Here is a 230,686-nt window from a genome sequence, read left to right on the forward strand (position 1 = left end):
GCGTGGCGAAAGCGGGAACCGCGATGACCGTGCGGTCCTGGGACAGCGTGCCTTCGATCGTTTCGCGCGGTTCGGTGGGGACCGCGAGGGCGGGTGTGGGCGATGCGACCTGCGCCAACGCCGGGGCGACGGACAGCATGAGCGCGAGCGGGAGGGCGATGGAGCGAAGCGGCATCTCTCTTACCTCTTGATGAAATCGAGCGTGTAATTCTGCCAGAAGCTGTAATTTTCCTCGGGCAGGTCGAAGGGGGCGGCGAGTTCGATGGCACGCTTGGCGCATTCCTGATGCCGCTGGACCTGGAATTTGTTGCTGTCGTTCTGGCCGCTCGTCTCGACGCTGGTAAATCCGGCGAGCGCCCCCGACTGGGTCAGGCGGAATTTGACCACGGTCTTGAGTTGATCGACATCGACGCCGCTGATGCGGCATCCGTTCCAGCGCGGACCGACGGCGGCCTTGATGCTGACGTCGATCGAGCGCTTGACCTCGGCCGCCGTCGCGGCGGCCGGTGCGCCCTTGGAAGCCGGTGCCTTTGGCTGCGAACGGCTCAGCCCGTCGACGATGCCGTCGAGACGGCCAGTGGGCCGCGACGACTGTTTTTTCGGTTCGGCCTTGGGTGTCGGCCGCGGCGGCGCCTTCTGGGCCGCTGGCGGGGATTTCTTGGGTGTCGCCGGAACGGGCTTCGCGACCTGCTTTGGTGCAGGGGCGGGCGTCGGGCGGACGACGGGCTCGGGCAGCGGCGGCGTCGGCACCGGTTCGGGCGGCGCGGCGATATCGGCCGCATCCTCTTCGCCCAGCCGTGCGGCGGGGGGATTGGCGTTGATGACCGGCGCGGTCGATTGCGGCGCCGTCTCCGCGATCAGATCGACCTCCATCGGCGGATTGTCGAAACGGCGCTGGCCCGCGGTCCATTGCACTGACAACAGTACGATAATCACGACATGCGCGGCGACGGCCACGGCGATGCCGCGTCCCTGTGTTGCCCCATATGCCCGCGTTTCGGCCATGATCTTGACCCTATGGCTGCGTTTCTGAACCGTCCGTGACCGCGCTTTCGGCGGCAGCGGCGGTATCGGTGTCGGCGCCTGTCGTCACCAGCGCGATACGCGACAGGCCGGCGCGGTTGAGTTCGCCCATCACGCGCATCACCCGGCCATAGTCGAGCCCCTTGTCGGCGCGCAGCATGATCTGGCGCGGCTTGTCGCCGTCCTTCGTTTCGCGCGCGATGGCATCGAGGCGGGCCGGCAGTTCGGCCTCGGGGACGACCTGTTCGCCGATATACAGCGTGTCGTCGGCATTGATCGACAGTTGCACCGGCTCCTGCTCCTCGGTTTCGATCGGCTTGGCCCGGCTTTCGGGCAGGTCGATCGGCACCGCCGAGGCAAGCAGCGGCGCGGTGATCATGAAGATGATCAGCAGCACCAGCATGACATCGACGAGCGGGGTGACGTTGATCTCCGACATCGGCGCCCGGCGCCCGCCGCGCCCGCGACGCCGGCCGCCGACGCCGCCCGAAGGTCCGGTCATCGCCATCAGGCTTCGACCTCCAGTTCGCGGCTGAAGGTCGCGTGCAGGCCATCGGCAAAGCGGCCGAGCCGCGATTCGAGCCGGTTCAGCCGCTGCGAAAAGGCGTTATAGGCAATCACCGCGGGAATGGCCGCGAACAGCCCGATCGCGGTTGCGAACAGCGCCTCGGCGATCCCCGGCGCAACGACGGCGAGGCTGCTGTTGTTCGACGCGGCAATCGCGGTGAAGCTGCGCATGATCCCCCACACCGTCCCGAACAGGCCGACGAAGGGCGCAACCGAACCGATGGTGGCCAGCGTGCCGATCTTTTCGGCGAGCCGATCGACCTCGCCGGCGACGGCGCTGTTCATCGCAATGCCCAGCCGTTCGCGCGTTCCTTCACGGTCGATGACCTTGCTCCGCGTCGAACGGCGCCACTCGCCGATCCCCGCAGCCAGCACCTTCGCGCTCGGCAATTCTTCATTGCCATTCTTGTCGTAGAATTTGTCGATATTGTCGGCGCGCCAGAAATCGCGCTCGAAGCTGTCCGACGCCTTCATCATTTTGCCGACGCCGCGGCCGTGGGTGAAGATCACCGCCCACACATAGATGGACGCGGCGAGCAACCCGATCATTACCGCCTTCACGATGATATCGGCCTGCAGGAACAGCGCGATGGGGGACAAGGTCGCCGCGTCGGCGGCCAGCTTGATATTGTCTAGCAAGGGATGGTCTCTCCATTCATGATCGCGGTAAAGCGGCTGGCCCACCCGGCGGGCTGGCGGCGCGGCCGGCCCTCGGGCGACAGAAAGGCTGCGGTAACACGCCCGTTGGTTAACTCGTCCTGACCGCGAAGGATGCGTTGCGCGATAATCACGCTCGCGCCGCGCACCGCCTCGACGGTGCTGATAACCAGCAAATCGTCGTCGAGCTTGGCCGGGCGTACATATTTGATCGCAAGGTCGGTTACGGCCCAGGCGCCTTCGCCCGCTTCCATCGCCGCGCGCTGGTCGATCCCGGCGATGCGCAGCATGTCCGACCGGGCACGCTCCATATAGCGCAGATAATTGGCGTGATAGACGATGCCGCTGAGGTCGGTGTCCTCGAAATAGACGCGCAGCCGGTAATGATGCGCGGCCCCGACAAAGGCGCCGGGGATGAAAGGAGGCGGAACGTCAACCATAGTTGCGAGCGATAGCGATGCTTCGACTCGTCGCAAAGCCCTCTTGAACGGTTCGTCGCAGCGCGGGGCCGGTTGACGGATTCAAAGCCGCACTTTTCCGTCCTATTTTGCCGCGCCGCCGCCAGAATCGAATAGTCCGTCCTGCACGCCAGCGGGCGGATTGAGGCCCAGATGCTTCCACGCGCTGGCGTTGAGGCAGCGGCCGCGCGCGGTGCGGGCGATCAGGCCGATCTGGAGGAGGTAGGGTTCGATCACATCCTCGATCGTGTCGCGCGGCTCGCTGAGGCCCGCCGCCAGCGTTTCGGCCCCCACGGGCCCCCCGCGATAGATGTCGGCGATCATGGTAAGGTAGCGGCGGTCCATGGCGTCGAGGCCCAGCGCATCGACCTCCAGCCGGTTGAGCGCCGCGTCGGCCACCCGCGCGTCGACGATCTGCGCCCCCGCCACTGTCGCAAAATCGCGCACGCGGCGGAGCAGGCGCCCGGCGATGCGCGGTGTGCCGCGCGAACGCTTCGCGATTTCGAGCGCGCCGTCGGGCGCGATGCCGAGGCCGAGCAGGCGGGCGGCGCGGCCGATCACCTGTTCGAGTTCGGCATGCGTGTAGAAATTGAGCCGCACCGGGATGCCGAAGCGATCGCGCAGCGGCGTCGTCAGCAGCCCCTGCCGGGTGGTCGCGCCGACGAGGGTGAATTTGGGCAGGTCGATCCGCACGCTGCGCGCCGACGGCCCTTCACCGATCATGATGTCGAGCGCGCGGTCCTCCATCGCGGGATAGAGGATTTCCTCGACCGCAGGCGACAGGCGATGGATTTCGTCGATGAAGAGGACGTCGCCATCCTCCAGATTCGTGAGCAGCGCGGCAAGGTCGCCCGCCTTGGCGATGACCGGGCCGCTGGTCGACCGGAAACCGACGCCCAGCTCCTTCGCAACGATCTGTGCCAGCGTCGTCTTGCCCAGCCCCGGCGGGCCGAAGAAGAGCACATGGTCGAGCGCATCGGCGCGCGCCTTTGCCGCCTCGATGAAGATGCGCAGATTCTCGCGCGCCGCCGCCTGACCCACGAACTCGGCGAGCGACTTCGGCCGCAGCGCGGCGTCGGCATCCTCGGGGGTGCGGATCGGCGTCGTCAGGGCGGGCTCAGTCATAATGCTCTATTGCCTCGCCGGTGATCGAAACCCAAGGCTCCTTGCGTTCCTCATACACCGAATAGTCGGGGACGAAGCCGTGGCCGGGCGCGAAATTGCCGAGCGGGATCGCGTAGGCATCGTGATAGGGGCGCGCGCGATACCAGACGCCCGAACCGCAGGTGCCGCAAAAGAAGAAGTCGGCGGTGTTGCCGCTGTCGCCGGTATATTGCCACATCTTCGCGCTCGCTTCGCCCTCGATGCGGACCTGCTCGACGGGAAAGCGGACCTGCGCGGCAAAGGCGCTGCCGCTGCGCGCCTTGCACTCGCGGCAGTGGCACACCGACACGCGGATCGGCTCACCGGTGCAGGCGATGCGGATCTGGCCGCAGCGGCACGAGGCGTGGCGGGTGAGGGCGGTCATTTCGCCGCCTTTTTGAGCGCGACGCGAACCAGCGCATCCAGAGTGGCGCCCGCGCCCAGTTCCTCGCTCGCCGCGCCGACGGCGGCGCTCGCTTCGCCAGGTTTGAAGCCGAGGCCGGTGAGGGCGGTCACGGCATCGCCGAGCGGGCCGGCGGCCGGGACGGCCGCGGGACCGGTGCCGGCGATCCCGCCCAGTGCGCCTGCCTTGTCCTTCAGTTCGTGCGCGATGCGTTGTGCGAGCTTCGGTCCGACCCCGTTCGCGCGCGCGATCATCGCGCTGTCGCCGCTGGCGAGCGCGCGTTGCAGGTCGGCGACTTCGAGCGCGGAGAGGATCGCGAGCGCGACCTTTGCGCCGACGCCCTGAACGCTGGTGAGCAGCCGGAACCAGTCGCGTTCCTCGGCGCGGGCGAAGCCGAGCAGGCGGAGGAAATCCTCGCCCACCAGCATTTCGGTGTGGATGGTGACATCGCCGCCGACCGGGCCGAGCGCGTCGAGCGTGCGCGCCGATGCCTCGACCAGATAACCGACGCCGCCGACATCGATCACCGCATGGCCTGCGCCGCTGCTGTCGAGCCTTCCAGTGAGTTTTGCGATCATTTCGCCGTGCTAGCGCGGTAGGAATGAAAAGGGAACAAATTTGAAATCATCAGAAGCGCGGCCGGTGGTTCGCATGGCAGATCGCGACCGCCAGCGCGTCGGCCGCGTCGGCGCCCGCGACCTTCGCGCCCGGCAGCAGGATACGCAGCATCGCCTGCACCTGCTCCTTCGCCGCGCCGCCGGTTCCGACGATGGCCTTCTTGACGAGGCGCGGCGCATATTCGGCGACGGTCAGCCCGCCGCGCGCGCAGCCGAGCAGGACGACGCCGCGCGCGTGCGCGAGCTTCAGCGTCGATTGCGGATTGTCGTTGACGAACACTTCCTCGACCGCTGCCTGCGCCGGGGCATGGTCGGCGATCACGGCCGCGAGTGCAGTATCGAGATACGCCAGCCGGTCGGGCAGGGGCGCCTTTGCGTCGGTCTTGATCTGACCGTTGGCGATGTGGCTGATCCGGCTGCCCTCGACGCGGATGATGCCCCAGCCGGTGCAGCTGAGCGAGGGGTCGAGGCCGAGGATGATCATGTTAGAAGCCCCTCCCGCTTGCGGGAGGGGTTTGGGGTGGGCAAGCGGCGCGCCGTGCATCGGCCCACCCCCGGCCCCTCCCGCAAGCGGGAGGGGAGGGGTTTGTCATCCGAGCTTTTCCATCACCGCGTCGGGGATTTCGTAATTGCCCCACACGGTCTGCACATCATCGTCGTCGTCGAGCGTGTCGATCAGCTTGAACAGCGTTTGCGCGACGCTTTCGTCGGCGACTTCGCTTTTCAGCGTCGGGCGCCAGGCGAGTTTCACGCCTTCGGCTTCGCCCAGCTTGGCTTCGAGCGCCTTTGCGACTTCGTGCAAGGAATCGACGCTGGTCCAGATGTCATGGCCGTCTTCGGTCGATTCGACATCGTCGGCGCCCGCATCGAGCGCGGCTTCGAAGACGGTGTCGGCATCGCCCGCACTTGCCGCATAGCTGATCATGCCGAGCCGGTCGAAGCCGTGGCTGACGCTGCCCGACGTGCCGAGGTTGCCGCCATTCTTGCTGAACGCGGTGCGCACGTTGGTCGCGGTGCGGTTGCGATTGTCGGTCAGCGCCTCGACGATCAGCGACACGCCGCCGGGGCCATAGCCTTCGTAACGGATTTCCTCGTAATTCTCGCCATCATTGCCCGCGGCCTTGTCGATCGCGCGCTGGATATTGTCCTTGGGCATCGACTGCGCCTTGGCGGCGTTAACCGCCGCGCGGAGGCGGGCATTGGCGTCGGGATCGGGCAGGCCCATCTTCGCCGCCACGGTGATTTCGCGGCTGAGCTTCGAAAAGAGGCTGCTGCGCTTTTTGTCCTGCGCACCCTTGCGGTGCATGATGTTCTTGAATTTGCTATGGCCGGCCACGGCCTACCTCCCTTAACGGAAAAATCTGGGGCCGCCCCTAGCGCGAAGCGCGGTCGCAGACAACTACGGGCGGCGGCGCCGATCAGACAACCACGGCGGTTCCCGAAGCGCTGACCATCAGCATCGACCCGTTCTGGCCGAGCACTTCATAGTCGAGATCGACACCGATCACGGCGTTGCCGCCAAGGCGCGCGGCTTCGGCTTCCATTTCCCCAATCGCTTCCTTGCGGGCGCGGGCGAGGACATCTTCATATTTGCCCGAGCGGCCGCCAACGATGTCGGTGATGCTGGCGAACAGGTCGCGGAACAGGTTCGCGCCAACGATCACCTCGCCGGTAACGATGCCCAGATATTCGCGGACCGGATGGCCTTCGACAGCGTTGGTCGTGGTGCTGAACATATCTTCCTCCCTGGCGTCTGCGGTCAATGCTTCAAGCGGAGAGGCGGTGCCGGACCGCCGGTTTCGCGGAAGTTGTCAAACTTGTCGCTCCCCTCCGGTGCCATGATACCCGTCACGCCGAAATTGCCTGGTGGACCGGGCAAAGGAAGGCGTGACGGGTGACATGGCGAAGGGGGTAGCGCGGCCCGATAATGTAGGACAGCGATTTTTCGGAGTTCAGACGATGCCGAGCGCCGATTTGTAAACGTCGAGGATCGCTTCCATTTCCTTGCGGTCGTGGACCGGCATTTTGCGCAGGCGCACGATCTGGCGCATGATCTTGGGATCATAGCCCTGCGACTTCGATTCCAGATAAACGTCGCGAATATCGTCGGCGATGCCCTTTTTCTCTTCTTCCAGCCGCTCGATGCGCTCGATGAAAAGGCGCAGTTGTTCGTCGGCAGTCGTGGCTTCGCTCATTTTATGCTCCGATGGATATGGATGGTTGTGGCGAGAATCGCCTCGGGCGTCCGATTAGCGGGGTCAGGGATTCTTGGCCATGCTTTCTTCCATGCGGGCAAGCTGCTGAGGGGTGGCGACAACGTGAAAGCGCGCCTTCCATTCGGCGGTCGGCATGCCGTGGACGATGGCGCGGGCGCTTTCCTTGTCGAGGTCGCCCGCTTCGGCGATCCAGTCGCCCAGGCAGTTGCGGCAAAAACCCGCGAGGCCCATCAGGTCGATATTCGCCGCGTCGCTGCGGTGGCGGAGCAGGCGGACAAGGCGGCGGAAGGCCGCCGCGGCGACGGCATCGTCGATGCTGTCGAGGGGGTCGGCGGTCATCGGTTGGTCATCGCTGCACGACATGACATTCTCCGGTCTGTGGATGAATAGCTATACGGCGGTTGCGCTTCGGCAGGCAACGCGCCATGCCACGCGGCCGTAGCGATATTGTAGATCAAGAGACAAGCGGAGCAATCGTGGTCCAGAGCTTTACCCCCCGCCAGCGCAAGGTGCGTATTCTTGCCACGCTCGGTCCCGCGAGCGCCAATGCCGAAATGATTGCCGCACTGCACCGCGCCGGCGCCGACGCCTTTCGCGTCAACATGAGCCATGGCGACCATGAAGGCCATGCCAAGGTCATCGCGGCGATCCGCGCGCTGGAAAAGGAAACGGGGCGGCCCACGACGATCCTGGTCGACCTGCAGGGGCCGAAGCTGCGCGTCGGCACCTTTCGCGACGGGCCGGCCGAACTGGCGACAGGCGCCACCTTCGTTCTCGATACCGACAAGGCGCCGGGCGATGCCAGCCGCGTCCACCTTCCGCATCCCGAACTGTTCGCCGCGCTCGAACCCGAAACGCGCCTGCTGGTCGATGACGGCAAGCTGGTGCTGCGCGTCAAGAGCGTCGCCCCCGACCGCATCGAGACGCTGGTCGAGGTCGGCGGCAAGATTTCGGACCGCAAGGGCGTCAACGTCCCCGACGTGGTCGTGCCGCTCGCCGCGCTGACCGAAAAGGACCGCCGCGACCTTGCCTTCGCGCTCGACCAGCATGTCGACTGGATCGCGCTTTCCTTCGTCCAGCGGCCCGAGGATGTTGCCGAGGCGCGGCGGCTGATCGGCGGCAAGGCGGCGCTGCTCGTCAAATTCGAAAAGCCCGCCGGGGTCGCGCGGCTGGAGGAAATATTGGAGATCGCCGACGCCGCGATGGTCGCGCGCGGCGACCTGGGCGTCGAATTGCCGCCCGAGGCGGTGCCGCCGCTGCAAAAGCGGATCGTTGCGGCGGCGCGGCGGATGGGCAAGCCGGTCGTGGTCGCGACCCAGATGCTCGAATCGATGATCGTCTCGCCGACGCCGACCCGCGCCGAAGTGTCCGACGTCGCGACCGCCATATATGACGGCGCCGACGCGATCATGCTCTCGGCCGAGACGGCGGCGGGCGCCTGGCCGGTCGAGGCGGTGACGATGATGGATTCGATCGCGCGCTCGGTCGAAAGCGATCCCGACTATTACCGGCGGTTGCACTTCACCGAGACGCAGCCCGATGCGACCACCGCCGATGCGCTGGCCGAGGCCGCGGGCAGCATCATCGAGACGATCGCCGCCGATGCGATCATCTGTTTCACCGCATCGGGATCGACCGCGCGCCGCGTCGCGCGCGAGCGGCCGAATGCGCCTTTGCTCGTGCTGACCCCGAAGCGCGATGCGGCGCGGCGCATGGGGCTGCTGTGGGGGGCGCATGCGGTGCCGACCAAGGATATCGGCAGTTTCGAGGAGATGATCGCCAAGGGCAAGCGCATGGCGCTGCGCCACGGCATCGGTAAGGCGGGGGCCAAGCTGGTGATGATGGCGGGGGTGCCCTTCGGGACGCCGGGTTCGACCAATGTGCTGCACGTCGCGACGCTGACCGGCGACGAACTGCGCGGCTATAGCTGAACCGGACGCCGGCGCGGCCGAGTCGATTCAAATCGAGACAAGAGTTAGCGGCGGATTCAGAAAATTTTCGCGCTGATTCAGTTCGAGACGCTTTAAAATGGTAAATGGACTTTGCACCATTGACCGTGCGCGGCATAGTCGCTGGAACGAAGGCGACGGCGCACCGCGGTGGGGGCGCTTCTGCAAATCCGGAGGTTGAGCCCGCGTGTCCGCACCGTTCCGTTTTCCGCGCTTTTTCGTGACCAGCCCGGCGCCGTGCCCCTATCTGGCCGGCAAGACCGAGCGCAAGGTTTTCACCGAACTGAGCGGCAATAATGCCAATGAGTTGAACGACGCGCTGGGCCGGATCGGCTTTCGTCGTAGCCAGTCGGTCGCCTATCGCCCAAGCTGCGCCGATTGCACCGCCTGTGTGTCGGTGCGCGTCTGTGCAGGCGAGTTCAAGCCGAGCGGATCGCAGAAGCGGACGATCCGCCGCAACGCCGATCTGGTCGTTACCGCGTGCAAACCCTGGGCGACCGAGGAGCAATATGCGCTGCTGCGATCCTATCTCGGCGCGCGCCACCCCGATGGCGGCATGGCCGATATGGATGAACAGGATTTTGCCGACATGGTCGAGCAGACTCCGGTCGACAGCTATATGATCGAATATCGCGAGCCGACCACCGACGGTTCGCGCGGCCGGCTCGTCGGCTGCTGCCTGACCGACCGTCAGGGCGACGGCCTGTCGATGATCTACAGCTTCTTCGATGCCGCCCATCCTCTGCGCGAGGGGCTGGGCACCTTCATCATCGCCGATCATATCCGCCGCGCGTCCAAGGCGGGGCTGCCCTATGTCTATCTGGGCTATTGGATCGAAGGATCGGCCCGCATGGCGTACAAGGCGCGCTTCCGCCCGCTGGAAAAGCTGGGGCCGGAAGGCTGGACGCGGTGCGAGCCGGTGGCCTCCGATCGCATTGCGGCGATGTTCGAGATCGCCTGACCGCCCAAGACGCGGCATTGTCGCTTCGAAAATCAAGTTCGCCGGCCGCCGCGCGCGCGTCGCCGGTTGACCTTTTCCCGCATTGACCTTTTCCCGCATTCAGGGGCATAGCTAGGCTTCCAGGACATAAGTCCGGGTCGCATCCGTAAATTGATCGCCAAATGGGGCCGGCGAGAGGGGGAAGGGATGCTGGTGCGCATGGTCATCTGCAGCAACGGCGACGGGCGCGACGGCGGATCGCGGAGCAATCGCGCGTGAGCGAGGCGGTCAAGGTCGCGATCATCGGATCGGGCCCCGCCGGCCTGAGCGCTGCGGCGCGCGCGGCGCAGCTCGGGCTGGCGCATGTGCTGCTGGAAAAGACCGACCATCTTTCGGATACGATCTTCAAATATCAGAAGGGCAAGCGCGTCCTCGCGACGCCCGAACGGCTCGATTTGCGGTCCGACTGCCGGTTCGCCGAGGGCGCGCGCGAGACGATCCTCGGCAATTGGGATCAGGATGCCGCGAACAACGGCGTCAATGTCGCCTATCAGGCCGAGGTCGTCGAGGTATCGGGGCAGAAGGGCGCCTTTTCGATCAAGACCGCCAAGGGCGCGGTGATCGCGGCGGAAAATATCGTCCTCGCCATCGGCACACAGGGCAATCCCAATCGCCTGCGCTGCGACGGATATGATCTGCCGCACATCATCTATCAGGTCGACGATCCCGAGGATTTCAAGAACCAGCATATCACCGTGGTCGGATCGGGCGACGCGGGGATCGAGAATGCGCTCGGCGTTGCCGAGGAAGCGCTGGAAAACACCGTCACCATTCTGAACCGGTCGAAGGATTTCGCGCGCGCCAAGGCGAAGAATGTCTCCGACATGATGGAGGCGGGCGAGAACGGCTTTCTGTCGATCCGCACCGAAACGCAGCCCAAGCTGGTCGAGCCCGGCTGGCTGACGCTGGAAACGCCGAACGGCGACGAGCGGATCGAATGCGACGTGATCGTCGCGCGGCTGGGGTCGGTCGCGCCGCGCGGCTTCGTCGAATCGATGGGGATCGAATTTACCGGCCCGGACCGCGAAGCCTTTCCCAAATTGTCCCCGACCTTTGAATCGACCGTTCCGGGCATTTTCGTGATCGGCGCGCTCGCGGGCTATCCGCTGATCAAGCATTGCATGAACCAGGGCTATGACGTCGTCGAGTTCATCAACGGCAACAGCGCGCTGACCCCCGCCGACGAAAAGGATCTGGCGGCGATCTTTGCCGATTTGCCGCAGAAAAAATCGGTCAGCGAATGGCTCGACTATCTGCGGACGCGGGTCCGCATCTTCGCCGATGTGTCGCCGCTGCAGATGCGCGAATTCATGCTCGATTCGAAGGTCGCCTTCTATCGCCGCGGCGAGGTGGTGTTCGAAAAGGGCGAGCCGGGATCGTCGCTGTTTGCGATCGCCGACGGTCATGCCGAGGTGGAAGTGGCGCCCGGCGTCACGGTGCCGATCGAACAGGGGTCGATCTTCGGCGAGGTCGGGCTGATCTCGGGCCGCAAGCGCGGCGCGACGATCCGCGCCGGCGAGGACAGCATCTTCGTCGAGGTGTCGCGCACCGCCGCGCTCAAGCTGATGGCCGCGGTGCCGGGGGCGAAGCGCGTCATCAACCGCATCTCGCTCGAACGCCAGTTGCTGCAAATCTTCAAGGGCGGCCTGACCGTCGACGATCTGCAGGAGGTCGTCGACCAGGCCGAGGTCGTGCGCGTGCCCGCGGGCAAGGTGGTCGTGACCGAAGGCGAGCAGGGCGACGATGTCTATGTCATCCGGTCAGGCTCGATGGTCGTCGAAAAGGATATCGGCGGCAAGCCGATCTTCCTGCGCTATCTGCCCGCCGGCAGCTATTTCGGCGAGATGGGCGTGCTCAGCGGCGAGCCGCGCAATGCGACGGTCAAGGCCGCGGTCGGCAGCGAGGTCATCAAGCTGACCGGCGAAAGCTTTCGCAAGATGCTCGCCGCGCGGCCGCAGGTGCGCGCCGCGACCGAGGCGGCGGTCGCCGAACGCGCGGCGATGAACGCCTTCATCGAATCGCGCAAGGCGAGCTATTCGAGCGCGGTCGATCTTTATTCGGACACCGCCAGCTTCATCATGAAGGAGGGGCTGGGCGAGGCGACCGATGCGCTGCTGATCGACGAAAATCTGTGCGTCGGCTGCGACAATTGCGAAAAGGCCTGCGCCGACAGCCACGAGGGACTGTCGCGGCTCGACCGCGAGGCGGGCAAGACCTTCGCGCATCTGCATGTGCCGACAAGCTGCCGTCACTGCGAACATCCGCATTGCATGGCCGACTGCCCGCCGAACGTGATCCACCGTGGCCCCGACGGCGAGGTATTCATGGAACCGGGCTGCATCGGCTGCGGCAACTGCATGCGCAACTGTCCCTATGGCGTGATCCGCATGGAGGCCGCGCCGCCGCCGAAGCCGGGGCTGCTTAGCTGGCTGCTCTTCGGCAAGGGGCCGGGGCCGGGCGAGCCGTCGCCCAAATGGACCAAGAAAAAGCTCGGCGATGAAAAGCCCAAGAAAATCGCGGTGAAGTGCGACATGTGCAAGGGCATCGCGGGCGGGCCCGCCTGCGTGCGCGCTTGTCCGACGGGCGCCGCGATCCGCGTGTCGCCCGAAGAGTTTCTGTCGATCGCGCGGCTCGAGGAGGATGCGGGCTGATGGCGAGTCTGTTTCCCAGAAGGCTTTTGGGCCGCCGCAACCGGGCCACGCAGACCGAACGCGTCCGCGAGCGCAAGCATGAGGGCTTTCTGCGCTACGCCAATTTCCGCTGGGCGAAGATTTCGGGCGGGCTCTGCCTGCTCGTCATCACCTCCTATGCGCTGATCGACGTGACGCCGCGCCCCAATGGCGGAAGCTGGTACGGCTATACGCTCGGCACCATCGGCGCGTTGCTGATCCTCTGGCTCACCGCGCTCGGCTATCGCAAGCGCAAGATGACGCGCGATGCCTGGTCGCTGAAGGCGTGGACGTCGGCGCATGTCTATCTGGGGCTGAGCCTGATCGTCATCGGCACCTGGCACACGGGTTTCCAGCTCGGCTGGAACGTCCATACGCTCGCCTGGGCGCTGATGATGCTAGTCATATTGTCGGGGCTTTATGGCGTCATCGTCTATGCGACGCTGCCCGCCGCTCTATCGAACAATCGCGACGAGATGACGCAGATGCAGATGCTGGAGGCGATCCGCGCCTTCGACCGCCAGCTGCACGCCGCCGCGCAGCCGCTGTCGCCGGAGGACACGGCGCCGGTGCTCGCCTCGCTCGACGAAGATCCCTTTGCGGGAGGTATCAGGGCGCGTCTTTCCGGGCGCTATCCGAAGGACGCGACGGCGGCGGCGCTGCGCGCGCTGTCGCTCTCGCACGGGGGCAACGCCGACGCGCGGCAGAAGGTCATCGGACTGCTTTCGCAGAAGGAGGCTGCGCTGGCCCGCCTGCGCGCCCACCTGCGCATCCGGGCGATGCTGGAAATCTGGCTCTATGTGCATGTGCCGCTGACCTTCGCGCTGATCGCGGCGCTGTCGGCGCACATCATCAGCGTCTTCTTCTATTGGTGAGGCGGGGATCATGAGCTTTATCCTGCGCCGCATCTCGACGACCAAGACGGGCAAGCAGATCGTTCGCGATCAGCCGCTGCCCGGTGCCAGCATCACGCTGGGCCGCGACGGGGGCAACACGATCCACGTCGCCGATCTGGCGGTGAACCCGCAGCATGCGACGATCAGCAGCGCCGACGGCCGCCATGTGCGGGTGCAGGCGAGCGAGGGGCTGGGGTTCGACCTCAACGGCCGGACGCTCGACACCGCCGACATCGACAGCGCGGCGGGGGCCGAACTGCGCTTTGGCGGCCACCGGCTGACAATCGCGCGCGAAGGGGAGAATATCATCCTTCTCGTCGAGCGGATCGACGAACTGTCGCAATCGTCGAAGGATGTCGACGAGGCCCGGGCCTTTTCGCTCGCCGCGGTAATGCCGGGGCGCCGCATGGGCGCCTGGGCCTTTGCGCTGGTAGTGCTGCTCGCCTTTCTGGTCGGGCCGATCTGGGCCTGGCACAGCTATCGCAGCGTCGATGTGCGGCCACAGGGCTATCATGCCGACAAAGCGTGGCTGTCGGGGCCGCTGTCGAGCGCGCACGCCAGCCTGAAGAATGATTGCCAGGCCTGCCATGTCGATGCCTTCGTCGCAGTAACCGACAAGGCGTGCGTCGGATGCCACACGGGCGAGCATAAGGCGATGAGCGCGAGCCATGCCGATGCCGCGACCGCGATGCTGCTCGCCGCACGGCACCCGCCGGGTGTCGGCGAGAAAGTCCTCGCCGGCTTCGCCAAGGCGTTCAACAAGCCGCAGGGGCGCTGCGTCGAATGCCATACCGAACATGAAGGCGCGGGGCCGATGCCGCCGACACCGCAAAAATTTTGCGCCGATTGCCACGACGGCATGGCTTCGCGGCTCAAGGCGGCGGGGTTCAAGGTCGATGTCGCCGATGCCGGCGATTTCGGTACCGCGCATCCCGAATTCCGCCCGCTCGTCCGCGCGGCGCCGGGCGCTAAGCCGGCGCGGGCGATGCCCGGCACGGGGCCGCTGGTCGATTATGACGGCCTGAAATTTCCGCACGACGTCCATCTCGCCGCCAACGGCGGGGTGGCGCGGATGGCGGCAAGTTTCCGCGGCCAATATGACTTCGGCAAGAAGCTCGAATGTCAGAATTGCCACCGCCCCGATGCCGACGGGGTACGGATCAGGCCCGTCGTGATGGAACGCGACTGTGCGATGTGCCACAGCCTGGCCTTCGAAACCGTCGGCGGCGTTACCCGGACGCTGCGTCATGGCGAGCCCGATCAGGTCGTGGCGGACCTATACGCCTATTATCGCTCGACCCCGCCGAGCCGGCCGCTGCAACTCGGCGGTATGGAACGGCGGCGACCCGGCCAATATGCCGAGGGTCAGCTTTACAATATCTATTTCCGCGAGGTCGCGGTGCGGCCCAATCGCGCCGCCGATGCGGTGCGCGCGGTCTTCTCCAACGGCGGAGCCTGTTACGACTGTCACACGATTTTTGCCCCCGCATCGGGCAACAATTGGCGGGTGATGGCGGTGAACCAGACCCCCCGCTATCTGGAAAAGGGCTGGTTCGATCACGATGCGCACAAGGCTACGAAATGCGCCGACTGTCATACCGCCGCGCCGGGTTCGAAGGCGGCCAGCGACCTGCTGGTGCCGGGGCTGCGCCAGTGCCGCGACTGCCATGTGGGCGAGGGCGGGGCGCGGCTGGTGAAGGTCGAGACCGCGACCGAATCGCCGTGCGCCATGTGCCACGAATATCATTCGGACGGCGGTAAACCCTGGATGCCCGCCCGTCAGCGGAAGGTTAACAGCGCGGCAATCACGCATAAACCTCTGGCTGCTATCTATGATGTGAGCCTGATCACAGGCACCGAGGGGCGGGGCCTTTATGATGTGACGTGGCGCACACCTTCCTTGCACGGGGCAAGGCGGGGCGGGTGAGATATTGAAGGCCGCCAGCGGCCGAGCAGGGGACGGATATGCTGATCGCCCAGATCACCGATATCCATATCGGGTTCGATCCGGACAATCCGGCCGAATATAACCGCAAGCGGCTCGACGATGTGCTCGACGTGCTCATCGAGGGCCCAAACCGGCCCGACCTGTTGCTCGCGACCGGCGATATCACCGATCGCGGCGATGCCGACAGCTATCGCCGGCTCGCCACCGCCTTTTCGCGCTGCCCCTTTCCGGTCTGGCCGAGCGTCGGCAACCATGATTTGCGCGACAATTTTCACGCGCAGTTTCCGGGCTTCGACGACGGCAATGGTTTCGTGCAATATGCGATCGAATTGCCCGACGTGCGGCTGGTCACGATCGACACGCTGGAGGAAGGGCGCCACGGCGGCGCCTTTTGCGACGCGCGCGCCGCATGGCTCGACGCCGAGCTCGGCCGCGATACTGCCAAGCCGACCTATATCGTCATGCATCATCCGCCGGTCGAGAGCGGCATCGAGTGGATGAACACCCATCCCGACGAACCATGGGTGCATCGCTTCACCGATGTCGTGCGCGGCCATCCCCATGTCCGCGGCCTGATCTGCGGCCATTTGCATCGCAGCGTTACCGTGGCGTGGGAGGGGCGGACGGTCGCGATCTGTTCGTCGACCGCGCCGCAAGTGTCGCTCGACCTGCGCCCTATCGACGAAAATCATCCCGACGACCGCCCGATGATCGTGGCCGAAGATCCGGCCTATGCGCTCCATCGCTGGAACGGCCGCGAGCTCGTCAGCTTTTATGACCATGCCGGCGCGCACACGATGCTCGCTAAATATGACGCGCGGCTGCAGCCGCTGGTGCGCGAACTGAAGGCGGAAAGGCCGGCTTAGGCGAGACCGGCAAGGGCAAGCACGCCCTCGATCCCCCGGCTCGTGATCGCCGGTTCGACGCCCAGCGGTTCGGCGGGGACGCCGAAGCGGTTGACCCAGGCGGTGCGATAGCCGAACCAGGTCGCGCCTACCGCATCCCACCCGCCGAATGCCGCAAAGCCGATCTGTTCGCGCGGAATGTCCCACGCATCGAGCGCCATCGCATAGGCCTTGGGCGATGGTTTGAAAGCGCTCACGCGGTCGGTGCTGAGCGGCGCGTCGAAATAATGGGCAATGTCGTTGCGCCGCATGTTGGCGGTGAGCGAGTCGGCGCCGAGGTTAGACAGAAAGGCAAGGCGAATTCCGGCGCCGCGCAGCGTTTCAAGCGCCGGACGCACATCGGGCCAGATGTCGAGCGCGTCGTAAGCGCCGACAAGCGCCGCGCGTTCGGCGTCGCTCAGCGTCACCTGCATCGCCGCGGCGGTGTGCCGCAGCGCCGCGTCGGCGATCGTGCGGAAATCGCTGTACCGGCCGGCGGCGGTTTCGAGCCAGCTATAGCCGAACAGCTTGGCCGACCATTGGGCTGCAACGGCCTCTCCCTTGTCGCCGACGATGGCTTTGACGCGCGCCGCAACGCCGCGCCGGTCGAATATCGGAAAGCCGTCGAAGCCGATCGCGCGGATCGGCGCGGCCGCGGCGGCGCGCGCGGGAAGCGCGGTGGCGACGGTCGAAGCCGCGGCGCCGATCAGCAAGGTGCGGCGAGGAAGAACGGGGAGCATGGCAATCCTTTGCGCGACGGGAGAGGTCTCTTTCCATTCGCGCGAAAGGATCGAAAGGTGACGGCGCGGGCGATCAATAACCCAGGGTCAGGTCGACCTGTGGTTCGACGGCTTCGCCCCTGTGCCAGCGGTCCAGGTTTTCGAGGAAGCGCTGGGCCGAGCGGACGAACATCTTGTCCTGCGCGCGGCCCGACAGGTGCATCGTGACATGGGCGTTGTCGAGGCTCCACAACGCATCGTCGGCTGGCAGCGGCTCGGGGGTCGTCACGTCGAGGAAGGCGGCGGCGATCTGCTTCGCGTCGAGCGCCGCGACCAGCGCATCCTGATCGACCACGCTGCCGCGGGCGATGTTGACGAGCGTTGCGGTCGGCTTCATCGCGGCAAGTTCGGCGGCGCCGATCATGCCATCGGTTTCGGGCGTCGCCGGAACCGCCAGAATCACCCAGTCGAAGTCGCCCAGTTTCGCGCGCCACTGGTCGGGCGTCAGCGTGTTGGGGTCTCCTGAGTCTTTAGGGGGCGACCGGCGCACGATGGTCACATCGACCGCGAAGCCCTTCAGCCGCTCCTCGATCAGCTTGCCGATCGCGCCATAGCCGAGCAGCAGCGCCTTCGATCCGAACAGTTCGACCTTGCCCGGCGAATCCATCAGCCATTCGCGGCGATCCTGCGCCCGCACGACCTCACGATAGCCCTTGGCCACGGTCAGCATTCCCATCACGACATATTCGGCGATGGTGATCGCGTTGATCCCGGCGCCGTTGGTGACGACCGTCCCGCGCTCCGCGAGCAGATCGAGCGGCATGCCATCGACCCCGGCATAGATGGAGTTGAGCCATTTCAGCCGCGTCGCGGCGGTGATCGTTTCCGCCATGTCGTCCTTGTCGTACATATCGAACCAGCCGATCTCGGCCTCGGGCGCCATCGCCATCGCCTCGTCCTTCGTCGTGAAGAAGCGCGGCTCGACCCAATCGGGCAGGCGGCCTTCGACCAGCGGGCGGATCAGGCCGGACAGGACGGTGACGGTCTTGGTCATAAAAATCTCCCCTCCCGCTTGCGGGAGGAGCCGGGGGTGGGCCAGTCCTGCACTGCGGGCGGGCCCTTCATGCCCACCCCTAACCCCTCCCGCAAGCGGGAGGGGAACTTAATTTTCCAGCCGCCAGTCCCAACCGAGCGGATCGCCGTCCATCACCTCGACGCCCGCGGCGATCAATTCGTCGCGGAGCTTGTCGGACGTGGCGAAATCCTTTGCCGCGCGCGCTTCCTTGCGGCGGGCGAGGGCGGTTTCGATTTCCTCGTCCGTGATCGTCGCCGCTTTGGGGCGGATGCGCAGATCTTCGCGCAGCAAATCCAGAAGACCGATGCCCAGAACCGCGTCGATGGTCCCGATCGCGGCGCGCTTTTGTGCGGCGTCGATCCTTTTCATCGCGATGACGTCTTCGAGCAGCGTCAACGCGACCGAGGTGTTGAGGTCGTCCGAGATGGCGGCGTCGAACTTGTCGAGCAGGTCGGTCAGTCGGCGATCTTCGACCGCTGCGGCGGGAATGTCGCGCATGGGAGCGACGCCCATAACCAGCCGTTTGAGCCGCGTGAGCGCGGCGCCCAATCCCTCCCACGAAAATTCCAGCTCGCTGCGATAATGCGCCTGCAGGCACATCAGGCGGTAGGCGAGGGGGTGGTAGCCCCTGTCGATCAGTAATTGCAGACGCAGGAATTCGCCCGAACTCTTCGACATCTTGCCGCTGCGTTCGACGAGGAAATTATTGTGCATCCACATCCGTGCGCCGCTGTCGGCCGAGCAGCTATGCGCCTGGTTCTGGGCGATTTCGTTCGGGTGGTGGATTTCGCGATGGTCGATGCCGCCGGTGTGGATGTCGAACGGAAAGCCGAGCAGCGCCTCCGACATTACCGAACACTCGAGGTGCCAGCCCGGCGCGCCGCGGCCCCAAGGCGAATCCCATTCCATCTGGCGCGTTTCGCCCGGCGGCGTCTTGCGCCAGATCGCAAAATCGGCCGGATGCCGCTTGCCGTCCACGGGGTCGATCCGGCTTTCGCCTTCGTCAGTCCCGTGGCGCGCGAGGCGGCCGTAGTCGGCCACGCTCGTGGTGTCGAAATAGAGACCGCTGTCGAGTTCGTAGCAATGTCTGTCCGCGATCGCTTTCGCGAAGTCGATCATCTGCGGCACATAGTCGGTGGCGATCGACCAATGCGCCGGTTGGCGGATGTTCAGCGCCTTGATGTCGGCCCAATAAGCCTCGGTATAATGGCGCGCGACGTCCCAGATCGACTGGGCGCGTTCGGCCGCCGCCTTTTCCAGCTTGTCCTCGCCCGCATCGGCGTCGTCGGTCAGGTGGCCGACGTCGGTGATGTTGATGACGTGGGTGAGCTTGTAGCCCTTGTAGGTCAGCGTCCGGCCCAGCGTGTCGGCGAAAACATAAGCGCGCATGTTGCCGATATGCGGATAATTATAGACTGTCGGCCCGCACGAATAGACGCGCGCTTCGCCGGGGTGGACGGGCGCGAAGGGCTCCAACTGGCGCGTCAGGCTGTTGAACAGCCGCAGCGGTGCGCCGGAAGCGGGGGCGGGGGTATCGGTCATGACCGCGCCCATGCCCCGGCCCGCCCGTCGGCGTCAACTGTGCACACGCGCGTCAGGGCGTCGTCGGCGTCCACAGATCGTCGTTGCCCGCGCCGGTAACCGGATCGTCGAGCAGCGGCGCGCCGCTCAGCGGATCGATGCCGCGGATCGTGATGAGCGGCACGGGCAGGCCGGTGCCGCCGCCGTCGCCGTCCTCATCGCCGCCAACCTCGTCCTCGACGACATCCTGCACGGGGAATTGATTGCCCGGATCGATGAAGGTGCAGCCGCCGGTGCTGATGATCAGGCACCCGTTGAAGGTCGACCGCATGTCGATCGTGCCGCTGGTCGGGGCCGAACCGTTGACGGTGAGGAACGGGATGGTGTCGAGCCCGGTGACTTGCCCGTTGGCGCCGAGCCGGACGCCGTTGATGACGATCCGCACGCCCGAAGACGGCGCATCGACGTTCAGCCCGCCCGCGGCGAAGGTCAGCCCGCGCCGCTGTGCGTAGTCGGTCCCGGCACCGCTGTTCTGGACATAGAAGCTGCGGGACGTCGTGACGTTGATGCCGCCGGCGAACAAAGCGCCTTCGTCGCTGGTGACGCCGTCATTCTGTGCGAGGCGCGTGTCGATCGCGCTGGTCGAGGTCGCTGCTTCGACATCGGTGATGGCCGCCGCGGTGGCGACGAAGATATCGTTTCCGCGCAGATCCAGCACGCCTTCGGGAGCGCCATTCGCCGAAAGACGGATGCTGCCCTGACCCAGAATGATCTCGACACGATCGTCGCCCGAAAGCGTCAGCCGGTTCGCGCTCGTCAGACCGGTCAGTTCGACCGCGCCGATCACGCGTGCCCGCCCCGGCGTCTGCAGCGTCAGCGAGCCCGCCGCGCCCAGATTGGTATTGCCCGCCAGCGTGAAGCTGTCGACGATCAGGTCGGTCGCCGCTGCACCGTTGGGCGCGTTGACGGTGATGTTCGTCGCGAACAGCCGCGTCATCTCGGTCGCGTCGGCGTGATAGCCGTTCTGCGTGCCGTTGCCGCCGACGAAGGTGGGCGCGGCGCCATTGTTCGTTAGCGTCAGGCTCTGCGTGGTGCCGGCGGTTCCGACACGGCCCTGTCCGCCGATCACGATGTCGTTTGATGTCAGCGCGATACGCGGACCGCTGACGACGCCATCGACCTGAATGGCGCCGCTTGCGGTCGCGTTGAGGTCGCCGCCCGCCGACAGGTCGGTGAGGGCGATGCTGCCGCCTGTCGCCGCGAGATCGGCGCTGCCCGCCACGCTGCCGCTTGCGATCGAAAGATTGCCGGTCGAGCGGATCAGCGCGTTGCCGACATTGGCGGCAAGCGACGCGAATTGCATCGCGCCGCCGCGAATATCGATACTGTCGCCGCTCGCCGTGATCGGCCCGGCCGCGTTGAGCGCATCGACGCCGACCGCGCCGTCGCTGCTCGTGAGGGTGGTCGTCCCGTCCGCGGTGATGGCGCCGAAATCGATGGCGTCGACGGCCGTCAGCGCGAGATTGCGGCCCGCAGCGATGGCGTCGCCACTGATCGCACCCGCCGAGGTCGCGACGATGTCGTCGAACGCGTCGAGGTTGGTGAGGACCGTATCGCCTCCCTGCGTGCGGATGCTGCTGTCGCCGCCGGTGATGCCGAGGCCCAGCGTCGTGCCGCCGTCGAGGGCGATCGTTGTCGCAGCCGACAGCAGGATATCGTCGCCCGCCGAAAGGTTGGTCGCGTCGATCGATGCCGCCGACGACGTGATGTTGATGTCCGACCCGTCGATGCTCGACGTGCCTTCACCCTGACCGAAGGTGAAACCGTTCCCAGGCACATAGTTGATCGCGAAGCCGTCGAGCCCGGCGCCGGTTGCGTCGAGGCCGTTCGCGATGACCGTTCCGGCGGCGCGGACGTCGATGTCGTCGCCCGCCGTGACATTGGTCAGATTGGCGGTCGTGCCAGCAAGGACGAGCATGTCCTCACCGGCGGTCGCATTGGTGACGGTCGCCGCCTGTCCCGCGTTGACGCCGAACATGCGCGCCGCACCGCTGTCGGTCAGCGTGGCGTTGCCCGCGGCATCGGCGAAAATATTGCCGTCGGCGATCGCGCCGGTTGCCGGATCGACATAGCCGCCATTGGCCGTCGCCGACGCGTTGATGTCGGCGCCCGAGGTGAGCCGGATATCGCCGCCAGAGACGTAGCTGCCGCCGATATTACCCACGGCATCGACGACGATCGAGCCGGCGACATCGGCGCCGCTGATGCTTACCGCGCCGCCGGTGCCCGTCGCGAACAGCGGCCCTGCGCCGGTGACGGGACCGGTCAGTGCGATGCTGTTGCCGGACAGGATGATCGTGCTGCCCGCATCGATCGACCTGCCGGCGATCCCCTCCGCCCCCGGCGCGGTGCCCGAGGCGTTGAGCGTGACGAAGCCGCCCGCGCCGATATTCGCGAACTGGATCGACTCCCCGTCGACCGAGACATAGCCGCCCGCGGTGGAATTGCCGAGATCGACCGCGCCGGGCGCGGTGACGATGATATTGCCGCCGGTGATGATCGAATTGAGCCCGGTGCGGAAACTTGCCGCGCTGGCGATGAAATCATTGTCCGCTTCGGCATGTTCGACCGATCCCGCACCGCTTGCGGTCAGGAAAATATTGCTGCCCTGCAGGCGATCGACGCCGATCGGGCCATCGGTCGCGGTCAGCGACAGGTCGCCGCCCGCAACCAGGAACGAGCCGATGGTGCCGCTGATGCTCGATCCTGCGGTCGCAGTGAAATCGCCGCCGGTGCGGATCGTCGGGGGTGTGCCTTCGCCGAAATCGTGGCGGATATCGATCTGGTCGCCAGCTTCGATGGTCAGATTGCCCGTGATGTCGAACAACCCCGCCGCCTGCCCATAGACGCCGACCGAGCCGTCGCTGCGCAGCGATGCGTCGCCGCCGACATCGATCGTGCCATCGGTCGTCGCGACATAGATGCCGCTGGTCGCGACGTCGGTGTCGTTGTTCGTCGGATCGGCGATGCCGTAGGTTTCGGCATCGAGGCTGGCGAAGTCGATCGTGCCGTCGGTGCGGATCTCGATCCGGCCAGCGAGCGCGCCGCTTGCGACCAGCGCCGTGTCGCCAAGGTCCATCGCGCCGGGCCCGGACTGGGTGGCAAGCGCCTCGATGACGATACGTCCGCCGCGATCGGCGAAGACCGCGCCGTTTGCGCCATTACCACCGTTGCCGCCGGCATCGACATTGCCGTCACCGCCGATACCGCCGTTGCCCGATGTGCCGGCCACGCCGATGTTGACCGCGGCGCCGGCCGAAGAGATCGTCCCGCCATTGGCAAGCAGATGGACGACGCCGCCCGAACCTGCACCACCATCGCCGCCGTCGCCGCCGGTGCTGCCCGGCACCTCGCCATTGAAGGCGCCGTTGCCGCCATCGCCGCCGGTGCCGCCGCTTGCCAGCGTTACCGGCCCGCCATTCGCGCCGGCGAGGGTGAGCGTCGCATTCTCGCTCGCGACAGCTTCGATCGTGCCGCCGGTGCCGTCGCCGCCGTTGCCGCCATTGGGTCCGACGGTGTCGAGGAAGAAGGTGGAATTGCCATCGCCGCCGCGTCCGCCGGTGCCGCTGGCCAGAAAATTGGCCTGGGTGATCGACGCCGCGCCGTTGGCGCCGGTCGCCTCGACGCGCGCCGTGCCGCCGGTTGCCGCGCCGCCATTGCCGCCCGCGCCGTCAGAGCCGGTTCCGCCGCCGCCGCCGAACGCCGTTGCGTCGAGCACGACACCGAGCGGCCCGGCGTCGAAATCGGTCACGATCAACTGGGCGAGACCACCCGTCGCCGCGCCGCCGTCGTTGCCGACCGAGCCATAGCCGCCAAGCCCGCCCGACGCAGATGCGCGCGCCGTCAGCGTGTCCGCGACCCCGACCGCCGAGGCAAGGTTGATCGTCGCCGTCCCGCCGGTGCCCGATCCGCCGCGGCCGCCGACGCTGATACCCGCGGGCGCGCCGAAGCTGCCCGAATCGTAACTGTTGCCGCCGTTGCCGCCGATTCCGCCAGCGTCCGCGATCAGGTCGCCGGTGTCGATCGATCCGTCGGTTATGGTGATCGATGCCTGACCGCCTATACCCGCGCCGCCATCGCCGCCGTTGCCTGCTGCAATCCCGAGGCTGCTGAAATCGCCGCCGCTGCCGCCGCGGCCACCCGCATAGGCCGCCAACGTGCCGGTATCGATCGCGATCGGTCCGTCGATGACGATCGTCGCGGTGCCGCCCTGTCCATCGCCGCCGTTGCCCGCGGGCTGAACCGGGTTCGAGAAATCGTCATAGCCATAGCTGCCTTCGCCGCCGAAACCTTCGGCATAGGCGGCTGCGGTCGATGCGCCGAAGCTGCCGCCCGACAGGGTCATGGTCGCGGTGCCGCCGATACCGTTGCCGGTGCCGGTCAGCGTCGAGCCACCATATCCGTTGGCGGTGATCGACATGTCGCCGAAGCTCGCGTCGCCGCCGGTCTGCGTATAGCTGATTGTGCCGCCCTGGCCGGTGCCGCTACCGGACCCGGGTTGGCCGCCGAAGCCGTTGGCCGACAGGGCGAAGCGGCTTGCGCTCAGCGTGCCGTCGCTCAGCGTGATGACGACATCGCCGCCGACGCCATTGGCCGCGCCAGTGCCCGCTCCGCCGGGCGATTCGACATTGCCATAGCCGCGCCCCTCAGCATCGGCCGCAAAGTCGCCGAGCGTCATGGCGCCGCCATTCAGCACCTCGATCAACGCAGAACCCCCGAGGCCCACCGGGACCGCGCCGCCAGCGGGATCGGTGTTGCCGCCCGAATAGCCGCCCATCGACAGCCGGATCGTTCCGGCAAGATCAATCGTGCCGCCGTCGGCGTGAAGCCCGATGAAGCCGCCGAACCCGTTGGCGCCGCCGACGCTGTAGCCGCTCTGCCCATCGGCATTGAAGCTGCTGAACTGGCTCGGGTCGGTGGCGCTGATGCTGCCGCCGCCCAGCGCAAAAAGGTCGATATTGCCGCCCTGCGCGGCGCCGGTGGTGCCGGCCGAATTGGCCGAGCTGCCGTTGGCGGTCAGATAATAATAGCCGGCACCCACCGATCCGCCGTCGGCGTTGATGAGGATGTTGCCGCCGTCGCCCGTTCCGCCGCTCGTCGCCACCGTGAAGCCGCCGAAGCTGCCGCCGTCGGCGGTCATCTGCAGCATGCCGTCGGTGGTGATCGACCCGCCGCTCGTCGCGTCGATGCGGACGCCGCCGCCCTGGCCGTTGCCGATATTCTCACTGCTCGAAACGATGCCGCCGGCGTCGAGCTGGATATAGAAGGTGCTGTCGATCGTTGCACCGTTGCTTGCGGACAGGCTGACGGTGCCGCCCTGCGAGTCCCCCGAGACGCCCGTATCGCCGCCCGAACTCGAGGCGCCGCCATTTTCGCCGTTGGCGAGAACGATCAGCGAGTTGAGATCGAGGGTGAAGGCGCCATCGGCCGACACCGACGCATCGCCGCCGGTACCGTCGCCGCCCTGCGGCCCCGTGGCCGCATTGGCGCCGCCGCCGAGGCCGCTTGCCGACAGATAGAGGTTCCCCGGCGCGATCTGGGTCGAATCGTCACCGCTCGAGCTGAAGGACGCGGTGCCGCCGACGCCGTTTCCGGCGGAGGCGGAGAAGATCGATCCGCTCGAACTCGACTGGCTTCCGCCGCCAAACCCCTGCGCATTGATGTCGGTCGAACTCGATATGAAGGTCGTGCCAGGCCCGCCAGCGGTGATCCGCGCCGTCCCGCCTGCGCCGTCGCCCGAGCGGACAAAGCCGGTCTCGCCCTGACCATCGGCGGTCACGCGAACGAAGTTGCTGGCCTGAACCGTGGCGCCGTCGGAGATATCGAGCGTGGCTGAGCCGCCCTGGCCGTCGCCGCTGTCGTCGGTGACCGTGGGGCCGCTTGGCCCGACATAGGCGCCGCCGCCGAGCGCGCCGGCATCGACGATCAACGAGCCGACATTCATCGCGCTTCCGGGACCGCTGACGCTGATGCTCGCGGTTCCGCCGATGCCGGTTCCGCCAGCGCCGCTGTCGGTAAATCCGCCGAGGCCGCGCGCGCTGACCGTCACGCTATTGGCCGACACGCTGCCGCCGTTAAGGACGGTCAGACTGGCATTGCCGCCCTCGCCAACGCCGGTCACGACATTGGCATCGCGCGAAGCCGACACGAGGATGTCGGTGCCCGCCGCCAGCTGTCCGCCGTCGACGGTGATTGCCGAGGCGGCTTTCGAACGGACGATGAACTGGCCGGTCGCGCCGACGGCCTGAACCGCGCCGACGTTGATCGTCGCGCTGTTGTCGCCCTCGAACAGGGCATTGCCCTCCACGAGAATCCGGCCAAGCTGCGGCGGCGGGACGAAGGCTCCGCCGACCGGCGGAATCGTATCGATGGGCTGGCCCAGAAAATCGCCGCTGGCGTGCGCGAAAGTGCGGCTGCGGAACAGCGTGTCGTTGACCGTGATATTGGCGCCGACGCTGCTCGCCGACGCGGTGTCGATCGCCCCACCGGTAATGTTATAGCCCGCCGACAGGACGACTGCGCCGTCGGAATCGGTCACGGCCGAAACGGCGTCCTGATAGCCGATCTGGCCCGACACGAGCATCGACACGGCGTCATTCTTGGGAATGGCGACCATATAGATGCGCTGGGCGCCGCCGCTGACCTGCTGTTCCGGTCCCGTCGTGACGCCGCTGTGGCTGATGACCTGACCGCCCTCGGCGCCGGTCAGGACGTTGATGTCGAACAGGCCCGCGTTAATGCGGATGTCGGCCTGTTCGGCGGCGACATAGGCCGCTGACCCGTTGACTTCGACACGGCCGTCCTGGACGATGCGCGGGGCGACGAGCGCGACATAACTGCCGCCCGCCGCGCCCATATCGGCAGTGATCGAGGCGCCTGCGTTGATACGGATCGCAGCGGTGCTGCCCGATGCGCCGCGAAAGCGAATTTCGCCCCCCGGTCCGAAAAGACCGCCCGTCGTGTCGATATCGTTGGCGGTGAGGACAAGGCTGCCGACGTTGATCGCGCTGCCGCTGTTCAGCAGGATGCCGCCGGCGTTGTAGAACCAGATGCTGCCGCCCGGCGCGCCCGTCGCGGTGTCGGTGCTGTTGATGGCGCCGCTCAGCGCGATCTGCCGGCTCAGCGATCCGCCCGATCCGTTGACGAAGCGATTGAGCACCACATAATTGCCGTTGCCGCTGAAATTCCAGACGTTGCCGGCCGGCAGGAAGTCGATGTCGCCGCCGGTGGGAGCGTTGTCGGTCGGAACCCAATTGATGATCGTCTGCGATCCGCCCGTGGTGACGGTTGTCGCGCCGGGTCCGGGCGGCGAGATGGTAGCACTTCCGCTCACGACGGTGCCCGTCCCGGCGACCTGCGCCAGCGCCGGCCCGCCATAGGCAAGCGCGGCAAGGCCCGCGGCAATCGCGCAGCCCTGCAACAATTGGCGCTTCGCCGTCCGTGCGGCGGGAAGGCTGGTGTTTGCGGTTTTGCGCATGGCGGTCGTTTCCGGTTCGAATTGCATGATCAACGAGCCCTCACACCGAATTGCGTCGTCAGGGACAGCAGGAAGCGCGGGTCGGGCTTTTGCGCCATCAGCGCTGGTCGGTTCAGCGGCACCGCGACGGTCATGTCGAGCCGGCCGAGCGTGCCGTAGGCAAGCCGCACGCCGCCACCGGCGGAGAACAGCTTTTGCGGATTCAGGCCGTTGAAGCTGCTGTCCTTGTTCCAGACCCATGCCGCATCGAAAAAGGCGAAGGGCTGGATGGCAAGCGCCTTGGTATTGGCGGGGACGAACGAGCCGTAGCGGGCCTCGGTCGTCACCGCGACCCCGCTGTCGCCGATCACCGTGCCGGGGTCGAAACCGCGTCCGACGGTGAAATTGCCGCCCGAAAATTCTTCATAGGCGACGAGCGGATCGCTCGCCCATTGCGCGCGCGGCGCCACCGACAGGGTGAATTTGGGGGTCGGTCGCCAGTCGGCCTGTGCGTTGGCGCGCAGCACGAAGGCGTCGGGTTTCGCCTCGATACGGGTCAGCGGAACCGCGCCGGGCAGGAAGCAGGCGGTGCCGCCGGGGCCGCAGTCCTTGCTGGCGCCCAGGAAATCGACGCCCTGGCGCGCTTCGAGCGAGGCGCCGAAGGCCCAGCGCGGTTCGGCGGGGGTGTAGCCGTGCCGGCCCGCGATCGATGCCGGATCGGTCCAGTTGCCATCTATGTGAAGGTTGAATACGCGCACGCGATCGCGGTTGAGGGGGACGCCGCCGATGGCGATGTCCTGATCGATGATGTCGAGCCCGCCGCCGATCTGAATTCGCTTCGCCTGCGTCAGCACGAGCGGATAGCCGGCGAACAGGCTGATGATCTGCGTATGCGATTTCAGGGGCAGCGTCGCGACATCGGGGCGCGTCCATGCATAGGTATAGCTGCCGCCAAGCCGCAGACCTTCGCCGCCGACACGCATTTCGTGCGACAGTTGCAGCACCTGCTGCTCTTCGAAATCGGCGGTCGAATACAGGCTGACGGTCGTCAGGTCGCCCAAGCCGGTCAGGCCGGCGGCGCGCGCGCGGACCATGCCGCCCCAGCGGCCGACGTCGTGCGATCCGAAATTCTGGATATTGGCGTCGAAAGCGAAAGGTGTGCGCGTGACCGTGACCTCGCCGATCACTTCGCCGCGCACTTCGACGCGCGCAAGGCGTGCCGAGAGAACGTCAAAGCGGACGATGCCGTCGCTGATTGTCTGAGGCGGGACGCGCACCGCGGCGAGATAGCCCTTGGCGCGCAGCAGCGTCGCGGCGCGGTCGCGAATGTCGCACACGACCGCGATCGGCAGATCCTGGCCGACCTTGTCCGACCAGGCGGGCGCCAACATGGCGGTGTCGATCCCCGGCGCGGCGGAGAATTCGGCGCTACGCAGCGTCACCCGGACATTGGCGAATTCGGGCGCGGCGAGCGGGCAGGGGGCGTGTTCGATGCTATCGTCGGCCGACACGACGCGCTCGCCCGCCGGGGCGATCGGCGGCGGCGCGCTGCGGTCGATTTCCTCGCGCGTCGGGACTGGCGGCGCGCTTTGCGCCGATGCAGCGGCCGGCGCCATCAAGGCGGCGATCGCCACCGAACCGGCGAGCGCCGCACCGAAACCTGTCCTGTCGCCCTTGACCGTCATACTACCCCCAACCCCGAGCGCAGGCGTTTGCAAACGCGCTCCAGCGATCCTGCCGCCCCCACGGGCAGCTAGACCAATTTATCGACCCAAGGAAAGGACTTGCGGCTCTATCCGGCCGCATAGTCTGCAACAAATATCAGACCGGCGCGGCCCCTTCAATGCCCGCCAGCCGTGCGTTCAGCCGCCGCTCGCTTCGGCTTCCGCCATCGTGTCGACGAGCCGGTTGAGCTGCGGGGTGCAGCCCTTTGCCATCAGCGCATCGACCGACGCGTCGGGCGTCGCGGGCACCTCTCCCATCGGCTTGAAGCGGATGGTGACGGGGGCGCTGAGCCCACCGCCCGACAGGCGATAGTCGACATCATATTTGACCGGCATCGCATCGGACGGCCATTTGCGGAAATTGGCGCCGACGACGAACGCAACGGTCTGCGTCTTGCCGTCCTGTTCGATCTTCAGCAGCTCGTCGGTGTCCATATAGGGACGCCACAGCATCAGCGTCGCGGGATCGGCGACGCAGAAGGTGCCGGCTTCGCGATAGTCGATAAACCACAGGTTCGGCGCGCGCAGTTCGGCGGGCTTGGGTTCGTCGGGACCGCGCGAAAACCCGCCGCGCGATCGCATCGACGGGCCGCTGGCGAGCATCCGCGTCACCGCGCTGCCCATCGTCTGGTTCGACTGGATCGGGCCGCTGGCGCCATAGGTGCCGGGCCCCGACAGGGTGCGCGTCTTGCCGCCCTGCATCAGCACGATCTTGTCGCCCGCCACCAAGGTCAGCTTGTCGCTGGCTTTCAGCTTTGCGCCGGTCGGATATTTGGACGCCGACGGGCCGGTCGATCGCACGACCATCGATTGCGCGGCGGCGGTGCCGGCAACCGCGAAGGCAATGGCGGCTGCGGCGGCGGTCAGGCCCAGGCGGCGGGTCCGGAAGTCAGGAAAGGACATAGCTTTCTCCCTTGTCGGTATCGTTCAGGCGTTCGATCAGGAACATGATGGATAAATCCTTACCCCATTCGGCCGCCAATGCTGTGGCGCAGGTCACATAGGCCTTTTTATCGCCTGCCGCGTGCGCGGCAACCAGCGCGGCGATCGCGGCGCGCTGATCGGGGCGAAGGTCGGCGCGCGGGGTAAAGACGTCGACCGGCTGCGCTCGCCCGCGCAGTGTCACCCGGCCCATCGGCACCAGATCGTCGCGCCCCGAACGCTCGGCGGCTTCGGCCGAGATGAGGACGCCGGTCTTCAGGCTCTTGTTCGCCGCCTCCAGCCGCGAGGCGGTGTTCATGCTGTCGCCGAGCGCGGTATATTGGATGCGGTCCTCGCCGCCGAAATTGCCGACGATCGCGTCGCCGACATGCAGGCCGACGCGCGTCATGCCGATCGGCGGCACGCCCTCCGCCATGTCGACGCGAAAGGCTTCGCCCGCCTGGTACATGGCGACCGCCGCCGCCGCGGCGCGCGCACCATCGTCGGGGCGACTGATCGGCGCCCCCCAGAAGGCGACGACCGCGTCGCCGACGAACTTGTCGATCGTCCCGCCATGTTCGAGGACGATGTCCGACAGACGGTCGAGATATTCGTTGAGCAGCCGCGCCACCGTCTCCGGCGTCACCGCATGGCTGAGCTTGGTAAAGCCTTCGAGGTCGGTAAAGACGCAATAGATGTTGCGCCGTTCGCCGTGCAGCGAGAGCTGGTCGGGATCGCGCATGATCTGCGCGGCGACATCGACAGGCAGATATTTGCCGAGCGCCGACTGCGCGAAGGCGCGCTGACGCGAGCCGATCGTGCGCGCCGCCGTGCCGACCGCCGCATAGCCGAGCAGCCATCCGACCGCCCAGCCGAAGGCGGGCAGGGTCGTCGTGTCGATGCCGTGGCGATGCAACCAGAAAGGGAAGGCGACGAAGAAGACAAGCTGCCCCAGAAAGGCAAGCGCGACCCAGCGCGCACGCATGTCGATCAGGCTGGTCAGTCCCCCGGCGACGACAACGAGGATGGCCAGCACCCACAGCGACGGGCCCGGCACCGGCGCCGGCCAGTCGCCGTCGAGCTGCTGCGCCAGCATATGCGCATGAACTTCGAGCCCGATCATCGTTTCGTGAAGCCCGGTGATCGGATCGACAAAGCGGCTCATCGGCGTGTTGAACTGGTCGTTGTCGATGATGTCGCCGCCGATCAGCACATAGCGTCCGCGCACCAGCTCGGCGAGGCCGGCGAGCATTTCATCGTCCATCGGCACCGCAAATGTGTCGATCGGGATATTGGCGAAGACCGGCTCTTCCTGTCCGGCATTGGCGCGGGCGGGCAGGAGGAAGCGGATATTGCCCTGATAATCGGCGTGGGCAGCGTCGACCGGCGCCAGCGCATTCGCCATCAGCGGCGGCAGATTCTTTGGCCGGTCGGGCCAGCGGCGGATCACGCCGTCGCCGTCGGTGCGGAACAGGACGCTCGTCGGCCGGGTCTTGCCGGTGCGCACGTCGGCGATGAAGGACTGCAGGAATTTCTGCTGTTCGTAGAAGATGGTGTTCGGATTGCTCGCTTGCTCGGCATAGGCGAGCCAGGTCGGCGTCGTCATGGCGCGCAACTGCGTCTTCAGCAGATCGTCGTCGGGGCGCGGCGAATCGAAAGCGATATCGATGCCGATCGCTTTCGCGCCCATGCGGTCGATATTGGCGAGCGCGCGCGCCAGCAGCGTCCGGTCGAGCGGCGAGCGGATGCCGGTATTGAACAGCGTTTCGTCATTGTAGGTAATCATTACGATGCGCTGATCCTGCGCGACGTGCGGCGCCATCAGCGTCGCGCGCGCATCGTAGAGCGCGCGTTCGGCATCGTTGACGAGCGGCATGTCCCAGCTGAAGCGCGCGAACAGTGTCGCAACGATCAGGAAGAGGATCGTCGCGGCCATCCGCGACGGGCCGAGCTGCATGACCAGCCGCCGGATCCGCTTGCGCAGCGGGATCGTCGCCGGGCCGTTGGCGGCCGGCATTGCGTCGGGCGCGGCGTCCGGGGCGATGCTCGCGGCCATCGGGTCAGCGCGCCGCGCGTCCGGTCGAAACTCCGGCGGCGGGGGCGGTGGCGGTCGTCGTGGGGAGGCCGTGCAGCAGCGGCTGCGCGCCGTCGCCGATGATCGCGAACCCGGCCCAATAATAGGGATGCGAGGTTTGCTGGTCGTTCATCAGCTGGCTTTGCGTCGTCCAGAGCGCGTCTGCGACGCTTTCGCCTTGCGGTGCGGCGAACAGGCCGCCGATCAGCCGCTTGGTTGCGTCGAAATCGTCGGGCGCCGGCCAATGGCTCGCGATGACCGAACGCCCCCCGGCGCCGATGAACGATCGGACCAGCCCGTCGAGCGCGCTGCCGCCGCCGCTGGCGACGCCGGCTTCGCGCGTTGCGGCGACCGAGGCGGCGCCTGCGGTATCGCACGCCGACAGGATCACCAGGTCAGCGTCGAGCTTCAGGTCGAAAATTTCCTGGAACGTGAGCAGGCCGTCCGAATCCTTGTCGCCGAACGAGGTGACGAGGGCAGGGCGCGCCGGGCAGGACGGCTTCGGCGCGGTGACGAGGCCGTGGGTCGCAAAATGGATGATGCGATAGTCGCTAAGATCGCCGCGCTCCTTGACCGCGGTATCGGTAAAGGCGCCGCCGGTGAGCAGGGTCGAGCTGTCGCGCCCGATGGTGCTGCTGGCGGTCACGAGCTCCGCCGCCGAGATCGGACGCGCCCATTGCGAGGCGCTCCACTGGCAGGTGCCGTCGACGCTGTCGCTCGCCGCGCCGCGGGTGCCGAGCGAGGGCAGGATGCCGCCGGCGAGCGGCAGATTTTCACCAAGGCCGAAATATTGCCGCCGCGCGGTCGACGGCGGCGCCTGGCGCGCGTTGCGAAAAGCGAGCGCCGATACTGCGGTGCTCGGCCGGGTCGAGCGCCCGAGCCAGGCGATGCCGCGCATGTCGAAGGGGTCGGCGGCGGGATCATTGACCCGCTGCTCATAGGCGGCGAGCCCGGTGTCGGAGGTGACGAGCAGGTTGACCGGCAGTTTCAGCATCGCGCCATCGGGTTCGAAGACAAGATGCTTGATCGCCGGCAGCCGGTCGGCGGCCGGGCCGAACAGCTGGACATAGAGTTTGCGTGCGGTGGCCGCGTCGAACGGATAAGTGACGCGGCGCCCGTTCTCGACCGTCGAAATCGTCGAGCGGATCGCATCAACGGCGTTTTCTAGGCCGTCGGCGTCGATGTCGGCGCGCCAGAGCTGGGCACTGCCGGGTTCGATCAGCATCGCATAGACGGCGTCGCCGACGACCAGCATCTTCAGATAGGCTTCGTCGGGGCGCAGTACCTGCTGCAATTCGCCGAGATCGAGCTTGCCCGACGATACGACGCGATATTGCGGGAACGCCGACAGCTTGGCGACGGTTTCGGCCTGCTGGAACGACAGATTGTCGATCTGCGTCTTCACATCGGCGAGCCGTGCAACGACCTCGCCGGTCGCGGGGAGCTGGATCAGTCGGGCTTCCTCGATCCGCGCGCGTTCGATGTCGCGATTGAGCGTCGTCGCCTGACGGAACAGCCGGGCGCCGTCGCCGTCGCCGCCCGACAGTTCGCGCGCCAGCACCGCCTGCGTATCGGCGACGCCGGGACGAACCTGGAGCTGGCTGGCGACGAAGAAATCGGCGATGGCGGCGGGGTCGGTCGGCGCGCGTGCCGCAAGCAGGCGGTAATAGGGCGCCATGATATTCGCCATGCCGGTCGACGACCGCTTCGTGTCGGCGAGCGCCTTTACCACCGCGTGATAGAGGGCGAGCGCCTCGTCGTCGCGGCCCTGGCGGGTCAGGAAGGCGGCGTAGCGCGCGCGCGCCGAAGCGAGCGCATTGGTTTCGGGATATTCGATCGCGAGCGCATCGACCGATTCGCGGAAGCGCGCATCCGCCGCGCCCATGTCGCCCAGTGCCTCTTCGGTCAGTGCAAGCTCGCCGAGCATCTGCGAACGCAGCCGGACGATCGAAGTGACACGCCCCTGCCGCACGGCCAGCGCGTCGGTCAGGCCCTTGAGCTGGAGTTGCTTGGCGGTCTTCGCATCGCGGCGGAGGCGATCGACGGTGCCGAGCAGATGCGTCGCCTGTGCGTCGATGATCTGCGCCCGCTCGAGCGGGCTCAGACGCTCGCTGTCCGATGTCTGGCGGATGGCGCGGGCGTTGCTGCCGCTGTTGACTCCGGCGGTGATCGCAGGGGTCAGCGTGACGCTGTCGTTGGCGGTTTCGATCGATGCGGTGGTCGGCGGCACCGGACGCTGCAGGATTTCGGCGGCGCGCGCATAGTCGCGCTGGTTGAGCGCATCGATCGCCTGAAAATTGCGCCGCAGCCGCAATTGCACGGGGTCGCTCGTCGGGATCGCATCGACTTCGGCGAACAGGCGCGCGGCTTCAGCAAATTCGCCGAGGTTCGATTTCTGGAGCGCGCGGTTAAGCGTGAATTCGCTCGGGTCGATGTCGCCGGTCGACGCATCGTTCGCGGTGCGGCGCGACAGCGCTTCGAAAAATTCGGCCGCTTCGGCATAGTCGCCGCTGTGGTTGCGGCGATAACCTTCGGCGAGCGCCCGGTCGAGGTCGATCGTGCCGGCGAGCGTGCGCGCGAAGCCTTCGTCGCCGCCGCCGACCGATGTGGTCGCGACCTTGATGACGCCCGGTGCGACCTTGTGCTGGCGGATCGACTGGAGCGCGAGAGTCAGCGCGTCGCCATAAGCGGCAAAGCCTTCGGCGGTGTAGGCGGTGGCGCCGTCCATTTCGATGCGGCTCGCCCATTCGACGCTGCTGCCCTTGATCGTGCAGCGACCGTCGGCCCCGCAGACGATGTTCGGATCGCGCGCCGCTGCCAGCCGCTGCGCCGCGTCGGCTTCGCTGGCACGCAGCGCGCGGATATAGCCGACGGGCTGGCTCGCATCGCGGCAGACGATCACCCAGGCGCGGTCGAACATGCCCTTGACGACGGCGTCGCGGACCGTCGCCTGCACCTCGCACAGCGAGCCGCCCTGGCTGCCGATCGAAAAGCTGTCGCGGAGCGTCGGGTCTTCGCCTTGCGCCCAGGCCGGGACAGGCGCCGATGCGGCGAGCAGCGCCAGCAAGGACAGGCGAAACGCAGGTCGTACAGTCATCACGAATTCCCCCAGGGTCACGACATCGGGCACCTGGCCATCTGGTTTGGCGGCAAGGCGCAGTCTGTTGCTGCGGTACGACCCATTCCCGTTGCGGCGGACCCTAAACCCCTTGTGGCGAAAAGGGAAGTGATCTGCCGCACAGGCGGCTTGCGCGCCGGGGCGCGGCCACCTATCTGCCATCCCGACAGGGTCAATTTCCAAAAGAGGGTGAAATGAGCGGATTCGACGATCGTGAACGGGCTTTCGAGGCGAAGTTCGCCCGCGACCAGGAGGTGCAGTTCCGCATCACCGCACGCCGCAATCGCCTGCTCGGCGAATGGGCCGCCGAGCGCATGGGGCTGACGCCCGAGGAAACCGACGCCTATGCCAAGGCGGTCGTGCAGGCCGATTTCGAGGAAGCCGGCGACGAGGATGTGATCCGCAAGCTGGCCGGCGACCTGACTGCCGCCGCGGTGGAGATCAGCGACGCCGAAATCCGCTCGATGCTCAACGAAAAGACGGCCGAGGCGCGCCGCCAGTTCATCGACGCGCAGAGCTGATCGCGGAATCGGGCGGGACATCCGGCATGGGCATGCGCGAATCCGATTTGCGGGCGATGATCGAGGCGGCGCTTCCCGACGCGGAGGTGACGATTACCGATCTTGCCGGCGACAATGATCATTATGCGGCGCATATCGTCAGCGAATCCTTTCGTGGATTGAGCCGCGTTGCGCAGCACAAGGCGGTCTATGCCGCGCTCGGCGGGCGCATGGGCGGCGAACTTCACGCCTTGCAATTGACCACCGCCATCCCTTCATAGGGGTATGACCCCAATGCGGCGCGCCCGCGCCCGTGCCGGAGACCTGTTATGACCGAAGCCACCCACGACCGCATTGCCAAGCTGGTCGCCGACAATCCCGTCCTGCTCTTCATGAAGGGCACGCCGCTTTTCCCGCAGTGCGGCTTTTCGTCGCGCGCCATTGCGATGCTCGACCGGCTCGGCGTCGAATATGCCAGCGTCGATGTACTGCAGGACATGGAAATCCGGCAGGGCATCAAGGAATTTTCGGACTGGCCGACGATCCCCCAGCTCTATGTGAAGGGCGAATTCGTCGGCGGCAGCGATATCATGATGGAAATGTGGGAAGCCGGTGAGCTGCATCAGCTCGTCAACGGTCTTCCCGCGCGCGCCGACTGACATAATGCGAACCATCGGTTGACCGGCCGGGCCGGCGGTATTGACCGCCGGCCCAGGTCGTTCTCGTGTCTATTGCCAGTCGAAGCGCAGGGGCGCTTCGCGAAAGGCGAAGCGGTCGAGGTGGCGCGCAACCGCGCCCTTCACTGCCTCGAGCTGGCCCTCGGCGCTCGCATCGATGCGAACCGACAGCCTTGCTTCGCCGGCGTCGAACGTCACGAGCCCGTCGCCCGGCCAGTCCGCCCCGCGCGCGTCGCGCGGAAAGGTGACGGTGCCGTGATCGGCGGTGAAGGTGACCGCCAGATTATGCTGCCAATGCTTGCAGAGCTGCTGCAGATATTTGCTCGCATGCGCCGTGGGGACCTGTGCGGTAGCGCTATGGGCCATCTGAGCCTCCATCAAAGCCGCTCGATCTTTTGCGCCGCCTCGTCGATCCGCGCCACAATCTCGTGGAGCGTCGCTTCGTCGAGGTCGCGGTCGCGCAGCCGGTTCATCAGTACGGCGCGCAAATTGCCCATCGCCCGGCGCACCGAAGCGCTGTCTGTGCGCTGCTGCTCATCGCCGATCGCCGCCAGCCGCGCCAGCAGTTCGTCGATGAGCGCGGCGTTGGCGTCGAGTTCGGCCTGACCCTCCGGCGTAATCGCGAACAGCTTCTTGGCGCCCTCGCTGTCGGCGGCGGCAATCTGGCCCATGTCGTCGAGCAGGGTGAGGGTGGGGTAGATCACGCCGGGGCTGGGCGCATAGGCGCCGCCCGTCAGTTCCTCGATCCGCCGGATCAGGTCGTAGCCGTGGCGCGGTTCGTCGGCGATCAGCCGCAGCAGGACGAGGCGCAATTCGCCGCTGTCGAACATCCGGCGGCGCCGGCCGCGGCCCTCGTCATCGTGGCCGTGACGGCCGCCGAATCCGCGCCCGCGGCCGAAGCCGGGTCCGAATCCGCGCCCGCCGTGGCGCATCCCATGGCGCATGCCGCATCCGCGATCGCCTCTATGTCCATGAAAGTACATGTCTTTATCCTTTAGACTGTTTTTAGATAGCTCTAAGATATATCTTAAATGAAATTGCGCAAGGGGATTTGCGCGATTTTGTGCGCGAACGCCCTGCGGCGGGTCCGGCTATTTTCCTTGACTCGCGGCGGCTCGCCGCTATTAAGCGCCCCCGTGTTGTCAGGGTTTCGATCCTGGCAATTCCGTCCGAGACAGTTGGTGCGGGGGATTTGCCCCGCTTAATTTCCAGCCTAGACGGGGAACAGTCTTTTTCGGTCGCCCGCCTGTATCCAGGCGCCCGCGGCTTGACCGACCCCATCGGACATCGCCACGCAACGGACAGGCGGGATGCGTCCCTTCTGGCCTTTGCGTTCGTTAGCCGCCCGGCGGCGCGCCCTGTTGCGCGCATCCGGGCACAGAGTGGAGAAACAGGCATGGATCGTGCTCAAAAAGCCGATGCCGTATCCTCGCTGAATGCTACGCTGTCGAATGCGGCTTCGGTTGTGATCGTTCGCAACCTTGGTCTTACCGTCGCCCAGTCGACGGTGCTTCGCCAGCAGATGCGCGACGCGGGCGCGAGCTTCAAGGTCGCGAAGAACCGCCTGGCCAAGATCGCGCTCGAAGGCACGCCCTACACCGGCATCAGCGATTATCTGACCGGTCCCACGGCTATTGCCGCTTCCACCGATGCGGTGGCGGCTGCGAAGATCGCCGTGGAATTTGCCAAGACCAACGACAAGCTTGAAATCGTTGGCGGCGGCATGGGGGATGTTGTCCTCGACGTGGAAGGCGTGAAGGCGCTCGCTTCGCTGCCGTCGCTCGACGAGCTGCGCGGCACGCTTATCGGCCTGCTTCAGGCTCCGGCCACCAAGGTTGCCCAGATTGCGGCAGCCCCGGCTGGTCAGCTGGCGCGGGTCTTTGGTGCCTATGGCGCCAAGGAAGCGGCATAAACCCTACCTACCCTTACCAATTCACCGGGCTATCCCGGTTCTGATGGAGAATGAAAATGGCTGATCTTGCTAAGATCGTTGAAGACCTGTCGGCGCTGACCGTTCTGGAAGCTGCTGAACTTTCGAAGATGCTCGAAGAAAAGTGGGGCGTTTCGGCCGCCGCTGCTGTCGCTGTTGCCGCTCCGGCTGCTGGCGCTGGCGCTCCGGCTGCTGAAGAAAAGGACGAATTCGACGTCGTCCTGACCGGCGACGGTGGTCAGAAGATCAACGTCATCAAGGAAGTCCGCGCGATCACCGGCCTGGGCCTGGGCGAAGCTAAGGCGCTCGTCGAAGGCGCGCCGAAGGCCGTCAAGGAAGGTGTCAACAAGGCCGAAGCCGAAGACATCAAGAAGAAGCTGGAAGCTGCCGGCGCGACCGTCGAACTCAAGTAAGTTCGCTGTCGTTCGCAGCGGTTGCCGCCGGCTCCCGGCGGAACCATGGCGACAAGAAAAAGGGCGGTGCCTTGCGGCGCCGCCCTTTTTCCTTGCGCGACGAACAAATTTGGCGCGCGCGGCTAGTCAGCCTCTGGCTCAGCCCTTGGCGAAACCGGGGCGCAGGCCCGGGCGCGCGGGGCGGATATCGGGACGATGCACGTCCTGCTGCGCCGGGGCCGGTTCGGGATGCTGGGCGATATCCCACGCGCTGGCCGGCTGGCGGCGCATATCCTTCTGTTCAGCGAGCAGCGCATCATAGTCCATCCGTTCGCGGCGGTCATAGAAGCGCGCGCGCTTCAGCCGCTTCTTGAGCGTCAGGAAGGGATTGTCCTCGCTCGGGCCGGCCATGGCCAGCGCCTCATGACGGCCCATGCTGCCGTGCGGCGCGGTGGCGAATGCGGGCGTCGAACGCGGTTTGGCGGGAGGTGCCGTGAAGACGGGCGTGCGCGTGATTTCGGGCGCAGAGGCCGTGATGACGTCTTCGTAGCGCGTGTTCTCGACAATTAAGTCGGCGCGGCGGCGACGCATCAAGGCGAACGCTGCGCCGCCAGCGAGCAGCAGCGCTGCGGCACCGCCTGCGATTTCCCAGGGGAAGGCGTCGCCGCCCGCGTCGGCGGGCTGTGCGACCATAGGATCTGCGGGTTCGGCGACCGGCGTCGCAAGCGGCGGCGTCAGCGCGCTATCTTCGGCGAGCGTCGATGCGGTTGCGGTAGCCGGTTCGGCTGGTTCGGTTGCGGGGCTCGCCGGGGCGGCCCCGGGCTCGCGGGTCCGCTCGGCCGGTGCGGCTTTCGCCTGACGTTCGGCGCGCGGCGCAGGGGCGGCCTCCGCCTGCGGTTCGGCGACCTTCGGCGTTGCTTCGGTAGCTGGGGGCGCGACGTCGAGCGGCACGCGGATGAACGGCGCAGGTGCGGGCGTCGCAGGCTGCGTCGTCTGCGGAGCCGGTGCGGCGACCGGTGGCACCATCACAACCGGCGGCGCGACGGGTTCGGGCGCCATCGCGGGGGGCGTGGTTTCGGCCGGCGCGGTCTGCGCAAAGGCGGCCGGGGTGGACAGGACCAGGAACGCGGCCATCGCGCTCGTGGCAGGGCGGAGGAGGGGGAGCTTCTTCGTCATAGTGAAAGGAAAACGAACCGCGCGTGAAAAGCGCTGCCAAATGACAGCGCTTTTCACGACGAGCCGTGGCGGCCCGGCGATTGGACGAAGAATTTTGGCGTCTAGTGCTGGACTTTACATGTACGACAAGCACCATTTGCCGCTTCTCTGCTTAATCTCCTGCGGCTTTGATCAAGCGCGCGGACTGCAGCATTGCCTTACCTATACCGGTTTCGTCTGCCGAGAGGGTCAGGCAGTTGCCCTTGTATTTAGGCTTATCGCATACCTCCCAGACGTCGCCGGGAAAGACGGCTATGCTGCCGACAAGGAAATCATGCCCCAAGCTGGGATTATCTTTGGCAATGCGATAGGATTCGCCGTCGAACTTTTGACCCTTGAAAAGGGTGAGCGTCCCTTTGAGCGTCTTCGCATTCTCGTCGGCCGCGACGGGCGACGAGAGGAACGCCAAGACGGCAAACGCGGCTGCAAAGTGCTTCATGTCTGTCTCCTTTCCCCAATCAATGTGGAAATGACTCCGCCGCGTCAACCGCTGGCCGTCCTAATCGGCGACCCAATTGCCGTGAAAGCCGGGGGGGATCCGGTGCGGCAGATGGATCACCGCTTGCGGCGCGCCGGTAAAATCGTCGGCGTTGAGGATGACGAGCTCGCTCGTTTCCTTGTTCATGTCGACGATCAGGCCGATCAGCCAGCCGTCATCTTCGGCGCCCGCGGCGCTGCGCGGCACGAAGACGAACTCACCGGGGTGGCGGCCGGAGCCGAAATCGCGGGCTTCGGTCGTGCCTTTTTCCAGATCGTGACGAAAGAGCCGGGTATCGGCGATCGCCATTTCGACCGCGCCATCGCCCGGAATGGCGACGCTGTAGATATAGCGATAGGGGCGGGTGGTCAGCCGTTCGTCGTAGCGCGGAAATTCCTGCGGATGATCGTGTACAACTGCGCGCGTCGTCGTTCCCGCCGCCGGGTCGATCGTCCAGCGTTCCATGCGCGACCGTTCGCTGTCGGGGCCGCGCTTCGAGCGTGCGAACATCGTGTCGTGCGCGACGACATCGACGACGACCTTGCCGTCGGCGGTTTCGAACGCATTGGCGGGGTGAAAGACATAGCAGGGATCGACCGGCACCCACACCACCTCGTCGCCGCGGCCTTTCCTGGGGAGGAGGCCGACGCGCGCCGGATGGGCTTCGTTCCACGCATAGGGAAAGCGATAGCCCGCAAGCAGCGACTTCATCGAAAAGGTGACCGGCAGATCGAACACCAGCACGTAATTTTCGGTGATGGCGCAGTCGTGGATCGACGGACCGTCGCTCACTGCAACCGCTTCCTCGCGGATCACCTGCGCCTTGTCGTCGAGTACGACGTGCCAGACCTTGTTCATTTCGTCGCCGCGGTAGGTGATCGCATGCGTCTCGCCGGTGAGCGGGTCATGATGCGGGTGCGCCGTATAGGGGCCGGCGAGCGTGCCATCAAAGGGGTTGTGGGCGATCGTCGCGAGTTGATCGTCGAGCTCGACAGGCTTGCCGCCCGCCTCGACGATCGCGAAGGTGCGTCCCGCCAATCCGACGACATTGGTGTTGGGGGCATCGAAGCCGTCGGTGCGCGCGCCGGGCGGGATCGGCTCGCCGAGCTTTGCGCACGCCTCGGTCCCGCGCACCCAGCGATTGCGGTACCAGTGGGCCTGGCCGCCGCCTATACGCAGACCGTGGACCATGCCGGCGCCCGTGAACCAGTGATAGCTCGCGGGATCGGGGGGGAGAGCCGGGTTGGGGCCATTGCGCAGATAACGGCCCGAAAGCGCCGCGGGAATGTCCCCGTCGACGCGCAGGGCTTCGATCGTCAGTTCCTCGGTCATCGGTTTGTGGATGCCGGTCAGATAGGGATGCGCGTCGGTGGGGCGGGGCAGGCGCTTGCGGTTGAAATCGGCGACCTTGCCTATGCCTTTGGTGACCGCGCCGCGGATCAGCGTTTCCATATTGCTCGCCATGCCCTTCTCCTTTCGCTTGCGCGACCGACTCGCGATGTTTACAGTGCAAACATGATCGACGAAGATAACAGTGTCAACATAGAAAATGCCGATGCGGGGGCGACGCCGCGTGGCAAGGGCTATCATCATGGCGACTTGCGCGCCGCGGTGATCGCCGCCGGGATGAAGCGGCTGACCGAGGGCGACGATGCCGAGCTTGGCCTGCGCGCGCTGGCGCGCGACGTCGGGGTCAGCGCGACCGCGCTTTACCGGCATTTCCCCGACAAGGAGGCGTTGCTCGACGCGCTGGCCGACGAAGGATTGCGGCGGCTGGGGGCGTTGCAGGCGCAGGCGTGGCTCAAGGCGGGCGGCGGTAAGGCGGGCTTTCTTGCGATCGGTATCGCCTATGTCCGCTTTGCGCACGAAGACCCCGCTATCTTTCGGCTCAGCTTCACGCGCCAGATGCCCGAACGCTATCGCGAAGCGGGGACCGATGGCGGCGAAACCGCCTTCAACCTGCTGCGCGTCGGGGTGTCGCAGGCGCTGCCGCAGCTCGATGCGCCCGACGTCGCGGCGCTCCACGCCTGGTCATTGGTGCACGGGCTGGCAATGCTGATTCTCGACCGCCGGATCGAATGGGACGAAGCGCGGGTCGAACAGGTCGTCGCAATGACTTTCGGCGGGTTCGACTAACGCGATGATTTGCAGAGATTTCGCGCCCGTTCCCGGCTAAACAGGTGGCGATGTTAGCCATTTGTTTTCCAGTTTTTGCCAGAAAACGGGCATGACGCGGACACTCCCCCCACGAGTAGAAGCGACGTTCTGGTCGCTGCTGATGGCGCTTGGCTATTTCATGCTCGCCAGCCTGTCGCTGCATGCGACGAAGGGGGAGGACAATATCGCCGCGATCTGGCCGCCGAGCGGCTATTTCCTGGCGTTGCTGCTGTTGATGCCGGGGCGCGCACGACCGGCGGCGATCGGCGCCGCAGCGGCGGCCAGCCTTGCCGCGAACATGCTGAGCGGGGCGCCCTTCCTGATGGCGGCGATTTTCACGCTCGCCAATTCGGTCGAGGCGGGGCTCGCCTTCTGGATCGTTCGCCGCCGCGAGGGCGAGGACCTCTCGTTCATGGTGCCGCGCGCCGTCCCCAGCTTCTGCCTTGCGGTGATCGTGGCCAGCATGGCCAGTGCCTTGATCGCGGGGGGCGGTACGATGCTGGCTTTCGGCGGCATCGGCCTCGACTTCTTCCTCTCGTGGATGACGACCGTGGCGCTCGGCATGCTGATCGTGGCGCCGCCGTTGATCATGCTGACGCGGCTTGTCGCGTCGAAAGCGCTCGACAATGCGACGATGCGCATGAAGATCGAAGCGATCGCAGTGCTGGCGCTTGCGGCGCTGATCACCGCGGTCAGCTTCGAACAATCGCATTTTCCGGCGACATTCCTTCCGGTCATCGCGGTGATCGTCGCCGCCTATCGCGTCGGTCCGTTCGGCGCCGCGGCCGGCATGCTCATCATCGCCGGCATCGCGGCCTGGCTGACCGGGCAGGGGCACGGGCCGGTCGCGGCGATGGAGGCCAGCGTCAAGGAGCAGGTCTTCTTCCTGCAATTCTATCTGCTCGCGCTTCAGTCGACCGCGCTGCCGCTCGCTGCATCGCTCGTCGTCCAGCGCCGGCTCGCCAAACGGCTCGAGCAGAGCAATCGCTGGCTGGTGCAGGCCGAAGCGGCTGCGCTGGTGGGCCATTGGCGCGTCGATCTGATGCGCTGGACGATCCACTGGTCGGACCAGACCTATCGCATCCACGGGCTGGAACCCGGCGCGCCGGTCAGCGTGACGACCAGCGTCGAGCAATATGTCGAAGAGGATCAGCCCGCGGTGAGGGCGATATTGGAAGAGGCGGTGCGCACCGGCGAACCCTTCGAATATCAGGGACGGATCATCCGCGCCGACGGCGCGATACGCTATGTCAAATCGCACGGTTCGATCGAGCGCGGGCGCGGCGGGCGCAGCGTCGGCATTTTCGGTACAGTGCAGGATGTCACAGCAACGGTCGAAAATGCCCGCAGCCTGGAAGCCGCGCGCAGCATCGCCGAGGAAGCCGCGAACACCGACATGCTCACTGGGCTGCCCAACCGGCGCTCGACACTCGCGCTGCTCAATCGCGCCTTGCTGGCGGCAGGCGAGGGCCGGACGCAACTCGCAGTGGCGATTTTCGACATCGATCATTTCAAGCAGATCAACGATCGTCACGGTCATGCAGTGGGCGACGAGGTCATCCGCTGGGTGGGGCAGCGCGCGAAGGCTACGCTGCGCGAAGAGGATGTCGTCGGCCGCTATGGCGGCGAGGAATTTGTGTGCATCTTTCAGGGGCCGAGCGCCCGGTCGGCGGAACTGGTCGCCGAGCGCATTCGGGCGTCGATCGAAAAGGCCGATGTCGAGGCCGAAGGCCCGGCGCATGTCACGATCAGCATCGGCCTTGCGGCCTATGCCGCCGACGCCAGCGTCGAGGAATTGCTGCACCGCGCCGACAAGGCGCTCTATCTCGCCAAGCGCGAAGGGCGCAACCGGCTGCGCATGGCGGCCTGATCCGCGGACAAAAAGAAGGGCGCGAGGGATGTCCCTCGCGCCCACCTTTAACCAATCGCGCTGCGATCAGTTGGCTTCTTTTGCCGTCGCTTCCGCGGGCGCCGGATCGGCTGCCGCTTCGGCGGTCGCCGCGGGCTGCGCTGCAGCCTTGGCTTCGGCAATCGCCGCCGCAAACTGCTCGGCGGTGAAGCTCGTGGCCAGACCCTGCTGCGACTGGAAGAAAGCCGACTTCGGCAAGCGCATGTCGCCTTCGGCGGTCGTCAGCACGACGGCGTCGGCTTCGACAACCTTGACCTTGCCAACGATAGCGGTGCCCTTGGCGCTGCGGATGTCGGCGCCGGGGACGAGCGCGGCGTTCAGCGCCGCGGTGGCGGCGGCGGCCTGCTGGTCGAGCCAGGCGGTGAGCTGTTCGAGGGTCAGCGTGATCGCCGGGCCCTTGTCGGTTTCCATGAACGACGTCTTGGGCAGTGCGACCGACTTGCCATCGACAGTGATGACGACGTTGGGGTCGGCGACACTGGCAATCGGGCCGATCGCCTTGCCGGCCGAGTCATAGACCGTCGTGCCGGGCGCGAGGTTGATGGTCGGCGCCGCGGCGGGCGCGCTCTGCGCGAATGCCGGCGCGCCAGCGGCCATTGCGAGGCCGAGAGAGAGGGACGTGACAATGCCTGCGATCTTGCGCATAGCTTCTTTTCTCCTTGGTGGTTTTCGGATTGACATGGACCTTGAACGCATGCCGCGACGCGAAGGCCATGCCAAAGCTGCCGAACCGTGGCAGAGCCGCGACGAAGCGAGCCGCGGCGCGCAATCGGCACGGAATATTCGCTGCGGGGCGACGTCATGGAGCCGGCGGGCCTGATGCAAAGCTTATATTGGGGGACGACAATTGACAGTGGCGGGGCCCGATCCTATATTCGCCTCACACCTTTCCGTCCGGGAAGCGGCCTGACTTTGCGCAGCAGGCGGCACGAATAGGGCGGTCGGGATTTCGAGATGCGTTGGAAAGCTGCGGTAAACCGGCAACGGTTGCCTGCGGCTTTTTTGCGTCTCTATCGCGCTCGCGAGTCGAATTTTTACAGGCGAGACAATCCTTTATGGCGACCAAGGCGAAGTCGGTGGGCAAGGCCCTCGAAGCAACCGCAACCAAGCGAATCCGCAAGCTGTTCGGCAATATCCACGAAGCCGTGGAAATGCCCAACCTCATCGAGGTGCAGCGCGAATCCTATGAACAGTTCCTGCGTTCCGATCCGTCGGTCGGTTACGTCTCGGGCCTTGAAAAGACGCTGCGCAGCGTGTTTCCGATCCGCGACTTTGCCGGGACCGCGGAGCTGGACTTCGTCCATTACGAGCTCGAAGAGCCCAAATATGACGTCGAGGAATGCCGTCAGCGCGGCATCACCTATGCAGCGCCGATGAAGGTTACGCTGCGCCTGATCGTCTTTGAAGTCGACAGCGAAACCGACACGCGTTCGGTTCTCGATATCAAGGAGCAGGACGTCTACATGGGCGACATGCCGCTCATGACCGAGAACGGCACCTTCTTCATCAACGGCACCGAGCGTGTCATCGTCAGCCAGATGCACCGTTCGCCGGGTGTGCTGTTCGACCATGACCGCGGCAAGACCCACTCGTCGGGCAAATATCTCTTTGCCGCGCGCGTCATTCCGTATCGCGGTTCGTGGCTCGATTTCGAATTCGACGCCAAGGACATCGTCAACGTCCGTATCGACCGCAAGCGCAAGCTTCCGGTGACCAGCCTGCTGTATGCGCTGGGCATGTCGGGCGAAGAAATCCTGAACTTCTTCTACGACCGCATGATCTTCGAACGTGCGGCCGATGGCTGGAAGATTCCGTTCGTCCTCGAAAACTGGCGCGGCGCGAAGCCGGCGTTCGATATCGTGGACGCCAAGACCGGCGAAGTCGTGTTCGCTGCCGGCCACAAGATCAGCCCGCGCCTTGCCAACAAGGCGGCGAAGGACGGTCTTGAAACGCTGCTGATCCCGACCGAGGAAATCTTCGGCCGTTACAGCGCCTATGACCTGATCAATGAATCGACCGGCGAGATCTACATCGAAGCCGGCGACGAAGTGACCGCGGAAAATCTGGAAAAGATGGACGCCGCCGGCATCGACAAGCTGGTGCTGCTCGACATCGACCACAACAACACCGGTCCGTGGATCCGCAACACGCTGAAGGCCGACAAGGCCGAGGATCGCGATCAGGCGCTGAGCGACATCTATCGCGTCATGCGCCCCGGCGAACCGCCGACGCGCGAAACCGCCGACGCGCTGTTCGCGGGCCTGTTCTTCGATCCCGAACGCTATGACCTGTCGGCGGTGGGCCGCGTCAAGCTCAACATGCGCCTCGGCCTCGATGCAGAGGACACGGTGACGACGCTGCGCAGCGAGGACATCCTCGCCGTGGTCAAGGAACTGGTGAACCTGAAGGACGGCAAGGGCGAGATCGACGATATCGACAATCTCGGCAACCGCCGCGTCCGTTCGGTCGGCGAACTGCTCGAAAACCAGTATCGCGTCGGCCTGCTGCGCATGGAGCGTGCGGTCAAGGAGCGCATGTCGTCGGTCGACGTCTCGACCGTGATGCCGAACGATCTGATCAACGCGAAGCCGGCGGTTGCTGCGGTGCGCGAATTCTTCGGCTCGTCGCAGCTTTCGCAGTTCATGGACCAGACCAACCCGCTGTCGGAAGTCACCCACAAGCGCCGCGTCTCGGCGCTCGGGCCGGGCGGTCTGACCCGCGAACGCGCGGGCTTCGAAGTCCGCGACGTCCATCCGACGCACTATGGCCGTATCTGCCCGATCGAAACGCCGGAAGGGCCGAACATCGGTCTGATCAACAGCCTCGCGACGTTCGCGCGCGTCAACAAATATGGCTTCATCGAAACCCCGTACCGCCGCGTCGTCGACGGCAAGGTGACGAGCGAAGTCGTCTATCTGTCGGCGATGGAGGAATCGAAGCACACGGTCGCGCAGGCGAACGCCGATCTCAACCCCGACGGCAGCTTCGTCGAGGAGCTGATCTCGGCGCGTGAAGCCGGCGAATTCCTGATGGCGCCGCGCGAACAGATCACGCTGATGGACGTGTCGCCGAAGCAGCTGGTTTCGGTTGCGGCCTCGCTCATTCCGTTCCTGGAAAACGATGACGCCAACCGCGCGCTGATGGGATCGAACATGCAGCGTCAGGCCGTGCCGTTGTTGCGGGCCGAAGCGCCCGTCGTCGGTACCGGCATGGAAGGCACCGTCGCACGCGATTCGGGTGCGGCCATCGCGGCACGCCGCGGCGGCATCATCGACCAGGTCGATGCGACGCGTATCGTCATCCGTGCGACCGACCTTGTCGAACCCGGCAAGTCGGGCGTCGACATCTATCGCCTCCAGAAGTTCCAGCGGTCGAACCAGAACACCTGCATCAACCAGCGTCCGCTGGTGAAGGTGGGCGACGTGATCCGCACCGGCGACATCATCGCCGACGGTCCGTCGACCGAGCTAGGCGAACTGGCGCTCGGCAAGAATGTGCTCGTCGCGTTCATGCCGTGGAACGGCTACAATTATGAGGACTCGATCCTCATTTCCGAACGCATCGTGAAGGACGACGTCTTCACCTCGATCCACATCGAGGAATTCGAAGTCACCGCCCGCGACACGCGCCTCGGGCCGGAGGACATCACGCGCGACATTCCGAACGTCGGCGAAGAAGCGCTCCGCAACCTCGACGAAGCGGGCATCGTCTACATCGGCGCCGAAGTCGGCCCGGGCGACATCCTGGTCGGCAAGATCACGCCGAAGGGCGAAAGCCCGATGACGCCCGAAGAAAAGCTGCTGCGCGCCATCTTCGGCGAAAAGGCCAGCGACGTGCGCGACACCTCGCTTCGCTTGCCGCCTGGCGTGTCGGGTACGGTCGTCGAAGTCCGCGTCTTCAACCGTCACGGCATCGACAAGGATGAACGCGCGATCGCGATCGAACGCGAGGAAATCGAGCGTCTGAAGCAGGACGCCGACGACGAGCGCGCGATCCTCAACCGCGCGACCTTCTCCAGCCTCAAGGAACTGCTGGTCGGCCAGGCCACCAGCGCAGTGCCCAAGGGCATGAAGAAGGGCGACGTGCTGACCGAAGATCAGCTCGCCGAACTCGATCGCGGCGACTGGTGGAAGCTCGCGGTCGTCGACGACAAGGCGCAGGCCGCGCTCGAAGCGATCAAGGCGCAGTATGACGACGCGATCAAGCGGATCAACGCGAAGTATGAAGACCGCGTCGAAAAGCTGCAGCGCGGCGACGAACTCGCGCCGGGCGTGCTCAAGATGGTCAAGGTCTTCGTTGCCATCAAGCGCAAGCTGCAGTCGGGCGACAAGATGGCCGGCCGTCACGGGAACAAGGGTATCATCAGCCGCATCCTGCCGATCGAGGACATGCCGTTTCTCGAAGACGGCACGCATGTCGACGTGGTGCTCAACCCGCTGGGCGTGCCGTCGCGTATGAACGTCGGTCAGATCCTCGAAACGCACCTCGGCTGGGCATCGCGCGGTTTCGGCCGCCAGATTACCGCGGCGCTCGAAGATTGGCGTGCGGCAAACCCGAACCCCGAAGCGGGCGCGCCGCCCGAAGCGGTACGTGAGGCGCTGCTCACCGCCTATGGCGACGATTATGCCGACGACATCAAGGGTCGCAGCAATGATCAGATTGTCGAGATGGCGGGCCACCTGTCGCTCGGTATTCCGTTCGCGACGCCGGTGTTCGACGGCGCGCGCGAAGGCGATGTGTCGACGATGCTGGAACGTGCCGGTCTCGACCGGTCGGGTCAGGTCGATCTGTACGACGGCCGCACGGGCGATCGTTTCGACCGTAAGGTGACGGTGGGATATATGTATATCCTGAAGCTCCATCACCTGGTCGACGACAAGATCCACGCGCGCTCGATCGGGCCGTACAGCCTCGTCACCCAGCAGCCGCTGGGCGGTAAGGCGCAGTTCGGCGGCCAGCGCTTCGGTGAAATGGAAGTGTGGGCGCTCCAGGCTTATGGCGCCGCCTACACGCTGCAGGAAATGCTGACGGTGAAGTCGGACGACGTGATCGGCCGCACCAAGGTTTACGAAGCGATCGTCAAGGGCGACGACACCTTCGAGGCAGGCATTCCCGAAAGCTTCAACGTGCTCGTCAAGGAAATGCGCTCGCTGGGCCTCAACGTCGAACTGTCGTCCTATACGGACGAAGACGACAAAGATGGTCCGGACGCTCTTCCCGAAGCCGCCGAATGATTTTCCTCACCCCCTTCCGCCGGCGGTGGAGGGGGAAGAGTGGAGCTAGAATATGAACCAGATTACCAACTTCATGAACCCGGTCGCGAAGCCCGAAACCTTCGACATGATCAAGATCGGCATCGCGAGCCCGGAGCGCATCCGCTCGTGGTCGTTCGGTGAGATCAAGAAGCCCGAAACGATCAACTACCGCACGTTCAAGCCCGAACGCGACGGCCTGTTCTGTGCGCGCATCTTCGGTCCGATCAAGGATTATGAATGCCTGTGCGGCAAGTACAAGCGCATGAAATACAAGGGCATCGTCTGCGAAAAATGCGGTGTCGAAGTCACGGTGACCAAGGTCCGCCGCGAGCGCATGGGCCATATCGAGCTCGCCGCGCCCGTCGCGCACATCTGGTTCCTGAAGTCGCTGCCCTCGCGCATCGGCCTGCTGCTCGACATGCAGCTCAAGCAGCTTGAGCGCGTCCTCTATTTCGAAGCCTATATCGTTCTCGAACCCGGCCTGACGCCGCTCGAGAAGTTCCAGCTTCTGACCGAGGACGAACTGCTCGACGCGCAGGACGAATATGGCGAGGACGCCTTCTCGGCCGGCATCGGCGCCGAGGCGATCCGCGTGCTCCTCGAAGGGCTCGACCTCGAACAGGAACGCGTCGATCTGATGGAAGAGCTGGCGACGACCAAGTCGGAGCTGAAGCCCAAGAAGATCATCAAGCGTCTGAAAGTCGTCGAAAGCTTCATCGAATCGGGCAACCGTCCCGAGTGGATGATCCTCGAAGTCATTCCGGTCATCCCGCCCGAACTGCGCCCGCTGGTGCCGCTCGACGGCGGCCGCTTCGCGACGTCGGATCTCAACGACCTGTATCGCCGCGTCATCAACCGTAACAACCGTCTGAAGCGCCTGATGGAGCTGCGTGCGCCGGACATCATCGTCCGCAACGAAAAGCGCATGCTGCAGGAAGCCGTCGACGCGCTGTTCGACAACGGCCGCCGCGGCCGTACGATCACCGGTGCCAACAAGCGTCCGCTGAAGTCGCTCAGCGACATGCTCAAGGGCAAGCAGGGCCGCTTCCGTCAGAACCTGCTCGGCAAGCGCGTCGACTATTCGGGCCGTTCGGTCATTGTGACCGGTCCGGAACTCAAGCTGCACCAGTGCGGCCTGCCGAAGAAGATGGCGCTCGAGCTGTTCAAGCCGTTCATCTATGCGCGCCTCGACGCCAAGGGTCTGTCGATGACCCTCAAGCAGGCGAAGAAGTGGGTCGAAAAGGAACGCAAGGAAGTCTGGGACATCCTCGACGAAGTCATTCGCGAGCACCCGGTCCTGCTGAACCGCGCCCCGACGCTCCACCGCCTCGGCATCCAGGCGTTCGAACCCGTGCTGATCGAGGGCAAGGCGATCCAGCTTCACCCGCTGGTCTGCGCCGCGTTCAACGCCGACTTCGACGGCGACCAGATGGCCGTGCACGTCCCGCTGAGCCTCGAAGCGCAGCTGGAAGCGCGCGTGCTGATGATGTCGACCAACAACATCCTCAGCCCCGCGAACGGCAAGCCGATCATCGTTCCGTCGCAGGACATGGTCCTCGGCCTCTATTATCTGTCGATGGAACGCGAAGGCGAACCGGGCGAGGGCATGCTGCTGGCCGACATGGCCGAAGTACACCAGGCGCTTTACACGGGCGCGGTTACGCTGCACTCGAAGATCACCAGCCGCGTTCCGCAGACCGACGAAGCCGGCAATGAATATCTGCGCCGCTTCGAAACAACGCCGGGCCGCATGCTGATCGGCGAATGCCTGCCGAAGTCGCACACGGTGCCCTTCGACGTCGTCAACCGCCTTCTGACCAAGAAGGAAATCGGCGACGTGATCGACCAGGTCTATCGTCACACCGGCCAGAAGGAGACAGTGCTGTTCGCCGACGCGATCATGGCGCTGGGCTTCCGCCACGCGTTCCGCGCCGGCATCTCGTTCGGCAAGGACGACATGATCATCCCCGACGCCAAGGAAAAGCTGGTCGACGAGACCCGCGCGCTGGTGAAGGATTTCGAGCAGCAGTATCAGGACGGCCTGATCACGCAGCAGGAAAAGTACAACAAGGCGATCGACGCCTGGTCGCAGTGCGGTGACAAGGTCGCGAACGCGATGATGGACGAAATCCGGGCGACGCCGAAGCTCGACGACGGCCGGCTTGCTCCGGTCAACTCGATCTACATGATGGCGCACTCGGGCGCGCGTGGTTCGCCGGCGCAGATGAAGCAGCTTGCCGGCATGCGCGGCCTGATGGCCAAACCGTCGGGCGAGATCATCGAAACGCCGATCATCTCGAACTTCAAGGAAGGCCTGACCGTTCTCGAGTATTTCAACTCGACCCACGGTGCCCGTAAGGGTCTCGCCGACACCGCGCTCAAAACGGCGAACTCGGGTTACCTGACCCGCCGTCTGGTCGACGTGTCGCAGGATTGCGTTGTGATCGAGGATGATTGCGGTACGACCCGCGGCATGGAAATGCGCGCGATCATCCAGGGCGGTTCGACGATCGCCTCGCTGGGCGAGCGCATCCTGGGCCGCACGACGCTCGAGGATGTTGTCGACAAGGACGGCAATGTCATTGCCCCCGTCGGCACGCTGCTCGACGAACCCACGGTCGCCAAGATCGAGGAAGCCGAAGTGCAGGCGGTAAAGATCCGCTCGCCGCTGGTCTGCGAAGCCAGCCTGGGCGTCTGCGCCAAATGCTACGGCCGCGACCTTGCGCGCGGTACGCCGGTGAACATCGGCGAAGCGGTAGGCGTCATCGCGGCGCAGTCGATCGGTGAACCGGGCACGCAGCTGACGATGCGGACCTTCCACATCGGCGGTGCTGCGCAGGTCAACGAACAGTCGAACCTTGAAGCGATTTCGGACGGCACGATCGAATATCGCGACATGGAAACGATCGTCGACCAGCGCGGTCGCCGTCTGGCGCTGTCGCGTTCGGGCGAAATCGCGGTCATCGACAGCGAAGGCCGCGAACGCGCGACGCACAAGCTGCCCTATGGTGCGCAGATCATGCACAAGAATGGCGAGAAGGTGAAGAAGGGCGACCGGATTGCCGAATGGGATCCGTTCACCATGCCGCTCATCACCGAAAAGAACGGCATCGTGAAATATCAGGATCTGGTCGATGCCAAGACGCTGACCGAACAGGTCGACGAAGCGACAGGTATCGCCCAGCGCGTCGTGATCGAATATCGCACCACCGGCCGCGGCAAGAAGGAAGACCTTCAGCCGCGCCTGACCCTGCTCGACGATGCGTCGGGTGAAGCCGCGCGCTATCTGCTCGCGGTCGGCACGATGATCTCGGTCGAAGACGGTCAGGAAGTGAAGGCGGGCGACGTTCTGGCCCGTGTCACCCGCGAAGCGTCGAAGACGCGCGACATCACCGGCGGTCTGCCGCGTGTTGCCGAGCTGTTCGAAGCGCGCATTCCGAAGGACAATGCGGTCATCGCAAAGCTTTCGGGCCGCATCGAATTCGTCAAGGATTACAAGGCGAAGCGCAAGATCGCGATCGTTCCGGAAGAGGGCGATGCGGTCGAGTATCTGATCCCGAAATCCAAGGTGCTCGAAGTGCAGGAAGGCGACTATGTGAAGCGCGGCGACGCGCTGATCTCGGGCTCGCCGAACCCGCACGACATCCTCGACGTGATGGGTGTCGAAGCGCTGGCCGAATTCCTCGTCGCGGAAATCCAGGAGGTCTACCGACTGCAGGGCGTGAAGATCAACGACAAGCACATCGAGGTGATCGTTCGCCAGATGCTGCAGAAGGTCGAGATCACCGACGGCGGCGACACCACGCTGCTGCCGGGCGAACAGCTCGATTATCTGGAGATGATGGAATATAACGCCAAGCTGCCGAAGAACGGCAAGCCCGCCGAAGGGCGCCCGGTTCTGCTGGGCATCACCAAGGCGAGCCTGCAGACGCGCAGCTTCGTCTCGGCGGCATCGTTCCAGGAAACGACCCGCGTCCTCACCGAAGCGTCGGTGCAGGGCAAGGTCGACTCGCTGATGGGCCTCAAGGAAAACGTCATCGTCGGCCGCCTTATCCCGGCGGGTACCGGCGCGGCGATGAACCGCATCCGCGTCACCGCCTCGTCGAAGGACGCGGCGCTGCGTGCCGCCATGCGCGCCGCCAATGAAGCGCATCTCATCGCGCCGCAAACCGCGGCCGAAGAGCATGCCGCCGAACTGGCGCAGGGCCCCGAAGCGGCGATGGGCGACGATCCGCTCGGCGCGGTCGAAGGGGAAACCCACGGCACCGACGCCGATGCCGGCGATTATCTGATCCAGAGCGACGAGGACTAAGTCCTCGCGCCCTGGGGCTGCAGATACGCCACCGAAGAAAAGCCCCACCGGAGCGATCCGGCGGGGCTTTTTCTTTATCCTTGAGGGTTTCTGCGGGGATGCCGCCTGCGCCGCTATCAGCTCGCGCCGACCTCCAGCCCGCGCTGGACGGCCGGGCGCGCAAGGCCGCGGTCGAGCCATGCCTGCACATGTTTGAAGCGATCGAAACCGACGATGTCGGCCGCATCATAGAAACCGATCAGGTTGCGCACCCATCCGAGCATCGCGATGTCGGCGATACTGTAATCGGCGTCCATCACCCAGCTCCGGCCGTCGAGCCGCGCGTCGAGGACGCCGAGCAGCCGCGCCGATTCCGCCGCGTAGCGATCGCGCGGGCGCTTGTCCTCATAGTCGCGACCCGCGAATTTGTGGAAGAAGCCGAGCTGGCCGAACATCGGTCCCATGCCGCCCATCTGCCACATCACCCACTGGATCGCTTCGTAACGCCGGTTCGCCTCGGCGGGTAGAAACTGGCCGGTCTTGTCGGCGAGATAGATCAGGATCGCCCCCGATTCGAACAGCGCCAGCGGGGTGCCGTTCGGTCCGTCGGGATCGTAGATCGCGGGAATCTTGCCATTCGGATTGAGCGCCAGAAAGGCCGGGTCATGGCTTTCGTTGGCCATGATGTCGATGCGATGCGCTTCATAGGGCAGGCCGCATTCCTCGAGCATGATGCTGGGCTTGACTCCGTTCGGGGTCGGCGCGGTGAAAAGCTGCAGCCGCTCGGGATGCTGTGCGGGCCATTTGGCGAAGATGGGATGTGCAGCGGTCATGCGCCGGCCTCCCGCTTCAGATGTTCGTGGTGGCGGATCACCTCGTCGATGATGAAGCGCAGGAATTTTTCGCTGAATTCGGGATCGAGGTCGGCCTCGCGCGCCAGCGCGCGCAGCCGTTCGACCTGCCGTGCCTCGCGGTCGGGGTCGGCGGGGGGCAGGTCGATCTTCGCCTTGAGTTCGCCGACCGCCTTCGTCACCTTGAACCGTTCGGCGAGCATGTAGACGAGCGCTGCGTCGATATTGTCGATGCTCTGGCGGTAGCGGCTGAGTTGATCGTCCATGCGCGGCTCCTCTTGCGTCGGGCACGCTTGGCACCCGCGGGGGGCGGGTGGCAAGCCGAAAGTCGTTGCAAAATTGCAGGCGCACGGCCAAGGCAGCCCGTGTCATGACTGCCGAAATCCATCAGCTCCACGGCGACCGTCCGCCCTCGCTCGATCCGATGATGGCGCTTGTCGCCGCCGACATGAACGAGGTGAATTCGGTCATCCTCGACCGGATGCAGTCCGAAATTCCGCTCATTCCCGAACTCGCCGGACATCTGATCGCGGGCGGTGGCAAGCGGATGCGCCCGATGCTGACGCTCGCCTGCGCGCAGTTGCTCGACTATCCCGGGCGCCGCCATTGCAAGCTCGCCGCCGCGGTCGAATTCATCCACACCGCGACCCTGCTCCACGACGATGTCGTCGACGGATCGGACCTGCGCCGCGGGCGCAAGACCGCCAACATCATCTGGGGCAACAGCGCGTCGGTGCTCGTCGGCGATTTCCTGTTCGCGCGTTCGTTCGAACTGATGGTCGAGGACGGCTCGCTCAAGGTGCTCAAGATCCTCAGCCATGCTTCGGCGGTGATCGCGGAAGGCGAAGTGAACCAGCTTTCGGCGCAGCGCCGTGTCGAAACCAGCGAGGACCAATATCTCGCGATCATCAACGCCAAGACCGCCGAACTGTTTGCCAGCGCGTGCAAGATCGCCGCGGTCGTTGCCGAGCGCGACGAGGCGACCGAGGCAGCGCTCGACGCATACGGCCGCAATCTGGGCATCGCCTTCCAACTCGTCGACGATGCGATCGACTATGTTTCGGACGCCGAAACAATGGGCAAGGGCGTCGGTGACGATTTCCGCGACGGCAAGGTCACCCTGCCGGTCATCCTCGCTTACGCGCGCGGCAGCGCCGAAGAACGCGAATTCTGGAAGCAGGCTATCGTCGGCCACCGCGCTTCGGACGACGATCTCGCCTATGCGACCTCGCTCCTGCTCAAGCACGACACGATCGCCGACACGCTGGCGCGCGCGCGGCATTATGGTCAGCGCGCGGTCGATGCCATCGGCGGCTTTCGCAGCAGCCAGGCCAAGGCGGCGCTGACCGAAGCCGTCGCCTTTGCGGTCGCCCGCGCCTATTGAGGCGGCGATGACGACCGCCGGGCCCTTCCTGCCCATCGACGCGGTGCTGCCCGACATCATGGCGGCGCTGCTCTTGAAGCCCAACGCCGTCGTCGTCGCGCCGCCGGGCGCGGGCAAGACGACGCGCGTCGCGCCGGCCTTGCTGCGCGAGCCATGGTGCAAGGGCGCGGTGTGGCTGCTCTCGCCCCGGCGCCTCGCGGCGCGGGCGGCGGCCGAGCGCATTGCCGAGGAAATGGGCGAAGCGGTCGGCGGGACGGTCGGCTATGCGACGCGGCTCGACAGCAAGCAGTCGGCGGCGACGCGCCTTCTGGTGATGACGCCGGGGCTGTTCCGCAACCGCATTCTTGCCGATCCTGAACTGCAAGGCGTGTCGGCGGTGTTGTTCGACGAAGTCCACGAACGCAGCCTCGACGGCGATTTCGCGCTCGCGCTCGCAATCGATGCGCAGCAGGGGCTGCGCGACGATCTGCGGCTCGTCGCAATGTCGGCGACGCTCGACGGCGCGCGCTTCGGAGCGCTGCTCGGCGATGCGCCGGTGGTCAAGAGCGAAGGCAAGAGCTGGCCGCTTGATCTGCGCCATATCGGGCGCCGCGCCGAGGATCGGCTGGAAGCGAGCGTGCTTGCGGCGGTGCGTCAGGCGCTGGCCGATGAGAAGGAAGGCGACATGCTCGCCTTTCTGCCCGGCGCCGCCGATATCGAGCGCGCAGCGGCGGCGGTCGAGGCGGCGGGTCTGCCGCTTGTCGTCCACCGGCTCCATGGGCAGATCGACCCTGCGATGCAGCGCAAGGCGCTGGTGCGCGATCCCGGCGGCGCGCGCAAGCTGATCCTCGCGACGAGCATTGCCGAAACCAGCCTGACCATCGACGGGGTGCGAATCGTGATCGATGCCGGCCTGTCGCGGCGTCCGCGCTTCGACAAGGCGGCGGGTATCGCGCGACTGGTCACCGAACGCGCGAGTCAGGCGTCGGCGACGCAGCGCGCGGGGCGCGCGGCGCGGCAGGGGCCGGGGGTTGCCTACCGGCTGTGGGAGGCGGCGGCGACCGCCGGGATGCCGCCCTTCGATCCGCCCGAAATCCACGAGAACGACCTGATGCCCGTGGTGCTCGACTGCGCGAGCTGGGGGATCGTCGACCCGCGCCAGCTCGGTTGGCTCGATCCGCCATCGCCCTCCGCCATCGCCGAGGCGAAGGCGCGGTTGCAGGCGATCGGTGCGCTGGGCGACGATGGACGGATTACCGAGCATGGCAAGGCGCTCGCGGCGGTGCCGCTGCCGGTCCCGCTCGCGCATATGCTACTCGACGCGGCGGCGGCGGGCGAGGGCGATCTGGCAGGGGAACTGGCGGTCCTGCTGACCGAGCCGGGCCTCGGCGGCCGCGGCGCCGATGTCGAGGCACGGCTGGGGCGCTGGCGCGGCATCAGGGGCGAGCGTGCCGAGGGTGCGCGGCGGCTCGCGCGACGGCTTGCCGGGGTTGGCGGGCGATTGGCGTCCGGCCCGCGAACGGACGAAACACGCTCGATCGGCGGCTGGATCGCCACCGCCTGGCCCGACCGCGTTGCGCGCCAGCGGGCCGGCCAGCGCGGCGAATATCTCAGCGTCGGGGGGCGGGCCTACAAGATCGATCCCGTCGACCCGCTCGCCAATGCCGAATGGCTCGCCATCGCCGATGCGCAGGGCCATGCCGCCGGCGTCCGCATCCTCGCCGCTGCGCCGATCGCGGCGGCCGAGGTCGAGGCGATCTTCGCCGATCGCATCGTCCAGCAGAGCGCCAGCGTCTATGATGCCGCGAACGACCGTGTTGATCACCGGCGCGAGCGGCGACTAGGCGCGATCGCGCTGTCGAGCGGCAAGGCCGGGCGCGATGCGGGGGCGGAGGATGATGTGGCGGTTCGGCTTGCCGCGGTTCGCGACAAAGGGCTGGGGCTGATCGGCTGGGGGCCGGCGGCGCAGGCGCTGCGCCAGCGGGCGTCCTTCGCCGGGCTCGACGCGCTGTCGACGGGTGCGCTCGCCGACAGCCTCGACCTGTGGCTTGAACCGTTGCTCGATGGCGCGCGCGGGCTGCGCGATATTGGCGATCGCCGGCTTACCGATGCGCTGATGGGGTTGCTCGACTGGCCGGCGCGGCAATTGCTCGAAAAGCTCGCTCCCGCCGATTACACCACCCCTGCCGGCAGCCGTCATGCGATCGATTATGGCGCCGAGGGCGGCCCGACGGTCAGCGTGCGGGTGCAGGAAATGTACGGGCTGGCGCGCCATCCGACCGTCGGCGATCCGCCGATACCGCTTGTCCTGGCGCTAACCTCGCCCGCGCACCGTCCGATCCAGACGAGCCGCGACATCGCGTCGTTCTGGAGCGGAAGCTGGCGCGAGGTCGCGAAGGAAATGCGCGGCCGCTATCCCAAGCATAGCTGGCCCGACGATCCGGCGACCGCGCGCCCGACGTTGCTGACCAAGGCGGCACAGGCGCGGCGCGATGCGCAATAGCCCCCTTTTCGCGGCGCGACAGAGCCGCTAAGGCGACGGCATAGCAATCCAGTCAGGGACTCTCCGATGAAAGCGCGTATTTTCCAGAAGCCCAAGAATGCGATGCAGTCGGGCCGTGCCGGCACCCAGCGCTGGTTCCTGGAATATGCCCCTGCCGAAGCGCGCAAGGCTGATCCGCTGATGGGCTGGGCGGGTAGCGGCGATACGCAGCGGCAGCTTCGCCTGAGCTTCGCAACGCGCGACGAAGCGATTGCCTATGCGGCGAAGAACGGGATCGAGGTCGAAGTCATGCCGACCCCGGTGCGCACGCTCAAGATCCAGGCTTACGCCGACAATTTCCGTTGATCGGTCCGTCGTCCCCGGGTTTGCGGGGGCGACGCGGGCCATTCGCCTGTCGGCGCTTATTCCGCGTCGGGCTGCAACAGCTTGTGCAGGTGGACGACGACATATTTCATCTCGGCATCGTCGACCGTGCGCTGCGCGGCGGCGCGCCAGGCCTTTTCGGCCGACTTGTAATCGGGAAACAGGCCCACGACGTCGAGGTTCGACAGGTCGACGAAATCGAGGCCCTGCGGATCGCTGACGCGCCCGCCGAACACCAGATGCAGTTTGCTCATTTTCAGGTTCCTTGCCGCTACGGCGTGGGGAGGGGAGAGGCCGAGGCCCCTAACAGCACCGCGCCGTCCGGGCAAGTAGGCCCGGCATAGGCTTTAGTCGGATTTGCGACCCTTCGGAAGCAGCGAACCGAGCAGTGCGCCGATCGCGGCGGCACCGGCGAGCAGCGTCAGCGGCTGGTCCTTCGCGATGTCCTTGAGCTTGCCGTTGGCGCGGGTCGCCTGCGCCTTGCCCTTTTCATAGGCGTGACCGGCGGCTTCGCGCGCGGCGTCGGCCTGTTCGCGCCCCTTTGCGGCAAGCTCGCTCGACGCGGCGCGGGTGCGGTCTGCGAGGTCGCTCGTCGCAGCACGGGCGCGGCCATAGCCTTCCTGGATGCGCGCCTTGGCCGCCTCGGCGGTCGCACGCGCATTTTCGGCGGTTTTCTCCGCAAGTTCACTCGCTTTTGCCTGCGCGTCGCGGGCGGTTTCACCGAAGGGCTTCATCATCTTCCTCCATTTGTTCGATATCTTCGGCCGCGCCCGCGGTAGCGGGACGCAGCCGGTCGGCAAGATCGCTCGCCACATTCTGGATGCGCCGCGCGAGGCGGGGGGCATGCTCCTTGATCGGCTCGCGCAGGAGCCACAGCGTACCGGCGACCGCGGCCAGCGCGATCGGCAGGCGGTTGCTGCGAAATTCATCGCGGACCGCCTGCGCGGTGTCGTCGACCTTTGCCTGCAAGCGATATTTGCCGCGATCGATGAGCGCACTCGGTTTGAAGGCGGCGCGCGCCGTGTCGGCCTGACGCCGCAAGGCCGCGCGCTGCAGCATCGACCGGCGCAGCGCGTTGACGAGGCGGTTGCGGGCGGCGGACATCAGTCGTCACTCCCTTGCGGTGACAGGTCGCTGCGCAGGGCAAGCTTCACATCGCCCGCACTTCGCTTTGCGCGCCAGCCGGCGAAGCCCGCGAGCCCGATGAGCGCCGCGACCACGATCAGCGTCGCGAGCAGCGGGCCGACGTGCGGCGCGAGCACCAAGATCGCGCCGAAGGCAACCGCGAGCAACGCCACGAGCAGCGCGCAGGCCGCGACGAAGCCCCACGCCGACGCCCATTTGACCCCGTGCGAGGCCAGCGCACCGCGCGCTTCGAGAAGCGCCAGTTCGGCCTGCACCGTCTGCTTGGCATCGTCGACGAGATCGCGGACGATATCTTCGAGCGGTACCGGCGGCGGCGTGCTGGGCGGCCCGTCGGGCGCATAGCCGTGGCTGACGCCCCCGAAGCCGTGCGGATCGGACGCCGATGCAGAGGTCGGTGGAGGGGTCGGTTTCTGTGCGGGCAAGGGGCGATCAGTCGTTGCTCGACCCGCCCTTGAGCATACGGGCCAGCACGAAGCCGATCACCGCCGCCGCACCAACCGCGACCGCCGGGCTCTTCTTGACGAAATCGCGGGTCGCACCCGCCAGTTCGTCGAGATCCTTCTGATCGAGGGACGAGGCAAGGCCGGCCACCGTGGTCGCGGCGGAGCGGGCATAATCGCCATATTGCTTGCCGAATTTCGAATCCACCGTGTCAGCGCTATCCTCGAGCATCTTGGCGAGGCTGCCGACGGTTTCGGCCGCCTTGTCCTTGCCCTTGGTCGCGGCTTCGCGCGCCTTTGCCGATGCCTGATTGGCAAAGCTCGTCGCATCTTCCTTGATCGATGCGGCCTTCTTCGACGCTTCGGCCTTGATCGTGTCGCGGGTCACGGCGAGCTGGTCGCGGATCGGATGATCCTTTGCCGCCGCCTTCGCCTTCGCGGCCGGCGCTGCCTTGGTGGCGGCGGGCTTTGCGGGTGCCTTGGGGCGGGGAGCTGCCTTCTTGGTCGCGGGAGTAGCGGCTTTGGCCATCACATCGTCCTCTTCATTCTTGTTGGGGGCGCGCACGCGTCGCGCCGTCCGCGGTCCTACCTCAATCTATATAGCAAGCGCGGCGATTTGGTTCCATAGCGCGCCGAAAATCCCGTGAAATTCCTATGCGACGTGTTGCTTTGGCGGCGGGGCGCCGATAACAGGCGGGCGCCTTTCCAACCGGCCGCCCCTTCGGCCCCGCAGCAGGACCCGACCCATGACCGCCATCATCGACATTCACGGCCGCGAAATTCTCGACAGCCGCGGCAATCCGACCGTCGAAGTCGACGTGCTGCTCGAAGACGGCAGCTTCGGCCGCGCCGCGGTTCCTTCGGGCGCTTCGACCGGCGCGCACGAGGCGGTCGAACTGCGCGATGGCGACAAGGGCCGCTATCTGGGCAAGGGCGTTACGAAGGCGGTTGCCGCCGTCAATGGCGAGATTGCCGAGACGCTGATCGGCCTCGATGCCGAGGATCAACGCGAGCTCGACATGGCGATGATCGACCTCGACGGCACGCCCAACAAGGGCCGCCTCGGCGCCAATGCGATCCTGGGCGTCAGCCTGGCGGCGGCAAAGGCCGCGGCCGACGCGCGCGGCCTGCCGCTCTACCGCTATGTCGGCGGCGTCTCCGCCCGCACGCTGCCGGTGCCGATGATGAACATCATCAACGGCGGCGAACATGCCGACAACCCGATCGACGTCCAGGAATTCATGATCATGCCCGTCGGCGCCGGCAGCATCGCCGAAGCCGTGCGCTGGGGCAGTGAAATATTCCACACGCTGAAAAAAGGCCTGTCGGCGAAGGGCCTCGCCACCGCGGTTGGCGACGAAGGCGGCTTCGCCCCGAACCTCGCGTCGACGCGCGCTGCGCTCGACTTCATCGCCGCGTCGATCGATCAGGCGGGCTTCAAGCTTGGCAGCGACGTGGTGTTGGCGCTCGACTGCGCCGCGACCGAGTTCTTCAAGAACGGCAAATATGAGATCAGCGGTGAAGGCCTGTCGCTCAGCCCTGAGCAGATGGCCGACTATCTTGCCGCGCTGGTCAAGGATTACCCGATCAAGTCGATCGAGGACGGGATGAGCGAAGATGATTTCACCGGCTGGCAGGCGCTGACCGACCTGATCGGCGACAAGTGCCAGCTCGTCGGCGACGATCTGTTCGTCACCAATCCGGTGCGGCTGGAGGAGGGCATCAAGACCGGCCTCGCCAACTCGCTGCTCGTCAAGGTCAACCAGATCGGCACGCTGTCGGAAACGCTCGACGCGGTCGATATGGCGCACCGGGCGCGCTACACCGCGGTGATGTCGCACCGTTCGGGCGAGACCGAAGATGCGACGATTGCCGACCTCGCGGTCGCGACCAACTGCGGCCAGATCAAGACCGGCAGCCTCGCGCGCTCGGACCGGCTAGCAAAGTACAATCAGCTCATCCGCATCGAGGAAGAGCTGGGCGACATGGCGCGCTATCCGGGGGCGGCGATTTTCGGGTAAAGGGAGCCCGATCAGTCACCAGTCACGCGTCGTCCCGATTTTTGTTGGGATGGCGCGCCGGGACGACGCGAATGCGGCGATGCCGCCTTGACGCCGCGAATCAACTCTGATTCAAGAACCGAAATGACGCAGCGCCACAAATTCCGTAAATCGATAAGCCGGGCGGTCGGGCCGACGGTGGCGCTGATCGCGGTGCTGGCGATGATCGGCTATATCATTTTCGGGCCCACCGGCCTTTATGCGTGGGGCGATTACGGCCAGTCGGTCGAAAAGAAGCGCGTCATCCTGTCCGAGCTCACCAAGAAGCAGAACGAGCTGCAGAACCGGGTGAACCTGCTCGGGCGACAGCGCGTCGATCCCGATCTGGCCGACGAATATGTTCGCGAAAAGCTGGGCGTGATGCACCCCGACGAGATCGCCATTCCGATGGACCCCGCGGAAAAGCCCGCGGCCCCCGCGCCCAAGGCCGACGGCCAGCGCTGACCGGCGCTTTCCCACCGATAAATGCATAGGTAGCCACGCAGTCGCGCCATGCCCGCGGGGCGTTGCCAAGCGGGGCGTCGCTCTCCTATAGGGGCCTTGCCGTAACGGCCAAACGCAAAGGATATCGCCTTGGCAAAAGCACCCGCGCGCAAGACTGCCGCGCCAAAAAAGACTGCATCCACCCCAGCTGCCGCGAGCAATCGCGAAACCCCGCGCGAGCCCGTCCCCTATGCGGCGACGCCCGAAGAGCTCGAGAAATTCTATCGCGAGATGCTGCTCATCCGCCGCTTCGAGGAAAAGGCGGGCCAGCTTTACGGCCTCGGCCTGATCGGCGGCTTCTGCCACCTTTATATCGGGCAGGAAGCGGTGGCGGTCGGTCTGCAGTCGGCGCTCGATGGCGACAAGGACAGCGTGATCACCGGCTATCGCGATCATGGCCATATGCTCGCCTATGGCATCGATCCGAAAGTCATCATGGCCGAACTGACCGGGCGCGCGGCCGGCATCTCGAAGGGCAAGGGCGGCTCGATGCACATGTTCAGCGTCGAGCATAAATTCTACGGCGGACACGGCATCGTCGGCGCGCAGGTCGCGCTGGGCACCGGGCTTGCCTTCGCGCACAAATATCGCGGGGACGGCGGCGTTGCGATGGCCTATTTCGGCGATGGCGCTGCGAACCAGGGCCAGGTGTACGAAAGCTTCAACATGGCCGAGCTGTGGAAGCTGCCGATCATCTTCGTGATCGAGAATAACCAATATGCGATGGGCACCAGCGTCAACCGCTCGTCGGCCGAGGACCAACTCTATCGCCGCGGCGAAAGCTTCCGCATTCCGGGCATGCAGGTCGATGGCATGGACGTGCTCGCGGTGCGTGGCGCGGCCGAGGCGGCGCTCGAATGGGTGCGCGCGGGCAAGGGACCGATCCTGCTCGAACTCAAGACCTATCGCTATCGCGGCCATTCGATGTCGGACCCCGCCAAATATCGCAGCCGCGAGGAAGTGCAGGCGGTGCGCGACAAGAGCGACGCGATCGAGCATCTGAAAAAGGCGATGATCGACGCCGGCATCGGCGAAGATCGCATCAAGGACATCGACAAGGAAATCCGCGCGGTTGTCGCGGAATCGGCTGACTTCGCCGAAAGCGCGCCCGAACCCGATCCGTCCGAACTTTATACCGACGTGCTGGTGGAGCAATATTGAGATGGCCATCGAATTGAAGATGCCGGCGCTGTCGCCGACGATGGAAGAAGGCACGCTCGCCAAGTGGCTCGTCAAGGAAGGCGACGCGGTCAAATCGGGCGATATTCTCGCCGAGATCGAGACCGACAAGGCGACGATGGAATTCGAAGCGATCGACGAAGGCACGATCGCGCAGATTCTGGTTCCCGAAGGGACCGACAATGTGAAGGTCGGCACCGTGATCGCGACGATTTCGGGCGAGGGCGAAGAGGCCACTCCGGCTCCGGCGCCCGCGCCTGCTGCCGCTCCGGCGCCCGCCGAGGCTCCGGCTCCGGCCGCCACGCCCGCTCCGGCGGCCGAAAAGCCGGCGCCGGCCGTGCGCGCCGCCGATCCGTCGATCCCCGCGGGCACCGCGATGGTCAAGCTGACCGTTCGCGAGGCGCTGCGCGATGCGATGGCGGAGGAAATGCGCGCCGACGACCGCATCTTCGTGATGGGCGAGGAAGTCGCCGAATATCAGGGCGCCTACAAGGTGACGCAGGGTCTGCTCGACGAATTCGGCCCGCGCCGCGTGATCGATACGCCGATCACCGAATATGGCTTTGCGGGCCTTGGCGCCGGCGCGGCGATGGGCGGGCTGAAGCCGGTCATCGAATTCATGACCTTCAACTTCGCGATGCAGGCGATCGACCACATCATCAACTCGGCGGCCAAGACCAATTATATGTCGGGCGGCCAGATGCGCTGTCCGATCGTCTTCCGCGGCCCCAATGGCGCGGCGAGCCGTGTCGGGGCGCAGCACAGCCAGAATTATGCGCCCTGGTATGCCAGCGTTCCCGGCCTGATCGTGATCTCGCCCTATGACGCCGCCGACGCCAAGGGGCTGCTCAAGGCGGCGATCCGCAGCGAAGACCCGGTGGTGTTCCTTGAAAACGAACTCCTTTACGGCCGCAGCTTCGAGCTTCCCGACGTCGAGGATTATGTCCTGCCGATCGGCAAGGCGCGGATCATGCGTGAAGGCAGCGACGTCACCATCGTCAGCTATTCCATCGGCGTCGGCCTTGCGCTCGAGGCCGCCGACGCGCTCGCCGGCGAGGGGATCGAGGCCGAGGTGATCGACTTGCGCACGCTGCGTCCGCTCGACACCGAAACCGTGCTCGCTAGCCTCAAGAAGACGAACCGCATGATCGTCGTCGAGGAAGGTTGGCCGACCTGCTCGATCGCCAGCGAACTTGCGATGGTGGCGATGGAACAGGGCTTCGACGACCTGGATGCGCCGGTGCTGCGCGTAACCGACGAGGATGTCCCGCTGCCCTATGCCGCCAATCTGGAAAAGGCGGCGCTGGTCGACGTCCCGCGCGTGATCGCGGCGGCGAAGACGGTTTGCAATCGCGGCTGACCCTCCGAACCCGCCCGAACTCCGCTCGTGCTGAGCCTGTCGAAGCACCGTTTTTCGTTCGCAACGACGAAGTGAAGAACAGCCCTTCGACAAGCTCAGGGCGAGCGGTTCTTATTTGGCGCCGTCTGTTCTATCGCGCGATCGCATGACGACCGAAACCTCGCCGATTCTCTACGGCTATCCCGACATCCGCGACCCGCGCGTGATGGTTGCGGTGCCGCGCGCGCGGCGCGAGGCGCTGGCGGCGCTGTGGGCGCTCGCGGAGCGGTTGACCAAATTGCTGGCCGATGCGCGCGAGCCGATGATCGGCCAGATCAAGCTCGCCTGGTGGCGCGACATGGCGGGGTTGCTTGCGTCCGATCCCGCCGCGCTGCCGAAGGGTGAGCCGCTGCTCGCCGAATTGCAGCAGAGCTGGGCGGGGCAGGACGGGCTCGAGGTGCTGGTCGATGCCGCCGAGGCGGTGCTGCTTGTCGAAGACGCCGCCGCACGGACTGCGGCAGGTGCAGCGTTCGGTGAGGCGCTGTTCGCGCTGTCGGGCGGCGCGGGCGGGGCGCGTTGGGGGCTGGTCTGGCTGGCCGGGCAGCAGGAAACGGCGGACGCCGCGGCGCAGCTTTTTCGCGATGCCTGTAACCGGGCGGCACCGCCGCGCGGATTGCTCGGCAGCAAGGCTTTGCTGATGCTCGATCGCTGGTCGGCGGCCATCGCGGCGCGCGGCGGCGAACGACGCTGGCGCAGCGAAGGCTTGCTGCTTTTCCGGATCGGCCTGACTGGCCTTTGACGGGCCTTACCGGCCTTTGACCGGAAAGTGTTGTGGCGGGGGTGGAAATGCCGCCCCCGAGCCTCTATCTTGGCGCAAACGAGATAGGGTCGCAGGGGAAATTGCGATGTTTAACGGGCTCGTCGCCTATCTGGACTCGATCAAGGCGCGCGATCCCGCGCCGCGTTCGCGCTGGGAAATTCTGCTCTATCCGGGGCTGCTCGCCGTCGGCATGCACCGCATTGCCCACTGGTTGTTCGAGGCGGACCTGTTCTTCCTCGCGCGCTTCGTCAATCATCTGTCGCGCTGGCTGACCGGCATCGACATCCATCCGGGTGCCACGATCGGCCGCCACCTGTTCATCGATCATGGCTTTGGCGTCGTCATCGGCGAAACCGCCGAAATCGGCGACAATGTATCCATCTATCAGGGCGTGACGCTGGGCGGCACCGATCCCGCGAACGGCATCGGCGGCAAGCGCCACCCGACGCTGTGCGACGATGTGATCGTCGGGTCGGGCGCGCAAATTCTGGGCCCGGTGATCGTCAATTCGCGCGCGCGCGTCGGCGCCAATGCGGTGGTGACCAAGGATGTGCCCGAAGGCGCGGTGATGGTGGGCATCCCGGCGCGGTCGACCTTGCTCGACGCGACCGAATATGCGCGCGACTTCGTGCCCTATGGCACCCCGTGCAATGAAGCCTTCGACCCGGCGACGCAGAAGCTCGAAATCCTGCAATGTCAGCTCGAAGTGTTGCAGAAGCAGCTCAAGACGCTGCTCGATGAGCGCGCCGCATCGGGTGAGGGCGATGATGCGCCGCGCCGCAAGGGAGGCCGGAAAAGCGCCTGATGGGGACGGTGACGCCCCTTCCATATGCGGGGCGGGCATTGCCGCAACAGACCGGCTTCGACCGCGACGAGCTGATGCGCATCCTCGACCTCTATGGCCGCATGGTCGCAGCGGGGAAGTGGCGCGACTATGCGATGGATTTCCACCGCGACGTCGCGATCTTCTCGGCTTTTCGACGCACAGCCGAACGTCCCGAATATCGCATAGAAAAACGCCCCGCCTTGCGGAGCCGTCAGGGCATGTGGGCCCTTGTCTCCGAAGGCGGGGCAGTGCTTAAGCGCGGGGACGAGCTTTCTAACGTGCTCGCCCCCGTCGAGCGCAAGCTTATGAAGCTGGTTGGGGACGGATCGTAGCGGGCAACTGGTTCGCCACGTCCGCCGGCAGCATGCCGACAACCACCGCCCGGGCATTCTGCCAGAAGGCCGACAGCATCAGCAGCGCCGAACCGATGACGAAGGCCGTGAGCGCGACGTTGAGTTCGACCGCGCCGAAGGTGCGGAACAATTCGGTCATCGCGAACAGCACATAGGCGAGTGCCGAGACGAGTAGCGCGCGGCGATCGATCGCGAGCGCGATCAGTCCGAAGACGATATAGATACCCACGACCATCACCGCGGCGCCGCTGGTGATATTGTCGCCGCTCGTGACGCCGAGCAGATGGAACACCGGGTGCGCGATCATCGGCGCGGCGAGCAGGTGAAGCCAGAAGGCAACGTCGCTGCGCCGCGTCGTGCGCGTCCGGTCGCTGCGGTCCCACCACATGGCGAGCGTAAAGACGCCGACACCGGCGACGAGGATCAGGGCCATCAACAGCGTCTGGGACGGATCGGGCATTCCGACGGCCGAGAGGATCAGCCCGACTGCGGTGGCGGCAAGCGCGGCGGTGCCGGCGGCAATCGTCACGGGTACCATGAACCGCCGCCAGTGCAGCCATGTCGCGCCCGCGGTGACGAAGGCGATGACGCTGGCGATCAGCGCGCCCGTGGTTTCGTTCACATGATTGCCGAAGATCGCCTCGCCATGCTTGACGAGGAAGCCGATCATCGTCGCGGCGACGCCGCCCGAAAAGGCGAGGACGAGCAGAATGCTGGGCAGCGCCATGCGGCGGCGGCGGGTGAAATATTCGGCGAGCAGCCACGCCGACCCGGCGACGAAGACCCCCGCGAGCGCCGGATGGATCGATTCACCGATCCACGCCACCGCGACCAGCAGGATCACCGCGGCAATGCTGACGAAAATATCGTTGAAACCGGTAATGAGCCGGAAGGATTCCTCATCCGCTCCGGGGGCGTCGCGCAGCGATGCAATATGCGTCCGAAAGGCGGTGGCCGCCTCCGGCGTCAAGACTTTTGCATCGACCGCAGCTTGCAGGTCGCTTTCGCTATACATCGGGGTCGTCCTTCTTAGACCGATCCCCTTGCCCCACGCAGGGCATAGCGATAGCGTATTGCTGTGTCAATACAGTGGGGCGCCATATCCTCCCTGTCGCTAAGCGATGGGGAGGGGACCGCCCGAAGGGTGGTGGAGGGGCCGATGCGCCCTCGCCCCTCCGTCAGCCCTGCGGGCTGCCACCTCCCCACCGCTGCGCGGCAGGGAGGAGCAACCACTCAGCCGAGCGCCTGCAAGGCCTTCATCACCACCATCGACTGTTCGCTGCCCGACTGGGGCACGATTTCGCCGGTGCGGTCGATGATCTTGTCCCACGCCGCGGCGACGCCTTCGGGCGTGCGCTGGTCTTCGGGGAGGGCGACGCCGGGGGTCGCGGTGATATAGGCGGCGTGATAGGCGCCTGCGCCCGCGCCGACGATCATGTTCGACGGCGCATCTTCGCTCACCAGGAACAGCGCGGCCGGCGCAACATTTTCGGGGGTGAATTTCTCGAACAGTTCGGGCGGGAAAATGTCTTCGGTCATGCGCGTGCCCGCGACCGGCGCGATCGTGTTGCAGCGGATGTTATATTTCGCGCCTTCGAGGTGCAGCGTCTTGGTAAGACCGGCAAGGCCGAGCTTCGCCGCGCCGTAATTGGCCTGACCGAAATTGCCGTAGAGGCCGGTCGACGAGGCGGTCATCAGGATGCGGCCATAGGCCTGGTCGCGCATCAGATCCCAGCATGCCTTGGTGACGTTGGCGCTGCCGAGCAGATGGACCTGCACGACGAGGTTGAAATCCTCCATCGTCATCTTGGCAAAGCTCTTGTCGCGCAGGATGCCGGCGTTGTTGATCAGGATGTGGACGCCGCCCCATTCCTCTTTCGCCTTGGCCACCATTTCGACCATATGCTCATATTCGGTGACGCTGCCGCCGTTCGACATGGCGGTGCCGCCCGCGGCGCGGATTTCCTCGACGACCTGCAGTGCGGCGTCCGAATGGCCGGTGCCGTCGCGGGCGCCGCCGAGGTCGTTGACGACGACCTTCGCGCCGCGCCGGGCGAGTTCGAGCGCATAGGCGCGGCCCAGGCCGCCGCCGGCGCCGGTGACAATGGCAACGCGGCCGTCAAATTTGATCGTCATGCTGATCTCCCATGAGGGGCATCCTGCGAAAGGTTGCCCAAGAAAACTGGCACGTCCTTAACCGCTCGCGGCGGGCAGACAAGGGGGGAGGGGCAATTTTGGCGGGTGCAACAAAATGCCGACTGTCATCGAAATGTAACCGAAATGACGTGCGACTGTCATTTGACCGTCATAACAGCGCCACCGGATCGTCACCTTTTCGCAATGGAGCCTTCTGCATGCGTCCGACCCTGACCGCCGCCCTGTTGGCGACGACGATGTTCTGCATCCCCACAACCGCGCATGCGCAGGCGATGAGTGCGGAGGAAGCCGCCGCGCTGCGCGCCGAACTGGCTGCCCTCAAGGCCAAGGTCGAGACGCTCGAAGACCGCCTCGATGCCGCGACCGCGCCGGGCGCCGTTCCATCGGGCACGGTGACCGCAGCGACGCCAGCACTCGCCCCGGTAACGGCCGCGGCAGCCCCCGCGAAACCCGGCCCGGACATCGCGTGGAAGGGCGCGCCCGAGATCAAGACCGCCGATGGCTGGAGCTTCAAGCCGCGCGGCCGCATCCAGCTCGATCTCGCCAGCATCGACGCGCCGCCGGGGGTTACCGACACGCATGGCGGCCTCGCGACCGAATTCCGCCGCGTGTATCTGGGCGTCGACGGCAAGATTCCGGGCGGAATCAGCTACCGCGTCGAGGCGGATGTCGCGAACAGCTCGGTCGAACTGACCGACGTCTATCTGACCTATGGCACCGGCCCGCTCTCGATCACCGCCGGGCAGATCAAACCTTTCTGGTCGCTCGAGGAAATGACGAGCGATCTCTTCACCAGCTTCGCTGAACGCGCCGCCTTTACCCAAGCCTTCGGTTTCGAGCGGCGCGTCGGCCTGTCGGGCCAGTACAAGGGCAAAGCGCTGCTCGTGCAGGGCGGGGTGTTCGGCGACAATGCCAACGACCTGCTGAGCGATTCGGACAATAGTATGAGCGTCGACGGCCGGTTGGTGTGGATGCCCCGCTTCGGCGATACCCAGCTTCACCTCGGGGCGTCGGCGCACTGGCGCAAGGCGAATGACGGGCCGAGCGCGGTGCGTTACGCCGCGCGGCCCTTTGTCCACACGACGAACAGCCGGCTTGTCGACACCGGCACATTCACCGCGACGAGCGAGCGCGGACTGGGGCTTGAGGGCGCATTGATCGCCGGCCCCTTCCACGTCGCCAGCGAAGGCTTCTGGCAGACCGCGCGCCGCCCTGGCCTTGCCGACCCGACCTTCTTTGGCGGCTATGCCGAAGTCGGCTATGTGCTGACGCGCGGCGATCGCCGCGGTTACAAAGACGGCAGCTTCGACCGGCTCGTGCCGTCGCGCCCGATCACCGCGGGCGGCCCCGGCGCGATCGAGATCAACGCCCGGTACGACCATCTCGACCTCAGCGATGCGGGGATCACCGGAGGGCGCCAGCGCACGCTGGGCGTCGCGGTTGTGTGGGCACCGATCCCCTATCTGCGCCTGACCGCCAATTACGGCCATCTGATGTACGACGATGCCGCGATCGGCAGCACGAGCGGCGACCGCAACTATTCGGCCGACGCCTTCGGCCTGCGGACGCAGATCGACTTCTGATTGGGGGAGTCTGCTTTGAGGCGGGGAGCTGACCTTGCGCCTTGTGTAATCCTCGGCCAGCATCCACGAATGACAGAGGATCGGGTTCGCTTGCGAGCAAGCATTCAGTTTCTTTCGATGGAAGAAGGCGGTCGAAGTTCACCGCTGTTGGGCGGTGGCAGCTACAGGCCTAACCACAACTTCTTCGGCCCGGACGACCGCGAGATGTGCATGGGTTTCATCGAGTTACCTGAGGGCCAGCAAGTAGCGCCTAACGATACCATCCAAACAGAAATGACACTCCGGATTTATCCAACTGTTAAGCCCGAAATTAGCGTCGGTCGGCAGTGGCGCATTCAAGAAGGCGCTAGGCTGGTGGCGGTGGGCACCATACTTGAGATACTGGATCTCGTCGCGTGAATGTCCGCAACCGGTCGATACTGTTGAAAAAGTCGACCGCCGCACGGCGCCCGTCGAATTACAGTAATAATGATTCATGAAGTCTCGGCTGCGCGAACGATCGATGCGCATAAGCAACTAGCTTGATTCTAATATTGCTCGCCAAAACCCCTTTCGGACTTTTTCAACAGCATCGGTCGGAAGCCGTCAATTACAGAGCCGCCCCGCAAGCGAATCTTCTGCCCGATCAGACGCTTTTCCCCGCGTCGAGCGCATAGCCTGCGGATCGCACGGTCCGGATGATGTCGGCGGTGCCGGGCAGGTTGATCGCCTTGCGCAGGCGCCGGATATGGACGTCGACGGTGCGCAGTTCGATGTCGCTGTCCTGGCCCCAGACGCTGTCGAGCAATTGTCCACGCGAAAAGACGCGGCCGGGATGCTCCATGAAGTGGCGCAGCAGGCGAAATTCGGTCGGCCCCATGCTGACCACCTGACCGCCGCGGACCACCTTGTGCGCCACCGAATCGAGCTCGATGTCGGCATAGGCCAGGATCTCGCCGGCCAGCGCCGGGCGCAGGCGGCGCAGCACCGCAGAAACGCGCGCCACCAGTTCGCGCGGGCTGAACGGTTTGGTGACATAATCATCGGCACCGGTTTCGAGGCCGCGGATGCGGTCCTCTTCCTCGCCGCGCGCGGTCAGCATGATGATCGGCACATTCGCCGATTTCGGGTTGCGGCGCAGGCGGCGGCACACCTCGATCCCCGGCAGGCTTTCGATCATCCAGTCGAGCAGGACGATGTCGGGCACGCGTTCCTCGACGAGGACGAGCGCCTGCTCGCCGTCGGGGGTCTGGCGGACCGAAAAACCTTCGCGGGCGAAATGCCAGACGATGAGTTCGGCGATCGCCTCGTCATCCTCGATCAGCAGCAGGTCGGGCTGCGGCATCAGCCTTGCTCCTTCTCCGCCGTCGCGCTGTCTTCGGGCGTTTCGCCGCGTTCGCGCTCCTCCATCCGCTCACCGGTGACGACATAATAGACCATCTCGGCGATGTTGGTCGCATGGTCGCCCATGCGTTCCAGATTCTTGGCGACGAACAGCAGATGCGCGCTCTCGGTAATATATTTCGGATTTTCCATCATGAAGGTGACAAGCGTGCGGAAGATGCTGTTGTAGAAATCGTCGACATTCTTGTCGCGCACCGTGACCCGCACCGCGAGGTCGGCGTCGCGCGCAGCGAAGCTGTCGAGCGCGTCGTGGATCAGCTCGGCGACGATCGCCGACATCGACATCAGCACCGGGATCGATTCGATCGATCGCGTCTGGTCCATCAGCGCAACGCGCTTGGCGATATTCTTCGCATAGTCGCCGATCCGTTCGACGACCGACACGATCTTGAGCGCCGCGATCATCTCGCGCAGATCGTCGGCCATCGGGGCGCGGAGCGCGATCGTCTGCACCGTGAGCTGTTCGACTTCGGCTTCGAGAGCGTCGATCTTCTTGTCGCCCTCCACCACTTGCGCCGCGAGGGCGAGGTCGCCCTTGCTGAGCGCGGTCATGGCCTGGAGCAGCGCCTGTTCGGCGCGCCCGCCCATTTCGCTGATCAGGCCGCGGAGGCGATTGATGTCCTCGTCGAACGCCTTGACCGTATGATCGTTCACAACTGCCATCGTTCTCGTTCCTGTCCTTCTTCGCCCGCGCCTTAACCGTAGCGGCCGGTGATATAATCCTTGGTGCGTTCCTGCTTCGGGTTGGTGAAGATGTCGGTCGTCTTACCGTATTCGACCAGCGTCCCGAGGTGGAAAAAGGCGGTGCGCTGCGACACGCGGGCCGCCTGCTGCATGTTGTGCGTGACGATCACGATAGCATATTTTCCGCGCAGTTCGTGGATCAGCTCCTCGATCTTGGCGGTCGCGATCGGGTCGAGCGCCGAGCAGGGCTCGTCCATCAGGATGACTTCGGGGTCGACCGCAATCGCCCGCGCGATGCACAGGCGCTGTTGCTGGCCGCCCGACAGCGCGGTGCCGCTTTCACCCAGCCGGTCCTTGACCTCGTCCCACAGGCCGGCGCGGGTCAGCGCGCGCTCGACGATGACGTCGAGGTCGGCCTTGTTCGCGGCAAGCCCGTGGATGCGCGAGCCATAGGCGACATTGTCATAGATCGACTTGGGAAAGGGATTGGGCTTCTGGAACACCATGCCGACGCGCGCGCGCAACTGCACAACGTCCATCGACGGCGCGTAGATGTCCTCGCCATCGAGTTCAATCCGGCCGGTGACGCGCGCGCTGGCGACGGTGTCGTTCATGCGGTTGAGCGACCGCAGAAAGGTCGACTTGCCGCAGCCCGAGGGGCCGATGAAGGCGGTGACTAGGTCGGTGCCGACGTCGATCGACACGTCCTTGATCGCCTGCTTGTCGCCGTAGAAGACATTGACGCCCTCGGCGCGCATCTTGGGATCGGCGATGATCAGATCGTCGTTGGTCATGGTCAGGGAGCTCATTTTCACCAGCGTTTTTCGAACTTGTTACGGAGATAGATGGCAAGGGCGTTCATCGACAGCAGCACGAACAGCAGCACGATTATCGCCGCCGACGTCTTTTCGACGAAGCCGCGATCGACCTCGTCCGACCAGAGGAAAATCTGCATCGGCAGCACCGTCGAGGGCGAGCAGAGGCCGCCCGGAACGTCGCCGATGAAGGCGCGCATCCCGACGAGCAGCAGCGGCGCCGTCTCGCCCAGGGCGCGCGCCATGCCGATGATCGTGCCGGTCAGGATGCCGGGCAGGGCGAGCGGCAGGACATGGTGGAACACCACCTGCACGGGACTGGCCCCGACCCCCAATGCGGCGTCGCGGATGGACGGCGGCACCGACTTGATCGCGTTGCGGCTGGCGATGACGATCACCGGCATCGTCATCAGCGCCAGCGTCAGCCCGCCGACGAGCGGGCTGGCCTGGCAGAGGCCGAACCAATTGATGAACACCGCGAGCGCGAGCAGGCCGAAGATGATCGAGGGCACCGCGGCCAGATTGTTGATCGACACTTCGATCAGGTCGGTCCAGCGGTTCTTCGGCGCATATTCTTCCAGATAGAGCGCCGCGAGCACGCCGGTTGGAAAGGCGATCAGAAAGGCGATGAAGATCGTCATCAACGATCCCTTGAGCGCGCCCCAGATCCCCGCGACGGCAGGATCGGTCGCGTCGGCATTTTTGAAGAAGGGCGTGTGAAAGCCCGTCGACAGCTTGCCTTCCTTTTCAAGCGCATCGACCCGTTCGCCCAGCGCGCCTTTCGCGCCTTCCTTGGCGGCGATGTCGACCGCGCTCGATGCGGGGAGTTCGAACAGCGACTTGCCGTCGAGAAGCTCGGGATCGGCCTTGATCCGGGTGCGGACTTCCTTCCACGCATTTTCGCTGATCAGCTGCGACCCGTCCTTGCCCAGCGCCTCGTCCGCGGCAAAGGCGACGATGTCGGCGAGCCCGGCGTTGGCGATCACCTGATCGGCGTCGGCGTCCGACAATCGCGCCTTATCGACCGTCAGCGGCATCGCCTTGAAGTCGATCGGCACCGCGACATGGGTGTAGGTAAATCCGCGCGCGCCGTTGCCGACCATCACGAACAGCAGGAAGGCGAGGAAGAAGCCCGACAGCAGCACCGCGCCCAGCCCCATCGCCTTGAACCGGCGTTCGGCGGCGTAGCGGCCCGCGATGCGCTTTTGCATCGCCGCGCCTTTCCAGTCGGTCGGGGCGGTGTCTCTATTCATAAGCTTCGCGATACTTTTTGACGATGCGCAGGGCGACGATGTTGAGCAGCAGCGTGACGATGAACAGCACGAGGCCGAGCGCGAAGGCCGCGAGCGTCTTGGCGCTGTCGAACTCCTGGTCGCCGGTCAGCAGCTTGACGATCTGCGCCGTCACTGTGGTGACGCTGGCGAAGGGGTTGGCGGTGAGGTTGGCGGAGAGGCCCGCGGCCATCACCACGATCATTGTTTCGCCGATCGCGCGGCTGACCGCGAGCAAGATGCCGCCCATCACGCCCGGAAGCGCGGCGGGGATCAGCACCTGGCGGATCGTTTCGTTCGGCGTCGCGCCGAGCGCGAGGCTGCCGTCGCGCATCGCCTGCGGCACCGCGTTGATGCTGTCGTCGGCCATCGACGAGACGAAGGGGATGATCATCACCCCCATCACGATACCCGCGGCGAGCGCGCTTTCGGTGCTCGCATTCGGCACGCCCAGCATCACCGCAAAATTGCGCAGCGCGGGCGCGACGGTCAACGCCGCGAAATAGCCGTAAACGACGGTCGGCACGCCCGCCAGGATCTCTAGGCACGGCTTCACCCATTTGCGCACCGTCGGCGCCGCATATTGGGTGAGGTAGACCGCGGTCATCATCCCGATCGGGATCGCGACAATCATCGCGATGATCGCGCCGATCAGCACCGTGCCCCAGAACAGCGGGATGCCGCCGAAGGTGCCGGGCTGCGGCGAGCCGCTCTGCGGGTTCCAATAGGTGCCGAACAAAAGCTCGGTCGCGGGGACGAGGCGGAAGAAGCGGATCGATTCGAAGAGCAGCGAGAGCACGATGCCGAAGGTCGTCAGGATCGCGACGAGCGAGGCGATGAGCAGCAGCGCCATTACGATCCGCTCGACCCGCGTCCGCGCCCGGAAATTGGGCTTGATTCGCGTGAAGGCGTAAAGGCCGCCGGCGAGCGCCAGCGCGAGCATCGCCGCGATGCCGATCCACGCAAAACGGTGCGTCGCATCGGCATAGGGTTTGACGAGCGGTGCCGCCTCGGCGATGCGCACGGCGGCCTGCTTGCCCTGCGCGACGGCGCGTGCGTCGGACAGCATCGCGCCGCGTTCGAAGCCGAAGGCTGGCAGGCTCTGCGCCTCGGGACTGGCGAGCACCGCATTGGTGATCAGCGCCGGCGACATGCTCGACCAGACGGCAAGGAAGATCGCGGCGGGGGCGAACAGCCACAGCGCGACGTACCAGCCATGATATTGCGGCCGCGAATGCAGCCGGGTGCCCGCGCGGCCGGCGAGCAGCGCCGAGCGCGCCCGGCCGGCCAGCCAGCCGATCAGCGCAAGCCCCGCGATCAGGAGCAATAAAGCGGCGGCGTTGAAAGTCACATCGTCCCCGTTATCGTCTGGCCCGCCGCAACCCAAAGCGGCCGCGCGTGGCAATTTGATGACTCGGCGTCATAATTTCCGCCGTCATCGAACATGGCGTCATTGCGAGGAGCGAAGCGACGAAGCAATCTCCCGCCATCGGCATGGCGGTGCGCCGGCTGGAGATTGCTTCGCTTCGCTCGCAATGACGAAATCCCCGCAAAAAGCGGCGGCCGGGGCAGGGGGATGTGGCCCCCCGCGTCCCCGCCGCCGGCGGGGGAGATTATTTAAGCTCCGAACCGTCGAGCGGCGTCATGCCCTTCGCCGCGGCGGCGGCCTTCGCCGACACGTCGGGGGGCGAGATCACCAGGCCCTTGGCGGCCAGATAGCCGTCCTTCGCCGCACCCTTCAGGAATTCGGCGACATATTCGGCCAGGCCGGGGATCACGCCGACATGCGCCTTCTTGATATAGATGAACAGCGGGCGCGCGCCGGGATAGCTGCCGCCGGCGATCGTGTCATAGGTCGGGCTGACGCCCTGCACCGGAACCGCCTTGATCTTGTCCTTGTTCGCATCGAGGTACGAAAAGCCGAAGATGCCCAGGCTGTCGGGGTTCTTGTCGAGCTTCGAGATGATCAGATTATCATTCTCGCCCTGTTCGACATAGAAGGGCGCGCCGCGCAGGCCGGTGCACACCGCTTCATGCTTGTCCTTGTCGCTGTCCTTCAGCGCCTTCATCGCGGGGTCGGCGTCACAGCCCTTGCCCATGATCAGTTCCTTGAACGCGTCATAGGTGCCGCTGGTCGACGGCGGGCCGAAGACCGAAATGCCGACAGCGGGCAGCGCCGGGTTGACGTCTTTCCACGTCTTGGCGGTGTTGGGCTTGCCATAGGGGTTGGCGGCCAAAGCCTTATAGACATCTTCCTCGGTCAGCTTGAAGCCGGGGCCGCGCTGCGCTTCGCCCAGCGCGATGCCGTCGATGCCGACCTGGATTTCGACGATGTCCTTGACGCCATTCTTGACGCAGGTGTCGAATTCCTTCTTCTTCATGCGGCGCGAGGCGTTCGAGATGTCGGGGGTGTCACCGCCGACACCCTGGCAAAAGCGTTCGAAGCCGCCGCCGGTGCCGGTCGAATCGATCTTCGGCGTCTTGTTGCCCGTCGCTTCGGCGAATTTTTCGCCGACCGCAGTGGCAAAGGGATAGACGGTCGAGGAGCCGACGGCGCTGATATAATCGCGCGCGGCGCCGCCCGAGGAGGCCTGATCCTGACACGCCGAAAGCGCCAGCGCGGCGGTCGCGGCGCAGGCGAGCAGGCCGGTGGTGCGGGCAAATTTCTTCACCATGAAATGATCCTGTCGGGGGTCGTTACCGAACCAAGCCGCCACCCCCGCGGCGACTCGCTGAGGGCCATTTGGGGGTTTTGTGTGACGCGTTTGTGACAGGGAGTGTCATGGAAGTGTCATGGATGGCTATGCATTCTCGATCACGAGTATCGCATTGTGCAGTGCGGTATACGGTGTCTTTGTTTCGCCTTTCTGAGATCTAGGCCGTGTCGACAAAAGGGATTCCCAAACGCGCGTTTGGGAGTCCCTTTTGTCAACACGGCCTGGACAACTAGAGATAGGTCATTTCTGTATGGCAGGAAAGGTAACATGATCCTCATCACCGGCCACGTCATCCTGACCCCCGAGCATGGCGAGCGCATGATTGCGTTCGGCGCCGAGCATAGTGCGCGATCGCGGGGCGAGCCGGGGTGTCTGGCGCAACATTGCCATATCGATGCCGTGCCTCGACAGGCTGGGGATGGCTCGGCTTATGAATGTCTGACGTTCGTCGAGGAGTGGGAGAGCGTCGATGCGGTGCGCGCCCATTTCGCGCTGCCCGCCTCGCGCGCCTTCGTCGCCGACATGCGCCCCCTCTCGCCGCAACCGCCCGCGATCCGCATTTATGCCGCCGAGGATATTACGGCGAAGCTGATGGGGTAAATCTCCCCTCCCGCTTGCGGGAGGGGTTGGGGGTGGGCCGCGCGCCGGTGCGCGCATCCGATGTTGATTGCCCACCCCGCTGCGACTAGCGAACGGGTTCGCAAATCTCGCAGCCCCTCCCGCATGCGGGCGGGGAGAGATCAGGCCGGGGGCATATGACGGGGTTCGAATTCAGCTTTTCCTTTTTCGGCCTGATCCTGGGCCTCGCGCTGGCCGAGGGGCTCGGCGGGTTGGCGCGCGCGCTCAAAGCCAGCCACCGCGTCCGCATCGGCTGGCCGACCGCGCTGCTCGGCCTGTTCGTGTCGTGCGACGTGGTGACCTTCTGGATGTTCGGATGGAATCTGCGCGAGCTGTTGCCGCTGAACTGGCCGATCCTGTTCGGCGGCTTCGTCGTCACCGCGGTCTATTTCGTCGCGGCGAGCCTGGTCTTTCCCGACGATCCGGAGGCGTGGGACGACCTCAACGCCCATTTCGACAAACAGCGGCGGCTGGTGATCGGCGGCGTCTTGCTGGCCAATATCGCGCTGGTCGCCGTCACCTGGGCCTTTGTCGGACTCCCCAGGGCGGGCTCGTTGCGTGCCTTCATCCTCGCATGGTCCTTCTTCCCCGTCGCCGCGCTCGCGATCGCGGCAAAGGACCGCCGTATCGTCGTCGCCTGCCTGATCTGGCTCCTCGCGCTCTATCCGCTGTCGGCGGTGTGGCATTGATCCTTTAAAAATCGTCACCCCGGACATGCTCGGCGGTCATGGCCTTGGGACAGGTGGGCAAGTGTTCCCCGGCGAAAGTCGGGGCCATGACAGGGTGCGACACGTCATCTGGGCCCCGGCTTTCGCCGGGGATCACAGATGCGGGCTTGCCCCGCGTTCGTCGGCCCAGACCTGATCCTGGATGACAGGAGAGGGGGCCGCGCCCTATCTCTCCAGCAACGGCGCCAGATACTGCCCCGTGAAGCTGCGCAGTTCCTTCACCACCTGTTCGGGGGTGCCCGCCGCGACGATCTCGCCGCCCTTGACCCCGCCTTCCGGGCCGAGGTCGACGATCCAGTCGGCGGTCTTGATGACGTCGAGATTATGTTCGATCACCACCACGCTGTTGCCCTGATCGACGAGCGCCTGCAGCACTTCGAGCAGCTTGCGCACATCCTCGAAATGGAGGCCGGTCGTCGGTTCGTCGAGGATGTAGAGCGTCTGTCCGGTCGAGCGGCGCGAGAGTTCCTTGGCGAGCTTCACCCGCTGCGCCTCGCCGCCCGACAAGGTCGTCGCCTGCTGCCCGACCTTGATATAACCGAGACCGACGCGGACGAGCATCTCCATCTTGTCGCGGATCGCGGGCACCGCCTTGAAGAACTCCGCCGCATCCTCGACCGTCATGTCGAGCACGTCGGCGATGCTCATCCCCTTGAATTTCACCTCGAGCGTTTCGCGATTGTAGCGTTTGCCGTGGCACGTCTCGCACGTAACATAGACGTCGGGAAGGAAGTGCATCTCGATCTTGATGAGGCCGTCGCCGGTGCAGGTTTCGCAGCGCCCGCCCTTGACGTTGAAGCTGAAGCGGCCGGGCTTGTAACCGCGCGCCTGCGCCTCGGGCAGCCCCGCGAACCAGTCGCGGATTGTCGTGAAAGCGCCGGTGTACGTCGCGGGGTTCGAGCGCGGGGTGCGGCCGATCGGCGACTGGTCGATGTCGATCACCTTGTCGCAATGCTCAAGGCCGGTCAGGCTGTCGTGCGGCCCGGCGACGAGCCGCGCGCCGTTGAGCGTGCGCGCCGCGCTGGCATAGAGGGTGTCGATGACGAGGCTCGACTTGCCGCTGCCCGACAGGCCGGTGACGCAGGTGAAGGTGCCGAGCGGGATCGTCGCGGTGACATTCTGGAGGTTGTTGGCGCGCGCGCCCTTCAGCACCAGGTCGAACCCGTTGCCGGGGCGGCGGTGCGTCGGCACCTCGATCTTCTTCGCGCCGGTGAGGTAGGCCGCGGTCAGGCTCTTCTTGTTCGCCAGTACCTGTTTCAGCGTGCCTTCGGCGACGATCTCGCCGCCGTGGACACCCGCGCCGGGGCCCATGTCGACGACATAATCGGCGTGGCGGATCGCATCCTCGTCATGCTCGACGACGATCACCGTGTTGCCGAGGTCGCGGAGGCGCTTGAGCGTCGCGAGCAGCCGGTCGTTGTCGCGCTGGTGCAGGCCGATGCTCGGTTCGTCGAGCACGTAGAGCACGCCGGAGAGGCCGCTGCCGATTTGTGATGCAAGACGGATGCGCTGGCTTTCGCCACCGCTGAGCGTGCCGCTGGTGCGGTTGAGGTTGAGATAATCGAGCCCGACATTGTTGAGGAAGCCGAGCCGCTCGTTGATCTCTTTCAGAATCGCCTTGGCGATCTGGCGCTGCTGATCATTGAGCTTCTCGTCGAGCGCGCTGAACCAGGCGAGCGCGTCGGCGACCGAGCGCTGCGCCGACATGCTGATGTCCTCGCCCGCGATCTTGACCGCGAGCGGTTCGGGGCGCAGGCGCGCGCCGTGGCATGTCTCGCACGGCTGCGCGGTCTGATATTTGCCCAGCTCCTCGCGCATCCACGCGCTTTCGGTTTGGAGCATCCGGCGATTGAGGTTGCCGATCACGCCCTCGAACGCCTTGTGCGTCGTATAGGTGCGCCGGCCATCCTTGAAGGTCAGCTCGACCGGCTTGCCGCCGCTGCCATAAAGAATGATGAGCTGCACCTCGCCGGGCAGATCCTGCCACGGCGTGTCGAGGCCGAAACCATAGGCTTTGCCCAGGCTTTCGAGCACCTGCATATAATAGGGCGAGGGCGGGTTCGATTTCGCCCATGGCACGACGGCGCCTTTTTTCAGGCTGAGCGCATGGTTGGGGACGACGAGTTCGGGGTCGAATTCCAGCCGCTCGCCGAGGCCGTCGCATGCGGGACAAGCGCCCTGCGGCGCGTTGAAGCTGAACAGCCGCGGTTCGATCTCGGCGATCGTGAAGCCCGAAACGGGGCACGAAAATTTCTCGGAAAAGATGATGCGGTTGGCAGGGATACCGGCGCCTTTCATGGCGCCGCCGACGTCGCCGTCGCGTCCCGGAACGTCGCCGTCGGCAAGGTCGACATAGGCGAGCCCTTCGGCGAGTTTCAGCGCCGTCTCGAAACTGTCGGCAAGCCGCGTCGCGATCCCCTCGCGCACGACGATGCGATCGACCACGACCTCGATGTCATGCTTGTATTTCTTGTCGAGCGCCGGTGCGTCCTCGATCTCGTAAAATTCGCCGTCGATGCGGACGCGGGTGAAGCCGTCCTTCTGCCACTGCGCGAGTTCCTTCTTATATTCGCCCTTGCGCCCGCGCACGACGGGCGCGAGCAGATAGGCGCGCGTGCCCTCGGGCAGGTCCATCACCCGATCGACCATCTGGCTGACCGTTTGCGCCGAGATCGGCTCGCCCGTTGTGGGCGAATAGGGAATGCCGACACGCGCCCACAGCAGGCGCATATAGTCATAGATTTCCGTGACGGTGGCCACCGTCGAGCGCGGGTTACGGCTCGTCGTCTTCTGTTCGATGCTGATCGCCGGCGACAGCCCGTCGATATGTTCGACGTCGGGCTTCTGCATCATTTCCAGGAACTGGCGCGCATAGGCCGACAGGCTCTCGACATAGCGCCGCTGACCCTCGGCATAGATGGTGTCGAAGGCGAGGCTCGACTTGCCGCTGCCCGACAGGCCGGTGATGACGATCAGCGCATCGCGCGGCAGATCGACGTCGACGCCCTTCAGATTATGCTCGCGCGCGCCGCGCACCGAAATATGGGTGAGACTCATGGGGAGGGTATGTTCCAGATTTGTTCCGGCCGCGCAAGAGGGCGCCGCTCGCTCGAACGCCTAGATAGGAAGCGGCTGCTTTGCGCGCAACGGGGCGGCGATTCCACCAACGAACGAGTGCGTTCGACCAGCGGCCTGCATCTTGCTTGACCTGCGATTGGCGCGGGCGGACAAGTCGCCATGGCCTGCGGCGGATCGGCCCTTGAACCGTGCGCGGGGGTAGGAGACTGGGGAATGAAGATGTTTTTGGGCGGCCCCGCTGCCGTCGCTATCGCCGCCGCGCTGATCGCAGCACCTGTTCTGGCCCGCAATGCTGGCGCTGACGCTTCCTTGGTCGCTGCGACCGATGCTGCGGCCGGCGCCGAAGACGGGTCGCTCAAGCCGCTGACCTTCGGAAGCTGGGGCGTCGATCTGGGCGCGCGCGACACGTCAGTAAAGCCGGGCGACGATTTCGACAAATATGCCAATGGCGCATGGTTCGCGCGCACCGAAATTCCGGCCGATCAGGCATCGGCCGGCGTCGATTACGATGTCTATAATCTGACGCAGCGTCAGCTCCGCCAGCTCGTCATCGGCGCACCCGCGACCAGTCAGGTCGGCGGGCTTTATCAAAGCTTCATGGACGAAAAGCGCGTCGCACAATTGGGCACCAAGCCGCTGATGGCCGACATCGCTGCCGTCGCGGCGATCAAGGACAAGAGCGAAATGGCGCGCTTCATGGGCGCGTCGCAGGGAAGCTTCGGCGCCTCGATCGTGGGCGGCGGCCCCTATGCCGATCCCGACACGCCGACGGTCAACGTGCTGTGGCTCGGGCAGGGCGGGATCGGGCTTCCCGACCGCGATTATTATCTGAACGACAGCTTCAAGCCGCAGCGTGAGGCCTATCGCGCCTATATCGCGCGGACGATGAAGAGGATCGGTAACCCCGATCCCGAAAAGGCCGCCGATGCGGTGCTGGCGTTCGAGACCGAGATCGCCAAGGTGAGCTGGGCGATCGCCGAGCGCCGCGATCTGGGCAAGATCAACAACCCGATGTCGTCGGAGGCGCTGGCCGCCTATGCGCCCGGGCTCGACTGGAGCGCCTGGTTCGCGGGCGCCGACATTCCGGCGCAGAAGCGCATCATCGTCAACGAAAATACCGCGATCCGCGACATCGCAGCGCTCTATGGCAAGACGCCGCTCGACACGCTGAAGCTGTGGCAGGAATTCCATGTCGCCGACAATGCGGCCAATTATCTGTCCGACGACTGGGTCGACAGCCGCTTCGAATTCTCGAAGGCGCTGAGCGGCGTGACCGAGATGCGCCCGCGCTGGAAGCGCGGGCTGCGCCTTGTCGATAGCAGCCTGGGCGAGCTGGTTGGCGAGGAATATGCGAAGCAATATTTCCCGCCGAGTGCCAAGGCGAAGATGGAAACGCTCGTCGCCAATCTGAAGCTGGCGATGGGCGACCGCATCCGCGGCAACAGCTGGATGGCGCCCGCCACCAAGGAAGCCGCGCTCGCCAAGCTGGACAAGATGGACGTGATGGTCGGCTACCCCGACAAGTGGCGCGACTATTCGGGGCTCAAGATCGATCCCGCCGACCTCTACGGCAATGTGAAGCGCAGCGCGGCGTTCGAATATGCCTATCAGCTCGCCGACCTGGACAAGCCGGTCGACCGCAAGAAATGGTCGATGAACGCGCAGGAAGTGAACGCCTACAACGGCGGGCTTGAAAACAAGATCGTTTTCCCGGCCGGTATTCTGCAGGCGCCCTATTTCAGCGAGACGGTCGACGATGCGGTCAACTATGGCGCGATCGGCGCCGTGATCGGCCATGAAATCACTCATGGTTTCGACGATCAGGGGCGCAAGATCGATGCGAGCGGCGCCGTGCGCGACTGGTGGACCAAGGAAGATGCCGCGCGCTTCGATGCGCAGGCCAAGGGCTTCGGCGCGCAATATGCGACCTATGAGGCGGCGCCGGGTGCGTTCATCAACCCCGATCTGACGATGGGCGAGAATCTCGCCGACCTTGCGGGGCTCGAGGTCGCCTATGACGCCTATCACCGGTCGCTGAACGGCAAGGAAGCGCCAGTGATCGACGGGCTGACCGGCGATCAGCGCTTCTTCCTCGCCTTTGCGCAGGCGTGGCGTGACAAGGCGCGCGAGGATGCGACCAAGCAGCAGGTAGCGAGCGACCCGCACAGCCCGGCGCGCTGGCGCATCATCGGTCCGCTGCGCAACGTCGATGCCTGGTACAAGGCGTTCAACGTCGCGCCGGGGACCAAATATTATCTGAAGCCCGAGGATCGCACGCGCATTTGGTAAACCGGCGGCGCCCTTTTATCCCCTCCGCGCAATGCCGCTGGTCGCGGAACGCAACTTGCGGCAAAGCGTTGGACGGGCAGGGAGCTCGGTTTAAGGAGATTTCTTGATGACCAGATCGATTTTTGCCGCCGCGGTCGTCGCGGCGCTGATGAGTTCCGCGCCGGCGATGGCTCAGAAGCTGCCAGACGGCACGACCGCTCAGGAACGCGCGGATACCGCGAAGCTGAATGCCGAGCAGCTCGCGAAGGCCGATGCCGAAACCGCGCGCTATCAGCAGAGCGTTTCGCAATATGAGCAGCAAAAGGCTGCGATCGCCGAGCAGGCGGCCGCTGCGCAGGCGAAATATGCCGACGAAACCGCCGCTTATGAAGCGGAAAAGGCTCGCGTCGCGGCGATGGCCGCCGAAGAACGCCAAAAATGGGAAGCCGATGTCGCGGCATGCAAGGCGGGCGACACCAGCCGCTGTGCCAAGCCGCAGCCCAAGGAATAGTGCTGCCAATCGGCACGCGATCCCGTGAGATTAAAGGGGCTCCGACGACAGGTCGGGGCCCCTTTTTATTGGCGCGCTTCCGTTCGTCCGTTGGTCGCCCTTTGTAGGCGCTTCATCTTTCAATCGACTCGTCGCTGGGGCTGATCGAAGCGCGTATGAATGGCGCGAAAAATTGGCGCATTCCGTGGGTTGCGGGATGCGAGGCGACCAGACTTCCCCGGTTACGGCGCAGCGTGTCCCGCATCCCATAACGGATGAGAGGACTCTCCCATGTCACACCGTATTGCCAAATATTTGCTCATGACAGGCGCCGCTGCATTGTCGGCAGGCGCCGCCGCCCCGGTCGCGACTGCCGCCGAGGCGCGCGTCGCGGATACCGATGATGCGCCGACGGTCATCGTGCCGTACGGCGATCTCAATCTGAGCAGCGTCAAGGGCCGCGCTCGGCTGGAAACGCGCGTACGCATCGCCATTCGCGGCATGTGTCGTACCGATCCCCGAGCGACGCTGTCTCAGCGGGCGCAGGAACGCGACTGCATTGTCCATGCGCGTCGCAGCGCCGAACCGCAGATGGCGGCGTTGTTCGGTGGCAGCGATATGAAATTGGCACTTGAACGTCCGGCGGAGGTTGCCGTCCGCTAACCGGCGGTAGAGGCGGTCATGCGCCGTGCATGATCGCCTTTACGTCGTGCAGGTAAGTGCGACCGATCCGGTGTTGGCCGCCTTCGCCCAGGTCCACACTCCACGCGCCGTCGCCATGATGCTTGAGGCCGACGATGCCGTCGCGCCGGACCATTTTGGACCGGTGAATGCGCATGAACTGATCGGGGTTCATCCGCTCTTCCAATGATTTGATCGTCTGATGAATTAGCCAGCTGCGGCTGCCGACATAGAGGCGCATATAGTCGCGTTCGGCCTCGATCAGATCGACTTGCGCCGCATCGATGCGCAGCATTTCGCCGCGGTTCTGGACCCAGAATTCGTTGATCCACCGGCTCTTCGGCGGGGCGGCTCGCCCGGCGCTGCGCCATTCGCGAACGCGCGCGAGGGCTTTGGCGAGGCGATCGGGTGATACCGGCTTGAGCAGATAATCGACTGCGGCGACGTCGAAGGCTGCGACAGCATAGCGATCGAACGCCGTGACGAAGACGATGGCTGGCGGACAATCGAGCTTTTCGAGCGCGGTCGCCACCTCCAGCCCGTCGAGGTCGGGCATGGCGATATCGCAAAGCAACAGATCGGGCGCGAGCGCCTCGACCATGCGCAGCGCCGATGCGCCGTCGCTGGCGGTACCGACGAGCGAAACCCCGTCCTGCTGCCCCGCCAGAATCTGAAGCCGTTCGATCGCCAGCGGCTCGTCATCGACGATCAGGGTGCGCAGCGTCTGCAGCATGTCAGTGTCCTTCGCCCGCGATCGGCAGCCACAGCGATACCGCGAAGCCGCCGCTGTCCGACCGTCCCCATTCGCAGCCTGCCACCGGGCCGTAGCGTGTGATCAGCCGTTCGCGGACGTTGCCGAGCCCGAGGCCGGTGCCCGATTCGGGGGTCGGTGCGGCGGGGTCGATGTCATTTTCGATCCGGATCACGAGCAGCCCATATTCGCTGCTCGCCGACAGGCGGATCGCAATCCTTCCCTTGCTGGGAGCAACGCCATATTTGATCGCATTTTCGATGATCGGTTGCAGGATCAGCACGGGAACGCGCGCATTCTCCAGCGCTTTCGGCATCGTCACCTCGACCTGCAGGCGGTCGGGAAAGCGCGCCTGCTCGATCTGGAGATAAAGGCGCTGGAGCGCCATTTCCTCGTCGAGGCTGACGAGCTGTTCGGGATCGATCGCGAGGCTCGATCGCAGGAAGGACGACAGATTCATGATCATCGTCTCGGCCTCCGCCTGCGATCCGCGCATGACGAGCGTCGACAGCGAATTGAGCGTGTTGAACAGGAAGTGCGGGTTCACCTGATAGTGGAGCGCGCGCAGCTGCGCCGCCTGCGCCTCGACCCGGTAGCTGTTGGCGCGGCGCTCGACCGCGCGCATTTCGTTGGCATAGCCGAAGGCGACATAGAGCGCTGCCCATACCGCGAAGAAGAAATACCAGCGGATCGAGCTGTCGAGGATCAGCACCGTTTCCCAGGCAATGGGGAATTTGGACTGCACCTCTTCGATGATCTTCTGGGTATCGCCTGATGGAAACCAGTAGAAGAAGACGAGCAGATTGATGCTCGCGTAAATGACGACAAGCGGCACAGCGGCGCCCATCGCGACGGCAAGCCGCGCGCCAAAGCTTTTCGGCTGAACCCGCTGGATCAGCTGATAGAGGGTGAAGGTGCACAGGATACCGGCGATGACGACGATCGCGCGGCGGCCGATCGCACCCCATTGCTCGGCGGCCCCGGCCAGCAAGGCCAGCCCGGTCGTGATCAGGAAATAGATCAGCCACATCGCGATGATCGAACCGATCGCGACGCGGGGATTGACGCGGGCGTCCGACGCGCGCCAGCCCGGCGATGCGGCCAGCATGTGCGCACGCTGGTCGCGCAGCGTCTCTTTGCGGATGGTCATGTTCATTGCCGTCGCTTTTGCGCGAATATGGCGCAAAAAACTAGGTGCGCGCGCTGCGTCAGTCGAAGCCGCGCGCCTTTTGGTCGAAACGCGGCCGGTCAGGCGACGCGGGGTTGCGGCAGCGTGCGGCGCCAGTTGCCGCGGCGATAGACGATCCACGCCATCGTCAGCGACGCGAACGAGGAGAGCGGAAAGCTCCACCAGATCGCATCGCCGCCGAGCGCCGGGTAACCCAGATAATAGATGCCGAGGCGGATCGGGAACATCGACAGGAACAGGATGACGAGCGGTGGCACGACCGATCCGTTGGCGCGGAGCGTTCCGATCAGCACGATCGTCGTGCCGAAGGGCAGGAAGGTCCAGGTCGCGAGCAACTGGATATGGCGCGCGGCATCGATTGCCGCGGTATCGCCGCCGAGGAAAAGGGCGAGCGCAGCGCGGTCGAAAAGCAACAGCAGCGCGATCAGCACCCCGGTCATCATCAGGTTGATGGCGATGCCGCCGTTGGTGATCGTGGTGACGCGGTTCCACTTTGCAGCGCCGATATTCTGCGCGACCATTGCGCTGACCGCCGCGCCGACCGCGAGCGCGGGCATCTGGACATAGTTCCACAATTGCAGCGTCGCGCCATAGGCCGCGGCGGTGACGAGCCCTTCGCGATTGACCAGCCCGACCATCACCAGCCCGGCGCCCGAAATGACGAGCATCTGCGCGCCCATCGGCAGCCCCTTGCCGATGATGAAGCGCAGTTCCTCCATATTGGGGAGGAGGTATTTGAGCTCGGGTCCGCGCAGCCGCAGCACATGGTCGCGGGCATAGAACCAGCCGAGCATCGCGATCAGGCTGATCGTCCCGGCAATCGCCGTCGCGAGCGCGCTGCCCGCGATGCCGAGGCGCGGGAAGGGGGCGATGCCGAGGATCAGCAGTGGGTTGAGCGCGATGTCGAGAACGACCGACAACAGCATGAAGCGGAGCGGCGTCACCGCGTCGCCGGCACCGCGCGACGCCATCATCAGCGTCACCGCCAGCATGCTCGCCGGGATCGCGATGAAGGTCACGCGCAGATAATCATGTGCAAGGTCAAAGGCTTCTGGCGGGGTCTTGAGCCAATGCAGGATGGTGGTCGAGGCGAACCAGCCGACGATGGCGATGACGAGCGAGAAGATCAGCGCGAGGCCGACGACGGCACCGGTGGCGCGGCGTGCCGCGTCGGTATCGCCGCGCCCGATCGCCTGGCCGATCAGCACCGTCGCGGCCATTCCGAAGCCGAAGAAGGTCGCGAACATCAGGAACATGATGATGTTCGCATTGGCGGTCGCGGCGAGCGCGCTGCCGCCGAGGAACTGGCCGACCCACACCGAATTGATCGACCCCGACAGCGTCTGCAGCACGTTTGATGCGAGCGTCGGCAAGGCGAAGAGGATCAGCGTCTTCGCGATCGGCCCTTCGGTCAGGTTCATGCGTCCGGCGCCGCGCGCGGTCTGGCGCGGCGGAACCGGCGCGGCGGCGGGATCGGCAGCGGCGGCTACCGGCGTAACGGACGCGTCTTCGCTCACCCCAGCCGCGCCAGCGCGGCGGTCAGGCGGTCGGCCTCGGCCTCCTTGGCGGCATGGTCGGCGCGCGCCTTGTCGACCGCTTCGGGCTTGGCGCGTTCGACGAACGAGGGGTTGTTCAGCCGACCCGCGAGGCTGTCGCGTTCCTTGGCCGCGGCGGCGAGCGCCTTGGTCAGCCGCTCGCGCTCGGCGGCGATGTCGATCACGCCTTCGAGCGGGACGGTGATCGTCTCGCCCTCGACGACGAGCTGTGCCGAGGCACCAGCCGGAGCGGGATCGAAGCTGATCGCTTCGAGCCGCGCGAGGCGGTCGAGCTGCGCCGATAGCTTGTCGGTACGGCCCTTGAGCGATGCCGGAAAATGCGCGGTCAGGCGCGCGCCCGGCGGCAGGCCGAGCTCGGCCTTGGCGGTCCGCAGCTCGCTGACGAGCTTGATCAGCCAGTCGATGTCGGCGCTGGCGCCGGCGTCTTTCTCGGCCGCCGGAGCGGGCCATTTGGCGGTGATCAGCGGATAGTCGGCGCGGTCGCCGAGACCCGTCCACAGCTCTTCGGTGATGAAGGGCATGAAGGGGTGGAGCATGACGAGAATCTGGTCGAGCACCCAGCCGGCAACGGCCTTTGTCTCGCCGTCGATCGCGCCTCTCTCGACTTCGCTCGAGACAGGCTTGATCAGTTCCAGATACCAGTCGCAGAAACGGTCCCAGGCAAAGCTGTAGATCGCGTTCGCGGCCTCGTCGAAGCGATAGGCGGCGAAGGCGCTCTCCATCGCCGCGACGGTCGCGGCGACCTCGCCGATGATCCAGCGGTTGACCGGCAGCGTTGCGGCGGGGGCTTCGAAGCTGGTCGAGGCCGAAATGCCATTGGCTTCGCAGAAGCGCGCGGCGTTCCACAGCTTGGTCGCGAAGTTGCGATAGCCCGCGAGGCGCGCGTCATCCATCTTGATGTCGCGGCCCTGGCTTTCCATCGCCGCCATGAAGAAGCGCAGCGCGTCGGCCCCATACTGGTCGATGAGACCGAGCGGGTCGACGACATTGCCCTTCGACTTCGACATCTTCGCGCCGTCGGGCGCGCGGACGAGGCCGTGGAGATAGAGCGTCTTCCACGGCACGTCGCCCATGAACTCCATGCCCTGCATCGCCATGCGCGCATCCCAGAAGAAGAGGATGTCGAAGCCCGAGATGAGGACGTCGTTGGGGTAGTGGCGCTTTAAAAGCTCGGTGTTTTCAGGCCAGCCGAGCGTCGCGAAGGGCCAGAGCGCGGAGGAGAACCAGGTGTCGAGGACGTCCTCGTCTCGGGTCAGAGCGACGTCTGTGCCAGCCTGTGCCTGCGCTTCCTCTTCGGTCTCGGCAACGAAGATGCGGCCATCCTCGGCATACCAAGCCGGTATCCGGTGTCCCCACCAGAGTTGGCGCGAGACGCACCATGGCTGGATATTCTCCATCCAGTTAAAGAAGGTCTTTTCCCACGTCTTGGGCACGATGTTGATGCGGCCGTCGCGAACCGCCTGCATCGGCGGCTGCGCCAGCGTTTCGGCGTCGACATACCATTGGTCGGTCAGCCACGGCTCGATTACCACGCCGCCGCGGTCGCCGAAGGGGGTCTGGATCGTGCGCGGCTCGGCGTCATGTTCGTTGCCGTCCTTGTCGACGTGCGGGATCAGGAAGCCGGCTTCCTTCATCCGCGCCACGACCAGTTCGCGCGCGCCGTCTACGCCATCGCGCTTGAAGCGGTGGAGGCCGAGATATTCGTCCGGGATCAGGCCGTCGGCCGTCTGGATGACGTTCGCATCGCCATCGAACATGTTGAGCATTTCGCCGGGCTTGAACCCCGCGCGCTTGCCGACCTCGAAGTCGTTGAAATCATGCCCCGGCGTGATCTTCACCGCGCCCGAACCCAGTTCGGGGTCGGCATGTTCGTCGGCGACGATTTTGAAACGGCGGCCGGTGATCGGCTGGAGGATGTCCTTGCCGATCACGCTCTTGTAGCGCGCGTCATCGGGATGCACCGCGACCGCCATGTCGGCGAGCATCGTTTCGGGGCGTGTCGTCGCGACCTCGATATAATCGCGCCCATCGTCAAGCGTCACGCCGTCGGCAAGCGGATATTTGAAGTGCCAGAAGCCGCCCTGAACCTCGTGCGTTTCGACCTCGAGGTCGCTGATCGCGGTCTTGAGCTTGGGGTCCCAGTTCACCAGCCGCTTGTCGCGGTAGATCAGACCCTTTTTGTGCAGGTCGACGAACACCTTGACCACGGCGCGGGTGAAGTGCGGGTCCATCGTGAACTGCTCGCGCGACCAGTCCATCGAGCAGCCGAGGCGGCGGAGCTGGCCAGTGATCTGGCCGCCGCTTTCGGCCTTCCACTGCCAAACCTTTTCGACGAAGTCCTCGCGGCTGTAGTTGGTGCGCTTGTCCTGCCGCGCTTCCATCTGGCGTTCAACCACCATCTGCGTCGCGATGCCGGCATGGTCCATGCCGACGACCCACAGCACATCCTTGCCGCGCAGCCGCTCATAACGGACGAGCACGTCCTGCAGCGTGTTGTCGAGCGCATGGCCGATATGCAGCGCGCCGGTGACGTTCGGCGGCGGGTTGACGATCGTGAAGGGTGTCGCGTCGGGACGCGCGGGGCGATAGAGCCCGCGGCTTTCCCATTCGTGGGACCATTTCGCCTCGATAGCGGCGGGATCGAAGGTTTTTTCCATCGGCATAGCCGGGCGCCTTTGCCAGTCGGGGGGCGCAGCGGCAAGGGGGGACACGCATTTGCTGCAAGCCATCGCGTGTCCCCGCGAAGGCGGGGACCCATCTTCTGCCGGTTCCAACTTGCACCGGCCGGTGATGGGCTCCCGCCTTCGCGGGAGCACGCGGTCTTGCCTATTTCTTCAGATAGCTGTCCAACCAATTAAACACGGTCTGGTGCCACTGGACGCTGTTCGCGCCCTTCAGCACCCAATGGTTTTCGTCCGGAAAGACGAGCAGCTGCGACGGAACGCCGCGGCGCTGAAGCGCGGTGAAGGCGGCGAGGCCCTGCGTGTAGGGGATGCGGAAATCCTTCTCGCTGGTGATCACCAGCATCGGGGTTTTCCATTTGTCGACATGGTTCACCGGGTTCCATTTTTCATATTCTTCGGGAACCTTGAAATAGGGGCCGCCATGCTCCCATTCGTCGAACCACAATTCCTCGGTTTCATACGCCATCGCACGCGCGTCGAAGACGCCGTCGTGCTGGACGAGGCATTTGAAGCCGTCGGTCCACTGGCCGGCGATCCAGTTCATCATATAGCCGCCATAGGACGCGCCGAGCGCGCACGCGTTGGCGATGTCGAGCTGTGCATCCTGCTTGCCCGCCGCCGCGAGGCCGAGCTTCAGATCTTCGAGCGGCTTGCCGCCCCAATCCTTGTTGATGCTGTCGGTGAAAGCCTGCCCGTAACCCGTTGATCCGTGGAAATCGACGGTGACGACGCCATAGCCCTGCTGCGCGAACAGGCGGGGGTTCCAGCGCGTCGACCAGCTGTTGCCGAAGCTGCCCTGCGGACCGCCATGGACGATGAAGGCGACCGGCAGCTTCGCGGCGGCGGCGTTCGCGGGCTTCAGGATCATCCCCCACACCTTGTCGCCATTGGCGCCGGCGAACTGCATGCGATCGAGCCGCACCGGGTCGAATTCGGCCATGCGGTCGGCGTTGACCGCGGTGAGCTGCGTCACCTTGCCCTTGGCATCGCGGACATAGACGTCGGTGGGGGCTAGGGCGGTGTTGCGCGCATAGAGCAGCGCGCCGCCGGGCAGCACGCTGACGTCGCCGATATTGCCGTCGAAGGCTTCGTTCGACGCCTTCAGCCGTTCGACCTTGCCGGTCGCCGCGTCGACGCGGAACACCGGGTGATCGAGGACATCGTCGGCGGTGACGTAGAGCGCTTTGCCGTCGGGCGCCCAAGCGATCGAGGCGACCGAGCGATCCCACGCATCGGTCAGCTTCTTCGTCTCGCCGCTATCGAGGTTGCGGAGCATCAGCACCTGCCGGTCAGCCTCATAGCCCGGCCGCGCCATCGCGACATAGGCCAGCCATTTGCCGTCGGGCGACGGGGTGGGCAGGGTGTCGGTCGCCTGGTTCGCCTCGGTCAGATTGACCGGCATCATGCGGCTGTCGACCAGCCAGCTATAGATGTCGAGGTTGGTCGAGGTCGGCTCGTGGCGATCGGCCTTGCGCAGCGTGAAATAGACGGTGCGGCTGTCGGCGCCCCAGGCAAGCTCTTCGCCGCCGCCAAAGGGTTTCGACGGCGTGTCGCCGACCAGTCCGGCCGCGACCGGCCGCGCCGCGCTCGCCTTGCCGTCCGCCAGATTGAAAACGAAGGGGCGGCTGTGGGTGCCGGGGGTTTCCCATGTGTCCCAGTGACGGACGAAGCCGGTGCCGTCCTTGTAGAGCCGCCCGCTGCCGGGGCCGACGAGCGCGCCCTTGTCCTTTACGTCCTTCGCATCGCAGCCGAAATCGGCGCACTCCATCGGGATGTCGCCCCATGCGAGCAGGCGCGCGCCATCGGGCGAAATCTTGAAGCCCGCGACATCGGCCTTGGTATCGGTAACCTGCGTCGCGGCGCTGCCTGCGCTAGGATTTATCCGCCAGATCTGATCGCTGCCCGAGGCGTTCGAGAGGAAATAAAGGCTGCCGTCGGGCGCAAATGCGGGCGACGATTCATTCTTGCCGGGGGTATCGGCGATTCGTGCGGGCTCGGCGTCCTTGGCCTTGCGATCGACGAGCCAGAGCCCGGTCGAGCGCTTGTAGGTTTCGGGCGCTGTCTCGGTCATCTGGAACACGACCCACCGCCCGTCGGGCGAAGCCGTGGGCGCAGCGACGCGGCTGAGCGTCGCAAGATCGACCTCGGTCATCGGCCGGGCGAGAGCGGGCGTGCAAAGGGCGGCGGCGAGCGCGAGCGCGCTAGGGACGAGAATGTTACGCATGCCGTCGGTGTAGCGCTGCGGCGGGAAGGTTCAAGCCCCGAAGGCGGGTTTCAATATCTGCAATAAAATCCTCATGATGATCAAGGAGCATAAATAGAAAAGTAGCAATAATTTCCCAAGATAAACTATAAAATTATTCTTGCGCCGTCATTTTCTCTTCTATGTTAAATTTATAAATATCATAACTCATATAAAAATTTATTCTGCGGTATTTCTGATGAAGTCGGCGAATTCAACATGTCTGCAAGTGCAATCTTCATCTGTTTCAATGCGAGCAATGCGCTTGCGCAATAAGCTTTGAAGCGGTTCAGACAGATTGAATCGCAGATTTTCACTTAAATCCGTAGTGTCTGCCGCAATCCGAACGATTGGCGGAGCAGGCGCCTCGCCTGCTCTTCTAAGCATATGTTCTGCATCGACCGCGAGAATAAGCGCAGCTGCGGAGGCTAGAGCCGGCAGCGTCGCGGGATTTACATGGCCGCTGGCTCGGCAAATTTGAAGATTGGAGAAGCGGGTGTGCAGCGTCCAGTGCGACGAGCTGATCTCGATTTCACGGTGAAGGATAAGGCCAGTTTTCAGCCGTTCGGTTGCGTTGACAAGCGCGACGGCCTTTCGGCCATCGAGTCTCGGTCTTTTCAAAAGCGCCGGTACCGACGGAGAGTGAAGCAAGGCGTCATCATCGGCGACAATGCGCAGGCCGTCAGGAAAGCGGGGGAACAAGGCGCGCGCGTCGCGCGTCCAGCCTCGGAATATATGATATGGCGAAACCATGCCTGTTTCCGAGAAACCCGCAACCCAACGCGCGTCCATGGGTTGGATGGGGGCAGGCTCAAGATTCGGCATCTCAAATGGCGGACTGACATTATTGCTTCGACCGAGAGATTCAGGATGTCTGGCAAGGACGGGATCATCAACTCTTCCGCCTCGCGCTCGATCGTAGATCAGGCGGCAGGGTACCCCCAATGCCTGCAGATCGGCGGTACCGTATTGCGCTCCGGCGAGAAGGGGATGGCGCATTGCGCCATAGATCGCCCGCTTGAACAGCCACTCTTCCTTCGACCATGGCCCAGCCCAGTCGTGGGGGGCATCAGACATTTTTGCCACGAGCTGATTAACATGCCTCTGCCTGCCGTCATGATCATTCGCAAAATGGGGGCGGCGCGACCTCGTCACCGCCACGTCAATGTCGCCAACGCTATCCGCGCCTCGCATGAGGCTGCCAAATAGCCAGACTTGATCGACGTCCTGCACGCCATCCGGATTGCACCTGAGGGCTTCTATCCGATCCAGAAAGCTGTTCAGAACTGCCTGCGCCTTCGCCAAGGGCGTTCGCGGATTAGCCTTGGCAAGGGCGAGCGCCTCGCCGGTCTCGGTAAGTTTCGTTATCGTGGGATCGATCAACCCTCTGTCGAGGCATTCCTCGAATACGATGGCACCGTCGCTGCGTTCGGGAAACACGGTCTTCAGATCTATTGTCTTGCCTGGCGAGCGTGTTCGCGAGAAGCTGAGCAGCGCGCGCTTGAAAACCGAGGGCCGATAACCTGCTATCCGTGCGCTCCTGTCAAAGCTAATCCCCATGTCTTCAACTCCGGAGCTGCAACGCGTTCAGGGCAGATTGTTTTAACGATGGTCGCAAGGTGTTCGACCTGTCGCCGACGTGACGGCTGGAAGCATTGCCGTCCCGTCCGCCTGATTATCCAGAACTGCGCTGGGCCTTTCCACACGACGTTTGTACGCCAAGGCCTGTTTTTCTACGCCAGTCTGCCGCAACTCGGCCCAGTGGAGGCTCTGCGTCGTGACCGGCCGGCTCAGCATGCGGGAGTATGGCCACGCGTTCTCAAACGCCGGCGGTGTGTCGAGAGATGTCGGCTATCACCCGGAGCGCGGGTCTACACGTCACCCCGACACCGGTTCAGCGCTTCCATTTTGCGCTCGACCGATCTGCCGCTCACGTCATTTTCGTCCGCCATATTCTCATCCGTTAAGAGGGCGGTGCGCTGCCTCGAGAAGTGTTAGATAGTCAGGGGCGAACTGAGGCGTTGGCTTCGAGTTCGGCAATCCGCTCCGAGCAAACCGCGTGAACCGCGCGACCGAGTTCCTCGACGCAGCCGCCGAGCCATGTCAGCTCCTCTTCGGTGATGCGGTAATGCTTCGAGTAGCGCGCCTTCACATAGGCTTCCTTGAGCTTCTCGAAGCGTGAACGCTCGGCTTTCAGCTCGCGCGGCCAGGCATCGACCAAACGCATATCGATGCGCTCGGCCTGGGTACGCAGGAACCCGAGGTTGTGAACGTGCGGAGTGTAGAAGGTGCAGACCAGAAGGACGCAGTGGTAGAGACGCTCAGACGCCTGATGGAGATTGAACGCGGCGTAATTCTTCTGGCCGTCGCGTAAGCTGTAACCTGCCAACGTGCGAGCATAGAGAGCCGAGGGCATCCACTCGTCAAAATACTCCTGCGCCATTGCCAGCGCCTGCTGCGGCGTCTTGGGTTTCGGGGTGTGGAGCGGCTTGTCGTCGCTCTCGTAAAGCGCGATCCCGTCGCGCGCGACGTCCATGAAGAAATAGCGGCCGTGCGCGAGCCCGTCGTTCACCTCCTGCAGGGTGTGAACGATGAAGTTCACTGGCGTTTTGAGGGTCTGGTCGATCAAAATCTCACGGGCGAACCGGTCGTCGAGCTTCGACCAGACATCGACCTTGTCGATGAGCCGCTTGTCGCTGACGATGATGAGCAGGTCGAAGTCGGATCGATAGCCCTTGGCGGTGTGCGGTTCGTCGACCCAGCCCCCACGGGCATAGCTGCCATAGAGGATGATCTTGTCGATCCGCCCCTTCTTCTTCCAGCTCATCGTGCCGAGCGCCAATGCATCCTCGAACTCTTCGAAGATGATCGCCTTCACGCGCTCCAGCTCGCGCTGCTTATTGGCTGGAAGATGGTCGAGATCGGTTTTCATCGCTGGCGGCACCCTGTCGGTGCGGCGGCTGCTTGGCAAGGTCGAAGCGGCGCTAACGCCGACAGAATTGTCACCACCTGCGGTTCTTTCTATCGACGGCCTGCGCGATGACCCGCAGACTGAGGTTCATCGCTTGCGCGCGCGACCTCGGCAACATCGCTCGGGCGGTTGGTTTCTTCGTTCACCCGATCCTGGAAGGACAAGCGGATACGAAGCGCCCTTCAACCCGCAGCTAAGCTGGGACTTTGGGGACAGTTCGGGAGAGAGTGGGATTAGAACTTGGCGGTGCAGGTACCAGACCATCTGGGACCCGACTTGTTGCGGCATCCCAAATTGCCGTTATCTTGGCAGGAGCAGCTGAAGTTTTTGGCCGTAACGGCGCATAAAAACTAATTAAATCAAAGACTTGGCGGAGCGGGAGGGATTCGAACCCTCGATACGCTTTTGACGTATACTCACTTTCCAGGCGAGCGCCTTCGACCACTCGGCCACCGCTCCGCATATTGCACTGGAAGGCGCGCCCTAATCGCTTGGCGGGGCTTTCGCAAGTCGCATGGCCATGGCAGACAGGCGGCATGAAATATCTTCTGCTCGCCGCGGCTGCGGCATCGCTCGCCAGTCCCGTTCAAGCCCAGGAAGCGACTGAGGTGCCGTCGCCGGGCGAGATTGCGGCCGCGGCGCCCGCGAAGGACTGGGTTGCGATCCCGACGTCGGATCTGCTCGTGATGGACCTTGCGCCCGACGCCAAGGGCAAGGCGCGCCGCGTAGTCCTCCAGCTGATGCCCGCGCCGTTCAGTCAGGGTTGGATCGGCAATATCCGCAAGCTCGCCGCCGCTCACTGGTGGGACGGCACCAGCGTCAACCGAGTGCAGGATAATTATGTCGCGCAGTGGGGGGACGCGACCGAGAAGAAGCCTTTGCCCGAGGGTTTGGTAACGGTACCGGAGAGTGAATATTCGGTACTGCCCCACATCTTGGTGGCTCATGAAACCCGTAGTCCGGCCTTGCCGCCGTCCCCGCACCGATCGCGCGGCGATGCGTACGCAGAATTCACCGGTTTTGTCGCAGGCTGGCCTGTCGCCTATGATCATCAGAGCGAATGGCCCATTCATTGCTATGGGATGGTTGGCGTCGGCCGCAACATGTCGCCCGATACCGGTTCGGGCGCCGAGCTTTATGCCGTCATCGGCCACGCGCCGCGCCACCTCGACCGCAATATCGCGCTCGTCGGCCGCGTGATCAGCGGGATCGAGTATCTGTCGAGCCTGCCGCGTGGCACCGGGCCGCTCGGCTTTTACGAGGATGAAGCCGAGCGCGTCGGGATCCGCTCGATCAGGCTTGCCAGCGACCTGCCGGCGGCGGAGCAGCCGCGCTTCGAATATCTGTCGACCGACAGCGATGCCTTCACCGACTATGCCGACGCCCGCGCGAACCGCCGCGATCCCTTCTTCATCCGCCCTGCGGGCGGCGCTGATATCTGCAATATCCCCGTGCCGATCCGGCCCATCGCGGCGAAATAGGCGCGCGTGGAAGATTTCACCGTCACGACGCCGCTCTGGCGCTGGCAGTCGGCGACCGCGCCCGCAGCCTGGTTTTTCCTGACCATCGCGGGTGAGGCGGCAGACGGGATCCGCTTCGCAGCGATCGGCGGACAGTGGCTCGACGGCCGCAAGGGATTCGGGTCGGCAAAGGTCCGCGCGACCGTCGGTGATACCTGCTGGAATACGTCGGTCTTCCCGCACAAGGAAAGCGGCGGCTGGCTGCTGCCGGTCAAAGCGGCTGTGCGCAAGGCGGAGGGCTTGGCGGAAGGCGACGCGGTAACGGTGACGGTCAGTCTTTAAGTGCGTCGCCGGACTTTTCGTCGTGCGTCCGGGCTTCGCGCGTCTGCGCCTTGCGCTTGCGCAGGTTCGCGCGCAGCGCTTCCGCAAGGCGGCGTTCGCGCTCCAAATCGGCGGGGGAAGGCGTCTTGGACATTGCTGCGTCCATGCCCGCGAATTCGGCAAAAGGTCAAGCCTCGCACCTTGACAGGCGCGGGCCGCCCCGCCATAGGCCGCGCCTGCCCAGCGAGTGCGACGCCGCTCCGGGCCCGGATGCTGCTGTAGCTCAGTGGTAGAGCGCACCCTTGGTAAGGGTGAGGTCGAGAGTTCAATCCTCTCCAGCAGCACCATTCCCGATCTGACGAATGAGAATGGTTGTGATTGCCGGCATCCTTGCCGGACCGCCGGAGCGTGACTTGCAATGGCGGTTGCGACCCGCCAAGACGTTGCGATGGTCGATCAAATATTCGCGCCCGAAAACGCCGTATTCAGTGCAGCGCTCCTATTGATGCTTCTCGTCGGCGCCATGCAGGTAACTGGATTGGTCGGTGACCTCGATGCTGCGGACCTGGACGCCGACGGCGATGTGGGGCTGGCCGACGCCGTTCTGGCATGGGCGGGTATCGGCCGGGTGCCGCTATTGATGTGGCTGGTGATCTTTCTGGCGCTGTTCGGAGGTCTGGGGCTTGGGCTGCAGCAGTTGATGACGGCGCTAACCGGAGGCCCGGGTGACAATTTTCTCATGGTGCCGATTACGGCCGTCGCTGCCTTGCCGCCTACCGGAGTCGCGGCGCGCTTGGTCGGTCGGATATTTCCGTCCCTGGAAACCACAGCGATCGACCGCGACGAGCTTGTCGGCCTTTACGCTGAAATAAGCATCGGAACAGCCCGCGCGAGCAATCCCGCACGGGCACGCGTTGTCGATGCGCACGGGCAGGCGCATCAGATCATGGTCGAACCGGATACCGACGATCAGAAATTCGAGACGGGGGAAACCGTCCTGCTGGTAAAGCGCGACGGTGAAATATTTAAGGCCTATTCCCGGGGCGATTTTTATTTACCGCGGCTCGACTGATCGTAAAGTCCCGTGAGGGGCCTTCCGCTTTCGGAAAGCGAATCAACAGCAACGGGTGCTTGAATGATCGAAATTGCTATTTACGCGGGGATCGGCTTTGCCGTTCTACTGATCCTTGGATTGATCATTACGCGGCTCTATCGCCGTGCAACCAAGGAAATAGCCTTTGTCCGGACCGGGTTCCGAGGCGAGCGTGTTGTTATGAACGGCGGCGCTCTGGTTTTACCGGTGCTGCACGAAACCATGCCGGTCAACATGAACACCGTCCGGCTTGCCGTGGAGCGCAAGAATTCCGACGCGCTGATCACGCTCGATCGTTTGCGGATTGACGTGAAAGCGGAATTCTATGTCCGGGTCAGGCCCGACGCGGGGTCGATTGCGATGGCGGCGCAGACGTTGGGATTGCGCACGATGCAACCGGAAGCGCTGAAGGATCTTGTCGAAGGCAAGTTCGTCGATGCGCTGCGTTCGGTTGCGGCGGGCATGACGATGAATCAGCTGCACGAACAGCGCGCAGATTTTGTGCAGAAGGTGCAGCAGGTCAGCTCGAACGATCTTGCCATGAATGGCCTTGAACTGGAATCGGTGTCGCTGACTGGCCTCGATCAAACTTCGATCGAGCATTTCAATGCGAATAATGCCTTCGATGCCGAGGGCCTGACAAAGCTGACCGAGCAGATCGAAGCCCGGAAAAAGACGCGCAACGACATCGAGCAGGATACGCGCGTCCAGATGGAGAGTAAAAATCTGGAGGCTGAGCAGAAATCGCTCGAAATTCGCCGCGAAGAGGAATTCGCCAAGCTGGGGCAAGCGCGTGAAATTGAAATTCGCCGGGCCGAACAGGCGGCCGAAATCGCGCGCGAGCAAGCCCAGCGCAATCAGGAATCCGAAAATGCGAGGATTCAGGCGAAGCAGTTGATCGACGCCAAGCAGATCGAAGCGGATCGTGCCATCGAGGAGGCGCGGATTGCGCAGGAACAGGCTATCGAACTGGCGCGGCAGGAGCAGCAAATCCTGATCCAGAACAAGAGCCGCGAAGAAAGCCAGGCGCGGGCCGAAGCTGATGCCGCGCGTGCGCTCGCGGTGGCGGCGGAGGAACAGGTCGCGACGTCCCGTGAAACCGAGGTCGCGGAGCGTTCGAAGCGGATCGAACTGATTGAGGCGGCGAAAGAGGCCGAGCGTCAGGCCATTTCGGTAAAGGTGGAAGCTGAAGCCGAGAAGGAAGCCGCCGCGAACCGCGCGGCTGCATTGCGGCTGGAGGCCGAGGGTGAGGCCGAAGCCGAAAAGCTGCGTGCGGAGGCTGCACGCGTCCGCTTCGAGGTCGAGGCGGCGGGTCAGCGCGCAATCAACGAGGCGGCAAATATTCTCTCGTCGAACCAGATATCGCTTCAGACCAAAATGGCATTGCTCAAGGTGCTGCCCGAAGTGGTCCGCGAGGCCGCTAAGCCAATGGAGGCGATCGATTCGATCAAGATCGTACAGGTCGATGGTCTTACCCAATCGGGAGGTGCCCCGCTGGCCGGCGATGGGCCGACGGGCGGGAGCGGCAACCTGGCAAGCAATGCCGTCTCAGCAGCGCTCGCCTATCGGGCACAGGCACCGGTCATTGACGGTTTGATGAAGGAACTGGGCTTCGATGGCGGTTCGCTCGATGCACTGGTTAAGGGTGCAACCGAGCTTGAAGAGAATCCGGCGCCGTCGCCAGCGCGTTCGAACCGGAAGGGATCGCCTAGCCGCACTGCGGCGGGCGATGGAGGCGATGAAGGCTGACGGAGCGAAGACGCCCGCCGTCGGGCCTAATGGGGGTTGGACACATGCCGCTGTTCGGATCGGCGTATCGTCGCTAGGGAAGGGGAATTGCTGCTGGGAGTGACGGATCATGGCGAGTGAGGGTGAAGGGCGGGGCGCGGACGGGCGTTGGTCCTTTCTGGTCATCCTGATCGCCATCTCGGCTGCTTTTGCGCTCGTTCTGTGGCCATTTCTGACGGCCATCCTCTGGGCGGTGATCGCGGCGATTCTGTTCACGCCGGTCTATCGCCGCTTGCTCGCGCGCATGCCCCGCTGGCCGAACAGCGCCGCCTTGCTGACCCTGCTACTGATCGTTGGGATCGTCATCCTGCCGGCGGCGATCCTGAGCGTGGCGCTGGTCGGGGAGGCGACGACGGTCTATCTGCGCATCCAGTCGGGTGATATCGACATTGCGCGTATTTTCGCGACCTTGTTCGCCGGACTGCCGGGTTGGGCGACGACCCTGCTTGCCAATCTGGGAGTCAAGGATCTCGCCGACGCGCGCGACATCTTCGGATCGGGCGCGGCCGACGGCGTGCGCGCGGTGCTGGGGCAGGCGCTGCTGTTCGGCCAGAGCATATTCGGGTTGCTCGTGAAGTTGAGTGTCGTGCTCTATCTCTCCTTCTTCCTGCTGCGCGACGGCGATGCGTTGCAGCGCCGTGTTGCGGCCGCCGTGCCGCTGCGCGCCGACCAGCTTGGCCTCCTCGTCGACCGTTTCATCGTGGTGGTGCGCGCGACGATCAAGGGCAGCATCGTTGTCGCGATCATCCAAGGGATGATCGGCGGGACGGTGCTGTGGATGCTCGGGGTTGAGGCGCCGCTGCTCTGGGGCGTGCTGATGGGCGCGGCATCGTTGATTCCCGCGGTGGGAACCGGACTCGTCTGGGTACCGATGGCGCTCTATCTCTTTTTCAGCGGGGCAATCTGGCAGGGAGCGGTGCTCGTTTTTTGCGGCCTCTTCGTCATCGGCATGGTCGACAATCTGCTGCGCCCGATCCTGGTGGGGCGCGAGACGCGCATCCCCGATTATGTCGTGCTGATCACGACACTGGGCGGCCTGCAATTGTTCGGGTTTCACGGCATCGTCATCGGGCCGGTGATCGCGGCGATGTTCATCGCGGTTTGGGATATAGCTGCGCAGATGCGCGGCGAAGCCCTGTCGCCGCCGGCCTAGCGTCCTGACCCTAGATCTTCGCTTCGAGCAGCCAGTCGTGAAACAGCTTGACCGCGGGCTGGCGCAGCGCGCGGGGGCGGCAGACGAACCAGTAGCTGTAAGGGCTGTCGACGTCGAAATCGAACAGACGCACTAGCCGCGGATCCTGCGCGTCGTCGAAATGATGACCGTGCATGAAAGCGACGCCGATGCCTTGTGCTGCAGCCTCTAGCATCAGCGGTCCCGAATCGAAGAAATCGGTCCCCATCGGTTCGAGATACGGCATGCCGATCGCATTGCGCCATTCGTTGAAGGTTTCAGGCATTTCGCGGTGCAGCAGGATCGTCGCGCGCTGCAGCTGTTCGGGCACCGCGATCGGGCGCTCGCCATCGGTCAGCCCCCGTGCAGCAATCGGGAACACCTTGTCCTGATCGAGCCGGGCGGCATAAAGTGCGGGATCAATTGCGCGGGCAAGGGCTATCGCAGCGTCGATGCCTTCGCCGAGCCGCGCTTCACCGTGCGACAGCGTGTCGATGTCGATGTGCAGTTCGGGATGCGCGCGGCGCAGTTCGGGCAGGCGCGGGAACAGGCGCTGCTGCGCAAAGAGCGGAAGCACGTTGAGGTGCAGGCGGACCGACGCGTCGGGGCTGCCGACCTGGCCGATAACGCTGCGTAGTTCGTCGAGGATGGGCGACAACTGGTCCTGCAGGTCGCGCCCTGCCTCGGTCAGTCGCAGCCCATGATGATGGCGGTCGAACAAAGGTCGACCGACGGCATGCTCTAGCGTCTGGATACGGCGCGATAGGGCAGGCATCGAAAGGCCAAGCTCGCTCGCGGCGGCCTTCACCGTGCCATGACGGGCAACCTCCAGAAAGGCTTCCATACTGCTGAGGGGAGGAAGGCGTGGCATGATCTGTCTCGATGGCGATGATGACATGCGTGTCAATCCCGCGCCAGACTTTTGTGCAGTGCGGCATGATTGGTCGGCGGTCCGAGGGTCGCAAATCGGGAACTGCCGTCCTATCTCTGCCGTTCTGAACTCTTTGTGGGAGATTGGCGTTGGCCGACGCACCGGTAAAAGAAAAGCAGGTCAAGCTTCAGGTGGCGACTCTGCGCGCAGAAGAAAGCGGCGCGGGGATCGCCCGGATTCCGCGCACCGCAATGGTCGAACTCGGCGTGACCGAGGGCGATGTCATCCAGATCAGTGGCAAGCGCGACACCGCGGCGCGTGTGGTCGCACCGTACGCCGAGGATGAGGGGATCGAGGTGATCCGCCTCGATGGTCTGCAACGCGCCAATGCGGGCGCCGGCGCGGGCGATATGGTGCACCTGAGCCGGGTCGAGATGCGGCCCGCGACACGCGTCGTTTTCGCGCCTGCACAGGAAAATCTGCGGCTGCAGGGCTCGGCCAATGCGCTCAAGCGCAGTTTCTTCGGCCGTCCGCTGGTCGCCGGCGATACGGTCGCGACCGCCGGGCAACAGCGCGTTCCCGCAGGCGATATGCCGCCGCAACTGCGCCAGATGCTCAACGCGCCCGCTTATGCGCTCGCCGAGGTGCGCCTGCTTGTTGTCTCGGCGAACCCGAAGGGCGTCGTGTTCATCGACGAAAGCACCGAAGTCGAGCTGCTGCCCGAATATCAGGAACCGCAGGACGCGCGGCGCACCGACGTTACCTATGACGATCTGGGCGGGCTTGGTGACACGATCAATCAGCTGCGCGAGATGGTCGAGCTGCCGCTGCGCTATCCCGAACTTTTCCAGCGGCTCGGCGTCGATCCGCCGCGCGGCGTACTGCTCCACGGCCCGCCGGGAACCGGCAAGACGCGGCTTGCGCGCGCTGTTGCGAACGAAAGCGATGCGCAATTCTTCCTGATCAACGGGCCGGAGATCATGGGCAGCGCCTATGGCGAGTCCGAAAAGCGCCTGCGCGAGATTTTCGAGGCCGCGACCAAAGCCGCGCCGTCGATCGTCTTCATCGACGAGATCGACTCGATCGCGCCGAAGCGTGGCCAGGTAACCGGCGAGGCCGAAAAGCGCATCGTCGCGCAGCTTCTGACGCTGATGGACGGGCTCGAACCGCGCACCAATCTGGTGGTCATTGCGGCAACAAACCGCCCCGACGCGATTGACGAGGCGCTGCGTCGTCCTGGCCGCTTCGACCGCGAGATCGTGATCGGTGTGCCCGATGAGAGCGGGCGCCGCGAGATACTCGCGATCCATACCCGCGGCATGCCGCTGGGTGACGACGTCGATCTGGGCGAGCTTGCGCGCACGACCTTTGGTTTTGTCGGGGCGGACATGGCCGCGCTGACGCGCGAGGCGGCCATCGAGGCGGTGCGGCGGATCATGCCCAAGCTGAACCTTGAGGAAGGAACGATCCCGCCCGAAGTTCTCGCGGAATTGCGCGTGACGCGCGACGACTTTCTGAATGCGCTGAAGCGCGTCCAACCGTCGGCGATGCGCGAGGTGATGGTGCAGGCGCCGAAAACGCGCTGGAGCGACATCGGAGGGCTCGACGCGGCGCGCGACAAGATGATCGAGGGCATCGAACTGCCGCTCAAACATCCCGAAGCGTTCCGCCGGCTGGGTATCCGCGCCGCCAAGGGCTTTCTGCTCTACGGCCCGCCAGGCACGGGTAAGACCTTGCTGGCAAAGGCGGCGGCGCGCGAGTCGGATGCGAATTTCATTGCGATCAAATCGTCCGATCTGCTGTCGAAATGGTATGGCGAGAGTGAGCAACAGATTGCCCGGTTGTTTGCACGCGCCCGCGCCGTCGCGCCGACGATCATCTTCATCGACGAACTCGACAGCCTGGTGCCGGCGCGCGGCAGCGGAACGTCGGGTGAGCCGCAGGTGACCGAGCGCGTCGTCAACACGATCCTGGCCGAGATGGACGGAATCGAAGAGATGCAATCGGTGATCGTCATCGGCGCGACAAACCGCCCGAACCTGATCGATCCCGCGCTGCTCCGCCCGGGACGGCTCGACGAATTGATCTATGTCTCGGTTCCGAATGCCGAGGGACGGAGGCGCATTCTAGAGATCCATACCGCCAAAATGCCGCTCGCCGACGATGTGTCGCTCGACGCCCTCGCCGAGCGCAGCGACCGCTTTACGGGCGCCGATCTGGAGGATCTGGTGCGCCGGGCGGGGCTTGCCGCGCTCAAGCGATCGATCGCGAGCGATCTCGTCACCATGGCCGATTTCGAAGCTGCGCTGAAGGATACCCGAGCTTCGGTCACGGAGGCGATGGAGCGCGACTATGAAAAAATCCAGGGCGAGATCAAGCAGCAGGCGATGAGCATCGACCCGATCGGCTTTTTCGCGCCCGGCATGCTGAAACCCGTTCGCGAGCAGAAGCACGCCGATGATGCGAAGGGCTGACGCGAAGCGCTAATGCTCAGTTTGTGGGCTGGTCCTGTCGTAAGGCGGACCAGCCCCAGAGGACGAGCCATCCGCAAAAAGCGGCCATCAGTCCGTAGCTGATCATCGGGTGCCAATTGTAGAGCAGGACGCCGATGGCGGGCGAGATGATATAGGCCGATCCATTGATCGACGCCGTCATCCCGGCGACGCTGCCTTGGTCGCGGCGCGGGACCGAGAGCGAGGCGCCGGCGGTAAATCCGGGCCGGAACAGTCCGAAGCCGAGCGAGGCGAGGGCGAAACCGATGACGATCGCGTGCAAATCCTGCGCCAGCCCGGTCATGAGGATGCCGACGCCCCCAAAAGCGGCGCCGTACAGGACGGTGGTGCGCGGGGTCATCTTGAGCAGCGGGATCAGCCCCCATTGCGAGAGCAGCGTCGCAAAGGCGCCGGCCATCAGCACGATACCCGTAATCGCTGCGCCTTCGTCGGGCCTCAGACGCAGATGCAGCCGGTCGAGAATGAGAAAGCCGATGACGCCGAGCATCATCGCCTGCGCCTGACCGCCGAAAAATCCCGCGAGCAGCCATGGGCGCACGCGCCGGTCGCGCCAGCCGAGCGATTCCTGCTCGGCGGGGTCGAGTTCATTCTCATCCTCGGCGGTCGGTTCGCCCGGTCCTGCGGAGAGCGGATAGGAGGCGATCGCACCGCGTGCCGCGAAGCGCGGCATATCGTCGGGAAGCCGCCAGCGCAGCATCACAAGCACCGTGAGGCCGATCAGGGCAAAGACGAGCAACGGCCCTGCAAGGCCGAAGATCGGGAGGATGAAGAAGGGCGCAACCGCGGGGCCGATCACCGTGCCGAGCCCGAAGGAGGAGGAGACCAGCGACAACGCCTGCGTGCGCTCCTCGGGATCGGTGCGTGCGGCAACATAGGCCTGGACCGCGGGCGGCGCGGCCGATCCAAAGCCGCCATAAAGACTGCGGAACAGCGCGAAGAGAATGAAGGTCGCGCCGGCGGCGAGCCAGCCCTGGAGCCCGGCCCACAAGGTCACGCCGCACAGCGCCATCGACAGGAAAAAACCGATGATTCCGCGCGCCATCAGCACCTTGCGCCCGCGCTTGTCCGACTGGCGCGCCCAATAGGGAGCGGTAAGCACCCAGAGCAAGGCCGACCAGCTGAACGCCAGGCTGACCCAGACATCGGGGATGTGAAGCTTGGCGCCGATGGCGGGAAGGATCGACTGCATTGCGGTATTGCCCGCGGCGGCGACGAGCATGATGGCGAAGAGGACAGCCATGCGATCGGCCGGAATCGAGCGCGTCATATTGCTCAATTCGTCCTCCCCCTGTTTTCCAACCATTTACCGCAAGTGCCTGTTTCCCTACACGCCGCCGGGCGTCTGTCCAGTGTCAAGACAGACTCTTTTCTTGCGCCGCCGCCACGATTTTGCCACTCCACCAAGAACCGCAACAACGCGAAAGCCATCATGACCAATCCGCGGGCGCAGGCCCAAGAATCGAAAATCGCGATGTCCCGTCGGATCCGCGAGAGGCTGAAGCGATTTTTTGGCCCTTGGGGTATGTTCGTGAAGGGATTCATCAAGCATCCCGTCATGGTCGGGTCGATCGTGCCCTCGTCACCGACGCTGATCCGCCACATGCTGCGGCCCGTCGACTGGAAGAATACCAAGCTGTTCGTCGAATATGGCCCCGGCGTCGGCACCTTTTGCCGCCCGGTGCTCGAACGGCTGGCGGGCGATGCGATGCTGATCGCGATCGACACGAACGAGGATTTCATCGCCTATCTGCGCAAGGAGATCCGCGACAGCCGCTTCGTTGCGGTGCATGGCTCCGCGGCAGACGTTGAAGAAATCGTCAAGGCGCACGGTTTCGACAAGGCCGATTATGTGCTGTCGGGTCTGCCCTTTTCGACGCTCCCGGCAGGCGTCGGGCCGGCGATCGCGGCAGCGACGCACCGCGTGCTACGCCCGGGCGGGGCCTTCCTCGTCTATCAGTTCCGCGCCCGCGCCCGCGATTTTCTCGCGGCACATTTCAAGCGTATCGACAATGCCTTCGAATGGGTCAATGTCCCGCCCTGCTTTCTGTTCTGGGGCTGGAAAGACTGAGCGCTGTCAAAGCTCGGGATCGGGTTCGGCGAGCCCGAAATTCAGCCGCCGCGATACCGTATAATCGGCCACACCGACCACGAACCAGGCAAGCGTCCAGCGCAGCCGGGTCAGCCAGCCAGCGCGGGCCTTGTGCGTTTCGGCGGTGATCACGTCGCAATCCTCTTCGAGTCCTGCGACGAAACCGCGCATGCGCTGTGCAAAGTCCGCATCCGCGATCCGCACCATGATCTCGACATTCACGAACAGGCTGCGCACGTCGAAATTGGCCGATCCGATATAGACGATGTCGTCGATGACGATCAGCTTAATGTGCAATTTGCACGGCCGATATTCCCAAACCGCCCCGCCTTTGCGCAGAAGATAGCCGTAGAGAAGGCGCGAGGCGCCGATCGTTGCGGCATTGTCAGATTTGCTCGCCATGACGAAACGTGCGCGCCCGAAGCGCGCGACGCGCCCGAGCCGGCGCAACATCCCCTGCGTCGGCGAGAAATAGGCCATCGCCATGTCGAGTTGCCGCGCCCCCTCGAGATCGGCGCGCACGGCGCGCGCCCATGGTGAGAGGCGCTGCGTCGGTCCGCCGACAAGCCAGGTCACGGCGCCATTTTCGACCGGCCATTCGCGGATCAGCCGCCGGAGCATGAGAAGCTTTCCGTCATGATGGACGGCATAGTCGCGGATTTGCGCGAACCACTGGGCGGCGCGCGCGACGCTCGGCCCGCGCAGGACCATCCCCAGATCGAACCAGCAGTCGGGGCGCGGTGCGCTCAGATAGTCGTCGGATATGTTGAAGCCGCCGGTGATCGCGATATCGCCGTCGATCAGGATCAGCTTTTGGTGGTTGCGGATCAGATAGCTCGATCGCCAGCGGCGGGAGAAATAGGTCACTTCGCCGCCTGCGTCGCGCAGCGGCACGAAGATGTTGTCGGACGTGTTCGACGATCCGAAACTGTCGATGACCGCGCGCACGCGGACGCCGCGCCGCGCCGCGCGGGCAAGGGCTTCTAGAACGTCGGTCCCTGCGCCGTCGCCCTCGAAGATATACATGACGAGATCGATGCTGCGGATAGCGCCATTGATCAGGGCGAGCAACCGGTCGAGCCGCGCGGCGCCGTCGAACAGCAGCTCGATCCGGTGCCCCGCCACATCGGCGCTCCAATGCAATCGCTCGCGGGCGGGGGCAGGGGGTTCGGTCATCGTGCCCCTGTCATAAGCAGGAGCCTCGAAGCGCCGCAAGCACCCCGGTTTTGTTGACATATCGGGTGCCGCCTGCTAGCGCGCAGCGCTTGCCGCCATGCCCATCGGGCTGGCCTCTCCTCATCTAAGGAAACAAGATGGCCCGCGTTACCGTCGAAGATTGCGTCGACAAAGTTCCCAACCGTTTCGATCTGGTGCTGCTTTCGGCGCATCGCGCCCGCGAAATTTCGGGCGGCTCGGAGCTGACCATCGATCGCGATCGCGACAAGAATCCGGTCGTCGCGCTGCGCGAGATCGCCGAACAGACGATTCGCCCCGTCGACCTCAAGGACGCGCTCACCGGATCGCTGCAGAAGGTTGTCGTCGACGATGACGATACGCCCGATGAAATCAGCTCGATCGCGCGCTCGGCCGAGGCGCTTCGCCTCACCGCCGCTGCGCCGCCGCGCAGCCCTGCGGGCGGCGGTGCCGATTTCGACTGAGGTCGACGAATGCATCACCGGAGGGGGCCGCGGGAAACCGCGGCCCTTCTTCGTTGGCGCGGCGTCTCGGTCGGGACGCTCAGGGAAGCTGCGCAAGCTCGGCGACACGGATCGCGCGCGAGGCGAGCATCGGTTCGATGATGATGCCGATGCGCCGTGCACGCGGTGACGCGACCTCGACATTATAGAGGCTGTTCGCGACGACATCGGCGATCTGCACGCCGTCCGAGCGGCGGCTGTCGGCGAGCGACGCGCGGCCCCAGCCGCCGAGCCCGGTCTGGATCGCCTCGCGGACATTTTCGAGAATTTTGGGATCGTAGCGGCCGTCGTCGATCACCACGTCGCTGCACACGCCGCCGGTTTCGGGAAGCCAGCTTCCGATCGCGAGATCAAGAAGCGCCGCGTAGAGCGCCAGATCGCTTGTCGGCTGGCCGTTGGCCGGCGGCTGGAGCCGCGCGCGTTTGGCGACGGCCACCCAGGCGCGTCCGCCGGCCCGGTCGAAAAGTTCGAGGAGATAGGCGCGCTCGGTCAGGCTGATACGGCTGCCCTTGAGTTCGCCGCGCAGGCCCGTCACGGCGCGAAAGCGCGCATGGATTTGCGCCGCGGCTTCGGGGGTAAGCATCACAGCGGCAAAGGTCATCGCACCGGCATTGAGGCCGCCCGATTCGTCGCAATAGATGGTCATGCCTGCGCCGCGCCCCGTACGTCGATCATTTGACGCGGCCGAAAAAGGCAACCGAGCGCGATCCGCCTGCCGGTACGGCGGTGCTCCAGAGCCAGCGGACGTGGGTCACGTCGGCATCGGTCGCCGCGCGCGGCGTTCCATCGGCGCCCGGGAGGGTGAGTCCCGCAAGATCGCCGAAGCTCTTGCCGCCGTCGACCGAGACACTGAAATCGGCGCGGTCGTTGGTGCCGTCGAAGGCCAGCCCCGCGGGGATCGGGTTGACGATGCGAACCCCCGTCGCCGGGCTGGGCCCGGGATTGGCGAACAGCAGCGTGACGCGCACGCGGTCGCCGGGAACGACCACGTCCGGGGCGACATAGGATTTGACGGGCTTGCCGCTGGCGACGCCGCTGATCTTCTCGAGTTCCACCGTAGAGGTCAGCGCACCCTTTTCCTGCGCGGCGACCATGGGCGCCGCGGCGCCAAGGCCCGCCGCGAGAATATATGCGATAAGCCTGCCGCGCATCATCTGGTCCTTCGAAAGGTGAAAATTGATCTGCTCAAGCAGGGCAGGGATAGCGTTTCCGCATCAGCCCGTCGAACGCCATGTTGATCGTCGTGCGGCTGCGGCTCTGCGGCGGATAGGTGCGAAGATGCGCGAGCCATTGCTCGGGGGTCAGCGTGCCGCTCTTGGGCGGGCAACTCGCCGATTTGCGCCCCGCTTTGCGGTCGGCCTCGATCCGCGCCTGATAGCGTTTGCCCGCCGCGATGACTTCGCTCTTGAGCCGGTCCGCCTCGGGCATGGCAAGCGCAAGCGGACCCAGCCGCTGCAGCGCTTCGGCGCGCTGGAGAAAGGCCGCTACGCTCATGTCGCCGGGCGACGCCGCGGTCAGAGCCAGCCAGGCGGCCAAGGCCGAAGCCATTTCGATGCGCTGCGTCCTGCCGTTCATCATGCCGCCGAAATCTCTCCCGCGCCCTGAATGCCGGCTGAATCGGCGATCGTCACGCGCCTTGTGGATGCGTGTCGCCAAAGGGGCGCGGTTTGCGCTTGATCTGCGGCAGGCCGCCAGCGTGCCCTTGAATGGGGGCGCCGGGCTTGTTCGCGTCGCTGTCGCGGCCAATGTCCTCGCCCTTGATCGCGCGGCGCGCCTCCTCGCCCGACAGCGTCTCATATTCGAGCAGCGCTCCTGCAAGCAGATGCAGCTCGTCGAGATGGTCGGTGAGCACCTTGCGCGCCGTCTTCTCGCCGTCCTCGACGAGGCGGCGGACTTCGGCGTCGATCAGCTTGGCGGTCTCCTCGGACATATTCTGCGCGCGCGAGACGCTGTGGCCGAGGAAAACCTCGTCCTGATTGTCGCGGTAGCGCAGCCAGCCGAGCTTGTCGGACATGCCATATTCCATGACCATCGAGCGCGCCATGTCGGTGGCCTGCTGGATGTCGTTCGACGCACCGGTATTAAGCTCGTCCTTGCCGTAGATGAGCTGTTCGGCGATGCGGCCGCCGAAGCAGAGCGCGAGGCGCGCCTTCATCTGCTTCATGCTCATCGAATAGCGGTCGCGTTCGGGAAGGTTCCACGTCACGCCCAGCGCGCGGCCGCGCGGGATGATCGTCACCTTGTGCAGCGGATCATTATGCTCGACATGGATCGACACGAGTGCGTGGCCCGCCTCGTGATAGGCGGTCGCCTTCTTTTCGTCCTCGGTCATCACCATCGAACGGCGTTCGGCGCCCATGAGCACCTTGTCCTTGGCTTCCTCGAACTCGCCCGACGCGATCAGGCGCTTGCCCTTGCGCGCCGCAAGCAGCGCGGCCTCGTTGGCGAGGTTGGCAAGGTCGGCGCCCGAAAAGCCGGGCGTGCCGCGCGCGATGCGGCGCAGGTCGACGTCGGGGGCGAGCGGCTTCTTGCGCGTATGGACCTCGAGGATCTTCTGGCGGCCTTCGATGTCGGGGCGCGGGACGACGACCTGGCGGTCGAACCGGCCCGGACGCAGCAGCGCGGGATCGAGAACGTCGGGACGGTTGGTCGCGGCGACGATGATAATGCCCTCGTTCGCTTCGAAGCCGTCCATTTCGACGAGCAGCTGGTTGAGCGTCTGTTCGCGCTCGTCATTGCCGTTGCCGAGGCCGGCACCGCGATGGCGGCCGACCGCGTCGATTTCGTCGATGAAGACAATGCACGGCGCGTTGCGTTTCGCCTGCTCGAACATGTCGCGGACCCGGCTGGCGCCCACGCCGACGAACATTTCGACGAAGTCTGAACCCGAGATGGTGAAGAAGGGGACGCCCGCCTCGCCCGCGATCGCGCGAGCGAGCAGCGTCTTGCCGGTCCCCGGCGAGCCGACGAGCAGTGCGCCCTTCGGAATCTGACCGCCAAGCTTTGAAAATTTGGTGGGGTCCTTCAGGAATTCGACGATTTCCTGCAACTCCTCGCGCGCCTCGTCGATGCCCGCGACATCGTCGAAGGTCACGCGGCCCTGCTTCTCGGTAAGCATCTTCGCGCGGCTCTTGCCGAAGCCCATCGCGCCCGACCCGTTATTTTTCTGAACCTGGCGGAAAACGAAGAAAGCGATGCCGAGGATCAACATGAAGGGCAGCGCCTGGATCAGCAGATAGACCCAGATATTGCCCTGATCGGTCGGCTTGCCGTCATATTTGACGCCATTGTCGTTGAGCAGCTTGAGCAGTTCGGGATCGCGGACGATATTGGCCGAAAAGCTTTCGCCGCTGTTCAGCTTGCCGGAAACGCGGTCGTCGGAGAGGACGACTTCCTTCACCGCGCCTTCCTGAACCTTTTGACGGAACTCCGAATAAGCCATCGGAGAACCCGTGCCCTGCGAGGCGCCGCCGAACATCGACGCGACGAGGAGCATGGCAAGCAGAATGCCGCTCCAGATCATCACGCTCTTCATCCAGGGGTTGCCCTGCGGTTCCTTGTCGTCCTGCATTCGGAGAATATCCCAATCAACGCCAGCATCGCGAGAAGCCGCGACCATAGGCTGCAAGATAGGAATATCCGGTTAAATGACAATGCGCCAAGCGCGATAAATTCAGCTTTTCCGCCGCGGCGCCGAGGAAATGCGCCAGATTGAGCCGTCGCGCTCGCCCGCGGCGTCGATCAACAGGCTGCCGACCATTGCGCGCCGGCCCTCGCGCATCGCCGCGATGACCGTGTCGAGGGTGACGCCCCGCAGCACGAGTCGCGGGTCGGCATGCGAAAGGCGGCGCATGACGATGCGGCGGAAAAGCTCGGGCGGATAGCCGAGATCGCGGATGACGGCCGTGTCGTCGACCTCGGGCCAGCTCGTGATCGCCTGGTCGACAGCCCAGTCGAGCGCCTCGTCGGCTTCGGCGAGCCAGCGCGCCGAGCGCGCGGCGGCTTCGGCGTCGATCGTGGACTGATAGCGCAGCGCATGGCGCAGCCGCGCCCGGTCGAAGCGCTCGTCACTGTTCGACGGGTCGTCGACGAACGGAATGTCCTGGTCGAGCGCGAGCCGCGTCAGGTCCATGTGCCGCCAGCCGAGCAGCGGGCGCAAAACCTGGCCGTTGCGGGCGCGGATCGAGGCAAGGCCGCCGACGCCGCTGCTGCGGTTGAGCCGCATGATCATCGTTTCGAGCTGATCGTCAGCATGGTGCGCGGTGACGATGAAGTCGATTCCCTGTTCGCGGCGCCAGCCGTCGAGCAGATCATAGCGCGCCGAGCGCGCGGCGGCCTGCAGCGAGCCCGCAATTGGACTATCCGGCGTCAGCGTCGCGTGGGGAATATGTTCACGCGCGCAGAAGGCCGCGACCATGCGCGCCTCTTCGGCCGAACCGCTGCGCAATCCGTGATCGACCGTCGCCGCCCGGACCTGCCCGGGCAGCAGCGAAGCCATCAGCCAGAGCAGCGCCATGCTGTCCGGGCCACCCGATACGGCGACGCCATAGTCACGGCGATGCCAGTCGGCGCCGACGAGCGCGGCGAGTTCGCCGCCGAGCCGCTCGACGGCGTCGCTGTCAACAGCCTGCTTTTGCTTTTGCGGCGGCAGCATCGTCGCGGACATCCTTCGGTGCCTTGTCGCCATAGACCTCATCCAGTTCGCGGAAGGCCTTGCAGGCGTCGGCTTTGCGCCCGAGCTTGTCGAGCGCTACTCCCATATACATCAGGCTGTGCGGCGCGCGGGGCCCGCTCGGCCGATCCTTGTAATTATTATAGAAAGCGACGGCGGCAAGGCTGGGCTTGCCTTCATCGAGATAGGCGCGCCCGAGCAGGTTCTGCGCATAGCTTGCCTGGTTGCTCTTCGGCCATTTTGCCACGACCTGTTTGAGCTGCGCCTGCGCCTCGGGATAGAGTTTGGCATCCCACAGGCGGAAGCCGTAGGTATAGGCATCTTCGGCTTCGTTGCCGGTCGCCGGAATTTCGACCTTCTTGACGAGCGCGAGCCGGTTGGCGTCGGGTTTGCTCGCGGCGGGCGTCGTCGTCGAGGGCTTTTTGGTGGTCGTGGTCGTCGACGCCTGCGTCACCGTGGCAGGCTTGGTCGCCCCCGAACCCGATGCAAGCGGCAGACTTGCCGGGGTTTCACCGCCAATGGCGGGGGCGGCAAGGCGTTTTTCCATTTCGGCCTTATAGGCGGCGAACTGCTTTTCGAGTTCGCGTAGCTGATAGCTGTTCTGCTCGGTCTGGCCGGTGAGGGTCTGAAGCTGGGCTTCGAGCGCATCGACGCGCGCGGTGAGGTCGATGACCGGGGCATTGCCCTTCGCGCGCTCGCCGGGCGTGTTGTCGGGTGCGATCTCGCCCTCGAAGAAGGCGGGGCTGCCGCCGGGGAAAACCGAGCGCTGGACCGCCCGCATTTCCTTTTCCAACCGCTCGACGCGCTTGTCGATCCCGGCGTCCTGCGCCTGTGCAACAGGCGCCGCTGTCAGCGCGATCATTGCCGCGCCGATCAAAGACCCTTGTAACTTCCTCATCTGCCGTGCGGCCCCCACCAGTTAACTATCTTGTCTCTATGCTCTCATAACGCCGCAAACGGCGGATACGCAAACCCATTTCGGCGCGCGGCCGCGTCGATCCGTCGGGAACGGAGACGAATCAGGGGCGCGCGGAGGCGCCTTTCGCCTTGGGCAGCGGCACCGTCGCGGTACTGCCGCTTCCTTCGGCGCGCGCCACGAGGTCGGCGGGTTTGAGCGAGATTCCCTTGACGAGCGTATCGGCGGGGCCGGTCGCGCCGACGTCGCGGCCGCCGACGGTGATCTTGAGCGCCTGCGGGCGGCTCGTGCGCAGCGTGAACTGCTCGATATAGGCTGCGGGAACCTCATAGGTTTCGCCGGCGTCGAGCGTCCGCCAATTCTCGGTCTTGCCGGTCGCATCGTCGAACCCGATCCACACTTCGGAAAGGCCGGTAAGCACGACGGGGGCGTTTGCCGGCACTGCCGCGTTCGGCGCGCCCGCCTTGGGGGTGCCTGCCGCCGGGGTGGCGGCAGCAGGGGCTTCTGACGCGTCGGCGTCGGCATTTTGTGCCGCGATCAGCGCCTCATCGGGTTCTACCGACAGGAAGCGCCACACGCCATAGGCCGAGACCAGCAAGAGCGCGACGATGACGAGCGTCCAGGTCAACCGTGCGGTCGGCAGGCGGGCGGGGTCGGTCGGCTCATAAGCTTCGTAGAGCGGCCGCGCGCCATATTCATCCTCGTCGAGTTCGCGGCGAAGCTCGGCGGCGATTTCGGCTTCGGGCAGATCGAGCGCGCGGGCATAGGCGCGGGCGAAGCCGGTGACATAAGTTCGGCCCGGAAGTTCCGAGAATTCCGAGTTTTCTATGGCCTGAAGATGCCGCTGGGTCACACGCGTACGCGTCGCGATGTCGGCGAGCGAAAGCCCCGCCGCCTCGCGCGCTAGGCGAAGCCGGTCGCCGGTGCGCGTGATCGCCAACTCGCCCTGCTGCGGGGCGACGTCCTCATCTGCCATTGCTGTCTCCGTGCCGGTCGCTTGCAACCCGTTTCGACCGTGTCGCCTCGTTCTCGCATTGTGGACGCGCGAAAGTCAAATGAAGTTCCGCAAACAACAGGCCGAAAGGAAGCGGATTCCGGACTGCCGGAAAAGCCGACTTGCCGAGACGAGGGCAGGGCAGGGAACATTCGCCGCCGCTCATCCGTTCCATTCTCAGTTCCCGCGAAACAAAGCGCGCGAATCCGGATGATTAGGTGTCGAAAGGAATTCATCATGTTCAAATGGGCGTTGATCTTCGCCGTGATCGCATTGCTCGCGGCCGTTCTCGGCTTTTCCGGCGTGGCCGGCGCGGCGGCCGGGATTGCCAAAATCCTCTTCTTCGTCGGCTTGGCCCTGGTTGTTCTCTTCCTCGTCCTCGGTTCGGCCGCGGCGAAGAAGATCAGCTGACAGGTCGCGACATAAGCGACGAAAAAAAGCGGGCGGCTTCAAGTCGCCCGCATTTTTTGTGCGCAATCGGGGGGGCGGCTCCTGCCGCCATCCGGCGATGGGGCGCTAGCTGTCAGAGCACATATTTGCTGAGATCTGTGTCCCCCACGACATCGGCGAGTTGCTTGTCGACATAGGCGGCGTCGATTTCGAGCGTCGTGCCGGGCATATCCTCGGCAGTGAAGCTCACTTCCTCGACAAGCCGCTCCATGATCGTCTGGAGCCGGCGGGCCCCGATATTCTCGACCTTTTCGTTCACCTCTGCCGCGAGCCGGGCGACGCGTGCGATCGCATCGGCGGTGAAGCTGAGCGTGACCCCTTCGGTCCCGAGCAGCGCGGCATATTGCTCGGGCAGGCCCGCCTTGGTTTCGCTGAGGATGCGAACGAAATCCTCCTCGCTTAGCGCCCCCAGTTCGACGCGGATCGGCAGGCGACCCTGCAATTCGGGGAGCAGGTCGCTGGGCTTGGCGACGTGGAACGCGCCGCTGGCGATGAAGAGGATATGATCGGTCTTCATCGGCCCATATTTGGTTGCGACGGTCGTCCCTTCGATGAGCGGCAGCAGGTCGCGCTGGACGCCCTCGCGGCTGATCGAGCCGCCGCGCACGTCGCTGACCGCGATCTTGTCGATCTCGTCGAGGAACACGATGCCATTGGCTTCGGCATCGGCGAGCGCGACGCGCGCGACATCGTCCTGATCGAGCCGCTTGTCCTGCTCTTCCTCGATCAGCCGCGTCGCAGCGTCTATGACCTTCATCTTGCGGCGCTTCTTGGGCAGGCCGCCCATCGCCTTGCCGAGCATGTCGGAGAGGTTGATCATGCTCATCTGGCCGGGCTGTCCGGGCAGATCGAACGGCATGCCGGGGGCGTCGGAGACCTCGATTTCGACCTCGCTATCGTCGAGATGACCTTCGCGGATACGCTGGCGGAAGCTCTGGCGTGTAGCTTCGCTGGCGCCCTTGCCCGTCAGGGCGTCGAGCAGCCGCTCCATCGCAGCTTCTTCGGCGGCCGCGCGCACCGCGCCGCGGCGGCGATCTTTCTCGAGGCGCACCGCTTCCTCAACCAGGTCGCGGGCGATCTGCTCGACGTCGCGGCCGACATAGCCGACTTCGGTGAACTTGGTCGCCTCGACCTTGATAAAGGGGGCGTCGGCAAGCTTGGCCAGGCGGCGCGAAATCTCGGTCTTGCCGCAGCCGGTGGGGCCGATCATCAGGATATTCTTGGGGCTGACCTCATCGCGTAAGTCGGGCGCGAGCTGCTGGCGGCGCCAGCGATTGCGGAGCGCAACGGCGACCGCGCGCTTGGCGTCCTTCTGGCCGATGATGTGCGTGTCGAGTGCGGCGACGATCGCCTTCGGAGTCAAATCCTTGTTCATGATATTATGCCTGAATTTCGATGGTTTCGAGCGTGGTCTGGTCGTTGGTGTAGACGCAGATATCGGCGGCGACCTGCATCGCCTTTTTCGCCAGCACCTCGGGGTCCTTTTCATAATCGGCGAGTGCGCGCGCCGCCGACAGCGCGAAATTGCCGCCCGAGCCGATCGCGGCGATGCCGCCGAGCGGTTCGAGGACGTCGCCGTTGCCGGTGATGACGAGCGTTACTTCCTTGTCGGCGACGATCATCATCGCTTCCAGATTGCGCAGATATTTGTCGGTGCGCCAGTCCTTGGCGAGTTCGACGGCCGCGCGCAGCAACTGTCCATTATGGCGTTCGAGCTTGGCTTCGAGCCGCTCGAACAGGGTGAAGGCGTCGGCGGTCGCACCCGCGAAGCCGCCGATTACGCTGCCGTCGTGAAGGCGGCGGACCTTGCGGGCGTTGGGCTTCATCACCGTCTGCCCCATCGACACCTGACCGTCGCCGATTACGACGACCTTGTCTGCGTTGCGGGCGGAGAGGATGGTGGTTCCGTGCCAGGGCGCGTCACGGTGCGCGGTCGATTGGGTCATGCGGCGCGATATGGGTAAAGCGGCGCCGAGCCGCAAGGGGAGGTGCCGATCAGGCGGCCCAGCAGAGCAGCGCGCGGGCGCCCGGCGCCATTTCAAGCGAAGATAAGTCTTCGAGCAGGCCGACTGCGCCGAACGGCAAAGGGTCGTCTCCGATGCTGCAGCCGTCGGCCAGCGGAACGAGTGTCAGGCTTTGCCCGGTCGGTCCGACAAGGTCGCGATCGAAAGGCGCCGCCAGATGCAGGAGATGGAAGTGGGGCCCATCTACAAGGCGCTTGTTCGCCGCCGGGTCGATCGCGCAATGCGGCGCGCCGTGCGACGGCGCACCGTCGACAACCGCCAGCCCGTCATCAAGGTGCAAATCGCGCGGCCGGCCATAGTCGAAGAGGCGGTAGGTGCAGTCCGCATTCTGCTGCACCTCCACCAAGGTCAGCCCGCCGCCGATCGCGTGGATCGTGCCCGCCGCATTATAGAAGAATTCGCCCGCCTGCGCCGGCCGCCAATCGACCATGTCGACGATCGATCCATCCTGCGCCGCGGCGCGAAGTGCGGCCACGTCGGCGGGGGCTTTCAAGCCGAGGCCAAGTTCGGCCTCCGGTTCGGCGTCCAGGATCAGCCAGCATTCGTCCTTGCCGCGCGCATGTCCGGCGGCGCGTGCGCGGACATCGTCGGGGTGAACCTGAATCGACAGCCGCTCGGAGGTGAACAGGAATTTGATCATCAGTGGCGCGGCATCGCCGTCGGGATGCGCGAACCATATCTCGCCGATGCGCCTTTCGCCGAAGTCGCCGAATGCCGCGGGAATGTCGGTCCGTCCCCACGGCTTTTCGACGATATGCGGGGGAAGGCGGGTCAACATCGCAATGTCATGTGTCGCGTGCGCGAGGACGTCAAGCGACCGCGCGCATCAAGCGGCGCGATTGAGCCGGTTGGGGGTGCTCCCGCCGGGCTGGTCGAGCCAGAGACCGCGCGTGTCATAGACAATCTTGTCCGATCGTTCTTCGAGCGGGATCGATTTGAACAGGTCGTGATCGACGAGCACGATCAGCAGGTCGCACTTCGCGAGTGCGGTATCGAGGTCGATGAGTTCGGATCCGGTACCGGCGAATTCGGCCGGTAGGCCGCGCGCATAGGGCTCGACGATGTCGACCTGCTTGCCGAAGCGGCGAGCGAGGGCGACCGCCACCTCGACCGCGGGACTTTCGCGGAAATCATCGATGTTCGGTTTGAAGGCGAGGCCGAGGCAGGCGACGCGCGCCTGCGGGTGCTGCGACACCAGCATTTCGGCGGCGCCGATGACATGCGCGGTCTTCGCGAGATTGACTTCGCGCGCGGTACGGATCAGGCGGCTGTGATCGGGCGCCCCATGAACGAGGAACCAGGGATCGACGGCAATGCAATGGCCGCCGACGCCGGGGCCGGGCTGAAGGATGTTGACGCGCGGGTGGCGGTTGGCGAGGCGGATCACCTCCCAGACATCGACGCCCATTTCCTCGGCCATCATCGACAATTCATTGGCGAAGGCGATGTTGACATCGCGGTAGCTGTTTTCGACGAGCTTGACCATTTCGGCGGCGCGCGCCGAGGTCGTGATGCAGGCACCGCGCACGAACTGGCGGTAGAAAGTCATCGCACGGCGCGCACAGCGCGGCGTGATACCGCCAATACAGCGGTCATTATCGACCAGCTCGACCAGAATGCGGCCCGGGAGGACACGTTCCGGACAATAGGCGATGAAGATCTCGGCGGCACCGGCGCACGCGCCTGGCACCTTAAGGTCGGGTCGCAATTCGGCGATCAGCGCGGCGACCATTTCGGTCGTGCCGACGGGCGATGTCGATTCGAGGATGACAAGATTGCCGGCTTGCAATTTGGGCGCAATCGCGCGGGCTGCCGCCAGCACATAGCTGATGTCGGGGCGATGATCGGCGTCGTGCGGCGTCGGCACGGCGATCACGAAGCTGTCGGCGGGCGCGACTTCGGTCGAAGCGGTGAGCGCGCCGCGCGCGACGACGCCCTGGACGAGCCCGTCGAGATCGACCTCCTCAATATGCACCTTGCCGCTGTTGACCGTTTCGACGACCTTCTCGCTGACATCGACGCCGGTGACGCGGCAACCCGACCGCGCGATCAGCGCCGCGGTTGGCAGCCCGATATAGCCGAGGCCGAGGACGGTAACTTGCTGGTCGGTATCAATGGGCACGCGCGACAATCTCCGCAATTCGCTGGGCGGCGAGGCCGTCGCCGAACGGATTGTGCGCGCGGGCCATCGCCGAATAGGCTTCGCTATCGTCCAAAAGGCTGAAAATTTCGGTAACGATACGGTCCTTGTCGGTGCCGACGAGCTTTGCCGTGCCTGCCGTAATGCCTTCGGGTCGCTCGGTCGTCTCGCGCATGACGAGCACTGGTTTGCCGAGAGAAGGCGCTTCCTCTTGCACGCCGCCGCTGTCGGTCAGCACGAGATCGGCTTCGGCGAGCAGGCGCACGAAATGCGGATAATCGAGCGGGTCGATCAGCGCGACGTTGGAAAGCGCGGCGAGCAGCGGCTCCATCGCGCTGCGGACCTGCGGGTTCGGGTGGACGGGAAAGATCACCGCGACGTCGGGGCGCGCGGCGATGGCTGCGATCGCCTCGGCGATCGCGCGCATCCCCTCGCCGAAATTCTCGCGCCGATGCGAGGTGACGGCGATGATCCGCTTCCTCGCATATCGTTTTACCAGCGGATCGAGGCCAGCTGCGAGCGACGGGTCTTCGTTGATGCGCGCGTTCGTTGCGAGCAGGGCATCGATGACGGTGTTGCCGGTGATGTGAATCCGCTCGTCCGGCACATTCTCCGAACGCAGCGCAGCGGCGGCGGTCTCGGTCGGGGCGAAATGCAGGTCGGCGACCGAGCCTGTGACCTTGCGATTTACCTCCTCGGGCCAGGGATGATAGATATCTCCGCTGCGCAGCCCCGCCTCGACATGGCCGACAGGTATCTTGCGGAAATAGGCGGCGAGCGTTGCTGCCATTGTTGTCAATGTATCGCCATGAACGAGAATGCGGTCCGGCCTTTCTGTGTCGAAAGTCTCGCCGAGTCCGGTGACCAGTCTCGCGAGAAGGGCATCGAGCGACTGGCTCGGGGTCATGATGTCGAGATCGACGTCGGGAATGATTCGGGCTATTGCAAGAACCTGGTCGAGCATCTCGCGGTGCTGGGCGGTCACGCAGACACGAACGTCGATGCCGTTGGTGCGCTGAAGCGCGTGAATCACGGGAAACATCTTGATAGCTTCGGGTCGTGTGCCGAACACGACAACGATTTTTCGCGCCGCTGAATGCTGTGATGAACGCAATTCCGGACTCATAAGGCAAAGGCTTTCTCGGCGATTCCTTCGCCCGCCTTAGCGCAAAGCTCTTGCCGCTGGCTTAACTTGCCACTATTCGCCCGGCCGTTCGCGGAATTCTGGTTCGAAACGATCGGATACGCCTCCCGTGGGCCGTAACACATGCCGTCGAGGGGGGCGGCAGGTGATGCATTTGTCTGTAATTTCAGAGTTCTACTCGTAAAGCCCCATATGTCCTTACTTGGTTTTCTGAAGCGCCGGCGAGGCGAAGAGCGCGGTTCGCGCGCGGCGGAGCCGCGTGTGCCCGCTGGCGAGCGAGTTTATGCGATCGGGGACATTCATGGTCGTGACGATCTGTTCGAGCAATTGTTGGCGAAGATCGAGGCCGACAACGCCGGCCGAGGCCAGGCGAAAACGACGCTAATCCTGCTCGGCGACCTCGTCGATCGCGGACCCGATTCTGCATCTGTCATCGAGCGCGCGATCCGCATCGGGGCTCCGTTCGACAAGGTGACTCTTCTCATCGGAAATCATGAGGAATGTTTTCTGTCCGCGCTTTCGGGCGACTTGCGGCGCGTGCGCTATTTTATCCGGATCGGCGGCGATGCGACCATAAGAAGCTATTGGTGCGACGATGCCGCCTATGCCGCAGCGGACTTTGAAGAGGTTGCCGAGCGCCTGCCGCATCTGGTTCCCCAATCGCACATCGATTTTCTGGGGCGCGGCGAAGATATGGTTCAGATCGGAGATTATGTGTTCGTCCATGCCGGCGTCCGGCCTGGCATCCCGCTCGATCGGCAGCAATTGTCGGATTTGCGTTGGATTCGTGACGAGTTTATCGATGGCGAGCATGATCATGGCGCAACCGTAGTTTACGGCCATACGATTTCGGATGGCGTCGATGAGGCGCGTGGACGCATCGGCATCGACACCGGCGCATATCTAACGGGCCGCTTGACAGCCGTTGGACTGGAGGGAAGCGAACGCTGGTTTCTCGACACGGCGGACGCTGAGCCCCAATAGGAGAAGCTCATTGCCGCCTTCGTCACCTCGATCCGGGCTTGGCTTAGCTGGCTCGAGCGCGTAGCTGATACCAAATCTGAATTTTGAATGGACGCATTGATGAAGCCGAAGACGAAGATGGCAAGGCTGGATGATCTGACCATTCGCCGGGCTATCTGGATGGTTGGCGCCTTTGTGGCGATCGTCGCCCTGATGGGGGGAGGGTCGCGTTATGACATCTCCTCGGCACCGCTTCTTCGCGCCGCGTCGATTTTGTTCGCGGCCGTGTCGATCGCGCTGATGCCGTCCCGGGCCTTGACCGGCCTTCGCGTTCCGCTTGCGCTGATCGCGGCGCTGGCGGTGTGGATGGGCATCCAGCTGACGCCTCTTCCGCCTAGCCTTTGGGCATCGCTGCCGCTGCGTGGGCCGATTTGGGAGATCGACCAATTGCTTGGCGCGCCCGAGCACTGGCGCCCGATCAGCATGGCGCCTTCGCTGACGATGAACAGCTTGCTGTCGCTGTGTGTTCCCTTTGCCGCATTTCTGGTGGCCGCGGCGCTACCGGCAGCCGAGCGAGTTCGGCTGTGGTGGGCGATCTGGGCTTTTGGTCTCGCGTCGGTGGTGTTCGGGCTGTTGCAGATTATGGGCGGACCGCGCAGCGTTTTTTATCTGTATCGGATTACTAATGACACGTCGCCGGTCGGCCTTTTTGCCAATCGCAATCATCATGCGCTTCTGCTTTCTATATCAATCCTCGCAGCTGGATGGCTGATATCGAACGAGATATTGCGCCGAAACGGACGCCCGCTCGTTGTCCCCGCGTTGGCCGCCAGCATAGTGCTTTTCTTACTGTTCACGCTGGTAATCGGCTCGCGGATGGGATTGATATGCGGTGCCGCCAGTACGATCATGGCTTATGCCGTCGTCCGCTGGTCCTATCGCTTTCGGGCCAAGCCGATCAATCAGGCCCGCACGCTGCAGCGGGGGCGTCATCGATCTTCGGATCGTTTCGGCGTTGCGCGGCGGATTGCTCTCAATGTCCTGCCGCTCGTACTTATTGTCGGCCTCGGAATTCTCTTCTACTTTTCCGGGCGCGACAATACGGTTGGGCGACTGTTCCAGGGTGACGGCGTCGAGGAGTTTCGCATTGCTACACTGGCGACGGTCACGGCACTGATGAAGCAGGTCTGGCTGCTCGGCGCGGGTTTCGGATCGTTTGCGCGCGTCTATCAGATCGTCGAGCCCGACGCGCTGCTGCGCGAAGCCTATTTCAACCAAGCACACAATGACTGGTTTCAGATCGTCATCGAGGGCGGCCTGCCTGCCGTGCTGATATTTGCCGGCGGCGCGATATGGATCTTGCTACAATTGGTTTCAGCCGCGCGCGCCCGCGGAGTGCCGTTGCGCGGGGAGATGGCCGAGACAGTGACGGTGGCGGCCACATTTGCTGTACTCATCTCGGGTGCGGCGGTCGATTATCCTCTTCGCGTGCCGTCTATTATGATGGTCGCGGCCATTCTTATCGTCATCCTTGTGCGTCACCGCGAGGAGGCTTTCAATACCAACCGCGGCACTAAAGCTGCTTTCGCCACCTGATGTTTCGCCCTATGGGCGAACGACTTTACCGAAGATTCTCGGCTTGAAAGAAGAATATGCCTCGTTTGCATCGCCTAATCGCATTAACTTTGCTCGGGTTGGCGGCCTGCGCTGGAAAGCAGCCAGTGGCGGTTGTCCCCGCCAGCGGGGTGACGCTTCTGGACGCGCTTCCTCAGCCGACGAGCCGCGATGCGCAACAGGCAACCCGACAGACCTTTGTTGGCTCCTTTACGGAGCTTTCGGTCGACGTGTACGGCATTCCCGATCTTCAGCGCGAGATATTGACCGACGGCGAGGGCAAATTCTCGTTCCCGTTGATCGGAACGCTAGACGGCGCTGGCAAGTCGCCCACGCAACTGGCTGGAGAGATCGAGGATAGGCTGCGTGGGCGGTTTGTTCGCGATCCTCAGGTTACAGTCAACTTCAAGGCCGCGACCAGCCCGCTTCACCTACTGTCGCAGGCCGTCACCGTCGATGGCCAAGTACAGCGCCCAGGCCAGTATCCTCTCGTTGGTCGACAGACCCTGATGCGGGCGGTATCGCTGGCGGGCGGGCTGACCGAGTTGGCCAAGCGGGACGACGTGCTGGTGTTCCGCAAGGTCGAGAACCAGCAGTATGTCGGGATCTATAACTTGCAGGCAATCAGGCGCGGCAATTACGCCGACCCCGAGATTTTTCCGAACGATGTGATCGTGGTCGGCGATTCTTCGCAGCGCCGCCTTTTTGAGGATGTGATCAAAGCGGCCACGCTTCTCAGCACTCCGCTCATTGTCCTGACCAATCTCACCAACAACAATTGATCGCGCGATCGTATTTTCTGAACGGATGATAGCGAAGATGGATACCCCAAACACCGCGCGCTCGATCGGAAGTTCGGCGAGTCCCGCCGACCGGCGAGGTGAGGCTGAGCCATATCGCGGCGGGCTTTTTGACATGCATATGGTCGAAAGAGCCTTTGTCGCCCTATTGAATCGTAAGGCTTGGGTCATCGGCAGCATTCTGGCCTGTCTAACGATTGGCTTGGCCATCACTTTCCTGATGACGCCGTTATATACTAGCACGTCGCGGATCGAAATTTCTCCCCAAGCTCCAGTGGAAACCGACGTCGAGGGCGCGCGCGAAAAGACGATTTCCAATGAGATCGCCTTTTTCAATACTCAGTACAGCTTGCTGGAATCGCGCTCGCTTGCGGCTCGTACAGTCCGAGCCGGAAACCTTCTAAACGACAAGGATTTCCTCGCCCAATACGATCTCACCGGGGGTGAGGAGGGCACACCCAACAGTGCCCAGCGCGCGCGTATGGCTGAACGAGCGGAAAAGATTTTGCTCGACGCAGTGAGCATCGAGCCGGTGCGCCAGTCGAGTCTTGTCGATGTGTCCTTCTCGACGCCTTCGGCAACGCTTTCCGCGAAGTTGACCAATCTGTGGGTCCAGCAGTTCGTTGCAGCTAATCTCGATCGCCGTTTCTCTGCAACGAGTGACGCGCGGCGGTTCTTGGAGCAACGTATCGGTTCGCTGCGCCGCAATCTTGAGGATTCGGAGCGCGAGCTGATTACCTATGCGGCGAACAACGACATCATTACGCTCGAGACCCGCAGCGACCCAGGAACAGGACGGACGATCGGTGACCGAACACTTGTTGCAGCCGATGTCGAAAAGATCAGCACCGCGCTTTCAGTTGCGCGCGACGCTCGCATTGCAGCCGAAAGCCAACTGAGCAGTTCAGTTTCGTCGACGGATCTGTCGAGCAACGCCGCAGTGAGCGCCCTTCGTCAGCGGCGCGCTGAATTGATGGCAGATCTTGCCCGTCTGCGGAAGATTTTCGGTGAAGAGTATCCCGAAATTGTCGCCAAAAAGGAACAACTTGCAGCGCTGAATCAGTCCGTGTCGACTGAAACGCAACGCTCGCGTGCGCTCAATCAGGAGAGCTATGCGAGCGCATTGAAGCGCGAGAAAGAGTTACAGGCGGAACTCGACCGGCTGACTGGCAAATATCGTGACCAGCAGCGCCGGTCGATCGAATATGCCATCCTCCAACGAGAGGTCGATACCAATCGCCAGCTTTATGACGGCCTGTTGCAGCGTTACAAGGAAATTGGCGCCGCCGGCGTCGGGACGAATAACATTGCAGTAGTCGATACGGCAACGCCATCGCCTGGTCCGTCGAGTCCCAAGCTAATCCTCAATGTTGCGCTGGCGTTGATCGCCGGGTTCGGACTGGCCGGGGCGCTGGTTTTCCTGCTCGAACAGCTCGATCAGTCGATCCGCGACCCGAGCGAAGTGAGCGACCGATTCGGCCTGCCGCTGCTGGGTTCGATTCCCAAGGTCGACGCGGACACCTTCGAAGAGCTGCTCCTCGACAAGAAGTCGATGATCTACGAAGCCTATTTCGCTGCGCAGACCAACTTGACGTTCCTTACCAATCATGGCGCGCCGCGCAGCTTCATGCTGACTTCCACGCGACCTGCCGAAGGAAAAAGCAGCTCGGCGCTGAGCTTAGCCAGCGTATTCGGTCAAACGGGCAAGAAAGTCATGTTAATCGACGCTGATATTCGCAGCCCCTCGCTCAACGAATTGCTCGACGTCGATAACCGTAATGGCCTGAGCAACTATCTGACTGGATTTGACAAGGTGAGCGAACTGATTGCTTCGTCGCCTGAATTTGGCTTTGACTATATTCTCGCCGGGCCTATGCCGCCGAACGCCGCCGAACTATTCAGTTCGTCGCGGCTCAGCGAGCTTGTCGAGCTATTGCTGCGCGATTATGACCATGTCATTCTCGACGCGCCGCCGGTGCTCGGCCTTGCCGATGCGCCATTGCTCGCGCGGCCGGTGGAGGGCGTCATTTTCACGATTGACGCCTCGAGTAGCAGCGCCCGCGCGATCAAGTCGGCGCTCAACCGCTTGCGGCAGACCGACGCACAGATTTTTGGAGCGCTCGTTACCAAGGTCGGCAGACGCAACGAAATCTACGGCTATGGCTACGGCTACGGCTACGGCTACGGCTACGGCTACGGCTATGGCTATGGCGCAGACAAAAGCCGCGGCAACAGCGAGTAAACGGAGCGAACGGCGAAGCGCGGCGATTAATTATGAAGATGTCGGCTAAATTCTCTCTGCTGATCGGTTCCGGCCTGCTGGCGGCGGGCGTGGTCTGGGCTCAGTCGACTGTGATCGTCTACGAGCGTCGGGCGCCCGGCCGCGCGGCTATGATTGGTATCCCGCCGCAAGGATGGACAAAGGCGTCGCTTAGCCACGCGCTGCAGGGGGCACGGCTGGTCAAGAATCCTGAATCCGCTCCAGGGTCGTTAGAGCGCCAGTTAGCGCAGGAGGCGTTTGCCGCTGAACCGCTTGCCACGCCCGCGCTGTCGGTCCTGATCCAGTCGCTGGCTGCGGACGGGACGCAGCGCAAGTCCGAGCGACTGATCGAGCTCGCGGCGGAACTCAGCCGGCGCGACAATCTCGTTAATGCGATGCAGATTGACGAGGCGTTGAAGCGGAAGCAGACCCAACGCGCGATGGGCCTTCTCGGGCGCGCGATGTCAGTCGATTACGAAGTCCGTTATATGTATCTTGAGCGAATGGCTGCCGGCACTGCCAGCGCTGGGGCTTCCGATGTTCTAGTGCCAATGCTCGGTCGTAACCCGAAATGGAGCCTGGACTATTGGAATGCGGTTCTGAGGGTGCCAAACGCGCTCGTGCGTGCGGGCGAAATTCGGCGTCGGATCGCCGGGACCCCTTGGAATGTCAATAATCCGAGCAAGACTGATTTCGAGTTGATCGCCGAGTTGGCGAAGCGGGGCCACCCGGCGCTCGCGCGTGATATTGCAAGCAGTCTCGGCATGTCGGTGACGTCGAGCGGCGAATTGTTGGCCGGTTCGATGTTCAACCATCAGCCCCGCTTCGTTCCGTTCGAATGGGAATTGCTTCAGACCGGTGACGTGGGGGCGACGATCGACTCCAAGGCGGGCACCTTGGCGATATCCAGCCTGCCGGGCGCATCGGGCGTGGTAGCGCGCCAGCTGATAGAAATTTCCGCTCCCGGCGTCTATCGCTTGCGATGGAGCTTAGCGGGCTTGGCTGCCAATCCCGATGCGCTGCTGAAGTTTCGCCTGACCTGCGCCGAACCGACCCGAGCGGGTCCGCCGATCCCCCCCATCACGATCGGCGAAGGTAACGGCAGTGCTGTTTTGACGATCCCGACCAGCTCATGCGCATGGTATGGCGCGACGTTAGAATTCGGAGCCCAGAGTAGCTCGGTCGGCACGGACATTGCGATAGAGCGGCTCAGCCTGCGCCGTGAGTGAAGCGACTTTGGCAAAAAGGCGCAACCCAGTTCTATCTGATACCCACCCCCATGGAGAATTGCATGCGCCGTAAAATATTCGTGACCGGCACCGCCGGCTTCATCGGATTTCACTTGGCGAAACTGTTGCTCGCCGAGGGGTTTGAAGTCGTCGGGTTCGACGGGATGACCGATTATTATGACGTGGAGTTGAAGCGCCGACGCCACCAGATTTTGCTGCAGAATCAGCATTTCTCCGCTGTCGAGGCGATGCTGGAGGATCGCGAGCGGATTGACGAGTCGATCGATCAATTCAGGCCTGATGTGATCGTGCACCTCGCCGCGCAGGCGGGAGTGCGCTATTCGCTCGAAAATCCGCACGCCTATCTGTCGGCGAATGTTATCGGAACCTTCAATGTTATGGAAGCGGCACGGCGCAACCAGGTCGGTCACCTGCTGATGGCTTCGACCTCGTCGGTCTATGGCGCAAACGACGACATGCCTTTTCATGAAAATGAAAAGGCCGACACGCAGCTGACCATCTATGCCGCGACCAAGAAGGCGACCGAATCTATGGCGCACGCCCATGCACATTTGTGGGACGTGCCGACGACGATGTTCCGGTTCTTCACCGTCTATGGACCGTGGGGACGCCCCGACATGGCGTTGTACAAGTTCGTCGATGCGATCCTCGATGACCGTCCAATCGACCTTTATAATGGCGGCGACATGTATCGTGACTTCACCTATGTCGACGATCTGGTCCGCGGCATCCGGCTACTGATTGACGCTGTGCCCGAACGTCCTGCTTCAAAGGTGGAGATCGAGCCGGGAGACAGCCTGTCGCCGGTCGCGCCCTTCCGCATCGTCAACATTGGCAATAACGACAAGGTGCGGTTGCTCGATTTCGTCGCCGCGATCGAGCATTCGCTCGGGAGGAAGGCCAAGAGCAATCTGATGCCGATGCAGATGGGCGATGTTCCAGCGACCTGGGCCGATGCCAGCCTGCTCGAACGGCTGACTGGATATCGTCCGCAAACGGACTTCCGCGACGGCATTGAACAATTCGTCACCTGGTACAGGGAATATTTCCGCAAATGACGTCCGACCAGATTGCACCGCTTCCCGAATTCGACACTGCGTCCATCGCCGTCATCGGCTTGGGCTATGTCGGCTTGCCACTCGCCGTCGAATTCGGACGCGTCCGGCCAGTCGTCGGTTTCGATATAAACCGGGACCGCATCGCGGCGCTCCGCAATGGGCGCGACGACACGCTGGAGACGACTGCGGACGAGCTTGCTGCAGCAACCGAGCTGGTGTTTTCTGACGATATCGCAGAGCTTGCGCAGGCGCGCGTTTATGTCGTGACAGTACCAACGCCAATCGATGCGCATAAGCGCCCCGATCTGACCCCTCTCGTCAAGGCTTCGGAAACGGTCGGCCGCGTTCTGAAGCGCGGCGATATCGTGATCTACGAAAGCACGGTCTATCCAGGCTGCACCGAGGAGGATTGCGTGCCGATCCTCGAACGGGTCAGCGGCCTTGTCTTCAATCGCGATTTCTTTGCCGGCTACAGTCCTGAGCGGATCAATCCGGGCGACAAGGAACACCGCCTGCCGACGATTCGCAAGGTGACGAGCGGGTCGACCCCCATTGTGGCCGAATGGGTCGACCGACTTTATGCGCAGATAATCACGGCGGGCACGTTCCGCGCCGAAAGCATCAAGGTCGCCGAAGCGGCGAAGGTGATTGAAAACACGCAGCGCGACCTCAACATCGCCCTCATGAACGAGCTGTCGATCATCTTCGGCCGGCTCGGCATCGACACGCACAGCGTTCTCGAAGCGGCCGGGACCAAGTGGAACTTTCTGAAATTCACGCCGGGCCTGGTCGGCGGCCACTGTATCGGGGTGGATCCCTATTATCTGACGCACAAGGCGCAGGCGGTCGGCTATCACCCCGAGGTGATCTTGGCCGGGCGGCGCGTCAACGACGGCATGGGCGGCTATATCGTCAGCCAGGTCGTGCGGTTGATGATAAAGCGCGGGCTGCCGGTTCAGGGCGCGCGCGTTCTGGTGCTCGGGCTGGCCTTTAAGGAAAACTGCCCCGATATCCGCAACACCCGGGTCGTTGATGTCGTCAGCGAGTTCCAGGAATATGGCGTCAAGGTCGACGTCCATGATCCGTGGGTCGACGCGGCCGAGGCGCAGCGCGAATATGGGATCGCGCTCGCTGATCCGGCCGTGGGCGATTATGATGCGGTCATTCTAGCGGTATCGCATCGTCAGTTCCTCGACGCCGGCGCAGAAGCCCTGCGCAAGTTGGGCAATGCTTCGTCAGTGCTCATCGATGTCAAGGGCACGTTAGGATTTGGTGAGAGCGATTTGCGCATCTGAATTGTGAACCGGGTCAGGGGAAGCGATGCAGCTCCGCAGTCTCATCCAGCTAACCGCGAGCGTCGGCGCCATAGGCCTGCTCGACCGCGTTGTAGCAGTCGGTCTCGGCATCATCTTTGCGCGCTGGCTAGGCCCCGACGAGTTTGGGACTTATGCCTTTGTCGTCACCGCAATCGCCCTGCTGTGCATTCCGGCGAAGCTCGGTATCCCTGAGCTATTGACGCGCGATATTGCCGCAGCGCGCGGTGGCGCCGAGCCGCTGGCGCTGGCCGGCTCGATCGTCAAAGGGTTTGCCATCGTCGGCATCGCGGCGATCGCGATCGTGGCGGTCGGGCAACTAGTCTTGCAGTTCACGGCCGATACGCCGATTAGCCGCCTCATGAGGATAGGCCTGTGGATGGTCATCCCTTCCGCCTTTTTTGAGGTTGCGGCGGGCATAATTCGCGGGTTTGGCCGGACTATAGCGTTTCAGCTCTATGGGTCGGTCTTACTGTCGGGGGCGACCCTAGGCATTGGCGCCTCGGCGATGATACTGCTCGACCAATATACCGCAAGAATCGCGATCGAAACACGCTTTGCAGCCTTTACTTTGTTGTTGATGACATGCTGTGTCCATCTCATTCTGATCCTGCGGCGGCTATCATCTGCCGATGGCGGCCGCATCCTCGGGACGGGAGAAATCTTGTCCACCGGATCGCGCTTCATGTTCAATTCGGTTATCAATATGGCGCTGATGCGGGTCGACCTGCTGGTCCTTGGCATTCTCGCAACCGAGAAAGCCGTTGGTCTCTATCGCGTTGCTGCCGAAGGCGGGTTGTTGGTGGCGTTTGGCTATACGGCCGTGACCACGGTCCTAACCCCTGAATATGCGCGGATGCACAAGGCGGGCGATCGCGAGCAGCTTCAGAAGACTGTGCGCCACGCAACATGGTTGATCCTCCTTATTGGGGGCTTGATTGCGCTTCCCTTGATCTTCGGATCGCACCTAGTCATCGGACTGGTGTTCGGCGAATCCTACACCCCGGCAAGTTTCGCACTGTCGATCATCGCGGCAGGATATCTGGTTTCGTTCCTGTTCGGCGACCCGATCTATATATTGAACATGACCGGCCATCACGACAGAGTGACTCTGCTCGTCGCGATCAGCTTGGTTGTTTCGTTGGTGCTGTGCCTGGTCCTGATTCCGTCGCTAGGTGGCACCGGGGCAGCAATCGCGGCATCGGTGGCGTTAATCTGCTATCGTTACCTCGCCTGCCGTGCCGTCTATCGGTGGCTGGGCGTGAATTGTGCGGTGTTTGGCGGCATGGTGAGCTTTGGTAAGGCCCGTGGCGGCCGGGCATGAGGCGGCTGCCCACAGCCTGAATAGAATCGCGGCAGCAGTCCCGTTCAATGTACCGTTTCATTAGAGGATTAAATGTGACCAAGTCGCTCCACAGTTTCCGATCGTCGAGCCAAGGATTGGCGAAAGTATCGCGTTTCGTGACCAATCGGAAGCTGCACAAACTGGCGCGCGAACATCATACTGCGGGCTATCCGCAGATGGCGATCTTTTCGCACGACCATATCGGGCACGTCATCAACATTGATGGTCGTTACGAGGATGACTATCTGTGCGCAGCTTTCGGGTGGCTTGGCGGTTTCGTGGAGGATATGGGCGAATCGGTGGCGCTTGACGTCGGTGCGAACATCGGCAACCACTCGATCTTCTTCGCAAGATATTTCCGCGAGGTTCATTCATTCGAACCCAATCCGCGGACGTTCGAACTTCTGAAATTCAACGCGGCGCAGGCGGCAAATGTTATTCCGCACCGGCAAGGCCTGTCGGACGCCGACGTCGTCGGAACGCTTCACGAAAATCCGACCAATATGGGCGGCACTTTCATAGAGGTCTGTGGGCCGGATACCGTGCCGGGCACAGGCGTGCCGCTGGCAACGCTCGACAGCTTCGTGCTCAACCGGACGCTCGGCCGTATCGGTTTCATCAAGATCGACACCGAAGGGTTCGAGGCACGGATTCTTCGGGGCGCGACGGCGGTCATCGCGGCGAACCATCCCGTCATAATGTTCGAACTGTCGCCGAGCGATTTCGGACCCAAGGGATCCGAGGTCGCCAATCTCTTGGCCGGTATGGGCTATGATTTCGTTTCGGTCGAAAGAAATTTCGAATTCGGCGAATCGCGGCTTGGCCGTTATTCAGGATTTCTGTTGCGGACACTTTTCGGCGAACGACTCGAAGTGCGACCGGTCGCGCGGTTCAACCCTGGCTTTTATCAGATGATCGTCGCGGTGCATCGCGATGTGAAAGTGGCCTGAGCCACGCCGTGCCGAACCCGCGTTTCACCATCTTCACTCCCACCTACAATCGCGCGCATACGCTGCCGCGGCTATATGCCAGTATCGTCGCGCAGGAGTTTCGGGATTTCGAATGGGTGATCGTCGACGACGGATCGATCGACTATACGCGCGAATTGGTGGAAGGGTGGGCGTGCGAGGCCGATTTCCCGATTCGCTATTTTTATCAGTCGCACGGCCACAAAAAGACCGCCTATAACTATGGCATTCGCGAAGCGCGCGGAGAGTTGTTGGCTTGCTGGGATAGCGATGATGCCGCGTTGCCGCAAGCATTGCGGATTCTTCATGAGGAATGGCTTGCAATCCCCGATGCAGAACGGACCGCCTACGTCGGCATAACGGGGCTATGTGCCTATGAGAACGGAACGGTCTTTGGCGACATTTACCCCCGCAGCCCCTATGACAGCAATCCCGTGGAATCGACACTATGCGACGGTATCCGGGGCGACAAGTCGGGCTTCCAGCGCGTCGATGTCCTTCGTCAATTTCCTTTTCCCGAATTTATCGAGGGCCTCGTTCCCGAAGGCGTCGTCTGGAACGCGATCGCGCGCCATTACAAGACGCGCTATATCAACAAGGCCGTTCTGACCTATCATGTCGAACAGGATTCGATCATCAACAGCCGCAATACGGTGACGAAGATGCGCAGCATGGCGGTCGGGCGCGGCTATTACACTGCGGAGTTTCTGACGCACGACTGGCGCTGGTTCTTTCGGGCGCCGATCGAGGTTCTCAAGATCGCGGCGAACCATACGCGCTATGCTTGGCACATACGGCGGGGCGGACGAAAAGATGGCTTTCCGCCGAAGAGCGTCGGGGGATGGCTGTTGAAACTGCTCGCATGGCCTGCCGGATTTCTCAGCTTCCTTTATGACGAGTGCTGGTCGCCGCGGACTTGATCGCCCGTGACGCCCGCGAGCAACTCCGCCCACTGGGCCAGAATTCGGTCGAGCGAGTAGGTAGTTGTGACCTCGCGGGCGCGGTCAGACAGGTTTTTGCGTTGGCCCGCGTCGGCCATGAGTGATCGCAGCGCGCTCGAAAGCCGCGCGGTCTGATCGTTGTCGGGAAGCAGCAGAAGACGTTGGCCATTATGGCTGAGCTCCGCGGGGCCGGTCGGAACATCGAACGCCACCGAAGCCAAGCCGTGCGCCATGGCTTCGAGAAGGCTGTTGGGAAACCCTTCGAAGCTCGACGACATGATATAGATGTCGGCGCGCTCGTACCAAACGCCGAGATTGCCGGCGAACCCAGGCAGATATATCCTTTCCTCCAATCCCCTCGCCGAAACCGAGGCCTGCAACGCTGACTTCAATTGGCCGTTGCCTAACATGACAAGTGTCCAATCGGGATATTGATCCGCCAGCGAAGCAAAGGCGTCAATTGCGAGCTCGGGCCGTTTCCCGGCGTCCATTCGACCAACCCAGAGAAGTATGCGCGTGGATGTGTCGGCCAGCAATGACGGCGGAACAGCAGGCTCCGCGTCCGTCATCGGCAGCAGCACTGGGTTTGCGATAATCGCTATCTGACTCCGCGGTACGTGTCGTCGCAGCCAGTCCGCCGTACCCTGCGTTTGCGCGACCAGCGCCGCAGCGAACGGGTAGGTCAGGCGACGCAAAAGGCGATAGGAGCGGGGTAGAGGCGGCGCGAGAAGGGGGGGGTAGGTCCGTTCGCAAGCGATGACGGGCACCCGGGTTCCCATCGCGGCCAGAATCGCCGCGACGTTCACATGAGGTAGAAATGAAACAATGACATCGGGGCCGAGGCTCCTTATAAACCGGCGCAACATCATGAGCCGGCTTAGCCGTCCGGCGGCCGGCTCGCAATGATCGGAGAGAAAATCGAGTTGAACTGCCGCTGACAATGGATAGACGCACTCCCCGCGCGCCGAAAAAGTCGGCATCAAGGTAACGCCGTGTCCGCGCGCCGTCCACGCATTAGCGAGCAGCGCCGCCACCCGTTCTGCACCGCCTCCCTGCATTGAAGATACCAGAAATAATATTTTCATTTCAGTGCCTTGGGTTATAAATAATTAATTGGTAGTCCTCATATGAACAATCGATCACATTATCAAGGGACTCTTCCGACTGATTACCGATACTATATTCTACCCCTCATATTGGCAGTTATAATTTCCTTGCTACCATGGCCGGACATTATTCTGTCTGGAACGCGCGGCGTTCTTATTGATAGGGAGGTCTATATTCAAAAGATTATTTATAGAGATAATCTTTTGAACTATTTTCATTTCAATAGTTACGTCGACTATTTCACGTCCGAATATTCTTGGTGGTTTCTGATGAAGCTTCTGGAAGACGGCCGACTCCCTGTTGACTATGAAACTATTTTTCAGATCATATCGACGCTTTTTCTCGTCACAGCGGCATTAATTGTCTACCGCCGCGGCGGGCTGCTTCCGTTGGTCTTCTTGGCCAATCCTCTCGTTTTCGAACTGGCCTATTCGCAGCTTCGTTCCGCGTTGGCGATCAGCATCCTTTATCTCGTCTACCTGTTTTTCCGGCGGTCGACCTATATCGCGATCGCGCTATGCCTTTTTGCCGCGACGATCCACACGACAATGGTCATTTTTCTGGCAATCTACATTCTATGTATCATGACCGCTGACGAAGGCGGGCGTTTGTCGCGCTGGCCGCTGGAAGTTCGCCTTGCCCTCGTCTTGGGCGCCGGCGTCGTCATGGGGCTGGCGATCGGGCCGTTGCGGGAAACTCTCCTCAACCTGATCGGCGACCGCCGCGCCGAGTATCTCGACCTTGCGGCCAGCCCCCTCTATCTCAGCTTCTGGGTCGGGCTCCTCGGCCTGTTTCTTCTCGATTTTCGGCACACCTTCCGTTCGGTCGAAGGCCGGTTTTCGCTATTCATTCTGTCGTTGGTGACGGTGAATGTGTTTACCGGCGGCTATTCCCAACGCTTTCTGGCCCTCGGATACCCCTTTGTCATCGCCACGATTTTCCTTGCTCGACCGTCGTTGAAGTCATTCGCGATTCCGGCGCTTTCCATCTACATGGTCGCGCAATGGATCTATTATTTCAACGGCTTTGCGGGGTAATCCTGCCCGGTGCGACATGTGCTTCACATCATCACCGGCCTCGGATCCGGGGGGGCCGAGCGGTCGCTGTTCAACCTGGCCGCGGCGGGTCCGGATGCCGGATTTGTCCATAGCGTCGTCTCGCTCGCGGACCACGGTCACTACGGGCCGCTGCTGAGGCAGCGGGGCGTCGCCGTCGCGGCGTTCGACATGCCGGGCGTCGCCGGACTTCCCGGCGCACTCGTCCGCATTCGGACCCTGACACGGCGCAAGCGTCCCGACATCGTCCAAGGATGGATGCCGCACGGCAACCTGATTGCAACGGCCGCCGCCGCGATGGCGGGCCGGCCGGTCGGCCTGGCGTGGAATATCCGCCAGTCGCTTTATGATTTGCGGGACGAAAAGCTGGCAACGCAATGGATCATTCGGGCCCTGAAAGGGCTGTCCGGCCGACCCGATGCGATCCTCTATAACAGCCATCAGGCGCGTGCGCACCACGAGGCACTCGGGTTCGCCCCAGCGCACGGCCGCGTAATTCCTAACGGCTTTAATACCGGGCGATGGAAACCCGACGTGCATCGCCGCGCGGCGCTGCGCTCCGCGCTCGGCATTGGCGATGCCGCGCCGCTGGCGGGATTCGTTGGGCGGTTTCACGCGCTCAAGGATGTGCCCGCCTTCATGGAAGCGGCCGCGATCGCGATGGCAGAGAATCCGCAGTTGCATTTCGTCATGGTCGGCGACGGACTGGCACGCGACAATGCAGCGCTGACACCGCTGTTCGCCGCGCTGCCGCCGCAGCGGTTTCATGCGCTGGGGCCGCGCGACGATATAGAGGCGATCTTGCCCGCGATGGACTTTTTCTGCCTGTCGTCGATAAGCGAGGCGTTTCCGAACGTGGTGGGGGAGGCGATGGCGAGCGGCCTGCCGTGCATCGCCACCGACGTTGGTGATTGTGCGCGGCTGATCGATGGACATGGGCGGATCGTCCCGCGCGGCGACCCTGCGGCGATGGCCGCGGCGATAAGCGACCTGGCGCGGATGGATGTTGCGCGCCGCGCTGAAATCGGCAAAGCGGCTCGGGCGCGGATCGAGGCCGGCTACAGCCTGCGGGCTACTGTCGATGCCTATACCCAACTCTATGATTCGATGATGAAAAGAGACGTTTGATGTGTGGTTTTGCGGGGTTCCTCGACCGGGGCGGATTTGCCGACGGCGAGGCGGTGCTGCGGCGGATGGCCGATACGATCGCGCATCGGGGCCCCGACAGCGATGGCTATTGGGTCGATGGCGAGGCGGGGATCGCGCTGGCGCACCGCCGGCTCGCCATCATCGACCTGTCGCCCGCGGGACATCAGCCGATGGCGAGCCACGACGGTCGCTATGTCCTAAGCTATAATGGCGAGATTTATAACCACCTCGACCTCCGTCGCGAGTTGGAGGCGGCAGGCCCGATCGCATGGCGCGGCCATTCGGATACTGAGACGCTGCTCCAGGGTTTTTCCAAGTGGGGCGTTGTCGGCACCCTCGAGCGCGCGAACGGAATGTTCGCGCTCGCGCTGTGGGATCGGGGCGAACGCAAGCTGTTCCTCGCGCGCGACCGCATGGGCGAAAAGCCGCTTTATTACGGCCTGCAGGGTGGGACGCTGCTGTTCGGTTCGGAGCTTAAGGCGCTGCGCCAGCATCCCGCGTGGCAGGGCGAGGTTGATCGCGACGTGTTGACGCTTTTCCTGCGCCACAATTATGTGCCCGGCCCCTATTCGATCTATCGCGGGATCGCCAAACTGCCGCCTGCGCACTATCTGGAAATCGGCCTCGACGACGACCAGCTGCCCGACCCGGTCGCCTTTTGGGACATTGCCGAAAAGGCGCAGAACGGGCGCGCGCAGCCATTTGCGGGGGCGCCCGACGCCGCCGTCGACGCGCTCGAAGATTTGCTGCTCGACGCGGTCGGCATGCGGATGGCGGCCGACGTTCCGCTCGGCGCCTTTCTATCGGGCGGCTATGATTCGAGCACGGTTGTCGCGTTGATGCAGCGCCAATCGGCGCGCCCGGTAAAGACGTTCTCGATCGGCTTTTCCGAAGAGGAGTATGACGAAGCCCATCATGCGAAGCGGGTCGCGGCGCACCTCGGCACCGATCATACCGAACTTTATGTAACGCCGCAGGACGCGCTCGACCAGATCCCGATACTGCCTCACCATTGGGACGAGCCCTTCGCCGATTCCTCGCAGATGCCAACGCTGCTGGTCAGTCGACTCGCCCGGTCTGAGGTCACGGTCAGTTTATCGGGCGATGGCGGCGACGAACTTTTCTGCGGTTATACGCGCTATACGCAGGGCTACGACATATGGCGGCGCCTCGGCCGAATGCCACGCGCGGTTCGCAAGCTGGCCGCGGGCGCGCTGCGCCTGACCCCGGCGGATCTCATCGACGGCACCATGAAGATGGCCCCCGCGCGGCTGCGCAAGATGGCGGTCGGCGACCGGTTGCTGAAGGTGGCCGACATTCTGGATGTCGAACAGGCTGAGGATTTCTATCGCTCGCTCGTTTCGCATTCAAAGGACCCGGCCGCGCTGGTGCCGGGCGCGCATGAACCACCTACAATTCTCACGACGCCCGACCACGATTGGCCCGCCCAGGGCGATTTTCGCGACCGGATGATGTATCTCGATATGCGCTCCTATCTTCCCGACGACATTTTGGTGAAGTTGGATCGAGCTAGCATGGCGGTCAGTCTGGAATCGCGCGTGCCGCTGCTCGATCATCGCGTCGTCGAATTCGCGCTTTCCCTCCCGCTGAAATACAAGCTGCGCGGCGGTGAAGCGAAGTGGTCACTTCGCCAGTTGCTTTATCGTTATGTCCCGCGCGAAATGATGGAGCGGCCCAAGATGGGATTCGGTGTTCCGATCGAACACTGGCTGCGAGGCCCGCTTCGATCGTGGGCCGACGACATGTTGGCGCCCGACCGCCTGAAGCGCGAAGGTTATTTCAACGCCGATGCGATCGGCCGCCTATGGTCCGATACGCGTAGCGGCCGACGCCGAATGCACTATTATGTGTGGGACATATTGATGTTCCAGGCGTGGCTGGACGCTCAATCGACCGCTTGAAATTCGGTGTGGCATCGTCCGGCTGCATATCCAAACGTTCAGCGGCGGCGATTTTCGGTTTCGCGGTAGATTTCAAGATGCCGCATGGTCACATCGCGGATGTCGAAGAAGGCCTCAGCGTGTTGTCGAGCGGCTTTTCCCATAGCAACACAGCGATCGCGGTCGAGAATCAGCCGTTCGAGCGTGTTTGCAAGCGCCGCGGCATCCTTGGCCGGACTAAGAAGTCCGGTAACCCCGTCGATGATCGCATCGCGGCATCCCGGAACATCGCTCGTTACCGACGCGCGCCCCGCAGCCGATGCATCTATGATCGTCTTGGGAAATCCCTCGCGATAAGAGGGGAGGGCGACGATGTGGAGCGCCGCCAGCATCGACGCAATGTCTCGCGTATAGGGCCGCCATTCAATCGCGCCGTCGGCAACCCAGGCATCGAGTTCAGCCGGCGTCACCGAGGTCGGATTGATCGGGTCGGGATCGCCGATCAAAATGAAACGGGCATTGTGGCCGCGGTCGCGAATTTGCGTGGCGGCTTCGACAAATTCATATACACCTTTGTCGCGGAGCAGGCGGGCCGGGAGGCCCACGATGGTGGTTGAGTCAGCAGGATGAGGGTGCATTGGGATCGCGCCAAGATCAACGCCGGAGCCGCCAATCATGTAAATGGTCGCCTTGTCGAGTCGTGCAAATTGGACCATCCGGGCGTCGTCGCGGTTCTGAAAGATGAAGCTGGCGTCGCGGCGGTTGAGTCCGAGGTTCATGAACCGGTTGATAAGGCGGCGCAGCATCGCCTTCGACCGCGTTGTCGCACCCGTATAGACATAGCCGAGCCCCGACACGGCACCGACGATCGGAATACCAAGAATCCGCGAGGCGATTCCCGCATGGAGGATACATTTGAGCGCGATCGCGTGGATAACCGCAGGGGCTGTGCTCCGAGCGATATGAAATGCGCTGGTGAAGGTTCGAATTTCGGCCATTATCGCCATACCGCTGCGATCGATCTTCCACTCGACCCAGCGGGCCCCGCACGCCTCGATCGTCGCCACCGCCGGTGAGGCGGGACAGGCAACGACCGCCTCATAGCCGGCCGCGATCGCGCCTTCGACCAGATTCAACCGGTGCGACACGAAGAAGGGGGCGTCGCCGACGAAGAAGAGGATCGTATTGCGGAGGGGTGTCATCGGGTCAGGGCCGATCAGGCGCCGCGACACGGTCGCCGCCGCCGCGTCCGCGCGCAGTCGCAAGGATGATGCGAAGATCGAGCAGCAAAGATCGCAGCATCTTGTATCGATAGTCGGCCCGCGCCAGCACAAGCGGCTGACTCATATCGATTGCACGTATCTGGGCATAGCCGGTGATACCGGGCTTTAATGTGTAAACACCGAGCGCTTCGCGCGCTTCCACGAGCTCGGTCTGTGAGTAAAGGCAAGGGCGGGGCCCCACGAGCGTCATCGTTCCGCGCAGCAAGTTGATGGCCTGCGGCAGCTCGTCGAGCTTCGTCCTGCGGAGGAAAGCGCCAAGCCGGGTAACCGCGCTCGCGCTGACCTCGTGCGTTCCGGCCGAGGCGGTACCGTGTTTCATCGTCCGGAACTTATACAGGGTGAAAGGTGCTTGCGCGGCGCCAACGCGCTCCTGCGCGAAAATTGCGGGACCCGGGCTATCGAGTCGGATGGCGACCCAGATCGCAGCAAAAACCGGAGCCAAGAGCAGCATGATTGCCAGCGCTACGCCAATGTCCAGCATGCGGGTCAATGCGCGATAGAGCAAAGCATCCGAAAGATCGTCGGTCAGGATTTCGGGATGAGGCAGAGCATGCGCCGGCCCGAGTGCATAATCCGCGAGGCTTTGTGCCGAGGTGGTGGGCTTGAGCATCTTGAACATTGCGAAAAAGGCGCTGCCCACCGCGGGACCGAACGCTGCGAGCATGCGCAGCTTTTCGCCAAAATAGCCGCCATCGTGGAAATATCCGATGTGGACGTTGTCGAGCCGCTTCCCGACCAACTCACGGATCGCCTGTACTCCCATCGCTTTACTCACCGCATAGGGCGACTGGTCGTCTTCGTCGAGCGAGAGGATTGATGCAATATTGAGAAAGCGACGGCCGTTCATGCGTTTAAATTCATTTGCGATCCGCATCGCGAAATCGACGTTTACCTCGATGAAATCGGCGAGCGATCCACGCGTGTCGTTGTTGCGGACGGCGAGATGGACAAGGGTGTCGCACGCAGTCAGTCCCGCGAGCGCGTCATAGCTAGCGACTTCCACGTGAGGCTGATCGGTAAACAACTTACGCAGCGTATCGAGGTCGCGACCGACAGCGAGCACAGTACGGCCCCCGCGTGCGAGTAACGGCACAAGATGCCGACCCACATTCCCAGAGGCTCCGGTGACAATGAAATCATAGGGACGCAAAGAGGCGATTGTCATTATGCTTCTTCGAAGGCTGGACGATCGGAACGGCAGCCGAGGTGACGGGCAATGGGCGTCCAACCAGCCGTGCCGCGGCGTGTCAACCGCTATCGCCTGGCCCGACTATTCGACGCTTTTGACATGATGATCGCCAAGGAGAGTAGCCCACTGGCCGCCTGCGGCGTATTCTGGAACAAGACGACCGATAATCTGCATCGCCGCAACGGCGTCGCCGGTCCCGCGAATGGTGGTGTCGAGTTCCTTCAGCATCGCGTCGAGTTCGGGCCATTGCAGCAATCGCTCGCGCGCCCGCATGATCCGGGGGTGGTTCGTAGGTTCGGGATTATTGCCGATCAGTAGCTCTTCATAAAGCTTCTCACCCGGCCGCAGCCCTGTCTCGACGATCTCGATGTCGCCATCGGGGTGATCGGCGTCGCGTATGTTGAGCCCCGAAAGCCGGACCATCGCGCGCGCCAAGTCTGCGATCCGAACCGGTTCCCCCATGTCGAGTACAAACACCTCGCCCCCCTTTGCCATTGCGCTCGCCTGAATGACGAGTTGCGCGGCCTCAGGAATAGTCATGAAATAACGCGTGATTTCGCGGTGCGTCAGCGTCAGCGGTCCGCCAGCTGCAATCTGCGCTTTGAATAACGGTACGACTGACCCGCTGGAACCCAGAACATTGCCGAATCGCACCATGCTGAAGATCGTCCCCACGTCCGGGTTGGCGGCGCGCGCCTGCAGGATCAACTCGCAAACGCGCTTCGACGCACCCATGATATTCGTCGGCCGCACCGCCTTGTCCGTGCTTATCAATGTGAAATTGGTCGCCCCAAATTCTTCGGCCGCCTCGACGCTGTACAGCGTTCCCATAATATTGTTACGCAAGCCCGAAATCGGATTCGCCTCGACGAGGGGAACATGCTTGTAGGCGGCAGCATGGAACACTGTTTCGGGGCGATGCCGATTGTATACGCGACGCATCGCCGAGCGTTCGGAGACGTTCGCCAGTTCAAGCTCGAGCGGAACAGTTTCGCCCAGTGCGCGCATCATCGCATCGAGCTCGCGTTCTATTGAATAGAGTGCGAACTCGCTCTGCTCAAGAAGCACAAGCCGCGCCGGGCGACAGCGAACCATCTGACGACAGAGCTCGCTGCCGATCGAGCCACCGGCACCCGAGACGAGAACGCGTTTCCCAACAATTGTCCGACTCATAAGCAATTCGTTTGCCGCCACCGCTTCGCGGCCCAGCAGTTCCTCTATCTGGATCTCGCGCAGATCGCTGACGGTGATGCTGCCATCGATGACGTTGGTCAGGCTGGGGAGCGACCGGACATAGACGTCCTCACCCTGCAACTCTTCGATAATCTCGCGCCGTCGCGCGCGCGACGCGCTGGGAATCGCCAGCAGAACTTCGTCGGCGGCGGTATCCTGGAGCACTTGGCGCAGCCGAAAAGACCCAAAAACCCGTACGCCGTCGAGCCGCTGGCCGTCAAGCCGGGCGTCGTCATCGACGAAGCCGACAAGATCCACCTTCGGCTCGTGGCGCAGCGACAGCGCCAGCTGCTGGCCGGCGCGCCCCGCGCCGTAAACGAGCATGCGTCGCGCATTAACATCGACGACCTTCAACAAGTCAAGCAATGCGAATCGAATGGCGATGCGGCTTGCGGCGAGCAGCAGCAGGAAGATGATCGGATGCAACACGCTGAGCGTACGCGGCACGTCGGGGAGTCGGAACAGCACGCACACCACGAGAAGCGGAATCATCAGGAGTCCGCACGCGACCGCGAGGTCCGCCACCGTACGCGAGCCCGAATAGCGGATCAGCGAACGATACACGCCCGATCGCCACGCGATAGGATACCAAAAAAGCAACGCGCAGGCGGCGAAGCTCGCAATCGGACGCGAGAACAGTTCCCACACGCCGAGCCGGAGCGAAAAGGCGATCCACACGGCCATGAGGCAAAGTACGCCATCGATCATGACAGCTGCAGCCTGGCGCTGGACGCGCGGACGATCACCGATGAAATTCAGGGTCTGCTTCCGCAGGCGGCGCCAATAGTCATAGTCTCGAAATGTCATCGTACGGGCAAATCCTCGCAGGCGCGATCTCGGGGGGCTGCCAGAGAGGCCCCGACAAAGGTTGCGCGCCGCAAGCAGAACGGCACGACAAATACTTTGGTTCCTGTAAAAGCAATGCCATAGACGTTCAACAAGTGATGCGTTCAATCCACCCTTAGCTCTTTGGAAACTATCGCGTCTGTTCAGGGGGGCGTACGCGATCGGCGCGCGACATGGGCGTTTCCCGAGGCAAGGCGAGGTATGCCACGCGAATCAAATAGGCGGTCGCTCATACTGTTGATGACCTTGGTGCCCATCACCGTTGCGTTTTGCCCGACCGAAATGCTCTTCGCCGCAACAGGCTTGTCGAATTCGATCAGATTCTCGCGCAAATCTGGCGCAGTGGCATCCCATGCGGAGATGACATAGACGGTTGGCGTCGCTACGCGCACAAAAAACTTGTTATTTTGGATACGCGGCGCCTTGCCGCCAAAGTAGGCAGCGCTTTCATAAACGCCAAGTAGCATCATGTGTTCGAACACCGCATAGTCGCCCAAGAAGACAAAAGCGTTGGGGCGGTTGGCCGCATGCAGGTCGATTACGCTATGGCTGACTTGAATCTGCGGCGCATGAGCACCGCAGATGAAGGATGCGCTGCCGTCTGATCGGATCCCGCGGATCACGATGCCCGCGGCGGCACCGCCGTGGACATAGATGCACGGGTGACGGTCGGACGCGCCATTGTCTACGCACTCGAATGCCGGATCGACGATTCGCGTCGGACCGGCGCCATAGCCGATATCGATCGATCCGCGCTTTGGCGGGGCGTCGGCGCGACTCGTGTAGGGTTGGCCCGACCAATTACGGATTTTCGGCCTCATGATTGCCACATCGTCGCCGAAAGATTCGATCGCGGCCCTTTTGTTGTCATCGAATATGCAATCGACGACGTCTATCTCTCGCACCCCGTTGACGCGTGTGATCAATAGTCCCGGTCCCTGATTGCCATCAAAGAGTACATTGCGTATCGCGATGTTGCGTATGCGATCGCGGGGACGCGACGGCAGGTCGTCGGGTTCAAGGTTTATGCCTGCGCAGGGGCCGTTGCCGCTGTCCCAAAGTCCGTGGGTCAGGCCAAAGCGACCGCCCTCGATTGAGGCTTCGACGCTTTCGATAACTGAAAGTCCCTGCCTGAAATTATTCAGCGCCGCGCAGTTTTCGAGGCTCCAGCGAGACGGGACGTCGGCCGTGGAGAACGCGCCGTTCGGACCGGTGCCGTTCCCCTCGGTGCCCGCGTAGATCAGGAAGCCGTCGCAGGTTCCATTGACTGCCTGGACATTCCGGAAAGTCCAGCGATGGCATTTGTCGACCACGATCACATGCGCTGGATCTTCCGCCGGGATCCGCTTATCTCGATTTCCGTCGCAGATCATGTCCACAATCAGGAAGTCGTGGCATCCGACGACATAAAGTGCTGATCCGCCCCATCCGGTTGCCGCGCCGTCTGCAAGAGTAATCCGGTAACCGTTGCCGTTCAGCGTGAAGTTCGATTTCCAACGAAGCAGCAATTGTGACGGCACGACATAGTCGCCGTCTAGCTCGCCATCGATGCCATTGCCGAGCGCGTCGAGAAAGCGCTGCAAAAGCTGGAGCGAAGTGTCGCCCCGCTGGCGGAAGTCCGTGGGCCGTATCATCTGTGCGGGTATGCCTTTTGTGGCGTCATAGCGGAGCACGATAGAACTGGCGAGACTGCGGGGTATGGAAACACCGCAGGTTTGACCTTCCTGAGTCGCAGGATTGCCGCTCCCGACGCTGGTATGCTCCGCGCGAAATGGTTTGACATGCATTTCTTTTCAGCGTGATCGCTCGCGAAGGGCGGGCACATCGTCCTTCGCGAACGGATCCTGGACGACATCGCACAACATTATGATGGCGGACAGCGGCGACAGGCTTCAAAGTCTCGCCAAACGAAGCGAAACGCATTCCGCCGAACGAGCTTCTTGTAAAGGTTTAGCTGCTCGACGCAGGTCGGCGGTACGAGCAAATATCGTGACCAAGGGCATATTGCGGCGGAGGGGTGCGCTATCTCGCCCAACGGCGGCTCCGTCATGTCATCAGGTGAGCGCTTGATCCAATCGCATTTAGCCGGCCGACGCGTCGCCATAGCCTTCAATATTGTTAGATTGCCATCGCCAGCTACTGGTGCACATCGCGTCGATATCGAGCGCTGCTCGCCAGCCCAGGAGTCGTTCGGCCTTGGCCGTTGCTGCATAGCTGCTTGCGACATCGCCTGGGCGGCGGGGAGCGATCTGCGCTGGAATATTTCGTCCGCAGGCACGCTCATATGCAGCGACCAACTCCTTTACCGTGATACCGCGACCGGTTCCAACATTGACCACCTCGCAGCATGGTCCCTTCTCGCTGTAGTCGAGAGCGGCCAAATGGGCGTTAGCGAGATCAACGACATGAATATAATCGCGCTCGCCGGTACCATCGCGCGTATTGTAATCGTCACCAAATATTGCCAGGCTGGTCCGGCGTCCGACCGCAACTTGCGCAACGAACGGCATCAGATTGTTCGGTATGTCTCTCGGATCTTCTCCGATTAGGCCAGAATCATGGGCGCCAACCGGATTGAAATAGCGAAGCAGAACCGCCGAGGCGGTGGGGTGCGCTGCTGCCCAGTCCCGGATCAACTCCTCCACTATCGCTTTCGTGCGGCCATATGGATTGGTGGGATGCACAGGATGCTGTTCGTCGAAGGGGAGATACTGGGCCCTGCCGTAAACTGTTGCGGATGAAGAAAAAATAATCCTGTGGCACTCAGCAGCGTCCATGGCCGCGAGAAGGTTCACTGACCCTGCAACGTTGTTAGCGTAATATAGCAACGGGTTTTCACTTGATTCACCCACTGCTTTGAGGCCCGCAAAATGTATCACGGCGTCTGGTCGAAATTCTGTAGTCGCTTGCATCAACGCGTCCCCGTTGCAGATATCTGCTTCTACCAGGCGGATATCGCGATTCGTCAGTTGGCGTACGCGGGCGAGCGCGACGGGCGAACTGTTCGAAAAATTGTCGAAGACGCAGACTTCATGACCCGCCGCCAGGAGCGCGACAAGTGTGTGGCTGCCGATATAACCCGCCCCGCCGGTGACCAACACTTTCATCGGAATTGTTTACCCTCAACATTTAGGTGGACATATAATTCCATCGGCAAAATCGTCGAGTCAACTGCCTGGCTTTCGCTGCGGTTCTCCAGGCGATGAATATATTCGACTTCAGCGAGAGCTCATTCGCCTGAGCCGCCGCGCTGGACAAAACCCGGGCGGGATGGGACAGCGGCAAGAGAATCAAGTGTCATATTAGAGGACAGGCCGACGCAAATGATAACGCATCAAATTTTGAAGCATTTAAATTTTTCTTGGCGCTCAAGATGTGCTGCGTTTTCGTCGCCCCCAAAAGGCTTTGCGCACGCCGCCTCGATTCTGGAGTTCTCTTGCTGATGCCTAAGCATTTGTCTGCGCAGAATATTGACCAAAAAACGGTTGAAGGGTTTGGAGAAGAATGGGCGGCTTTCGATCAGACGGCGCTAGACGAGGCAGAATGGCGTCAACTCTTTGAAGGATATTTTGCCATTTTTCCGTGGGAGGCGCTTCCCGCTGATGCTTCTGGCTTCGACTTGGGGTGTGGGTCTGGTCGGTGGGCGAGGGGCGTTGCGACCCGGGTAGGAACGCTTCATTGCATTGATCCGTCCAAAAAGGCGTTGCACATCGCCAAGCAGGCCCTTGGCGCATTCATCGGTGTCGAATTTCACAATGCTGGCGTAGATAATATCCCTTTACCTGACGCGAGCCAAGATTTTGGATATTCTCTTGGTGTGCTTCATCACATCCCTGATACCGAAGCCGCAATGCGCTCTTGCGTCGCAAAACTGAAAACGGGAGCGCCGTTTTTAGTCTATCTATACTATGCGTTTGACGATCGTCCGGTTTGGTTTAGAGCTATTTGGAGGGTGAGTGACTTTGCGCGCCAAATTATAAGTAGAATGCCGTTTATGGTGCGAAAGTCTATGACTAATATTCTCGCATGCATTGTCTATTGGCCGCTGGCCCGTATCGCCATGATAATGCAGAAGATGAATTTTGATGTGGAGGCGATGCCTTTGAGCTTTTATCGCGACCAGAGCTTTTACACCATGCGCACCGATGCACTTGATCGATTCGGGACTAGGCTCGAGCAAAGGTTTTCGAGATGTCAAATCCAGCAGATGATGGAGGCGTGCGGTTTGTCAGACATTCGTTTTCGAGAAACTGCTCCATTTTGGGTTGCTTGTGGCATTAAGAAATAAAACGTTCTAATGGCCGTGCTATCGAATTTCAGCTCGTTCTGAAAAATAGATTGTTTTGCAACTCTCATTTGCAAACGAAGGTGTTATCGAAAACACTTCGGGCACATGTTTTATAAATGCCTCGCGAGTGGTGCTCGTTTGCGCTACCATGGCGCCGCTGACCAACCACATTAACGTGTCGGCAAATTGCGCGACCAGCGACAGGTCGTGGAGCACCGCGACGACCGTGCGGCCGTCGGCGGCGAGCGAGGCAAGGCATTCCATCACGCGATATTGATTGGCGGGATCGAGCGCCGCGACCGGTTCGTCGACGAGCAGGACCGGCGTTTCGGCGGCAAGGACGCGTGCGAGGCAGGCGAGAGCCGCCTCGCCGCCCGACAGGCTGGTAACGCCGCGGTGGGCCAGATCGGTGCAGCCGGTGGCGGCCATTGCGCGGTCGACGGCTGCCTTGTCCTCGGCCGAGAGTCGGCCCGGCGCAGCGCCATAGGAAAAGCGGCCGAGCGCGACCATATCGGCGACGCTGATATCCCAGGCGAGTTCGTGCACCTGCGGCAGATAGGCAAGCCGCCGCGCACGTTCGGCGGGGCGCAGTGCGGTGAGGTCGGCGGTGCCCATGCGAATCGTGCCCTGCGTCGGCACGACGCCCGCCATCGCGCGAAGCAGCGTCGATTTGCCTGCGCCATTGGGGCCGACGATCGCGGTCAACTGTCCCGGTGCGAAGCGGGCGCTGATGTCGGCGATGAGGGGGGTACCCTGCGCCTCGACGCGCAGCGCCTCGATGATCAGATCGTCAGTCATGCGCACCTCCACGGCCGCGGCGCAGCACGATGAGCGTGAACATCGGCGCGCCCGCGAGCGCGGCGACGACGCCGAGGCGCAGCTCATTGTCGGTTGGCAGAATACGCACGACGAGATCTGCAAGCACGAGGAGCAGCGCGCCCAGCCACGCCGAAGGCGCCAGGGTCCGCCCCGGATCGTGCCCCGTCCACGGGCGAACCAGATGCGGCGCGACGATCCCGACGAAGCCGACCGCGCCGGCGAGCGCCACCGCAGCGCCGGTCGCGATTCCGGTTCCGGCGACGATCGCGATGCGGGTGCGGCGGGCGTCGAGGCCATGCGCGGCGGCAGCGGTCTCGCCAAGCGTGAGTAGCGACAGGTTCGCGCGCTGGGCGAACAGGAATAGCGCGCCGACGAGGATCAGCGGCGCTGTCATCGCGAGATCGGCGAGCGACCGGTTGGCGACCGACCCGAGCGTCCAGTTGACGAGATCGGAGAGCGAAAAGGGGTTGGGCGCGAAGTTGAGGATCAGCGCCATCAGCGCGCCCGCGAGGCTCGAGAGGCCGACGCCGACAAGGATCAGGCTCGCCATGCCCTGCGTCCGCACCGCCGCCGAGGCGAGGAGCAGGGTCGCGAGCGCGGCGCCCGCGATGGCGCCAAGGGCAAGCGCCCAGGGAAATAGCGCCGCGAGCCCGAAATAGAGCGTCAGCGTCGCCCCGAGCGTCGCCGCCGCCGAGACGCCGAGGATTCCGGGTTCGGCGAGCGGGTTGCGCGTCAGCCCCTGCAGCGCGGCGCCGCAGAGGCCGAGCGACGCGCCGACGACCGCGGCGCTGAGCACGCGCGGCAGCCGGATGTCGGCAAGGATGATCGTCGCGGCGGGGTCATGCCCGCCGAGCCAATCGGCGAATAGCGTCGGCGACACGCCATCGGGGCCGGTTGCCAGCGCGAGCAGTGCGGCGAGCAGCAGCAGCGCGGCGAGGGTCAGGTTGAGGCGCGTCATCGCATATCCTTTCGCGCATCGGCGAGCGCCTTGACCGCGTGCCCCGTCAGCCAATTGCCGCACGAGAGCCAGCCACCGGGCACCTCGACATCGCGGGCATGGCGCGTGGCTTCGGCCACGACGGGGTGGCGCGAGGCGGTCCAATAATCCTGCCGATAGCGCGCGCTGTCGAAAAAGGCACGGAACACGAGATCGGGCGGGCGGCGCACCATCTCCTCGATCGGCAGGCTGCCCCAGCCGGGGCGGGTGCGATAGGGGGTGAAGCCCGCCGCTTCCATGACCTCGGCGACCAGTGAACCGGGGCCGGTCGTGACGTCGCCGGGGGTGATGTAAAGCGCGGTGCCCGCGTGCCCGCCGCCCTGGTGCGCGGCGGCGACCTCGGTATCGAAGGCCTTGACCAGCGCCGCGGCGCGCGGGCCGGCGCCGAGCGCCGCGCCTGCCCGGAGCATCTGGCTTCGGACATCGGCGAGCGTGCCCGCATAGCCGAGCTGCACGACCTTTATCCCCATCGCTTCGAGCTGGCGGTCGAGCTTCGCGCTGCCGCCATAGGAGCGCACGACCACCGCGGGGCGCAGCATCGCAATATCCTCAAGCTGCGGGCGTAGCCGCGGCAGACCCGCGGCGCGCGGTGCGGCAAAGGCGCTGTCGCTCGCCGCCTCGAAGGATATGGCGCGGATGCGCTCCTTGGGCACCAGGCCGAGCAGCATCTGGTCGGCGCAATAATCGATGCTGACGATGCCGTGACGGGCGGGGAGCGGCGCGCGCGGCTGGCAGGCCGAAAGGGCCGCCAGCATCGCGAGGGCCGCTCCCGCGCGCATCAGAAGGCCCAGCGGACCCCGACATAGGCCGAGCGGCCCGCAGTGCCATAGCCCGCCACCGTGTGATAATCGGTGTCGAACAGATTCTCGATGCGGCCATAGACATCGATTCCCGCGAAGAGCGGGTAGCTCGCGCGCAGATCGACCAGCCAATAATCGTCCAGCGTCACATTGTTCGCGCGATCGTCGAAGCTCTTGCCGGCATAGCGCGCGGCGACCGACAGGTCGGCGCCAGCAAAGGCGCCGCCGGGCGTCCAGCCGAGTTCGGCATTGGCAAGATGCTTGGGGCGCCGCGCCAGCCGATTGCCCTCGTAGACCGAACCGGGGGTGCGGTCGGTCGCGACGACGAGGCTGTAGTTGGCGCTGAAGCGCAGGCCCGGCGACAGCTGCACCGCACCCTCGACCTCGACTCCCTGGCCGCGCGCGCGGTTGATATTGTCGTAAGTGCCGAAGGGACGGTTGCCTGTCGCGCAGATCGGGGGCAGGGGATTGGGACCGGCGGGACAGCTCACGAAATCGATAAGATTGCGCGTGTCGCGGCGATACCAGGCGATGTCGATGAACGCGCGCGGTGCGGCAGCGATGCGGACCCCGACTTCATAGGCGCGGGCGCGCTCGGGCTGCAGATCGGGATTGCCGTAGGCGCCTGCGGTATCCGAAAGCTGGAACAGCGTCGGCGCCTTGAAGCCTTCGCGATAGCTCGCGCGCAACGTGACATGATCGCCGAGCTTCTGCCCCGCATCGAAGGCGAGGCTCGTCGCGCCGCCGAAGTCGCGGTGATTGTCGCGGCGCACCCCCGCGGTCAGCGACAACGTCTCGGTCGGCTTCCCGACGATCATCGCCCACAGTCCGGTGGTCGCGGTGCGGCCGCTGTCGCTCGAAAAGGCGTCGGCGGTCAGCGAGCGCGTCCATTCGCGTTCGGCGCCCGCGATCAGCCGCACTTGCTGTCCGCTTGCATTGCCCGCGGTCAGCCAGTCGATGCTGTACGAAAGCCGCTCGCTGCGCCCGCGCGCCTTGAAGCTCGGATCGCTGCCCGCCGCCGGGTCGAAATTGTCGCGGTTGATGTCGGCAAAGCCGAAGGCGAGCTTGTGCGAGAAGCCGGTCGTGCTGTCGTTGCCGCCGGGGCGGTGCTCGACCGAGGCGGCGGCATAATGTTCGCGCGTCTTTTGATATTCCGCGGTGTCGCCGAAGCTGTAGGTCGGCGGCGCGAAGCCGTCGAGGTCGACGCGGCTGTCGGCATACAGGCCGAAGGCGCGGAAGGTCAGCGTATTGCCGATCTCGGTCCGGTTGGTGAGGTTGAGCGCATATTGGCGGTATCCGTCGCGCTCGGTGCCGACCGCGGCATTGCTGATCCCGTCGGTGCGGACATAGCCGCCGCCGAGGCCGAATTGCGACGCGCCGAGATCGGCGCGGAGCTGGCCGTTGACCCGCGCCGTATCGCGCGCGCCATATTCGGCGCCGATCCGGCCGCTCGTGCCGCCGCCGACCACGTCGGGCTCGGTGGTCGAGATGGCGACAACCCCGCCGATCGCCTGGCTGCCCCACGGCAGGCTGTTCGCGCCGCGCAGCACCTCGATGCGGTCGATCGCGCCGAGCATCAGATTGGCGAAGTCGAAGCCGCCGCCCGGCGAGGAGGGGTCGCCGACGCGCACCCCGTCGATGACGACCAGCGTCTGTTCGCCCTCGGCGCCGCGGATGCGCACATTCGATACGCTGCCGAGCGTACCATATTGGGTGATGCTGACCCCGGGCAACCGCGCGATCAGATCGGCGGCGGTGCCGTTCTGGGCGCGGCGGATGGCGGCGGCGTCGATGATCGAGACCGAGGCGTTGCTTTGGTCGGCGCCGAGCAGATCGCCGACGACGGTGATCGTCGAACCATCGGGATCAGCGTCCTGCGCCGATGCGGGCGAGGCTGCGGCAACGGCCACGAGCGACAAGGTGGATTTCCAGAAAAATGACTTCACGAGTACCTCCAGCGTAACGGCTTGCCGTCACGCGAGGATCCTCGCCTGCGCCCGGTGCACCCCGCCCGCGTGCAGATAACGGCGACGCCCTGGCAGGTCTCCTGGCTCGCCGGGTCAGCGGTGGGATGCGGCCTTCCCGGAAGACAAGCTTCCAGTGGCATGATTGCATCCACCTCGCCGGACTACAGTTGCGGGGGCAGCGCCGGATCGACCGGTCTTCCCTTTTCATGCCCGTCACCGGGCAACCCGAGGTCACGGTGCGGGCCGCTAGCAAATGCGGAAGCGCGCTGCAATCGCCAATTCGCGGGCCGGGCTTGGACCGGCGCGCCGTGTTTCAGGTAAAGTCGGGGTTGGCCGCGGCTGGCTCAGTGACTGGCTCGGCTGGGGCTTTCTTGTCGGCGGCGGCAGAACGGCGGCCCCGAACGGTCCGGGCGACGAGGAGGGTCGCGAGCGGCCAGACGATCGTGTTGAACAGGTCCATACGCGTGTCGGGCCAGTTCCAGTTACCGAGATTGATCCGGTCGAGCACCTCATTGCCGCAGGCGGCGATGATGACGATGCCGAGCGGCAATATGTCATGCAGGCCCCGGCGCACCACGAGCGCGGTCGCGAGGAAGATGAGCATTCCTGCATGCAGGTGCAGCATCGCATCGGGGAGGCCCGTCGCCGCGCCTATATCCAGAATGAGGCCGTGATAATCGGCGGCGGCTTGCTGCAGAATTTGCATTGATCACTTTCGAATCGCGCGGCGCTCGGGATCGGGCTGCTGCCCTTTGGTGCGCGCTGCCTGAACCTTGCTTGTATGCCCGGGCTTTAAAAAGTTGAAGGCCCCGCCAGACTGGCGGGGCCTTCGAGGCTGGTGCAATCCTATCCACTGGAGGTGCCCGGCCCTATCCAAATCTTGATCGTGTCATTCCATCTCGCCACTACAAGTATTTGTCAACGAATGATAATCCAATTCTTTCATATTGGATGTTGTTCTGCTTGTAGCATTCAGCCTTGGGACGGCGTCATCTATACGCAGGGGGTGACCAAACGATGACTGTTCCATGACGTTTGGATTGATCGCCATGCCCTATCATATATCTCGGGAACTGAAATGGATGACGCGGCGAACGGACGCGGCTTCGCGACATAATGCAGGATGGTGACGACTGTGCTGCGGCTTGCAATCGTTGGCGCTTCGACCGACATTGCTGCCTTAGGGAGCCGGGCATGGATTTTGCGTTCGACAATAGTTTTCACGACGCGATGCCGGGTTTTTATGCGCCCGCGGAGGCGGCGAAGCCGTCGGCGCCGACGCTCTTGATCTTCAACCATGCGCTTGCCGACCGGTTAGGGATCGATGCGGCGGGCGCAAGCGATGCACAGCTCGCCCGGATATTTTCGGGCGAGGAAATGCCCGGCGGCGCCAACCCGCTGGCGCTGGCCTATGCGGGGCATCAATTCGGGCATTTCTCACCGCAACTGGGCGACGGCCGCGCGCTGCTGCTCGGCGAGATCGTCGCGCCCGACGGGGCGCGGTTCGACGTGCAGCTCAAAGGGTCGGGGCCGACGCCTTTTTCGCGCAACGGCGATGGCAAGGCGGCGATCGGCCCCGTGCTGCGCGAGTTCCTCGTGTCCGAGGCGATGGCGGCGATGGGCATCGCGACGACGCGCGCGCTTGCCGCGGTGGCCACCGGCGATCGCGTCCAGCGCGAGCAGGCGCATCCCGGTGCCGTGCTGACGCGCATTGCGAGCAGTCATATCCGCGTCGGCACCTTTCAGTTCTTCGCCGCGCATTTCGGCGCCGACCATGTCGTTCAACTGTCGGACTATGCCGTGCGCCGGCATTTTCCCGAGCTTGCCGAGGCGGCCAATCCGCATCTGGCGCTGCTCGACCGGGTGATCGGCCTGCAGTGCGATCTCGTCGCAAGCTGGCTTGGCGTCGGCTTCATCCACGGGGTGATGAACACCGACAATGTCGCGATCAGCGGCGAGACGATCGATTATGGCCCTTGCGCCTTCATGGACCGCTTCGCGGTGAACACGGTCTTCAGCTCGATCGACGCGAACGGACGCTATTCCTACGGCCGCCAGCCGCAAATCTTGCACTGGAACATGGCGCGCTTCGCCGAAGCGCTGCTCCCGGCCATCCACGCGGTAAGGCCGGACGATGTCGAAGAGGCGAAGGCGCTTGCCAACGCCATTCCCGAACGCTTTCGCATGGCCTGGTTCGCACGGATGCGCGCCAAGCTCGGGCTGACGCAGCCGGGCGATGGCGATGCCGAGTTGATCGACGGCTTGTTTGATCAGCTCGAGACGCATCAGGTCGATTTCACGCTGTTCTTCCGCGCGCTCGCCATGCTGCTCCGCGGCGAGGGCGATATGTTGCAGGCGCTGCTCCCGGCGCCCGACGCCATGGCGCCGTGGATCGCCGAGTGGTGGGCGCTGATCGAGCGCGAGCCCGCAGGGCCGCTCGAATGCGCCGACGCGATGGACCGGGTCAACCCGCTCTATATCCCGCGCAATCATCTGGTCGAGGCGGCGCTGGTCGATGCCGAGGCCGGCGGTATGACGGCGTGGCTCGAACTGCTCGATGTCGTGCGTCAGCCGTTCGTGCCGCGGGGCGAGTGGGAGGCTTTTGCCCACCCGGCACCCGAAGGCTTCGGACCCTATACGACCTTTTGCGGAACCTGACCGGCGTGCCGGGCGCTGTTGAGCGGCCGCCCGGCACTTGCTAGAGCGGCCGCCAACCCAATCGAGGATCGCATCTTTGTCCCAGACCGAATCGGCGGCAGCCAGCTCGCCCAAAATCACCGTGGTCGGTACCGGCTATGTCGGCATATCGAACGCGGTGCTGCTCGCGCAGCGCAACCGCGTCGTCGCGCTCGATATCGATCAGCAGAAGGTCGACCTCATCAACGCCCGGACCTCGCCGATCGCCGACCCGGAGATCGAGGAGTATCTGGCGAACCGTCCGCTCGATCTGGTCGCGACGACCGACAAGCAGGACGCCTATCGCGACAGCGATTTCGTGATCGTCGCGACGCCCACCGACTATGATCCGGACAATAATTATTTCAACACGAGCACGGTCGAAGCGGTCATCGCCGATGCGCTGGCGCTCGCGCCGCGCGCGCTGATCGTCATCAAATCGACGATTCCGGTCGGCTTCACCGACCGCATGCGCGCCGAGTTCGGCAGCGACAATATCGTCTTCTCGCCCGAATTCCTGCGCGAAGGGCGCGCGCTATACGACAATCTCTACCCCTCGCGGATCATCGTCGGCGACACGAACCCGCGCGCCGCCGATTTCGCGCGGCTGCTCGAGCAGGCGTCGCTCAAGGACAAGACCGATGTGCTGCAAACGGGCAATACCGAGGCCGAGGCGATCAAGCTGTTCGCCAACACCTATCTTGCGATGCGCGTCGCCTTCTTCAACGAACTCGACACCTATGCCGCGATGCACGGAATCGACAGCCGGCAGGTGATCGACGGGGTAGGGCTCGATCCCAGGATCGGGCAATTCTACAATAACCCGTCCTTCGGCTACGGCGGCTATTGCCTGCCCAAGGATACCAAGCAGCTGCTTGCCAATTATCAGGACGTGCCGCAGAATCTGATCCAGGCGATCGTGGCATCGAACACCACGCGCAAGGATTTCATCGCCGCCGAGGTCGTTCGCCGCAAGCCGCGCGTTGTCGGCATCCACCGGCTCGCGATGAAGGCGGGATCCGACAATTTCCGCGCGAGCAGCATCCTGGGCGTGATGAAGCGCGTCAAGGCCAAGGGGATCGAGGTTATCGTCTATGAACCGCTGATCGAGGAGGATCGGCTGTTCAACTCGCGGGTCGTGCGCGATCTTGATGCCTTCAAGGCCGAGGCCGATGTGATCATCGCCAATCGCGTCGCCGACGAACTCGCCGATGTGGCCGACAAGGTCTACAGCCGCGATCTGTTCGGCGCCGATAGCTGAGCGGTTGCCACGGGGCCGCCTTTTCGACGGACCGAGCCGGTTTCCCCGAAAACCGGGTTGCGTGCGTGCGGCGGGCAAGCCACAAGTGCGCATCGGTTGTGGACAGATGGCCAGCGAAAAAAAGCGTCACGAATTGAACGGCTTTGGCGTCGATGCTCGGGGGCGGTGGGGGCTATTGTCCGCGTCGCTGCTCTCGCTCGCCTGCGCCCATGCGGTCGCCGCGCAGGAGCGCGAACCGGCCGCGCCGCCGGCTGCAGAGGCTGCGACCGCGGAGCCCGCCGCGGCCGATACGCCGCCTCCCGGCGATGATACCCCGATCGCGAGCCCGTCGCCGCCGCCCGAGGGCGCGGTCTTGCCCGAGGTGGCGCCGATCATTCCCGATGACGAATTCAGGAAGGCGATTCCTCCGATCAGTGCGGAGGACGATCCCGAGCTCGACAAGCCGCTCGAATCGATCGCCGATTTCGAAAAGCGCGTCGCCGATGCGGCGAAGCAGAAGGCGAACGGTACAGCCGACGCCGTGCCGCAGGTCGATGGCACGCCCGTTCCCGCGCTCGCCGACGGGCAGACGGTCGAGCCGATCGGCGATGCGCCGATAACCGATACCGAGCTCGCCGCGCCCTTGCCGCCGCTCGAAAGCTTTGACGTTCAGCCGGTCCAGTTCGTCGATGCCGAGCCCGAGGGCGAGAACCGGCAGGTCGCCTATTCGGTGCAGGTCAATGGTCTTGCCGCAGCCGACGACAGCACCGATGCCGACCTCTCCGGGTTGTTCGGCGACCTGTCGGCGCTCTATGACGGCGATGGCAAGGCCGACAATTTCGCGATGCTGCGCGCCCGGCTGAGCAATGATGCGGAGCTGATGCAGCGCATCTTGTCGTCCGAAGGCTATTATGACGGCAGCGTCGATACGCGTATCGATCGCGCCGGCCGCGAGCGCGGGCAGCCGGTTTCAGCGGTGATCGATGTAAAGCCGGGTCCGCGCTACAGCTTTTCGGACATCATCCTCGATGCCAAGCCGACGGTGCCGCCGGGGCTGATCGCCGACAATTTCCCGCTCGCTATCGGCGAGCCGATCGTCGCCGAACGGGTTCAGGGCGCTGAAGCGGCGATCTCGCTCAAACTTCCCGAGGAAGGCTATCCCTTTGCCAAGGTCGGCCAGCGCGACATCCTGCTCGATGGCGACAAGGCAACGGGCGTCTACACGCTGCCGATCAACATCGGCCCGCGCGCCCGTTTCGGCGGCTTTGCGAGTAGCGGCGAGGAGGCCTTTGGCGCCGACCATGTCGCGATCATGGCACGGTTCAAGCGCGGCGATCTCTACGACAGCCGCAAGGTCGACGATCTGCGGCAGGCGCTGGTCGCCACCGGCCTGTTCGCGACCGTGTCGGTCGAGCCGCAGGCGACGGGCGAGAGCGCGGGCGACGATACCGAATATGTGACGATGCTGGTCAACCAGCAGGCGGGACCGCCGCGCACGCTCGCCGCCAGTGCCGGCTATGGCACCGGCGAGGGAATCCGCGTCGAAGGAAGCTGGACCCACCGCAATCTTTTCCCGCCTGAAGGCGCGTTGATCGTGCGCGGCGTCGCGGGGACGCAGGAGCAGGGGCTGGGGGTCACCTTCCGCCGGTCGAATGCGGGGCGGCGGGATCGCACCTTTGAACTGGTCGGTGAGGCGACGCGGAGCAATTATAACGCGTTCGAGGCGCTGACGGGGCGCATTGCGGCGCGGGTCAGCTATGATTCGACGCCGATCTGGCAGAAAAAGCTGACCTATGCCTATGGCGTGCAGCTTATCGCGACGAGCGAGGATGATTACAGTTTCCTGCTCGCCGATCGCGAACGCGACCTATATTATATCGTCGGCCTGACCGGACAGATCGGGATCGATCGCACCAACAGCCTGCTCGATCCGACCAAGGGATTTCGCGTCACCACGCTGATCGAGCCCGAAGGGTCGATGAGCGGGCGCTTCTCGCCCTATGCGCGCGCGCGCGTCGATGTCAGCGGCTATTATCCGGTGGCCGAGAATATCGTGCTCGCGGGCCGCGTGCGCGTTGGCTCGATCCTGGGCGCCGCGCGCGAGCGGCTGGCGCCGTCGCGGCGCTTCTATGCCGGCGGCGGCGGGTCGGTGCGCGGTTTCGGCTATCAACAGCTTGGCCCCAAGGATCCCAACAACGATCCGATCGGTGGGCGCAGCGTCAACGAAGCGGCGTTCGAGGCGCGCTACCGGTTCGGTAATTTCGGGATCGTCGGCTTCGTCGATGCGGGACAGGTCTATACCGGATCGACCCCCGATTTTTCGAACCTGCGCTTCGGCGCCGGCATCGGCGGCCGCTTTTACACCAATTTCGGCCCGATGCGGCTCGACGTCGCGACGCCGATCGACCGCAAGCCGGGTGAATCGCGGATCAGCGTCTATGTCTCGATCGGGCAGGCTTTCTGATGGCCGAGGGCGCAGCCGAGCCGATGGAGGACACGCCGCCGCCGCGGAGCAATCCATGGCCGCGCCGCGTGCTGCGCTGGACGGGGATCGTCGTCGGCGGGCTGCTCGCGCTGATCGCATTGTTCGTCGTCGGTCTCAACAGCGACGCCGGGCGCCGCTTTGTCGTCACCCAGATCGAGAAATATGAATTTTCGAACGGGCTGAAGATCGGCATCGGCCGGCTCGACGGATCGCTCTATGGCGCGATGGTGGTGCGCGATTTCACGCTTTCGGACCCGAAGGGCGTGTTCCTGCGCTCGCCCGAGGTCAGGGTCGACTGGCGACCCTTTGCCTATCTCAATAACCATGTCGATGTCCGTTCGGCGACCGCCTCGACGATCGTGCTGCAACGGCTGCCCGCATTCCGTCCGACGCCCGACACTGGCGAACCCCTGCTTCCCGACCTCGATATCGACATCGGGCGGCTGCGCGTCGACCGTTTCGTTGTCGAGCCTGCGGTGACAGGAGCGCGGCAGGAACTCCGCATCGATGGCAAGGTCGCGATCGCCGACCGGCGCGCGCAGGTGACGGCGAAGGCCGAGACCATCGGCGGCAAGACGAAGGGCGACCGGCTCGCGCTGCTGCTCGACGCGGTGCCCGAAAAGAACCGACTGGCGCTGACGCTCGACGTCAACGCTCCCGCCGGTGGGGTGCTGGCGGCACTCGGCGGGTTCAAGGAGCCGCTGACGGCCAAGCTTGCCGGCCGCGGCGACTGGACGCGCTGGGACGGGCGCCTCGACGCGACGCTGGGCGCGGCGCCGCTTGCCGGGCTGGCGCTGAGCGCGCGCGACGGCACGTTCGCGGTCAAGGGTACCACGCAGGCGGCGCGGCTGTTCGCGGGCACGCCGGCGGCGCTGCTCGGCCGCGAGACGGCGGTCGATGTCACGGCGCGGCTCGCCCAGCGCAAGGCCGATCTCGACGGTCGGGTTTCGTCCGATGCGATGCGGCTCGGGATCAGCGGCGGCCTCGATCTCGGCGCCAATCGCTATGATGGCCTGCAACTGACGTTCGTGCTGCTGCGCCCCGCCGCGATCGCGCCGGCGCTTCGGGCGAGCGGCGGCCGGGCTTCGGCGCGGCTCGATGGCGCCTTCGCGACGCCGACGGTCGCGTATCGCGTCGATGCGGCGAGCCTTGCGGTCAATGATATCGTCGTCGAGGCGCTGAACCTGTCGGGCAAGGCGCGCGTCGATGTCGACCAGATCGTCATCCCGGTGACGGGGCGCGCGGCGCGCATCCGCGGGCTCGATACGGTAGCGGGCGGAACGCTCGTCGCGGTGCGGCTCGACGGTGATCTTGCTTACAAGAATGGGCGGCTGCTCAGCGATAACCTCCGCCTGCGGTCGCCGCGCATCGACGCCAAGGCGATCATCGTCGCCGACCTCAACCGCGGCTTCTACACCGGCGCCATCGACGGGCGGGTCAATAATTACCGCATCGAAAGCGTCGGCATCTTCGACATCGGCACCGAGGTCGATCTGAAGCGTGTCGGTACCGACGGGTTCGAGATTGCCGGCCGCATTCGCGCGCGATCGACCCAATTGTTCAATTCGGGCGTTCGCGACCTGCTCGGCGGCAATGCCGTGGCGACGAGCGACATTCGCTATGGCACCGACGGCATCGTGCGCTTCGCCAATCTGCGCCTCACCGCGCCGCGGCTGCGGGTGACGAGCGGGCAGGGCAGCTATGCGCCGGGCGGCCAGCTCCAGCTCGTCGCGCGCGCCACTTCGGTCGATTACGGGCCGCTTGGCGTCGAGGTGGCGGGCACGATCAGCGACCCGCGCGCGACGCTGCGCGCCGAGCGCCCCGGCCTCGGCATCGGCCTCGCCAATCTGGAAGCGCGACTGACGGGCGCCCCCAACGGATACCGGCTCGCGGCGAAGGGGGAGACGGATTACGGTCCGCTGACCGCCGATGTCGTCCTGCTGACCGCCGCCGGCCCGCTGACCATCGATGTCGAACGTGCCGACCTGTCGGGGATCGGCTTCAAGGGACGGCTGCAGCAAAGCGCGGCGGGGCCGTTCGTCGGCCGGCTCGACGCATCGGGGCAGGGGCTGGGCGGTATCGTGCGGCTGAGCGCCGACGGTCAATATCAGGCGGTCGCGGCGAACATCCGCGCGAATAATGTGGTGCTGCCCGGCGCCGCGCGGCTCGCGGTCGGCAGCGCGATCGTCGATGCCGACATGATCCTTTACGACAAGCCGCGGATCATCGCCGACATCCAGCTCGCCGACACGCGCATCCGCGATTATGACATTGCGGTCGGGCGGGTGAAGATCGACTATCGCGACGGGCGCGGCAAGGCGCAGGCGCTGGTCGAGGGGACGAGCGGCGTGCCGTTCCGCATCGCCGCCAATGCCGATCTGACACCCGAGCTGTGGCGCGCATCGGTGCAGGGCCGCGCCAGCGGCATCAACTTCCGCACCGCGTCGCCGGCGCGCATCGTGCCGCATACCGACGATTATGAACTGCTGCCGACAACCATCGACCTCGGCCGCGGCAGCAGCGCGCGCCTCGCGGGGCGCTTCGGCAAGGGCGTCGTCCTCCAGAGCCGCCTTGAGCGCGCCAATATGACGATCCTCAACGCCGTCTATCCGGGACTGGGGCTCGGCGGGCGCGCGACCGGCAGCCTCGACTTCGCGCAGGAAAATTCCGACGCTTTCCCGCGTGCCGACGCGCGGCTGACGATCAACGATTTCACGCGCACGACCGCGGCGGCGGTCAGCCAGCCGGTCGACGTCAATTTCGCGGGCAAGCTGCTCGCCGACGGGGGTGAATTGCGCGCCGTGGTGCGCAAGCGCGGCAGCGTGATCGGACGGCTGCAGGCGTCGCTGCGCCCGCTCGGGCCGGGCGCGGGCGACTGGATGACGCGCCTGCGCGCCGCACCGCTCGGCGGCGGGCTGCGTTATAATGGTCCCGCCGACACGCTCTATTCCTTCGTCGGTCCCGCCGATCAGGGGCTCGCGGGCCCGGTTGCGGTGGCGGCGGACTTCAGTTGCCAGCTTGCCGATCCCTGTCTGCAGGGCGTGCTCAAGGGCAATGGCATGACCTATGAGAACCAGACCTATGGCACCAAGCTGACCGACATGGTGGTCAGCGGCCGCTTCACCGGAAACCGGCTCGAAATCGATCAGCTTACCGCCAAGGCCGGCACCGGAAGCGTCGCGGCAAAAGGCTATGTCAGCCTGTCGTCGGCCGATGGTTATCCGATGAACATCGTCGCCACGCTCGACAATGCGCGGCTGGCGCGCAGCGAGAATATCGGCGCGCGCGCGACCGGCACGCTGACGCTCACAAAAGCAGCGGGAGAGGCAGCGCTGCTGTCGGGCGACCTGCGCCTGCCCGAAACGCGCTATCGCATCGTGCGCGAGGGCGCGGCGAGCGTTCCCGTGCTCACCGGCGTGCGCCGCAAGCCGCCGAGTGGGCGCCGCCGGATCAGCGGCGACGGGCTGGCGGCGGTCGGCGGCAGCCTGTTCGACCTGATCCGGCTCGACATCCGCCTGCGCGCCGGCGAACAGATTTATGTGACCGGCATGGGGCTCGAATCCGAATGGCAGGCCGACGTCACCTTGAAGGGAACCACCGTCGCGCCGCGCGTGACCGGCGAGATCGAACTGGTGCGCGGCACGCTCGATTTCGCGGGGCGCTCGTTCAACCTCGAACAGGGCAAGGTGACCTTCCCCACCGGCGATGCCTATGATCCCGCGATCAACCTCCTCGCGACCGACACTTTCGACAATGTGACCGTCAATGTCGCGGTGACCGGGCGCGCGAGCAACCCGCAGGTCGCCTTTTCGAGCGTGCCCGGACTGCCGCAGGACGAAATCGTCTCGCGCATCCTGTTCGGCGATTCGATCACCTCGCTGTCGCCGCTCCAGGCGGTGCAACTCGCGGCGTCGCTCAACACACTGCGCGGCGGTGGCGGGGGGCTCAGCCCGCTCGGCGCGCTCCAGTCGGCGGCGGGGATCGACCGCCTGCGCATTCTGGGGCCCGACGATACGACCGGACGCGGCACCGCGCTGGCGGCAGGGCAATATATCTCGAAGGACATCTATCTTGAGGTCATCACCGATGCGCGCGGTTATACCGCGACGCAGCTCGAGATCAGCCTGACGCGCGCGCTGTCGATCCTGAGCCAGGCGGGCGGTTCGGGGCAATCGAACTTCTCCGTCCGCTACCGCAAGGATTATTGATGCACCGCGCGCTGATGCTCTTGCCGCTGTTCGCGCTGGCGGCGTGCAAACAGCCGCCCGATTTCGACCAGCGGTACGACAAGGCTGCATCCGACATCGAAGCGCGCGCGCGGGCGATGGACAAGGATCTGTCGGAGGCGGACAAGGCCGCCGCCGCGGCCGCGCCGGGCAATGGTTCGCAGACGAAGGGCTTGCCAGCCGCCTCGACCGCGTCTAACGCACCCCCGTCATCTGGGGAGTAGCCAGCCGTCCTGCCGGACGGGCCGCAGCGTCAACATACTCGGTCGAGAGGCCGTGGCGCCGCGGAAGCGCGAAAGCGTTTGGGCGAGACCAATGGCGTCGCACCTTCGTCCGGGCCGGGCGGCGGGCGCGATCGCTGTTGGAGTTCGCTTGCCGCTCGGCCCCGGAGTAACTCATGGAAGCCTTGTTCACCTCGACCGCGGTCGTCGCGCTCGCCGAGATCGGCGACAAGACGCAGCTCCTCGCGATTCTGCTCGCGACGCGCTTCAAACGGCCGCTTCCGATCATCCTCGGCATTTTGGTCGCAACGCTCGCCAATCATGCGCTCGCCGCGCTGCTGGGGGCGCAGGCGGCCGCCTTCCTCGACAGCGATATCTTCCGCTATGTCATTGGCGCCTCGTTCGTCGCGATGGCGGCGTGGACGCTGATCCCCGACAAGTTCGAGGATGATGATGCGCCCAAATCGCATGCGGGCGCGTTCATGACGACGCTCGTCGCCTTCTTCCTCGTCGAGATGGGCGACAAGACGCAGGTCGCGACAATCGCGCTCGGCGCGCGCTTCCACGATGTCTTCACCGTGACGGCGGGTACGACGCTGGGGATGATGATCGCCAATGTGCCCGCAATCTTCCTTGGCCACGAACTGCTCAAGCGCGTCGATCTGAACAAGGTCCGCATGATCGCTGCGGCGCTGTTCCTGGTCATCGGCCTGTGGGTTCTGGCGCAGACCGCGGGACTGTTCGGCGCAGGTTGAACGCCGCGATCAGAACGGCTTGCAGGGCTTGCCGTTGTCGTCGAACCGGGCGGCGAGATCATATTCGCGGCCGTTCCAGCGCAGATAGGGGAAACAGAAGCCGGGAAGGCCGACCTGGATATCGGGATAATTGTCGACGCCGTGGCTTTTGAGGAAGTTTGCGAAGCCCTGGGTGGTCAGCATCACTTTCCAGCTTCCCGCCGGCGTTTTGGTCAGGACGATCGAATTGACGCCGGCCGATCCGTTGCAGAAGATGCCATTGTCGTGGATCATCGCTTCGGGTCGGCCGTCGCCATTGACGTCGCCAATGAAATCGACCTGTGCCTCCGAATGGCCGCTGTCGTCGTCGGTGCAGGCTGTCCAGCGGCCGCCCTTGACCGGCTTGATCTCGGCGGCGCGAAACAGCGCGAGGCGCTCGGTCGCCGGAAGCGCCTTGGCTTCGGGGGTTTGCGAGCCGCCCCAATCGAACAGATAGTCGCGCGAAATCGGCATCGGGCCGCTACGCGGCGGCGCGGCGCTTGCCGGGGCGGCTGCGGCCTTCCCGTCCTGGCTGCACGCCGTCGGCGCGCCGTAGCTGCCGCCCGCGAAATGGCGCGTGCCGGGGCAGGCCGAATAGCGCGCCTCGAGCGTCAGGTCGCGCCAGCCACCGGTACGCGTCTTGGCGAAGCCGACGATGCCATCCTCGGCGATCAGGCGGCGCCAGCGCCCGTCGGTGCCGAGCGTCAGCACCGCGAAATAGGCGCCGGGCTTGCCGTAGCATTTGGGATCGACATCGGCGACATGCGCCTCCGCCCGTCCGTCGCCGTTGAGATCGGCAAAGGCGACGCGCGGGTTCGACGCGCCGCCGCAGCGGTTGATCGCGCGCCCGTTTTCGACCCGGAAGCCCGCAGCTTCGAACAACTGGATGCTCTGTTCCCTGGTCAGGCTGGGCTGCGCCGTACCCTGCGCCGCGCTCTGCGCCGGACCGGCAAGCGGCAGCGCGGCCAGTGACAAACCCAACAGCATCCGGATGTCCGCCATGGTGGTCCCTCCCGTCGGGCCGAAGGCTATCACGAACCGGCCCCGCCTTGCCAACGCAAAACGCCGACGTCTTCTGCCCGGCCTCGCTTGCAATCGGGTGCGGTTTCGCGGAAGGCTGAAAGCGACAAGGCAAGCGACGACCCGCCCGGACGAGGCCGGCGCGCTTCGAGGAGAGGCTTATGGACTTCGATCTGGTCGTGCGCGGCGGGCTGGTTTTCGACGGGAGCGGCACCGCTCCCTTCGTCGGCGACATCGGCCTTCGCGATGGAAAAATCGCCGCAATCGGGCAGATAACGGGCCGCGGGGCCGAGGAGATCGATGCCAGCGACCGCATCGTAACCCCCGGCTTCATCGACATTCACACCCATTATGACGGGCAGGCGACGTGGGAGACACGCATGGCGCCCTCCTCGAATCATGGCGTGACGACGGTGCTGATGGGCAATTGCGGCGTCGGCTTCGCGCCGTGCCGGCCGCACCAGCGCGACATGCTCGTCAAGCTGATGGAGGGGGTCGAGGATATTCCCGAGGTCGTGATGGTCGACGGGCTGCCTTGGAATTGGGAGAGTTTCCCCGACTATCTCGACGCGCTCGATGCGCGCGAACTCGACATCGATATCGCGGCGCAGGTGCCGCATTCGGCGCTGCGCATCTTCGTGATGGGCGAACGCGGCGCGCAGCACGAGGCCCCGACCGCCGACGATCTGGCGCAGATGCGCGCGCTGGTCGCCGATGCCGTCGCCGCCGGAGCCTTCGGGGTCACGACGTCGCGCAACATGATGCACCGGACCAAGGCGGGCGAACTGGCGCCGAGCCTTTATTCCGAGGCCGACGAGCTGCGCGCGCTGATGGACGGCCTCGGCGATGCCGATGCAGGGGTGTTCCAGATCATCCCGGCACCGGCCAATGATGCCGAGAGCGAATTCGCCTTGCTGCGCGCGCTTGCCGAACATGGGCGGCGGCCCTTGTCCTTCACCCTGCTCGATGTGCCCAACCAGCCGGGGGCGGGGTGGCGATCGATGCTCGCGGGGCTCGAACAGGCGCGCCGCGACGGGTTGCAGATGCGCGGTCAGGTCGCGCCGCGTCCGGTCGGCATGTTCTTCGGCCTCGACCTCAGCCTCCATCCGTTCAGCTCGCACCCGAGCTACAAGGCGATCGCCGACCGCCCGCTGGCCGAGCGCGTGGCGGCGATGCGCGATCCGGTCTTCCGCGCGCGCCTGCTCGCCGAGACGGCCGAGGACAGCAATCCGGTGACGCTGGCGCTGATCGATGCGTTCCGCGCCGCGCATGAATGGAGCGACGGCCCCGACTATGAACCGCAGCGCGAGACGCGGATCGAGGCGCGCGCCGCGGCGGCGGGCCAGTCGGTTGCCGAATTCGCCTATGAGCTGCTGCTGAAGGACGAAGGGCGGCGGCTCTTCTATCTGCCTGCCGCCAATTATTCGGAAGGCAATCTGAACGCGGTGCGCGAAATGCTGGGTCATCCCGATACGGTGATGGCGCTCGCTGACGGCGGCGCGCATTATGGCTTGATCTGCGACGCGAGCTTTCCGACCTATTTTCTCCAGCGCTGGGTCCGCGATGCCGATCCCGGCGACCGGATCGCGCTCGCCGACGCCATTGCCGAGCTGACCGCGCGTCCCGCCGCGACCGTCGGCATGACCGACCGCGGTCGCATCGCCGAGGGGATGAAGGCGGACCTCAACATCATCGATTTCAACGCACTGCGCCTGCATGTTCCGACAATCCGTTACGATCTGCCCGCTGGCGGGAAGCGCATGCATCAGGCCGCCGACGGCTATGTCGCGACGATCGTATCGGGCGCGGTCACCTATCGCGACGGGCAGCCGACGGGCGTGCTCCCTGGTCGGCTCGTGCGGCGGGGACGGGATGCGGCGCCAGCCGGCGCGGGCGATCCGGCGATCCCGCGTGCCGCCTAGGGTCAGCATGAAGGACGATACCGACTTCGCCGGAAAGGCGGTGCTGGTGGTTGGCGGATCGAGCGGGATCGGCAACGGCATCGCCCGTGGCTTTCGCACGCGCGGCGCGGCGGTCCATGTCTGGGGGACACGCGCGCAGGCGACCGATTACGACCCGGACGATGGGTCCGATCTTGCGGGGCTCGGCTATAGCTGCGTCGATGTCGGCGACCCCGACGCGATCGAGGCGGCGGCGATGCCGTTCGACCGGCTCGATGTGCTGATCCTGTGCCAGGGCACGGTCGTCTATCGGCGCGGCGAGTTCGAGCGCGAAGGCTGGGACCGGGTGATGGCGGTGAACCTCGACAGCCTGATGCATATATCGCGCAAGTTCCGGGCGCAGCTGTCGCAAAGCGCCGGATCGATCGTCATCGTCAGTTCGATTTCGGGGCTGAAGGCGAATATCGGCAATCCCGCCTATGCCGCGTCGAAGGCCGGGGCGATCAGCCTGACCAAGACGCTGGGGCAGGCCTTCGCCGCCGACGGCATCCGCGTCAACGGCCTCGCGCCGGGGCTGGTCGATACCAAGCTGACCAAGGTGACGACGCAGAATCCCGACCGGCTGGAGGGCGCACTCGCCCATATCCCGCAGCGACGGATGGGAACGCCCGAGGACATGGCGGGGGCGGCGATCTTTCTTGCCTCGCCGCTTGCCTCCTATGTCACCGGTCATACGCTGATCGTCGACGGGGGCCTCTCGCTCTGATCGGGCGCCCCATCAATTCCTGCAGGTGACGCGCCGCGATTTTCGCGGCAGGAGAGGGCGGCTACGCGATTTTGCAGAGTCGGTGCGGGAGAGACTATTGTGTTCGACACGCTGGAACCGAGCAGCCTGCCGCCCGAGGATGAGGCGCTGCGCAGCCGCGTCCGCGCGCTCGCCGCGGCGGCGACGGCGGCGCGGCCCGCCGACGTCCGCGCCCGGTCGTGGCAAGGGTTCGACGCCGATTTCAGCCGCAAGCTCGGCGCTGCAGGGCTGCTCGGCCTGACGCTTCCCAAAGCCTATGGCGGCGGCGAGCGCGGCCCGTTCGCGCGGTTCGTCGTCGTCGAGGAATTGCTGTCGGCCGGCGCGCCGGTGGCGGCGCACTGGATCGCCGACCGGCAAAGCGCGCCGCTGATCCTGAATTACGGGACCGAGGCGCAGCGCCAATTTTATCTCCCGCGCATTTGCCGCGGCGAATTGTTCTTCTGCATCGGGATGAGCGAGCCGGGATCGGGATCGGACCTTGCGAGCGTTCGCACCCGCGCCGAGCGCACCGCGGGCGGCTGGCGGGTCAACGGGCAGAAGATATGGACGACCGGCGCGATGCACTGCGACTATATGATCGCGCTGCTCCGCACCTCGGGAAGCGCCGAGGATCGTCATGCCGGGCTGTCGCAGCTTATCATCGACCTGAAGGCGCCGGGGATCACCATCCGTCCGATCGTCGATCTGACCGGCGATGCGCATTTCTGCGAAATATTCTTCGAAGATGTCGATCTGCCCGCCGACGCGCTGATCGGCGCCGAAGGCGAGGGGTGGAAGCAGGTCACCGCCGAACTCGCCTTCGAGCGCAGCGGCCCCGAGCGTATCTATTCGAGCGTCGTGCTTCTGGATGCCTGGGCGCGGCATTTGCAGCATATCGGGCGCGACGATCCCGCGGTGCGCGCGCTGGTGGGGGATTTCACCGCGCGGCTCGCAACGCTGCGCGCGATGTCGATCGCCTGCACCGCGCGGCTTGCGGCGGGCGAAAGCCCGGTGGTCGAGGCATCGCTGGTCAAGGATCTGGGGACGGCGTTCGAACAGCACCTTCCGGTCGCGATCGGCGACGATCTTGCCGCGCATCCCGATGAGCCCGTCTCGGACGAGCTTTACCGCACGCTGACCTATGTCACGCATGTCGCGCCCAGCTTTTCGCTGCGCGGCGGTACCCGCGAAATATTGCGCGGCATCATCGCCCGCGGCATGGGCCTTCGGTGAGGAGCCATAGATGACCGATTTCCTCGACCCTTTCGAACGGATGATCGCCGCGCTTTTTAGCCCCGCCGCGGTGCGCGCGGCGGAGCGCGGCGAGCCGGACGACAGGGCATGGTCGGAGCTCGCGGCCTCGGGTTTCCTGGACGCGCTGGTTCCCGAAGACGCGGGCGGCGCGGGGGTGTCCTTTGCCGATATCGTCCCGCTGTGGCTGGTGCTTGGCCGCCATGCGGTACCCTGTCCGGTCGGCGAAACGATGATTGCGCGCGCGTTGCTCGCGCAAGCGGGGAGGGCCGCGCCCGATGGACCGATCGCGATCGCCGCGCAGGCGCCGGGCGCCGCCGGGCGGGTGATCGGCGCCGCGCTGGGGCGGCATTTGCTCGTCGAATGGGAGGGCAATCTCTATCTTGCCGCCGTGCCGGGCGAAGCGGATGGCGGCGACAGGGAACTCGCGGCATCGGTGCGCTGGGATAGCGAAGCCGCGACACCGGTGGGGCCGATAGTCCCCGGCGGATTACGCCGCGCGGCGGCGGTGCTGCGCGCCGCGCTGATCGCGGGCGCCGCCGACCGGCTGACCACGATGACGGCGGGCTATGCGAACGTGCGTATCCAGTTCGGCAAGCCGATCGGCAAGCAGCAGGCGCTGCAACAGCAGCTTGCCGTGATGGCGGAGGATATGGTCGCGGCGCGCATTGCGGCGCATATCGGCGGCGCAGGTTCTTTCCCGCCTGCGCTCGCGGCGGCCGCGACCGCCAAATCGGTTGCGAGCGGCGCAGCCGCGCGGGTCGCGGCGATCGCGCATGCGGTGCATGGCGCGATCGGTATCAGCGAGGAATATGATCTTCAGCTCTATACGCGCCGGCTTCAGGCCTGGCGGCTCGCCGACGGATCAGAAAGCTATTGGAACCGCCTGCTCGGCGCCGAACGGCTGGCGGCGCCGTCGGGTTCGGTCGATTTCGTCCGCACGGCGCTGGCACCGGCCTGACCGCCTGGCGCCGCCGAAGCAAGGCCGATAGGAGCCCGATATGAAGCGCCTGCCGCGGCTCGACCTCAACCTGCTCCAGATATTCGACGCCATCTATACCAAGGGCGGCGTGTCGGCTGCCGCGTCGCACCTCAATCTGTCGCAGCCCGCGATCAGCCATGCGCTGGCCAAGCTGCGCGCGATGCTGGACGATCCCTTGTTCATCCGTCAGGGCAATCGCCTCGTCCCCACCGGGACTGCACGGGCGGTCGCCGAACCGATCCATACGGCGCTGCGCGAACTGGTCGCGGCGCTCGACGGGGCGGGGAGCTTCGATCCCGCACAATCGACGCGCGAGTTTCGCATCGGGATAAGGCTGGCGGGCGAGATGTCGCGCTTTCCAGCGCTCGCGTCGCGCGTGCTGGAAGAGGCGCCGCATGTCCGGCTGACGTCGACCGCCTTTCGGCGCCGCGATCTGGTCGCTGCGCTGGCCAACGGCGATCTCGACGTCGCGATCGACGTCGACCTGCCTGTCGAGGATCGGCTGTGCCGCGAACCGCTCGGCGTCGAGCCGTTGCTGGTGGCGGCGCGGATCGGCAATGGCCGCATCGCCGGGACGCTCGACCTCGATCGCTATCTCGCGCTTGATCATGTGTTCGCGACGCCGCGTCCGCACGGGCCGGGGATCGAGGATATGGCGCTGGCGCGGCTCGGCTTGCAGCGCCGCGTCGCGGTGCGCTGCCAGCATGCGATCACCGCTTGGCAGATCGTGGCGAAGACCGACATGCTCTGCACCCTTCCGCGCAGCCATGTCCGCATGTTGCAGCACATCTGGCCGATGCAGTTGTTCGACCTGCCGATCGCGGTCGCACAGAGCAGCAGCTATCTCTATTGGCATCGCGCGGTTCAGGCGGATGTCGGCCTCGCTTGGCTGCGCGCGATCATCCTCGAGGTGATGCGCGACGAATAGGCGCCTATTCCTCAGACGAATAGACTTTATTCGAAGTTATCATTTTTCCTGATGCCGCAGGGGCACTAGCCTTGGCCCCAACCAAGGAGAATAGCGATGACGCCGATCGAACTCGAAGCCGAACTCAACGACCTCAGAATGTCAAAGGAGGCGCAGCCGCTGTTCGATGCGGTGAAACGCCACATCGCCGAAAATGTCGATCCCATCACCGAGGAGTTTTTCCGCTTGGGCGAAGGGCGCGCCGACCGCTGGAGCTGGGCGCCGGGGCAGCTTGAGCTGCTTGAAGGCGCGAAGGCCAAGGCGAAGGCGGCAGGGCTGTGGAATTTCTTCCTGCCCCACGGCGATACGGGAACCCCGCTCACCAACCTCGACTATGCCTATATTGCGGCCGAACTCGGCAAATCGCCGCTGGCATCCGAATCGCTCAACTGTTCGGCGCCCGACACCGGCAATATGGAGGTGCTGGAAATGGTCGGCACGCCCGAACAGAAGGACCGCTGGCTGAAGCCGCTCCTTAATGGCGAAATCCGCTCCGCCTATGTGATGACCGAACCCGGCGTTGCCTCGTCGGACGCGAGCAATCTGGAAACCAGCGCGACGCTCGAGGGCGACGAATGGGTCATCAACGGCGAGAAATATTTCATCAGCGGCGCCGGCGATCCGCGCTGCAAGATCCTGATCTGTATGGTCAAGACCAACCCGGAGGCGCCGCGAAAGGCGCAGCATTCGCAAATCCTGGTGCCGATGGACACGCCGGGGGTGCAGGTGCTCGGGCCGATGCGGGTGTTCGGGGCCGACCATGCGCCGCAGGGGCATATGCATATGCGGTTCGAAAATGTCCGCGTGCCGCGCGACAACATCCTGCTCGGCGAGGGGCGCGGGTTCGAGATTTCGCAGATGCGCCTCGGGCCGGGCCGCATTCACCACTGCATGCGCACCATCGGCAAGGCCGAGGTTGCACTCGACCTGATGGTCAAGCGCGGCAATTCGCGGACCGCCTTCGGCCGGCCGCTGTCGCAGCTCGGGAAGAATCTGGAAGTCATCGCGCGGGCGCGCTGCGATATCGAGGCGATGCGCCTGATCGTGCTCAAGGCCGCGAAGGCGATGGACCTGCTCGGCAATCGTGAAGCGCGCGTGTGGGTGAGCATGGCGAAGGCGATGATCCCCGAGCGCGTGTGCCAGATTATCGATCAGGCGATCCAGATCCACGGCGCGACCGGCATCTCGCACTGGACGCCGCTCGCCGAGCTTTATGCCGACGTGCGCCATCTGCGCTTCGCCGACGGCCCCGACGAGGTTCACTATATGGTCGTGGGCCGCGACGAACTCGCGCGCCACTAAGTCGCCGAAGGGCGGGGTGGGCGGCGCCGGAGCGCCGCTCGCCCCGCACCCGCCGACGTTCGCTTTCCGCGCCGCGACCGATCAGCTTTCGAGATAGCGCGCCCAGATGCGCTTGCCCAAGCGGTCGTAGCGCGTCATCGCGGCAATCAGCGCCGCGAGCGCATCGCTTGGACAAAGCCTTTCGGGTAGCAGCGGATCGCGCATGATGGCGCGGATGGCCTGCCGCCCCAGGAGCAGCGTTTCGGCCGCCGCCGCGGGCAGCCGGCTTTCATCGATGCTCGCCGCGCTCTCGTCGAGGCGGGCGGCGAGCCGCTGGTGCGACGCGCGCAGGGCATCACTCTGCCACAAGGTCCGGAACCGGGCGTCGCGGGCGGCGTCCAGCCCGCTCGCTTCGACGACGAACAGCGATGGCGCGGCATCGAGTTCGATCAAATCCTGCCGCATCCCCGCGGCCCCACGCTCCAGATTGTCGGGGCGCACCCAGATATTGGCGTCGGCGTCGGCAAATCCCTCAAGATGAAGCGCGCGCAGAGTCCGGCGCCAAGTGGTGCGGTCGGCGCGCTCCTGCGGCCCCGCGACCGCGACGAGCCAGCGTCCCTCCCAGGGCTGCCGCCGCTCAAGCCGGGAGCGCCAGCCGAGGATCCGCTGCTTCAACACCTCTGCATTCGCGCCGATCGTATAGCGACCGCGCGCGATTGCCTGAACCCGGCCTTCCGACTTGAGGCGCGTCAACGCCGTCCGGATGCCCGGCGCCTCGATCCCGAAGGCCGCGCCGGCGCGCACCAGTTCGGCGACGGTGAACGCCGGCGGAGCGCCAGTGTCGAGCAGATCGAGAATGAGCATCCGCGCGCTCATCCCTCCGGCATCGGCCGAGTTTACTATATTGCGTTCTGTGTCCATATCCGGCAATATATGCAACAAATAAGATGGGAGAGGAAGATGCTGCCCCTTGACGGCGTGACCGTAATCGATCTTACCAGCGTTGTCGCGGGGCCACTGGCGACGCAGATCATGGCGCAGCAGGGCGCCCGGGTATGGAAGGTTGAGCCGCCCGAAGGCGACCGCGCGCGTTTGCTCGGTGCGGTTGCGGCGCCGGGGTTCAGCTCGGCGCATGTCGCGCTCAACGCCGACAAGCAATCGGTCGCGATCGACCTTGCGCGTGCCGATGGGCAGGCGCTGCTGCGCCGCATGGTGCCACAGGCCGACCTCCTCATCCACAATTTCCGGCCCGGGGTGATGGAGCGGCTGGGGCTTGGCACCGACGTGCTACATGCGCTGCGCCCCGATCTCGTCATCGCGCGGATCAGCGGCTTCGGTCAGGACGGGCCGATGGCGGGCGGGCGCGCCTATGATCCGATCGTGCAGGCCGAATCGGGGATGGTCAGCTGGACCGCCGAAGGGCCGCTGCTCGCTCCGCAATGGATTTGCGACAAGACCGCGGGGCTTTACGCGGCGCAGGCGGCGACCGCCGCGCTCGTCGCACGGGCGCGCAGCGGAAAGGGGGCGGTCGTCGATATTTCGATGCTGGAGGCGGCTGTCGCTTATGGCTGGATCGACCTCCACGGGGCGCAGGCCTTTCCCGATGCCACCTCGCGCATGCCTGACATCGCCGCCGTCTATCGCCCTTGGGCGACCGGCGACGGCTGGATCGTCGTTGTCATGCTGTCGCAATCTGAATTCGAAGGCTGGGCGCGCGCGATCGGCGCGCCCGACCTGCTCGCCGATCCGCGCTTTGCCGACATGACGACGCGATTCCTCAACTGGGACGATCTGCGCGCGATTTCGGCGCCCCGCATTGCCGCGTTGACCACGCGCGAGGCTGTGGCCCGGCTGGCCGACGCGGGCGTGCCGTGCGGCGTCGCCAACCGGTCGGCGGCGCTGCCCGGCCACGCCCAGATCGTCCATGACGGCTTCGTCGCGCTGACCGACCACCCGCAGGCCGGTGCGGTGCGCCGGACCCGGCCCGTGGCGCGCTTCGACGGCGCGCGGCCGGGGTTCGAGACGCATGCGCCGCGCGTCGGTGAACATAGCCGGACGGTGCTCGCCGCGGCCGGCCTGACCGCCGAAGAGATCGAAGCCGCCATCGCAAACGGTGCCGCCTGCTGCCCTGAGGAGACCCTATGGCAACCTATCAGACCTTGACCTATGCCGCCGAAAATCGGGTGGCGACGATCACGCTCAACCGTCCCGAACATTTCAACGCGATCGCGCACGGCATGCCGCGTGAGATCCGCGCCGCGGTAGAACGGGCGGAGGCCGATGCGGACGTCCATGTCATCGTCGTACGCGGCGCGGGGCCGGGTTTTTGCGGCGGATACGATCTTAAACATTATGCCGAGCGCAAGGGCGAGATCAGCGGGTCGCAGGATATGCCGTGGGATCCGACGCTCGATTTCCAGATGATGTGGCGCAATACGCAGGACTTCATGGCACTGTGGCGCGCGACCAAGCCCACAATCGCGCGCGTTCATGGCGCCGCGGTTGCCGGCGGGTCCGACATCGCGCTGTGCTGCGACTTTCTGATCATGGCCGACGATGCGCGCATCGGTTATCCCCCTGCGCGCGTCTGGGGCGTGCCGACCCCGGCGATGTGGGTCTATCGTCTGGGGCCGCAGATGGCGAAGCGCATGATGATGACGGGCGACCTGATCGACGGGCGCGAAGCCGAACGGATCGGGCTGGCGCTCGAAGCGGTGCCCGAGGCCGAACTCGACGATGCTGTCGAGCGGCTGGTCGGGCGGCTGCGCGGGGTGCCGCGCAACCAATTGATGATGACCAAGACGGTGGTCAATCAGGCCTATGACAATATGGGCCTCAACAATACCCAGATGTTCGCGACGCTGTTCGACGGGGTATCGCGCCATTCGCCTGAAGGCATATGGTTCCGCGACCGGGCGCAGGAGGTCGGCTTCAAGCAGGCGGTGGCCGAACGCGACAGCGGCGATCCGATCGCGAGCCAGGTGTCGAAGCGCCTGCCCGCCGACGATTGAGGAGACGAAGCATGACCGCACTCCAGCCGATCGACCGGCTCGACACGCATGATGTGTTCAACCAGGCGCCGCCGTTCGAGAATATGAACCTGTTTACCGGCGACCGGGCGCTGGTCGATGCGGTGAACAGCGCAGGCGCGGGCGCGCATGGCGCCCGGCTCGCCGCGCTCGGGCAGCGCTGTGGTTCGGCCGAGGTGATCGAATGGGGCGTCGAGGCGAACCGCCAGACTCCCGTGCTCGAAACCTATGACCGCTATGGTCACCGCGTCGACGAGGTGCGCTTTCACCCCGCCTATCACGACCTGATGCGGCTCGGGCTCGATAGCGGCTTTGCGGCATCGGCTTGGGACGGCAGCGCACGCGGCCATACGCTCCACGCGGCGATCCTCTTCCTGACCGGGCAGGCCGATTCGGGCACAAGCTGTCCGATGACCATGACCTATGCCGCCGTGCCGGCGCTGCGAGCCGAGCAGGCGGTCGCCGACGTCTGGGTGCCGCGCATCGCGGCGGGCCGTTACGATCCCTCCGTCCGCCCGGCTGCGGACAAGGCCGGGGTGACGATCGGCATGGCGATGACCGAAAAGCAGGGCGGCAGCGACGTACGCGCCAACACGACGCGCGCCGAACCGACCGGCGAAGCGGGCTGGTACAGCCTGACGGGGCATAAATGGTTCTGTTCGGCGCCGATGTGCGACGCCTTCCAGACGCTGGCCTATGCGCCAAGCGGACTGACCTGTTTCCTTGTCCCGCGCTGGCTGCCCGACGGCACCCGCAATGCGGGGTTCCGCGTTATGCGCCTGAAGGACAAGATGGGCGACCGGTCGAACGCCTCGTCCGAAATCGAATATCATGGTGCGCTGGCCCAGAGGCTGGGCGCCGAAGGGCGCGGCGTCGCTACGATCATCCAGATGGTCCAGCATACGCGCCTAGACTGCGTGATCGGTTCGGCGCAGCAGATGCGCGGCGCGCTTGCCCAGGCGCTGTGGCACACGGCCCATCGGTCGGCTTTTCAGAAACGGCTGATCGACCAGCCCGCAATGGCGGCGGTGCTCGCCGACCTTGCCGTCGAAAGCGAGGCGGCGACGGCGCTCGGCTTCCGGCTGGCGCAGGCGTTCGACGAAGAGGATGCGCTGACGCGGCTGCTGACGCCGATTGCCAAATATTGGGTATGCAAACGCGCGCCGGGGCTGGTTTACGAAGCGATGGAAGCGCATGGCGGCGCCGGCTATGTCGAGGCGGGGCCGATGCCGCGGCTGTTCCGCCAATCGCCGCTCAACGCGATTTGGGAAGGATCGGGCAATGTCATTGCGCTCGACGTGCTGCGCGCCATCGCGCGCGAACCAGAAGGGGTGGCGGCGCTTCAGGATTTTCTGGCGGCGCAGCGCGGACGCGACGCCCTTTATGATCGCTGGGTCGAGGACATCGACCTAACGCGCGCCGACGAAAGCAGCGCGCGGTTGCTCGTCGAGCGGCTGGCGCTTGCGGCGCAGGCCGCGATCCTGATCGGACAGGATAGTCCGATTGCCGAGGCCTTCTGCCGCCTTCGCCTGAGCCCACGTGGCAGCGCCCATGGCGCGTTCGATGCAGCCGTCGATGCGCGCGCGATCGTCGACCGTGCGATGCCCGCGGCATGAGCGTGCGGATCACCAACGACGGCGCGGTGCGCACCGTCACCATCGACCGCCCGGACTGCCGCAACGCGGTCGACCCGGCCACCGCCGACCTGTTGCGGCAGGCGTTCGCCGACTTCGACGCCGACGACAGCGCCGCGGTCGCGGTGCTGACCGGCGCGTCGGGCCATTTTTGCGCAGGCTTCGATTTGAAGGCGGTGGGCGCGGGCAACGAGCGATACCAACCCGAAGGCGTCGGGCCGATGGGGCCGTCGCGCATGTTGCTTTCCAAGCCGGTGATCGCGGCGGTCGAAGGCTATGCGGTTGCGGGCGGCCTTGAACTCGCGCTGTGGTGCGATCTGCGCGTGGCGTCCGCCAGCGCGATGTTCGGTGTCTTCTGCCGCCGGTGGGGCGTGCCGCTGATCGATGGCGGGACGGTTCGCCTGCCGCGCATCGTGGGACAGGGGCGCGCGCTCGACATGATCCTGACCGGGCGCCCGGTCGATGCGGCCGAAGCGCTCGCAATCGGGCTTGCCAACCGGGTCGTGGCGGACGGGCAGGCGCTGGCAGCCGCGCAGGCGCTCGCCGCCGAGATCGCGCATTTTCCGGCGCTGTGCATGCGTACCGACCGCATGTCGGCCTATCGCCAATGGGATTTCGACCTTGCCGACGCGCTCCGGTTCGAAGGGCGCGAAGGCGCCGCGCCGTTGCGCGCCGAAGCCCGGAAGGGGGCGGCGCGCTTTGTCGACGGGGCAGGGCGGAGCGGACGCTTCGACTGATCGCGTGACGGTCCGCCGCGCCTGCTATTTCCGGCATCCACAAAGCGACCGCACCGGTATAGATTGCCGCCGACGGCTATTCCGGCGCGGGAGGGTGAGCGATGCGGTTTCGGGTCTTTGCAGGTGCGGCGTTGAGCGCTGCCGTGATTCTGGCGGTGCCGGCGGCAGGCAAGGCGCCGCGCAAGGGCAAGGCGGTGGCCGACTGCCCCGCCGACCCCGCGCTGCCGCCCGATCTGGCCGATTGGGGGCGGATGAGTTCGGCCAAGACCATCTATGCCTATGGCGAGGCGCGCGCCGCCGACTGGCCGTCGCTCGGCGCGGCGCGAACGGGCCTGTTGCTCCATAAGGCCGAAAGCCTGCGCTACTGGATCGCGCCCGAGCGGCGGCAGGATGTGTTCAAATTCGGCGGCATGATCCCGGTCGAGGTGAAACGGGCCGGCCGGCTCGTGATCGCGCTCGACGCGGGCGCCTGGATCGATCTGGTACGCGACGGCAAGGCGCAGCCGGCGGCGGCGCACGGCCATGGCCCCGCCTGCTCGGGCATCCGCAAGATGGTCGAATATGACGTGACGCCGGGCCGCTACCTCGTCCAGATCGTCAATGCACCCGAACAGTCGATCCGCGCGATGGCGGTGCTGCGCGACTGATCGGGCATAGCGGAACCGGCGCGCGCGGTTTCGATCGCGTTTCGCAGATCAGCGTTGCGGCGCAAGACTTTCGAGCAGCGTGCCGCGCGCATCGCTTGGCAGCGGCTTGACGCCGATCAGGCGCATCAGAAGCGGATAGACTTCGATATTGTCGACCAGCCCCACGTCGCCGCGCAGGCCGCTGCCATAGGCGATGAACAGGGCGCGCATGTCGGGGTCGTCATTGTCATAACCATGCGCTCCGCCCATCACCGGGTAGGCCGGCTTGCCCGCGACGATCGTCCAGCCGTTCTCCGCGATGCAGATGATCGCCGCGACGCGCGGATTGTGCCCATAGTGAAGGCGTTCCGGCAGAGCCTCGCGGCGGCGGCAGGTCATATGGTCGTGCGGCTTCAGCAGCGCGTCATAGACCCGGTCGTCGGTGCCGGCGGCGGGTTCGATCGCGGCATAGGGGCCGGTCTCCACCGCGATGATGCTCGGCAAATCGATCAGGTCGGCAAGGTCGACGATCCGCGCGTCGCTGATCGCGTGCATGCCATGATCGGCCACGACCAGAAGCCGAACGGGCTGGTCGAGGTCTTTCAGCCTCGACAGCAGGTCGCCGATGCGGGCATCCACCTCGGTCACCGCGGCATTGAGTTCCGCCGAGTCCGGGCCGAAATGATGCCCGGCAGTATCGACGGCGTCGAAATAGAGCGTCACGAAGGCCGGGCGGATCGCGCGCGGGCGGCGCAGCCAGTCGAGGACCGCGTTGACGCGCTGCACATTGCTGATATTTTCATCGTAGCGCAGCCAATCGGCCGGACGCACCTCGTGGATCGCGACCTCGCTGCCCGGCCAGAACATCGTTGCCGTTCGCACCCCGGCCTTTTGCGCCGTCACCCACGCGGGTTCGGCCTCGTCCCACCAGAAGGGGTCGAGCGCCTGCTTCGCATTGCCCAGGCTGAAGCGTTCGGCGGGACGCCGCGGGTCGATCATGTTGTTGCCGACGATGCCGTTGGTGTCGGGGCGTTTGCCGGTGACGATCGCATAATGGTTGGGGAAGGTCTTGGTAGGGAAGGAGGGGCGGAGCGCGCCCCGCGCGCCCTCGGCGGCGAGCTTCGACAAATTGGGTGTGATTCCGCGGTCAAGATAGTCGGCGCGGAAGCCGTCGATCGAAATCAGGATGGTGACGGGCGCGCGCTGTTCGGTGTTCGCTTCGGCGGCATGGGCATAGGGTGACGCCAGCGAGCAAAGTGCGGCGATCAGGATCATCAGGCGAGTCATGGTCATCGCGCTAGGATGGCCGCGTGACAACCGCGCGACAAGCTCATTGCGCTTTGCCGCGCCGGTTCGGCCACATCCATGCTTGCAATCGCGCTCTTGCCATGGTGCACCCGGTTTCATCCGAAACCACGGACGAAATGAAGGGGACGCGTTCATGAACAGGGGTTTGATGGCGGCGCTGCTGGTCGGCGCAGCATGTCTGGCCGTGCCGGCGACCGGGCAGGGCGGCGACGACACCAATCGTATCATCGACGAAGGCTATAATCGCAGCCAGGTGATGCAGACGGCACAGGAAATGACCGACGGTATCGGTCCACGCCTGACCAATTCGCCCGCCATGCGCCGGGCCGAAGCCTGGGCGATCGGAAAGTTCGAAGGCTGGGGCCTGTCCAATGTCCGCCGCGATGGCTTTGAATTCGGCCGCGGATGGGAAATCCTGTCGGTCAGCGCACGTATGGTCGCGCCGCGCCCGCTCGCGCTGACCGCCATTCCGATTGCCTGGACGCCGTCGACCAACGGACCGGTGACCGCCCCGATCATCGTCGCGCCGATGTCGAAGGAAGAACATTTCGCCGAATGGAAGGGCAAGCTCGCCGGCAAGATCGTGCTCGTGTCGCTGCCGGGCGATGGTGACGAGCCCGACAAGCCGGCCTTTCGCCGCCTGAGCAGCGACGACATCGGCAAGCTCGACGAGTTTCGCCAGCCCAAATATGATCCCGATGCGCTCAATCGCCGGCTGGAGCGCGTGACGTTTGCCGAAAAGCTCGATGCCTTTCTGAAGGCCGAAGGCGCGCTGGCGATGGTCCGGCAATCCTATCGCGACGGCAAGCTCGTCCATGGCGAGGGCTATAATTACCGCGTCGGCCATTCGCCGACGCTGCCCGGCATCGAACTCGCCGCAGAGGATTATCGCCGCCTGGCACGGCTCGCGAAAAGCGGGGCGCCGCCGCAGCTCGAGATCGATTCCAACGTCCGTTACGACGACAGCGACACGCGCGCCTATAATATCATCGCCGAAATTCCGGGGACCGACCCCAAGGCCGGCTATGTCATGGCCGGCGCGCATTTCGACAGCTGGGTGGCGGGCGACGGCGCGACCGACAATGGCGCCGGCAGCGCCGTCGTGATGGAGGCCGCGCGCATCATTCGCAAGCTCGGCATCCGGCCCAAGCGCACGATCCGCTTCGTCCTGTGGAGCGCGGAGGAGCAGGGGCTGCTCGGGTCGCTCGCCTATGTCGACAAATATATAGCGGCGCGCCCCGGCCCGACCGAGGGCGAGGACGGCAACGCGCTCTATTATGGCTGGCCGAGCCGGTACCCGATCACGCCAAAGCCCGGTTACGGGGACCTCAAGGCCTATTTCAACATGGACAATGGCTCGGGCAAGCTGCGCGGCATCTATGCCGAGGGCAATGTCGGCGCGGTTCCGATCCTGCAATCCTGGCTCGCACCCTTTGCGAGCATGGGCGCGGGCAAGGTCGTTGCGGGGCCGACGAGCGGCACTGATCATGTCTATATGCAGTCGGTCGGGGTGCCTGGGTTTCAGTTCATCCAGGATCCGCTCGATTATGGATCGCGCACGCACCACAGCAACGCCGATACCTTCGACCATCTGAAAGCCGACGATTTGCGCCAGGCTTCGGTCGTGATGGCGGGGATGCTCGTCACGGCGGCGAACAGCGACAAGACGCTGCCGCGCTTCCCGGTGCCGACGCAGCCGACGCCCTATGATCCGTTCAAATACAAGGACCCCAACGACTGAGCGACGGGTATCCGCCGGGGTCAGGCCATCTTGATCCCGGCGATGCCGTTGTCGACGACGCCCGTCGCGCGTTTCGACAGCGTGCCCAGCGGCACCGTCACCTTGTCGACGACCATGAAGTGCGTCTGCCACGCATCGCGGTTCACATCGCACACGACATAGCCGCGCTGGTCATTGGCGAATTTGAGTTCGGGATTGAGCTTCAGAAACTGGTCGGTGCCGGCGCGCAGATCGCTGCCGTCGCCGCCGCTGCTGATCGAGGTGGCGACGAATTCTGCGCCGACGACCTTGTCCTTAAGCACCAGATCGCCGCAGAAATTCTGATGCTCGTCGCCCGTCAGTACGACGCAGTTCTTGAGACCGGCGAAGCGCGACAGTATGCGTTCGCGCGGCGCCTCATAGCCCGCCCAGCTGTCGAGGTTGACGATCTTTTCGGGCTCGTCGGCCTTGCGCCGCCGGTCGAGCGACATCATCGTCACCTGCTGCGCGATCGCGTTCCACGTCGCGCCGCCTTGCGCCAGGTTTTTCGCCAGCCACTCTTCCTGCGCCTTGCCGAGAATTTGCGCATTCTTTGCAAAGACATCGGGGCAAGCGGGTTTGAACCCGTCGCCGCACGGCTGGTTGTCGCGATACTGGCGGGTGTCGAGCACCTGCATCGCCATCAGGTCGCCATAGCGGAATTCGCGGTTCGCAGCGATGAAGCCGCCGCGCGGCAACAGCGCCTTGCGCACCGGCATATGTTCGTACCACGCCTGGAAGGCGGCTTGCCGGCGCAGCATGAACACTTCGGGCGGCGGAGCGTCGGGATCGTTGCCGTCGAGCCCCATCTTCCAGTCGTCATAGACCGACACCCAGTCGTTGCGGATTTCATGGTCGTCGAAGGTCGAGATAAAGCCGTGCGCCGAACGCGCCGCCTGCATGTCGATGTCGAGCAGCGTCTGGGTATAGGCGGTGCGGAAATCGCTCAGATCCTGAAGCCCGCGGAGCGCATATTTGCGCACCGGCCGGATCGGCAGGCCGCTGTCGTAAAGATAATCCTGCTGATATTCATAGATGAAGTCGCCATAATGGTAGACGAAGTCCAGCTCTTCGCGCGCAAGATGGCGATAGGCGCCATAGAAGCCCGATTCATAATGCTGGCAGCCGCAAACCCCGAACTTGACCTGATCGGTGCGCGCGCCGGTCGCGGGCAGCGTGCGGGCGCGGCCGCGCAGGCTGCGTTCGCCGCCAGCGGTGAAGCGGTAATAATAGGGGCGGCTGGGCTGCAGCCCGGCAACCTCGACATGGACGCTGTGGCCAAGCTCGGGGCGCGCCAGTTCGGTGCCGTTCGCGACGACCTTGCGAAAGCCGCCGTCCTCGGCGACTTCCCATTCGACCGGAACCGGAACCAGCGGCATGCCGCCGTGCGGCGCCATCGGGTCGGGCGCGAGGCGGGTCCAGATGACGAAACCGTCGCTCGCGGGATCGCCGGCGGCGACGCCGAGGCTGAACGGGAAATCGCGAAAGAAACCGGCCTCGGCGCGCAATATCGCCGGGGCGGACAAGCCGGCAAGCGTGGCGGTGGCAAGGAAATTGCGGCGCGAGAACATGGCGGGACTCCGGGGGGAAACGAATCGTGCTCCCCAGATAGACTAGTCATGCGTCACATCAATGATCTTGGCGGTGGGGTCAGAACCAGAAGCGGACCCCAGCGACGAAGCTGGACCGCGACGGATCGTCGTCCACGGCGCGCGCCAACTGCGCAGAACGGCCGATCTTGCCTTCCCAGACATAGCCCAGATAGGGCGCGAATTCGCGGGCGATCTCATAGCGCAGGCGGAGGCCCAGCTCGGCACTCGACAGCCCGGCGCCGATGCCCTGTTCGCGCACGTCCTGAAGCGCGAAGTTCAGTTCCGCCGCCGGTTGCAGGATCAGGCGCTGGGTGATGCGCTGGTCGTAGCTGCCTTCGATGCGGGCGGTGACATCGCCCTTGTCCGACAGGAACAGCGCCGCTTCGACGTCGAACCAATAGGGGGCGAGTCCTTCGACGCCGACAACGGCGTAAGTGGGCGAGGGGCCGGGGCCGACATCCTGACGCAGCCCGGTCTGGAGATCGAAATAGGGGCCGATGGCGCGGCTCCACAATAGCTGCCCCTCGCCGCGGTCGAACGCGCCGCCGAAGGCGCCTTCGCCCTCACTTTTGATGACGAGCTTGTCGATGTCCCCCCCGAAGCGGGCTTCGCCGTCCCAGCTATAGGTGGTTTCGCCGGAGCCGACGCGGACTTCTGCTTGATCGAGCATGATTCTGGAAATGCTGCCGCCGCCATGCTCCGCATAGAGCCGGGCGCGGACGGGTGCCATCGCGTCGGCGCCGAAGATCGCATCGGCGGCATCGACGCGCGGCGCGGGCGGCGGCGGCGCGTTGCCGACGGGCGGCGAGGGAGGCGGGGCTGTCGTGGGCTCGCCGGGGGTGCAGTGCCCCATGGCGGCGTGTTCGGGCGGACAGCCGGGGGACGGGGGCGGCGCAGGCATGGCGCAATGGCCCATCGCCGCATGTTCGGGCGAGCAAGGCGGCGATGGGGGCGGCGGCGGAGGCTCCGCCTTCGGCATCGTGCAATGGCCCATGGCGGCATGTTCGGCGGTGCAGCCGGGCGCCGGCGCGGAGACGGTGTGCGCCATCGCGTCGGGTTGTGCGGCCAGCAACAGGAGTGCCATTGGAATCATGCCGCATCCTCCGCCGCGCGCACCGTCACGACCTGCATCATCCCGGCGTGCATGTGATAGAGGAGGTGACAGTGAAAGGCCCAGTCGCCCGGCGCATCGGCAGTCAGGTCGAAGGTCACCTTGCCGCCCGGCTGGACGTTTACCGTATGCTTGCGCGGGGCATGGTCGCCCTTGCCAGTGACCAGTTCGAAGAAATGACCGTGCAGGTGGATGGGGTGCGTCATCATCGTGTCGTTGACCAGGGTCACGCGCACGCGCTCGCCCAGCGTGAAGGGAATGGGTGCGGTGACCTCGTTCATCTTCACCCCGTCGAACGCCCACATATAGCGTTCCATGTTGCCGGTCAGATGGATCTGCATCTCGCGCGACGGGACGCGGGTATCGGGGTTGCGATCGAGCGCGACGAGATCGCGATAGGTCAGCGCGTCCGCGACATCCTCCAGCCCCTGTCCGGGCTCACCGGTGCGATCGACCGGCATCGGCGAGATCGACTGGACAGCGGGCGTGTCCTTGACGCTCGGCGCGCCTTTCATGTCGCGCATGCCGTGCCGCATCGGTTCGCCCGGCGCGGTCATCCCATGCCCCATCGCGCCATGGTCCATGCTCATATCGCCCATGCCCATATCGCGCATCGTCGCGAGCGGACGGGCGCGCAGCGGCGGAACCGGCGCGGTCATGCCGGGGCGCGGGGCGAGCGTTGCGCGCGCCATGCCCGATCGGTCGCTGTTCTCGGCGATGATGCTGTAGGCGCGGTCTTCGGGCTCGACGATCACGTCATAGGTTTCGGCGACCCCGATCTGAAATTCGCCCACTTTCACGGGACGGACGTTCAGGCCGTCGGCCTGCACCACGGTCATCGCAAGTTCGGGCACGCGGATGTTGAAGGTCGTCATCGCCGACGCGTTAATGACCCGCAGCCGGACGCGTTCGCCCGCAGCGAACAGCCCGGTCCAATTGTCGGCGGGACCGTGACCGTTGACGAGATAGGTATAGGCCGCCGCGGTCACATCGCTGATGTCGGTCGGGTCCATCCGCATCGCGCCCCAGGCGACACGGTCGTTCAGCGGCTGGTCGCGGCCCGCGATCAACCCCGCGAGCGTCTGCTTGTTGTGGTTGAAATAGCCGCCCATCTGCTTGAGCTTTTTGAAGATCCCGTGCGGGTGCAGCGCGCTGTGGTCGGACAGGACGATCACATGCTCGCGGTCATAGGCGACGGGATCGGGATCGGCGGGGTCGATGACGATCGGGCCGTAATGGCCCATCTGTTCCTGCAGCCCCGAATGGCTGTGATACCAATAGGTGCCCGACTGCCGCACCGGAAATTCATAGGTGAAGGTCGCGCCCGGCGCGATTCCGGGAAAGCTGATGCCCGGCACGCCGTCCATATGAAAGGGCAGGATCAGCCCATGCCAGTGGATCGAGCTATCCTCGTCGGGCAGGACGTTGGTGACGTGCAGTCGCGCCGTCGTGCCTTCCTTCAGCCGCACCAGCGGCCCAGGAATCGTCCCGTTTATGCCGATCGCATGGCTGGTCCTGCCATCGACGCTCAGCATCCGGTGCGCGATGCTCAGGCGGATATCGGCGCCGCCGACCGTCGGCAGCCCCGACGCGATCGGTTGCGCCCAGGCTGGCAGCCACGGGACAAGCGCCGCCGCTCCGCCTGCCGCTAACAGCGAACGGCGGCCGATCGCGCCGCTCATGCGATGGCTCCGCGCAGCATCCAGAGCGCCATCGCGATCATCATCAGATTTTCAGTCAGCGACACGAAGCCCAGCGGCACCTTGCTGCTGCCGCCGACGCAGGCGCATTTGATATCGCGGCGGTCGATATAGACCGCCTTGAAGACCGACACCGCGCCGATGACGGCGATGAACAGCGCGACCGGGATCGACAGCCACGGGAGGGCGTGCGCGGTCATCAGTACCCCGGCCAGCCCCTCGGCAAAGGGGTAGACATAGGAATAGGGAACCCAGCGCCGCGCGAGCAGGTCATAGTTGAGGAACATCGTCGAGAAGCTCTCGACGTCCTGCAGCTTAAGCAGCGCCAGGACGATCATGCTAAAAGAGATGAACCATTCGGCGGCGCGCAGGGTGAAGGGGCTGCCGTAGGCGGCGAAGCTCGCGGCGAGCGCCATCAGCGCGGTCATCGCGAACAGTGCGATCACGGGCGTATAGCTCGTCGCTCCCGGATCGCGGACGGCAAGGCCGAAATGGCGGCGCAGATCGTCATAGCCGCCGATCCGGCGGCCATCGATAAAGGTCTGCGGCGTCGTCTTGACGCCATGTTCGGCCTTGAACGCGTCGGTTTGCGCGCGCGTCTCCAGCCAATGATCGTCGACGGTGAAGCCCTTTCGTTCGAGGTGATGCTTCGCTTTCAGGCCATAGGGACAGATATGCTGTGGCATGACCATGCGGTAGAGGGTTGCTGTCTGTGTCATGCCGCCTGTATAACCTCCGTACCATGGTACGGAGTCAAGCGATGCAGCTTTCGATCGGAAAACTGGCGGAAGCGGGCGGCGTCGGGGTCGAAACGGTCCGTTATTATCAGCGCCGCGGGTTGATGACGACGCCCGCTCGCAGTGGCGGCGAGGGGTGGGGCGCCGGCATCCGTCGCTATGATGCCGACGATGTCCGCCGGCTGAAATTCATCCGGTCGGCACAAGGGTCGGGCTTCACGCTCGAGGAAATCGCCGAGCTGCTGGAGCTTGAACAGAGCGACGATCGTGCGCGGGTCCGCAGCCTGGCGCGCCAGCGCATCGCCGCGCTCGACGCCAAGATTGCCCAGATGAGCGAAACCCGCGCCGCGCTTGCGCGGCTGGCGGACCAGTGCGCCGCGACCGACAAGGGCCCTTGCCCGATACTCGCGGCATTCGAGCCCTGATGTCATCGCGCGGAGCGCAGCGACGACGCAATCGCCCGCTGTCGGCCGTGCGCAAGGTCGATGGCTGGAGATTGCCTCGCTTCGCGCGCAATGACGAAGTTTCTGGGCGCAGCGCGGCCTAGCTGTGCAGGAAGTGCATGACGTCGCCGTCGTGCACGACATAGGCCTTGCCTTCGGCGCGCAGCTTGCCGGCTTCGCGCGCCTTGGCTTCACCGCCCAGTGCGACATAATCGTCATAGGCGATGGTTTCTGCGCGAATGAAGCCCTTCTGGAAATCGCTGTGGATTTCGCCCGCGGCCTCCGGCGCGGTCGCGCCGGTATGGACGGTCCATGCGCGCGCTTCCTTCGGGCCGACGGTGAAGAAGGTCAGCAGGTGGAGCAGCTCATATCCCGCGCGGATCACGCGCGCGAGGCCCGTTTCGTGCAGCCCCATCTCCTCGAGGAACATCATGCGTTCTTCGGCGTCCATGCCGACAAGCTCGCTTTCGATCGCTGCCGAGACGATCACCGCCTGAGCGCCCTCGGCCTTGGCGCGCGCGAAGACGGCTTCGCTGTGCGCATTGCCGGTCGCGGCATTCGCTTCTTCGACATTGCAGACATAGAGGACGGGCTTGCTGGTCAGCAGCTGCGCCTGCCGGAGGATGCGCTCTTCATCGGCGTCCTTCGGATCGGTCAGACGCGCGGGCTTGCCGTCGCGTAGCAGATCGAGCGCCTGGCCGAGCACCGATGCTGCGGCCTTGGCTTCCTTGTCGCCCTGCGCGGCCTTTTTCGCGAAAGCGGGAACACGCTTTTCCAGGCTTTCGAGGTCGGAAAGCAGCAGTTCGGTCTCGACCGTCTCGGCGTCGGCGACCGGATCGACCTTGTTTTCGACATGCTGGATGTCGTCATCCTCGAAACAGCGCAGGACGTGGATGATCGCGTCGACTTCGCGGATGTTGCCGAGGAACTGGTTGCCGAGCCCTTCGCCCTTCGACGCGCCGCGCACGAGGCCGGCGATATCGACGAAGGCGAGCTGGGTCGGGATGATCTTCTGACTGCCTGCGATCGCCGCAAGCTTGTCGAGCCGCGCGTCGGGCACCGCGACATTGCCGATATTCGGTTCGATCGTGCAGAAGGGATAATTCGCCGCCTGCGCCGCCTGCGTCTCGGTCAGCGCGTTGAACAGCGTCGACTTGCCGACGTTCGGCAGCCCGACGATCCCGCATTTGAAACCCATTTTCCTACCCTTTTAATCAAGCCGGCGGGCAAAGACGCGCACCGGCTGCAAATTCCAGTCGAGGCGCTCATAGAGGCCCGCGGCGGGATTTCCATCCCGAACCATCAATTCCACCTTCGGACAGCCCCGCGCCCGCAGCCAGTCGCAGCCGGCATCGAGCAGATCGCGCGCGATCCCGCTGCCGCGCCGGTCGGGGTGGACGCCCAGATAATAGACCCAGCCGCGGTGGCCGTCGAAGCCGACCATGATCGTACCGGCGATCGCGCCTCCCGCTTCGGCGAGCAGGATCGTCGCGGCGTCGTGGCCGAGCGCGCGGTCAAAGTCGGCGTCCGGGTCGTTCCAGGGCCGGGTGAGGTCGCAGCTTTGCCACAGGGCGACCGCGGCGTCGCGATCGGCGGGCGTCGCGGCGCGGATCAGCGTCATGGTTGCAGCCGCAGCGCCAGATCGTTCTGGAACCGCACGTCGTCGCCCTCGGCAAGCCAGCTCGCTTCGGCGGCGATCGCGCCAAGCAGGTCGGTCAGCGGTTCGATCTCGGTCTTGTGGTAATTGCCGAGGACATGGCCCGTCACGCGGTCCTTGTGCCCCGGATGACCGATGCCGATGCGGACGCGGCGGAAATCGTCGCCGATATGCTGGATCATGCTGCGGATGCCGTTATGTCCGGCCGCGCCGCCGCCCTGTTTGACCTTCACCTTCATCGGCGCAAGGTCGAGTTCGTCGTAGAAGGCGGTCACGTCCTGCGGCGCAAGCTTGTAGAAATCCATCGCGGCGCGCACGCTGCGACCGCTTTCATTCATGAAGGTGCCGGGCTTGAGCAGCAGAATGCGGGTTCGGCCGATGCGGCCGTCCTGCAGCCAGCCCTGAAATTTCTTGGCGGGCGGCGCGAATTGATGAGTGTCGGCGATTACGTCGATCGCCATGAAGCCGACATTATGCCGGTTCATCGCATATTGAGGCCCGGGATTGCCGAGGCCGACCCAGAGCTGCATTGCGGTGCCTTTCCCGGGTCCGATGGAAACGCCCCTCCCGCCGGGGAGGGGCGCATCCGGTAAGCGTTAGGCTTCGCCTTCGGCGGCTTCGCCTTCGTCCTTCGTCGTGTCGCCATCGCTCGACTTGAGCGCCGACGGAGCGACGATGGTCGCAATCGTGAAGTCGCGATCGCTGATCGCGCTCTCGACACCCTTGGGCAGAGCGACGTTGCTGATGTGGATCGAATCGCCGACGTCGAAGCCGGTGACGTCGATGCTGATTTCGTCGGGGATCTTGTCCGCTTCGCAGACGAGTTCCAGCTCGTGACGAACGATGTTCAGCACGCCGCCGCGCTTCAGGCCGGGCGAGGCTTCTTCGTTGGCGAACACCACCGGCACTTCGACATGGACCTTGGCGTCCTTCGAGATGCGCAGGAAGTCCGCATGGATCGGGCGATCCTTGACGGGATGAAAGGCGACGTCCTTAGGCAAGGTGCGGACGGTCTTGCCGCCCACTTCGATCATCACGACCGAGTTCATGAAGTGACCCGTCATCAGCTGCTTCATCAGCAGCTTTTCTTCGACGTGGATCATCAGGGGTTCTTCGTTGCCGCCATAGACGACGGCGGGGACGCGGCCATTGCGACGCAGGTCACGCGAGGCTCCCTTGCCTGCACGTTCGCGCGTCTCGGCCGTCAGCGTCAGCTGATCGCTCATATCATTTCTCCGAGAAACAGTTGCACATATCCGCCACGCCTCCAGGGATGACCATGGCGGAAGCGCGGGCGCATAGCCGGGAACCGGCGGAAAGGCAAGCGCGATGCGGGAAAGGGGGATCGGATCGGCGAAAAGGGGAATGTCGGTATCGCATCCCGTCTTGCCGCCGGGCTATTGCACCCGCACCACCCGGTATCCGGCCGCTTCCAGAGCGGCGGGAACGCCGTCAGCGCCCACCAGATGTCCCGCACCGACCGCGATCAGCACCGTGCCGGGTTTCGCCATGCGCTGCTCCACCCACTTGGTCCAGCGCCGGTTGCGATCGGTGATGATCGCGGCGCGCGCGGCCGGGACCGCGTCGACATCCTCGTTCACCACCTTTTCGAGTGCGGCGACGTCGCCGCGCGCCCAGGCGGCGTTCATCGCCTTCACGTCGGCGACGCCGCTTGCCGAATTGGCGAGCGCGCGCGTCAGCAGGCGGCGCTGCGTTGCGGCGTCGAGCGTTTCGAACAGCGTCAACTGCCCCCGCGCCGTCTCCAGCCCGCCGATCGGCTTTCCGGCGTCGGAAAAGCGCTGCGTCAGCCGGGCTTCGACGCCATTTTCGGGCGACAAATCGGCCTGCTGCGCGACACGCTGGCCCATCAGCACCAGGATTGCCCAGTCGTCGAGCGCATCGCCGCCGAAACCGCTGCCCGCGCCTTCTATCTTGCGATAGGCGGCAAGCGCTGCCGGATCGAGCCGGCGCTCCATCGCCAGTGGCGCGCTGCGCGGTGCAAGTTCGCGGAACACGTCGCCCGCTGCTGCAAGCTGATCGGGCGCCAGTTCGAGGACCAATTCGTCGGCCGCCGCAATCGCCGCGCCGACCTTCCCGCCGTCCCAGCGCGTGCCGGCGGGAAGCGCGTGCATCGAGCCGAGCAGGAAGATGCGCGTGTCGGCGTCTTCGACCAGCCACATCGCCGGATGCGCTTCGGTAACTGGCGTCGCAGCTTTGCAGGCGAGCAGCAGCAACGGCAAAAGGGCCGCCGCGGCGCGGCGACCCCAGGACCGAAAGGCAAGGGCGCCCCGCTGCCTCACTGGATGCGCGTCACCTTCAACCCGCGCTCCTTGAGATAGTCCTGCACGCTCTTTGCTCCCGCCAGATGGCCCGCGCCGACCGCGACGAAAATGGTGCCCGGCTGCGCCATGCGCGCCTCGATCTGCTCGGCCCAGCGCGCGTTGCGGTCCCACAGCAGGGTTTTGGCGACGTCGGGCGTTTCGGCAAGCCCCTCGTTCATCGTTTCGGCGAGCGCAGCCGGATCGCCGGCCCCCCATTGCCCGACCATCGTGTCGAGCTGCGGCCCCAGCTTGTCGAGATCCTTGACCATGACGTTGAGGAAGGCGATCTGGCTGGACATGGGCAGGGCATCGAAAAAGCCGAGCTGTTCGCTGAGCGTTTCGAACCCGGAGATCGGCTTGGCGGCCGCCTTTGCCGCATTGCTCAACTGCTTTTCGGCGCCCTCTTCGGGGTTGTAGCCTATTTTGGTCAGCGGCAGCACCGACAGGGTGATCCCCGCAAACCACGGCTTGAAGCCGTCGAAGCTGGCGGGCGGCAGGCCCAGGCTGGTCATCGCCGCCTGATAGGCCGCAAGCGCTGCCGGATCGAGCCGCGCAGAAAGCGCCGTTCCGCTCTGGTCCAATGCCAGCGCCATCGTTTCCTTCGCCACTTCATTCTGATCTTCGGGCAGCACGAGTTCGAGTTTGAGTTCGTCCGATTTGTCGAACGCGTCTTTCACGGCGCCGTCGAACCAGCTCAATCCGGGCTTTAGCACATGCACGGTGCCGAACAGATAGACGGTGGTGTCGTCGTCCTTCACCGCCCACAGCGCGGGTTTGATCGCGGTCGTCGTTGCCGCCGCGGGCGCGGCAGCTTCCTGCGCCGCGGCGCTATTGTGTCCCGGCACGACCGCGCATTGGGCGAGGGGAATGATCGCGCAGCTCAGCGCAAGTTTGCGGAAGAAGGAGGTCATCGGGCCTGCTTTCGTTTCAAAAAGGGGAGGGGCAAGAGGTTCGCTGATAATCAACGATATTTGAACCAGAGATAGACGATCAGGTTGACGGCGAGCGTCAGGACAAAGAGCGCCATGGCATCGACCGGCGGCGCGAGGCTCGCGCGGGCGGCGACCCACCACACGGGGCAGGCGATCACAAAGGCATGGAAGCCGGCGACGCTTCCCAGATAATAGGCGTGGCGTTCATGATCGTCGACTGCGCGGAAATAGAAGAGGCTGGCGACGCTCATCCCGACAACCCAGATCGCCGAGACGATGATCGCCGTTGCGGGAGTCAAGGGCGCGTCGCTTGCCAGATCGCCGGACCCCTGCGCAACCTGGAGGGTCAGCGCAACCCCCGCGCCAAGGCTCATCGACGCGACCATCGTCACCCAATAGAGGCGCTTGCGCGGCGACCAGCCGGCCCAGGCTTCGCGGTTCAGGCGGATATAGAGCGCCATACCGGCCAGTGCGAGGACGAGCGCCGCCACCGGGCCCGCCCATGTCGGCAACGGCTGGCCGCCGGTTTCGGCCAGGCCGTCGCTATTACCGGCGAAAGCGCCGGCAACGGCTCCGGCGATCATGATGATGGCAACCGGCCACAGATAACCGGGACCGGCGCGGCGTTCCTTCGGCATGTTCGTCATCATTCCTGTCCTGCAAAACCGTCGTCGAAAATCTCTTCGATCGGCATTTCGAATAGTCGGGCCAGCTTGAAAGCGAGCGGTAAAGACGGGTCGTATTTCCCTGTCTCGATTGCATTTACTGCCTGCCGCGACACGTCGAGCCGGTCGGCCAGTTCGGCTTGGCTCCAATTGCGCATTGCGCGGAGGACTTTCAGTTTGTTGTTCATCGGCGCCTCGCCAATAGGATCCCTTCGGGCCTGCATATAGTCACAATCGCTATCCTTTTGTCAGCCGATCGAAACGCGATGCCCGCCCGCGGGGATTTTCGGGATCAAGAGGCTGGAGCGCCGCCGCGTCGGGCCGCGCTCCAGCTCAAGTCGCCTGCCGACACCGGGGAGCATCGACGCGGACGAAGCCCGATGGAGGGGATCAGCGGCCGGGCTTGATCATCAGCAGCGCCAGCTGGGTACCGCCGTCGGCGCGGGCAATGGCGCGTTCAATCTGCGGCTTTGCGGCGGCGAGGGCAGTCGCCATGCAGGCATTTTCCGAATTGCGCGCGGCAAGACCGCGAGCCGAGGTAGCGCAAATCTGGCGGGCAGCGCTGTGAACGCGCGATTCCAGCCGCTCGCGTCCCTTGGCGCTGGTGAGCTTGAGGTCGTCGATGCGGACGGTGGCGGTGGGCGCTTCATCGGCGGTCGCAGCGAGCGCGGGCGTGCCGACCAGAGCGAGCGAGAGGGCGAGGATGGTGGTGCGAGCGATCATGATGGGTCTCCTTGGGTGATGTCTTGGTCACGTCAACCTGTCTTCATGTCAGGTATGCATGACTATATGTCGCGATTCGCTGACCATGTCAACAACACATGACAAAAAGTTTTGTGACCGTGACAGGGTGCGCGATTTGATCGGCGACCAAATGGTGCCGAGCCTTGACCCTGCGCGCCCGCTGCGCCAAGGGCGGCGGCGATTGTTGCACCTGCGAAAGATGTGGACTCGTGGCCGATACGGCAGAAAAGAAACCACTCAGCTTTCAGGACATGATCCTGACGCTTCACGATTATTGGAGCGCGCGGGGCTGTGCGATCCTGCAGCCCTATGACATGCGGGTGGGGGCAGGGACGTTTCACCCGGCGACCACGCTGCGCAGCCTGGGGCCGGAGCCGTGGAATGTCGCCTATGTCCAGCCGAGCCGTCGCCCGACCGACGGCCGCTATGGCGAGAACCCGAACCGCCTTCAGCATTATTATCAGTATCAGGTGATCCTGAAGCCGTCGCCCGCCGACCTGCAGGAGCAATATCTCGGCAGCCTGGCCGCGATCGGCATCGATCCGCTGCTCCACGATATCCGGTTCGTCGAGGATGACTGGGAATCGCCGACGCTCGGCGCATGGGGGCTGGGCTGGGAAGTCTGGTGCGACGGGATGGAAGTCACCCAGTTCACTTATTTTCAGCAGATGGGCGGCTTCGACTGCAAACCCGTCGCGGGCGAGCTGACCTATGGGCTCGAACGCCTCGCCATGTATATCCAGAATGTCGACAATGTGTACGACCTCAGGTTTTCCGACCCCGTCGGCGACGTGCCGGGTTTGAGCTATGGCGATGTCTTCCTCGAAAACGAGCGCCAATTCTCGAAATGGAATTTCGAGGTTGCCGACACCGATACGCTGTTCGCGGGGTTCAAGGCGGCCGAAGACGAATGCAAGCGCGCGATTGCGGCGAATGTGCCGCTTGCTGCGTACGACCAGGCGATCGAGGCGAGCCATTTGTTCAACCTCTTGCAAGCGCGCGGCGTGATCAGCGTGCAGGAACGCGCCAATTATATGGCGCGCGTCCGCGACCTCGCGAAGGGCAGCTGCAAGGCGTGGATCGACAGCCAGTCTGAGCGCTGGACCGAAAAATATCCGGGGTGGACGCTGTGACCGACTTTCTTCTCGAACTGCGCAGCGAGGAAATCCCCGCCCGGATGCAGGCGGGCGCGCGTGCCGAGCTGGAAAAGCTGTTCCGCGCGCAGATGGCAGCGGCGGGCATCGACGTCGGCGATCTGACCATCTGGTCGACCCCGCGCCGACTTGCGCTGATCGCAAAGGGGCTTCCGCAAGCGACCGCTGCGGTCAGCGAGGAAATCAAAGGGCCGCGCAGCAGCGCGCCGCCGCAGGCGCTCGAAGGCTTCCTCCGCAAGACCGGGTTGACGCAGGATCAACTCGAAGATCGCGATGGCGTTTACTTCGCCGTCATCGACAAGCCCGGCCGTGCGACGGCCGAGGTGCTCGCCGAGGCGATCCCCGCGATCGTCCGCGGCTTTACCTGGCCCAAGTCGATGCGCTGGGGCAAGGAAAGCGCAAGCAGCGAAAGCCTGCGCTGGGTGCGCCCGCTGTCGGGGATCGTCGCGATCTTCGGCGACGAATTGGTGCCGTGCGAAATCGGCGGGATCGCCAGCGGCTTCGTGACGCGCGGCCACCGCTTTCATTGCCCCGGCGAAATCACCATCGGATCGGCGGCGGATTATGCCGAAAAGCTGCGCGCCTGCCACGTCATCGTCGACCATGAGGAGCGGCAGGCGATCGTTCGCGATGGCGCCGCCAAGGCCGCGGCCGACGCCGGGCTGAGCCTTGTCGAGGACGAGGGGCTGGTGATCGAGAATGCCGGCCTCACCGAATGGCCGGTGCCCTTGCTCGGCCGCTTCGATGAAGCGTTTCTGGAGGTACCGCCCGAGGTCATCCAGCTTACCGCGCGCGTGAACCAGAAATATTTCGTCGTGAACGGCAAGGACGGCAAGCTTGCCAACGGCTTCGTCTGCACCGCGAACATCGACGCCAAGGACGGCGGCGCGGAGATCGTTGCAGGCAACCGCAAAGTGCTGGCGGCGCGGCTTTCGGATGCGCGCTTCTTCTGGGAACAGGACCAGAAAAAGACGCTTGCGCAGCATGCCGAAAAGCTCGCGAACATCACCTTCCACGAAAAGCTCGGCACCGTTGCCGACAAGGTCGAGCGCGTCGCGAAGCTCGCCGAATGGTTGGCAAGCGAAGGCATCGTCCCGAACTGCGACCCCGCGTTCGCGCGGCAGGCGGCCGAACTGGCGAAGGCCGACCTCGTCACTGAAATGGTCGGCGAATTCCCCGAATTGCAGGGCCTGATGGGCGGCTATTACGCCCGTGCCGAAGGCCTGCCCGATTCGGTCGCCGACGCGATCCGCGACCATTACAAGCCGGTCGGGCAGGGCGACGATGTGCCGACGGCGCCGGTGACGGTGGCCGTGGCGCTGGCGGACAAGTTGGATAGCTTCGGTGGCTTTTTTGCGATCGACGAACGGCCCACCGGCTCAAAAGACCCATTTGCATTGCGGCGGTCAGTAATTGGTATCGCATCTATCGTTCTCGCAAACGGGCTTCGTTTCTCATTGCAGGATGCCATGAAATGGTCGGTGGGGCGGGTTGTCGCCGGGCGCATCGGTAAGGAGCACGCTCAGCATGCCAATGCGATTGAAGGCGCGTTGGTTGCTGCTGGATTGGCTTCATCTGGTCAGCCAATTGAAGATTATAAAGAGACGCACCTTTTGCCGAATATAGACGCATTGGCGGCAGAGGCGTTTGATCGGGCCGTCACCGTATCCGGTGAAATGATGAACTTTGTGGCCGACCGCCTCAAAGTTCAACAACGCGAAGCCGGTGTTCGTCACGACCTGATCGACGCGGTGTTTGCGCTCGGCGGCGAGGATGATCTTGTTCGGCTGCTCGCGCGCGTGAAGGCGTTGCAGGCGTTTATGGCGACCGAGGACGGCGCCAATCTGCTTGCGGGCTACAAGCGCGCGGCGAATATATTGAAGCAAGCGGAAAAAGACGTTGTCCCCGCGCAGGCGGGGACCGCTGGCGGCACTGCTCCCACGATAACGGCCTCCGCCTTCGCGGGGGCGACGGATGTGGACAAGGCGTTGCTCGCCGCGCTTGATGCGGCTGAGCCTGCGGCGTCCGCCGCCGTCGCTGACGAACGCTTTACCGACGCCATGGCGGCGCTCGCCAGCCTGCGCGCGCCGATCGACGCCTTTTTCGACGGCGTGATGGTCAACGATCCCGACGAAGCGGTCCGCGCCTATCGGCTCGGCCTGCTGTCGCGCTTTACCGGCGCGGTGCATGGCGTTGCCGATTTCTCGACGATCGAGGGCTGACGCGCCGGCTATCCGCCAGAGCTTATAACGAACGAAGTAAAACTGAATCGACCAACCGCGATTGCATACCTATCCAGCCGCGACCTCCTCCCCGGGGCAGCAGGAGTAAGACATGACGAAGATGGTGCATTTGTTCGGCGGCGCGGCCACGACGGCCGAGCGTTCGAAGGAATTGCTGGGTGGCAAGGGATCGAACCTTGCCGAAATGGCGTCGATCGGCCTGCCGGTCCCGCCGGGCTTTACGATCACCACCGACGTCTGCACCGCCTATTACGCCAATGGCGAAGCGTTTCCCGACGGCCTGACCGCGGACGTCGAAAGCGGCATCGCACATATCGAGGGGATCACCGGCAAGCGGTTCGGCGATGCGGCGAACCCGTTGCTCGTCTCGGTCCGGTCGGGCGCGCGCGTGTCGATGCCGGGGATGATGGACACCGTCCTCAACCTCGGGCTCAACGATGCGACCGTTGCGGGGCTTTCCGAAGCCTCGGGCGACCCGCGTTTCGCGTGGGACAGCTATCGCCGCTTCATCCAGATGTATGCCGACGTCGTCATGGGCCTGGACCATGCCGAGTTCGAGGAAGCGCTGGAAATCGCTAAGGAAGACAAGGGCTTTTTCCTCGATACGGAGATGTCGGCCGAAGACTGGCAGGCGCTCGTCAAGGAATATCAGGCGATCGTCGAGCGCGAGACCGGCGCACCCTTCCCGCAGGAACCGAAGGATCAGCTGTGGGGCGCGATCGGCGCCGTCTTCGCCAGCTGGGAAAGCGACCGTGCGAAAGTCTATCGCCGCCTGAACTCGATCCCCGGCGAATGGGGCACCGCGGTCAATGTGCAGGCGATGGTGTTCGGCAATATGGGCGACACATCGGCGACCGGCGTTGCCTTCACGCGCGATCCCGCGACCGGCGAGCGTGCGTGGTACGGCGAATGGCTGATCAATGCGCAGGGCGAGGACGTCGTCGCCGGCATCCGCACCCCGCAATATCTGACGAAGATCGCGCGCGAAAAGGCGGGGGCCAAGCCGCTGTCGATGGAAGAGGCGATGCCCGAAACCTTCGGGGAATTGGGCCGCGTCTTCGACACGCTCGAAACCCATTACCGCGACATGCAGGATATCGAATTCACCGTCGAACGCGGAACGCTGTGGATGCTGCAGACGCGCAGCGGCAAGCGCACCGCCAAGGCGGCGCTGCGCATCGCCGTCGAAATGGCGGCCGAAGGGCTGATTTCCGAAGAGGAAGCGGTCGGCCGCGTCGATCCGGGCGCGCTCGACCAACTGCTCCACCCGACGCTCGATCCCAAGGCGCCGCGCGACGTGCTGACCAAGGGTCTGCCCGCCAGCCCCGGCGCCGCATCGGGCAAGATCATGTTCGATGCCGACAGCGCCGAAAAGGCGGCGGGCATGGGTGAGGCGGTGATCCTCGTCCGCGTCGAAACCAGCCCTGAGGATATCCACGGCATGCACGCCGCCAAGGGCATCCTGACCGCGCGCGGCGGGATGACGAGCCACGCGGCGGTGGTTGCGCGCGGCATGGGGCGCCCCTGCGTCTCGGGCGCCGGCGGGCTGGCGATCGACGGCAATGCGCGCGTGCTGCGCGTCGCGGGGCGCGAGCTTCGCGAAGGCGATGTCATCACGCTCGACGGGTCGACCGGCGAAGTGATGGCGGGTGAGGTTCCGACGCTCCAGCCCGAACTGGTCGGCGATTTCGGCACGCTGATGGGCTGGGCAGACAAGGTGCGCCGCATGAAGGTGCGCACCAACGCCGAAACCCCCGCCGACGCGCAGGTCGCGCGCGATTTCGGCGCCGAGGGTATCGGGCTTTGCCGCACCGAGCATATGTTCTTCGACGCCGCGCGGATCACCGCGGTGCGCGAGATGATCCTGGCCGACAGCGAGGACGGCCGCCGCGCCGCGCTCGCCAAGCTGCTGCCCGAACAGCGCGGCGACTTTGCCGCGATCTTCGGTGTGATGGCGGGACTACCGGTCACGATCCGGCTGCTTGACCCGCCGCTGCACGAATTTCTGCCGACGCGCGAGGAGGATTTTGCCGATGTCGCCGCCGCGGCAGGGGTGGGGGTCGAGGCGCTGAAGGCGCGGGCGAACGAACTCCATGAATTCAACCCGATGCTCGGTCACCGCGGTTGCCGCCTTGGCGTCACTTACCCCGAAATCTACGAGATGCAGGCGCGCGCGATCTTCGAGGCGGCGTGCGACGTCGCTGCCGAAACCGGCGCGGCCCCGATCCCCGAGGTGATGATCCCGCTGGTCGCGACGCGCCGCGAATTCGATCTGATGAAGGCGGTCGTTGACGCGCAGGCAAAGGCGGTGTTCGCCGAAAAGGGGCGCGAGATCGCCTATCTTGTCGGCACGATGATCGAGCTGCCGCGCGCCGCGCTGATGGCGGGCGAAATCGCGGAAACGGCCGAATTCTTCAGCTTCGGCACCAATGACCTGACCCAGACGACGATCGGTATCAGCCGCGACGACGCCGGCCGCTTCCTGACGCAATATGTCGACAAGGGCATCTTCTTGACCGATCCGTTCGTCAGCCTTGACGTCGAAGGTGTCGGACAGCTGATCGAGATCGCGGCCGAGCGCGGCCGTGGTGCCCGCGCGGGGATCAAGATGGGCATTTGCGGCGAGCATGGCGGCGATGCGCCGAGCATCCACTTCTGCGAACAGACCGGGCTCGACTATGTCAGCGCCTCGCCCTACCGTGTGCCCATCGCACGTCTGGCAGCAGCACAGGCGGCGCTGAAGAGGGGATGACGCCATGAAGAGCTGGCACCGCTATGCGATCACCCTGGTGGGCGGGATAGCGGTGGGGCTCGGCGGCGCCTGGGGTCTGACCCGTGGCGGGCTCGGCGATGGCGCGATCCGCAACGGCCCGTGGACGACGTCGCTCGGCTATGGGACGAAGGCGACCGATCCGCTGACGCGCGCGATGGTCGCGCGGTCGGGGCTGCTCGCGCTGCCGGCAAAGGAGACGCTCTACTGGATGGCGCGCACCGACGCCTCGGGCGCGCGGCTTGACGGCAATTGCCGCTACCGTCTGTCGGGAAAGCCGCTCGATGCGCGCTGGTGGAGCGTGACCGTCTATGACGCCAAAGGCTATCTGGTCGCCAATCCCGCGAATATCTGGTCGGTCAACGGCGCCGGTGTCCCGCTCGACGACAAGGGCGAATGGCACGTCACCATAGCGCCCGACCGGCCCGCCGATGGCGCCTGGCTTCCCGGGATCAAGGGGCAGCCGTTCGACCTGACGCTGCGCATGTACAATCCGGGCGCAGGCGTCCGCGCCGCGCCATCGGCGGCCGCGCTGCCCGCGATCGTCAAGGAGGGGTGCTGACATGCGCCGCTGGATCGGACCGCTCGCTTTCGGGCTGATCGTCGCGTTCGCGGTCGGCTATGCGGCCATCGCCGCCATCCCCTATGGCATGATGAAGATCGCGATGGACCGGCTTGGACGCGGCGGCATCAATCAGATGTCGCAGGGACCGCTCGCGACGCCCGCGCGCCAGCCTGTCGTGCGGCCGAGCCCCGATCTTGCCTATTCCAGCTGTCCGTTCGACCTTGCGGCGGGGCCGCTCGAGATTATGGTCGTGCCGGTCCCGGGGCGCTATTCTTCGCTCAGCATCTTCGATGCCGCGACCGACGTCGCCTTCGTTCGCAATGACGTCGAAGCGGGCGGAAAACCCTATCGAATCATCGTCGCGCGCGAAGGGCAGGTGGTGCCGCCGGGCGCCGAAGTGGTGCGCGTCGGCCACGATCGCGGGATTGCGCTGATTCGCCTGCTGCTGAAGGATCCTGCGGAAATCGGGTCGCTCGACGCAATTCGCCGCCAATCGACCTGTCGAACCGTCACAAAGTCGAAATAGGGGGTTGCACGCCCCGCCGACTGCTCCTAAAGGCACCGCTCCACGCACCCGTAGCTCAGCTGGATAGAGCATCAGACTACGAATCTGAGGGTCGGACGTTCGAATCGTTCCGGGTGCGCCATTTCCCTTTGCCATCGAAATTCAGGCTTCGCGGACGCGACCGTGCATAGCTATGCCCTGTTGCATCGCTGCCGGGCCTGCGACATTCCGGACGCGATCCGGCCATGATGGACCGGCGAGGGAGAGTCATGAGCGAAGCCATCGTCACGGTCGATATCGGCGGCACGCACGCCCGTTTCGCGATCGCCGAGGTGGCGGCCGGCCGCGTTGTTTCGCTCGGGCCCGAAACGACGCTGCATACAAAGGATCACGCCAGCTTTCAGACCGCCTGGCAGGATTTCGAGCGGCGGCAGGGCGGTGCGCTCCCGCGCGCCGTCGCCATTGCGATCGCGGGGCCGACGCGTGGCGAGATCATTCGCTTCACCAACAATCCCTGGATCATTCGCCCGGCGCTGATCGGCGAGAAGCTGAATGTCGACCGCTATACGCTGGTCAATGATTTCGAGGCTGTCGGTCATGCGGTCGCGCAGGCCGAGGCGCAATATTTCGAGCGGCTGACAGGCCCGGACGAGCCACTTCCCGCGAAGGGAACGGTCAGCGTTATCGGCCCCGGGACCGGGCTTGGCGTCGCGCATGTATGGCGCGATGGGACCGACTATCGCGTCCAGGCGACCGAAGGCGGACATGTCGATTTCGCGCCGCTCGACAGCATCGAGGATGCCATCCTCGCGCGGCTGCGCAAACGCCATCGCCGCGTGTCGGTAGAGCGTATCGTATCCGGTCCCGGCATCGTCGATATTTATGAAACGCTGGCGAGCATGGAAGGACGCGCGATCACTCCGCTCGATGACCGCACGATATGGGCAGCGGCGATGAGCGGCGAGGATGCGCTGGCGGCTGCGGCTGCGGATCGCTTCTGTCTGTCGCTCGGCAGCGTTGCAGGCGACCTTGCGCTTGCACAGGGCGCCAGCGGCGTCGTGATCGCGGGGGGGCTTGGCCTGCGTATCCGCGACCAGCTCGTCCGGTCGGGCTTCCCCGAGCGCTTCGTCGCCAAGGGGCGCTTCGAGAATTTCATGGCGGCGATCCCGGTCAAATTGATCACCCATCCGCAGCCCGGCCTTTTCGGCGCCGCCGCAGCATTCGCGCGCCAGCATCGCTGAAAAAATCCGCTGGCGCGAGGACGCAAAAGGCGGCAGCAAGGGGGCATGTCCGCGCGCCCCGTCCTCGGTATTATCGCCTGCAACCGCACCGTCGGGACAGAGGTCGCGCAAACGGTGATCAACCGCTATGCGACCGCCGCGATGCGCTACGCCGATTGCGCGGCGCTCATCATCCCGTCGCTTCCCGACCATATGCACGCGCGCGAGATCGTCGGGCGGCTCGACGGCGTGCTGCTCACCGGAACGCCGTCGAATGTCGCGCCGGCGCTCTATGGCGATCCGGCGGAAGGCGAGGGGCCGTTCGACCCCGATCGCGACCGGATGATGATCGAGCTTGTCGAAGCGACGGTCGCCGCGCAGCGCCCGCTGTTCGGCATCTGCCGGGGTTTTCAGGAAATCAACGTGGCGTTGGGCGGAACGCTGCGCCGCGACACGTCGGCGAGCGACGAACTGCTGCACCATCACGCGCCCGACGATGCCGCTTTCGACGCGATGTTCGATCATCGGCACAAGGTCGATCTCGTCGAAGGCGGCCTGCTTGCGTCGGCCTATGCCGCGCCCTCGCTAGAGGTCAATTCGGTTCATTATCAGGGCATCGGCGCGCTCGCCGACAGCCTGGAGGTCGAAGCGCGTGCACCCGACGGACTGGTCGAGGCCTATAGCGCGCGGCCGAACGGGGCGCCGCTGCTTGCGGTGCAATGGCACCCCGAATGGGCCGCCGACGGCGATGAGCAGAGCCAGACCTATTTCCACCTCCTTGGTCGCGCGTTAAGAGGCGAACTATGAACCGCCGCGTCACCCGATATGATCGCTATCTCGCGCGGATCAGCTTTTCGCCCTGATTGAAGAACGCCCCTCCCGCTGGCGGGAGGGGGCGGGGGTGGGGTGAGCCACAGGCGAACGTCCATCCTCTCGTCCTTCGGAGCGCGCTTCGCGCGTGCCCACCCCCAACCCCTCCCACCTGCGGGAGGGGAATTTCAGGATCAGAAACATGCCCCGTAATCACGACATCGCCGAACTGCGCCGCCTCGACGTCGCGCATCATCTTCCCGCGCAGGCCGACTGGGCCGAAATCGAAAAACTCGGCGGCAGCCGCATCATCACCCATGCCGAAGGCTGCACGATCGTCGATGGCGACGGCCACCGTATCCTTGACGGCATGGCGGGCCTCTGGTGCGTCAATGTCGGCTATGGCCGCGAGGAACTGGTTGAGGCCGCGGCGGCGCAGATGCGCGAGCTGCCCTTCTATAATACTTTCTTCAAGACCGCGACGCCGCCGACCGTGACGCTCGCGGCCAAGATCGCCCAGCTCACCGGCGGGCGCCTGCCGCACATCTTTTTCAACGCCTCGGGCAGCGAGGCGAACGACACGGTGTTCCGCATGGTGCGCCATTATTGGAAACTGAAGGGCGAGCCAAAACGGACCGTCTTCATCAGCCGCTGGAATGCCTATCATGGTTCGACCGTCGCGGGCGTATCGCTCGGCGGGATGAAGGCCATGCACGCGCAGGGCGACCTGCCTATTCCCGGCGTCGAACATGTCCGCCAGCCCTATTTCTACGGCGAAGGGCAGGGGATGACCGAGGAGGAATTCTGCGATGCCTGCGTGGCTGCGATCGAGGACAAGATTCTGGAAGTCGGTCCCGAAAATTGCGCCGCCTTCATCGGCGAGCCGGTTCAGGGCGCCGGTGGGGTCATCATCCCGCCGAAGGGCTATTGGCCGAAGGTCGAGGCGGTGGTGCGCAAATATGGCCTGCTGCTCGTGGCCGACGAAGTCATCTGCGGCTTCGGGCGCACCGGGAAGATGTGGGGGCATGAAACCATGGGTTTCACCCCCGACCTGATGCCGATGGCGAAGGGGCTTTCGTCGGGCTACCTTCCGATCTCGGCGACAGCGGTGGCGAGCCATGTCGTCGACGTGCTCAAGACCGGCGGCGATTTCGTCCACGGCTTTACCTATTCGGGCCATCCGGTCGCTGCGGCAGTCGCGCTCAAGAATATCGAGATCATCGAACGCGAAGGGCTGGTCGAACGCACCGGCAGCGTTACGGGGCCGCATCTGGCGAAAGCGCTTGCGACGCTGGACGATCATCCGCTCGTCGGTGAAACGCGCTCGATCGGCCTGCTCGGCGCGGTCGAGATCGTCGCCGACAAGGAAACGCGCGCGCGGTTCGGCGGCGCCGAAGGGACCGCCGGCCCGATGGCGCGCGACGCGTGCATTGCAAACGGACTGATGGTCCGCGGTATCCGCGACAGCCTCGTCATGTGCCCGCCGCTGGTCATCACCACCGAACAGATCGACGAGATGGTGGCGATCATCCGCAAATCGCTCGACGAGGTGATGCCGAAGCTGCGGGCGCTCTAGCGATTTCTTGCCATTCCCGTTCGTGCTGAGCTTGTCGAAGCACTGTTTTCTTCTTTAGACGTGAAGAGAAGAACGGTCCTTCGACACGCTCAGGACGAGCGGGTTGAGGGCATATGTCCAGTAAAAGGATCGACCTCCATGCCATCCGGCCTTTTTGCGCTGCTCGATGACGTTGCCACTATCGCCAAGGTTGCGGCGGCGAGCATAGACGACGTCGGCGCCGCGGCGTCGAAGGCCGGCGCCAAGGCCGCAGGGGTAGTGGTCGACGATACCGCGGTGACGCCGCGCTACGTCACCGGCTTCACGCCCGATCGCGAATTGCCGATCATCTGGCGGATCACCAAGGGATCGCTGTTCAACAAGCTGGTGCTGATCCTGCCGGCGCTGTTGCTGCTGTCGACGTTCCTGCCCTGGGCGATTACGCCGCTGTTGATGATGGGCGGCGCCTATCTCTGCTTCGAGGGCGCGGAAAAGGTCATCCACGCGCTGCAGAAAGACAGGACGAGCCTGGAGGAAGATGCCGAGATCGTCGCCGACCGCAATCATGAAGAAGTGATGGTGAAGGGCGCGGTGCGCACCGACTTCATCCTGTCGGCCGAAATCATGGTGATCGCGCTCAACGAAGTGCTGGACGAACATCTCGTGATGCGCGGCGCCACGCTTGCCGTCGTTGCCGTGCTGATTACCATCGCGGTCTATGGCGTGGTCGGGTTGATCGTGAAGATGGACGATATCGGTCTGCACATGGCGAAGGAAGGCAACAGGGCGCGCCGCGCGATCGGGCGCGGGCTCGTCGATTTCATGCCGAAGTTGCTGGCCGCGCTGGCGACGATCGGCACGGCCGCCATGTTGTGGGTCGGCGGGCAGATCGTGCTGCACGGCCTGCACGAATATCATATCGGCGGTATTGCCGAAGCGCTCGAATTGCTGGCTCATTCGGTCGCGGGCGGACTGCCGCTCGAAGGGCTTTGGACGTGGCTCATCAAGGCGACCGGCGACGGCATCTTCGGATTGCTGCTCGGCAGCGTGATCGTCGGCGTGCTGCACTTCGTGCCGGGCAAGAAGGCCCATTGATTTCGTCATCCCGGACTTGATCCGGGATCCACCGCGGCACCGGAAGTCATGGACCCCGGATCAAGTCCGGGGTGACGATGGTGCAAGGGTTGCCGTCAGCCCAGCAACACCACCGGGCTGTCGGCGCGCCAGTGCATGCTGACCTTGTCGTCCCAGGTGAAATCCTCCTGGTCGTGACGCGACAGATTGGGGCGCGACACGCGTAGCCGCGCACCCGATTCGAGTTCGATATCGTAAAGGGTGATATCGCCGAGATAGCTCATGCCCTTGATCGTGCCGCGCGCGAAATTATGCCCCTCCGGGGCGTCCTGCGCCGCGGCGCGCACCGCTTTGCCTTCGCCCGGAACGTGCAGATAGATTTTCTCGGGCCGCAGCGCGACCCAGACGTCGGCGCCATGTGGGCCGGTCACGCCATGGTTCAGATAGACGCGCCCCAATCCGGGGCAATCGACCGCGGCGCGATCGGGTTCGTCGAGCGTCAGCTTGCCTTCGAAGATGTTCACCGAACCGACGAAATCGGCAACGAAGCGATTGGCGGGATATTCGTACAGGTCCGAAGGCCCGGCGAGCTGCGCCACGTCACCCTTGTTGATCACCGCGATGCGGCTCGCCATCGACAGCGCCTCATCCTGGTCGTGCGTCACGGTGACGAAGGTGATGCCGACCTGGTCCTGCAGGTCGGCGAGCTCGAACTGCATCTGCGCGCGCAATTTGGCGTCGAGCGCCGACAGCGGTTCGTCGAGGAGCAGCACCTTCGGCCGCATGATGAGGCTGCGCGCCAGCGCGACGCGCTGCCGCTGGCCGCCCGACATCTGGTCGGGCATGCGGTCTTCGAAGCCGCCGAGCTTTACCAGCTCGAGCGCTTCGGCAACGCGGTCCTTGACTTCGCCGCCGCGCACGCCAGCGATCTTGAGGCCGTAGGCGACATTGTCGGCGACGCTCATGTGCGGAAAGACGGCATAGCTCTGGAACACCATGTTCACCGGCCGCTTGTTCGGCGGGATACCGGCCATGTCCTGCCCGTCGATCAGGATATGGCCCTCGGTCGGCAATTCGAAGCCGGCGATCATGCGCAGCAGCGTCGTCTTGCCGCAGCCCGACGGGCCGAGCAGCACGAAGAACTCGCCCGCCATGATGTCGAGGCTGACGTTATCGACCGCGGTCACCTTGCCGAAGCGTTTGGAGACATTCTGGATCTGGATGATCGGCTTGGGCGCGTCGGTCATGGTCAGTGGGTTTCCGCAATGGCTTTGACGCCCTGAAGTTTCAGCGCGACGGCGGTGAGCAGGATGGTGAGGAGGATGAGCAGCGTCGATGCCGCGTTGACTTCGGGCGTCACCGAGAAGCGGACCATCGAATAGACCTTCACCGGGAAGGTGATCGTGTCGGGGCCGCTGGTGAAATAGGTGATGACGAAATCGTCGAGGCTGAGCGTGAAGGACAGCAGCGCGCCCGCGATCAGCGCCGGGCGCATGTGCGGGATCAGCACATCGCGGACCACCGCCCATTCGCCGGCGCCGAGGTCCTTTGCCGCTTCCTCCTGCTCGCGGTTGAAGGTGGCGAGGCGCGATCGCACGACCATCGTCACGAACGGAAAGCAGAAGGTGATGTGGGCAATGATGATCGCGCCGAGATTGAAGGGCCAGATCAGGTCGGTCGGCCATTCGAGCCATTTGGCGAAAAAGATCAGGAAGGCGACGCCCATGCAGATTTCGGGAACGATGATCGGCAGCGAAATCGTTCCGTCGACCGCGCCCTTCAACGGGAAGCGGAAACGCCAGAGCATCACCGCCGCGACCGCGCCGAGGATCAGGCTGATAAGCGTCGCGAGCGCCGCGATGGTGAGCGAGTTGACGAGCGCTTCGACCAGCACGTCGTTGCCGAGCGCCTTGTCATAATATTTGAGCGTGAAGCCGCGCCAGACGACGTTGCGCTTGCTGTCGTTGAAGCTGAAGATCATCAGCACGACCAGCGGAGCGTAGAGAAAGACCATGACCGCGCCGACCCACAGCCGCATCCACAGGGTGCGGCTATATTCCAGCGGCGCGCGCGGGGTGCGGGAAAAGATCGCCATCAGCGCGCCTCCGGCACCTTGCGCCGCATCGATTGCAGCGCGATCAGGATGAACATCGCATAGATGAGGATGAAAGAGAGCGCAGCGCCGAACGGCCAGTCGTTCGCCTTCTTGAACTGCCGTTCGATAACGTTTGCGATCATCTGGCTGTCGGTCCCGCCCATCAGGTCCGGCGTGAGATAAGCGCCGAGCGCGGGGATCAGCGTGATCATCACGCCGGCGACGATGCCCGGCGCGGCGAGCGGCACGACGATGCGCATGATCGTGCGGAAATGCCCGGCGCCAAGGTCGAGGCTCGCCTCGATCAGGCTGCGGTCGAGCCGGTCAAGCGCGGCATAGAGCGGCAGCACCATGAAGGGCAGGTGGACGTAGACGAGCCCGAAGACGACCGCGAAATTGTTGAAGAGCAGTTGCACGGGCTCCCATGTCGGAAGCGGCTGCATCCCGACGAGCGTCTTGAGCCAGCTCGCACCGTCCCACAGCGCGCCCAGGCCCTTGTTGGCAAAGCCCTGGGTGCCAAGCAGCATCATCAGCGCATAGGTGCGGATCAGCAAATTGGTCCAGAAGGGCAGCATGATGCCGAGCAGCAGCCACGGCCGCCATTTCTCGCTCGCGAAGGTGATCGCCATCGCCACGGGAAAGCCCACGATCAGGCAGATCAGCGTAACGAGTGCTGCAACCGCGAAGCTTTTGCCGAAGATCGACAGATAGAGAATTTCGGTCGCGCGCTTGTAATTTTCGAGCGTTCCCGAAAATTCGATCTCGGTCAGGCCGCGGTTCTCGCCGAAGCTGTAGAACCAGACGATCGCCATCGGGATGACGAAGAACAGGAGGGTCCATAGCAGGGTCGGAACCGACACCGCCGCGAAGACCCGCTTGTTCGCTTTCCAGTCCTGCTCGGCCATCCCCCCGATGCCCCTTTCAGACCGTTACGACGCCCGCACCTTCGTAAAGGCTTCCTCGTAGAGCGGCTGAAGCTTTTCGTTGAACTTCGCATATTCGCACTTGGCGAGCACGTCCGCGGGCGGGAAGATGACCGGATTGTTCTTGTAGCTGTCGGGCATCAGCGCCTTCGCGGCGGCATTTGGGGTCGGGTAGAGGATCGTTTCGGTGATCTTCTTGTCGACCTCGGCATCGAGCATATAGTTGATGAAGGCGTGGGCGTTCTTCGGGTGCGGCGCGCCCTTCGGAATGCACAGCGTATCCGAATTGAGCTGGCTGCCTTCCTTCGGCACGACGAAATCGAGATCGGGATCCTCGGTCATCGCCTGCGCGATGTCGCCATTATATTCGAGCACGACATCGACGTCGCCCTTGAGCAGCAGATCCTGCCCGTCATCCTCGTGGAATTTCTTCACATAGGGCTTTTGTTTGATCATCATCGCCGAAATGGTCTGAATATCTTCGGGCGTCAGCGAATTGACCGATTTGCCGAGATATTTGCCATAGAGGCGGAACATGTCGCCGGCCTCCGACAGCCAGGCCATGCGGCCCTTATATTCGTCGCTGTCGAACAGGACCTTCCAGCTGTCGGGCGCGGTCTTCACCTTCGACTTGCGATAGCCGATACCCAGAACCAGCCAGGTGTAAGGCATCGAGAATTTGCGGCCCGGATCATAATCGACGTTCAGGAAGCTGGGGTCGATATTCTTCATGTTCGGGATCTGCGCATGATCGAGCGGCATCAGCATGTCGGCGCGCGCCATGCGTTCGACAAAGTCGTTCGACGGCACGATGACGTCATAGCCGGGATTGCCCGCCTTGAACTTCGCGAACAGCGTGTCGTTGCTGTCGAACAGGTCCATCGTGACATCGACGCCGGTCGACGCCTTGAAATCGTCGAGCGTCGTTTCGCCGATATAGGTGTCCCAGTTGTAGAAGTTGAGCTTCGCCTCTTCGCCGTTGGCAAGCTTCTTGTCGCTGCCCTTGCTGCACGCGGCGAGGCCGCCGAAGCTGATCCCGATTGCGGCGACGCCCATCGCCTGAAGCAGCGAGCGGCGATTGCGGCCCTGCGCGAGCAGTTCGTTCAAATCCATGGCGGGCCTCCCTGATTGTGACCGCAAGCTGACTCATTAATGTCGGCTTGAAAAGAGGCTTTTTTGCACCGCAACACGAATCCCTGATATTTTCGTGCGTCGTGACCCAGGCTGGTCGCTATGCGTTGCGCAGATACCAGTCGTAGTCGATCGTCGGCACCGTCCCGAAATAGCGATCCTGTTCGACCCGCTTCACGATGCTGAACATGTCGACGAAGCGGTCGCCGAGATAATCGCGCATCAGCGCCGAGGCGTGGAAGCGGTCGACCGCCGCGAACCAGTTCGACGGCGGCTTGTCGTCGCCCGAGGCGTCGCGATCATAGCCGTTGCCGACGACCGCCGGACCCGGGTCGGTCCGGCTTGTCATTCCGTGATGCATGCCGGCGAGCACGGCGGCTACCGCGAGATAGGGATTGGCATCGGCGCCGCAGGCGCGATGCTCGACATGCCGGCTTGGCGGCGGCCCGGCCGGGATGCGGAAGGACACGGTGCGATTGTTGACCCCCCACGTCGGCGCTACGGGGGCGTAGCTGTTCGCCTTGAACCGGCGATAGCTGTTGGCGTGCGGGGCAAAGAGCGCAAAGCCGTCGCCGACGCTGCCGATCATGCCGCCGATCGCGTGGCGCAGCGCATCGGTGCCCTCGGGATCGTCGCTCGCAAAGATATTGCCGCCCGCGCCATCGTTGACCGAGACGTGGATGTGCATGCCGCTGCCCGCCTGTTCGGCGAAAGGCTTGGCCATGAAGGTCGCCTCGAGCCCATGTTGCTGCGCGATCGCCTTGACCAGCCTTTTGTACATGATCGCGTCGTCGCAGGCGCGCAGCGCGTCCGGCTTGTGGCGCAGCGTCAGCTCGAACTGGCCCGGCGCAAATTCGCTGATCGCGCTTTCGAGCGGCAGGCCCTGCACGTCGGTCGCCGCATAGAGGGCGTCGAAGAAGGGACGAAAGTCGTCGAGTTCACGCAGGCCATAGACTTCGACATTGCGCGGCGTGTCGCGGCTGTAGCCGGGGCGGGCGGGGCGCACCGACCCGTCGCGCGCGCGGCGCGGGTCGAGCAGGTAGAATTCCAGCTCGACTGCAAGCACCGGGGTCAGGCCGTCGGCGGTGTAGCGGTCGATCACGCGGCCGAGGACATGGCGGGGATCGAGGTCGTGCGGCGTGCAGTCGAGTTCATAGAAATCGACGAGGAACTGCGCGGCCCGATCGCCGCCCCACGGCGTGCGGACGAGGGTGCCGGGGATCGGCTTCATCGATCGGTCGGCGTCGCCATCTTCCCAGACCAAGCCCGTTTCGACGGTGTCCTGCCCAGTGATGTCGACGACAGTGATCGAGCCGGGGAACATGCGTCCGCTTTCATAGACAGCGAGCACTTCATGTTGGCGCAGCCGCTTGCCGCGCGGGACGCCGCCCATGTCGGTATAGATCATCTCGATCGAATCGACGTCGGGATTGGCCCGGAAGAATTCCTCGGCCTCCGACCGCGGCGCGATCACGCCCGACGACTTCGCCATTGCCCCACTACTCCTTCAGCGCCTTGATGCAGTCGGCGAAGCCGCCGACCAGCCGGTCGATCTGGTCGTCGCCGGTCACCGGGCTCACCAACATCATATTGTGAAATGGCGCCAGCAAAATTCCCCGATTGGCGAGGAAAATGTGGATCGCGGCCTCCAGCGCGGGGTGCATCGCCGCCTTCGCCTCGCCGCCGCTGCGGGGCGGGACGAGACAGGTCAGAAACTCGACGCGCGCGCCGACCTGCGTGACGTGCCAGTCGAGCGACGCAGCGGCGATTTCGCGCTCCAGCCCCGTGACCAGCCGCGCGGCGCCGCGCAACATGGCGTCATAGGCGGTGGGGGTGATGACCTCGCCGAGCATGACGTCCATCGCAGTGATCGCAAGCGCGTTGGCGGAGAGCGTCGTGCCGATGCCGCTATGCCCCGGCGGGCGCCTCCTGTTGAGCGCCGCCATGCGCTCCGCGACCGCGGCGCTGAAACCATAGACGGCGCACGGCACGCCGCCGCCGATCGACTTTCCGACGACCATCAGATCCGCCATAGGGCCGTGGGTGCGGGCATGGCCGCCATAGCCCGAAGAGATGCTGTGCGTTTCGTCGAAAACCAGCAGCGTGCCCGTCTCGTCGCACAGGCTGCGCAGCGTTTCGAGGAAGCCCGGCGCGTCCTGCACCATGCCGACGTTGGTCATGACGGGTTCGGCGAGGACGCAGGCGATATCGCCGCTGCGCAGCGCGGCGGCAAGCGCGCCCGCATCGTTGAACTCGATCACCGTCGTCGTGCCGCGAAGATCGTGGACCTGGCCGATCAGGCTGGCGCGCATCACCGGCGCGCCGTTTTTCAGATCGACGAACACATCGTCGACGGCGCCATGATAGGCGCCGTTGAAGGTGAGGATTTTCGGGCGCCCGCTGATCCCGCGGCACCAGCGGATGACGGCGCGATTGGCTTCGCTCGCCGTGGTCGTCACCTGCCATTGCGGAAAGCCGAACATGGCCGAAAGCTTCGCGGCCAGCGCGGCACCGCGGGCGGTGGGCAGCATATAGCTCAGCCCCTCGGCCGCCTGCCGTGCGAGCGCGGCCGCGAGCGCGGGCGGCGAATGGCCGAACAGGCTGGCCGTGTCGCCAAGGCAGAAATCGTCATAGGTCCGCCCGTCGATGCTGGTCAGCGTCGCGTCCTTGGCCGAGGCGGCGACGATCGGGGCCGGGCTGGGCCAATCCTTCATCCAGTGGAAGGGCACTGACTGGAACCAGCCGGTCGCCGCGGCCTGATGCGCGAAAGCATGCGGGTTGTCGGCGCGGAAACGATCGGCCTCGCGCGCGGCGACGCGGGCGATGGCGGCGTCGGCGATCATCCCAGCCTGTCTTTCAGTGCGTAATAGAGAAGGCCCAGCGTCGCGAGCGGGCGGCGCAGCCATTTGCCGCCGGGGAAGGGGCGCGACGGCAGGCTCGCGAGCACGTCGAAGCGTTCGGCGGTCCCCGCCAGCGCCTCGGCGATCAGTTCGCCCGCGGTCGTCGTGATCAGCGCGCCATGCCCCGAAAATCCGTGCGCGAAAAAGACATTCCCGCGCCGCCCGATATGCGGCAGCCGGTTCATCGTCACCGCGACCGCACCGCCCCAGCCATAGTCGATCTTGGCGTCGGCGATCTGCGGAAACACCGCGGCCATGAACGGACGCACGAACGCGGCGATGTCGCGCGGCGGCGTCTGCGAATAACGCTCGCCGCCGCCGAAGATCAGGCGCTTGTCGGCCGACAGGCGGAAATAGTTGAGCACGAAACGGCTGTCGGCGACCGCGGCGTCGCTGGGCAGCAGTGCATCGGCGTTCGCGAGCGGCGCCGTCGCGATATTATAGTTCATGATAGGTACCGTGTAGCGCCCGAGGTCGGGCTCGACCTCGCCGATCCAGCTATCGGTGGCGTCGATGACGTAACGAGCTTCGATGATGTCCCGTGTTGTGAACAGCCCGCTCGATCCGTCGCTTAAGTTTACAATTTGTTCGACGCGTTCATTCTCCAGGATGCGCACCCCCATGGCCTCCGCCGCCTTCGCTAGGCCGATGGCATAATTAAGCGGGTGGAAATGGCCGCCCTGCGGATCATGGATTCCACCATGATATAAGGGGCTCGAGATATGCGCGCCCATCGCGGATTTTGTGACGACTTCGGTTGTATAACTGAAGCGTGTGTCGAGAAAGGCGGCTTCGCGTTGCATGGCGTCGAAGTCTTTCGGCGTCCACGCTGCCTCCAGATGGCCCGCTTTTAGGTCGCAATCGATGCCATGGTTTTCGATCCGCGCTTTGACGCGATTGTTGCGCCAGCACAGGTCGAACAGTGCATCGGCGCGCTCGCGGCCGAACTCTTCCTCCAACTCGGATGTAGTCCAGCGCAATCCCGGTATCAGCTGCCCGCCGTTGCGCCCCGAGGCCCCGAAGCCGACATGCTCGCGCTCGATTAGGATCACCGAAAAGCCGCGCTCCGCGCAGGCCAAAGCGGCCGAAAGGCCTGTGAAGCCGCCGCCGATCACAGCGACGTCGCACTCCAGATCGTCCGCCGTTGAACGAAGCGGCCGCCACGGATTCGCCGTCGCGGCATAATAGCTGTGGCTCAGCGGGTCGGTCATGGCGTCGCGCGCGTCAAACGCGCATCAGCAGATGTTCGCGCTCCCAGCTCGACACCACCGACTGATAGTTGAACAGCTCATAATCCTTCACGGCGTAGAAGATTTCGAAAAAATCGTCGCCGAGCAGGTTGCGGACCTTCTTGCACGAGCTGAACCGGTCGAGCGCGGCTTCCAGCGTGCGCGGCAGGGTGCGGGCGCGGTTATAGGCGCTGCCGGTGATCGGCTTGGGCGGAACCATGCGGTCGATCATGCCGATATAGCCGCAGACGAGCGAGGCCGCGATCGCCAGATAGGGATTGCTGTCGGCGCCGGGCAGGCGGTTTTCGACGCGGCGGTTATTCTTGTCCGACACTGGGATGCGAAAGCCGCATGACCGGTTGTCGACGCCCCACTGGACGTTGATCGGCGCCGCGCTGTCGGGACGCATCCGGCGAAAGCTGTTCACATTGGGCGCCCACATGGGCGAGATTTGCGGCATGAAGCGGATCAGCCCCGCGACATAGGATCGAAAGGCCGCGCTGTCGCGGCCGTTGGCGGTCGCGAACAGGTTGCGCCCCGTCTCGGCATCGACGACCGATTGGTGAATGTGCATCGCGCTTCCCGGCTGACCGGCCATCGGGTTCGCCATGAAGGTGGCATAGACGCTGTGTTGTTTCGCGACGTTGCGGACGACGCGTTTGAAGAGAAACACCTCGTCGGCGAGCCGCAGCGGATCGCCGTGCATGAAATTCACCTCGAGCTGTGCGGCGCCCATTTCGTGGATCATCGTGTCGATATCGAGCCCCATGAGCTCGCAATCGTCATAGATATGATCGATGATATCCTCATATTCGTTCATGGCTTCAAGGCCATAGGGCTGGCTCGCGGTTTCCGCCCGGCCCGACTGGCCGGTCGGCGGCGTCAACGGAAAGTCGGGGTCGGTGTTCTGCGAGACGAGATAGAATTCGACCTCGGGCGCGATGATCGGCTTCCATCCCTTGTCCTGGTAAAGGCCCAGCACCTTTTTCAGGATCGTCCGCGGCGCGATATCGACCTCGGTCCCGTCGCCATTATAGGCATCGGCAATGACGAAGGCCGTCGGCGAGGTGAAGCCCGGCGCGACGCAGATGGTATCGGGGTCGGCAAGCAGGATTTTGTCGGGATCCTTGTCCCAGATATCGTCGATATCCTCGGGATAATGGCCGTCGATCGTGCAGATGAAGACGCTGCCGGGGATACGCAGCGACTTGTCCTTGACCGAAGCGAGGAATTTCTTGGCGGGCAGAACCTTGCCGCGCTGGACCCCGTTGATGTCGGGAACGATACATTCGACTTCGTCGATATTATGGTCGCTGATCCATTGTTCCAGATTGACTGACATGCGCCCCCGATTGGGCCGAGGAGCCGGCCCGTTTGTGGAAGGTGCAGCGTATAGCGAAGTCCGCCGGAGCGCCAGAGGGGCCGTTATCGGTCATTTCGGGCATTGCCAGTCGCACGGTAGCTCGCCAGATTGCGCCCAGATTACGCATCGTCATTGCGAACGGATTGCCGCGTCGCCTTCGGCTCCTCGCGATGACGATTCTTGGGAAGAGGAACATGACGATGCAGGGTGACAACGACCAGCTGGCAAGCTTCTGGATGCCCTTCACCGCGAACCGTTCCTACAAGGCCCATCCGCGCCAGCTCGTCGCAGCGAGCGGGATGTATTATCAGTCGGGCGACGGGCGCCGGATCCTCGACGGCACCTCGGGCCTGTGGTGCAGCAATGCCGGCCACTGCCGGCCCGAAATTGCCGAAGCCATCGCCAAGGCGGCGACAACGCTCGATTTCGCGCCGACCTTCCAGCTTGGCCATCCGCTGCCCTTCGAGCTGGCGCAGCGTCTCGCGGCGCTGATGCCCGAAGGGCTCGACCGGATATTCTTTACCAACAGCGGGTCCGAATCGGTCGATACCGCGCTCAAGATCGCGCTCGCGGTGCAGCGCGCGAAGGGGCAGGGGACGCGCACGCGGCTGATCGGGCGCGAGCGCGGCTATCATGGCGTCGGTTTCGGCGGAATCAGCGTCGGCGGGATCGTCAGCAATCGCCGCACCTGGCCGGGGCTGCCCGGAACCGATCATCTGCGGCACACGCACGATCTGGCGCGCAATGCCTTCACGCGCGGTTTCCCGGCGCACGGCGCCGAACTCGCCGACGACCTTCAGCGGCTCGTCGACCTGCATGGCGCCGAAACGATCGCGGCGGTGATCGTCGAGCCGATGGCGGGATCCACCGGCGTGCTGATTCCCCCGGCCGGTTATCTCCAGCGGCTGCGCGAGATTTGCGACCGGCATGGCATCATCCTGATCTTCGACGAGGTAATTACAGCATTCGGCCGCGTCGGCGCGGCGACCGCTGCCGAGGCCTGGGGGGTGACCCCCGATATCATCACCATGGCGAAAGGGCTGACCAACGCGGCGGTGCCGATGGGCGCGGTCGCGGTGAAGCGCGACCTGCACGACGCGGTGATCGAAAGCGTGCCGGGCGGGATCGAACTGTTCCACGGCTATACCTATTCGGGCCATCCGCTTGCGAGCGCGGCGGGGCTCGCGACGCTCGATCTCTATGCGCGCGAGGGGCTGTTCGAACGGGCGAACGAACTCGCCGGCTATTGGGAGGATGCGGCGCACAGCCTGAAGGGGCGGCGCCACATCATCGACATCCGCACGATCGGGCTTGTCGCCGGCATTGAGCTCGAACCGCGACCCGGCGCCCCGACAGCGCGGGCGATGGAGCTGTTCCACGCCGCCTTCGACAATGGGCTTCTGGTCCGCGCGACGGGCGACATCATCGCCCTGTCGCCGCCGCTGATCGTCGAAAAGGCGGAGATCGACGCGATGTTCGGCAAGCTTGCCGAGCTTCTGGAGCGCGTCGATTGACGGCCTCTCTCTGGTGGGCGCACAAAAAAGGGGCCGCATATGCGGCCCCTTTCTGCAACCGGTTCTGAACCGGGACAGGCTCCCGGTCCGTCCTCAGCGCTTGTCGACCGGGACGTAGGCGCGCTGCGTCGGGCCGGTGTAGAGCTGGCGCGGGCGGCCGATCTTCTGCGCGGGGTCCGAAATCATCTCGTTCCACTGCGCGACCCAGCCGACGGTACGGGCGAGCGCGAAGAGCGCGGTGAACATCGTGGTCGGGAAGCCGATCGCCGACAGGATGACGCCCGAATAGAAGTCGACATTGGGGAAGAGCTTCTTTTCGACGAAATAATCGTCGTTGAGCGCCATTTCCTCAAGCTGCAGCGCGACGTCGAAGACCGGATCGTTGACCTTGAGCGCGGTGAACACCTCGCGCACGGTCTTCTGCATCACCGTCGCACGCGGGTCGTAATTCTTGTACACGCGGTGGCCGAAGCCCATCAGGCGGAACGGATCATCCTTGTCCTTCGCGCGCGCGATATATTCGGGGATGCGTTCGGGACGGCCGATTTCGCGCAGCATGTTGAGCGCGGCTTCGTTGGCTCCGCCATGCGCCGGACCCCAAAGACAGGCAATGCCCGCCGCGATGCACGCGAAGGGATTGGCGCCCGACGAACCCGCAAGGCGAACGGTCGAGGTCGACGCATTCTGCTCATGGTCGGCATGCAGGATGAAGATGCGGTCGAGCGCGCGGACAACCGCCGGATCAACCTCATATTCCTCGGCCGGAACGCCGAAGGTCATGCGCAGGAAATTATGCGTGTAGCTGAGGTCGTTCTGCGGATAGATGAAGGGCTGACCCACCGAATATTTATACGCCATCGCCGCGATCGTCGGCATCTTGGCGATCAGGCGGTGGCTCGCGATCATGCGCTGGTGCGGATCGTGGATTTCGGTCGAATCATGATAAAAGGCCGACAGCGCGCCAACCACGCCGCACATGATCGCCATCGGGTGCGCGTCACGGCGGAAGCCGCGATAGAAGGTCGCAAGCTGTTCGTGCAGCATAGTGTGGCGCGTGATCGTGGTATCGAACTTCGCCAGCTCGTCGCCGCTCGGCAATTCGCCGTTCAGGAGCAGATAGGCGACCTCCATGAAGGTCGAATGTTCGGCAAGATCGCCGATCGCATAACCGCGGTGGAGCAGGACGCCTTCGTCGCCGTCGATATAGGTCAGCTTCGACTCGCAGCTCGCGGTCGAGGTGAAGCCCGGATCATAAGTGAAGGCGCCGGTCTGGCCGTAGAATTTGCGGATGTCGACGACGTCGGGGCCGACGGTGCCCTTCAGCACCGGACTCTCGACAATCTTGTCGCCCAGGGTGATTTTCGCGGTCTGGTCGGTCATATTTTTTCCCCTGATCTGCGGGCGGGAGAGTGAGTGGCTACGCCCCTGCCGGATAATTGTGCGCTGCGTCAAGTCGCGCCAGGCTCTCGTCGCGCCCCAATAGCAGCAAGACGTCGAAAATGCCCGGAGAAACGGTGCGGCCGGTCAGCGCGGCGCGCAGCGGTTGAGCCAGCTTGCCAAGGCCAACTCCGGCCGACTCGCTCGTCTCGCGCACCGCCGCCTCGATGGCATCGTGCGACCAGTCGCCGAGCGCGCGCAGGCGGTCGGTGACATTCGCCAGCAAGCCTTCCGGGGCTTCGGCGATCAGCGCGGCCGCTTTCTCTTCGACCGCCAGCGGACGCACGGCAAACAGGAAGACGGCGCCCTCGGCAATCTCGTCCAGCGTCTTGGCGCGCGGCTTGAGCACGTCCATCGCGCGCGCCAGCAAGGCGCTGTCGTCGCTGTCGAGCGCGCGGCCGACCAGCGTCTCGATGCGCGGCGCCACCAGGCCGGCAAGCCGGGCATCGTCGGCCTCGCGGATATAATGACCGTTCAGATTCTCGAGCTTCTTGAAATCGAAGCGCGACGGCGAGCGGCCGACATTGGCAAGATCGAACCATTCGACGGCCTGCTCGCGGCTGATGATTTCGGCATCGCCATGCCCCCAGCCGAGGCGCAGCAGATAATTGTTCACCGCCTCGGGCAGATAGCCAAGCTCGTCGCGATAGGCATCGACGCCGAGCGCGCCATGCCGCTTCGACAGCTTTGCGCCATCGGCGCCGTGGATCAGCGGGACGTGCGCATAAACCGGCTCGCGCCACGCCATTGCGCGGATCAGCGCGAGTTGGCGGAAGGCGTTGTTCAGGTGATCGTCGCCGCGGATGACATGGGTGATCCCCATGTCGTTATCGTCGACGACGACGCTGAGCATATAGGTCGGGGTGCCGTCGCTGCGGAGCAGGATGAAATCGTCGAGCTCGGCATTCTGGACCGTCACCTCGCCCTGCACGCGGTCGTGGATCGTCACCGCGCCGTCCTGCGGCGCGCGCAGGCGGAGGACGTGCGGCGCGGCGGGATCGCCGTCGTCCCGGTCGCGCCACGGGCTGCGAACGCGGAAGGGGATGCGCTTTTCCTGCGCTTCGGCGCGCATCGCGGCGAGTTCATCCTGCGTCAGATAGCAGCGATAGGCCGCGCCCTTGGCGAGCAGCTCGTGCGCAACCTCGGCATGGCGCGCCGCGCGCGCGAACTGATAGACGGTCTCGCCGTCCCAATCGAGGTCGAGCCATTGCATCCCGTCGAGTATTGCGTCGATCGCGGCATCGGTCGAGCGTGCGCGGTCGGTATCCTCGATCCGCAGCAGGAACTTGCCGCCGTGATGACGCGCAAAAAGCCAGTTGAACAGCGCGGTCCGCGCGCCGCCGATGTGCAGATATCCCGTGGGGGAGGGGGCGAAGCGGGTGACGACGGCGGCGCCCGTCGCTTCGGGGGTCGCTTCTGCCAATTCGGTTTTGTTTTCGGTTGCCACTCTGGCCTCTTTCACTCAGGCTGCCGGCCGCGGAACAGGGACCGCGGCGGATTTCGGGGCTGCCCCTAGCATGGCGACAAGCAGGCTTCAAACGCCCATTGCCGCGCGGACGCTTTCATGGTTCGGCGCGTTTCCGGCGGCGCTCGAGAGGCGCCTGGAGATCGAGCGCGAGCGGCTGCCGCTCTGGCTTCCCGTGGCCTTCGGCGCGGGGATCGCGCTGTGGTTCGCTTTGCCGACCGCAGCGCAATGGATCGGGCTTCTTTGCGCCTTGGCGGGGGGCATGGCCTTCGGCCTGGCAATCGGCTGGCAGACCCGCGTTGGCCGCGCGCTGACGATCGGCTGCGGGGTTGCGGCGGCAGGGCTGCTGCTGATCTGGGGCCGCGCGCTGTGGGTCGAGGCACCAGTGCTCGCGCGGCCGGTGACGACCGAATTTTCGGCGCGGGTCGAAGCCGCCGAGCCCTTGCCGGCGCGCGCGCAATTGCGGCTTGTCGTGCGGCCGCTCGCGCGTCCCGATCTGCCACCGCGCCTGCGGCTGACGCTGCGCGGCGACCAGCGGCGCGCGATCGTGCCGGGGACGATGATCGGCGTGCGCGCGCGGCTGATGCCGCCGCCAACCGCGAGCCTGCCCGGCGGCTACGACTTTGCGCAGCGCGCGTGGTTCGACCGCATCGGCGCGGTCGGAACAGTGCTTGGCGATGTCATACTGCCGCCGGGCGCCGAGCATGCGCGCCAGCCGCTGCGCGCGCGGCTGAGCGAGCATATCCATCGCCAGGTTGCGGGGTCGCCGGGCGGCGTCGCGTCGGCGCTGGTGACGGGCGATCGCGGCGCGATCACGCCCGAGGACGAGGAGGCGATGCGGCGCAGCGGGCTGGCGCATCTGCTGTCGATCAGCGGACTGCACGTCACCGCCGTGGTCGGCTTCGCGATGCTGCTCGCCATGCGGTTGCTGGCGCTCAGCCCGCGGCTCGCGCTCGCGGGCTATGTGTTGCCGCTTGCCGCCGCCGCCGGGGCGCTCGCTGGGGGCGGCTATACGTGGTTGGCTGGCGCCGAGGTGCCGACGCTGCGGTCGTTGATCGCGGCGTTGCTGGTCCTGGCGGCGATCCTGCTGGGGCGCGAGGCGATTACCCTGCGGCTCGTCGCCGCCGGCGCGCTGCTCGTGCTATTGTGGCGGCCCGAGGCGCTGGTTGGGCCGAGTTTCCAGCTCAGCTTCGCGGCGGTAACCGCGATCGTCGCGCTCCACGAAAGCAGGGCGATGCAGCGCTTCGTCGCGCGGCGCGAGGAGCCATTTGCCTTCCGCTTCGGGCGTGGCGTCGCCGGCTTGCTGATCACCGGCATCGTCGTCGAGGTCGCCTTGTCGCCGATCGCGCTGTTCCATTTTCACAAGGCCGGGCTTTATGGCGCGCTCGCCAATGTCGTCGCGATCCCGCTGACCATCTTCGTCATCATGCCGGCGGAGGCTTTGGCGCTGCTGTTCGACGCGGTAGGGGCGGGGGCGCCCTTCTGGTGGGTCGCCGATCATGCGCTGCGCCTGCTCATCGGGCTCGCGCATCATGTCGCCGCGGCGCCTGGCGCCGTCACCACCTTGTCCGTGTTTCCGCCATGGGCCTTCGGCGTCGCAATGGCGGGCGGGCTGTGGATATTGCTGTGGCGCAGCGGGTGGCGCTGGGCGGGCGCCGTGCCGCTGGTAGCGGGAATGGCGGTGCTGCTCGCACAGCCGCGCCCCGACCTGCTCGTGACCGGCGACGGGCGGCATATCGCAGCCGCCGTGCCGGGCGGCGGCTATGCCATGCTGCGCGATCGTGCCGGCGATTTCGTACGCGACGCGATGGCCGAAGCGGCGGGGATCGACACGCCGCTCGTCGCGCTTGGCGATCTCGACCATGTCGATTGCAATCGCGATTTCTGCCGTTGGACCCAAGGCAGGGGCGATGCGCCGCGCGTCATCCTTGCCGCGCATGGGCGCGACCGGATCGCGGGTGAGGAGATGGCGGCCGCCTGCGCAGCCGCCGATGTGGTCATCAGCGAACGCTGGCTACCGCGCGAATGCGTCGCGCGCTGGCTGACGATCGACCGCGACACGCTGGAAGAAAGCGGCGGCCTTGCGCTTTATCTGGGCGCGAAGCCGCGGCTCGTTTCGGCGCTGCGCGCGGGCGATGCGCATCCTTAGCGCCGCCCGCACCAGCTTAGTGGTAACGACGAAGCAGTCCCGACAGCCGACCTTGCACCATGACGCGATCGGCTTCGTAACGCTGCGGCTCATAGGCGCTGTTGGCGGGATCGAGGCGCACCATCCGGCCTTCGCGATGAAAATATTTGAGCGTTGCGTCCTGTCCGTCGACGAGCGCGACGACGATATCGCCCTCGCGCGCGGTACTCGCCTTCTGGATCAGCGCATAATCGCCGTCGAAAATCCCCGCCTCGACCATCGAGTCGCCCGATACTTCGAGCGCATAATGTTCGCCCGCGCCGAGCAACGCGGCGGGAACGGCGAGCCGGTTATAATCCTCGAACGCCTCGATCGGGACGCCGGCGGCAATCTTGCCGTGCAGCGGCACTTCGATAATGTCGTTCGCGGCGATGGGCTTCAGCGCCGGTGCGGGCTTGCGCAGCGGCACCACATTGTCACTGTCGCTCCGCGTTTTGGGCTTGGCCGCATCGGGCAGCTTCAACACTTCGAGCGCACGCGCACGATTGGGCAGGCGGCGCAGGAAGCCGCGTTCCTCGAGCGCGCTGATCAGCCGGTGGATGCCCGATTTCGACTTGAGGCCCAGCGCCTCCTTCATTTCCTCGAACGACGGCGAGATGCCGCTGGCGTCGAGCCGTTCCTGGATGAAGTGGAGCAGTTCATGCTGCTTCGCGGTCAACATCGGTCGTTCTCCATGATGGCGTTGCCGGACATAAGGGGAACGATAGTGGAACAGACCGGAACTTGTCAAGCGATCGCGATATAGTTTGCAAGCTCCCCCGCCGCGCGGGGTGCTGCGCCGATATCGCGGACGATCAGCGCGTTGGCAGAGATCAGCGGTTGCGTCTGGCCGCTGTCCTGTCCGTCGCAGGGGGTGAGCAGTCCCTTGTCGAGGCGCGCGCGCAGATAATCGCGCCTTGCCCCGCCGGGCCCGAGTGGAACCGCGAGGGGGGCCTGGCTGACCTCCGGCAACGGCGCGGCCGCCCCGGCAAGGTAGCGGACGAGCGGTAGCAGAAAGAGCGTCGCGGTCACGAACGCCGAGGACGGATTGCCCGGCAGGCCGAGCAGGATCGCGTCGCCGATCCGGCCGGCGATCAGCGGCTTGCCGGGGCGCATCGCGATCTTCCAGAAATCGAGCTGCCCGCCCGCATCGTCGAGCGCGCCGCGGACATGGTCGTGATCGCCCACCGACGCGCCGCCAACGGTAACGATGACATCGTGCCGCCGCGCCATATCGCCCAATATATTGGCGAGAACGCCGCGATCGTCGCGCGCGCGCAGCGGCAGCGTGACGTCGGCGGGTTCGGCGGCGAGCATCGCGGCGAGCATCGTGCCGTTGCTGTCGGGTATCTGACCGGGCGCGAGCGCCCGCCCGGGCGCGACCAGTTCGTCGCCTGTCGTCAGGATCGCGACGCGCGGGCGTCCCCCGACGATCAGGTCGCCCGCACCGCCCATGATGGCGGCGGCGAGCGCGCCGGGAGAGAGGCGACATCCCGCCGTGAGCAAATGCGCTCCCGCTGCAAAATCGCTTGCCCGGGCGCGGACATGGCGTCCACGCGACGCGGGGCCATCGCCGGTGAGTGTCAGGCGCGCGCCATCGGCGATGACATCCTCTTGCACCACCACGGTATCGGCATTGGCCGGCAGCATCGCGCCGGTGAAGATGCGGATCGCTTCGCCGGGGCCGAGCGCGTGGGCGGGCGCGGTGCCGGCGGCGACTTCGCCGGCGATCGTCCACGGACCGGGCAGATCGGCAAAGCGGATCGCATAGCCGTCCATCGCCGACAGCGCCGCGGCGGGCTGGTCGCGCCCGGCGATGATGTCCTGGGCAAGGTAGCGCCCGGCGCATTGCGCCACGCCGATATTGTCGGCGCCGAGCGGCGGCTTCAGCGCCAGCAGCCGCGCCTGGGCCTCCTCGACCGCGAGCAGCGCGCTCATGCGGCGCGCCAGTCGCCCGACCGGCCGCCGCTCTTTTCGAGCAGGCGGATATCGCCGATTACCATGGCCCGGTCGAGCGCCTTCGCCATGTCGTAGAGCGTCAGCAATGCGACGGACGCGGCGGTTAGCGCCTCCATCTCGACCCCCGTCGGCCCGGTCGTCGCGGCGGTCGCACGGACCGAAATGCCATCGGCCTCCCAGTCGAAGTCCACGGCGACGCTGGTCAGTGCCAGCGGGTGGCAGAGCGGGATTAGCTCGGCGGTTCGCTTGGCCGCCATGATGCCGGCGATGCGCGCGGTCGACAGCACATCGCCCTTGGGCGCGTCGCCAGCGCGGATCGCGGCGAGCGCTTCGGGCGTCATCGTGATGCGGCCGCCGGCGACGGCACGCCGACCGGTCGCGGCCTTCGCGCCGACATCGACCATATGCGCCGCGCCGCTTTCGTCGAGATGTGTTGGTCGGTTCGTCATCGATGCGGTCCTTTGTCAGTGCGCCTCGGACAGCGGGAAGGACACGGACACGCGTGTGCCCTTACCGACTTCGCTTTGAATATCGAGCTGGCCGTTATGCCGTTCGCTGATGTGCTTGACGATCGCCAGCCCCAGCCCGGTGCCGCCGACCGAGCGGCTGCGCGCTTCGTCTACGCGGTAGAAGCGTTCGGTGAGGCGCGGGAGGTGATCGGGCGCGATCCCTTCGCCTTCGTCCTGGACCGACAGACGGACGCGGCGGCCTTCGCGCGTCAGTTCGACCGTCACCGGGGTGCCGGGGCGGCCGTATTTCATCGCGTTGGAGACGATATTGTGGACGAGCTGGCCGAGCTGCGCCGCGTCGCCCAGCACCGGCTGTGCAGCGTCGCCGAGGCGATCGACAATGTCCTGCGGCCGCGCCTCCGCACTGTCCTTCATCTGGGCGAGCGTATGGCGGACGATGGCGGCGAGATCGACCGGGGTGGTCGGGCGGCGGAAGCGATCGGCTTCGACCCGCGAGATCGACAGCAGGTCGATGACGAGCTGCTGCATCCGCCGCGCCTCGCGCTCGATGATCGCGAGGAAACGGTTGCGCGTCGGGGCATCGGCCTCGTCGTTCATGTCCTGCAATGTCTCGACATAGCCGAGGATCGCGGCAAGCGGCGTGCGCAGTTCGTGACTGGCGTTGGCGACGAAATCGGACCGCATGCGGTCGGCGGCATCGATCGCCGAGCGGTCGGACAAAAAGATGATGCGGCCGCCGTGCGACAGCGTCGCGATCCGCATTGTCCAGCGCTGGCCGGGCCGCGGATAGTCGGCGAGATCGACGGTCATCGCGCCCGTGTCGACGTCGCCAGCAGACAGCCATTCGGCCGCCACCGGATGGCGGATCGCGGTGCGGATGTCGGCGCCGACGATGTGGCGTCCGAGCAGGCGGACCGCTGCATCGTTGGCGATGGCGACGACATTGTCGATTACCCCCAGCACCGGTTCGCGCTCCTGATCGGCCCAGCGGGTGAAATCGGGATGGCGCAGCAGCAGCGGCGGTTCGGCGGGGACCGGAGAGGCGGCGGCAGGCTGCGTCGCGGCGGGCGGCGGCTGCGCGCCATAAACAAGGACAGCGCCGAGCGCCCCTGCGAGTGCCAGGATCGCGATCGAGGCGAGGTCGCCGCCGACAAGCGCCGCGAAAATCGCCGCGACGGCGACAAGCGTCAGCGCCGCAACCAGGCTGGATAGGCGGTCGAACATCGACGCTGCGCCTCGCACGAAGCGGCGCGGCGCGCAAGGCGCTTCGCGGGCCGGTGCATCGGGTTACCATCGCGGCGCAGCCTGTCCCAAAGCGGGAAGGGCGCGGGAGGCGGCCGGTCTTTTGCTTTTCCTAAAGGCTTCACTGGTTTAATGCGCGGCCATGGAAGACAGCGACATCCCGAACGAAGCGCCGGCGACCGGCGACGAAACCGTTCCCTCGCGGCGCAAGATGCTCGCGCTCGGCGCGGTCGGCGTGTCGGCGGCGCTGACCATCCGCCCCGCCTTTGCACAGACTGCGGTATCGGTGATGAACTGCCAGATTCCGGTGCCCGACGCATCGGCCGCCGGCCGCTATATCAACGCCGCCGGCAAGCTTGTCCCACCGGGGACCCAGGGGGCGTTTCCGGGCGCGCCGCGGCCGTTCACCGGCGAGGAAGTGAAGCGCGCCTTTCGCGGCCAGACGCTACCGGGCACCAGCTACAACCAGTCGCAGGCCTATCTGCAATATATCCGGCGCTTGCAGGCGGGGCAGAGCGGCTTTACCTGTTTCGCATCCATCCAGATGCCGCGCTGATCGTCGCTCCCCCCTTTGCGATGATGGTTCGCCGGCATCGCAGACAAAGGGACAGATGTGAAACTAGCTTCGCTGAAAGCCGGGCGCGACGGCCGGCTCGTCGTCGTTTCGGACGACCTCGCCTGGTATGCCTACGCGACCCATATCGCGCCGACGCTGCAGGCGGCGCTTGACGACTGGGCGGAAACGGCGCCGCGGCTGAAGGCGCTTGCCGAGGACATCAATCACGAGGCGATCCCGCGCGAGCGCTTTCACGAGCGCGACGCCGCTTCGCCGCTGCCGCGCGCCTATCAATGGGCCGATGGCAGCGCCTACGTGAACCATGTCGCGCTGGTGCGGCAGGCGCGCGGCGCCGAAATGCCCGAAAGTTTCTGGCACGATCCGCTGATGTATCAGGGCGGCAGCGATGCCTTTCTGGCGCCGCGCGATCCGATCCCGCTCGGCGATCCGGCGTGGGGCTGCGACATGGAGGCCGAGGTGGTGGTCGTCACCGGCGACGTGCCGATGGGTGTCGATGCCGAAACGGCGCGGAGCCACATTCTGCTCGTCGGCCTGACCAACGACGTGTCGCTGCGCGGGCTGATCCCCGGCGAACTGGCCAAAGGCTTCGGCTTTTTCCAGTCGAAGCCGTCGAGTGCGATGTCGCCGGTGTTCGTTACACCCGACGCGCTCGGCGACCGGTGGCAGGACGGCAAGCTGCACGGCGCGCTGTGCGTCGACCTCAACGGCCAGCCGCTCGGCCGCGCCGATGCCGGCGTCGACATGACCTTCGACTTCGGCCAGCTGATCGCCCATGCCGCGAAAACGCGCGACCTGCGCGCGGGGACGATCATCGGATCGGGGACGGTTTCGAACCGCGACGCCGATGGCGGACCCGGCAAACCGATCGGCGAGGGCGGGCTCGGCTACAGCTGCCTTGCCGAAGTGCGGACGGTCGAGACGATCCGCGACGGCGAAGCGAAAACGCCCTTCATGCAGGCGGGCGATACGGTGCGGATCTGGATGGACGACGAGCGCCACCACAGCATCTTCGGCGCGATCGAACAGACGGTCGCCTGACGCGCCGGCAGCAAAAAAGGGGCGGGAATGATCCCGCCCCTTTTTTGTTGGGTTTGCGATGCGGCGTTCGTCAGGGCTTGCCGCCGCCGAGGCTGCCGCCCGACATTGCATCGCTGAGCGAGCAGGCCGCCGGGCCCAGGATAACGATGAACAGCACCGGCAGGATGAACAGGATCAGCGGTACCGTCATGATCGCGGGCAGGCGCGCGGCCTTTTCTTCGGCGCGCATCATGCGTTCGTTGCGGAATTCCGCCGACAGGACACGCAGCGCGCTGGCAAGCGGCGTCCCGTATTTCTCGGTCTGGATCATGGTGGTGACCACGCCCTTCACCGATTCGAGGTTCACGCGATACGCCAGATTTTCGAACGCTTGCCGCCGTTCGGTCAGGAAGCCGAGTTCGATCGAGGTCAGCGCGAATTCCTCGCCCAGTTCGGGATAGGCACGGCCGAGTTCCTTCGACACGCGGGAAAAGGCCGAGTCGACGGTCAGACCCGCTTCGGCGCAGATGACCAGCAGGTCGAGCGCGTCGGGAAGGCCCTTGCGGATCGCGTCGGTGCGCTTTTGCCGCTTGTTCTGGATGAACAGGTCGGGCGCCTTGTAACCGAGGATGAGCATGGCCATCGTCGCGCCCGAACGCTTGAACGGCGTCAGGTCGGGCCACATGTCGATCCAATAGATCAGCAGTGCCGCGATACCGCCGAAGACGATCGGCAGGACGAGGCGGCCGAAAATGACCGCGACGGCCAGATCCTTCGACCGGATGCCCGCCTGCGCCAGCTTTTGCTGCACTTCCTTGATCTGGCTGTCCTGCAGCACCTGCAGCTTGCCGAGGAAGGTGCGCATCTTGTCGGCGGTATGGTTCTTGCGGACGAGGCGCGCGCGGCGCTTGGCGGTCGAGGCGGTGATCCCCGCCTTCAGCTGTTCGCGGCGATCGTTGAGCGCCTTCACGCGCTTCGCCATCGGGTCGCGAACGGTCAGCGCGCCGTAAATGGCTACCATGACCGCGAAGATGCCGACCGCAACGAGCATGGTCGAGGCCCAGACGACGTCGACGCCCAACAGCGTCGGGCCCTGCTGCGCTCCGGAGAAGGCAGTGAGGAGGAGGGTGCTGTTCATGCTGCGTCCTTCCTCAGATTTCGAACGAGATCATGCGCGACATGATGAAGGCGCCGATGCTCATCCACACCAAACCGCCCAGGCCAGCGACGATCAGCCGCTGTTCGAAGAAGAAGCCCTGCAGATAGCCGGGGTTCATCGACCAGACGACGCCGAAGACGAAGAACGGCAGGGCGCCGACGATATAGGCCGAAGCCTTGGCTTCCGAAGACATCGCTTTGATCTTCAGCTTCATCTGCGCGCGCTTGCGCAGCACGTCCGACAGATTGGCCAGCGTTTCGGCAAGATTGCCGCCCGTTTCGCGCTGGATCGCAATGGTGATGCAGAAGAACTGGAATTCGGGCGTACCCAGCATTTCTGCCGATTCCTGCAACGCCTGTTCCATCGTGTTGCCGATGCGGATGCGTTCGACGATCCCGCGAAACTCCTCGCCGACGGGGCCGGGCAGTTCCTGGCTCACCACCTGAAAGGTTTCGGTTACGGGAAGCCCCGATTTCAGGCCGCGAACGAGCAGGTCGATCGCGTCGGGAAAACGCGCATTGAATTTGAGGACGCGCTTTTTGATGATCCGCCCGACCACCATATGCGGAAGTCCGACCCCGGCGAGCAGCCCGAACATCAGCGCCAGCATGAAAGGCGCGCGAACGGACAGCATGCCGCCCGCAACGACGACGAACAATGCCATCGACGCGAACATATATTTGCTGAGCGTCCAGCCCTTGCCGGTCCGGCGAAGGCGCAGTTCCATCAATTCGCGCCGCGGCATCAGGCTGCTGATGCTGGCGTTGCCGCTATTGCCAGCGGCAGCGATCGTCTTGCGCATCTGCGCTGCGACGACCGCCTCGGTCGAGGCCGCGTGGCGATCCTTCACCGACGACAGGCGGCGGCTCTTGGCCTTGCCGGCAGAAGGTCCGGCGAAAGCCAGCGCCAGCATGCCGACCGCCAGCAACGCGGCGCCGAATGTTAGGATGATTGGCAGGTTCATGATCGCCCTTTGCCCCGTTCCCGCTGTGGTCGCGGCGGCGGCCGGCCTGCGCCGGCCGCCGTCACGTGCTTATTTCGCGCCTTTTTTGACGAGCGTACCCAGACCGCCCAGCTTGCCGAGCAGCGAGCCGCCCGATTTTGCTTTCGCCGGCGCCGTCGCCTCTTCGGCTTCGGCATCGGCGCCGTCGAGGACGACGCGTGTCAGATTGGCCCAGACCTGGCCGGCCTTGGTTCCCTTGCACACCTCGGCATAGGATTTGCCGAGCTTGGCCGCCTGCGCGACCAGCTTGGGGTCGAAGGGGACCACGACATCGATCGCGCGTTCGATCGACGATTCGAACTCCTTGCGCGACAATTCGCCGATCGTGGTCTGGAACTTGTTCGCGACGAGCAC

At 64.7% G+C, this 230,686-nt stretch carries 197 protein-coding genes, 3 tRNA genes, 1 pseudogene and 2 riboswitches (2 of these 203 cut by a window edge); of the genes and pseudogenes, 89 read left to right on the plus strand and 112 right to left on the minus strand.

Annotated features, from left to right (window positions below; all coding sequences use genetic code 11):
• The 13 genes from tolB to AOA14_RS13020 form a co-directional block, all read right to left on the minus strand.
• Positions 1-175: the start of a Tol-Pal system beta propeller repeat protein TolB gene (gene tolB, locus AOA14_RS12960; RefSeq protein WP_082819925.1), read on the minus strand. Its footprint begins 1,193 nt before the window's first position; 175 of the gene's 1,368 nt are visible here — the first part of the coding sequence; its start codon is at positions 173-175; the stop codon falls past the left edge of the window.
• A gap of 5 nt (positions 176-180) precedes the next feature.
• The gene (locus AOA14_RS12965; protein ID WP_062902111.1) at positions 181-1,005 is read right to left on the minus strand and encodes a cell envelope integrity protein TolA; all 825 of its coding nucleotides are present in this window, start codon (positions 1,003-1,005) and stop codon (positions 181-183) included.
• A gap of 10 nt (positions 1,006-1,015) precedes the next feature.
• Positions 1,016-1,531, minus strand: a complete 516-nt coding sequence (tolR, locus tag AOA14_RS12970; protein WP_062902112.1) for a protein TolR — start codon at positions 1,529-1,531, stop codon at positions 1,016-1,018.
• Entirely contained in the window at positions 1,531-2,229 is a 699-nt protein-coding gene (tolQ, locus tag AOA14_RS12975; RefSeq protein WP_003039244.1) for a protein TolQ, read from the minus strand. The genes tolR and tolQ overlap by 1 nt, the downstream gene beginning before the upstream one ends.
• Entirely contained in the window at positions 2,223-2,687 is a 465-nt protein-coding gene (locus tag AOA14_RS12980) for a YbgC/FadM family acyl-CoA thioesterase (protein WP_058811999.1), read from the minus strand. The genes tolQ and AOA14_RS12980 overlap by 7 nt, the downstream gene beginning before the upstream one ends.
• Positions 2,688-2,789: 102 nt before the next feature.
• On the minus strand, positions 2,790-3,830 hold the full coding sequence (gene ruvB / locus AOA14_RS12985; RefSeq protein ID WP_062902113.1) for a Holliday junction branch migration DNA helicase RuvB: 1,041 nt from the start codon (positions 3,828-3,830) through the stop codon (positions 2,790-2,792).
• Positions 3,823-4,233 (minus strand): GFA family protein, encoded by a 411-nt coding sequence (locus AOA14_RS12990; RefSeq protein ID WP_062902114.1) that lies wholly within the window; start codon positions 4,231-4,233, stop codon positions 3,823-3,825. The genes ruvB and AOA14_RS12990 overlap by 8 nt, the downstream gene beginning before the upstream one ends.
• The gene (gene ruvA / locus AOA14_RS12995) at positions 4,230-4,829 is read right to left on the minus strand and encodes a Holliday junction branch migration protein RuvA (protein WP_062902115.1); all 600 of its coding nucleotides are present in this window, start codon (positions 4,827-4,829) and stop codon (positions 4,230-4,232) included. Before ruvA ends, AOA14_RS12990 begins: the two co-directional genes overlap by 4 nt.
• Before the next feature lie 49 nt (positions 4,830-4,878).
• On the minus strand, positions 4,879-5,352 hold the full coding sequence (ruvC, locus tag AOA14_RS13000; RefSeq protein WP_062902116.1) for a crossover junction endodeoxyribonuclease RuvC: 474 nt from the start codon (positions 5,350-5,352) through the stop codon (positions 4,879-4,881).
• Between the two features lie 105 nt (positions 5,353-5,457).
• Complete coding sequence (locus AOA14_RS13005; protein WP_003039229.1) at positions 5,458-6,204, minus strand: YebC/PmpR family DNA-binding transcriptional regulator; 747 nt, start codon at positions 6,202-6,204, stop codon at positions 5,458-5,460.
• An 82-nt stretch (positions 6,205-6,286) separates the two neighbouring features.
• Positions 6,287-6,604 carry a YbjQ family protein gene (locus tag AOA14_RS13010; RefSeq protein WP_058812003.1) on the minus strand — a complete coding sequence of 106 codons (318 nt, stop codon included), beginning with the start codon at positions 6,602-6,604 and terminating at the stop codon, positions 6,287-6,289.
• A gap of 216 nt (positions 6,605-6,820) precedes the next feature.
• Positions 6,821-7,063, minus strand: coding sequence for a DUF2312 domain-containing protein (locus AOA14_RS13015; RefSeq protein ID WP_003039223.1), 243 nt, complete (start codon positions 7,061-7,063; stop codon positions 6,821-6,823).
• A 63-nt stretch (positions 7,064-7,126) separates the two neighbouring features.
• Positions 7,127-7,447 (minus strand): DUF1244 domain-containing protein, encoded by a 321-nt coding sequence (locus AOA14_RS13020; RefSeq protein ID WP_062902117.1) that lies wholly within the window; start codon positions 7,445-7,447, stop codon positions 7,127-7,129.
• A 113-nt stretch (positions 7,448-7,560) separates the two neighbouring features.
• Here AOA14_RS13020 and pyk point away from each other — a divergent pair, with 113 nt between their 5' ends.
• From pyk to AOA14_RS13050, 6 genes are all read left to right on the plus strand, one after another.
• A complete protein-coding gene (gene pyk / locus AOA14_RS13025) occupies positions 7,561-9,015 on the plus strand; it encodes a pyruvate kinase (RefSeq protein WP_003039219.1) in 1,455 nt (484 codons plus the stop codon).
• A gap of 205 nt (positions 9,016-9,220) precedes the next feature.
• Complete coding sequence (locus tag AOA14_RS13030; protein WP_003039216.1) at positions 9,221-9,994, plus strand: arginyltransferase; 774 nt, start codon at positions 9,221-9,223, stop codon at positions 9,992-9,994.
• 254 nt (positions 9,995-10,248) lie between these two features.
• Positions 10,249-12,684 (plus strand): cyclic nucleotide-binding domain-containing protein, encoded by a 2,436-nt coding sequence (locus AOA14_RS13035; RefSeq protein WP_062902118.1) that lies wholly within the window; start codon positions 10,249-10,251, stop codon positions 12,682-12,684.
• A complete protein-coding gene (locus AOA14_RS13040) occupies positions 12,684-13,577 on the plus strand; it encodes a hypothetical protein (RefSeq protein ID WP_238929655.1) in 894 nt (297 codons plus the stop codon). The genes AOA14_RS13035 and AOA14_RS13040 overlap by 1 nt, the downstream gene beginning before the upstream one ends.
• Positions 13,578-13,587: 10 nt before the next feature.
• On the plus strand, positions 13,588-15,525 hold the full coding sequence (locus AOA14_RS13045; protein WP_062902119.1) for a cytochrome c3 family protein: 1,938 nt from the start codon (positions 13,588-13,590) through the stop codon (positions 15,523-15,525).
• A 38-nt stretch (positions 15,526-15,563) separates the two neighbouring features.
• Positions 15,564-16,412: a metallophosphoesterase gene (locus AOA14_RS13050; RefSeq protein ID WP_062902120.1), complete on the plus strand. Its 849-nt coding sequence runs from the start codon at positions 15,564-15,566 to the stop codon at positions 16,410-16,412.
• Here the strand turns inward: AOA14_RS13050 and AOA14_RS13055 are convergent.
• The 8 genes from AOA14_RS13055 to AOA14_RS13090 form a co-directional block, all read right to left on the minus strand.
• A complete protein-coding gene (locus tag AOA14_RS13055) occupies positions 16,409-17,170 on the minus strand; it encodes a haloacid dehalogenase type II (RefSeq protein ID WP_062902121.1) in 762 nt (253 codons plus the stop codon). The genes AOA14_RS13050 and AOA14_RS13055 overlap by 4 nt on opposite strands.
• 73 nt (positions 17,171-17,243) lie before the next feature.
• The gene (locus AOA14_RS13060) at positions 17,244-18,203 is read right to left on the minus strand and encodes a D-2-hydroxyacid dehydrogenase (protein ID WP_062902122.1); all 960 of its coding nucleotides are present in this window, start codon (positions 18,201-18,203) and stop codon (positions 17,244-17,246) included.
• 108 nt (positions 18,204-18,311) lie between these two features.
• Positions 18,312-19,766, minus strand: coding sequence for a cysteine--tRNA ligase (gene cysS / locus AOA14_RS13065; protein ID WP_062903160.1), 1,455 nt, complete (start codon positions 19,764-19,766; stop codon positions 18,312-18,314).
• Between the two features lie 52 nt (positions 19,767-19,818).
• Positions 19,819-27,309 carry a translocation/assembly module TamB domain-containing protein gene (locus AOA14_RS19850; protein ID WP_062902123.1) on the minus strand — a complete coding sequence of 2,497 codons (7,491 nt, stop codon included), beginning with the start codon at positions 27,307-27,309 and terminating at the stop codon, positions 19,819-19,821.
• 2 nt (positions 27,310-27,311) lie between these two features.
• The gene (locus AOA14_RS13075) at positions 27,312-28,946 is read right to left on the minus strand and encodes a ShlB/FhaC/HecB family hemolysin secretion/activation protein (RefSeq protein WP_062902124.1); all 1,635 of its coding nucleotides are present in this window, start codon (positions 28,944-28,946) and stop codon (positions 27,312-27,314) included.
• A gap of 177 nt (positions 28,947-29,123) precedes the next feature.
• The gene (locus AOA14_RS13080; RefSeq protein WP_062902125.1) at positions 29,124-29,888 is read right to left on the minus strand and encodes a hypothetical protein; all 765 of its coding nucleotides are present in this window, start codon (positions 29,886-29,888) and stop codon (positions 29,124-29,126) included.
• Positions 29,875-31,962 (minus strand): adenylate/guanylate cyclase domain-containing protein, encoded by a 2,088-nt coding sequence (locus AOA14_RS13085; protein ID WP_082819926.1) that lies wholly within the window; start codon positions 31,960-31,962, stop codon positions 29,875-29,877. Before AOA14_RS13085 ends, AOA14_RS13080 begins: the two co-directional genes overlap by 14 nt.
• A 4-nt stretch (positions 31,963-31,966) precedes the next feature.
• Positions 31,967-35,077: a CHAT domain-containing protein gene (locus AOA14_RS13090; RefSeq protein WP_062902126.1), complete on the minus strand. Its 3,111-nt coding sequence runs from the start codon at positions 35,075-35,077 to the stop codon at positions 31,967-31,969.
• 215 nt (positions 35,078-35,292) lie between these two features.
• Between AOA14_RS13090 and AOA14_RS13095 the strand changes: the two genes are divergently transcribed.
• From AOA14_RS13095 to grxD, 3 genes are read left to right on the plus strand one after another with little or no spacing between them, the layout of a single operon-like run.
• Positions 35,293-35,619 carry a DUF1476 domain-containing protein gene (locus AOA14_RS13095; protein WP_062902127.1) on the plus strand — a complete coding sequence of 109 codons (327 nt, stop codon included), beginning with the start codon at positions 35,293-35,295 and terminating at the stop codon, positions 35,617-35,619.
• Positions 35,620-35,645: 26 nt separating this feature from the next.
• Positions 35,646-35,879 carry a BolA/IbaG family iron-sulfur metabolism protein gene (locus tag AOA14_RS13100; protein WP_062769264.1) on the plus strand — a complete coding sequence of 78 codons (234 nt, stop codon included), beginning with the start codon at positions 35,646-35,648 and terminating at the stop codon, positions 35,877-35,879.
• Positions 35,880-35,927: 48 nt separating this feature from the next.
• Positions 35,928-36,257: a Grx4 family monothiol glutaredoxin gene (gene grxD / locus AOA14_RS13105; RefSeq protein ID WP_003039178.1), complete on the plus strand. Its 330-nt coding sequence runs from the start codon at positions 35,928-35,930 to the stop codon at positions 36,255-36,257.
• Positions 36,258-36,326: 69 nt separating this feature from the next.
• On the opposite strand, the gene AOA14_RS13110 is transcribed toward grxD, so the two are convergent.
• A complete protein-coding gene (locus tag AOA14_RS13110; protein ID WP_062902128.1) occupies positions 36,327-36,641 on the minus strand; it encodes a DUF2218 domain-containing protein in 315 nt (104 codons plus the stop codon).
• 11 nt (positions 36,642-36,652) lie between these two features.
• Positions 36,653-37,219 (minus strand): helix-turn-helix transcriptional regulator, encoded by a 567-nt coding sequence (locus AOA14_RS13115; RefSeq protein WP_062902129.1) that lies wholly within the window; start codon positions 37,217-37,219, stop codon positions 36,653-36,655.
• 452 nt (positions 37,220-37,671) lie between these two features.
• Here AOA14_RS13115 and rplJ point away from each other — a divergent pair, with 452 nt between their 5' ends.
• Positions 37,672-38,187, plus strand: a complete 516-nt coding sequence (gene rplJ, locus AOA14_RS13120) for a 50S ribosomal protein L10 (RefSeq protein ID WP_003039169.1) — start codon at positions 37,672-37,674, stop codon at positions 38,185-38,187.
• Positions 38,188-38,243: 56 nt separating this feature from the next.
• A complete protein-coding gene (gene rplL, locus AOA14_RS13125; protein WP_003039166.1) occupies positions 38,244-38,618 on the plus strand; it encodes a 50S ribosomal protein L7/L12 in 375 nt (124 codons plus the stop codon).
• A 138-nt stretch (positions 38,619-38,756) separates the two neighbouring features.
• On the opposite strand, the gene AOA14_RS13130 is transcribed toward rplL, so the two are convergent.
• The 3 genes from AOA14_RS13130 to AOA14_RS13140 all read right to left on the minus strand — a co-directional run bounded on the left by AOA14_RS13130 (position 38,757) and on the right by AOA14_RS13140 (position 41,754).
• Positions 38,757-39,773 carry a hypothetical protein gene (locus AOA14_RS13130; protein WP_062902130.1) on the minus strand — a complete coding sequence of 339 codons (1,017 nt, stop codon included), beginning with the start codon at positions 39,771-39,773 and terminating at the stop codon, positions 38,757-38,759.
• A gap of 151 nt (positions 39,774-39,924) precedes the next feature.
• The gene (locus AOA14_RS13135; protein WP_003039158.1) at positions 39,925-40,251 is read right to left on the minus strand and encodes a beta/gamma crystallin-related protein; all 327 of its coding nucleotides are present in this window, start codon (positions 40,249-40,251) and stop codon (positions 39,925-39,927) included.
• Between the two features lie 60 nt (positions 40,252-40,311).
• Positions 40,312-41,754, minus strand: a complete 1,443-nt coding sequence (locus AOA14_RS13140; RefSeq protein WP_062902131.1) for an 8'-apo-carotenoid 13,14-cleaving dioxygenase — start codon at positions 41,752-41,754, stop codon at positions 40,312-40,314.
• Between the two features lie 51 nt (positions 41,755-41,805).
• Between AOA14_RS13140 and AOA14_RS13145 the strand changes: the two genes are divergently transcribed.
• Both AOA14_RS13145 and AOA14_RS13150 read left to right on the plus strand, forming a co-directional pair.
• Positions 41,806-42,426 (plus strand): TetR/AcrR family transcriptional regulator, encoded by a 621-nt coding sequence (locus AOA14_RS13145; RefSeq protein WP_062902132.1) that lies wholly within the window; start codon positions 41,806-41,808, stop codon positions 42,424-42,426.
• A gap of 91 nt (positions 42,427-42,517) precedes the next feature.
• A complete protein-coding gene (locus AOA14_RS13150; protein ID WP_238929656.1) occupies positions 42,518-44,317 on the plus strand; it encodes a sensor domain-containing diguanylate cyclase in 1,800 nt (599 codons plus the stop codon).
• A 66-nt stretch (positions 44,318-44,383) separates the two neighbouring features.
• Here AOA14_RS13150 and AOA14_RS13155 read toward each other — a convergent pair whose 3' ends face one another.
• Entirely contained in the window at positions 44,384-45,001 is a 618-nt protein-coding gene (locus AOA14_RS13155; RefSeq protein WP_003039148.1) for a hypothetical protein, read from the minus strand.
• A gap of 410 nt (positions 45,002-45,411) precedes the next feature.
• Here AOA14_RS13155 and rpoB point away from each other — a divergent pair, with 410 nt between their 5' ends.
• Together rpoB and rpoC are read left to right on the plus strand one after the other, a co-directional pair.
• Entirely contained in the window at positions 45,412-49,590 is a 4,179-nt protein-coding gene (gene rpoB / locus AOA14_RS13160; RefSeq protein WP_058812019.1) for a DNA-directed RNA polymerase subunit beta, read from the plus strand.
• A 52-nt stretch (positions 49,591-49,642) separates the two neighbouring features.
• Positions 49,643-53,923 carry a DNA-directed RNA polymerase subunit beta' gene (gene rpoC / locus AOA14_RS13165; protein ID WP_058812020.1) on the plus strand — a complete coding sequence of 1,427 codons (4,281 nt, stop codon included), beginning with the start codon at positions 49,643-49,645 and terminating at the stop codon, positions 53,921-53,923.
• 116 nt (positions 53,924-54,039) lie between these two features.
• Here rpoC and AOA14_RS13170 read toward each other — a convergent pair whose 3' ends face one another.
• Both AOA14_RS13170 and AOA14_RS13175 read right to left on the minus strand, forming a co-directional pair.
• Positions 54,040-54,735, minus strand: coding sequence for a glutathione S-transferase N-terminal domain-containing protein (locus tag AOA14_RS13170; RefSeq protein WP_062902134.1), 696 nt, complete (start codon positions 54,733-54,735; stop codon positions 54,040-54,042).
• Positions 54,732-55,019: a chorismate mutase gene (locus AOA14_RS13175; RefSeq protein WP_058812022.1), complete on the minus strand. Its 288-nt coding sequence runs from the start codon at positions 55,017-55,019 to the stop codon at positions 54,732-54,734. Before AOA14_RS13175 ends, AOA14_RS13170 begins: the two co-directional genes overlap by 4 nt.
• Before the next feature lie 104 nt (positions 55,020-55,123).
• On the opposite strand from AOA14_RS13175, the gene AOA14_RS13180 reads away from it, so the two are divergent.
• From AOA14_RS13180 to AOA14_RS13190, 3 genes are all read left to right on the plus strand, one after another.
• The gene (locus AOA14_RS13180) at positions 55,124-56,137 is read left to right on the plus strand and encodes a polyprenyl synthetase family protein (protein ID WP_003039135.1); all 1,014 of its coding nucleotides are present in this window, start codon (positions 55,124-55,126) and stop codon (positions 56,135-56,137) included.
• Between the two features lie 7 nt (positions 56,138-56,144).
• Positions 56,145-58,619 carry an ATP-dependent helicase HrpB gene (gene hrpB / locus AOA14_RS13185; RefSeq protein ID WP_062902135.1) on the plus strand — a complete coding sequence of 825 codons (2,475 nt, stop codon included), beginning with the start codon at positions 56,145-56,147 and terminating at the stop codon, positions 58,617-58,619.
• A 66-nt stretch (positions 58,620-58,685) separates the two neighbouring features.
• On the plus strand, positions 58,686-58,964 hold the full coding sequence (locus AOA14_RS13190) for an ETC complex I subunit (protein ID WP_003039130.1): 279 nt from the start codon (positions 58,686-58,688) through the stop codon (positions 58,962-58,964).
• A gap of 56 nt (positions 58,965-59,020) precedes the next feature.
• Here AOA14_RS13190 and AOA14_RS13195 read toward each other — a convergent pair whose 3' ends face one another.
• The 5 genes from AOA14_RS13195 to AOA14_RS13215 all read right to left on the minus strand — a co-directional run bounded on the left by AOA14_RS13195 (position 59,021) and on the right by AOA14_RS13215 (position 61,133).
• Entirely contained in the window at positions 59,021-59,236 is a 216-nt protein-coding gene (locus AOA14_RS13195) for a DUF4170 domain-containing protein (protein ID WP_003039127.1), read from the minus strand.
• Positions 59,237-59,329: 93 nt separating this feature from the next.
• A complete protein-coding gene (locus AOA14_RS13200; RefSeq protein WP_231292842.1) occupies positions 59,330-59,719 on the minus strand; it encodes a hypothetical protein in 390 nt (129 codons plus the stop codon).
• Complete coding sequence (locus AOA14_RS13205) at positions 59,700-60,086, minus strand: hypothetical protein (protein WP_003039123.1); 387 nt, start codon at positions 60,084-60,086, stop codon at positions 59,700-59,702. The genes AOA14_RS13200 and AOA14_RS13205 overlap by 20 nt, the downstream gene beginning before the upstream one ends.
• Positions 60,086-60,550, minus strand: coding sequence for a phage holin family protein (locus tag AOA14_RS13210; RefSeq protein WP_003039121.1), 465 nt, complete (start codon positions 60,548-60,550; stop codon positions 60,086-60,088). Before AOA14_RS13210 ends, AOA14_RS13205 begins: the two co-directional genes overlap by 1 nt.
• Before the next feature lie 7 nt (positions 60,551-60,557).
• Positions 60,558-61,133, minus strand: coding sequence for a hypothetical protein (locus AOA14_RS13215; protein WP_040589091.1), 576 nt, complete (start codon positions 61,131-61,133; stop codon positions 60,558-60,560).
• Between the two features lie 181 nt (positions 61,134-61,314).
• On the opposite strand from AOA14_RS13215, the gene eno reads away from it, so the two are divergent.
• The 7 genes from eno (at position 61,315) to AOA14_RS13250 (ending at position 67,607) form a co-directional block, all read left to right on the plus strand.
• Positions 61,315-62,589, plus strand: coding sequence for a phosphopyruvate hydratase (eno, locus tag AOA14_RS13220; RefSeq protein ID WP_062902136.1), 1,275 nt, complete (start codon positions 61,315-61,317; stop codon positions 62,587-62,589).
• A 123-nt stretch (positions 62,590-62,712) separates the two neighbouring features.
• Positions 62,713-63,072, plus strand: coding sequence for an FtsB family cell division protein (locus AOA14_RS13225; RefSeq protein WP_058812028.1), 360 nt, complete (start codon positions 62,713-62,715; stop codon positions 63,070-63,072).
• A 129-nt stretch (positions 63,073-63,201) separates the two neighbouring features.
• Complete coding sequence (gene pdhA / locus AOA14_RS13230) at positions 63,202-64,272, plus strand: pyruvate dehydrogenase (acetyl-transferring) E1 component subunit alpha (RefSeq protein ID WP_003039108.1); 1,071 nt, start codon at positions 63,202-63,204, stop codon at positions 64,270-64,272.
• A gap of 1 nt (position 64,273) precedes the next feature.
• A complete protein-coding gene (locus tag AOA14_RS13235) occupies positions 64,274-65,650 on the plus strand; it encodes a pyruvate dehydrogenase complex E1 component subunit beta (protein ID WP_058812029.1) in 1,377 nt (458 codons plus the stop codon).
• A gap of 145 nt (positions 65,651-65,795) precedes the next feature.
• Positions 65,796-66,428, plus strand: a complete 633-nt coding sequence (locus AOA14_RS13240; protein WP_062902137.1) for a hypothetical protein — start codon at positions 65,796-65,798, stop codon at positions 66,426-66,428.
• 106 nt (positions 66,429-66,534) lie between these two features.
• The gene (cysE, locus tag AOA14_RS13245; protein ID WP_058812031.1) at positions 66,535-67,254 is read left to right on the plus strand and encodes a serine O-acetyltransferase; all 720 of its coding nucleotides are present in this window, start codon (positions 66,535-66,537) and stop codon (positions 67,252-67,254) included.
• The gene (locus AOA14_RS13250; RefSeq protein WP_003039097.1) at positions 67,254-67,607 is read left to right on the plus strand and encodes a DUF2794 domain-containing protein; all 354 of its coding nucleotides are present in this window, start codon (positions 67,254-67,256) and stop codon (positions 67,605-67,607) included. Before cysE ends, AOA14_RS13250 begins: the two co-directional genes overlap by 1 nt.
• On the opposite strand, the gene AOA14_RS13255 is transcribed toward AOA14_RS13250, so the two are convergent.
• On the minus strand, positions 67,579-68,643 hold the full coding sequence (locus tag AOA14_RS13255; RefSeq protein WP_062902138.1) for a hypothetical protein: 1,065 nt from the start codon (positions 68,641-68,643) through the stop codon (positions 67,579-67,581). The genes AOA14_RS13250 and AOA14_RS13255 overlap by 29 nt on opposite strands.
• 218 nt (positions 68,644-68,861) lie before the next feature.
• On the minus strand, positions 68,862-69,764 hold the full coding sequence (locus tag AOA14_RS13260; protein WP_003039091.1) for an SDR family oxidoreductase: 903 nt from the start codon (positions 69,762-69,764) through the stop codon (positions 68,862-68,864).
• 218 nt (positions 69,765-69,982) lie between these two features.
• Here AOA14_RS13260 and AOA14_RS13265 point away from each other — a divergent pair, with 218 nt between their 5' ends.
• Together AOA14_RS13265 and AOA14_RS13270 are read left to right on the plus strand one after the other, a co-directional pair.
• Positions 69,983-71,368, plus strand: a complete 1,386-nt coding sequence (locus tag AOA14_RS13265; RefSeq protein ID WP_062902139.1) for an OprO/OprP family phosphate-selective porin — start codon at positions 69,983-69,985, stop codon at positions 71,366-71,368.
• Positions 71,369-71,437: 69 nt separating this feature from the next.
• Positions 71,438-71,767: a hypothetical protein gene (locus AOA14_RS13270; protein ID WP_202988262.1), complete on the plus strand. Its 330-nt coding sequence runs from the start codon at positions 71,438-71,440 to the stop codon at positions 71,765-71,767.
• A gap of 226 nt (positions 71,768-71,993) precedes the next feature.
• On the opposite strand, the gene phoB is transcribed toward AOA14_RS13270, so the two are convergent.
• From phoB to AOA14_RS13300, 6 genes are all read right to left on the minus strand, one after another.
• A complete protein-coding gene (gene phoB / locus AOA14_RS13275; RefSeq protein WP_003039086.1) occupies positions 71,994-72,692 on the minus strand; it encodes a phosphate regulon transcriptional regulator PhoB in 699 nt (232 codons plus the stop codon).
• Positions 72,692-73,405, minus strand: a complete 714-nt coding sequence (gene phoU / locus AOA14_RS13280) for a phosphate signaling complex protein PhoU (RefSeq protein ID WP_003039083.1) — start codon at positions 73,403-73,405, stop codon at positions 72,692-72,694. Before phoU ends, phoB begins: the two co-directional genes overlap by 1 nt.
• Positions 73,406-73,446: 41 nt before the next feature.
• The gene (pstB, locus tag AOA14_RS13285; RefSeq protein WP_058812153.1) at positions 73,447-74,229 is read right to left on the minus strand and encodes a phosphate ABC transporter ATP-binding protein PstB; all 783 of its coding nucleotides are present in this window, start codon (positions 74,227-74,229) and stop codon (positions 73,447-73,449) included.
• Between the two features lie 17 nt (positions 74,230-74,246).
• A complete protein-coding gene (pstA, locus tag AOA14_RS13290) occupies positions 74,247-75,503 on the minus strand; it encodes a phosphate ABC transporter permease PstA (protein WP_058812039.1) in 1,257 nt (418 codons plus the stop codon).
• Positions 75,496-76,872 (minus strand): phosphate ABC transporter permease subunit PstC, encoded by a 1,377-nt coding sequence (gene pstC, locus AOA14_RS13295; RefSeq protein WP_062902141.1) that lies wholly within the window; start codon positions 76,870-76,872, stop codon positions 75,496-75,498. Before pstC ends, pstA begins: the two co-directional genes overlap by 8 nt.
• Positions 76,873-77,134: 262 nt before the next feature.
• Positions 77,135-78,196 carry a substrate-binding domain-containing protein gene (locus AOA14_RS13300; protein WP_062902142.1) on the minus strand — a complete coding sequence of 354 codons (1,062 nt, stop codon included), beginning with the start codon at positions 78,194-78,196 and terminating at the stop codon, positions 77,135-77,137.
• Between the two features lie 309 nt (positions 78,197-78,505).
• Between AOA14_RS13300 and AOA14_RS13305 the strand changes: the two genes are divergently transcribed.
• Together AOA14_RS13305 and AOA14_RS13310 are read left to right on the plus strand one after the other, a co-directional pair.
• The gene (locus AOA14_RS13305) at positions 78,506-78,838 is read left to right on the plus strand and encodes a putative quinol monooxygenase (RefSeq protein WP_062902143.1); all 333 of its coding nucleotides are present in this window, start codon (positions 78,506-78,508) and stop codon (positions 78,836-78,838) included.
• Between the two features lie 155 nt (positions 78,839-78,993).
• Positions 78,994-79,545, plus strand: coding sequence for a hypothetical protein (locus AOA14_RS13310; RefSeq protein ID WP_062902144.1), 552 nt, complete (start codon positions 78,994-78,996; stop codon positions 79,543-79,545).
• A 204-nt stretch (positions 79,546-79,749) separates the two neighbouring features.
• Here the strand turns inward: AOA14_RS13310 and uvrA are convergent, their stop codons facing one another.
• The gene (uvrA, locus tag AOA14_RS13315) at positions 79,750-82,641 is read right to left on the minus strand and encodes an excinuclease ABC subunit UvrA (RefSeq protein WP_062902145.1); all 2,892 of its coding nucleotides are present in this window, start codon (positions 82,639-82,641) and stop codon (positions 79,750-79,752) included.
• A 234-nt stretch (positions 82,642-82,875) separates the two neighbouring features.
• Here uvrA and AOA14_RS13320 point away from each other — a divergent pair, with 234 nt between their 5' ends.
• The 3 genes from AOA14_RS13320 (at position 82,876) to AOA14_RS13330 (ending at position 86,083) form a co-directional block, all read left to right on the plus strand.
• Positions 82,876-84,951 carry a M13 family metallopeptidase gene (locus AOA14_RS13320; protein WP_062902146.1) on the plus strand — a complete coding sequence of 692 codons (2,076 nt, stop codon included), beginning with the start codon at positions 82,876-82,878 and terminating at the stop codon, positions 84,949-84,951.
• Positions 84,952-85,057: 106 nt separating this feature from the next.
• The gene (locus tag AOA14_RS13325) at positions 85,058-85,441 is read left to right on the plus strand and encodes a hypothetical protein (protein WP_062770740.1); all 384 of its coding nucleotides are present in this window, start codon (positions 85,058-85,060) and stop codon (positions 85,439-85,441) included.
• A gap of 300 nt (positions 85,442-85,741) precedes the next feature.
• Positions 85,742-86,083, plus strand: a complete 342-nt coding sequence (locus AOA14_RS13330) for a UrcA family protein (RefSeq protein WP_062902147.1) — start codon at positions 85,742-85,744, stop codon at positions 86,081-86,083.
• A gap of 16 nt (positions 86,084-86,099) precedes the next feature.
• On the opposite strand, the gene AOA14_RS13335 is transcribed toward AOA14_RS13330, so the two are convergent.
• From AOA14_RS13335 to AOA14_RS13370, 8 genes are all read right to left on the minus strand, one after another.
• Positions 86,100-86,834, minus strand: coding sequence for a LytR/AlgR family response regulator transcription factor (locus AOA14_RS13335; RefSeq protein WP_062902148.1), 735 nt, complete (start codon positions 86,832-86,834; stop codon positions 86,100-86,102).
• Position 86,835: 1 nt separating this feature from the next.
• On the minus strand, positions 86,836-88,002 hold the full coding sequence (locus AOA14_RS13340; protein WP_231737217.1) for a sensor histidine kinase: 1,167 nt from the start codon (positions 88,000-88,002) through the stop codon (positions 86,836-86,838).
• A gap of 98 nt (positions 88,003-88,100) precedes the next feature.
• A complete protein-coding gene (locus tag AOA14_RS13345) occupies positions 88,101-89,462 on the minus strand; it encodes an MATE family efflux transporter (RefSeq protein ID WP_062903162.1) in 1,362 nt (453 codons plus the stop codon).
• A 92-nt stretch (positions 89,463-89,554) separates the two neighbouring features.
• Complete coding sequence (locus AOA14_RS13350; protein WP_062902149.1) at positions 89,555-92,260, minus strand: valine--tRNA ligase; 2,706 nt, start codon at positions 92,258-92,260, stop codon at positions 89,555-89,557.
• A gap of 163 nt (positions 92,261-92,423) precedes the next feature.
• Positions 92,424-94,505: a S9 family peptidase gene (locus tag AOA14_RS13355; protein ID WP_062902150.1), complete on the minus strand. Its 2,082-nt coding sequence runs from the start codon at positions 94,503-94,505 to the stop codon at positions 92,424-92,426.
• 198 nt (positions 94,506-94,703) lie between these two features.
• On the minus strand, positions 94,704-96,083 hold the full coding sequence (locus tag AOA14_RS19855) for a nucleotidyltransferase domain-containing protein (RefSeq protein ID WP_202988263.1): 1,380 nt from the start codon (positions 96,081-96,083) through the stop codon (positions 94,704-94,706).
• Positions 96,084-96,525: 442 nt separating this feature from the next.
• The gene (locus tag AOA14_RS13365; RefSeq protein WP_062902152.1) at positions 96,526-97,455 is read right to left on the minus strand and encodes a nucleotidyltransferase and HEPN domain-containing protein; all 930 of its coding nucleotides are present in this window, start codon (positions 97,453-97,455) and stop codon (positions 96,526-96,528) included.
• Positions 97,456-97,862: 407 nt separating this feature from the next.
• A tRNA-Ser gene (locus AOA14_RS13370) sits at positions 97,863-97,953 on the minus strand.
• Positions 97,954-98,030: 77 nt separating this feature from the next.
• Between AOA14_RS13370 and AOA14_RS13375 the strand changes: the two genes are divergently transcribed.
• The gene (locus AOA14_RS13375) at positions 98,031-98,975 is read left to right on the plus strand and encodes a peptidylprolyl isomerase (RefSeq protein ID WP_062902153.1); all 945 of its coding nucleotides are present in this window, start codon (positions 98,031-98,033) and stop codon (positions 98,973-98,975) included.
• A gap of 6 nt (positions 98,976-98,981) precedes the next feature.
• Positions 98,982-99,296 (plus strand): DUF1905 domain-containing protein, encoded by a 315-nt coding sequence (locus AOA14_RS13380; protein WP_058812060.1) that lies wholly within the window; start codon positions 98,982-98,984, stop codon positions 99,294-99,296.
• On the opposite strand, the gene AOA14_RS19860 is transcribed toward AOA14_RS13380, so the two are convergent.
• Positions 99,286-99,429: a hypothetical protein gene (locus AOA14_RS19860; RefSeq protein ID WP_202988500.1), complete on the minus strand. Its 144-nt coding sequence runs from the start codon at positions 99,427-99,429 to the stop codon at positions 99,286-99,288. The genes AOA14_RS13380 and AOA14_RS19860 overlap by 11 nt on opposite strands.
• Before the next feature lie 118 nt (positions 99,430-99,547).
• Here AOA14_RS19860 and AOA14_RS13385 point away from each other — a divergent pair.
• The 4 genes from AOA14_RS13385 to AOA14_RS13400 all read left to right on the plus strand — a co-directional run bounded on the left by AOA14_RS13385 (position 99,548) and on the right by AOA14_RS13400 (position 103,309).
• Positions 99,548-99,622: transfer RNA gene (locus tag AOA14_RS13385), tRNA-Thr, on the plus strand.
• 101 nt (positions 99,623-99,723) lie between these two features.
• A complete protein-coding gene (locus AOA14_RS13390; protein WP_062903163.1) occupies positions 99,724-100,347 on the plus strand; it encodes an OB-fold-containig protein in 624 nt (207 codons plus the stop codon).
• 63 nt (positions 100,348-100,410) lie between these two features.
• Positions 100,411-102,117, plus strand: a complete 1,707-nt coding sequence (locus tag AOA14_RS13395) for a flotillin family protein (protein WP_062902154.1) — start codon at positions 100,411-100,413, stop codon at positions 102,115-102,117.
• 109 nt (positions 102,118-102,226) lie between these two features.
• Positions 102,227-103,309, plus strand: coding sequence for an AI-2E family transporter (locus AOA14_RS13400; protein WP_062902155.1), 1,083 nt, complete (start codon positions 102,227-102,229; stop codon positions 103,307-103,309).
• 10 nt (positions 103,310-103,319) lie between these two features.
• Here AOA14_RS13400 and AOA14_RS13405 read toward each other — a convergent pair whose 3' ends face one another.
• Complete coding sequence (locus AOA14_RS13405; RefSeq protein WP_040590058.1) at positions 103,320-104,198, minus strand: LysR substrate-binding domain-containing protein; 879 nt, start codon at positions 104,196-104,198, stop codon at positions 103,320-103,322.
• Between the two features lie 143 nt (positions 104,199-104,341).
• On the opposite strand from AOA14_RS13405, the gene AOA14_RS13410 reads away from it, so the two are divergent.
• Positions 104,342-106,672, plus strand: a complete 2,331-nt coding sequence (locus AOA14_RS13410) for a CDC48 family AAA ATPase (RefSeq protein WP_409372268.1) — start codon at positions 104,342-104,344, stop codon at positions 106,670-106,672.
• Positions 106,673-106,688: 16 nt separating this feature from the next.
• Here AOA14_RS13410 and AOA14_RS13415 read toward each other — a convergent pair whose 3' ends face one another.
• Complete coding sequence (locus AOA14_RS13415) at positions 106,689-108,014, minus strand: MFS transporter (protein WP_062902156.1); 1,326 nt, start codon at positions 108,012-108,014, stop codon at positions 106,689-106,691.
• Between the two features lie 168 nt (positions 108,015-108,182).
• On the opposite strand from AOA14_RS13415, the gene AOA14_RS13420 reads away from it, so the two are divergent.
• A complete protein-coding gene (locus AOA14_RS13420) occupies positions 108,183-108,779 on the plus strand; it encodes a class I SAM-dependent methyltransferase (RefSeq protein WP_051066408.1) in 597 nt (198 codons plus the stop codon).
• A gap of 6 nt (positions 108,780-108,785) precedes the next feature.
• Here AOA14_RS13420 and AOA14_RS13425 read toward each other — a convergent pair whose 3' ends face one another.
• Positions 108,786-109,976 carry a phospholipase D-like domain-containing protein gene (locus tag AOA14_RS13425; RefSeq protein ID WP_062902157.1) on the minus strand — a complete coding sequence of 397 codons (1,191 nt, stop codon included), beginning with the start codon at positions 109,974-109,976 and terminating at the stop codon, positions 108,786-108,788.
• A gap of 137 nt (positions 109,977-110,113) precedes the next feature.
• On the opposite strand from AOA14_RS13425, the gene rpoZ reads away from it, so the two are divergent.
• A complete protein-coding gene (gene rpoZ / locus AOA14_RS13430) occupies positions 110,114-110,458 on the plus strand; it encodes a DNA-directed RNA polymerase subunit omega (RefSeq protein WP_003044837.1) in 345 nt (114 codons plus the stop codon).
• Between the two features lie 79 nt (positions 110,459-110,537).
• On the opposite strand, the gene AOA14_RS13435 is transcribed toward rpoZ, so the two are convergent.
• From AOA14_RS13435 to AOA14_RS13465, 7 genes are all read right to left on the minus strand, one after another.
• Positions 110,538-111,143, minus strand: coding sequence for a DUF3800 domain-containing protein (locus tag AOA14_RS13435; protein WP_062902158.1), 606 nt, complete (start codon positions 111,141-111,143; stop codon positions 110,538-110,540).
• A 25-nt stretch (positions 111,144-111,168) separates the two neighbouring features.
• Positions 111,169-111,651 (minus strand): DUF11 domain-containing protein, encoded by a 483-nt coding sequence (locus AOA14_RS13440; RefSeq protein ID WP_062902159.1) that lies wholly within the window; start codon positions 111,649-111,651, stop codon positions 111,169-111,171.
• A 31-nt stretch (positions 111,652-111,682) separates the two neighbouring features.
• Positions 111,683-112,075 (minus strand): hypothetical protein, encoded by a 393-nt coding sequence (locus tag AOA14_RS13445; RefSeq protein ID WP_062902160.1) that lies wholly within the window; start codon positions 112,073-112,075, stop codon positions 111,683-111,685.
• A 49-nt stretch (positions 112,076-112,124) separates the two neighbouring features.
• Positions 112,125-114,068 carry an ATP-dependent zinc metalloprotease FtsH gene (gene ftsH, locus AOA14_RS13450; RefSeq protein WP_062766467.1) on the minus strand — a complete coding sequence of 648 codons (1,944 nt, stop codon included), beginning with the start codon at positions 114,066-114,068 and terminating at the stop codon, positions 112,125-112,127.
• Between the two features lie 102 nt (positions 114,069-114,170).
• Positions 114,171-115,163 carry a tRNA lysidine(34) synthetase TilS gene (gene tilS, locus AOA14_RS13455; protein ID WP_062902161.1) on the minus strand — a complete coding sequence of 331 codons (993 nt, stop codon included), beginning with the start codon at positions 115,161-115,163 and terminating at the stop codon, positions 114,171-114,173.
• On the minus strand, positions 115,117-116,031 hold the full coding sequence (locus tag AOA14_RS13460) for a tetratricopeptide repeat protein (protein ID WP_051066407.1): 915 nt from the start codon (positions 116,029-116,031) through the stop codon (positions 115,117-115,119). The genes tilS and AOA14_RS13460 overlap by 47 nt, the downstream gene beginning before the upstream one ends.
• Before the next feature lie 157 nt (positions 116,032-116,188).
• On the minus strand, positions 116,189-117,061 hold the full coding sequence (locus AOA14_RS13465; RefSeq protein WP_062902162.1) for a helix-turn-helix domain-containing protein: 873 nt from the start codon (positions 117,059-117,061) through the stop codon (positions 116,189-116,191).
• 255 nt (positions 117,062-117,316) lie between these two features.
• On the opposite strand from AOA14_RS13465, the gene AOA14_RS19340 reads away from it, so the two are divergent.
• Positions 117,317-117,490: a DUF1328 family protein gene (locus AOA14_RS19340; RefSeq protein WP_003044814.1), complete on the plus strand. Its 174-nt coding sequence runs from the start codon at positions 117,317-117,319 to the stop codon at positions 117,488-117,490.
• A gap of 112 nt (positions 117,491-117,602) precedes the next feature.
• Here the strand turns inward: AOA14_RS19340 and hslU are convergent, their stop codons facing one another.
• Genes hslU through wecB form a run of 5 tightly spaced genes read right to left on the minus strand, consistent with a single transcriptional unit; the run spans position 117,603 to position 122,735 of the window.
• On the minus strand, positions 117,603-118,904 hold the full coding sequence (gene hslU / locus AOA14_RS13470; RefSeq protein ID WP_003044812.1) for an ATP-dependent protease ATPase subunit HslU: 1,302 nt from the start codon (positions 118,902-118,904) through the stop codon (positions 117,603-117,605).
• 4 nt (positions 118,905-118,908) lie between these two features.
• A complete protein-coding gene (gene hslV, locus AOA14_RS13475; RefSeq protein ID WP_058812084.1) occupies positions 118,909-119,475 on the minus strand; it encodes an ATP-dependent protease subunit HslV in 567 nt (188 codons plus the stop codon).
• A 49-nt stretch (positions 119,476-119,524) separates the two neighbouring features.
• The gene (locus AOA14_RS13480) at positions 119,525-120,331 is read right to left on the minus strand and encodes a class I mannose-6-phosphate isomerase (RefSeq protein WP_062902163.1); all 807 of its coding nucleotides are present in this window, start codon (positions 120,329-120,331) and stop codon (positions 119,525-119,527) included.
• A 48-nt stretch (positions 120,332-120,379) separates the two neighbouring features.
• Complete coding sequence (gene wecC, locus AOA14_RS13485) at positions 120,380-121,675, minus strand: UDP-N-acetyl-D-mannosamine dehydrogenase (protein WP_062903165.1); 1,296 nt, start codon at positions 121,673-121,675, stop codon at positions 120,380-120,382.
• Positions 121,665-122,735, minus strand: a complete 1,071-nt coding sequence (gene wecB, locus AOA14_RS13490) for a non-hydrolyzing UDP-N-acetylglucosamine 2-epimerase (RefSeq protein WP_275261199.1) — start codon at positions 122,733-122,735, stop codon at positions 121,665-121,667. The genes wecC and wecB overlap by 11 nt, the downstream gene beginning before the upstream one ends.
• A 429-nt stretch (positions 122,736-123,164) precedes the next feature.
• On the opposite strand from wecB, the gene AOA14_RS13495 reads away from it, so the two are divergent.
• The 10 genes from AOA14_RS13495 (at position 123,165) to AOA14_RS13540 (ending at position 135,328) form a co-directional block, all read left to right on the plus strand.
• Positions 123,165-123,821 carry a metallophosphoesterase gene (locus AOA14_RS13495; RefSeq protein WP_238929781.1) on the plus strand — a complete coding sequence of 219 codons (657 nt, stop codon included), beginning with the start codon at positions 123,165-123,167 and terminating at the stop codon, positions 123,819-123,821.
• An 87-nt stretch (positions 123,822-123,908) separates the two neighbouring features.
• Positions 123,909-125,396, plus strand: a complete 1,488-nt coding sequence (locus tag AOA14_RS13500; protein ID WP_062902165.1) for an O-antigen ligase family protein — start codon at positions 123,909-123,911, stop codon at positions 125,394-125,396.
• Between the two features lie 149 nt (positions 125,397-125,545).
• Complete coding sequence (locus AOA14_RS13505) at positions 125,546-126,196, plus strand: polysaccharide biosynthesis/export family protein (protein WP_238929658.1); 651 nt, start codon at positions 125,546-125,548, stop codon at positions 126,194-126,196.
• A 139-nt stretch (positions 126,197-126,335) separates the two neighbouring features.
• Positions 126,336-128,456 carry a GumC family protein gene (locus AOA14_RS13510; protein WP_238929659.1) on the plus strand — a complete coding sequence of 707 codons (2,121 nt, stop codon included), beginning with the start codon at positions 126,336-126,338 and terminating at the stop codon, positions 128,454-128,456.
• A gap of 32 nt (positions 128,457-128,488) precedes the next feature.
• Complete coding sequence (locus AOA14_RS13515) at positions 128,489-129,703, plus strand: hypothetical protein (RefSeq protein WP_062902167.1); 1,215 nt, start codon at positions 128,489-128,491, stop codon at positions 129,701-129,703.
• Positions 129,704-129,765: 62 nt separating this feature from the next.
• A complete protein-coding gene (locus AOA14_RS13520; RefSeq protein ID WP_238929660.1) occupies positions 129,766-130,782 on the plus strand; it encodes an SDR family NAD(P)-dependent oxidoreductase in 1,017 nt (338 codons plus the stop codon).
• Positions 130,779-132,077 carry a Vi polysaccharide biosynthesis UDP-N-acetylglucosamine C-6 dehydrogenase TviB gene (tviB, locus tag AOA14_RS13525; RefSeq protein ID WP_062902169.1) on the plus strand — a complete coding sequence of 433 codons (1,299 nt, stop codon included), beginning with the start codon at positions 130,779-130,781 and terminating at the stop codon, positions 132,075-132,077. Before AOA14_RS13520 ends, tviB begins: the two co-directional genes overlap by 4 nt.
• 25 nt (positions 132,078-132,102) lie before the next feature.
• Positions 132,103-133,419: an oligosaccharide flippase family protein gene (locus AOA14_RS13530; RefSeq protein WP_062902170.1), complete on the plus strand. Its 1,317-nt coding sequence runs from the start codon at positions 132,103-132,105 to the stop codon at positions 133,417-133,419.
• 74 nt (positions 133,420-133,493) lie between these two features.
• Positions 133,494-134,390, plus strand: a complete 897-nt coding sequence (locus AOA14_RS13535) for an FkbM family methyltransferase (RefSeq protein WP_202988264.1) — start codon at positions 133,494-133,496, stop codon at positions 134,388-134,390.
• Positions 134,391-134,398: 8 nt separating this feature from the next.
• Positions 134,399-135,328: a glycosyltransferase family 2 protein gene (locus AOA14_RS13540; protein ID WP_062902172.1), complete on the plus strand. Its 930-nt coding sequence runs from the start codon at positions 134,399-134,401 to the stop codon at positions 135,326-135,328.
• On the opposite strand, the gene AOA14_RS13545 is transcribed toward AOA14_RS13540, so the two are convergent.
• Positions 135,298-136,434 carry a glycosyltransferase family 4 protein gene (locus tag AOA14_RS13545; protein WP_082819932.1) on the minus strand — a complete coding sequence of 379 codons (1,137 nt, stop codon included), beginning with the start codon at positions 136,432-136,434 and terminating at the stop codon, positions 135,298-135,300. The genes AOA14_RS13540 and AOA14_RS13545 overlap by 31 nt on opposite strands.
• A 225-nt stretch (positions 136,435-136,659) precedes the next feature.
• Here AOA14_RS13545 and AOA14_RS13550 point away from each other — a divergent pair, with 225 nt between their 5' ends.
• Genes AOA14_RS13550 through asnB form a run of 3 tightly spaced genes read left to right on the plus strand, consistent with a single transcriptional unit; the run spans position 136,660 to position 140,582 of the window.
• Entirely contained in the window at positions 136,660-137,493 is an 834-nt protein-coding gene (locus AOA14_RS13550; protein WP_062902174.1) for an EpsG family protein, read from the plus strand.
• An 18-nt stretch (positions 137,494-137,511) separates the two neighbouring features.
• The gene (locus AOA14_RS13555; RefSeq protein ID WP_062902175.1) at positions 137,512-138,639 is read left to right on the plus strand and encodes a glycosyltransferase; all 1,128 of its coding nucleotides are present in this window, start codon (positions 137,512-137,514) and stop codon (positions 138,637-138,639) included.
• On the plus strand, positions 138,639-140,582 hold the full coding sequence (gene asnB, locus AOA14_RS13560; RefSeq protein WP_062902176.1) for an asparagine synthase (glutamine-hydrolyzing): 1,944 nt from the start codon (positions 138,639-138,641) through the stop codon (positions 140,580-140,582). The genes AOA14_RS13555 and asnB overlap by 1 nt, the downstream gene beginning before the upstream one ends.
• Positions 140,583-140,620: 38 nt before the next feature.
• On the opposite strand, the gene AOA14_RS13565 is transcribed toward asnB, so the two are convergent.
• The 6 genes and pseudogenes from AOA14_RS13565 to galE form a co-directional block, all read right to left on the minus strand.
• Entirely contained in the window at positions 140,621-141,367 is a 747-nt protein-coding gene (locus AOA14_RS13565) for a glycosyltransferase (protein WP_238929661.1), read from the minus strand.
• A 36-nt stretch (positions 141,368-141,403) separates the two neighbouring features.
• Positions 141,404-141,763, minus strand: a pseudogene (locus AOA14_RS20385) (glycosyltransferase); the annotation flags it as partial.
• Positions 141,764-141,767: 4 nt separating this feature from the next.
• Positions 141,768-142,994, minus strand: a complete 1,227-nt coding sequence (locus tag AOA14_RS19345; protein ID WP_202988266.1) for a sugar transferase — start codon at positions 142,992-142,994, stop codon at positions 141,768-141,770.
• Between the two features lie 120 nt (positions 142,995-143,114).
• Positions 143,115-144,974 carry a polysaccharide biosynthesis protein gene (locus tag AOA14_RS13575; protein ID WP_238929662.1) on the minus strand — a complete coding sequence of 620 codons (1,860 nt, stop codon included), beginning with the start codon at positions 144,972-144,974 and terminating at the stop codon, positions 143,115-143,117.
• A 281-nt stretch (positions 144,975-145,255) separates the two neighbouring features.
• A complete protein-coding gene (locus AOA14_RS13580) occupies positions 145,256-146,785 on the minus strand; it encodes a hypothetical protein (RefSeq protein WP_202988267.1) in 1,530 nt (509 codons plus the stop codon).
• A 408-nt stretch (positions 146,786-147,193) separates the two neighbouring features.
• The gene (galE, locus tag AOA14_RS13585; RefSeq protein WP_062902180.1) at positions 147,194-148,219 is read right to left on the minus strand and encodes a UDP-glucose 4-epimerase GalE; all 1,026 of its coding nucleotides are present in this window, start codon (positions 148,217-148,219) and stop codon (positions 147,194-147,196) included.
• A gap of 254 nt (positions 148,220-148,473) precedes the next feature.
• Between galE and AOA14_RS13590 the strand changes: the two genes are divergently transcribed.
• Positions 148,474-149,400 (plus strand): class I SAM-dependent methyltransferase, encoded by a 927-nt coding sequence (locus AOA14_RS13590; RefSeq protein WP_202988268.1) that lies wholly within the window; start codon positions 148,474-148,476, stop codon positions 149,398-149,400.
• Positions 149,401-149,418: 18 nt separating this feature from the next.
• Here the strand turns inward: AOA14_RS13590 and AOA14_RS13595 are convergent, their stop codons facing one another.
• The 5 genes from AOA14_RS13595 to AOA14_RS13615 form a co-directional block, all read right to left on the minus strand.
• The gene (locus tag AOA14_RS13595) at positions 149,419-150,198 is read right to left on the minus strand and encodes an ABC transporter ATP-binding protein (protein ID WP_202988269.1); all 780 of its coding nucleotides are present in this window, start codon (positions 150,196-150,198) and stop codon (positions 149,419-149,421) included.
• Positions 150,191-151,177: a FecCD family ABC transporter permease gene (locus AOA14_RS13600; protein ID WP_062902182.1), complete on the minus strand. Its 987-nt coding sequence runs from the start codon at positions 151,175-151,177 to the stop codon at positions 150,191-150,193. Before AOA14_RS13600 ends, AOA14_RS13595 begins: the two co-directional genes overlap by 8 nt.
• Positions 151,174-151,971: an ABC transporter substrate-binding protein gene (locus AOA14_RS13605; RefSeq protein ID WP_202988270.1), complete on the minus strand. Its 798-nt coding sequence runs from the start codon at positions 151,969-151,971 to the stop codon at positions 151,174-151,176. The genes AOA14_RS13600 and AOA14_RS13605 overlap by 4 nt, the downstream gene beginning before the upstream one ends.
• 23 nt (positions 151,972-151,994) lie before the next feature.
• A complete protein-coding gene (locus tag AOA14_RS13610) occupies positions 151,995-153,962 on the minus strand; it encodes a TonB-dependent receptor plug domain-containing protein (RefSeq protein ID WP_082819937.1) in 1,968 nt (655 codons plus the stop codon).
• A gap of 74 nt (positions 153,963-154,036) precedes the next feature.
• Positions 154,037-154,226, minus strand: a riboswitch (cobalamin riboswitch).
• A 70-nt stretch (positions 154,227-154,296) separates the two neighbouring features.
• Positions 154,297-154,689: a hypothetical protein gene (locus AOA14_RS13615; protein WP_062902185.1), complete on the minus strand. Its 393-nt coding sequence runs from the start codon at positions 154,687-154,689 to the stop codon at positions 154,297-154,299.
• Positions 154,690-155,177: 488 nt separating this feature from the next.
• Here AOA14_RS13615 and AOA14_RS13620 point away from each other — a divergent pair, with 488 nt between their 5' ends.
• From AOA14_RS13620 to AOA14_RS13645, 6 genes are all read left to right on the plus strand, one after another.
• Positions 155,178-156,641: a protein adenylyltransferase SelO gene (locus AOA14_RS13620; RefSeq protein ID WP_062902186.1), complete on the plus strand. Its 1,464-nt coding sequence runs from the start codon at positions 155,178-155,180 to the stop codon at positions 156,639-156,641.
• 76 nt (positions 156,642-156,717) lie between these two features.
• Positions 156,718-157,920: a nucleotide sugar dehydrogenase gene (locus tag AOA14_RS13625; protein WP_058812115.1), complete on the plus strand. Its 1,203-nt coding sequence runs from the start codon at positions 156,718-156,720 to the stop codon at positions 157,918-157,920.
• Between the two features lie 106 nt (positions 157,921-158,026).
• A complete protein-coding gene (locus AOA14_RS13630; RefSeq protein WP_062902187.1) occupies positions 158,027-160,363 on the plus strand; it encodes an autotransporter assembly complex protein TamA in 2,337 nt (778 codons plus the stop codon).
• Complete coding sequence (locus tag AOA14_RS13635) at positions 160,363-164,592, plus strand: translocation/assembly module TamB domain-containing protein (RefSeq protein ID WP_062902188.1); 4,230 nt, start codon at positions 160,363-160,365, stop codon at positions 164,590-164,592. Before AOA14_RS13630 ends, AOA14_RS13635 begins: the two co-directional genes overlap by 1 nt.
• Positions 164,592-164,834, plus strand: coding sequence for a hypothetical protein (locus tag AOA14_RS13640; RefSeq protein ID WP_062902189.1), 243 nt, complete (start codon positions 164,592-164,594; stop codon positions 164,832-164,834). Before AOA14_RS13635 ends, AOA14_RS13640 begins: the two co-directional genes overlap by 1 nt.
• Positions 164,813-164,991, plus strand: a riboswitch (yybP-ykoY riboswitch). (Overlaps the previous gene by 22 nt.)
• Positions 164,992-165,007: 16 nt before the next feature.
• Positions 165,008-165,586, plus strand: a complete 579-nt coding sequence (locus tag AOA14_RS13645) for a TMEM165/GDT1 family protein (protein WP_003044711.1) — start codon at positions 165,008-165,010, stop codon at positions 165,584-165,586.
• A gap of 9 nt (positions 165,587-165,595) precedes the next feature.
• Here AOA14_RS13645 and AOA14_RS13650 read toward each other — a convergent pair whose 3' ends face one another.
• Positions 165,596-166,606, minus strand: a complete 1,011-nt coding sequence (locus tag AOA14_RS13650) for a hypothetical protein (protein WP_062902190.1) — start codon at positions 166,604-166,606, stop codon at positions 165,596-165,598.
• A 179-nt stretch (positions 166,607-166,785) separates the two neighbouring features.
• Between AOA14_RS13650 and AOA14_RS13655 the strand changes: the two genes are divergently transcribed.
• From AOA14_RS13655 to AOA14_RS13680, 6 genes are all read left to right on the plus strand, one after another.
• Positions 166,786-168,546, plus strand: coding sequence for an N-acyl-D-amino-acid deacylase family protein (locus AOA14_RS13655; RefSeq protein ID WP_062902191.1), 1,761 nt, complete (start codon positions 166,786-166,788; stop codon positions 168,544-168,546).
• A gap of 7 nt (positions 168,547-168,553) precedes the next feature.
• Positions 168,554-169,291, plus strand: coding sequence for an SDR family NAD(P)-dependent oxidoreductase (locus tag AOA14_RS13660; protein ID WP_062902192.1), 738 nt, complete (start codon positions 168,554-168,556; stop codon positions 169,289-169,291).
• A 99-nt stretch (positions 169,292-169,390) separates the two neighbouring features.
• Positions 169,391-170,542, plus strand: coding sequence for an acyl-CoA dehydrogenase family protein (locus AOA14_RS13665; RefSeq protein ID WP_062902193.1), 1,152 nt, complete (start codon positions 169,391-169,393; stop codon positions 170,540-170,542).
• 10 nt (positions 170,543-170,552) lie between these two features.
• Positions 170,553-171,521, plus strand: a complete 969-nt coding sequence (locus tag AOA14_RS13670) for an acyl-CoA dehydrogenase family protein (protein WP_062902194.1) — start codon at positions 170,553-170,555, stop codon at positions 171,519-171,521.
• Between the two features lie 40 nt (positions 171,522-171,561).
• Complete coding sequence (locus tag AOA14_RS13675; protein WP_062902195.1) at positions 171,562-172,470, plus strand: LysR family transcriptional regulator; 909 nt, start codon at positions 171,562-171,564, stop codon at positions 172,468-172,470.
• 96 nt (positions 172,471-172,566) lie between these two features.
• Entirely contained in the window at positions 172,567-173,811 is a 1,245-nt protein-coding gene (locus AOA14_RS13680) for an acyl-CoA dehydrogenase family protein (RefSeq protein WP_003044690.1), read from the plus strand.
• An 81-nt stretch (positions 173,812-173,892) separates the two neighbouring features.
• Here AOA14_RS13680 and AOA14_RS13685 read toward each other — a convergent pair whose 3' ends face one another.
• The gene (locus AOA14_RS13685) at positions 173,893-174,711 is read right to left on the minus strand and encodes a PaaX family transcriptional regulator C-terminal domain-containing protein (RefSeq protein WP_238929663.1); all 819 of its coding nucleotides are present in this window, start codon (positions 174,709-174,711) and stop codon (positions 173,893-173,895) included.
• A gap of 39 nt (positions 174,712-174,750) precedes the next feature.
• Here AOA14_RS13685 and AOA14_RS13690 point away from each other — a divergent pair, with 39 nt between their 5' ends.
• The 5 genes from AOA14_RS13690 to AOA14_RS13710 all read left to right on the plus strand — a co-directional run bounded on the left by AOA14_RS13690 (position 174,751) and on the right by AOA14_RS13710 (position 179,837).
• Positions 174,751-175,953: a CaiB/BaiF CoA transferase family protein gene (locus tag AOA14_RS13690; RefSeq protein WP_062902196.1), complete on the plus strand. Its 1,203-nt coding sequence runs from the start codon at positions 174,751-174,753 to the stop codon at positions 175,951-175,953.
• Entirely contained in the window at positions 175,932-176,801 is an 870-nt protein-coding gene (locus AOA14_RS13695; RefSeq protein WP_062902197.1) for a crotonase/enoyl-CoA hydratase family protein, read from the plus strand. The genes AOA14_RS13690 and AOA14_RS13695 overlap by 22 nt, the downstream gene beginning before the upstream one ends.
• 11 nt (positions 176,802-176,812) lie before the next feature.
• Positions 176,813-178,435: an acyl-CoA dehydrogenase family protein gene (locus AOA14_RS13700; protein ID WP_062902198.1), complete on the plus strand. Its 1,623-nt coding sequence runs from the start codon at positions 176,813-176,815 to the stop codon at positions 178,433-178,435.
• On the plus strand, positions 178,432-179,190 hold the full coding sequence (locus AOA14_RS13705; RefSeq protein WP_062902199.1) for a crotonase/enoyl-CoA hydratase family protein: 759 nt from the start codon (positions 178,432-178,434) through the stop codon (positions 179,188-179,190). Before AOA14_RS13700 ends, AOA14_RS13705 begins: the two co-directional genes overlap by 4 nt.
• A gap of 101 nt (positions 179,191-179,291) precedes the next feature.
• Positions 179,292-179,837, plus strand: a complete 546-nt coding sequence (locus tag AOA14_RS13710) for a hypothetical protein (protein ID WP_062902200.1) — start codon at positions 179,292-179,294, stop codon at positions 179,835-179,837.
• Positions 179,838-179,885: 48 nt separating this feature from the next.
• On the opposite strand, the gene AOA14_RS13715 is transcribed toward AOA14_RS13710, so the two are convergent.
• Positions 179,886-181,103 carry an alkaline phosphatase family protein gene (locus AOA14_RS13715; protein ID WP_202988488.1) on the minus strand — a complete coding sequence of 406 codons (1,218 nt, stop codon included), beginning with the start codon at positions 181,101-181,103 and terminating at the stop codon, positions 179,886-179,888.
• A gap of 154 nt (positions 181,104-181,257) precedes the next feature.
• Between AOA14_RS13715 and AOA14_RS13720 the strand changes: the two genes are divergently transcribed.
• Complete coding sequence (locus AOA14_RS13720) at positions 181,258-182,865, plus strand: M20/M25/M40 family metallo-hydrolase (RefSeq protein WP_062902202.1); 1,608 nt, start codon at positions 181,258-181,260, stop codon at positions 182,863-182,865.
• 20 nt (positions 182,866-182,885) lie between these two features.
• Here AOA14_RS13720 and AOA14_RS13725 read toward each other — a convergent pair whose 3' ends face one another.
• The 4 genes from AOA14_RS13725 to AOA14_RS13740 all read right to left on the minus strand — a co-directional run bounded on the left by AOA14_RS13725 (position 182,886) and on the right by AOA14_RS13740 (position 188,005).
• Entirely contained in the window at positions 182,886-184,454 is a 1,569-nt protein-coding gene (locus tag AOA14_RS13725; RefSeq protein ID WP_062902203.1) for an alkaline phosphatase D family protein, read from the minus strand.
• A gap of 79 nt (positions 184,455-184,533) precedes the next feature.
• Positions 184,534-185,559 (minus strand): copper resistance protein B, encoded by a 1,026-nt coding sequence (locus AOA14_RS13730; protein ID WP_238929664.1) that lies wholly within the window; start codon positions 185,557-185,559, stop codon positions 184,534-184,536.
• Between the two features lie 5 nt (positions 185,560-185,564).
• Positions 185,565-187,268: a copper resistance system multicopper oxidase gene (locus AOA14_RS13735; protein ID WP_082819939.1), complete on the minus strand. Its 1,704-nt coding sequence runs from the start codon at positions 187,266-187,268 to the stop codon at positions 185,565-185,567.
• Positions 187,265-188,005: a glutaredoxin family protein gene (locus tag AOA14_RS13740; RefSeq protein WP_062902204.1), complete on the minus strand. Its 741-nt coding sequence runs from the start codon at positions 188,003-188,005 to the stop codon at positions 187,265-187,267. Before AOA14_RS13740 ends, AOA14_RS13735 begins: the two co-directional genes overlap by 4 nt.
• Positions 188,006-188,046: 41 nt before the next feature.
• Here AOA14_RS13740 and AOA14_RS13745 point away from each other — a divergent pair, with 41 nt between their 5' ends.
• Positions 188,047-188,448 (plus strand): MerR family DNA-binding protein, encoded by a 402-nt coding sequence (locus AOA14_RS13745; protein WP_003044661.1) that lies wholly within the window; start codon positions 188,047-188,049, stop codon positions 188,446-188,448.
• A 118-nt stretch (positions 188,449-188,566) separates the two neighbouring features.
• Here AOA14_RS13745 and ychF read toward each other — a convergent pair whose 3' ends face one another.
• From ychF to AOA14_RS13790, 9 genes are all read right to left on the minus strand, one after another.
• Positions 188,567-189,664, minus strand: a complete 1,098-nt coding sequence (ychF, locus tag AOA14_RS13750) for a redox-regulated ATPase YchF (RefSeq protein ID WP_062902205.1) — start codon at positions 189,662-189,664, stop codon at positions 188,567-188,569.
• Between the two features lie 12 nt (positions 189,665-189,676).
• A complete protein-coding gene (locus AOA14_RS13755) occupies positions 189,677-190,087 on the minus strand; it encodes a GNAT family acetyltransferase (protein ID WP_062902206.1) in 411 nt (136 codons plus the stop codon).
• Entirely contained in the window at positions 190,084-190,653 is a 570-nt protein-coding gene (pth, locus tag AOA14_RS13760) for an aminoacyl-tRNA hydrolase (protein WP_003044654.1), read from the minus strand. Before pth ends, AOA14_RS13755 begins: the two co-directional genes overlap by 4 nt.
• Before the next feature lie 66 nt (positions 190,654-190,719).
• Entirely contained in the window at positions 190,720-191,349 is a 630-nt protein-coding gene (locus AOA14_RS13765; RefSeq protein WP_003044652.1) for a 50S ribosomal protein L25/general stress protein Ctc, read from the minus strand.
• A gap of 171 nt (positions 191,350-191,520) precedes the next feature.
• The gene (locus AOA14_RS13770) at positions 191,521-192,423 is read right to left on the minus strand and encodes a TraB/GumN family protein (protein ID WP_062902207.1); all 903 of its coding nucleotides are present in this window, start codon (positions 192,421-192,423) and stop codon (positions 191,521-191,523) included.
• A complete protein-coding gene (locus AOA14_RS13775; RefSeq protein WP_062902208.1) occupies positions 192,420-193,355 on the minus strand; it encodes a TraB/GumN family protein in 936 nt (311 codons plus the stop codon). Before AOA14_RS13775 ends, AOA14_RS13770 begins: the two co-directional genes overlap by 4 nt.
• Positions 193,356-193,405: 50 nt before the next feature.
• Positions 193,406-194,026, minus strand: coding sequence for a hypothetical protein (locus tag AOA14_RS13780; RefSeq protein WP_238929665.1), 621 nt, complete (start codon positions 194,024-194,026; stop codon positions 193,406-193,408).
• Complete coding sequence (locus AOA14_RS13785) at positions 194,023-194,229, minus strand: helix-turn-helix transcriptional regulator (protein WP_003044644.1); 207 nt, start codon at positions 194,227-194,229, stop codon at positions 194,023-194,025. The genes AOA14_RS13780 and AOA14_RS13785 overlap by 4 nt, the downstream gene beginning before the upstream one ends.
• A 202-nt stretch (positions 194,230-194,431) precedes the next feature.
• Positions 194,432-194,764, minus strand: coding sequence for a UrcA family protein (locus AOA14_RS13790; RefSeq protein WP_062902209.1), 333 nt, complete (start codon positions 194,762-194,764; stop codon positions 194,432-194,434).
• 272 nt (positions 194,765-195,036) lie between these two features.
• Between AOA14_RS13790 and AOA14_RS13795 the strand changes: the two genes are divergently transcribed.
• The 10 genes from AOA14_RS13795 (at position 195,037) to AOA14_RS13840 (ending at position 206,702) form a co-directional block, all read left to right on the plus strand.
• Positions 195,037-195,918: a glycine--tRNA ligase subunit alpha gene (locus tag AOA14_RS13795; protein WP_234180357.1), complete on the plus strand. Its 882-nt coding sequence runs from the start codon at positions 195,037-195,039 to the stop codon at positions 195,916-195,918.
• Positions 195,915-198,161 carry a glycine--tRNA ligase subunit beta gene (glyS, locus tag AOA14_RS13800; protein WP_062903174.1) on the plus strand — a complete coding sequence of 749 codons (2,247 nt, stop codon included), beginning with the start codon at positions 195,915-195,917 and terminating at the stop codon, positions 198,159-198,161. The genes AOA14_RS13795 and glyS overlap by 4 nt, the downstream gene beginning before the upstream one ends.
• Before the next feature lie 112 nt (positions 198,162-198,273).
• Entirely contained in the window at positions 198,274-200,934 is a 2,661-nt protein-coding gene (gene ppdK, locus AOA14_RS13805; protein ID WP_062902211.1) for a pyruvate, phosphate dikinase, read from the plus strand.
• A 4-nt stretch (positions 200,935-200,938) separates the two neighbouring features.
• On the plus strand, positions 200,939-201,514 hold the full coding sequence (locus AOA14_RS13810) for a DUF1214 domain-containing protein (protein WP_062902212.1): 576 nt from the start codon (positions 200,939-200,941) through the stop codon (positions 201,512-201,514).
• Between the two features lies 1 nt (position 201,515).
• On the plus strand, positions 201,516-202,043 hold the full coding sequence (locus AOA14_RS13815) for a DUF1254 domain-containing protein (protein WP_062902213.1): 528 nt from the start codon (positions 201,516-201,518) through the stop codon (positions 202,041-202,043).
• Positions 202,044-202,087: 44 nt separating this feature from the next.
• A tRNA-Arg gene (locus tag AOA14_RS13820) sits at positions 202,088-202,164 on the plus strand.
• A gap of 127 nt (positions 202,165-202,291) precedes the next feature.
• A complete protein-coding gene (gene glk, locus AOA14_RS13825; protein WP_062902214.1) occupies positions 202,292-203,263 on the plus strand; it encodes a glucokinase in 972 nt (323 codons plus the stop codon).
• 45 nt (positions 203,264-203,308) lie between these two features.
• Positions 203,309-204,049 (plus strand): gamma-glutamyl-gamma-aminobutyrate hydrolase family protein, encoded by a 741-nt coding sequence (locus tag AOA14_RS13830; RefSeq protein WP_062902215.1) that lies wholly within the window; start codon positions 203,309-203,311, stop codon positions 204,047-204,049.
• A 205-nt stretch (positions 204,050-204,254) separates the two neighbouring features.
• Positions 204,255-205,628: an aspartate aminotransferase family protein gene (locus tag AOA14_RS13835; RefSeq protein WP_062766624.1), complete on the plus strand. Its 1,374-nt coding sequence runs from the start codon at positions 204,255-204,257 to the stop codon at positions 205,626-205,628.
• 138 nt (positions 205,629-205,766) lie between these two features.
• Positions 205,767-206,702, plus strand: coding sequence for a DUF808 domain-containing protein (locus AOA14_RS13840; RefSeq protein ID WP_062766627.1), 936 nt, complete (start codon positions 205,767-205,769; stop codon positions 206,700-206,702).
• Positions 206,703-206,797: 95 nt separating this feature from the next.
• Here AOA14_RS13840 and AOA14_RS13845 read toward each other — a convergent pair whose 3' ends face one another.
• The 8 genes from AOA14_RS13845 to AOA14_RS13880 all read right to left on the minus strand — a co-directional run bounded on the left by AOA14_RS13845 (position 206,798) and on the right by AOA14_RS13880 (position 216,301).
• Positions 206,798-207,928 (minus strand): ABC transporter ATP-binding protein, encoded by a 1,131-nt coding sequence (locus AOA14_RS13845; RefSeq protein ID WP_058813280.1) that lies wholly within the window; start codon positions 207,926-207,928, stop codon positions 206,798-206,800.
• 2 nt (positions 207,929-207,930) lie between these two features.
• Positions 207,931-208,776, minus strand: coding sequence for an ABC transporter permease (locus AOA14_RS13850; protein WP_062902216.1), 846 nt, complete (start codon positions 208,774-208,776; stop codon positions 207,931-207,933).
• Entirely contained in the window at positions 208,776-209,681 is a 906-nt protein-coding gene (locus AOA14_RS13855; protein ID WP_003044616.1) for an ABC transporter permease, read from the minus strand. The genes AOA14_RS13850 and AOA14_RS13855 overlap by 1 nt, the downstream gene beginning before the upstream one ends.
• 24 nt (positions 209,682-209,705) lie before the next feature.
• A complete protein-coding gene (locus AOA14_RS13860) occupies positions 209,706-210,812 on the minus strand; it encodes an ABC transporter substrate-binding protein (RefSeq protein ID WP_003044614.1) in 1,107 nt (368 codons plus the stop codon).
• A 118-nt stretch (positions 210,813-210,930) separates the two neighbouring features.
• Positions 210,931-212,322 carry a glutamine synthetase family protein gene (locus AOA14_RS13865; protein ID WP_062902217.1) on the minus strand — a complete coding sequence of 464 codons (1,392 nt, stop codon included), beginning with the start codon at positions 212,320-212,322 and terminating at the stop codon, positions 210,931-210,933.
• A 7-nt stretch (positions 212,323-212,329) separates the two neighbouring features.
• On the minus strand, positions 212,330-213,673 hold the full coding sequence (locus tag AOA14_RS13870; RefSeq protein WP_062902218.1) for a transaminase: 1,344 nt from the start codon (positions 213,671-213,673) through the stop codon (positions 212,330-212,332).
• Positions 213,670-214,941, minus strand: coding sequence for an NAD(P)/FAD-dependent oxidoreductase (locus AOA14_RS13875; RefSeq protein ID WP_062902219.1), 1,272 nt, complete (start codon positions 214,939-214,941; stop codon positions 213,670-213,672). The genes AOA14_RS13870 and AOA14_RS13875 overlap by 4 nt, the downstream gene beginning before the upstream one ends.
• A 13-nt stretch (positions 214,942-214,954) precedes the next feature.
• On the minus strand, positions 214,955-216,301 hold the full coding sequence (locus AOA14_RS13880) for a glutamine synthetase family protein (protein ID WP_062902220.1): 1,347 nt from the start codon (positions 216,299-216,301) through the stop codon (positions 214,955-214,957).
• A gap of 215 nt (positions 216,302-216,516) precedes the next feature.
• On the opposite strand from AOA14_RS13880, the gene AOA14_RS13885 reads away from it, so the two are divergent.
• A complete protein-coding gene (locus tag AOA14_RS13885) occupies positions 216,517-217,836 on the plus strand; it encodes an omega-aminotransferase AptA (protein WP_062902221.1) in 1,320 nt (439 codons plus the stop codon).
• Positions 217,837-217,929: 93 nt separating this feature from the next.
• On the opposite strand, the gene AOA14_RS13890 is transcribed toward AOA14_RS13885, so the two are convergent.
• Both AOA14_RS13890 and gltX read right to left on the minus strand, forming a co-directional pair.
• The gene (locus AOA14_RS13890) at positions 217,930-219,216 is read right to left on the minus strand and encodes a citrate synthase (RefSeq protein ID WP_062902222.1); all 1,287 of its coding nucleotides are present in this window, start codon (positions 219,214-219,216) and stop codon (positions 217,930-217,932) included.
• A 37-nt stretch (positions 219,217-219,253) separates the two neighbouring features.
• Entirely contained in the window at positions 219,254-220,720 is a 1,467-nt protein-coding gene (gene gltX / locus AOA14_RS13895) for a glutamate--tRNA ligase (RefSeq protein WP_062902223.1), read from the minus strand.
• Between the two features lie 70 nt (positions 220,721-220,790).
• Between gltX and AOA14_RS13900 the strand changes: the two genes are divergently transcribed.
• Positions 220,791-222,887: a ComEC/Rec2 family competence protein gene (locus AOA14_RS13900; protein ID WP_062902224.1), complete on the plus strand. Its 2,097-nt coding sequence runs from the start codon at positions 220,791-220,793 to the stop codon at positions 222,885-222,887.
• Positions 222,888-222,903: 16 nt separating this feature from the next.
• Here AOA14_RS13900 and lexA read toward each other — a convergent pair whose 3' ends face one another.
• The 4 genes from lexA to AOA14_RS13920 all read right to left on the minus strand — a co-directional run bounded on the left by lexA (position 222,904) and on the right by AOA14_RS13920 (position 226,558).
• Entirely contained in the window at positions 222,904-223,587 is a 684-nt protein-coding gene (lexA, locus tag AOA14_RS13905) for a transcriptional repressor LexA (RefSeq protein WP_058813269.1), read from the minus strand.
• A gap of 65 nt (positions 223,588-223,652) precedes the next feature.
• Positions 223,653-224,843, minus strand: coding sequence for a molybdopterin molybdotransferase MoeA (locus AOA14_RS13910; protein ID WP_062902225.1), 1,191 nt, complete (start codon positions 224,841-224,843; stop codon positions 223,653-223,655).
• The gene (gene moaC / locus AOA14_RS13915; protein ID WP_062902226.1) at positions 224,840-225,313 is read right to left on the minus strand and encodes a cyclic pyranopterin monophosphate synthase MoaC; all 474 of its coding nucleotides are present in this window, start codon (positions 225,311-225,313) and stop codon (positions 224,840-224,842) included. The genes AOA14_RS13910 and moaC overlap by 4 nt, the downstream gene beginning before the upstream one ends.
• Before the next feature lie 15 nt (positions 225,314-225,328).
• Positions 225,329-226,558: a sensor histidine kinase gene (locus AOA14_RS13920; protein WP_062902227.1), complete on the minus strand. Its 1,230-nt coding sequence runs from the start codon at positions 226,556-226,558 to the stop codon at positions 225,329-225,331.
• Positions 226,559-226,718: 160 nt separating this feature from the next.
• On the opposite strand from AOA14_RS13920, the gene AOA14_RS13925 reads away from it, so the two are divergent.
• Positions 226,719-227,132, plus strand: coding sequence for a hypothetical protein (locus AOA14_RS13925; protein WP_062902228.1), 414 nt, complete (start codon positions 226,719-226,721; stop codon positions 227,130-227,132).
• A 57-nt stretch (positions 227,133-227,189) separates the two neighbouring features.
• Positions 227,190-228,191 (plus strand): fumarylacetoacetate hydrolase family protein, encoded by a 1,002-nt coding sequence (locus tag AOA14_RS13930; RefSeq protein ID WP_062902229.1) that lies wholly within the window; start codon positions 227,190-227,192, stop codon positions 228,189-228,191.
• A 70-nt stretch (positions 228,192-228,261) separates the two neighbouring features.
• Here AOA14_RS13930 and AOA14_RS13935 read toward each other — a convergent pair whose 3' ends face one another.
• The 3 genes from AOA14_RS13935 to AOA14_RS13945 all read right to left on the minus strand — a co-directional run.
• Entirely contained in the window at positions 228,262-229,308 is a 1,047-nt protein-coding gene (locus AOA14_RS13935) for a type II secretion system F family protein (protein ID WP_062902230.1), read from the minus strand.
• Between the two features lie 13 nt (positions 229,309-229,321).
• Positions 229,322-230,293, minus strand: a complete 972-nt coding sequence (locus AOA14_RS13940; RefSeq protein WP_062902231.1) for a type II secretion system F family protein — start codon at positions 230,291-230,293, stop codon at positions 229,322-229,324.
• Between the two features lie 69 nt (positions 230,294-230,362).
• On the minus strand, positions 230,363-230,686 hold the final stretch of the coding sequence (locus AOA14_RS13945; protein WP_062902232.1) for a pilus assembly protein CpaE. It continues 948 nt past the right edge of the window; the window shows 324 of its 1,272 coding nt (coding positions 949-1,272); its start codon lies off the right edge, out of view; it ends in the stop codon at positions 230,363-230,365.

The sequence above is a fragment of the Sphingopyxis terrae subsp. terrae NBRC 15098 genome (assembly GCF_001610975.1).
Taxonomy (GTDB): Bacteria; Pseudomonadota; Alphaproteobacteria; order Sphingomonadales; family Sphingomonadaceae; genus Sphingopyxis; species Sphingopyxis terrae_A.

Bases quoted from the DNA above. Each gene is read 5' to 3' on its own strand.
- AOA14_RS12965 (WP_062902111.1), bottom strand. From the start codon at position 1,005: ATGGCCGAAACGCGGGCATATGGGGCAACACAGGGACGCGGCATCGCC.
- tolR (WP_062902112.1), bottom strand. From the start codon at position 1,531: ATGGCGATGACCGGACCTTCGGGCGGCGTCGGCGGCCGGCGTCGCGGG.
- AOA14_RS12980 (WP_058811999.1), bottom strand. From the start codon at position 2,687: ATGGTTGACGTTCCGCCTCCTTTCATCCCCGGCGCCTTTGTCGGGGCC.
- ruvB (WP_062902113.1), bottom strand. From the start codon at position 3,830: ATGACTGAGCCCGCCCTGACGACGCCGATCCGCACCCCCGAGGATGCC.
- AOA14_RS12990 (WP_062902114.1), bottom strand. From the start codon at position 4,233: ATGACCGCCCTCACCCGCCACGCCTCGTGCCGCTGCGGCCAGATCCGC.
- ruvA (WP_062902115.1), bottom strand. From the start codon at position 4,829: ATGATCGCAAAACTCACTGGAAGGCTCGACAGCAGCGGCGCAGGCCAT.
- ruvC (WP_062902116.1), bottom strand. From the start codon at position 5,352: ATGATCATCCTCGGCCTCGACCCCTCGCTCAGCTGCACCGGCTGGGGC.
- AOA14_RS13010 (WP_058812003.1), bottom strand. From the start codon at position 6,604: ATGTTCAGCACCACGACCAACGCTGTCGAAGGCCATCCGGTCCGCGAA.
- AOA14_RS13015 (WP_003039223.1), bottom strand. From the start codon at position 7,063: ATGAGCGAAGCCACGACTGCCGACGAACAACTGCGCCTTTTCATCGAG.
- AOA14_RS13020 (WP_062902117.1), bottom strand. From the start codon at position 7,447: ATGTCGTGCAGCGATGACCAACCGATGACCGCCGACCCCCTCGACAGC.
- AOA14_RS13040 (WP_238929655.1), top strand. From the start codon at position 12,684: ATGGCGAGTCTGTTTCCCAGAAGGCTTTTGGGCCGCCGCAACCGGGCC.
- AOA14_RS13045 (WP_062902119.1), top strand. From the start codon at position 13,588: ATGAGCTTTATCCTGCGCCGCATCTCGACGACCAAGACGGGCAAGCAG.
- AOA14_RS13050 (WP_062902120.1), top strand. From the start codon at position 15,564: ATGCTGATCGCCCAGATCACCGATATCCATATCGGGTTCGATCCGGAC.
- AOA14_RS13055 (WP_062902121.1), bottom strand. From the start codon at position 17,170: ATGCTCCCCGTTCTTCCTCGCCGCACCTTGCTGATCGGCGCCGCGGCT.
- AOA14_RS13060 (WP_062902122.1), bottom strand. From the start codon at position 18,203: ATGACCAAGACCGTCACCGTCCTGTCCGGCCTGATCCGCCCGCTGGTC.
- cysS (WP_062903160.1), bottom strand. From the start codon at position 19,766: ATGACCGATACCCCCGCCCCCGCTTCCGGCGCACCGCTGCGGCTGTTC.
- AOA14_RS19850 (WP_062902123.1), bottom strand. From the start codon at position 27,309: ATGCAATTCGAACCGGAAACGACCGCCATGCGCAAAACCGCAAACACC.
- AOA14_RS13075 (WP_062902124.1), bottom strand. From the start codon at position 28,946: ATGACGGTCAAGGGCGACAGGACAGGTTTCGGTGCGGCGCTCGCCGGT.
- AOA14_RS13080 (WP_062902125.1), bottom strand. From the start codon at position 29,888: ATGTCCTTTCCTGACTTCCGGACCCGCCGCCTGGGCCTGACCGCCGCC.
- AOA14_RS13085 (WP_082819926.1), bottom strand. From the start codon at position 31,962: ATGGCCGCGAGCATCGCCCCGGACGCCGCGCCCGACGCAATGCCGGCC.
- AOA14_RS13090 (WP_062902126.1), bottom strand. From the start codon at position 35,077: ATGACTGTACGACCTGCGTTTCGCCTGTCCTTGCTGGCGCTGCTCGCC.
- AOA14_RS13095 (WP_062902127.1), top strand. From the start codon at position 35,293: ATGAGCGGATTCGACGATCGTGAACGGGCTTTCGAGGCGAAGTTCGCC.
- AOA14_RS13100 (WP_062769264.1), top strand. From the start codon at position 35,646: ATGGGCATGCGCGAATCCGATTTGCGGGCGATGATCGAGGCGGCGCTT.
- grxD (WP_003039178.1), top strand. From the start codon at position 35,928: ATGACCGAAGCCACCCACGACCGCATTGCCAAGCTGGTCGCCGACAAT.
- AOA14_RS13110 (WP_062902128.1), bottom strand. From the start codon at position 36,641: ATGGCCCATAGCGCTACCGCACAGGTCCCCACGGCGCATGCGAGCAAA.
- AOA14_RS13115 (WP_062902129.1), bottom strand. From the start codon at position 37,219: ATGCGCCATGGGATGCGCCACGGCGGGCGCGGATTCGGACCCGGCTTC.
- rplJ (WP_003039169.1), top strand. From the start codon at position 37,672: ATGGATCGTGCTCAAAAAGCCGATGCCGTATCCTCGCTGAATGCTACG.
- rplL (WP_003039166.1), top strand. From the start codon at position 38,244: ATGGCTGATCTTGCTAAGATCGTTGAAGACCTGTCGGCGCTGACCGTT.
- AOA14_RS13130 (WP_062902130.1), bottom strand. From the start codon at position 39,773: ATGACGAAGAAGCTCCCCCTCCTCCGCCCTGCCACGAGCGCGATGGCC.
- AOA14_RS13135 (WP_003039158.1), bottom strand. From the start codon at position 40,251: ATGAAGCACTTTGCAGCCGCGTTTGCCGTCTTGGCGTTCCTCTCGTCG.
- AOA14_RS13140 (WP_062902131.1), bottom strand. From the start codon at position 41,754: ATGGCGAGCAATATGGAAACGCTGATCCGCGGCGCGGTCACCAAAGGC.
- AOA14_RS13145 (WP_062902132.1), top strand. From the start codon at position 41,806: ATGATCGACGAAGATAACAGTGTCAACATAGAAAATGCCGATGCGGGG.
- AOA14_RS13150 (WP_238929656.1), top strand. From the start codon at position 42,518: ATGACGCGGACACTCCCCCCACGAGTAGAAGCGACGTTCTGGTCGCTG.
- AOA14_RS13155 (WP_003039148.1), bottom strand. From the start codon at position 45,001: ATGCGCAAGATCGCAGGCATTGTCACGTCCCTCTCTCTCGGCCTCGCA.
- rpoB (WP_058812019.1), top strand. From the start codon at position 45,412: ATGGCGACCAAGGCGAAGTCGGTGGGCAAGGCCCTCGAAGCAACCGCA.
- rpoC (WP_058812020.1), top strand. From the start codon at position 49,643: ATGAACCAGATTACCAACTTCATGAACCCGGTCGCGAAGCCCGAAACC.
- AOA14_RS13170 (WP_062902134.1), bottom strand. From the start codon at position 54,735: ATGACCGCTGCACATCCCATCTTCGCCAAATGGCCCGCACAGCATCCC.
- AOA14_RS13175 (WP_058812022.1), bottom strand. From the start codon at position 55,019: ATGGACGATCAACTCAGCCGCTACCGCCAGAGCATCGACAATATCGAC.
- AOA14_RS13180 (WP_003039135.1), top strand. From the start codon at position 55,124: ATGACTGCCGAAATCCATCAGCTCCACGGCGACCGTCCGCCCTCGCTC.
- hrpB (WP_062902135.1), top strand. From the start codon at position 56,145: ATGACGACCGCCGGGCCCTTCCTGCCCATCGACGCGGTGCTGCCCGAC.
- AOA14_RS13190 (WP_003039130.1), top strand. From the start codon at position 58,686: ATGAAAGCGCGTATTTTCCAGAAGCCCAAGAATGCGATGCAGTCGGGC.
- AOA14_RS13195 (WP_003039127.1), bottom strand. From the start codon at position 59,236: ATGAGCAAACTGCATCTGGTGTTCGGCGGGCGCGTCAGCGATCCGCAG.
- AOA14_RS13200 (WP_231292842.1), bottom strand. From the start codon at position 59,719: ATGATGAAGCCCTTCGGTGAAACCGCCCGCGACGCGCAGGCAAAAGCG.
- AOA14_RS13205 (WP_003039123.1), bottom strand. From the start codon at position 60,086: ATGTCCGCCGCCCGCAACCGCCTCGTCAACGCGCTGCGCCGGTCGATG.
- eno (WP_062902136.1), top strand. From the start codon at position 61,315: ATGACCGCCATCATCGACATTCACGGCCGCGAAATTCTCGACAGCCGC.
- AOA14_RS13225 (WP_058812028.1), top strand. From the start codon at position 62,713: ATGACGCAGCGCCACAAATTCCGTAAATCGATAAGCCGGGCGGTCGGG.
- AOA14_RS13235 (WP_058812029.1), top strand. From the start codon at position 64,274: ATGGCCATCGAATTGAAGATGCCGGCGCTGTCGCCGACGATGGAAGAA.
- AOA14_RS13240 (WP_062902137.1), top strand. From the start codon at position 65,796: ATGACGACCGAAACCTCGCCGATTCTCTACGGCTATCCCGACATCCGC.
- cysE (WP_058812031.1), top strand. From the start codon at position 66,535: ATGTTTAACGGGCTCGTCGCCTATCTGGACTCGATCAAGGCGCGCGAT.
- AOA14_RS13250 (WP_003039097.1), top strand. From the start codon at position 67,254: ATGGGGACGGTGACGCCCCTTCCATATGCGGGGCGGGCATTGCCGCAA.
- AOA14_RS13255 (WP_062902138.1), bottom strand. From the start codon at position 68,643: ATGTATAGCGAAAGCGACCTGCAAGCTGCGGTCGATGCAAAAGTCTTG.
- AOA14_RS13260 (WP_003039091.1), bottom strand. From the start codon at position 69,764: ATGACGATCAAATTTGACGGCCGCGTTGCCATTGTCACCGGCGCCGGC.
- AOA14_RS13265 (WP_062902139.1), top strand. From the start codon at position 69,983: ATGCGTCCGACCCTGACCGCCGCCCTGTTGGCGACGACGATGTTCTGC.
- AOA14_RS13270 (WP_202988262.1), top strand. From the start codon at position 71,438: ATGACAGAGGATCGGGTTCGCTTGCGAGCAAGCATTCAGTTTCTTTCG.
- phoB (WP_003039086.1), bottom strand. From the start codon at position 72,692: ATGCCGCAGCCCGACCTGCTGCTGATCGAGGATGACGAGGCGATCGCC.
- pstB (WP_058812153.1), bottom strand. From the start codon at position 74,229: ATGACCAACGACGATCTGATCATCGCCGATCCCAAGATGCGCGCCGAG.
- pstA (WP_058812039.1), bottom strand. From the start codon at position 75,503: ATGAATAGAGACACCGCCCCGACCGACTGGAAAGGCGCGGCGATGCAA.
- AOA14_RS13300 (WP_062902142.1), bottom strand. From the start codon at position 78,196: ATGGTGAAGAAATTTGCCCGCACCACCGGCCTGCTCGCCTGCGCCGCG.
- AOA14_RS13305 (WP_062902143.1), top strand. From the start codon at position 78,506: ATGATCCTCATCACCGGCCACGTCATCCTGACCCCCGAGCATGGCGAG.
- AOA14_RS13310 (WP_062902144.1), top strand. From the start codon at position 78,994: ATGACGGGGTTCGAATTCAGCTTTTCCTTTTTCGGCCTGATCCTGGGC.
- uvrA (WP_062902145.1), bottom strand. From the start codon at position 82,641: ATGAGTCTCACCCATATTTCGGTGCGCGGCGCGCGCGAGCATAATCTG.
- AOA14_RS13320 (WP_062902146.1), top strand. From the start codon at position 82,876: ATGAAGATGTTTTTGGGCGGCCCCGCTGCCGTCGCTATCGCCGCCGCG.
- AOA14_RS13325 (WP_062770740.1), top strand. From the start codon at position 85,058: ATGACCAGATCGATTTTTGCCGCCGCGGTCGTCGCGGCGCTGATGAGT.
- AOA14_RS13330 (WP_062902147.1), top strand. From the start codon at position 85,742: ATGACAGGCGCCGCTGCATTGTCGGCAGGCGCCGCCGCCCCGGTCGCG.
- AOA14_RS13335 (WP_062902148.1), bottom strand. From the start codon at position 86,834: ATGCTGCAGACGCTGCGCACCCTGATCGTCGATGACGAGCCGCTGGCG.
- AOA14_RS13340 (WP_231737217.1), bottom strand. From the start codon at position 88,002: ATGACCATCCGCAAAGAGACGCTGCGCGACCAGCGTGCGCACATGCTG.
- AOA14_RS13345 (WP_062903162.1), bottom strand. From the start codon at position 89,462: ATGAACCTGACCGAAGGGCCGATCGCGAAGACGCTGATCCTCTTCGCC.
- AOA14_RS13350 (WP_062902149.1), bottom strand. From the start codon at position 92,260: ATGCCGATGGAAAAAACCTTCGATCCCGCCGCTATCGAGGCGAAATGG.
- AOA14_RS13355 (WP_062902150.1), bottom strand. From the start codon at position 94,505: ATGCGTAACATTCTCGTCCCTAGCGCGCTCGCGCTCGCCGCCGCCCTT.
- AOA14_RS19855 (WP_202988263.1), bottom strand. From the start codon at position 96,083: ATGGGGATTAGCTTTGACAGGAGCGCACGGATAGCAGGTTATCGGCCC.
- AOA14_RS13365 (WP_062902152.1), bottom strand. From the start codon at position 97,455: ATGAAAACCGATCTCGACCATCTTCCAGCCAATAAGCAGCGCGAGCTG.
- AOA14_RS13375 (WP_062902153.1), top strand. From the start codon at position 98,031: ATGAAATATCTTCTGCTCGCCGCGGCTGCGGCATCGCTCGCCAGTCCC.
- AOA14_RS19860 (WP_202988500.1), bottom strand. From the start codon at position 99,429: ATGTCCAAGACGCCTTCCCCCGCCGATTTGGAGCGCGAACGCCGCCTT.
- AOA14_RS13390 (WP_062903163.1), top strand. From the start codon at position 99,724: ATGGTCGATCAAATATTCGCGCCCGAAAACGCCGTATTCAGTGCAGCG.
- AOA14_RS13395 (WP_062902154.1), top strand. From the start codon at position 100,411: ATGATCGAAATTGCTATTTACGCGGGGATCGGCTTTGCCGTTCTACTG.
- AOA14_RS13400 (WP_062902155.1), top strand. From the start codon at position 102,227: ATGGCGAGTGAGGGTGAAGGGCGGGGCGCGGACGGGCGTTGGTCCTTT.
- AOA14_RS13405 (WP_040590058.1), bottom strand. From the start codon at position 104,198: ATGCCACGCCTTCCTCCCCTCAGCAGTATGGAAGCCTTTCTGGAGGTT.
- AOA14_RS13415 (WP_062902156.1), bottom strand. From the start codon at position 108,014: ATGGTTGGAAAACAGGGGGAGGACGAATTGAGCAATATGACGCGCTCG.
- AOA14_RS13420 (WP_051066408.1), top strand. From the start codon at position 108,183: ATGTCCCGTCGGATCCGCGAGAGGCTGAAGCGATTTTTTGGCCCTTGG.
- AOA14_RS13425 (WP_062902157.1), bottom strand. From the start codon at position 109,976: ATGACCGAACCCCCTGCCCCCGCCCGCGAGCGATTGCATTGGAGCGCC.
- rpoZ (WP_003044837.1), top strand. From the start codon at position 110,114: ATGGCCCGCGTTACCGTCGAAGATTGCGTCGACAAAGTTCCCAACCGT.
- AOA14_RS13435 (WP_062902158.1), bottom strand. From the start codon at position 111,143: ATGACCATCTATTGCGACGAATCGGGCGGCCTCAATGCCGGTGCGATG.
- AOA14_RS13440 (WP_062902159.1), bottom strand. From the start codon at position 111,651: ATGATGCGCGGCAGGCTTATCGCATATATTCTCGCGGCGGGCCTTGGC.
- AOA14_RS13445 (WP_062902160.1), bottom strand. From the start codon at position 112,075: ATGATGAACGGCAGGACGCAGCGCATCGAAATGGCTTCGGCCTTGGCC.
- ftsH (WP_062766467.1), bottom strand. From the start codon at position 114,068: ATGCAGGACGACAAGGAACCGCAGGGCAACCCCTGGATGAAGAGCGTG.
- tilS (WP_062902161.1), bottom strand. From the start codon at position 115,163: ATGTCCGCGACGATGCTGCCGCCGCAAAAGCAAAAGCAGGCTGTTGAC.
- AOA14_RS13460 (WP_051066407.1), bottom strand. From the start codon at position 116,031: ATGATCGCGCTGACAGCGGCGCCTGTTGCACAGGCGCAGGACGCCGGG.
- AOA14_RS13465 (WP_062902162.1), bottom strand. From the start codon at position 117,061: ATGGCAGATGAGGACGTCGCCCCGCAGCAGGGCGAGTTGGCGATCACG.
- AOA14_RS19340 (WP_003044814.1), top strand. From the start codon at position 117,317: ATGTTCAAATGGGCGTTGATCTTCGCCGTGATCGCATTGCTCGCGGCC.
- hslU (WP_003044812.1), bottom strand. From the start codon at position 118,904: ATGAACAAGGATTTGACTCCGAAGGCGATCGTCGCCGCACTCGACACG.
- hslV (WP_058812084.1), bottom strand. From the start codon at position 119,475: ATGACCCAATCGACCGCGCACCGTGACGCGCCCTGGCACGGAACCACC.
- AOA14_RS13480 (WP_062902163.1), bottom strand. From the start codon at position 120,331: ATGTTGACCCGCCTTCCCCCGCATATCGTCGAAAAGCCGTGGGGACGG.
- wecB (WP_275261199.1), bottom strand. From the start codon at position 122,735: ATGTTTCCCGTGATTCACGCGCTTCAGCGCACCAACGGCATCGACGTT.
- AOA14_RS13500 (WP_062902165.1), top strand. From the start codon at position 123,909: ATGGACGCATTGATGAAGCCGAAGACGAAGATGGCAAGGCTGGATGAT.
- AOA14_RS13510 (WP_238929659.1), top strand. From the start codon at position 126,336: ATGGTCGAAAGAGCCTTTGTCGCCCTATTGAATCGTAAGGCTTGGGTC.
- AOA14_RS13515 (WP_062902167.1), top strand. From the start codon at position 128,489: ATGAAGATGTCGGCTAAATTCTCTCTGCTGATCGGTTCCGGCCTGCTG.
- AOA14_RS13520 (WP_238929660.1), top strand. From the start codon at position 129,766: ATGCGCCGTAAAATATTCGTGACCGGCACCGCCGGCTTCATCGGATTT.
- tviB (WP_062902169.1), top strand. From the start codon at position 130,779: ATGACGTCCGACCAGATTGCACCGCTTCCCGAATTCGACACTGCGTCC.
- AOA14_RS13530 (WP_062902170.1), top strand. From the start codon at position 132,103: ATGCAGCTCCGCAGTCTCATCCAGCTAACCGCGAGCGTCGGCGCCATA.
- AOA14_RS13545 (WP_082819932.1), bottom strand. From the start codon at position 136,434: ATGAAAATATTATTTCTGGTATCTTCAATGCAGGGAGGCGGTGCAGAA.
- asnB (WP_062902176.1), top strand. From the start codon at position 138,639: ATGTGTGGTTTTGCGGGGTTCCTCGACCGGGGCGGATTTGCCGACGGC.
- AOA14_RS13565 (WP_238929661.1), bottom strand. From the start codon at position 141,367: ATGCTGCGCCGCCTTATCAACCGGTTCATGAACCTCGGACTCAACCGC.
- AOA14_RS13575 (WP_238929662.1), bottom strand. From the start codon at position 144,974: ATGATCGATGGCGTACTTTGCCTCATGGCCGTGTGGATCGCCTTTTCG.
- galE (WP_062902180.1), bottom strand. From the start codon at position 148,219: ATGAAAGTGTTGGTCACCGGCGGGGCGGGTTATATCGGCAGCCACACA.
- AOA14_RS13595 (WP_202988269.1), bottom strand. From the start codon at position 150,198: ATGACTGACGATCTGATCATCGAGGCGCTGCGCGTCGAGGCGCAGGGT.
- AOA14_RS13600 (WP_062902182.1), bottom strand. From the start codon at position 151,177: ATGACGCGCCTCAACCTGACCCTCGCCGCGCTGCTGCTGCTCGCCGCA.
- AOA14_RS13605 (WP_202988270.1), bottom strand. From the start codon at position 151,971: ATGCTGGCGGCCCTTTCGGCCTGCCAGCCGCGCGCGCCGCTCCCCGCC.
- AOA14_RS13615 (WP_062902185.1), bottom strand. From the start codon at position 154,689: ATGCAAATTCTGCAGCAAGCCGCCGCCGATTATCACGGCCTCATTCTG.
- AOA14_RS13620 (WP_062902186.1), top strand. From the start codon at position 155,178: ATGGATTTTGCGTTCGACAATAGTTTTCACGACGCGATGCCGGGTTTT.
- AOA14_RS13630 (WP_062902187.1), top strand. From the start codon at position 158,027: ATGGCCAGCGAAAAAAAGCGTCACGAATTGAACGGCTTTGGCGTCGAT.
- AOA14_RS13635 (WP_062902188.1), top strand. From the start codon at position 160,363: ATGGCCGAGGGCGCAGCCGAGCCGATGGAGGACACGCCGCCGCCGCGG.
- AOA14_RS13640 (WP_062902189.1), top strand. From the start codon at position 164,592: ATGCACCGCGCGCTGATGCTCTTGCCGCTGTTCGCGCTGGCGGCGTGC.
- AOA14_RS13645 (WP_003044711.1), top strand. From the start codon at position 165,008: ATGGAAGCCTTGTTCACCTCGACCGCGGTCGTCGCGCTCGCCGAGATC.
- AOA14_RS13650 (WP_062902190.1), bottom strand. From the start codon at position 166,606: ATGGCGGACATCCGGATGCTGTTGGGTTTGTCACTGGCCGCGCTGCCG.
- AOA14_RS13655 (WP_062902191.1), top strand. From the start codon at position 166,786: ATGGACTTCGATCTGGTCGTGCGCGGCGGGCTGGTTTTCGACGGGAGC.
- AOA14_RS13660 (WP_062902192.1), top strand. From the start codon at position 168,554: ATGAAGGACGATACCGACTTCGCCGGAAAGGCGGTGCTGGTGGTTGGC.
- AOA14_RS13670 (WP_062902194.1), top strand. From the start codon at position 170,553: ATGACCGATTTCCTCGACCCTTTCGAACGGATGATCGCCGCGCTTTTT.
- AOA14_RS13675 (WP_062902195.1), top strand. From the start codon at position 171,562: ATGAAGCGCCTGCCGCGGCTCGACCTCAACCTGCTCCAGATATTCGAC.
- AOA14_RS13680 (WP_003044690.1), top strand. From the start codon at position 172,567: ATGACGCCGATCGAACTCGAAGCCGAACTCAACGACCTCAGAATGTCA.
- AOA14_RS13685 (WP_238929663.1), bottom strand. From the start codon at position 174,711: ATGGACACAGAACGCAATATAGTAAACTCGGCCGATGCCGGAGGGATG.
- AOA14_RS13690 (WP_062902196.1), top strand. From the start codon at position 174,751: ATGCTGCCCCTTGACGGCGTGACCGTAATCGATCTTACCAGCGTTGTC.
- AOA14_RS13695 (WP_062902197.1), top strand. From the start codon at position 175,932: ATGGCAACCTATCAGACCTTGACCTATGCCGCCGAAAATCGGGTGGCG.
- AOA14_RS13700 (WP_062902198.1), top strand. From the start codon at position 176,813: ATGACCGCACTCCAGCCGATCGACCGGCTCGACACGCATGATGTGTTC.
- AOA14_RS13705 (WP_062902199.1), top strand. From the start codon at position 178,432: ATGAGCGTGCGGATCACCAACGACGGCGCGGTGCGCACCGTCACCATC.
- AOA14_RS13710 (WP_062902200.1), top strand. From the start codon at position 179,292: ATGCGGTTTCGGGTCTTTGCAGGTGCGGCGTTGAGCGCTGCCGTGATT.
- AOA14_RS13715 (WP_202988488.1), bottom strand. From the start codon at position 181,103: ATGACTCGCCTGATGATCCTGATCGCCGCACTTTGCTCGCTGGCGTCA.
- AOA14_RS13720 (WP_062902202.1), top strand. From the start codon at position 181,258: ATGAACAGGGGTTTGATGGCGGCGCTGCTGGTCGGCGCAGCATGTCTG.
- AOA14_RS13725 (WP_062902203.1), bottom strand. From the start codon at position 184,454: ATGTTCTCGCGCCGCAATTTCCTTGCCACCGCCACGCTTGCCGGCTTG.
- AOA14_RS13730 (WP_238929664.1), bottom strand. From the start codon at position 185,559: ATGGCACTCCTGTTGCTGGCCGCACAACCCGACGCGATGGCGCACACC.
- AOA14_RS13735 (WP_082819939.1), bottom strand. From the start codon at position 187,268: ATGAGCGGCGCGATCGGCCGCCGTTCGCTGTTAGCGGCAGGCGGAGCG.
- AOA14_RS13740 (WP_062902204.1), bottom strand. From the start codon at position 188,005: ATGACACAGACAGCAACCCTCTACCGCATGGTCATGCCACAGCATATC.
- AOA14_RS13745 (WP_003044661.1), top strand. From the start codon at position 188,047: ATGCAGCTTTCGATCGGAAAACTGGCGGAAGCGGGCGGCGTCGGGGTC.
- ychF (WP_062902205.1), bottom strand. From the start codon at position 189,664: ATGGGTTTCAAATGCGGGATCGTCGGGCTGCCGAACGTCGGCAAGTCG.
- AOA14_RS13755 (WP_062902206.1), bottom strand. From the start codon at position 190,087: ATGACGCTGATCCGCGCCGCGACGCCCGCCGATCGCGACGCCGCGGTC.
- pth (WP_003044654.1), bottom strand. From the start codon at position 190,653: ATGCAGCTCTGGGTCGGCCTCGGCAATCCCGGGCCTCAATATGCGATG.
- AOA14_RS13765 (WP_003044652.1), bottom strand. From the start codon at position 191,349: ATGAGCGATCAGCTGACGCTGACGGCCGAGACGCGCGAACGTGCAGGC.
- AOA14_RS13775 (WP_062902208.1), bottom strand. From the start codon at position 193,355: ATGACCTCCTTCTTCCGCAAACTTGCGCTGAGCTGCGCGATCATTCCC.
- AOA14_RS13780 (WP_238929665.1), bottom strand. From the start codon at position 194,026: ATGATGACGAACATGCCGAAGGAACGCCGCGCCGGTCCCGGTTATCTG.
- AOA14_RS13785 (WP_003044644.1), bottom strand. From the start codon at position 194,229: ATGAACAACAAACTGAAAGTCCTCCGCGCAATGCGCAATTGGAGCCAA.
- AOA14_RS13790 (WP_062902209.1), bottom strand. From the start codon at position 194,764: ATGATCGCTCGCACCACCATCCTCGCCCTCTCGCTCGCTCTGGTCGGC.
- AOA14_RS13795 (WP_234180357.1), top strand. From the start codon at position 195,037: ATGATCCTGACGCTTCACGATTATTGGAGCGCGCGGGGCTGTGCGATC.
- ppdK (WP_062902211.1), top strand. From the start codon at position 198,274: ATGACGAAGATGGTGCATTTGTTCGGCGGCGCGGCCACGACGGCCGAG.
- AOA14_RS13810 (WP_062902212.1), top strand. From the start codon at position 200,939: ATGAAGAGCTGGCACCGCTATGCGATCACCCTGGTGGGCGGGATAGCG.
- AOA14_RS13815 (WP_062902213.1), top strand. From the start codon at position 201,516: ATGCGCCGCTGGATCGGACCGCTCGCTTTCGGGCTGATCGTCGCGTTC.
- glk (WP_062902214.1), top strand. From the start codon at position 202,292: ATGAGCGAAGCCATCGTCACGGTCGATATCGGCGGCACGCACGCCCGT.
- AOA14_RS13830 (WP_062902215.1), top strand. From the start codon at position 203,309: ATGTCCGCGCGCCCCGTCCTCGGTATTATCGCCTGCAACCGCACCGTC.
- AOA14_RS13835 (WP_062766624.1), top strand. From the start codon at position 204,255: ATGCCCCGTAATCACGACATCGCCGAACTGCGCCGCCTCGACGTCGCG.
- AOA14_RS13840 (WP_062766627.1), top strand. From the start codon at position 205,767: ATGCCATCCGGCCTTTTTGCGCTGCTCGATGACGTTGCCACTATCGCC.
- AOA14_RS13845 (WP_058813280.1), bottom strand. From the start codon at position 207,928: ATGACCGACGCGCCCAAGCCGATCATCCAGATCCAGAATGTCTCCAAA.
- AOA14_RS13850 (WP_062902216.1), bottom strand. From the start codon at position 208,776: ATGGCGATCTTTTCCCGCACCCCGCGCGCGCCGCTGGAATATAGCCGC.
- AOA14_RS13855 (WP_003044616.1), bottom strand. From the start codon at position 209,681: ATGGCCGAGCAGGACTGGAAAGCGAACAAGCGGGTCTTCGCGGCGGTG.
- AOA14_RS13860 (WP_003044614.1), bottom strand. From the start codon at position 210,812: ATGGATTTGAACGAACTGCTCGCGCAGGGCCGCAATCGCCGCTCGCTG.
- AOA14_RS13865 (WP_062902217.1), bottom strand. From the start codon at position 212,322: ATGGCGAAGTCGTCGGGCGTGATCGCGCCGCGGTCGGAGGCCGAGGAA.
- AOA14_RS13870 (WP_062902218.1), bottom strand. From the start codon at position 213,673: ATGATCGCCGACGCCGCCATCGCCCGCGTCGCCGCGCGCGAGGCCGAT.
- AOA14_RS13875 (WP_062902219.1), bottom strand. From the start codon at position 214,941: ATGACCGACCCGCTGAGCCACAGCTATTATGCCGCGACGGCGAATCCG.
- AOA14_RS13880 (WP_062902220.1), bottom strand. From the start codon at position 216,301: ATGTCAGTCAATCTGGAACAATGGATCAGCGACCATAATATCGACGAA.
- AOA14_RS13885 (WP_062902221.1), top strand. From the start codon at position 216,517: ATGACGATGCAGGGTGACAACGACCAGCTGGCAAGCTTCTGGATGCCC.
- AOA14_RS13890 (WP_062902222.1), bottom strand. From the start codon at position 219,216: ATGACCGACCAGACCGCGAAAATCACCCTGGGCGACAAGATTGTCGAG.
- AOA14_RS13900 (WP_062902224.1), top strand. From the start codon at position 220,791: ATGGCGACAAGCAGGCTTCAAACGCCCATTGCCGCGCGGACGCTTTCA.
- lexA (WP_058813269.1), bottom strand. From the start codon at position 223,587: ATGTTGACCGCGAAGCAGCATGAACTGCTCCACTTCATCCAGGAACGG.
- AOA14_RS13910 (WP_062902225.1), bottom strand. From the start codon at position 224,843: ATGAGCGCGCTGCTCGCGGTCGAGGAGGCCCAGGCGCGGCTGCTGGCG.
- moaC (WP_062902226.1), bottom strand. From the start codon at position 225,313: ATGACGAACCGACCAACACATCTCGACGAAAGCGGCGCGGCGCATATG.
- AOA14_RS13920 (WP_062902227.1), bottom strand. From the start codon at position 226,558: ATGTTCGACCGCCTATCCAGCCTGGTTGCGGCGCTGACGCTTGTCGCC.
- AOA14_RS13925 (WP_062902228.1), top strand. From the start codon at position 226,719: ATGGAAGACAGCGACATCCCGAACGAAGCGCCGGCGACCGGCGACGAA.
- AOA14_RS13935 (WP_062902230.1), bottom strand. From the start codon at position 229,308: ATGAACAGCACCCTCCTCCTCACTGCCTTCTCCGGAGCGCAGCAGGGC.
- AOA14_RS13940 (WP_062902231.1), bottom strand. From the start codon at position 230,293: ATGAACCTGCCAATCATCCTAACATTCGGCGCCGCGTTGCTGGCGGTC.